The organism is Acerihabitans arboris, from assembly GCF_010131535.1.
GTDB classification, from domain to species: Bacteria; Pseudomonadota; Gammaproteobacteria; order Enterobacterales; family Enterobacteriaceae; genus Acerihabitans; species Acerihabitans arboris.
On sequence record NZ_WUBS01000001.1, the window covers coordinates 57,672 to 288,357 of the forward strand.

Here is a 230,686-nt window from a genome sequence, read left to right on the forward strand (position 1 = left end):
TGCGTGTGGTGTGGGTATCGCCCACCGACAGGTAGCCCTGCTCCCACAGCGGATGGTAGCCGAGAGCGTGGGCCTTGAGGTATTGATATACCTGGCGGTTATCCCAATCAATAATCGGCAGCAGCTTAAAGACCCCGCGCTGGACCGCCAGCACCGGCAGGTGGGCGCGGCTGCCTGACTGTTCACGGCGCAGGCCGGCCAGCCAGCTTTGCGCCTTAAGGGCGCCGAGCGCGCGGTTCATCGGCTCTACTTTATTGATCTGGTTATATTTCTCAATGCCTTCCACCCCCTGCTCCCACAGTTTGCCATAGCGGGCCTCCTGCCAGGCGGGCGAGAGTTCGGCGCCGAACACCCGCAGATTGAGGCCCAGCTTGTCGGTCAGCTCATCGATAAACCGATAGGTTTCCGGGAACAGGTAGCCGGTGTCGGTCAGGATCACCGGGATATCCGGCCGTTGACGGGTCACCAGGTGCAGGCACAGCGCCGCCTGGATGCCGAAGCTTGAGGACAAAACCGTTTCGCCGGGCAGGTTTGCCAGCGCCCAGCCCACCCGTTCTTCCGCCGTCAGGGTTTCCAGATGACGGTTAATGTCGGCGAGGGCCGCCGTTTGTTCCTCTTTCGGCAACACATTCAGTTCGGTCAGGTTCAGACTGCTCATAGCACGCCCCTCGGTTAATCGTAAAAGTCCCGGGCTGAGTTAACCACCGGCTTGACAATGCCGGCACGGATAACAAAATCGCCATAGGACTCCTGCGCATGGCGTTCGCCGGCCCAGCGGCCCGCGGTCTGGTCGATAATGGCCAGAATCTCGTCTTCGGTAATATTTTCCCGGTACATGCGCGGTATACGCTCGCCGGAACGATCGCCGCCCAGGTACAGGTTATAACGGCCGACGGCCTTGCCCACCATGCCGATTTCCGCCAGCATCGCGCGCCCGCAGCCGTTCGGGCAGCCGGTCACCCGCAGGATGATTTCGTCATTGCCCAGGCCGTGGGTGGACATAATGCCCTCCACCTTGGTGACAAACTGCGGCAGGAAGCGCTCGGCCTCCGCCATCGCCAGCGGACAGGTGGGAAACGCCACGCAGGCCATGGACGCCTTGCGCTGCGGGCTGACGCTGTCGTTAATCAGGCCGTATTTGCGCGCCAGCGCCTCAATCTTGGCTTTATCGCGCGCGGGCACGCCCGCCACGATCAGGTTCTGGTTGGCGGTGAGACGGAAATCGCCTTTGTGGATACGGGCAATCTCCGCCATGCCGGTTTTAAGCAACCGATCCGGATAATCCAGAATACGGCCGTTTTCGATGAACAAGGTTAAATGCCAGAGGTTCTCAATCCCCTTGACCCAGCCGAAACGGTCGCCGCGTTCGGTAAAGCGATAAGGCCGGATCGGTTCGAATTTGATGCCGGCGCGCCGTTCCACTTCCGCTTTAAAGGTGTCGACCCCGACCCGCTCCAGGGTATATTTGGTTTTGGCGTTTTTACGGTTGGAGCGGTTGCCCCAGTCGCGCTGGGTGCCCACCACCGCCTCGGCGAAAGCCAGGGTATGTTCCGCCGCGATATATCCGAATTCGCTGGCCTTGCGCGGGTAGGTGGAGCTATCGCCATGGGTCATCGCCAGGCCGCCGCCCACCAGCACGTTAAACCCAACCAGCTGTCCGTTGTCGCTGATGGCGACAAAGTTAAGGTCGTTGGCGTGCAGATCGACGTCGTTTAACGGCGGCACCACCACCGTGGTCTTGAACTTACGCGGCAGATAGGTGGGCCCTAAGATCGGCTCCTGATCGGTAGTTTCGCTTTTCTCGCCGTCCAGCCAGATCTCGGCATAGGCGCGGGTTCTGGGGAGCAGATGCTCGGAGATTTTTTTCGCCCACTCATAAGCCTGCTGGTGCAGTACCGACTCCACCGGATTGGCGCTGCACAGCACGTTACGGTTTACATCCCCCGCCGTGGCGATAGAATCCAGCCCCAGGCCGTGCAGCATTTGGTGCATCTGCTTGAGATCGGGTTTGAGCACGCCGTGGAACTGGAAGGTCTGGCGCGTGGTCAGGCGCACGCTGCCGTAAAGCGTATGTTCGGCGGCAAAAGCCTCGATGCCCAGCCACTGCTGCGGGGTAATGATCCCACCCGGCAGGCGGCAGCGCAGCATCATGTTGATCAGCGGTTCCAGCTTTTGTTCAGCGCGTTCGGCGCGCAGATCGCGATCGTCCTGCTGGTACATGCCGTGAAAACGGATCAGCTGGAAATTATCGCCGTTAAACCCGCCGGTCAGCCCATCGTGCAGATCCTCGGCGATGGTGCCGCGCAGGAAATTGCTTGCCCCTTTCAGCCGTTCATTATCGGACAAGGGAGGAGTAGGTTGTTTGTCACTCATCAGTAGACGTCCCGCTGATAACGGCGCTCAATGCGCAGCTCACTTAAAAATTCATCAGCCTGCCCGGTATCCATGCCACCGTGCTCGGCCACCACGTCCAGTAATGCCTGCTCGACGTCTTTTGCCATACGGTTGGCGTCGCCGCAGACATAAATATGCGCGCCCTGCTCTATCCAGCGCCAGACCTCGGCGCCTTTTTGCCGCAGCCGGTCCTGGACATAGATTTTCTCCGGCCGATCGCGCGACCAGGCCAAATCGATCTCGGTCAGCAGGCCCTCTTTTTTGTAGCGCTGCCATTCCACCTGGTAGAGGAAATCATCGGTAAAATGCGGGTTGCCGAAAAACAGCCAGTTCTTGCCGGTGGCGCCGTCCGCTTCCCGTTGCTGCATAAAAGCGCGAAACGGCGCGATACCGGTACCCGGCCCAATCATAATCACCGGCGCGTCGGGATCGGCCGGCAGGCGGAAATTGTTATTGTGCTCGATAAAGATGCGTACCCCGTCGTCCTCGGCCAGGCGATCGGCCAGGTAACCGGTGGCGCCGCCGGTGCGCGGCCTGCCGTCCACTTCATAGCGCACCACGCCCACCGTGATATGCACCTCGTCGCTGGCCTCCGCCTGCGATGAGGCAATGGAGTACAGCCGCGGCGCCAGGGGACGCAGGATCGCCAGCAGCTGATCCGCGCCAAGCTCCACCGGCGCCTGTCGCACCATATCCACGATGGGCGTCGATTGGGCATAGTGCTGCAAGCGCTCCTTGTCCACCGTTAGCGCCAGCAGCGCCTCGTCACGGGCCAGCGCGGCGTACTTCCCGACAATGACGGCGGTGTTCTGGGTCAGCTCGAAATGAGCGCGCAGCGCCTCGGCCAGGGTCATGGCCTGTGTTTCCACGGTGACCGTTTGCCCGCCGTCCAGCCACAGCAGCGTCAGCAGCTCGTCCACCAGCGCCGGATCGTTTTCATACCAGACGCCAAGCGCATCGCCGGGCTGATAACGCAGGCCGGAATCGCCGAGGTCGATTTCGATATGACGTACCTCTTTTAGCGAACTGCGGCTGGTGATTTTTTGTGACGTCGCCAGCGTGGCGACCAGCGGCTGGTCTTTGGTATAGGGCGTGGCGTCGACTTCATCCACCGTGCCGCTGATGGTCTGCGCGTGTTCGGCATCGCTCTCCTGCGGCACCTGCTGTTTCAGCAACGCCACGATATCCCGGCGCCAGGCTTCCGCCAGCGGCTGATATTCCACGTCGGCGTCAACCCGTTCCAGCAGGCGCCGGGCGCCCAGTTCGGCCAGGCGGTGGTCAAAATCCTTGCCTATCTTGGCGAAATGCTCATAGGACGTATCGCCGAGGCCGAATACCGCAAAGCCTGTATCGCCTAGCCGGGGGGCTTTTTTCGAAAACAGGTATTTATACAGCGCCACCGCCTCTTCCGGCGGATCCCCTTCACCTTGGGTGGAAGCAACCACCAGCAGCAGCTTTTCCTGCGCGATCTGCTTAAATTTATAGTCGCCGGCGTTAATCAAGGTGACATCCAGCTTGGCGGCAATCAGATCGTCGCGTAATTGCTCCGCCAGCCGGCGGGCGTTGCCGGTTTGCGATGCGGACAACACCGTGATGGCGTGCGCCTTGGGCTGGATGGGCGCCGGGGTGGCGCCGGCGACGGGCGCCGGATTGACCTGCCCCCAAAAATAACCGGATACCCAGGCCATCTGCAGCGGAGAAAAATCACCGGTGGCTGCCTGCAGGCGGGCTAATTGTTCCGGATTCAGCGGGAGCAAAGAAGTAGGTGGAACCTGAGTCGTCATTGCTGTTCGAATTTCCTTGTGCGTACCGGTAATGGCCGGGCGTTTATCATGAGATCATCAGATTTTGTAAGGTTACTCAGTGCGACGCAATCAATAAAGGATGTGATGGCAATAATAAATAACTAAAAGGCCTAAAGAGTTATTTTGGTTAAACTTATCGATTAAACTGGTTAAGCGCCGCGCCGGCGGTCAACGGCGTTTTTTCCAGGTTTTATCTGATATTGCCGCTAAATGGACCAACTACTTGGCGGTTCCCGGCACATAACATAGAATCATCGGCCGCATTTCGATACCATGCAGCGTATGTTGTGAAAAGAGGCCCTATAGTGGTAACCACGTTATTTAAAGATTTTACTTTCGAGGCGGCGCATCGTTTGCCGCACGTTCCCGCCGGCCATAAATGCGGCCGGTTGCATGGCCATTCTTTTATGGTGCGGATAGAAATTACCGGCGAGGTGGACCCGCTGACCGGCTGGGTGATCGATTTCGCCGAGCTGAAGGCCAGGTTTCGACCGATCCTCGATCGGCTTGATCACTACTACCTGAATGATATTCCCGGGCTGGACAATCCCACCAGCGAAGTGCTGGCCCATTGGATCTGGCACCAGCTTAAACCCAGCCTGCCCCTGCTAAGCGGTATCGTGGTGAAAGAAACCTGTACCGCCGGCTGCATTTACCACGGCGAAGAATAGCCGGCCCCGTTACGCTGGGACCGGCGGCCGGCTCAGGCAATATTCAGGTATTTATGGGTCTGCATCGACAGGCGCCAGTTGCGGGCGATGCAGGTTTCGATGCAAAGCCGGGTGGCGTCGTCCTGTTGGCTGATGGGCTGTAGAGCGATAATTCGCGGTTTATCGTCTTCAAGCGTGGCCAGCAGCGCATCAAGACGTTCAATATCCCGCTGACGCGCCACCGGATGCTTGATCTCATCGGCGCGTTCCAGCGCCTGCGGCAGGATTTCCATCCCCCCGCGCATGCCCACCTTGGGCGATACCGTCACCCAGGTCTGGCTGGTGCAGCGCACATCATGGGTGCCGCTGGTTTCAATCTGGCAGCTGAATCCCTGCTGCTCCAACACCTGCGTCAACGTATACAGATCGTGGATACAAGGCTCGCCGCCGGTAATCACCACATGGCGCGCCGTATAGCCCTGCTGTGCAATCACCGCCAGGATGTCCTCCGGCGACACCGAGGCCCAGCGATCGCTATCGGCGGTTTTCAACGAAATGTCCCCCAACGGAACCTCCTGGCGCGCGTCCATTTCCCAGGTATGTTTGGTGTCGCACCAGCTGCAGCCCACAGGGCAACCCTGCAGGCGGATAAATATCGCCGGCACGCCGGTAAAATAGCCTTCGCCCTGGAGCGTCTGGAAAATTTCGTTAAGCGGGTACTGCATGATGTTCTCGATTAATGGACTACCTATAAGGGCAGTGATTATTACACTTTAGCTGAAGCAGGCCAAATTTGTCTTGCCGGCGTTGCACTATCCAACTTTCCTGATAAGGGGACATCATGTCATCGCCTTGGTATGGCTGATGGCGGATACACCGAACGCGGTTTATCAGGCGTTTGACGTGGACGTTGGCCAGGATGACCGGTGAGGGGAAAAACCGCCCCGTTACCGGGCATGTTTGCCGGCAATGAGGGTAGAAACTGCCCCGCGGCCGGGCGCGTTGGCCGGCCGCGGGGCTACAGGCGACTAGGCCTGGCCTTTCACTTCTTTCAGGCCGTTGAACGGTGCGCGTGCGCCCAGGGCTTCTTCGATACGAATCAGCTGGTTGTACTTGGCAACGCGGTCGGAGCGGCTCATGGAACCGGTCTTGATTTGACCTGCGGCGGTGCCCACGGCCAGATCGGCAATGGTCGCGTCTTCGGTTTCGCCGGAACGGTGAGAAATGATGGTGGTATAGCCGGCGTCTTTCGCCATTTTGATCGCCGCCAGGGTCTCGGTCAAAGAACCGATCTGGTTGAATTTGATCAGGATGGAGTTGGCGATGCCTTTATCAATACCTTCTTTCAGGATCTTGGTATTGGTCACGAACAGGTCGTCGCCGACCAGCTGGATTTTGTCGCCCAGCACTTTCGTCTGGTAGGCAAAACCGTCCCAATCCGATTCGTCCAGGCCATCTTCGATGGAGACGATCGGGTAGGTCTTGGTCAGACCTTCCAGGTAATGGGTGAACTCTTCGGAAGTGAAGGATTTGCCTTCGCCTTTAAGTTCATATTTGCCGGTTTCTTTGCTGTAGAATTCAGACGCGGCGCAGTCCATGGCCAGGGTGATATCTTTACCCAGGACATAACCGGCTTTTTCCACGGCTTCCTTGATGGCGGCCAGGGCGGCGGAGTTGGATTCCAGGTTCGGCGCGTAGCCGCCTTCGTCACCGACCGCGGTGTTCAGGCCCTTGGCTTTCAACACTTTCGCCAGGTTGTGGAATACTTCAGAACCCATGCGAATCGCTTCCTTGACGGTTTTAGCGCCAACCGGCTGGATCATGAATTCCTGGATGTCGACGTTGTTGTCGGCATGTTCGCCGCCGTTGATGATATTCATCATCGGCAGAGGCATGGAGAACTTGCCGGCGGTGCCGTTCAGTTCGGCAATGTGTTCGTACAAAGGCATGCCTTTGGACGCGGCTGCTGCTTTCGCGGCGGCCAGGGAAACGGCCAGGATGGCGTTGGCGCCGAACTGGGATTTATTTTCAGTGCCGTCGAGATCGATCATGATCTTGTCGATGTTGGCCTGATCTTTCGCGTCTTTGCCCAGCACCGCTTCAGCGATCGGACCGTTAACCGCGGCAACCGCCTTGGTCACGCCTTTACCCAGGAAACGGGATTTGTCACCGTCACGCAGTTCCAGCGCTTCGCGCGAACCGGTGGAAGCACCTGATGGCGCGGCGGCCAAACCTACAAAACCACCTTCCAGATGTACTTCTGCTTCAACAGTCGGATTGCCGCGTGAGTCGATGATTTCACGGCCGATGACTTTTACAATTTTGGACATTTAGTATTTCCTCAGTACAAGTTAAAACAAAATTCCTGACGAACCACGCGCGATGCCTTGACCACGCGCCGCCCACCTAATTAAATTTATTTCATCTGACGCTTTTGGTACTCGCCGGCCGCCTTGACGAAACCGGTAAACAGCGGATGGCCGTCGCGGGGCGTCGAGGTAAACTCGGGATGGAACTGGCAGGCCACGAACCACGGGTGATCCGGGTATTCGATAATCTCCACCAGTTGGTTATCCCCCGACAGTCCCGCAACGCGCAGGCCGGCGGCTTCGATCGGCTTCAACAGCATATTATTGACTTCATAACGATGGCGGTGGCGCTCGACGATGGTCGGCTCGCCGTACATGCCGCGCACCAGGCTGCCGTCGGTTAACTGGCAGGCCTGGCTGCCCAGGCGCATGGTGCCGCCCAGATCGCTTTGTTCGGTGCGCACTTCAACGCTGCCGTTTTCGTCGCGCCATTCGGTAATCAACGCCACGACCGGGTACTTACAGTCTGGCACAAATTCGGTGGAGTTCGCGTTCTCCATGCCCACCACGTGACGGGCGAACTCGATTAACGCCACCTGCAATCCCAGGCAAATGCCGAGGTAAGGGATCTTATTTTCACGCGCAAACCGCGCGGTCAGGATCTTGCCTTCGACGCCGCGATAACCAAAACCGCCGGGGATCAGGATCGCATCGAGATTTTTCAGGATCTCCACGCCGCGGGTTTCCACATCCTGCGAGTCGATAAGCTTGATATTGACCGTCAGGCGATTTTTCAGCCCGGCGTGCTTCAGCGCCTCGATCACCGATTTATACGCATCGGGCAGCTCGACATATTTCCCCACCATGCCGATGGTGACTTCGCCACCCGGATTGGCTTCCTGGTAAACCACCTGTTCCCATTCAGACAGGTTGGCTTCGGGACAGTTCAAGCTGAATCGTTTACAAATATAATCGTCCAGGCCCTGTGATTTCAAGAGCGCCGGAATTTTATAAATGGAATCAACATCTTTAAGGGATATAACCGCCTTTTCCGGCACATTGCAGAATAAAGCAATTTTAGCCCGTTCGTTGTTCGGCACCGAACGATCGGAGCGGCAAATCAGCACATCCGGCTGGATGCCGATGGAAAGCAGCTCCTTGACCGAATGCTGGGTAGGCTTGGTCTTCACCTCGCCCGAGGCCGCCATGTAGGGCACCAGGGTCAGGTGCATGTAGATGGTATGCTCGCGGCCCACGTCCACCGCCATCTGGCGGATAGCCTCGAGAAACGGCAGGGATTCGATGTCGCCCACGGTGCCGCCGATTTCCACCAGCACCACGTCGTGGCCTTCGCCGCCTTCAAGGATACGTTCCTTGATGTTATTGGTAATATGCGGGATAACCTGGATGGTGGCGCCAAGATAGTCGCCGCGGCGTTCCTTACGCAGCACATCGGAATAGATGCGGCCGGTGGTAAAGTTGTTGCGACGCGACATTTTGGTGCGGATAAAGCGCTCGTAGTGTCCCAGGTCCAGATCGGTTTCCGCACCGTCCTCGGTGACGAACACTTCGCCGTGCTGGATTGGACTCATGGTGCCCGGATCCACATTGATGTAGGGGTCCAGCTTCATGATGGTAACGTTGAGTCCCCGGGCTTCGAGGATAGCCGCCAGGGAGGCTGCGGCAATGCCTTTACCCAATGAGGAAACGACCCCGCCGGTTACAAAAATATAATTTGTTGTCATGCTGAACCTGAGAATTAGGGTGTAAAGACGGAATAACCAAGACGGGAAAACAGTATACCTGAAGCCGGAATCCGCCACAAACGTTCGTTTTGCAAATTGCGCGGCCGGGCCAATGGCCGCGCCATCGATATTATCCGCATGGCGGCAATCCGGCGTTTACCCGGCGATTTCCCGTTTTTTTATTTCCCGCCAGGCGGCTTCCATCTGCTCCAGGCTTGCCTGGTGCAGCGTTTGCCCCCGGGCCAGGATAATCTCCTCCACCTGGCGAAAACGGCGTTCGAATTTACGGTTGGCTTTTTGCAACGCGGTTTCGGCTTTCTTGCCCAAATGGCGGGTCAGGTTAACGGTGGCGAACAGCAGATCCCCCAGCTCCTCCTCCAGCTTATCCTCATCGACCACCGCCTGGCGCGCCTCGTGCATCACCTCGATGATTTCTTCATACACCTTGTCCACCACCGGGCCGAGCGTGATCCAGTCAAAGCCCACGCTGGCGCAGCGTTGCTGGATTTTCTGCGCTTTCATCAGCGCCGGCAGGGCGTCGGGGATGTCGTCGAGGGGAGACAGGCGTTCTTTTTCCGCCCGCTCGTCCGCCTTAAGCTTTTCCCACTGGCCGGGCGGCGCCACGCCGTCGTCACCAGGCAGACGGGCGAAAATATGCGGATGGCGGCGCTCGAGCTTATCGCTGATGGCGTTGCAGACGTCGGCAAAATCAAACAGCCCCTGCTCGCGCGCCATTTCGGCATAAAACACCACCTGGAACAGCAAATCGCCCAATTCACTGCGCAAATCGTCGTAGTCGCGCCGCGCAATGGCGTCCAGCACCTCGTAGGTCTCCTCCAGGGTGTAGGGGACGATGGTGTCGAACGTCTGGCGTTTGTCCCACGGACAGCCCGTCTGCGGGTCGCGCAGGCGGGTCATGATGGCGAGCAAACGCGCCTGGGCGGCCGACGAGGCGGCGGTGAAATTCCCGGCCATGTTATTCTCCGTGCAGCCGGCGCGCGTCGATCACGTCCGGCAGTTGGTTAAGCTTGGACAGTACCCGGCCCAATACCTGAAGGTTATAAATTTCTATATCCATATCAATGGTTGCCAGCTGCTGTTTAATGTCGCTGCGGCTGGCCACGCCCAGGACATTGACCTTTTCGTTGGCCAGGATGGTGGTGATATCGCGCAGCAGGCCGCTGCGATCGTTGGCCACGACCCGCACCACCAGCGAGTAGCCGCTGGAATAGCTCTCGCCCCAGACGGCGTCGACGATGCGTTCCGGCGCGTTGGCCTGCAAATCCGCCAGTTGTTCGCAGTCGGCGCGGTGAATGGAAATACCGCGGCCGCGGGTAATAAAACCGGTGATCTCGTCGCCGGGTATCGGCTGGCAGCAGCGGGCGATATGGTGCATCAGGTTGCCGACCCCCTCCACCACCACCCGGCCGTTGTCTTTCGAGCGCGGCACCGCGGACGGTTTTTGCGTCAGCTGCTTCAGCGCCGCCTGATCCTGCTCTTCCGGGCTCGGCTTGTTCAGCTTGCCCTGCAGGAAGTTGATCATCTGGTTGATGCGCACATCGCCGCCGCCGATGGAGGCCAGCAGTTCGTCCAGCGTATTGACGTTATAGCGCGGTAGCAGCAGCTTCTCGGCTTCCTTGATGCTCAGGCCCAAATGCGCCAGCTCATCGTCCAGCAGCTGGCGGCCGGCCAGGATATTTTTGTCCCGGTCCTGCTTGCGGAACCAGTTATGGATCTTCGAGCGCCCGCGGCTGGTTGTGACATAGCCCAGGTTGGGATTAAGCCAGTCGCGGCTGGGATTCGGCTGCTTCTGGGTGATGATTTCCACCTGGTCGCCCATGCGCAGCTGATAGGTAAAGGGCACGATACGTCCGCTGATCTTGGCGCCGATGCAGCGGTGTCCCACATCGCTGTGGATATGGTAGGCAAAATCCAGCGGCGTGGAGCCGGCGGGCAAATCGATCACGTCGCCTTTCGGGGTAAAGACGTAGACCCGATCGTCGAACACCTGGCTGCGGACTTCGTCGAGGATTTCCCCGGAGTCGGCCATCTCTTCCTGCCAGGCGAGCAGCTTGCGCAGCCAGGCGATACGCTCCTCATAACCGGAGCGCACGCCGCCGGTGGCGGTGGCGCCTTCCTTGTATTTCCAGTGCGCCGCCACGCCCAGTTCGGCGTCCTCGTGCATTTGCCGGGTGCGGATCTGGATTTCCAGCGTTTTGCCGCGCGGTCCCAGCACCACGGTATGGATGGACTGATAGCCGTTGGGCTTGGGGTTGGCGACATAGTCGTCAAACTCGTCGGGCAGATGGCGAAAATGCGTATGAACGATGCCGAGCGCGGCATAACAATCCTGCAGCCGCTCCACCACCACCCGCACCGCGCGCACGTCAAACAGCTCGTCGAATTCCAGCGATTTTTTCTGCATCTTGCGCCAGATGCTGTAGATATGCTTGGGCCGCCCGTAGATATCGGCTTTCAGCCCTTCTTCCTTCATAGCGTCGCGCAGCGAGGCGACAAAATCGTCGATATATTGTTCGCGATCGATACGGCGCTCGTGCAGCAGTTGGGCGATGCGCTTGTATTCATCGGGGTGCAGGTAACGGAAGCAGAAATCCTCCAGCTCCCATTTGAGCTGGCCGATGCCCAGCCGGTTGGCCAGCGGCGCATAGATATTGGAGCTTTCTTTCGCCGCCAGGACCCGCTCGTCCTCCGGCGCGTCCTTTAATTCACGCAGATGGGCGATACGCTCGGCGAGCTTGATGACCACGCAGCGGAAGTCTTCGACGATGGCCAGCAGCATGCGCCGGACGTTATCCACCTGCTCCGGCGCCATGGAGTCGTTAGTCGTGGCCTTTAACTGGCGGATAGCATCCATATCGCGCACGCCGTGCACCAGATCGACGATTTTTTTGCCGAACTCCGCCTCCAGGACCGACTCTTCCACCACCTCGCTGTCGGCCAGGGGAAACAGCAGGGCCGCGCGCAGACTGTCGCTGTCCATGCTGAGCATGGACAGGATCTCCACCATCTCGATGCCGCGCCAGAGTATCAGCGCGGCGTCGGGGTGATCTTTACATTGCTGCTCGCAGTAACGCCAGGTTTCGGCCAGCCGCTCACTTGACTGCGGGTTGGAAAGACCCAGACTGGCAACCCAGTCTTCGGGGACAAACTCGCCCGCTGTATTCAAATGCGCACTTCTTACCGCAACCATATCCACTCCCTACTTTGCACAGACGCCGGAATCTTTTAAAAACAACGTCATCGATTCAAGATGTCCGCTATGTGGAAACATATCCAGCATAGCAACGCGCGCCGGGACATAACCCGACGCCATCAACACTTTGCTATCCCGCGCAAGTGTTGTGGGGTTACAAGACACATAAACGATACGCCGGGGCGACCAGGCGGCGATATGGGACATAACGCCCAGGGCACCGGCACGCGCCGGGTCGAGCAATATTTTATCAAATCCCCGGTCGGCCCAGGACTTGGCTGCCACATCCTCTTCCAGGTTGTCATGAAAGAAGGTGACGTTACTCAATAAATTCTGTTGTGCATTATATTGCCCATTCGCCACTAACGCCGCAACCCCTTCCACGCCGATAACCTGCCCGCAGCGTTTCGCCAGCGGCAGGGTAAAATTGCCCATGCCGCAGAACAGATCCAGCACCCGCTCGTCCGCCCCGGGCTCAAGCCATTCCAGCGCCAGCGCCACCATGCGGCGGTTGACCTCATCGTTGACCTGGATGAAATCCCTTGGACTGAACTGTAGACGCAAATCGTCAATTTGGTATACCGGCGGTTCGCCCCACAGACATTCCAGTGAATCGCCGCCGGCGGCCAGCCACATCATGACCCGCCGGCGCGAGGCAAAGTCCAGCAGCCGCTGCCGGTCTTCGCCGGCCAGCGCGTCGAGGTGGCGCAGCACGACCAGCGGCCCGTTATCCGCCATCACCAGTTCCACATGCCCCAGGCGCTTTACCGCCCTTAGCCCCGCCAGCAGCTCTTTCAGCGGCGCCAGCAATTGCTCCAGCCCGCCGGCCAGGATCGGGCAACGGGTAATATCCACCACGTCGCTGGACCTGGCCTGGCGATAGCCCATGGCCAGCGCGCGGGATTTTTGCCGGTACTCCAGCCCCAGGCGCGCGCGCCGCCGGTAGCCGTAGGCGTCCGCCCCCACGCTGACGACGTCGCCGATGGCCGCGCCGGTTTCCCGCGTCAGCAGCGAGCGCAAAGTGGCGGCCTTGCTGCGCTGTTGCAACTGCTGGCTGATATGCTGCTGCTGGCAACCGCCGCAGACGCCATAGTGCGGACAGCGCGGCGTGACCCGCTGCGGGCTGTCGTTTAACCTTTTGGTCACCCTGCCCCGGCTAAACTGGCGTTGGTCCTCGGTAATGCGCACCTCGGCCTGTTCACCCGGCAGCAGGCCGGGGATAAAAATCGTCTTGCCCTGGTGGCGCGCCACGCCCTGGCCGAAACCATCCAGATCGTGACAGGTCACGTTAAGGGTTTGCTGTGTCGCCACGCGACGGTTTGCAGAGTAGAATTGCGCCATAATTGCTTGTAACGGGTTTCCTGAATAGCCGGGTTATCATTCTCCCATATTGGAACGCTATGACCAAATACAGCTTGCGCGCACGGATGATGATCCTGATCCTGGCGCCGACGTTATTGATCGGTTTATTGCTCAGCGCATTTTTTGTCGTTCATCGTTATAACGAGCTGCAAAAGCAACTGGTGGACGCCGGCGCAAGCATTATCGAGCCGCTGGCGGTGTCGACCGTATATGGCATGACCCTGCATGACCGCGACTCGGTGCGCCACCTGGTGAACCTGCTGCATCGCCATCATTCCGATATCGTGCGCTCGATAAGCGTGTTCGACGCCAACAATAAATTGTTCGCCACCTCCAACTACCATCAGAACCTGAATCAACAGCAGTTGCCGTCGGGCAGCCCACCGCCCGGTGAGCTGACCCTGACGCGCCTGGGCGGCTCGCTTATCATGCGCGCGCCCATCGTTTCCGAAGACGATTTGCCCGACCCGGCCAACCAGGCCGACACCCGTATCGCGCCGCTGGGGTACATCGCCATTGAGCTGGACCTGGATTCGGTACGGTTGCAGCAATACAAGGAAGCCTTTGTCTCGACGCTGCTGCTGCTGCTGTGCCTGTGTATCGCCATGCTGTTCGCCTATCGCCTGATGCGCGATGTCACGGGACCTATCCGCAATATGGTCAGCACCGTCGACCGCATCCGGCGCGGCCAGCTCGACAGCCGGGTGGAAGGCTATATGCTCGGTGAGCTCGACATGCTGAAAAACGGCATCAACTCCATGGCCATGTCGTTGACGGCCTATCATGAGGAAATGCAGCAGAATATCGATCAGGCCACCTCGGATTTGCGCGAGACCCTCGAGCAGATGGAGATCCAGAACGTCGAGCTGGATCTGGCCAAAAAGCGCGCCCAGGAAGCGGTGCGCGTCAAATCGGAATTCCTGGCCAATATGTCCCATGAGCTGCGCACGCCGCTCAACGGCGTCATCGGTTTTACCCGGCAGACGTTAAAAACGCCGCTGTCGCCGACGCAGCGCGATTACCTGCAGACCATCGAGCGCTCGGGCAATAACCTGCTGAGCATCATTAACGATGTGCTGGATTTTTCCAAACTGGAAGCCGGCAAGCTGATCCTGGAGGCGATTCCGTTCGCGCTGCGCGCCACCCTGGACGAGGTGATTGTCCTGCTGGCGCAGACCGCCCATGAGAAGGGGCTGGAGATCACCCTGAACGTGCAGCAGGACGTGCCCGACCGGGTGATCGGCGATCCCCTGCGGCTGCAGCAGGTTATTACCAACCTGCTGGGCAACGCCATCAAGTTTACCGAGCAGGGCAATATCGATATCCGCATCGAAAAGCACGGCGCCGAGAATAACCAGATGGAACTGGAGGTGCAAATCCATGATACCGGCATCGGCATCGCCGAGCGCCAGCAGTCGCAGCTGTTCCAGGCGTTTCGCCAGGCCGACGCCAGCATTACCCGCCGTCACGGCGGCACCGGACTGGGGCTGGTGATCACCCAGAAACTTATCAAGGAGATGGGCGGCGATATCAATTTCCACAGCCAGGTGAACCACGGCTCGTCTTTTTGGTTCCATATCCCCTTGCAGCTTAGCGGCGCGGGCGCCGCCGGCGCCCCGGATTACGCCCATCTGCGCAATAAGCGTTTGGCGTTTGTCGAGGGCAATCCCGCCGCCGCCCAGGCGACGCTGGATATGCTGCGCGCCACGCCGCTGGAGATTAACTTTAGTCCGACGCTGGCGCAGCTGCCGGCGGGGCATTATGATATTTTGCTTATCGGCAAGCCGGTGACGCAGCGCAGCTCGTTAATCGAGATCAAGCGCGAGCTCGCCGTCGCAATCAACATCGCCGGTTGCGTTATCCTGGCCTTGCCCAGCCCCTCCATGGTGGAGGCGGAGCAAATCAAACGCATGGGCGCCTTCGCCTGCCTGGCGAAACCGGTATCCGCCAGTCGTTTTTTACCCTTGCTGCGCGCGGAGCCGCGGCTGGCCGCCCCGGTGGTAAACCCGCCGTCAAGTTCGCCCCGCCTGCCGCTGACCGTGATGGCGGTGGATGACAATCCGGCCAACCTGAAGCTTATCGGCGCGCTGTTGCAAGAGCAGGTGGGACAAACCATCTTGTGTGAAAACGCCCGCGAGGCGCTGGCCTATGCCGATAGCCATCACTTGGACCTGATCCTGATGGATATCCAGATGCCGGAGATTGACGGCCTGCGTGCGCTTGAACTGCTGCGCCAGCTGCCGCTGCACGCGCACACCCCGATCGTGGCGGTCACCGCCCATACCCTGGGCAATGAACGGGAAAAACTGCTCGAGGCGGGCATGGACGATTACCTGGCCAAACCCATCGACGACCTGATGCTGCAGCAACTGCTGGCGCGCTACGGCGCCGGCGGCGTGGAGAAGCCCCGGGCGGGCGAAGCGCCCCAGGACGAGGACGAAGACGCCACCCTGGACTGGCAGCTCGCGCTGCGCCAGGCCGCCAATAAACCGGACTTGGCCCAGGATCTGCTGGCCATGCTGATTAATTTTTTGATCGACGTAAAACTGCGGGTGACCGCCGTGGTAAACGGCGTTGAGGACCCGCATATCGGTGAGTTGATTCATAAACTGCACGGCAGCTGCAGCTACAGCGGGGTGCCCAGGCTCAGGCAGCTCTGCGCCGCTATCGAACGCCAGCTGCGCGCGGGCACGCCGGTGTCGGCCCTTGAGCCTGAATGGCTGGAAATGCTGGATGAAATTGAAAACGTGACGCTGGCGTCCGAGCCCTTTCTGACCCATTAAGCGCTGCCGGTCAGGTACCGGTCGGCGTTATGAGTTGTCGATCGTGCGCGGTAGAACAGGCACCGCCCGGCATAATGAAACGGGTCGCCGCCTCGCCGGCCGGACTCCCCGTTTGCCCTGATGAATGTGGGCTGTCTGGTTTGCCGGTCAGGACATCTGCCGGGCAAGCTTGATGGTGGCGGCGATATTACGCGCGGTCAGGCGTACATTGGCGGCGGCGTTTTCCAGCGCTTCCTCGAGCGTACAGATCTCGTACAACACGCTGAATACCGCGTCCAGACCGTGCTGGTGCACTACGCCCACGTCGGCGGTCAGGCTGCCGGCGATGCCGATAACCGGTTTGTTATAACGTTTGGCGACCAGCGCCACGCCGATCGGCACTTTACCGTGGATGGTCTGGCTGTCGATGCGCCCTTCGCCGGTAATCACCAGGGTGGCGTCCCTGACCAGGGCGTCCAGTCCCAATGCTTCGGTGACGATTTCAATCCCCTTGCGCAATTCCGCGCCGCAAAACGCCTGTAATCCCGCGCCCATGCCGCCGGCCGCGCCCGCGCCGGGGATATGCTCGACGTCTTTATCCAAATCACGTTTGATAATGGCCGCATAGTGCCCGAGCGAGGCGTCCAGTTGGCGGATCATGTCGGCCGTCGCGCCTTTCTGCGGGCCGAATATCGCCGTTGCCCCTTCATCGCCGGTCAACGGATTGGTGACATCGCAGGCGACTTCGAAACGACAATCCTTGATGCGCGGATCCAGGTTGGCGATATCGATACGCGCCAGCTTGTCCAGCTCGCCGCCGCCGTAGCCAATCTGCTTACCCTGCCCGTCGAGCAGTCCACCGCCCAGCGCCTGCACCATGCCCGCGCCGCCGTCATTGGTGGCGCTGCCGCCGATGCCGATAATGCAATGCTTAACGCCATGATCCAGGGCGCAGCGGATCAGTTCGCCGGTACCGAAAGAGGTGGTCAACAGCGGATTGCGATCGCAGGCACGCACTAATTCCAGCCCGCTGGCGGCGGCCATCTCGATAAACGCGGTTTGCTTATCACCGGACAGGCCGAAAAAGCCGTCCACCTGCTCGCCAAGCGGGCCGGTGACCCTGACGTTGACAATTTCACCTTGGGTGGCCGCTACCATGGCCTCCACGGTACCCTCGCCGCCATCCGCCACCGGCAGTTTAACGTAATGGGCATCGGGAAACACTTCACGAAATCCCTGTTCAATCTGCGTTGCGACCTCCAATGCAGACAAACTTTCTTTGTAAGAATCCGGTGCGATTACTATCTTCATAGACTACCTGCGCCTGTTGAGCTGAAGCCGGCGAAATGACTGTTTCGCCGCCTGATGGGGCGCCGCGGCGGCGCCCGACCAATTAACGCCGTTTGACTTCAACCTTGGCTAATTTTTCATAATAGCAGGCCAGGGCGCTATGATCCGCGTTGCCCAAATCGTCCTGCTTCAATGATTGCATCATTTCCATCACCGCCGCGGTCAACGGCAGCTGTGCGCCGACGCCGTGGGAAGTATCCAGCGCATTGGCCAGATCCTTGATATGCAAATCGATGCGGAAACCCGGCTTGAAGTTGCGATCCAGCACCATCGGCGCCTTGGCTTCCAGTACCGTGCTGCCGGCCAATCCGCCGCGAATGGCCTGGAATACTTTTTCCGGATCGACACCGGCTTTGGTTGCCAGCACCAGGGCTTCGGACATAGCGGCAATATTCAGCGCGACGATTACCTGGTTGGCCAGTTTGGTTACGTTGCCGGCGCCGATATCGCCGGTATGCACCACTGAACCCGCCATGGCTTTCAGCAGATCGTAATGCTTGTTGAACAGGGCTTCATCACCGCCGACCATTACGGACAGGGTGCCTTCGATGGCTTTGGGTTCGCCACCGCTGACCGGGGCATCCAGCATGTCGATGCCTTTTTCCGCCAGGGCGGCGGCGATTTCACGGCTGGCCAACGGCGCGATGGAACTCATATCGATGACCAGGCAACCGCGTTTAGCGCCTTCCACCACGCCGTTTTCGCCCAGCACCACGTCTTTGACATGCGGGGAGTTCGGCAGCATGGTGATAATGATATCGGTTTGTTCGGCCACGGCCTTCGCCGTGTCGGCAGCGGTGGCCCCGGCCGCAACGACTTCAGCTACCGCATCGGTATTGCGATCCAGCACCACTAATGAGTAGCCCGCTTTCAGCAGGTTTTTGCTCATTGGTTTTCCCATGATGCCTAAGCCAATAAATCCAATTTTCATTACTATTACCTCTTAACGCTTGCTATAAAAATGTAGGGCGCGTCAAACGCGCCATGTCAGTTATTTTTTAAATTTATCGCACAAAGCCTGGGTACCGCTGCGGAATACGCCGTTATCGCTGCCCACCGCGACGAAGGTTGCGCCCCACTCCAGATAACGGCGCGCGTCGGCTTCCACCGGCGCCAAGATGCCGCTGGGTTTGCCATTGGCCTTGGCACGGGCAAAAATATGGCGGATAACGCTTTGTACTTCCGGATGGCTTGGCTGCCCGATGTAACCCAACGCGGCGGACAAATCGCCCGGGCCGACAAAGATACCGTCGACGCCGTCAACGGCGGAGATGGCGTCGATATTATCCACGCCCTGCTGGCTTTCGATCTGCACCAGTACGGTGATATTGTCGTTAATGGTGGCGTAGTAATCCGGCACCGTGCCAAACATATTGGAACGATGGGAAACCGATACGCCGCGGATGCCGGCGGGCGGATAGCGGGTGGACGCCACGGCGCGCAGCGCCTGCTCTTCGGTTTCGACAAAGGGGATCAGGAAATTATAAAAACCAATATCCAGCAGGCGTTTGATAATCACCGGCTCATTGGTTGGCGGACGCACCACCGGCGCGCTATGGCTGCCTTTAAGCGCCATCAGCTGCGGAATAAAGGTGGTAACGTCGTTAGGCGCATGCTCACCGTCCAGTACCAGCCAGTCGAATCCCGCCAGGCCCAACACTTCCGTGGTAATCGGATTTGCCAGCGCGCACCAGCAACCAATCTGGGTTTCCCCCTGAAGCAGCCCCTGGCGAAAACGGTTAGGCAGTAGTGGAGTGTTCATAATTTACCTCTATGCAATGAAACAAAATTTAGCGGGCCCCAACCTGCCGGGCCCGCGATATCAGGATTTAACCAATACCAGTCGCTTGATTTCGCCGACCACCACCAGGTAGCACAGCATGGCCGCCAGGGCGGAACAGCCGACAAAGATCAGCGCGGCGTTGAATGAATGCAATTCCTTGACCATATAACCGATGGCCAGCGGCGTAACGATGGAGGCGACGTTGCCGAACACGTTGAATATGCCGCCGCACAGGCCGATAACTTCTTTCGGCGCGGTGTCGGAGATAACCGGCCAGCCCAGGGCGCCAAACCCTTTGCCGAAGAACGCCAGCGCCATCAGCGCCACCACGATCACCGTATTATTGGTGTAGTTACACAATATAATGCTGGTGGCCAGCAACATGCCGACCACGATCGGTATCTTGCGCGCCACGGTTAACGAGTGGCCGCGCTTGATCAGAATATCGGACACCACGCCGCCCAGTACGCCGCCGGCGAAACCGAACAGCGCCGGAATCGAGGCAATCAGGCCGACCTTCAGGATGGACATGCCCTTATCCTGCACCAGGTAGATTGGGAACCAGGTCAGGAAGAACCAGGTAATACTGTTGATAAAATACTGGCCGAAGAACACGCCAAGCATCATGCGGTTGGTCAGCATCTGCTTCACGTAATCCCATTTCGGCCCGTCTTTTTTGCCGTCTTTCGGCGCATCCATATCGACCATGGCGCCGCCGGCGGAAATATAATCCAGCTCCTGCTGCGAAACGCTTGGGTGTTTATTCGGGTTTTGAATGTATTTGATCCACACGATCGTCATGATAAAGCCCAGTACGCCCATGACGGTGAACACATGTTCCCATCCCCAGGTGTAGGTCAGCCAGCCAAGGATCGGGGAAAATATCGCCAGGGCGAAATACTGTGCCGAGTTAAAAATCGCCGACGCGGTACCACGTTCAATGGCAGGGAACCAGGCGGCCACGATGCGGGCATTGGCCGGGAAGGAAGGCGCCTCGGAGAAACCCAGCATAAAGCGCAGGATAAACAGCGTCATCGCCCCGTAAGCCACCGGGAAAAAGCCGACGAATCCCTGCAGCAGCGTAAACAGCGACCAGAAAAACAGGCTATAGGTATAAACGCGTTTGGACCCGAAGCGGTCCAGCAGCCAGCCGCCGGGAATTTGCATGATCAGGTAGGCCCAGCCAAACGCGGCAAATATCTGCCCCATTTGCCCGGCATCCAGCCCCAACGTCTTGGCAACGTCCGAACCGGCGATGGAAAGGGTTGCCCGGTCCGCGTAGTTAACCGCGGTGACCAGAAAGATAATTAATAAAATCACATAACGCACATGTGTTTTTGTTTTACTTGATACCAGAGGTGTAGTGCTCATTGAATACGCTCTAATCAGGCGATAAACTTCGAAAACACAAAAAATCAGTACCACGCTATTTTTTGCGTTGCGCTTTTTTATCGTGAGTTAATATTTACTCGTAAGAGTTTTTTTATTTCACCGGTAAGCCGGTTGGTGTCTTATTTCACTGACACCCCTAGTATAAAAACCATAGCGAAAAATGGCACTGTGCATAAGCACAACAATGAGACTATAAAACACCATTTTTTTGGACATAGGCACGGCAAAGCACGACCGTCGTCACGTTATTTTTTACCCAGGATTTTGCCTGCGTGGAAGGGTGACCTTTATCACAATCTACTGAACATATGACAAATAAATCGCTGGCATAACCGCTCAAAATTATGCATTTGCACAATGAGAAGTGTCACCGTTCCGCATATAATATCCTCATCACCCGTATTGTTATCCTGGCTGAATCCTGGTTCGGGTTATAACAACAGATTAGTATTTGCGGAGACGTTTATGTCATCAACAATAATGACCAATGCGGAAAAGGCATTGTACATCAAGGTTCACGTCGACGATAACGTCGCGATTATCGTGAACAACAATGGTTTACCGGCCGGCACCCAATTTTCAGACGGCTTGACATTAATCGAGCATGTTCCGCAAGGGCACAAAGTCGCCTTGCGGGATATCGCTACCGGCGGCGATATCATACGTTATGGCGAAGTGATTGGTTATGCCTTGCGTGAAATCAAACAGGGCAGTTGGATTGATGAATCGCTGGTCGAGATGCCGAAGGCCCCGGCGCTGGAAACTCTGCCGCTGGCCACCAAGGTCCCGCCGACGCTGCCGCCGCTGGAAGGGTATACCTTCGAAGGGTATCGCAATGCCGACGGCAGCGTTGGCACCAAAAACCTGCTGGGCATTACCACCAGCGTACAGTGCGTGGCCGGCGTGGTTGAATACGTGGTTAAACTGATTGAACGCGATCTGTTGCCAAAATACCCGAACGTAGACGGCGTGGTCGGGCTCAGTCATCTGTACGGCTGCGGCGTGGCCATTAATGCGCCCGCCGCCGTGGTGCCGATTCGCACCATCCACAATATCGCCCTTAATCCTAATTTCGGCGGCGAAATCATGGTGATCGGCCTGGGCTGCGAAAAGTTGCCGCCCGAACGCCTGCTGGCCGGTACCGAGGATCAAATTCCCATCGCGGTGGAACGGCCGGGAGTAAGCATCACCCGTTTACAGGACGAGAAACACGTGGGCTTTAAGTCCATGGTGGATGATATTTTGCAGGTGGCGGAAGATCATCTGCGGCGTCTGAATTCCCGCCAGCGCCAAACCTGCCCGGTATCCGATCTGGTCGTGGGCACGCAGTGCGGCGGCAGCGACGCGTTCTCCGGCGTTACCGCCAATCCGGCGGTGGGTTTTGCCTCCGACCTGCTGGTGCGCTGCGGCGCCACGGTCATGTTTTCCGAAGTCACCGAAGTACGCGACGCTATCCATCTGCTGACGCCGCGGGCGGCCGACGAGCAGGTTGGACGTCGGATGCTGGAGGAAATGGCCTGGTATGATAACTACCTTGACGATGGTAAAAGCGATCGCAGCGCCAACACCACCCCTGGCAATAAAAAAGGCGGCTTGGCCAATATCGTGGAAAAATCGCTCGGATCTATTGCAAAATCGGGCACCAGCGCCATTGTGGAAGTACTCTCTCCCGGCCAGCGTCCGACTAAAAAGGGACTGATTTTCGCCGCCACTCCCGCAAGTGATTTTATTTGCGGTACCCAGCAGCTTGCCTCCGGCATTACCGTACAGGTATTCACCACCGGCCGCGGTACACCCTACGGTTTGGTCGCCGTGCCGGTGATCAAGATGGCGACGCGCGACGCGCTGGCCGATCGCTGGTTTGATTTGATGGATATCAGCGCCGGTTCCATCGCCACCGGCAGAGCAACCATCGAAGACGTGGGCTGGCAATTGTTTGAGCTGATCCTGGATATCGCCAGCGGCCGCAAAAAAACCTGGTCCGATCAATGGGGTATCCATAACGCCCTGTCGGTATTCAACCCGGCGCCGGTGACCTGATCCACGACCACTGCCCCCCTTTGATATTGGTGAATGAACTTTGATAGGTTGGCCGGGAATAGCTCCCGGCCTTTTTTTTCGTCGCGTTTAACCCACGACTGTCGACGGCGTCCACGCCCGAGGCGGGCGGGACGTTGCCCCGGTGCTAGCGCACCAATGCCGGGCGTTTATTATCGAATTGCCAGCCGGGGATCAGGTATTGCATGGCGATGGCGTCATCGCGCGCGCCCAGGCCATGTTGCTGATATAACGCGTTGCCCTTCATCACCTGATCCATATCCAGCTCAATGCCCAGGCCCGGTTTTTCGGGCACTTTCACCTTGCCGCCGACAATTTGCAGCGGTTCCCTGGTCAGGCGCTGATCTCCTTCCTGCCAGATCCAGTGCGTGTCGATGGCGGTAATGTTCCCCGGCGCGGCCGCCGCCACATGGGTAAACATCGCCAGTGAAACATCAAAGTGGTTATTGGAGTGCGAACCCCAGGTCAGGCCCCATTCGTGGCACAGTTGCGCAACCCGTACCGACCCCTGCATGGTCCAGAAATGCGGATCCGCCAGCGGAATATCCACCGATTGCAGCGCCAGGGTGTGCCCCATCTGCCGCCAGTCGGTGGCTATCATATTGGTGGCGGTGGGCAGGCCGGTGCCGCGCCGGAATTCCGCCATCACCTCGCGGCCGGAAAAGCCCTGCTCGGCGCCGCAGGGATCCTCGGCGTAGGCCAGCACGCCGCGCAGCTGTTTACCCAGGGCGATAGCCTCGGCCAGCGACCAGGCGCCGTTCGGGTCCAGGGTGATACGCGCCTGGGGGAAGCGCGCCGCAAGCGCGGTAACCGCTTCGGCCTCTTCCCGGCCCGCCAGTACCCCGCCTTTGAGCTTAAAATCGTTAAAACCGTATTTTTCATAGGCGGACTCGGCCAGGCGGACCACCGCATCCGAGGTCAACGCCTTTTCATGCCGCAGGCGATACCAATCGCAGGCATCGTCGGCCTGGCTGCGGTAGGCTAAATTGGTGCGCAGGCGATCGCCGATATAAAACAGGTAACCAAGCATCTCCACTTCGTTGCGCTGTTGCCCCTCGCCCAGCAGCGCCGCCACCGGCACGTCCAGGAATTGCCCCAGCAGATCGAGCATCGCCGCCTCGATACCGGTGACCACATGGATGGTGATGCGCAGATCGAACGTTTGCAGCCCCCGGCCGGCGACATCCCGATCGGCGTATTGTCGGCGTACGGCGCTCATCACATTTTTATATTCGCCCAGGGCGTTGCCGACCACCAGCGCGGCGGCCTCTTCCAGGGTTTTGCGTATTTTTTCCCCACCGGGGATTTCACCCACGCCGGTATGTCCGGCATTATCGGTCAGGATGACGATATTGCGGGTAAAGAACGGGCCATGGGCGCCGCTGAGATTGAGCAGCATGCTGTCATGGCCGGCAACCGGGATGACTTTCATGGAGGTGATAACCGGGGTCATAATCTTTCCTTGGCTAAATGCATTCGCGGGGACATCTGTCTGTCGCTTGATACAGGCTGGATTTACTATAACGTCAGGCCAGGTGCCTGACATTATGCAGATGCATAAGCCTGATTGCTTAATCTGGACAAAATAATGGCGGACTTTTGACATACCGATAGCAATGTCACGGATTGCTATTATTTTTTGTGAGCCAGATCTTAAAATAATTAAAATAGTAGCCATATAAAATGAAACGACATTTTAAAAATACTATAATCACCTCAAGAAATTTTCGTTAGCCGGATCACAAAAGACTGCGATTTATCGACACCGATCACACCACCCTGTTCTTTCGCCTCAAAACCCGGCTTTTTGCCGCGTTGCATTAAGTCATAAGCACAATGTGCCCGTGCCCCCCTGCACATATACTCAGCTTTTGCTTACCTGGCCCTGGCTTTGCCAGCTCAAAAATGTCAGCGCTACCATTGTGCTGGTGGACAGAAACCGGGTGCGTGTCGCGACCCGTTATAACGATCACATTCCCCCACCGGGAAGAGGAATCATGGCCGAAAATTCAATCTCCGTTGCCACCCATAAAACCCGTTCCAGGTTTTGGATCCTGGCAATTTTATTTATCATCAGTACCGTCAACTACGCCGACCGGTCCACGCTCTCCATCGCCGGCCCCCATGTTGCCGCCGACCTGGGGCTGGATAACCTGCAAATGGGGTATATCTTCTCCGCGTTCGGCTGGGCCTATACCCTGGCGCAGCTGCCGGGCGGCTGGCTGCTCGATCGTTTCGGCTCAAAAATCATTTATGGCGCCGCCATCCTGATCTGGTCGGCTTTTACCTTTATGCAGGGGTTTGTGCACTTCTTCGCCTCCGCGGCGATGATGCTGTTTATCCTGCGTTTTATGGTCGGGTTTGCCGAGGCGCCGGTGATGCCGGCCAATAGCCGGATTGTTTCCGCCTGGTTCCCGGTCAGGGAACGCGGCACCGCCTCGGCGATATTTAATATTTCCCAATACGCCGCGCTGGTGATCTTCAACCCGTTGTTGGGATGGATCACCCAGGAAGTAAGCTGGGAGTATGTGTTTATCGTGATGGGCGTGGTGGGCGCGGTGTTGTCGCTGGTGTGGTTCAAGACCATGTACAGCCCGCTGGATCATCCGCGGGTCAGCAAGGAGGAAGTCGAATATATCCGCGCCGGCGGCGGCCTGGTGGATATGGATAACGCGGCGGTCAACAACAGGAAAGCCGCCGGTCCGCAAATGGGGTATATAAAACAGCTGCTCTCCAGCCGCATGCTGCTGGGCATCTATCTTGCCAACTATTGCGTTAACGCCATCACCTGGTTTTTCCTGTCCTGGTTCCCGATCTATTTGGTGAAAGGCCGCGGGATGTCCATTCTGCAGGCCGGTTTTATCGCCGCACTGCCGGCGATTTGCGGCTGCATCGGCGGCGTGTTGGGCGGCATCTTCTCGGATTATCTGCTTAACAAAGGCTTTTCGCTGTCGGTAGCCCGTAAAACGCCGATCATTCTCGGCATGCTGATGTGTACCAGCATGGTGATTTGCAACTACACCACCTCCGATGTGGTGGTCGTGGCGGCCATGTCGCTGGCGTTTTTCGGTAAAGGCATCGGCGCGCTGGGCTGGACGGTCAATGCGGACACCGCGCCGAAAGAGATTGTCGGCCTGAGCGGCGGCGTGTTGAACCTGGTGACGCAAATCGGCGCGATTACCACGCCCATCGTCATCGGTTATATCCTGAATAAAACCGGATCGTTCGACGGGGCGCTGATCTATGTCGCCGCCAACGGCCTGGTGGTTATTTTCAGTTACCTGTTTATCGTGGGCAAGATTCAGCGCCTGGTGCTTAAGCCGCTGACGGCATAAGATTTTTTGACATAGCAGTTGGTTATACTAGGAGTAGGTAATGGATCACAGCGATTTTTCCGGCGCGCCGACGGTGACCGCCATGCAGGTCATCCCGGTCGCCGGCCATGACAGTATGCTGATGAATATCGGTGGCGCCCATGGCGCCTATTTTACCCGCAATATCGTCATCCTGACCGATAATGCCGGCCATACCGGCGTGGGCGAAGCCCCGGGCGGCGACGTGATTTTAAACACGCTGCTGGAGGCCCGGCAACGGGTGATAGGCCAGCCGCTGGCGACGCTTAACCGCATCGTGCACGACGTGCACCAGGGACATGTCGGCAATGATTTTGATTCGTTCGGCAAAGGCGCCTGGACCTTTGAACTGCGGGTGAACGCGGTGGCCGCCCTTGAGGCCGCGCTGCTGGATTTATTGGGCCAGCATCTCGGCGTGCCGGTGGCGGAGCTGCTGGGGCCGGGTAAACAGCGCGACAGCGTGCCGGTGCTGGGGTATCTGTTTTACGTCGGCGACAAGAGCCTGACCGACCTGCCCTACGCGTCCGGTCCCGACCAGGCGTCCCACGATTGGTATCGGCTGCGGCGCGAGACGGCCATGACCACCGAAACCCTGGTGCGCCAGGCGGAGGCCGCGCAGGATCGCTATGGCTTCAAGGATTTCAAACTTAAGGGCGGCGTGCTGGAAGGCGAAACCGAGATCGAGACCGTTACGGCGCTGGCCAAACGGTTCCCGGACGCGCGCATTACCATCGATCCCAACGGCGCCTGGTCGCTGGCCGAGGCCATTCGTTTGTGTAAGGATATGCGCGGCGTGCTGGCCTACGCCGAGGATCCCTGCGGCGCGGAACAGGGCTTCTCCGGCCGCGAGGTGATGGCGGAATTCAAACGCGCCACCGGACTGCCGGTGGCGACCAATATGATTGCCACCAACTGGCGCGAGCTTAACCACGCGGTGCAGCTTAATTCTATCGATATTCCGTTGGCCGATCCGCATTTCTGGACCCTGCGGGGCGCTATCCGCGTGGCGCAGCTGTGTGATGAATGGGGCCTGACCTGGGGCTGCCACTCTAATAATCACTTTGATATTTCGCTGGCGATGTTTACCCAGGTAGGCGCCGCCGCGCCGGGCGCCCCCACCGCGCTGGATACCCATTGGATCTGGCAGGAAGGCGAGCACCTGACCAGGGAACCGCTGCAGATCGTCAACGGCGAGGTCAAGCTGAGCGATAAGCCGGGGCTTGGCGTAGAGATCGATATGGCGCAGATCGAAAAACAGCATGAGCTGTATAAACGCATGCCGTCCGGCGCCCGCAATGACGCGGCCGCCATGCAGTATCTTATTCCCGGCTGGGCCTTTGACCGCAAACGACCGGCGATGGTGCGTTAAACGACGGCGGGTACGGCATGCCGTACCCGCGACTGTTCCGATAAGAGAGCGCCCGCGGCAAACCCATGGCCAAGTTTGCCAGCCGGCAAGATCAGACTTCGTCATCCAGCTGCAGCGCCACGTAAAGCAGCAGGCGATCGTCAAAGTTGGCCAGGTCCAGGCCGGTCATTTCCGAGATGCGGTTAAGGCGGTATTCCAGGGTGTTGCGATGGATAAACAGCGCCTTGGAGGTGGGCGTGGGCTGGACGTTATGGCGAAACCAGGCAATCAGCGTACGGCGCAGCAGGCCGTTATTGTCCATCGCCTTCAGTTTTGCCAGCGGGCGTACCAGTTCGCTGGCCTGCCAGCCGCCGCGCAGGCTGTCGAGCAGCACCGGCAGCATCAGGTCGGGATAAAAATAGCGACGCTGCTCCGGCAGCCGCTGCTTGCCCACCGCCATGGTGGTGCGCGCGGTGCGCCAGGAGCGCGCAATACCGCCGGCGCCCGGGAAATAGTTGCCCAAGGCGATGCGCACCCGCAGACGGCTGCTCTCGGTCATGCGCGAAAATAGCGTGTCCACCCGGCGGCGATGCTCTTCGGCATCCCAGCGCCCGTGGTTGTTCAAGGCGGGTTTTAACACCACCATCTCGGTCAGCGATACGATGGCAATCAGGTTGTCCCGCTCCGGCGTAGTCAGCAGCGTCTGCAACTGCTGCAGCTCCGCCATGGCGCTGTCCACGCCAAACTGGCCGCTGTCGACTTCCACCACCGCCGCCACCCTGGGCTGGTTGATATCGATGCCCAAACGCTGGGCCCATTCGATCAGCGCCGGCGTAACTTCCTCGGCGCGGATGAGATTCAGCACCAGTTCTTCGCGCAACCGGCTGTCCTGGGCCAGCATATGCAGCAACCGCGCCTGTTCCAGCATCATCTCGGCCGTCATGCAGACCAGTTCGCCATATTGCCGCAGCTGGCTGGGATTGCCGGTCAGGCCAATGACGCCGACGATATTGCCGTCGATTTTCAGGGGAAGATTGATGCCGGGACGCACCCCGTGCAAATGCCGGGCCACCCCGTCGTCAATATCCACTACCCGGGCCTGGGACAAGGCCAGCAACGCCCCTTCATGCAGCTCACCGACACGCTCTTCATCACCGCTGCCGATGATCCGGCCACGCGCATCCATCACGTTAATATTACTGTCGATAATCTGCATTGTCCTTGCCACAATTTCTTGCGCCAATTTCGCATCAAGATGATACGTAGCCATCCCCGCCTCGGTTTTGTTAAGCCCTTTGCACTATTATACCCGGGCAACAGCACTCATACATTGTGCAACGGCACAAAGCGTGATCTTACTCACTCATTTTGTGCGGGATATCACAATAATACCGGCAAAAAAAGACGGCGCCGGGATGACGCCGTCCTTGATTGGGGACCGGACGCGGGGATTACTGCGCCAACAGGTAAAGCTGGGTGTCGCCGCGCTGCACGTTCAATGCCAGCACCGGCGGTTTGGTATCGAGGATTTTGCGCAGCTCGCCGAGGTTCTGCACCGGCTGCTGGTTAACGCCCAGGATAATATCCCCTTTCTTCAGGCCGACTTTGGCCGCGGTGCTGCCCGCTTTGACATCGTCCACCTTGACGCCTTTCTGGCCGCCGTTGTCGATACTGCTCAGCTCCGCCCCTTCGATACCGGTAAAGACATTGCCGGAATCCACCTGCGGCTGGGTACTCTGCTCCAGGACGACGTCGACATTCACCGGCTTGCCGTCACGCAGCAGGCCGAGCCGGACCTTGGTGCCCACCGGCTGCGAGCTGACATCGGCGCGGAACGCCGCAAAGCTGTTGATGGGCCGCCCGTTCATGGTGACGATCACATCACCTGCCTTCACGCCGGCTTTTTCAGCGGCCGATTTAGGCAACACCTGGCTGACGAAGGCGCCGCGCTGGGCGTCGACTTTCATCGCCTTGGCCAGCTCGGAGTTCAGCTCGGTGCCGAGGATACCGATTTCGCCGCGCCTGACCTGGCCGTATTGCACCATCTGCGCCGTCAGGTTCTTCACCATATTGCTGGGAATGGCGAACCCGATGCCGATATTGCCGCCGTCCGGGGCCAGTATGGCGGTATTGATGCCGATAAGCTCACCGTTAAGATTAACCAGCGCCCCGCCGGAGTTGCCCCGGTTAATGGCCGCGTCGGTCTGGATAAAGTTTTCATAATTTTCAATATTCAGCCCGCTGCGCCCCAGCGCGGACACGATGCCCGAGGTGGCGGTTTCACCCAGGCCATAGGGGTTGCCGATGGCCACGGTATAGTCGCCGACCCGCAGCTGTTCGGAATCGGCCATCTTGATGGCGGTCAGGTTTTTAAACTCGACCAGTTGCACCAGGGCAAGATCCGAACGCGGATCGCGGCCGATGATCTTGGCGTCGAACCTACGTCCGTCGTATAACTGCACCTGGATTTTAGTCGCGTCATTGACCACATGGTTGTTGGTGACCACGTAGCCCTTTTGGGCATCGATAATCACGCCGGCGCCCAGCGCCATGAATTTTTCCTTGGCCGGCGGGGTATTGCCGTCGCCTTCCTCGCCGCCCTCGCCGCCGCCCTGGCACAGGGGGGAGGCCTGGAAAGGCGAGCCTTCCTGACACAGTGGCGAGTCCTGGCCGAAGAACTGCTGGAACTGCTCGGGCACGCGCGACGAACTGACGGCGGCGCTGCCTTCAACGCTGATGCTGACCACCGACGGCATGACTTTTTCCAACATGGGCGCCAGGCTGGGAAGCTGCTGGTTGGTCGAGGCGGTCTCCGCCGCGAAGGATGAAACAGGCGCCAGCGCCACACCCAAGCACAATGCCAGCGCACTCAGGACCAAAGTAGTTTTTTTCATTTAATTGTCTCAACTGTGAGTATCAGGTAATGATGCGGACCCCACTGCCGTGGTCGTATCTGTGAGATTAATCAAATAACCCGAAGTTCAGTAGCAAAAAAACCATAATGGTAAAAAAGTATTGGGCCTATTTACAATTCCCGCCTTTGCCGTCTTTTACTCCGCAGCCATTAAACGTCGGTATTCGTCCCAAGCATAAAGATCGGTCATGCCACTAATATAGTCCTGAATTAAACGTGCCCGATAATAAAATTCCATCATCGGCTGCTGGCGCTGCGGATAGCGATTTAATTCAGCTACCGCTTCACCGTAGGCCAGGCGATGTTTGGTGGATAATTTATGGAACAGGCGGGTGGGGATCATATAATCCCGGTGGTAATCCTGCGCCGCCAGCTCGCGAAACGCCGCCAGCGGCATCTCCAGCAGGGGATTATAGATTTCCAGCAGGCCGCTGATGACCCGGTAGCCTTGTAATTCCAATTGCTCGACCTCCGGATGATTAAACACATGCTTAAAGGCCACGCCTTTAAATATCTTCAATAAGCGAAACGCCGGACTGGAGTCTTCCAACAGCGCCTGGTTAAAATGACCGTCGAATATCGGCGGCAGATTGTCGAGAAAACGCTTCGCCGCGTGCGGCACCAGACGCGCCACGGTATTTACCCGTAGATACATAAAAAACTGATCGCCGCTGCGCAGGCCCTGGTTGCGCATTATCTTATCGAACGCCTGTCCCACCACTTTTTCAAATAAATCGCCTTTCTCTACCTCGCCCCACTCTTGTTGCAGGTAGATATAAAGCTGCTCCACGGTAAAAATCTTTTTTTCCACCGCATCTTCCAAATCGGCGATGCAATAAGAAATATCGTCGGCCGCCTCCATGATATAGGTCAGCGGGAAGCGATGGAACTCCCCCAGCGACAGCTGTGCGCGTAATGCTTTGACATACTCTTCCTCCGCCAGGTAGTAGCCGGGTTTTTTCATCAGATAGCTGAAGTCGGCCGGAATATCGCCCCGCCAGTAGGCCGGGCGGGTATATTTCAGGATACAGCCCACCTGGGCATAGGTCAGGTTGAGCTTCAGCAGGCTGTGCACCATGCGGATGGCCTGGGCATTGCCCTCGAAATGACACAGATCGAGCCGGATACGGCTGCGCAGGGCGTTATCGTCCTCCTCGCCGGCGCGCAGCCGCAGCGCCTCCACCCGGCAGCGATCGTTGCCCTGGGCCTCGTTGCCCAGGCCGGCGATGTCCAGCCGCTGGCTGAACCAGTCATTGATTGCCGCCTCGCCGAAATGACCGAACGGCGGATTGCCGATATCGTGCATCAGGCAGGCCATTTCCACGATGCTTTCAAACGGCGCCTCCAGCTGCTCCAGCCCCAGCGGCGCAATACGCTGCTCGCGCCTGAGCTGGTGGAAGACCTCTTTGACAATGTGCCGCCCGACCTGCTGGACCTCCATGGAGTGGGTCAGCCTCGAGCGCACCGCCGCGTTGCGCTCAAGGGGAAATACCTGGGTTTTTTGCTGTAAGCGGCGTATGGCGGCGGAATTGATAATCCGCCCGCGATCGCTTTCAAACTGGCGGATGACGCTGTATTCATCCTCGGCGACGATGGGACGGCTGAATGGGCGCTGAAAACTGAGTTTCTTGCTAAAGTCGATTGCGGACATCGTATTCCCCAGGATGATTTCTTATACCGTGATACCCATACCCGCCGCTAAATGCAACCACGGCGGCAATTATTTCCTGACGCCGGCCGTGATAGAATGTCGCCACCGGCAAAATGACCACTTTACTATTCACTATTCATTATCAACTGTTTATTAACCAAAAGGACAACCAGATGAGAGTTGGCATTATCGGCGCGATGGAACAGGAAGTATCCCTGCTGCGCGACCAGATTGAAGACCGCGCCGCCTGGCGACAGGCGGGATGCGAAATCTACAGCGGCCGGCTGCATGGCGTCGACGTGGCGCTGGTGAAATCCGGTATCGGCAAGGTCTCCGCCGCGCTCGGCACCACGCTGCTGTTGGATCATTTCCATCCCGATTACGTGATCAACACCGGCTCGGCGGGCGGCCTGGCCCCGTCGCTGAACGTCGGGGATATCGTGGTGTCCGCCGAGGTGCGTTACCACGATGTGGATGTCACCGCCTTCGGTTACGAGCCGGGACAAATGGCGCAGTGCCCGGCGGCATTCGCGGCGGACGACGCCCTGATCGCGCTGGCGGAAAGCAGTATTGCCCGGTTGAATCAGCACGCGGTGCGCGGCCTGGTGGTCAGCGGAGATGCGTTTATCAACGGCGCCGAACCGTTGAACCGTATCCGCGCCACCTTTCCCCAGGCCATCGCAGTGGAAATGGAGGCAACGGCCATTGCGCACGTGTGCCATCAGTTCGCGGTGCCGTTCGTGGTGGTGCGCGCCATTTCCGACGTGGCGGACCAGGCGTCCCATCTCAGCTTCGAAGAGTTCCTGGCGGTGGCGGCCAAACAGTCCAGCCGCCTGGTGGCGGCCATGCTGCAGACATTGGCCGGACAGCGGAAGTAATGTCGCCCTGGAGCGCGGCGCAGGCTTTGGCCGCCGTACCGGCGGCGCCCATGGGCTTAGCCCGTATGGCGCGCAGGTTATGGCGTTTGCCGGCCCATGGATTGGCCCTGCTGCTGCTGGCTCTGCTGGCCGCCCCGCCGGTCTCGGCGGCGCACCGGGTGATCAGCCTGGCGCCGCATGCCACCGAAATGGCGTTTGCCGCCGGCATGGGCGATGTGCTGGTGGCGGTCAGCACCTGGTCTGATTATCCCCCCGCCGCGCAAAAGCTCGAGCAGGTCGCCTCATGGCAGGGCATCAATGTGGAGCGGGCGCTGGCGCTGAAACCGGATCTGATCCTGGCCTGGCGCGGCGGCAATCCGCAGCGTGAGCTGGATCAGCTGGCGGCCTTCGGCATCCCGATTGTCTATATCGATCCGCTGGACGTGGAAGATATGGCCCGCTCGCTTGATGGCCTGGCGCGCTACAGCCCCCACCCCGAGCAGGCTCACCAGGCCGCGCGCGCCGTTCGCCGGCAGGCGGCGGATCTCAGGCGGCGTTACGCCGGCAATCCGCCGGTGCGGGTGTTTATGCAGTTCGGCACCCAGCCGTTGTTTACCGCCGGCAAGCAGACGCTGCAAAGCCAGATCCTGGCGTTGTGCGGGGCGCGTAATATTTTTGCCGATAGTCCGGTGCCCTGGCCGCAGGTGGGCCGCGAACAGGTATTGAGCCGTAAGCCGCAGGCGATTGTCGTCGCCGGCAGCGCAGAGCGCGTTACCGCAGTCCGGGACTTTTGGCAACCGCGGCTGGCCGTGCCGGTGATTGCGCTTAATGAGGACTGGTTTAACCGCAGCGGTCCGCGTATTTTGCTGGCGGCGCAGGCGCTGTGCCAACAGCTGGCGGATATATCCATTACAGGAGCGCGCTGATGCTGGGTTTTCTTGATGTGCTCGGCACGGCGGTATTCGCCGTGTCCGGCGTGCTGTTGGCCGGCAAACTGCGCATGGACCCGTTCGGCGTGCTGGTCCTGGGCGTGGTTACCGCGGTGGGCGGCGGCACCATACGGGATATGGTGCTGAATGATGGGCCGGTGTTCTGGGTACGGGATCCCACCGATCTGGTGGTGGCGATGGTGACCTGTTTCGTGGCCATCCTGGTAATCAGGCAGCCCCGTCAGTTGCCGAAATGGATCCTGCCGGTGCTGGACGCCATCGGACTGGCGGTATTTGTCGGCATCGGCGTCAACAAGGCGTTCGCCAGCGGCACCGGCCCGTTGATAGCGGTGTGCATGGGCGTGATCACCGGCGTGGGCGGCGGCATCATCCGCGACGTGCTGGCGCGGGAAATCCCGATGATCCTGCGTACCGAGGTGTACGCCACCGCCTGCATTATCGGCGGCATCGCGCACACCACTGCCTTCCACGTTTTCCATCTCAGCTCCCAGCACGCGTCGGTATTGGGGATGGTGATAACGCTCGGCATCCGGCTGGCGGCGATCCGCTGGCATCTCAAGCTGCCGACATTCGAGCTGGAAGGCAAGGAGTAGGCGGTAGCATCGGGACCGATTATTGGTATTGGCGCGGCGGCCCGCGCCTTGGGGTCAATATCGGCGCCATGGTAAATCGCGCGCGCAAAAACACCGGCGCGGCGGTGCCGTACCGGTATCATTGGGAGCCTATCCCGCCCGGGGATCAGATGCTGAACGACGACCCGCAGCCGCAGGTAGTCTTGGCATTCGGGTTGGTAACGATAAAACGCGACCCTTCCAGCCCTTCGGTGTAATCCACCGAACCGCCGATCAGGTATTGCAGGCTCATGGGATCCACCACCAATGCAACGCCCTGTTTTTCTATGGTCAAATCGTCTTCGTTGATTTTATCATCAAAGGTAAAACCATACTGGAAGCCGCTACAGCCACCGCCGGTGATATAGACCCGCAACTTCAGGTTCGGGTTCTCTTCATCCGCAATCAGATGCTTCACTTTTTTCGCCGCTGAATCGGTAAATTGTAATGGCAGTACCGCAGTTTCACTCATTCATTTACTCCCAACCAAGGTCATCGGGCTGAAGGCATAACAGCCCGATGTGAACATTCATTATCCGCTACCTGTCAATAACGTTCAAGTATTGCGCGTTGAGGATATTTTGTTTACCGCCGCGTGCGATCGCGGGTACCGTCCGGTAAAGCAAAAGTTTGCGTCTCCGGCGCCCGACAAAGATGTCTTATTGCCGGCCAGTTTATTACACTATCGGGATAAACATGTTGTTTTCCCTTCAGGAGCCGATCCATGAGTCATTCCGAAAGTCTGTATGCCCGGGCGCAACAATTGATCCCCGGCGGGGTTAACTCCCCGGTGCGCGCGTTTAACGGCGTCGGCGGCACGCCGCTGTTTATCGAGCGGGCGGACGGCGCCTGGCTATACGATGTGGACGGAAAGGCCTATATTGATTATGTCGGGTCCTGGGGACCGATGGTGCTGGGCCACAACCACCCGGCGATACGCAAGGCGGTTATCGAGGCGGTCGGGCGCGGCCTGAGCTTTGGCGCGCCAACCGAAATCGAAGTCAGGATGGCCGCCCTGGTGACGGAACTGGTGCCGTCCATGGATATGGTGCGCATGGTAAACTCGGGCACCGAGGCCACCATGAGCGCCATTCGCCTGGCGCGGGGTTATACCGGGCGCGACAAAATCATTAAATTCGAAGGATGTTATCACGGCCATGCCGACGGCCTGCTGGTCAAGGCCGGCTCCGGCGCGCTGACGCTCGGCCAGCCCAGCTCCCCCGGCGTGCCGGCGGACTTCGCCAAACATACCCTCACCGCCACCTTTAACGACCTGGATTCGGTACGGCAGGTATTTGAACTGTATCCGCGTGAAATCGCCTGCGTTATCGTCGAGCCGGTCGCCGGCAATATGAACTGCGTGCCGCCGCTGCCGGCATTCCTGCCCGGGCTGCGCGCCCTGTGCGATGAATTCGGCGCCCTGCTGATTATCGACGAGGTGATGACCGGCTTTCGGGTGGCGCTGGCGGGCGCCCAGTCCTATTACGGCGTGGTGCCGGACCTGACCTGCCTGGGCAAGATCATCGGCGGCGGCATGCCGGTGGGGGCGTTCGGCGGGCGACGCGAAGTGATGCAGGCGCTGGCGCCAACCGGTCCGGTGTACCAGGCCGGCACGCTGTCGGGCAACCCGATTGCCATGGCCGCCGGCTACGCCTGCCTGACCGAAATTTCCCGCCACGGCGTCTATCCGGCCCTGACCGACCTGACCGATCGCCTGGCGCGGGGATTACAAGAGGCGGCGCGGGCGGAAGACATCCCGCTGGTGGTCAATCACGTCGGCGGCATGTTCGGCATTTTTTTTACCGACGCGCCCGCCGTGACCTGCTACCGGGATGTGATGGCCTGTGATGTGGAGCGGTTTAAACGCTTTTTCCATATGATGCTGGAGGAAGGGGTCTATCTGGCGCCGTCGGCGTTTGAAGCCGGCTTTATGTCGCTGGCGCACAGCGATGAGGATCTGGAACGCACCGTTGCCGCCGCGCGCCGCAGCTTTGCCCGGCTGTAGACAATCCAGGCGGCGCTAAAACGCCCCGCCGCGTCAGCGTCCCTGCCGGCGCAGTAAAAAGATAAAGTACGGCGCGCCGATAAAGGTCGCCAGCAGGCCCGCCGGGATCTGGTTCGGGAACATCACCATGCGCCCGCTCCAGTCGGCCAGCAGCATCAGCATGGCGCCAACCACCGCCGCCATGACGAGCTGCGGCATCGCCCGGCGAAAGCCGAGCATACGCGCCATATGCGGCGCCATCAGGCCGATAAAGCTCAGCGGACCGACGGCCAGCGTGGCGCCGGCGGTCAACACCGCCGCCAGCAGCAGGATCACCGCCCGGGCGCGCGCCAGCGGCAAGCCCAGCGCCCGGGCGGTCGCGCCGCCCAGCGGCAGCACGTTAAGCCAGCGGCGGCACCAGGGCACCAGTAGCAGCAGTACCAGCGCCGTCATCGCGCTGGTTATCGCCTGCGGCGCCCGCACCGCGTAGGTCGACCCGGAAATCCAGGTCAGCAGGCCGCCGAGCCGGGGATCGCCGCTCGCCAGCAGCAGGGTCACCATCGTGGTAAACGCGGTGCCTAGGGCGATGCCCGCCAGCAGCATGCGTTGGGTGGAAAAATGCCGCAGCCCCGCCACCAGCAGGATGGCGGCCAGCGTCAGCGCGGCCCCCAGGCTGCCCGCCGGCAGCAGCCAGATAAACACGTCGCCGGGAATTAAAAACATCATCAGCACCACCGCCGACGCGGCGCCGGCGCTGATGCCGAGCACTTCCGGGCTGCCCATGGGATTGGCGGTCAGCTTTTGGATCAGGGTGCCGGCGGCGGCCAGCATCACGCCGGCGCTTAACGCCGCCAGGGTACGCGGCCAGCGCCAGGGCAGCAGGCGCAGCAGTTCATCGCCGCCGGCCCAGGACCAGCCCAGGCTGTTACGGCCCAGCATCAGCGCTACGCACGCTCCGGCCAGCAGCAACAGCAACCCGACCCCGGTCCATACCGCCGGACGAGCGCGCTCCGGACGGGGCGCGCTTTCATTGCCGGGCGCCGACGGCTCCACCGCATGGCGCAGCCGGGGCAGCAGCCAGAGCAGGATAGGCGCGCCCACCAGCGCGGTAGCCGCGCCGGTGGGCACGTCGCGCCATACCTGCGACAACCAGACCATCACCTGATCGGTGAACCAGAGCAACAGCGCGCCAATCAGCGGCGCCAGCAGCAGGCGGTGCAGCAGGCGACGGGCGCCGAGCAATTTAGCCAGCAGCGGCGCGAACAGGCCGATAAAACCCACTACCCCCACCGCGTTAACCAGCAGCGCGCTGAGCACGATCGCCAGCGCCAACGCCCCCAGCCGGGCGGTTGACAGTCCCAGGCCCAGATTGCGCGCCACGGAATCGTCAACGCCCAGCAACGTCATGGGACGAATCAACAACAATGCCAGCAGCAGGCCCAGCCCAAGACGTGGGAGCAGGAACCGTACCCGGTGCCAATCCTGTTGGTTCAGCGCCCCGCTGCTCCATAAAAACAGATTCTCCAACTGCTGGTAATGAAATAGGGCCAGCAGATTGTTAACGGCGCTGCAGTACAGGCTTAGCACCAGCCCCGCCAGGATCAGGGTCACCGGCGACATGCGTTTACCCCAGGCCACGCCAAACACCAGCGCGCCTATCGCCAGCGCGCCCAGCAGGGCCGCCAGTTGCTGTGTAAACTCCCCGCCGGGCAATAACCACAGCGTGGTAACGGTCACGCCCAGCTGCGCGCCGCTGGCAACCCCCAGGGTCGAGGGTTCGGCCAGGGGGTTGCGCAGCACCTGCTGGAACAGCACGCCGGCCAATGCCAGGCCGGCGCCCACCAGCAGCGCTATCACCAGGCGCGGCAGCGTGCTGTAGTGAAAAATAACCTGCCGGATATCCAGCGTATCCGGCCGCCGCAGCGCCTCCGGCCATAACTGGTATGGCAGCACCTGTTGCGCGTTATATATACTGAGCGCCAGCGCACCCAAGGCCAGCAGCGCGAGCAACGCTATCGGGAAAAGTGAGGTACGGCGGTTCATGGCGTCACCACCGTTGCTCCACCAGCCGCAGCATCCGGCAAAAGCGTAAGGCGGCAAGGGTGGCGCCATAAATCCAGATGGCCGGCACGGTGCGCAGTTGGCCCTGGCGCACAAAGGGAATGGCTTGCCAGAGCGGCGTGGCGGCGACGCGCGCCGTTAATGCGTCGTTGCCGTGGTCCAGGCAGACGGCCCGCGCCAGCGGCAGCGTCGCCAGGCGTTCGATGCCCACCACCGCCGTGCCCCAGAAATTATTTTCCCCCTGCCAGACGTTGGTTATGTCCAACTGGTCCATCACCTGGCCGAACAAGCTGGTTTTACCGATAATCAGGGCATGCCGATCGTCCATCAGGGAAAATACCAGCAGGGGCTGCCGGCGGTAGGACGCCAGCAGCGGGCGGGCGGCGGCCAGCTGCCGGTCAAAATCCGCCAGATGGGCCTGGGCGGCGGGCATCATGTCCAGGCGTTGGGCCAACGCCAGCAGTCCGGCGCGCGCGGTGGAGAGCGGTCGTCCCTGTTCATCGGTAAAACTAAACCCCATGGCCGGGGCAATGGAATTCAATTGTTCAGGACGCGGCCCATAGCCCTGGGAATAGAGGATTAAGTCCGGTTTGAGATCGGTGATGAGTTCAAAATTAGGTTCGGTGCGCTGGCCGACGTCGACCACCGAGGCCGGCAGCGGCGGCTCCTGCACCCATAAGCGATAATCCCGGGTGCCGGCGACGGCCAATGGGGTGACGCCGAGGGCAAACAACAGCTCTACCGGCAGCCACTCCAGGGCGATGATGCGCGGATAGGGCAGCGAAGGGCCGGCTCCGGGCGTTGCGCTCCGAGCCGTTGCACCCCAGGCCATTGAGCCATAGGACGTTAAACCGTGGGCCAGGGGCGACAGCAGCATGGCGGCCAGCAGCCGCCGGCGGCGGCCGTCGATCCCTGGATCGTCGCCTGGAAGGTCTATGGACGCGCTGTCTTCGCTAAGGCTTCCCTGGTTGTGATAACGTCGCATTAAAACACAAAGCTCACCGGCGCGCCGCCGCCCGGATGAGGCAGGATGCCCATCGGCAGGCCGTAAATGGTTTCCAGCACGTCGCCGCGCATCAGTTCCAGCGGCGATCCCCGGGCTATCATCGCGCCGTCGCGCAGCGCCGTCAGGTAATCGCAGTAGCGCGCCGCCATATTGATATCATGCAATACCGCGATAACCGTCAGGCCGCGCTCCTGGCTCATGCGTTTAATCAACGCCAGGACTTCCACCTGATGGGCGATATCCAGCGCCGAGGTGGGTTCATCGAGCAGCAGACAGCGGCTGTCCTGCGCCAGGGTCATCGCCAGCCAGGCGCGCTGCCGTTCACCGCCGGAGAGGCTGTCCACCAGCCTCTGCGCCAGGGATCGCAGCCCGACCACCTCGATGGCGTCTTCCACATGCTGGCGATCGGCGCTGCCGAAGCGTCCCAGGGCGCCATGCCAGGGATAACGTCCCAGGGCCACCAGCTCGCGCACCGTCATGCCTTCCGCCGCCGGCAGTTGCTGGGGCAAATACGCCACCTGCCGGGCGAACGCCTTGCTTTCCCAGTCCGCCAGCGGCTGGTCGTTCAGGCGCGCCACGCCGCCGCTGGCCTCATGATGACGCCCCAGGATCTTCAGCAGGGTGGATTTGCCGGAACCGTTATGGCCGATCAGGCCACACACCTTCCCCTGGGGAAAAGAGAACGACAATGGCTGGAGTAATACCCGTCCGGGTACCGCAAAGCTCACCTTATCCAAGGTAAAGGTGGCGTTTTGCGTCGTGGCGGAAACGGTAGCTGAAGGTGTCGCGATATCTTGCATAAGCCCAATAAAGCAAATGATAATTATTCAAAAAAGCAATAATAGGCGGAAGGGAACGACTACTGCAAGGGGAATTCACGCCAGTTGACCGCAGGTAAATAAAAACCCCGGCGAGCCGGGGTGGATATTTATTTGCCGAACATATCCTTGATCCAGCCGGCGACGCCGTCGCTGCTCTCCTGCTGCTGTTGCGGCTGCTGCTGGCCGGGCTGCTGCCGATCGGGCGGCGTTTGCGCCGGCTGCTGCGCCTGCGCCACCGCCTGGCTGGCATGGCACAACGCCTGCGGACTGTCGGTCCAGACCGGGATCTCCCGCATGCTGCTGTCGCTGTTGCAGACGAAATTACCGGCGTAGTCGATGGACATCTGGTTGATCTCCTCCGGCGGTATGACGTTCAGCGTCAGCGGCGGTTGGTTTTCCAGGTAACGACGGTAGAGGGTCAGCGCGCCGTTGGCGCCGGTCAGCTTGGCCGGGCCATTGTTATCGCGCCCGACCCAGCTGATGGTGACCTCTTTGCCGTCCACGCCGGCAAACCAGCTGTCGCGCAGATCGTTGGTGGTGCCGGTTTTACCGGCCAGGTGGAAATTAGGGAATTTCACCGCCAGCGAACGCGATGTGCCGCGCGCCACGACCTGCTGCATACCGTATAACGTCAGGTACGCCGCCTGGGCCGGCACCACGCGCTCCGCCTGCGGGAAGCTCTGGTACAACACCTTGCCGTCCTCGCTGATAACCGAGCGCACCGCCGACAGCGGCGCGCGGTTGCCGCCGCTGGCAATCGTCTGGTACTCCTGCGCCACTTCCATCGGCGTGAGGCTGATGGCCCCCAGCAGCATGGCCGGCACCGGATTAATCACCTCTTTCGGAATACCCAGCTTTTGCAGCGTCGCGACGATATCCGGCAGCCCCACCGCCAGCCCCAGGTTAACCGTGGGCACGTTGAGGGAGTTGGCCAACGCGTCGACCAGCATCACCTTGCCGCGGAATTGACGATCGTAGTTTTTCGGCGCCCACAGCTGCCCGTTCGGCTGCTTGAGCGAAATCGGCTCGTCGGCGATCCAGGTGTTCAGGCGGTATTTGTCCGGCTGGCTCAGCGCGGTGAGGTAAGTGGCCGGTTTGGCCAGCGACCCCACCGGACGCCGGGCCTGGATCGCGCGGTTAAAGCCGGCGAACTGCGGCTGGGAACCGCCGACCATGGCGCGCACTTCACCGCTGAAGCGGTCGACCACCACCATGGCGGCCTCAAGATCGCTCACGCCGCGCCCGGCGCGCAGGGCCGGCACCCCGTCCTCCACCGCCTTTTCCGCCGCATCCTGCGAAATCGGATCGAGGGTGGTGAAAATCTTCACGCCGGACAGATCGTTAATCTTATCGCCCAGTTTAGCCTGCAGTTCCTGGCGCACCATCTGCATAAAGGCCGGCTGCGGGGTGATCACCCCGCCGCGCGGCTGCACGCCCAGGGGACGCGCGCTGAGCATATTATACAAGTCTTCATCGATAACCTGCTGGTTTTGCAGTAATTTCAACACCAGATTACGACGTTCCAGCGCCATTTGCGGGTTGCGCCAGGGGTTGTATAACGACGCGCCCTTGACCATGCCCACCAGCATCGCCTGCTGGTCCAGGCTCAGCTCATCCACCGGCCGGCCGAAATAATACAGGCTGGCCAACGGGAAGCCGCGGATCTGCTCGCTGCCGCTCTGGCCGAGGTAGACCTCGTTCAGGTACAGCTCCAGGATGCGATCCTTGCTGTAGCGGTAATCCAGGATCACCGCCATATAGGCTTCGTTGACCTTGCGCCACAGGGACCGCTCATTGGTCAGGAACAGGTTTTTTACCAGTTGCTGGGTCAGCGTGCTGCCGCCCTGCACCGCGCGGCCGGCGCTTATATTCGCCACGAAGGCGCGGCCGATGGAACTGATGCTGATGCCGTCATGCTGGTAAAAATGTCGATCTTCGGTGGCAATCAGGGTATCCACCAGCAGATCGGGGAAACCGGCGCGGGGTACGAACAGCCGCTGTTCGCCGTTGGGCGATTGCAGCATGGTGATCAGGCGCGGATCGAGCCGGAAAAAGCCGAAATTCCGCTGGGTATCCTGATTCTGGATTTGCAGCAGCCGATCGCGATCGAACGTCAGCACCGCGTGGATCTGCCCTTCCTTGCTGTCGGGGAAATCAAAGGGGCGGCGCAGCATATCGATGCTGTTGGCGCGCACGCTGAACTCACCCGGGCGGGTGATGCGGGTAACCTGACGGTATTGCATCCCTTCCAGCAGGTTCACCATCTCGTTCTTGCTGTAGGGCATGCCCGGTTCCAGGTTGACCATGCGGCCATATACGGCCGCCGGCAGTTGCCACACCTTGCCGTCGATGCGGCTGCGGATCTGCGCATCCAGGTAGACACCGTAGATCACCAGTAAAACCACCACCACCAGGAAAATCTTGATGAGCAATCCCAACAGGCGCCGCTTCTTGCCGTTACGCGGCGGGCGCGATTTTCCTTTAGGCGGCTTACGGGGCGGCATTACATTTTCCTCTTGATCATCATAGTCATCCTGATCATCTTCATTTTCATCGTAGTCGTCGTCCCGGTGACGTCGCACTGGCGGCTTATTTGTCACTTTACGGCCGGACGGTCTTCCATGACGTCCAATAGGTTCGCGATCATCCCCAGACATCGTTGTGATTCTCCATACTTCCGACGGATTCTCCGCCTACTCTGCTCCCCCACCATCTTATCCGGAAGAGGAAACCTCTGAAATCAACCCTGTTGATACTTCTTGGTACGCCGGGTCGGTACCGCCTGGGCCGGATTATCCGGCCACGCATGTTTGGGATAGCGCCCTTTCATCTCTTTTTGCACCTCGCGGTAGGCCCCCTGCCAGAAAGCCGCCAGGTCGCGGGTAATCTGCAACGGATGCGCAGCGGGCGACAACAGCTCCAGCACCAACGGCACGCGGCCCTCGGCCAGCAGCGGGCTGGCCTGCTCGCCGAACATTTCCTGCATCCTTACCGCCAGCACCGGCGGCTCGCCGTGCTGGTAACGCACCGGCAGCCGGCTGCCGGTGGGCACAGTGTAGTGGCTGGGCAGCGCACTATCCAGTCGTTGACGCATTCGCCAGTCCAGCAGGCGTAATAACGCCTCGCCGAGATTAACCTGGCGCAGGGCGCGCACGTCATGCACGCCCTGCAGGGACGGCTGCAGCCACAGCGGCAGGGCCGCCAGCAGCGCGTCGTCATCGACCAACGGCCAGTCCACTTCCGGCAGCCAGTCACGGGCGCACAGCAGGCGCTGGCGCAACTGCTGCGAGGGAGCGTCCCAATTCAGCACCGCCAATCCCTGCTCGCCAATCCAAGCGATCAACGCCTGCCGCATCAGTTCGCCCGAGGGTTTGGCCTGCGGCTGCTCGCGCAGTACCAACCGTCCGATCTGTTCGCGCCTGAGCACCCGCAGGCTTCCCTTCTCCTCATCCCAACGCATGGCGGTAGTGACGGTCAGCCAGTCGGGACGGCCGGCGACCAGCGCGGCGATATCCACCGGCAACGCAAGACGGATGGCCGCGTCGGCGTTTTGGCCCAGTTGCATCAATCCCGGCACGATCAGCCATTCAATGGCCGACAAGGCTTCGTCGGGGGCCAACGCCGCGCCCAGGCCGTTGGCCAGTTGATAGCGGCCGGCGGCATCGCGCCGGCGGGCGATGCGATCGCGAAACCCCCTGGCCAGTATGACGGGCGCCAGCCCGCTGTCCGGGGTACCCCAGCGGGGAGACAGGCGTTTGGCCAGCTGTTTGGCGCGGCGCAGCCAATGGGACTGCGGGCGCGCCAGGGCGTCGCGCAGATCGGGCGAACCCGCGCGCGGCGGCTCCTCGATAATGGCGGCCAGCAGCGCGGCGGTCGCCAGGCTATCATCATTGTCGTCCGCATGGCACAGCATGGCCGCCAGGCGCGGATCGCAGCCCAATCGCGCCATTTTGCGCCCCATGGAAGTCAGGCGTTCCGCCCCGTCAAGCACATCCAGTTGACGCAGGGTCCGCCGGGCGGCGGCCAGGGCAGGCTCCGGGGGCCGGTCGAGCCAGCAAAGCCGGTCGACATCGTTACAGCCCCACTGCAATAATTCGAGATAAAATCCGCTGAGATCGCTTTGCAGTATTTCCGGCAGGCTATGCTCCGGCGCGCGCTCCGCCTGCGACTGGCTGAACAGATGCCAGCACGCCCCGGGGGACAGCCGGCCGGCGCGGCCGGCGCGCTGTACCATGGACGCCTGGCTGATACGCTGGGTGACCAGGCGGCTCAGCCCGCTCCTGGCGTCGAACTCGCTGACCCGCTCAAGCCCGCTGTCCACCACCAGGCGGATACCCTCTATCGTCAGGCTGGTCTCGGCGATGTTGGTGGCCAGCACCACTTTGCGCCGTCCCGCCGGGGCCGGCCTGATGGCCCGCTGCTGTTCGTCCAGGGTCAACGCGCCATACAGCGGGCAAAGATCAACCTCCGCCCCGACCCGGGGGGACAGCAAGGCCAGCACCCGATGAATTTCCCCCACGCCGGGTAAAAACAGCAACAGCGAGCCGGTATGGGATAACAGCATCCGGCTTACCGCCGCGGCAATCGCCTGATCGGGCCGCGCCTGAGAGGGCAGCGGGTGATATACCCGCGCCACCGGGAAACTGCGGCCGACGGAACGGATCACCGGCGCGTCGGGCAGCAGTTCCAGCAGGCGCCGGTCATCCAGGGTAGCGGACATGATCAGCAGCCGCAGATCGTCGCGCAGTCCCTGCCGCACATCCAGCAGCAGCGCCAGGGCCAGATCGGCCTGCAGGCTGCGCTCGTGGAATTCGTCCAGGATAACCAGGGAGACGCCGGACAGCTCCGGGTCCTGTTGCAGCATGCGCGTCAATATGCCTTCGGTGACCACCTCCAGGCGGGTATGCGGCCCAACGCGGCTTTCGGCGCGCATCCGGTAGCCCACGGTCTGGCCGGGGGCTTCGCCAAGCTGTTCGGCCAGGCGCAGCGCTACGTTCCTGGCTGCCAGTCGCCTGGGCTCCAGCATCAGGATACGCCCGGGCAATCCCGCGCGCCGCAGGATCTCAAGCGGCAGCCAGGTGGATTTGCCGGCGCCGGTGGGCGCATGCAGCATTACCTGCCCGGCGTCTTGCAACGCCAGCAACAACTCATCGACTACGGCGGCGACCGGTAATGACGTCACGACAACTCCGTTAAAGATTAACATTCTGGGGCGGGCATTGTAGCATCGCTTGATTGAAGAACAGAATCCTCGCCGCGTTTCCCGTCCGGCAAAGACCTCGGATTGCCCCTGGGAGACGGTGAATCACCCATACGACAGCCAGGGTCCCCATGACATCCACCCGCCGTTTATTTTTTGCCATCGCCCTGCCCGACAGCGTCCGCCAGGCGATAATCGGCTGGCGCGCCGGCCAGTTTCCTTATGAGGCCGGCAGGCCGGTGGCGGCGGCCAACCTGCATATAACCCTGGCGTTCCTGGGCGAGGTCAGCGCCAATAAAGAACAGGCTTTGCGCGCCGCCGCCATGAGATTGCAACAAAAGCCCTTTACCCTTGCCCTGGACGATTGCGGGCACTGGCCTGGCTCAGGCGTGGTGTGGCTCGGCATGAAGCGCGCGCCGCGCGGGTTATTGCAGTTGGCGCAGCGGCTGCGCGCGCAGGCGGCCCGCAACGGCTGTTATCAAAGCCCGCTGCCGTTTCATCCGCATGTCACGTTGCTGCGTCAGGCCCGCCAGGCGGTGGCGCTGCCCCCTGGGGCGCCGGGATGGGAAATCACGGTCGACGGCTTCAGCCTGTACGCCTCGTTATTTGACAACGGGCGCACCCGTTATATGCTGCTGGATAGCTGGCCGCTCGCCGGGCGGCGCGATAGTGTTTAATGGAATCGCCTTTAAACGGAAAAGTTATGCTATTCAGTCCTGAATTAAAACCCGCCCGCCTGGTGCAGCGGTATAAACGTTTCCTGGCGGACGTGGTCACGCCGGACGGCAGGGAGCTTACCATCCATTGCGCCAATACCGGCGCCATGACCGGCTGCGCCGTGCCGGGCGATACGGTGTGGTACTCAACCTCCGATAACGGCAAACGCCGTTACCCACACAGTTGGGAACTAACTGAAACCGCCCGTGGTCAATGGATAGGGGTGAATACGCTGCGCGCCAACGCCTTGCTGGCCGAGGCGGTGCGTGCCGGCACCATTCCCGCATTGTCGGGCTATACCACTCTCACGGCCGAAGTGAGGTATGGAGTAGAAAATAGTCGCATTGATTGGTTATTAGCAGCGGAAAATCGCGCCAACTGCTATATTGAGGTGAAATCCGTCACATTGCTGCAACAGGAATGGGGATATTTTCCCGATGCGGTGACCATACGCGGACAAAAACATTTACGAGAACTACAAGCAATGGCAGAAATGGGTCACCGTGCCGTACTGTTTTTTGCGGTGTTGCACTCCGGGATTACCCGGGTGGCGCCCGCCCGGCACATTGATCCCCATTATGCGGATTTGGTATTGCAGGCGCAGCAACATGGCGTGGAAGTGCTTTGCTATGGCGCGCAGTTATCACCTGACGGTATAGTGTTAAAAAATGCTTTGCCGTTATTTATTTCGTAGGCGGGTTTTGGCGGAAAAAAGGGCAAATCATCCCGCTTTTCCTCAATTTAACCGCCTGCCAGATACGCCTTTCTTCACACTATTGTCAAGTAGGCGTCAGGAATAATTGCCAACCTTAACGTCATCTGTTATTTATAGCGGCCTGTTTTTTTCCCCACGTTGGGGATCGATAGTGCGTGTTATGAAGGAGAAGCAACATGCAAGAAGGGCAAGACCGTAAGACATCCTCCTTGAGCATTCTCGCCATCGCCGGGGTGGAACCGTACCAGCAGAAGCCGGGCGAAGAGTATATGAATGCGGCCCAATTGCTGCATTTCAAGCGCATCCTTGATGCATGGCGCAATCAACTGAGAGATGAAGTGGGTCGTACCGTTTCGCACATGCAGGACGAAGCGGCCAACTTCCCCGACCCCGTGGACCGCGCCGCGCAGGAAGAGGAATTCAGCCTTGAACTGCGTAACCGCGATCGGGAAAGGAAATTGATCAAGAAGATCGAAAAGACGCTGAAGAAAGTGGAAGACAAAGATTTCGGCTTCTGCGATTCATGCGGCGTGGAAATCGGTATTCGCCGCCTGGAAGCGCGTCCGACCGCCGATTTATGTATTGATTGCAAAACCCTGGCTGAAATCCGCGAAAAGCAGATGGCAGGGTAACGTCAATCCAGATTACTGCGATGTTGCCCATGGAACGGAGAGATGGCATCGCGGTAACCGTACGGATTCGCCTTTCTGATTTATGCCTGCACACAGCACCTACATGGGGCGCTTTGCCCCCTCGCCTTCCGGCGCCCTACATTTCGGCTCGCTTGTCGCGGCCCTGGGCAGCTATCTCCAGGCTCGCGCCTCCCATGGGCAGTGGCGGGTGCGTATCGAAGATATCGACCCTCCCCGCGAAATTCCCGGCGCCGCCGATGCCATTTTACGCCAGCTGAACCACTACGGCCTGCACTGGGACGGACCGGTATGCTTTCAATCCCAGCGCCATACGGCCTATCTTGAGGTATTGGCGGACCTGCGCTCGCGCCGGCTGAGTTATTATTGCCATTGCACCCGCAGCCGCATACAAGAGCTGGGCGGCATCTACGACGGCCATTGCCGCCGGCTTCGCCTGCCGCCGGAAAATGCCGCCATCCGCCTGCGCCAGACCGACCCCGTTACGCATTTCCATGACCGTTTACGCGGTGATATTTATGCCGACCCGGCGCTTGCCCGGGAAGATTTTATCATCCGCCGCCGCGACGGGCTGTTTGCCTATAACCTGGCGGTGGTGGTGGATGACGCGGCGCTCGGCGTCACCGAAATCGTGCGCGGGGCCGATTTAATCGAGCCGACCGTACGCCAATTGGCACTCTATCGCCAATTAGGTTATAAAGAACCGGATTATATTCATTTGCCGCTGGCGCTGACGCCCGCGGGCGCCAAACTGTCCAAGCAGAACCATGCGCCGGAATTGCCCTACGGGGATCCCCGTCCGACGGTGCGGGACGCATTAGTTTTTTTAAATCAACCGGTAGCGCAAGGGTGGCGGGATTTGACCCTTGAGAGTATGTTAGACTGGGCTATTACGCATTGGTCCCTGGCATCCATACCGATTTCGCCATCGAGCACGACATGCGCCCCGTCCGTTCTCAAAACACCCGGGGTGAGCTATGATTAGCCGCTGTTTTTTGTTGCTCCCGTTTATTTGTTACTATTGAGGTGTACTATTTTTACCCGAGTAGCCAACTTCTGCCGTAAGGTGTTAAACCGGGAAACCGCGGTAACGGCACCAGAGGATAGACGCCCTTTGACGATTATCCCGCGCGACCAGCACGCCATCTCCCGCAAGGAGATCAGTGAGAATGCACTGAAGGTGCTTTACCGCTTGAACAAGGCGGGATACGAGGCCTATCTGGTCGGCGGCGGTGTTCGCGACCTGCTGCTGGGTAGAAAACCCAAGGATTTTGATATCACCACCAACGCCACCCCCGAGCAGATGCGCAAGTTATTTCGCAACTGCCGCCTGGTGGGACGGCGTTTTCGCCTCGCCCATGTGATGTTCGGGCCGGAAATCATTGAAGTGGCGACCTTTCGCGGCCACCATCTTACCCATGTGCCTGACGATGCCGACACCGGGTCTGCGGTGCAGGCCCCCGCCGCCGCGCTACAGGGGCAAAACGGCATGCTGCTGCGCGACAATATCTTCGGATCCATCGAGGAAGACGCCCAGCGCCGCGATTTTACCGTCAACAGCCTCTATTACAGCGTGGCCGACTTTACGCTGCGCGACTATACCGGCGGCCTGCGCGATTTAAACGAAGGCATCATCCGCCTGATTGGCGATCCGGAAACCCGCTACCGTGAAGATCCGGTGCGCATGCTGCGGGCGGTGCGTTTTGCCGCCAAGTTAAACATGACCGTGGAAGCCGCCACCGCCGAGCCGATCCCGCGCCTGGCGTCCTTACTGCACGACATTCCCGCGGCCAGGCTGTTCGAGGAATCGCTTAAACTGCTGCAGGCCGGTTACGGCGAGCCGACCTATCGCCTGCTGTGCGAATACCAGCTGTTCCAGCCGATGTTTCCGCTTATCAGCCGTAACTTCACCGAGCAGGGCGACAGTTTTATGGAGAAGATGGTCACCCGGGTGCTGGAGAACACCGATCATCGCATCCAAAACGACATGCGGGTCAACCCGGCGTTCCTGTTCTCCGCCATGCTGTGGTACCCGATGCTGGAACAGGCCCAGAAGCTGACGCAGGAAAGCGGCCTGGCCTATTTTGACGCCTTCTCTCTGGCCCTGAACGATATTCTCGACGAACAGTGCCGCTCGCTGGCCATACCCAAGCGCCTGACCACGCTGATGCGCGATATATGGCAATTGCAGCTGCGGCTGTCGCGCCGTCAGGGAAAACGAGCCTTCAAGCTGATGGAGCATCCCAAATTCCGCGCCGCCTTCGATCTGCTGGCGCTGCGCGCCGAAGTGGAAAACAGCGCCGAATTGCAGCGGCTGGTCCAATGGTGGAGCGAGTTCCAGGAAGCCGCGCCGCCGCGGCAGAAATCCCTGCTCACCACGCTTGACGACGACGGCGCCGCCCGTCCGCGTCCGCGCCGCCCTCGCCGCCGCGCGCCGCATCGCGATCCGGCGTAACATGGCACGCGCGGCGGCGCTAACCGGCGTGACGATGACGCGCGTCTGGCTGGCCATCGGCAGCAACCTGGCGGACCCGCTCGACCAGGTCAACGCCGCCCTGACCGCCCTGTCCGGGTTGCCGCGGACCCGGCTGGCCGCCTGTTCCTCGTTTTATCGCAGCCGGCCGCTGGGACCGCAGGACCAGCCTGATTATCTTAATGCGGTCGTGGCGCTGGACACCTCGCTTGCCCCCGAAAGCCTGCTTGATCATACCCAGGAAATCGAACTGCGGCAGGGCCGGGTGCGTAAAGCCAACCGCTGGGGCCCGCGCACGCTGGATCTGGATATCCTGCTGTTCGGCGATCGGGTGTTGCATACCGACCGGCTGACGGTGCCGCACTACGATATGAAAAACCGCGAATTTATGCTCTATCCCCTGGCGGAAGTGGCCCCCGGGCTGCTATTCCCCGACGGCGAGGCGCTGGCGGACCTGCTGACGCGGGTTGCGCGCAACGGCCTGGACTTTTGGGATGGCGGCCACCGGGCCAGGCGCTGGTAAGTCCCGTCCCGTCACTGCCCCCAACCGTCCGTTGCCGCACGTTTTCCGCATACAGTGCTATCTCCCATCCGCGCCTTCCTTTAGAATAACGCGCCGTTCCATTTCAATTATGCGTTACCGGCCTGATCGAGGTTATGATGAAACCAACCACCATTTCACATCTGCGCGCCTGGAAGCAGCAGCAGCGCAAGTTCGCCACCCTTACCGCGTATGACGCCAGTTTTGCCCGCCTGTTCGAACAGGAAGGGATCCAGGTGATGCTGGTGGGCGACTCGCTGGGCATGACCATGCAAGGCCATGGCTCGACGCTGCCGGTCCAGGTAGAGGAGATGGCCTACCATACCCGGTGCGTGCGCAGGGGCGCTCCGCTATGCCTGCTGCTCGCGGATCTGCCGTTCATGGCCTATGCTACCCCGGCGCAGGCCTTTGACAACGCCGCCGCGCTGATGCGCGCCGGCGCCAATATGGTCAAGCTGGAGGGCGGCAGTTGGCTGGCCGAGACCGTACGGGGCTTGACCGAGCGGGCGGTGCCGGTATGCGGTCACCTGGGGCTGACGCCGCAATCGGTGAATATCTTTGGCGGTTACAAAGTACAGGGCCGCGACAGCGACAGCGCCGAACGGTTATTACAGGACGCCCTGGCGCTCGAGCGGGCCGGCGCGCAGCTGCTGGTGCTGGAGTGCGTGCCGGTGGCGCTGGCGCAGCGGATCACCGGGGCGCTGGCCATACCGGTTATCGGCATCGGCGCCGGCAATGTCACCGACGGGCAAATCCTGGTGATGCAGGATGCGTTGGGCATCACCGGCCAGGGTACCCCGAAATTTGTCAAAAACTTCCTCGCCCAGGGGGGCGACATCCGTCCGGCCGTTCGCTTATATATCGAAGAGGTCGAACAGGGTACCTTCCCCGGCCTGGAACACAGTTTCCAATAATGACAGGAGAAAGGCGTGCTAATTATCGAAACCCCGCCGAAATTGCGTCAGGCTGTAACGCAGTGGCGGCAGGAAGGTAAACGTATTGCGCTGGTGCCGACCATGGGGAATCTGCACGACGGGCATATGTCCCTGGTGGACGAAGCCCGCGCCCGTGCCGACATCGTTATCGTCAGTATTTTCGTCAATCCGATGCAATTCGATCGACCCGAGGATTTAACGGCATACCCGCGCACGTTGCAGGAAGATTGCGAAAAACTGACCCGCCGCGGCGTGGATACGGTGTTCGCGCCGGCGGCGGCGGTGATTTACCCCGAGGGACTGGCAGGCCAGACGTTTGTGGATGTGCCGCGTTTTTCCGGTATCCTGGAAGGCGCCATACGGCCGGGGCATTTCCGGGGCGTGGCCACCATCGTCAGCAAACTGTTTAACCTGGTACAGCCGGATATCGCCTGTTTCGGCCGCAAGGATTACCAACAGCTGGCGCTGATCCGCCAGCTGGTCGCGGATATGGGTTATGACATCGAAATAGTCGGCGTAGCCACGGTACGGGCCGATGACGGCCTGGCGTTAAGCTCGCGCAACGGCTACCTCACCGCCGAACAGCGTCTGGTGGCGCCACGGCTGCATAGCGTGCTGGAACAGCTGATTGCCCAGATGAAAATTGGCGAACGCCACACCGATATGCTGCTGGAGCAGGCGGCTGCGCGGCTGCGCCAGGCCGGCCTGCAGCCCGATGCCCTGGATATTCGCGACGCGTTCACCCTGCAATCGCTGACGGTGGACAGCACGCGCGCGGTGGTGTTATTTTCCGCCTGGTTGGGCAAAGCGCGTTTAATCGATAACGCGGAAGTAGATTTAACGCTGTAGCGGGACCACGTCCAGGCCGGTGGACAGGCAAGGGGCAATCGTCAATACTGACGTTGGTTGTCCACAGGATATTTTGCGTTTTAACTCCCCGACGGGGAAAGTACAAAGGTTTAACGTTATGCAACGCACCATGCTAAGAGGTAAGCTGCACCGGGTCCATGTGACCCAGGCGGATTTGCATTATGAAGGCTCCTGCGCCATCGATCAGGATTTTCTCGAGGCGGCGGGTATCCTGGAGTATGAGGCTATCGATATATACAACATCGACAACGGCCAGCGTTTTTCCACCTACGCCATCGCCGCCGAACGCGGCTCGCGCATTATTTCCGTCAACGGCGCGGCCGCCCGCTGCGCCTGCGTCGGCGACCTGCTGATTATCTGCGCCTACGTGCAGATGCCGGACGCAGAGGCGCGAAGCCATCGGCCTCTGGTGGCCTATTTCGACGACCAGAACCAGCTGAAACGCACCGCCAAGGCGGTACCGGTACAGGTGGCCTGATACCCGGCCATACCGACCGGCCGGCGACGCCTCCCGCTGCGTGGAGGTGTCGCCGGATGATCACCTAGGTCCGCAGGCCGCTTCCACGCTGGATCAAATACCAGCACCAGGCATAAAACACCAGGATAAACACCACCAGCACCGAAAGGGTAAACGCCAGCGGCACATCGCTGATGCCCAGGAAACCGAAACGAAAGCCGCTTATCATATAGACGATGGGATTAAGCTTGGATATCGCCCGCCATACCGGCGGCAACAGCGTCAGCGAATAAAACACCCCGCCCAGGTAGGTCAGCGGCGTCAGCACAAAGGTCGGGATCAGGCTGATATCGTCAAAAGTTTTGGCAAACACCGCGTTCAGCAGCCCGGCCAGCGAAAACAGCACCGCGGTTAAAACCAGCGTCACCGCCACCACCCACCATGAATGCACATGGAAGGGCACGAAAAACAGCGAGATCGCCGTGACCAGGATGCCGACGCAAATACCGCGCGCCACCCCGCCGCCCACGTAACCGGCAATAATCACATGGGTGGGCACCGGCGCCACCAGCAGTTCCTCGATATTGCGCTGGAACTTGGCGCTGAAAAACGACGAGGCGACATTGGTATAGGCATTGGTGATCACCGCCATCATAATCAGGCCCGGCACGATAAACTGCATATAGGAAAAGCCGTGCATTTCACCGATGCGCGATCCGATAAGATTGCCGAAAATAATAAAATACAGCGCCATGGTAATCACCGGCGGCACCAGCGTCTGGATCCAGATACGGCCGAAGCGGTTTATTTCCTTGCGCCAGATACTTTTTAACGCAATCCAATAGAGTCGCATCATAATTTGGCCCTCCTGCTGGCCCGGTCGTCTTTTACCAGCGTGACAAACAGTTCTTCCAGCCGATTGGCCTTGTTACGCATACTTAACACCTGTACCCCCTGGGCGCTGAGCTGGCTGAATAAACTGTTCAGCCCCTGTTCACGCATCACCTCGACTTCCAGGGTGCTGGTATCCAGCAGTTGGTTACGATAGCCCTGTAATTTAGGCAACGGGCTTTTAGCCGCCAGATCGAGGATAAAGGTCTCGGATTTCAGTTTGGACAGCAGCAGCCGCATCGAGGTATTTTCCACCAGCTCGCCGCTCTGGATGATGCCGATATTGCGGCACAGCATTTCCGCTTCTTCCAGGTAATGGGTGGTAAGGATAATGGTGGTGCCGCTGCCGTTGAGATCGCGCAGGAACCCCCACATGGAGCGCCTGAGCTCGATATCAACCCCGGCGGTGGGCTCATCCAGGATTAACAGCTTGGGCTCATGCATCAGGGCGCGGGCGATCATCAACCGACGTTTCATCCCGCCGGATAGCATGCGCGCGCGCTCGTCGCGCTTGGTCCATAAATCCAGCTGGTTAAGGTATTTCTCGGCGCGCTGTTCCGCTGTTTTGCGTTCCACGCCGTAATAACCGGCCTGGTGCACCACAATCTGCCAGACGGTTTCAAACGGATTAAAATTGAACTCCTGCGGCACCAGGCCAAGCTGGCGTTTGGCGTTAACAATATCTTTGTCGATGTCGTAGCCGAAAACGCGCGCCTTGCCGGAGGTCTTATTGACTAACGCGCTGATAATGCCGATGGTGGTGGACTTGCCCGCGCCATTGGGGCCGAGCAGCGCATAAAAGTCCCCAGCTTCCACGTTAAGGTCAATCCCTTTAAGCGCCTGTACGCCTCCTGCGTAGGTCTTGGTCAACTTCTCCAACTCCAATGCATATGTCATAGATAACGACTTACCTTATTCTCAATGGATGTGACGAACTGATTTTAAAAAAAGCACGGTTAGCCTATATTAACGCATCGCTATACGTCGTTACGGGCTAAAAACCACAATGAAAGACATCACGAGCCTTATCAGCAACAATCAAACCTGGTCCAAGCATCTCAAAGAGGAAGACCCGGGATTTTTCGAGCGGCTGGCGCTGGCGCAAAAACCACGTTTCCTGTGGATAGGCTGTTCAGACAGCCGGGTGCCGGCGGAAAAACTGACCGGGCTGGAGCCGGGTGAGCTGTTTGTGCACCGCAATGTGGCCAACCTGGTCATCCATACCGATCTCAACTGCCTGTCCGTCGTGCAGTACGCCGTGGATGTGCTGGAAGTCGAGCATATCATCATCTGCGGTCATTACGGCTGCGGCGGCGTACAGGCCGCCATCGACAATCCGGAGCTGGGGTTAATAGACAATTGGCTGCTGCATATTCGCGATTTGTGGTACAAGCATAGCTCACTGCTGGGCGAGCTTCCTCCCGAGGAGCGTCTCAATACCTTATGTGAAATCAACGTCATCGAGCAGGTCTATAACCTGGGCCACTCCACCATCATGCGCTCGGCCTGGAAACGCGGCCAAAAGGTTCAGCTGCATGGCTGGGTATACAGCATACACGACGGTTTGCTGCGCGATCTGGATGTCGCCGCCACCAGCCGCGAAACGCTGGAACAACGCTACCGGCAGGGCATCGCCACGCTGCTGCAGCAGCGTGGCGGCTGATTGACCGCGCCGGCCGGCGCGGCAGTATCCCGTCCTGCGGTAGACGGCGGCAACACGCCGCCGCCGGGCAATCAATCCTGCCGCACAACCTTGCCGACAAACGGCAGATGCCGATAGCGCTGCGCATAATCGATACCGTATCCCACCACGAACTCATCGGGGATAGCGAATCCCACCCACTCCACCGGCACCTGCACCTCGCGTCGATCCGGTTTATCCAGCAGGGTGCAGATGGCCAGCGATTTTGGCTGGCGCAGCTGCAGGATCTCGCGCACTTTACTCAGCGTATTGCCGGAATCGATAATATCTTCCACGATCAGCACATCCTTGCCGCGAATATCTTCGTCAAGATCCTTTAAAATCTTTACGTCGCGCGTGCTGCTCATGCCGCTGCCGTAGCTGGAGGCGGTCATGAAGTCCACTTCGTGCGGAACCGTCACGGCACGGCAAAGATCGGCCATAAACATAAACGAGCCGCGCAATAAGCCGACCAGGACCATCTCGCTGCCGCTGTCGCGGTAATGCAGGCTGATATCATGTCCGAGCTGCGCGACACGGGTAGCGATATCCTCGGCGGAAATCATGACTTCCACGGTGTGTTTCATAATGGGGTCACATTACAGAAAGAAGAAAAGAGGCGAATTTTAGCATAACCGTTACGCGCATGCGATGCGCGGGGCACCCCAACGGCGCGGGCGGCGCGGGAAAGGTTTTGTTAATCATGGACGGGACAATAGCCCCGGTTTGCTCCATACTTTCATCATGCGTATTGCCCCGCCGAAAATGCGGACGATGAATAAAACCTAGGGCGAAAATCATTAAATATGATAACGTCAACCTATAACGACTGATTCAGGTTTTCACATGAAACACACCTTATTGGTGACGCTGTTGCTCGGGTTGCTGGGTTTTTCAACCGCGTCACAAGCCTTATCCGAACCGGAAGCCGAGGACATGGCCGATTTAACCGCCGTGTTCGTCTTCCTGAAAAATAACTGCGGTTATACCGATATGCCTAATGAACAAATCCGGCGCGCCATCCTGATTTTCGCCCAACAAAACCGTTGGGATCTCAGCAATTACGCCAGCTTCGACATGCGCGCCCTGGGCGAGGACAGCTACCGCGATCTCAGCGGCATCGCCATCCCCACGCCGAAGAAATGCGAAAGCCTGGCGACAAATTCGCTTAGTTTGCTCGCCTACGCAAAATAAACAGTTTTAGATCCTGTTTGTGTGAAAATCATCCGTGCATCCCGGGGCGGAGTTAGCTATGATGTTGCGCCGTTTTCTCATGGCGGTTTTCGCCGAGGGTTAGCCCAACATGCCACACCCCAATATATCCAAAAAAGAAATCTGGTACGAAACGCTGCATGACAATTTCGGGCAGTATTTTAACGTGGATAATATCCTGTACCGGGAAAAAACCGCGCATCAGGAGTTGGTGATTTTTGAAAACGCCGCCTTTGGCCGCGTCATGGCGTTGGACGGCGTGGTGCAAACCACCGAGCGCGATGAGTTTATCTATCATGAAATGATGGCCCATGTGCCGCTCATCGCCCACGGGCATGCCCGCAGGGTACTGATTATCGGCGGCGGCGACGGCGGCATGCTGCGCGAGGTCAGCCGGCACCGCGGCATACAAAGCATCACCATGGTGGAAATCGATGCCGGGGTGGTTACCTTCTGCCGGCAATATCTACCGCGGCATAACGCCGGCTCGTTCGACGATCCGCGTTTCCGGCTGGTTATCGACGACGGCGTGAATTTTGTCACCGGCACCAGCGACACCTTCGACGTCATTATTTCCGACTGTACCGATCCTATCGGGCCGGGTTCAAGCCTGTTCACGTCTGATTTTTACCAGGGCTGCGCGCGTTGCCTGAATAAAGGCGGAATTTTTGTCGCGCAAAACGGCGTCTGTTTTTTACAGCAGGACGAGGCGGTGCACAGCCATCGCAAGCTCAGCCATTATTTTAGCGATGTCAGCTTTTACCAGGCGGCAATACCGACCTATTACGGTGGATTGATGACCTTCGCCTGGGCAAGCCAGGACGCTGCGCTGCGCCGGCTTGACCAGGCAACGCTTGCGGCGCGCGTCGCGGCAGCGAATCTGGAATGCCGCTATTATAATACGGCTATTCATAACGGCAGTTTTGCCCTGCCACAATATTTACTGAATGCCTTGTCGGCATCAAGCTGAGACGGTATCCATAAGGGGGTGAACTCAATTGCAGAAGCTAAAACTACACGGCTTTAATAATCTGACCAAGAGCCTGGGTTTTTGTATTTACGATATTTGTTACGCCAAAACGGCGGACGACCGTGATGGATATATCGCTTACATTGACGAACAATATAACGCCAATCGCCTGACTGAAATCCTGAGCGATACCTGTGCGATGATCGGCGCCAATATCCTGCACATTGCGCGGCAGGACTATGAACCCCAGGGCGCCAGCGTCACCATTTTAGTCAGTGAGGACCCCATCGATCCGCTCAGCATCGACAAATCCGAGCATCCGGGACCCCTGCCGGAATCGGTGGTCGCCCATCTGGATAAAAGCCATATTTGCGTGCACACCTATCCCGAGAGTCATCCGGAAGGCGGCCTGTGTACTTTCCGCGCGGATATCGAGGTGTCCACCTGCGGGGTCATTTCACCGCTTAAAGCGTTAAATTACCTGATCCACCAGCTGGAATCGGATATTGTCACCATGGACTATCGGGTCAGGGGCTTTACCCGCGATATCAATGGCATCAAACACTATATCGACCACGAGATCAATTCGATCCAGAACTTCCTGTCGAAAGACATGAAAGCGCTCTATCACATGATGGACGTTAATATTTACCAGGAAAATATTTTCCACACCAAGATGATGCTGAAGGATTTTGACCTGAAACATTATCTGTTTAACGCCAGGCCGGAAGACCTGAGCCCCAGCGAGCGTAAAGAGATTACCGATTTACTGTACAAGGAAATGCGGGAAATCTATTACGGACGTAACCTGCCGGTGGTCTGATCCCGCCGGCACGCGGTCACTGCGGGTTAACCACCCGCACGGATCTTCCCCGCCCATTGCCCCTGGCTGCCGGGGGCACTGACTCCAGCAAATGCACCACCTCCCGATAACCATTTCTCCGGGCATAGTCCAGGGCGGTATTACATTGCCCGTCAGCCATAGAGCTGTCGGCGCCGTGTTCGATAAGCAGGCGGACGATATCGCCACGCCCCTGCGCGGCGGCTATGATCAGGGCCGTGCAACCATCACTGCTGACATCATTGACGGCAAGATTGCGATTCAATAATAACCTGACAACGTTCGGGTCGCAGTAGCGCGCCGCATACATCAGGCTGGTCTGCCCGTAGGCATTTTTAACCAGGGGATCGGCGCCGCTGGCCAATAACAATTTTATTATCTCGGCCTCGCCGCGCTGCAGGGCAAATAAAAACACCGTATCGCCGTAGATGTCGGCGGCATTAATATCGTCGCGATCGTTAAGCAGCCTCTGGAAGGTCAAGGCATTGCCTTGATAGGTTGCGTACATCAGCGCGTTTCGTTTTAAGCAGTCCCGCTGGGATCTATCGGCCTGATGCTCAATCAGCATTTTGATAATATCATGACGGGCCACGGCAGTTGCCAGCATCAGCGGCGTAGTACCGAAATTGTCCCTGGCATTGATATTGGCCCCCTTGCTTATCAATGATTTTACAACTATTTCATGGCCGTATTTCACCGCATGCATTAACGGCGTCATGCCCCGCGCATCGGCGTCATCAACGCCGATATGCATATCAAGCATGGTGGTGACCATATTCGACCGGCCGCAGATAGCGGCATAGATCATGGCATTTCGGCCCAGGTTGTCGGTACGTTTGGCATTGGCGCCGGAGGCAAGTAATTGATAAAAGCCCTGTTCAACATTACATTGAATAGCCATCATTAACGGGGTTCCGGCCAGAATATTAGCGGCATCAATATCGGCCTGATACTCAATTAATTTTTGCACTATTTTAACATTACCGTTGATGATGGCATACATCAGCGCCGTCACACCCTGTTTGTTTTTAACATTTGGATCGACGCCATGCGCCAGCAGGAGGTCTACCGCCTGGCTCTGGTTGTGGTAAATGGCATACATGAGGGGGGTGGCGCCCTCGTTATCCGACGCATTGATATCCACCCCGGGATTATTAAAAAACAGCCGGATCATGACCTCGTCGCCACGCTGGCAGGCATAGAAAAAAGCCTTTTTCGACAGGTCATGCCACAACGCGGGATTGAGGCTATTCAGGTCCATGGACTCGGTGATATCCTGTCTGCCCAGGTAGGCCGCCGCGGCGAGTATATTTTGGCTGTGGTCTATTTTATTCCAACCGGTCAGGCTGCGGGGCAGCATAACCGGCGTATTGTCCTCCGCGGGCCGGAACAGCGGCGTGGGTAATCCGCTACACGAGCTCATGTACTGCATATTGGCCTGGTCCTTGCTGTGCTCCTTGCGTAGTCGCTGTAGGGAATAGGGCGGGACCATCGGCTGGCATAGGGTACTTTTTTTGGCAAGTAACTGACCGTCGGCGATATCCGGCGCCACCGGCTGTCCGGCCCGGGATTGGGGCGGTCTGTCATCCAGGAGGAAAATATTCGCGGCACGTTTTAGTGCGCCCTGATTGACCAGGCTGGACCCGTGGGCGTCGTCACCGCCGTCGGGAGGCTCTTTTGATGGCTGGAAACTCGCGGAGTGATTCCTACAGGCGGATAACTCTTTTAGCTTGTTAAAGAAAAGAGCGTTATTTTCTTCATTTTGGACAATATTATATACGCTATTTATTTGCGGATTATTTGTTCTAATATCGCCAGTATTAATTAAGGATGGATTCATATTAGCACCTGAACATGGGTTTTATGACATCCATCATGACACAGACAATTTATCTTTAAAATCTCATAACAATTTATCATTATGAAATATGATGAAATAACTTTTTAACAGACGCGTTGAATATAATTAAATCGGTCTATATTTTTTTATCTGCTTTCCTGCATGTTAAACCAGGGTTATGCTACAACACATGTTGGTTATCGTCATGTCAGGCCAATTGATAACGGCTGCCGACCGCTAGCGTCTGCCGGCTATCGGGATCGGCTAAAATCACGATATTGCTTTAATACCTGCAAAAAATCGTCGGTGCCGCATAATGACAGGCTTTCCTCATCATAATAATTCATGCCTTCCTCCAGTTCGTCATTCACAAACGACAGCTCATTGGCGCGAATGATCACTTCGTCGCCATCGGTCCAGAAGGTATACTCATGGCCGACGCACTGCCAGCTATCCTGCCCGCCGGCCAACCGCCGGATATGTGCCTCAACCTCATCCAACAGCGCGAAATTGCCTTTGACCTCTTCGTTTAACCAATGACCCACGGCTTCATGCCCCATGGAAAAGGTCACCTTTACCTGACCGGTGATATCGCGTAAAAATTCGTAATCCATAACCTTCAGCCCATGCTAAGCAAAGTTGTGGGGCCCAGCCGCCCTGCCCCAACCAGTAAGCTGATTTTACCCTTTTACCGGCACAAGATCGTTAGCTATGTTGGGTTTTGCCCAACAGTCGGGCAAAATGGCGGTGAATGCCACCACAGCGCATCCCCCGGCCAGATACCAAATTTAGATAGCCCATAAATATATTTTGATAAAAGTCGCGCAAATAGACACGGCCACAACAATACTGGTTGTAGAAAGAAACAAACAACAACATTTTTTAGAATCAATATTCTTTCATTCATCATTCATATAGTCTTATCTTTTCAATTTTATCTTAAAAAAATTCAGCGCCAACGTCTAAAATCCATTGATCCGTACACTTATCGCCGTTTAGCTACAGTCCGATCAATCGTGGGAGGCAAGCTCCGATTTGGCGCGCCTTAGAAATGATAGTTATGATCCATTTGCCCGGCAGCCCGGTCGCCCCCGACGTCGCGGCGATATGATGCCGCAATAGCTCGACCACAGGCGTATGGTCGCTCTGCGCGGCATAGAATACCGCGGCATGGCCTTTTGCATCCGTGAGCGTGACGTTGGCGCCCCGCGCCAACAGCGCATTGACCGTCACCAGGGAACCGCGTTCGGCGCACTGCATCAACGCCGTGCGGCCCATGTCGTTAGCCTCGTCTATATCAGCGTTCTTCGCCAGCAGGGCGTCGAGCGACCCGATGTCATCATTTCTCGCCGCCAGCATAACCAGGGTCATGTTTTCGTCGGACTTATCGGGGATAATGTCGTTTATCCCGCGCGGGGGGGGCGTTTGGGTCAGGAATGCCCCCGGTACGGAGCCAGGCGTCATGGAAAAACGGGGGCGTCCGCGCGAGGGTTCCGGTACTGCCGCAGGGCTGGCCGAGGTCATGTACATTGCGGTGGTTGCCTCGGCTGCAGCCGGTGCCGAAGTGACGTTATTTCGCCAGAGCGCCTTCATCAAAATCGCGAGCATATCCAGATCATGCTTGGACGTGGCAAAGTCCATGGCCGTCGAACCGGTATTGTCGGTCTCATTGACATTCGCCCCCTGCATCAGCAAAAAATCGACAATGCGCGTATCGCCCGCGCGGGCGGCCACCATAAATACGGTCTCGCCGCGGTTATTGACCGCCAAGGGATCCGCGCCTTTGGCCAATATCGCCATAAAGTGATCGTAAAGATTTAGCCGCGCGGCATACATCAGCGCGGTGTTGCCGCCAAAATCTTTAGCATTTAATTCGATTCCTTTATCCAGCAACAGGCGGGAGATTGAAATATCACTCTGTTCAAATTCCTCTGAAAGCATTAACGCGGTCATACCCATCCAGCGGGTATTAATACCCGCGCCATGCCCCAGCAATAGCTCAATAACCCCGCTTTGATTATTGACCGCCGCCACGTGTATCGGCAGCATGCCCTTGTGGGGCCAACGGGTAGCGACCGTCTCCACATCTACGCCTTGCGACAAAAATATTTTTATCACCGCCTCCATGCCCACGCTCACCGCATATATCAGCGGTACCTCGCCATAGGGATTATCATTGGCGAAAGCCAGGGCGGCCTCCAACTCCGATTCTCTCTTGGCCCTGTTTTCGGTATAATGACCGGCATACATTATTTCATCTTTATAGACCAATAAAGCTTCCGTCACCTCGTCTGAGTTCAGCACCGTCTCCTGCGCTGCATTATAGCGATAATTTTCTTGGATAGTGACCGGCGGCGTCCCCACGGAAGAGACCGGAAGAGTGACAGCGGCATTACCTGCCGCCGACGCGCGGTTGGAGACATTACGTAAAACATCCCATATTCGGGGAAAACCATGATAAGTCAAACCAGAAAAATTAGCCGGCGCGCAGGTTACATTGTCCGACGATAAGCAAGAATAAACGCCCCCATTCATAACGGGTCCTCCGTAATTAACATTTTAACAGCCCGACAGAAAATTGAGTTAGAATATAAACTTTATCCTCCATCATGGAAATCGCTGTCGTCAGTACAAATAGCCCAGGTTGAATATTTAAAGTTGTTTTATGCATATATTTTTCCGATTAATAGCTCATTATATTGAACTGGGTTCTTCGATAATATTTATTATTAAGCGGGCATCAATATGACAGCCAAATATTTATCCCGGCTCCCGCCGCCATGCCCGGCATAAAAAAAAGCCAGCCGCAATGGCTGGCCGTGGTGCCGGACTGCGCGGGATTATGCTTACGCACAACCCAGGCGCAATATTTATACCGCCGTCTGGAAAATCACCTCATCGGCTTTATCGGTATATTCCGCCAACCGGTCAAAGTTCAGGTAGCGATAGGTATCGACGGCGGTTTTATCCACCAGCGCGATGGCCTGCAGATACTCCGCCACCGTCGGCAGGCGGCCCAGCAGCGCGGTGACCGCCGCCAGTTCCGCCGATGCCAGGTAGACATCCGCGCCGTTGCCTAGACGATTTGGAAAGTTACGGGTGGAGGTGGACACCACGGTCGCGCCCTCCGCTACCCGCGCCTGGTTGCCCATGCACAACGAGCAGCCGGGGATCTCGACACGCGCCCCGCTCTTGCCGAAGATGCTGTAATAACCTTCCTCGGTCAGTTGGGCCGCATCCATTTTAGTCGGCGGCGCCACCCACAGACGGGTCGGCAGCTGGCCCTGATGCTGGTCAAGCAGTTTACCCGCCGCGCGGAAGTGGCCGATATTGGTCATGCAGGAACCGATAAACACTTCGTCGATTTTATTGCCGGCCACGTCGGACAGCAGGCGCGCATCGTCCGGATCGTTAGGCGCGCACAGGATCGGCTGGTCGATTTCCGCCAGATCGATATCGATAACGGCGGCATATTCCGCGTCGGCATCCGCCACCAGCAATTTAGGATCGGCCAGCCAGCTTTCCATGCCCTTGATACGGCGCTCCAGGGTGCGGCGATCGCCGTAGCCTTCGGTGATCATCCACTTCAGCAGCACGATATTCGAGCTGAGGTATTCGACGATCGGCGCCTGATCCAGCTTGATGGTACAGCCCGCCGCCGAGCGTTCCGCCGAGGCGTCGGCCAGTTCAAACGCCTGTTCCACCTTCAGCTCCGGCAGGCCCTCGATTTCCAGGATGCGGCCGGAGAAAATGTTCTTCTTACCCTTTTTTTCCACCGTCAACAGGCCTTGCTTGATGGCGTAATACGGGATGGCGTGCACCAGGTCGCGCAGGGTTATCCCCGGCCGCATTTTACCCTTAAAGCGCACCAGCACCGACTCAGGCATATCCAGCGGCATGACGCCGGTGGCGGCGGCAAACGCCACCAGACCGGAACCGGCCGGGAACGAGATGCCGATGGGGAAGCGGGTATGGGAATCGCCGCCGGTGCCGACGGTGTCGGGCAGCAGCATGCGGTTCAGCCAGGAATGTATGATACCGTCGCCGGGGCGCAGCGAAACGCCGCCGCGGTTCATGATAAAGTCCGGCAGCGTATGGTGGGTTTGCACGTCCACCGGCTTCGGGTACGCGGCGGTATGGCAAAACGACTGCATGACCAGGTCGGCGGAGAAGCCGAGGCAGGCCAGATCCTTCAGTTCGTCGCGGGTCATCGGGCCGGTGGTATCCTGCGAGCCGACCGAGGTCATCTTGGGCTCGCAATACTGGCCGGGGCGAATGCCCTGCACGCCGCAGGCGCGGCCGACCATTTTTTGCGCCAAAGTAAACCCCTTGTCGCTGGCGACCACGGCCCGGGCATGGCGGAAAATTTCGCTGGGCGGCAGCCCGAGGGATTCGCGCGCGCGCGCGGTAAGGCCCCGGCCGATGATCAGCGGGATACGGCCGCCGGCGCGCACTTCGTCCACCAGTACGTCGGTATTGAGCGAGAAGGTGGCCAGCAGCCGGTCGGTGTCATGAGCGCGGATCTCACCCTTGAACGGGTAGATGTCAATCACGTCGCCCATGTTCAGCTCGGAGATGTCGACCTCGATGGGCAACGCGCCGGAGTCTTCCATGGTATTAAAGAAAATCGGCGCAATCTTGCTGCCCAAGACCACCCCGCCGCCGCGCTTGTTCGGCACATATGGCAGATCGTCGCCCATATACCATAACACCGAGTTGGTGGCGGATTTACGCGATGAGCCGGTGCCCACCACGTCGCCCACATAGGCCAAAGGAAAGCCTTTCTGGTTCAGCGCTTCGATTTGTTTGATCGGACCGACGTTGCCGGGCCGATCGGGATCGATGCCCTCGCGGGCATTTTTCAGCATCGCCAGGGCATGCAGCGGAATATCCGGACGCGACCAGGCGTCGGGCGCCGGGGACAGGTCGTCGGTATTGGTTTCGCCGGTGACTTTAAATACCGTCACGGTGATTTTTTCCGCCAGCTCAGGGCGCGACAGGAACCACTCGGCGTCGGCCCAGGCCTGCATTACCTGCCGCGCATGGGGGTTGCCGGCCTTGGCCTTGGCTTCCACGTCGAAAAAGCTGTCGAACATTAGCAGCATCGATTTCAGCGCGTTGGCGGCAATCGGCGCCAGGGTCGCGCTGTCCAGCGCATCGACCAACGGCTGGATATTATAGCCGCCCTGCATGGTGCCGAGCAGCTCAACGGCCCGTTCGGGTGTGAGGAGCGGAGAGCGCGCGTCGCCGGTGGCGACGGCGGCCAGGAAACCGGCCTTCACGTAGGCCGCTTCGTCAACACCCGGCGGGACGCGGTTAATTAACAGATCAAGTAAAAAACTCTCTTCGCCGGTCGGCGGATTTTTCAGCAGTGTCACCAGCGCCGCCATTTGCGCGGCATCGAGCGGCTTAGGAACGATCCCCAGGGCAGCACGCTCGGCCACGTGCTTACGGTAGTCTTCTAGCACGACGATCTCCTCGCTTAATAAGTCATTGCTCACTTTTTTTGCTCTCGGCAGTTTATCAGAATTTGACCGCACTGTTAATTTGTTTACATCTAAGCAACATAATTTTTTAGCTGAAACGTTAAGGCGTTAGCGTAAAAAACGCTTCATCAAATTAACACTATTCCGCCGCCGCCAGCCAGCGTTAGCCGCAGAAAAAACGGCTGCCCCAGGCATATAAGCCGTCGGCTAACGTGAGTCGCCCGTGCTAAAAACATAAAAAAGCTCCCATGCAAGCATGGGAGCCGTTGGCCAAACTGAGTCAGTCCGGAGAATTATTTCTTTTTCTTGGCTTTGGCGTTCGGCAGATCGGTAATGCTGCCTTCGTAGACTTCCGCCGCCAGGCCGACCGATTCGTGCAGCGTCGGGTGGGCGTGGATGGTCAGCGCGATATCCTCGGCGTCACAACCCATCTCGATGGCCAGGCCGATTTCGCCCAGCAGTTCGCCGCCGTTGACGCCGACCACCGCCCCGCCAATCACCCGATGGCTTTCTTTATCGAAAATCAGCTTGGTCATGCCGTCCTGGCAGTCGGAGGCGATGGCGCGGCCTGACGCCGCCCACGGGAAGGTCGCCACTTCGTAGCTGATGCCCTTATCCTTCGCTTCTTTCTCGGTCACGCCGACCCAGGCCACTTCCGGCTCGGTATAGGCAATGGACGGGATCACCTTGGGGTCAAAGTAATGTTTCTTGCCGGCGATAACTTCCGCCGCCACATGGCCCTCATGGGTACCTTTGTGCGCCAGCATCGGCTGCCCGACGATATCGCCGATGGCATAGATATGCGGCACATTGGTGCGCAGCTGTTTATCGACGCGGATAAACCCGCGATCGTCCACTTCCACCCCGGCCTTGCCGGCGTCAAGCAGCTTGCCGTTCGGCACGCGGCCGATGGCCACCAGCACCGCGTCGTAACGCTGCGGCTCGGCGGGCGCCTTCTTGCCTTCCATGGTGACGTAGATGCCATCTTCCTTGGCTTCCACGGTGGTCACCTTGGTTTCCAGCATCAGGTTAAACTGCTTGCTGATGCGTTTGGTATAGACCTTGACGATATCCTTATCCGCCACCGGGATCACCTGGTCGAACATTTCAACCACGTCGATCTTGGAGCCCAGCGCATAGTAGACGGTGGCCATTTCCAGGCCGATAATGCCGCCGCCCATGACCAGCAGCTTTTCCGGCACGGTTTTTAACGCCAGCGCGTCGGTGGAATCCCATACGCGCGGGTCGTCATGGGGAATAAACGGCAGCGTAATCGGCCGCGAGCCGGCGGCGATAATCGCATTGTCGAAATTGATGGTGGTGGTGCCTTTTTCGCCTTCCACCACCAGGGTGTTGGCGCCGGTGAATTTGCCCACGCCGTGCACGACATTCACTTTACGGGCTTTGGCCATGCCGGTCAGACCGCCGGTCAGCTGGTTGACTACCCGTTCTTTCCAGGTGCGCACTTTATCGATATCGGTTTTCGGCTCGCCGAAGGTGATGCCGTTTTCGCTTAACGCTTTTGCTTCTTCAATCACCTTGGCGACATGCAGCAGCGCCTTGGAAGGGATACAGCCAACATTCAGGCAAACACCGCCCAGCGTCGCGTAACGTTCGACCAGCACGGTCTCCAGACCTAAATCGGCACAACGGAAGGCGGCGGAATATCCCCCCGGGCCCGCCCCAAGTACCACGACCTGGGTTTTGATTTCAGTACTCATCATGACCTCTTAGTTGTTTGTCCGGCGGGTAAGGCGTTAATTTTCTGGCGAATTAAAGGCATAACGCGCCGACACCACCGGGACGCCTCCATCAAAACCAGTTTACAGAAATGTTAATAATCTGCAAAGCGCGTTCAGACGGCGCGTGACCTGTTTGCTCTGCCGGAGGGAAATCCTGCCCGCCGGCAACGTCACATTAAACAATCAGGCCGGCCCTGGGGCCGGCCACGGGCTTACATCACCAGACGACGAATATCGGACATTACGTTGTTGATGAAACTGATAAAACGAGCACCCGCCGCGCCGTCGATAACCCGATGGTCATAGGACAGGGACAGCGGCAGCATCAGGCGCGGCGTGAATTCCTTACCGTTCCAGACCGGCTTCATCGCCGATTTGGACACGCCTAGGATGGCCACTTCCGGCGCGTTGACAATAGGCGTAAACGAGGTGCCGCCGATGCCGCCCAGGCTGGAGATGGTGAAACAGCCGCCCTGCATATCGGAGGACGTCAGTTTGCCGTCACGGGCCTTTTTGGAGATTTCGGCCAGTTCGCGCGACAGTTCAAAGATCCCTTTCTTATTCACGTCGCGGAACACCGGCACCACCAGGCCGTTCGGCGTATCCACCGCCACGCCGATGTTGATGTATTTCTTCAGCGTCAGCTTCTGGGCATCTTCGGACAGCGAGCTGTTGAAGCGCGGCAGTTCTTCCAACGCCTTGGCCACGGCCTTCATGATAAACACCAGCGGGGTGATCTTCACGTCCAGCCGTTTCTTTTCCGCTTCGGCATTCTGCTGTTTACGGAAATTCTCGACCTCGGTGATATCGGCTTCATCGAACTGGGTGACATGCGGGATCATGACCCAGTTGCGGTGCAGGTTGGCGCCGGAAATCTTCTGGATGCGGCCCAGTTCGACTTCTTCCGTATCGCCGAACTTGCTGAAATCCACCTTCGGCCATGGCAGCAGTCCCGGCAGCGAACCACCGGTAGCGCCTGCGGCGGGCGTGGACTCGGCGCGCTTTACCGCGTCCTTGACGTAGGTCTGGATATCTTCGCGCAGGATACGGCCTTTACGTCCGGTCCCCTTCACTTTAGCCAGGTTAACGCCAAATTCCCGCGCCAGGCGGCGGATAACCGGGGTGGCGTGCACATAGGCGTCGTTTTCGGCAAACTCGCCCTTGCCTTCGGTTTTAGGCGCAGCCTGGGCCGCGGCGTTTTTATTCGCCTGCGATGCCGGGGCCGGCGCCACCGCGGCGGCGGTTTCGGTCTTCGCGGCAGCGGACGGAGCAGCGCCTTCCACCGCAAATACCATGATCAGGCTGCCGGTGCTGACCTTGTCGCCGGTGCTGATTTTGATCTCTTTAACGGTGCCCGCGAACGGAGCCGGGACTTCCATCGAGGCTTTATCGCCTTCAACGGTAATCAGCGACTGTTCGGCGCTGACCTTGTCGCCGACCTTGACCAGCACTTCGGTGACTTCCACTTCGTCGCCGCCGATATCCGGTACGTTAACCTCTTTCGTGCCGCCGGCATCGCCGCCGGATTGTGCCGGCGCCGCGGCGGCAGGCTTGCTGTCCGCGGCAGGCGCGGCCGATTCACCGCCGGCGCCCGCCACTTCAAACACCATGATCAATGAACCAGTGCTGACTTTGTCGCCGGTGTTAACCTTGATTTCCGTGACTTTGCCGGCAAACGGCGCAGGGACTTCCATCGAGGCCTTGTCGCCTTCAACGGTTATCAGCGATTGTTCAGCCGTCACGGTGTCGCCGACCTTGACCAGCACTTCGGTGACTTCAACTTCGTCGCCGCCGATATCCGGCACCTCGACATTCTTGCTTGCCGCGCCACCGGCCGCCTGCGGCTTGGCCCCGGCGGGTTTGGCGTCGCTTGACGCCTCGGCCTGCGCCGGCGGTTTTTCCGCCGCGCCGTCGGCATCTTCAAACACCATGATAAGCTTGCCGGTGGTGACCTTATCGCCCACCGCCACTTTCAGCTCTTTGATAACCCCCGCCTGCGGCGAGGGAACTTCCATGGACGCCTTGTCGCCTTCGACGGTAATCAGCGATTGTTCGGCTTCAACTTTATCACCCACGCTTACCAGCACTTCGGTGACTTCAACTTCATCGGCACCGATATCCGGTACGTTAATTTCAATAGCCATTGATTTCTCTACCTCTTATGCCAAACGCGGGTTGACTTTGTCCGCGTCGATGCCGAACTTGGTAATCGCCTTGGCGACCACGTCGGCGTCGATTTCGCCACGCTTGGCCAGTTCACCCAGCGCCGCCACGACCACGTAAGACGCATCCACCTCGAAATGATGACGCAGGTTCTCGCGGCTGTCGGAACGACCGAAACCATCGGTACCCAAGACCCGGAACTCGCTGGCCGGGATAAAGTTACGGATTTGTTCGGCAAACAGTTTCATATAATCGGTGGAAGCCACCGCCGGCGCATCGCTCAGGATCTGGGCAACATAAGGCACGCGCGGTTTTTCAGCCGGGTGCAGCATGTTCCAGCGTTCACAATCCTGCCCGTCGCGCGCCAGTTCGGTAAAGGACGTGACGCTATAGACATCGGAGCCGACGCCGTAATCCCTGGCCAGGATGCCGGCGGCTTCGCGCACGTGGCGCAGGATGGCGCCGGAGCCCATCAGCTGTACCTTGCCTTTGCTGCCGTCGATGGTTTCCAGTTTATAAATACCCTTGCGGATACCCTCTTCCGCGCCTGCCGGCATGGCCGGCATATGGTAGTTTTCGTTCAGGGTGGTCAGGTAGTAATACACGTTTTCCTGCGCTTCGCCGTACATACGGGTCAGGCCGTCATGCATGATGACCGCGACTTCGTAGGCATACGCCGGATCGTAGGAGATGCAGTTCGGGATGGTCAGCGACTGGATGTGGCTGTGGCCGTCCTCATGCTGCAGGCCTTCGCCGTTCAGGGTGGTGCGCCCGGAGGTGCCGCCGATCAGGAAGCCGCGCGCCTGCTGGTCGCCCGCCGCCCAGCACAGATCGCCGATACGCTGGAAGCCGAACATGGAGTAATAAATATAGAACGGGATCATCGGCAGGTCATTGGTGCTGTAGGACGTTGCCGCCGCCAGCCATGAAGACGCCGCGCCCAGTTCGTTGATCCCTTCCTGCAGGATTTGGCCTTTCTCGTCTTCACGATAGTAGGCGACCTGCTCACGGTCCTGCGGGGTATACTGCTGGCCGTTCGGGCTATAGATGCCGATCTGGCGGAACAGGCCTTCCATACCGAAAGTACGCGCTTCGTCGGCGATAATCGGCACCAGGCGATCCTTGATCGACGGGTTCTTCAGCATCACGTTCAATACGCGGACAAAGGCGATGGTGGTGGAGATCTCTTTCTTCTGTTCTTCCAGCAGCGCGCCGAAGTCCTGCAGCGTAGGCAGTTCCAGCGGTTTGGTGAAGTTCTTCAGGCGGCTTGGCAGGTAGCCGTGCAGCGCCTTGCGGCGTTCATGCAGGTACTCGTACTCTTCCGAGCCTTCCTTGAAGGTAATGTAGGGCAGTTGTTCGATAGTGTCTTCGGGCACCATCGGGGACAGGTTGAAACGGTCGCGGAAATAACGCACGCCGTCCATGTTCATCTTCTTGACCTGGTGGGCGATGTTCATGCCTTCCGCGGTCTCGCCCATGCCGTAGCCCTTAATGGTATGGGCCAGGATGACGATAGGTTTGCCGGTGGTTTTCTGCGCTTTTTGCAGCGCGGCGAAAACTTTTTTCGGATCGTGGCCGCCACGGTTCAATGCCCAGACTTCGTCGTCGCTCATATCCTTGACCAGCGCGGCGGTTTCAGGATATTTACCGAAGAAGTGCTCGCGCACATAGGCGCCGTTCTTGGACTTGAAGGTCTGGTAATCGCCGTCGACGGTTTCATTCATCAGCTGGATCAGCTTGCCGCTGGTATCCTTGCGCAGCAGCTCATCCCAGCGGCTGCCCCAGATAACCTTGATCACTTCCCAGCCGGCGCCGCCAAAGATGCCTTCCAGCTCGTTGATGATCTTGCCGTTGCCGGTAACCGGGCCGTCCAGGCGCTGCAGGTTACAGTTGATGATGAAGACCAGGTTGTCCAGTTTTTCACGCGTGGCGATGGTAATCGCGCCCTTGGATTCCGGCTCGTCCATTTCACCGTCGCCCAGGAAAGCGTATACCGTCTGCGCGGTGGTGTTTTTCAGGCCGCGGTGGTTCAGGTATTTCAGGAATTTAGCCTGGTAGATGGCGCTGATCGGGCCCAGGCCCATCGAGACGGTCGGGAACTGCCAGAATTCCGGCATCAGTTTTGGATGCGGGTAGGAAGACAACCCTTTGCCCTGTACTTCCTGGCGGAAATTGTTCATCTGGTCTTCGGTCAGGCGGCCTTCGAGAAAGGCGCGCGCATAGATCCCGGGGGAAATATGGCCCTGGAAGTAAACCAAATCGCCGCCGTCCTGGTCGCTGCGCGCGCGGAAGAAATGGTTGAAGCAAACTTCATAAACGGTGGCGGACGACTGGAAGGACGCCATATGGCCGCCCAGATCCAAATCTTTTTTCGATGCGTGCAATACCGTCATCACCGCGTTCCAGCGGATGGCGGAGCGAATGCGGCGCTCCAATTCCAGGTTACCGGGGTACTCAGGCTCGTCTTCAACCGGAATGCTGTTGATGTAGTTACGGCCCGAGGCACCCGCAGCGATACTGACGCCACCTTTACGCGCGCCGTCAAGTACCTGATCAATCAGGAACTGTGCGCGTTCAATACCCTCTTCACGGATAACCGATTCGATCGCCTGTAGCCAGTCGCGTGTCTCGATCGGATCCACGTCATTGTATAAACGTTCTGACATGGTGGTGTTCCTTATCTATCGCTATTAAATTGGTTTAGTTGGAGCCTGTCTTCCTGCGCTCGTTATCGCTTACGCTTAAGAACACACGAAGACAGGCTCATTATTACGTTGCCGTTTTTCAGCTCCCGTTGCCGGAGGCTTAGTCCTTGCGTTGCTGGAGCCGGCGCAGCGATCGTTCGCGGCGGCTGTGTTCCCGACTGAGGTCCAGCAAAATTTCCTCAATAAACGCCAGATGGCGGTGAGAAGCCTCGCGCGCTTTTTCCGGCTCGCGTGCCACTATCGCCGCAAAAATCCCGGCGCGGTGACTGCTCACCTGCGCCAGCATTTCCCGGCGCGAGTAGAGCAATTCAAAATTCTGACGTACGTTTTTTTCCAGCATCGGTCCCATGCAGCGCACCAAATGTAATAAAACCGCATTGTGAGCGGCTTCGGTTACGGCGATTTGATACTGCAGGACGGCGTCGGCTTCGGCGTCGAGGTCGCCGTTTTCCTGGGCCTGCTGGATAATCTGGTGGCAATCGCGTATGCGGTCGAGATCTTCTTCCGTGCCGCGCAGCGCGGCGTAATAAGCGGCAATACCCTCGAGGGCATGGCGGGTTTCCAGCAGATCGTATTGTGATTCCGGGTGTTCGGCCAGCAATTCAGCCAGCGGATCGCTGAAGCTTTGCCAAAGATTGCTTTGTACAAATGTTCCGCCGCCCTGTCGACGCAGGAGCAGGCCTTTTCCTTCGAGGCGCTGTATGGCTTCCCGCAGGGAGGGTCGGGAAACGTCGAACTGTTTTGCCAGTTCGCGCTCCGGGGGCAGCTTTTCGCCGGGACGCAATGTCCCTTCCAGGATTAAGTATTCCAGTTGCTGCTCGATAACATCCGAAAGTTTCGCTTGGCGGATTTTACTATAGGCCATTTATAATCATCTTTGCGAATTGCGCGGAGTCAATTGGTAATACCAATTTCATAAACGTGACGCTAAAGTAACAAAGTATTCACCTCCTGTCCATGACGGCATTGACCTAAATCATTAAACACCGCACATTTAAACAATTGCACTAAGCTTGTGCTGCATTTTGATAACCATCCAGTTCCATCCACTGAAAATGTGAAATGACATTTTTAACCTTTACGTAACGCCAAATAGCCCAAGCTGAACCGTTTGAGCAAAGAATTAAGCGTTAAAAATAGCCAAAAAATGCATGCCTGACGGAAAAAATAACATTTTTGCCACATCAGCATCCACCTGCCCGTCGCCGGCAGCCGGCCGGCAGAAAATGCGTAAGATCATGCTGGTTTTGAATTTCCCGCGCCGCCCCGATAAATCAGGTGCAAACTTTTTTACATACCACTATTCTTGTGCCAACGGCAGCCCGCGACGGCAATTGGCTCAACGGTTAGCGTAAAATATAACGTACATAAAACGTAATGCAGGGATTACATACCGCAATTTACGCTGGGGTGGTCCACTGACCGTAACACATGAGGATTTTCGATGGATGGTAAACAGCGCGGAGAGACGCTCAAACGCGGGTTAAAAAACCGCCATATTCAGCTTATTGCCTTAGGCGGCGCGATTGGCACGGGCCTGTTCCTGGGGATTGCCCAAACGATTAAAATGGCTGGTCCGTCGGTTATACTGGGTTATGCCATCGGCGGTTTTATCGCTTTCCTGATCATGCGCCAGTTAGGCGAGATGGTAGTCGAGGAGCCGGTCGCCGGTTCGTTTAGCCACTTCGCCTATAAATATTGGGGCAATTTTGCCGGTTTCGCCTCCGGCTGGAATTACTGGGTACTGTATGTGCTGGTTGCCATGGCCGAACTGACCGCCGTGGGCATCTATATGCATTACTGGTGGCCGGACCTGCCGACCTGGATTTCAGCGGCGATCTTTTTCATTATCATCAACGTCATCAACCTGGCCAATGTCAAAGTCTATGGCGAGATGGAGTTTTGGTTCGCCATTATCAAAGTGGCGGCCATCATTGCGATGATCCTGTTCGGCGCCTGGCTGTTGATAAGCGGCCACGGCGGCCCGGATGCCAGCGTGACCAACCTCTGGGCCCAGGGGGGATTTTTCCCCAACGGCGTCAGCGGCCTGATCATGGCGATGGCGGTCATCATGTTTTCGTTCGGCGGCCTGGAGCTGGTGGGCATTACCGCCGCCGAAGCCGACAATCCCGAAAAGAGCATCCCGAAAGCCACCAACCAGGTTATCTACCGCATCCTGCTGTTTTATATCGGTTCGCTGGCCATCCTGCTGTCGCTGTATCCGTGGGGCAAGGTGGTGGAAGGCGGCAGTCCGTTTGTGCTGATTTTCCATGCGCTGAACAGCGACTGGGTGGCGGCCATCCTCAACCTGGTGGTGCTGACCGCGGCGCTGTCGGTATACAACAGCTGCGTTTACAGCAATAGCCGTATGCTGTACGGCCTGGCGCGCCAGGGCAACGGCCCGAAAGCGCTGGCCAGCGTCGACCGCCGCGGCGTGCCGGTAGCGGCTATCGGCGTATCGGCCCTGGCGACCGCCATCTGTGTGCTGATCAACTATTTGATGCCCGGTAAAGCCTTTGGTCTGCTGATGTCGCTGGTGGTTTCCGCCCTGGTCATCAACTGGGGCATGATAAGCCTGGCGCACCTGAAGTTCCGCCGCGCCATGGCCCGCCGGGGAACGGTAACCAAATTCCAGGCATTGTGGCATCCGTTCGGCAATTACCTCTGCCTGCTGTTTATGGCCGCCATCCTGGTGGTAATGCTGATGACGCCGGGCATGGAAATATCGGTCTACCTGATTCCGGTTTGGCTTTGCCTGCTGGGCATCGGTTTTTACTTTAAACAGAAAAACCAACGCACCGCCGGCGCGCTCAGCCGCTAAACCCCGCCCTTCCCCGGCCTGCGGACCGGGGAAGGGTTTTACTTCCGTTCCGCCGCCGCGAAATGCCACCCTGTTCACATTTTTCCCCTGATAACCCGTTTGTCCATTACATCAACCCGTTCCTGCCGATCCTTTGCCGCCGAATAGGCCAATACTGCCTGTTGTACTTCATGTTCTGTTTACAACGGAGAGTAGAACCATGAAAACGCAGGCTTTGTCCTTAAAAGAAAAAATCGGTTTCGGCATGGGTGACGCCGGCTGCAATATGGTATGGGGTTCCATAACCATGTTTCTGGCCTATTTCTACACCGACGTTTTTGCCCTGGCGCCGGCCCTGGTGGGCGTATTATTGCTATCGGTGCGTATCATCGACGCGGTCACCGACCCGATCATGGGCGCCATCGCCGACCGTACCCGTTCCCGCTGGGGCAGGTTCCGGCCCTATCTGCTGTGGCTGGCGGTCCCGTTCGCGGTGTTCAGTATTCTAATGTACACCACGCCGGACTGGAGCTATTCCGCCAAGGTGGTGTACGCCTTCGTCACCTATTTCCTCATGTCGCTGATTTACACCGCCATCAATATCCCCTACTGCTCGCTTGGCGGGGTGATATCCAACGATCCCCAGGAACGCGTATCCTGCCAGTCCTGGCGTTTTATCCTGGTCGGCGTGGCGACGCTGATCATTTCGCTGACCCTGCTGCCGATGGTGGATTGGTTTGGCGGCGGCAACCGGGCCAAAGGTTTTCAATGGGCCATGACGGTGTTATCGATTATCGGCTGCCTGATGTTCCTGTTCTGCTTTGCCACCGTGCGCGAGCGCGTCAAACCGGCCGTGCCGACCAATGACGCGCTGAAAGCCGATCTGCGCGATATTTGGAAAAACGACCAATGGGTTCGCATTCTGCTGCTGACCTTTTTTAACGTCTGCCCCGGATTTATCCGCATGGCGGCCACCATGTATTACGTCACCTACGCCATGGATAAGGCCTCCGGCTTCGCCAGCATGTTTATCAGCCTGGGCGTGGTGGGCATGATGATCGGCAGTTGGCTGGCCAAACCGCTGACCGATCGCTTTTGCAAACTGAAGGTCTTTTTCTGGACCAATATCATCCTGGCGCTGTTTTCCAGCGGCTTCTATTTCCTTAATCCCCACATGACCGCGCTTATCCTGGTGATGTACTTCGTGTTGAATATACTGCACCAGATCCCGTCGCCGCTGCACTGGTCCCTGATGGCGGACGTGGATGACTACGGCGAATGGAAAACCGGCAAACGCATAACCGGCATCAGCTTTTCCGGCAACCTGTTTTTCCTTAAGGTCGGGCTGGCGGTGGCCGGCGCATTTGTCGGTTTTATCCTGTCAGCCTACGGTTACCGGGGCGACGCCATGACGCAAACTCCCGGCGCCGTGCAGGGTATCGTGCTGCTGTTTACCGTGATCCCGGGCGTGGGTTACCTGATCACCGCCGGGGTGGTCAGGTTGTTGAAGGTGGATCGTGAGCTGATGCGCCAAATACAGGACGATCTGGAAAAACGCCGGGAGAATTACCATGAACTGGGCGAATGGCGCGAGGATAAACTGCTGGAAACCAAACATCCCTAAGCCGCAGACCAAACAGGAGATGCCATCATGCACGCAGGACTTTGGCCGAATCCGCTGATTGAGCAGCGCGCCGATCCCTTTATTTACCGCCATCACGACGGCTATTACTATTTTATCGCCTCGGTGCCGGAATACGACCGGCTGGAGATCCGCCGGGCCGTCACGCTCGCCGGCCTGGCGCGGGCCGAGCCGGCGGTGGTGTGGCGTAAGCATGCCCAGGGTGAAATGAGCGCGCTGATCTGGGCGCCGGAACTGCATTTTATCGAGGGGAAATGGATCATCTATTTTGCCGCCGCCCACTCGCCCGAGATTGTCGACGGGCTGTTCCAGCATCGCATGTATGCCCTGGAGTGCGGCGCGGATAATCCGTTGACCGGGCAATGGCATGAAAGAGGCCGCATCATCACCCCGCTGGACACCTTTTCCCTGGATGCGACGCACTTCGTCCACCAGGATAAGCATTACTACCTGTGGGCGCAGAAAGACCCGGCCATCCGGGGCAATTCCAATCTTTACCTGGCTGAAATGGCGACGCCCTGGCGGCTTAAAACCCCGCCGTCGATGATAAGCCGGCCGGAGCTGCCGTGGGAAATCATCGGCTTTTGGGTGAACGAAGGCCCGGCGTTCATCCGCCACGGCCGGCGGCTGTTTATTACCTACTCGGCCAGCGCCACCGACGAGAATTATTGTATCGGTCTGTTATGGGCCGACGCGGACGCCGACATTACCGACCCGGCGCAGTGGCATAAGCTGCCGCAGCCGGTGTTTCGCACCCAGTGGCAACACCGCCAGTTCGGGCCGGGCCATAACAGCTTTACCGTCGGGGAACACGGCGAGGACGTGTTGGTCTATCACGCCCGCCCCTATACGGAAATCACCGGCGACCCGCTGTACGATCCCAACCGGCACACGCGGGTGAAAGCCTTTGGCTGGGATGAGGAAGGCATGCCCCGCTTCGGCGAACCACCGGCGGACACTGTGGGATAGCGCGATGAATACCGGTACGCGGAGCTGACCAGTGCTAACGCCTGCGGCCGATTGGCCGCGAACGCTCTCCGGGTTAAACCAGCGCGCCGTAAATGGTAAGCAGCGCAACCACCACCAGGATCACCTGGGTGATTTTTTTCGCCAGCGATACCGCCGCGCGCGGCGTCAGCACATCGTCCAGGTGCGGTTCCCGCGCCAGCGAGAACTGCGCCAGCCGGGTTAACACCTGATATTGCCCGGTATGCACATCCGCCAGGGAGGCAAACCACGCGGGCAGGGCTTTTTCGCCGTGGCCCAGCAGCGCGTAGGCCACGCCCGCCAAACGTACCGGCGCCCAGTCCAGCCAGTGCAGCAGCATATCGATACCGGACTGCGCCCGCTTGAGCGGCGTGGAGCGACGCGCCATCCAGGTCTGGTACGCGCGCAGGAAAGCATAACCGGCCAGGACGACCGGACCGTACGGGCCGCCGGCCACCAGCCAGAACAGCGGCGCCAGGTAGAAACGGAAATTGATCCACAACAGGGCGTTTTGCAGCTCGCGCAGGCGCTCTTCTTTATCGCAATCCACCGGCAGCCCGTGGATCAAGGCCAGTTCTTCGCTCATGGCGTCGCAGGCGTGGCTGTCGCTGGCGGCCGCGGCCCGCAGATAGGCCCGATAGTGCTTACGGATGCCGCCGGCGCCGATGCATAATAGTGAAATGACAATCCACAGCAGCAGCAGCGGCACGCCATAGAACCAGTTCGCCAGCAGCCGCAGGCATAACGCCACGATAATCATCCAGCACAGGGTCATGAGGATGGTCAGGGCCAGGGAGGCATGACGGAAGCGGACAAACACCCGTTCCAGATGATGATCCAGCTGCCAGTGTTCGCCCTGTTTAAACAGGCGTTCCCAGGCCAGAACCAGTAGTAGTGTAAACAACGTCATGAACCCTGACTCTCCCTCTTGCTATCAGTGGCGCGCTCAGCGACTAACCGCCGATAATGCGGCCACTGGAAAGACGCGCCGGGATCGGTTTTACGCACGGGTGCGATATCACTATGGCCGGTAATCCGCGCCGGCGTAATCGGATAATGCCGCATTAATAATGCGGTCAATTCGGCCAACCGGTTATATTGCGCCTCAGTATAGGGTTCCGTGTCGGTGCCTTCCAGCTCTATGCCAATGGAAAAGTCATTGCAGCGCTCGCGCCCTTCGAAGGTTGATACGCCCGCGTGCCAGGCGCGCTTATCAAACGGCACATACTGGACCAGTTCGCCGTCGCGGCGAATCAGGCAATGCGCGGATACCCGCAGTTGATAAATCTGGCGAAAAAAGGGATGCGCCTTGGGATCGAGCGTGCCGGTAAACAGCCGATCGATATCCGCGCCGCCGAAGATGCCCGGCGGCAGGCTGATGTTATGCACCACCAATAACGAGGGCGCCTCATGTTCGGGCCGCTCATCGCAATGCGGCGACCACACCCGCTTAGCCCCTGATACCCAGCCATTTTCCAACCGCATCATTCACCTCGCGCCGACCGGCGGTGGTACTTATCCCAGCAACAGAGTAGCATGTTTCTCCAATTCCCTTTATCCGCTATTTCGGAGTTTTTTATGCCGACACGCCGTTATAACGCCGAACGCCGCCGGGCCGAATTGCTCGAGCGTATTCAGTATGATATCCCGTTATCCGTCACCCAGGCCCTGCGCGAAGACCTGGGCGGCACCACCGATCCCAAGGCCGATATTACCGCCCGCTTGCTCCCGCAGCAAAGCGACGCGGTGGCGGTGATCATTACCCGTGAAAACGGTATTTTCTGCGGCCAGCGCTGGCTGGAGGAAGTCTTTACCCAACTTGGCGGCGGCATTACCGTCGACTGGCAGGTAAAGGACGGCGATCCGATCCGCGTCAACCAGCCGCTGTGCCGTTTAAGCGGTCCCGCGCATCTGCTGCTGACCGGCGAGCGCACCGCGCTGAACTTTGTGCAGACGCTGTCGGGGGTGGCCTCCGAGGTAAAACGTTATGTTGATATCCTGGCCGGCACCGGCACCCGGTTGCTCGATACCCGCAAAACCCTGCCCGGCCTGCGCACCGCGCTGAAATACGCCGTGCTGTGCGGCGGCGGCGGTAATCACCGCCTGGGCCTGGCGGACGCGTTCCTGATCAAGGAAAACCATATTATCGCCGCCGGCTCCATCGCCAACGCGGTGGCCAACGCCATCGCCTTGCGCGACGACGTGCCGGTGGAGGTGGAAGTGGAAAGCCTGGAGGAACTGCGCCAGGCGCTGGACGCCGGTGCCGATATCATCATGCTGGATAACTTCACGCCGGCCGATATGCAGCGCGCGGTAGCCGCCACGCGGCAACGCGCCCTGCTGGAGGTTTCCGGCAACGTGACACTTGCGACAATCAGGGAATTTGCCCAGACCGGGGTGGACTATATCTCGGTGGGCGCGCTGACCAAACATATCCGCGCGCTGGATCTGTCGATGCGCTTCCAGTAGCTGCTCATTATGGCCCCTACGAAGCCGCTTCCCCACCGCGGTATACGGACGCTTCATACCCTATGGGCGCTCCGGGCAGTTCGCTGGCATCAGGCAGGCGCGCCATACGCGCTGCACAGGCCTTCGGTCATCTCCGAAGGCTTTTTTTTACTCTCCTTGTCGTTGATTTTGCGGTTTCCCACGCAAAATTCCTAAACCGCAGGTAACCTATCGCGTTTTTTTGCCATCAGCTGTCCTGTATGGCGGTTTGCCACTGTCCGCCCACCGCCGTTAACGCTAAGGTCGGCACAGGATCAACAGCGAGGGAAACGCGTGATTAATCAACAGGGATTTACGCTGGTGGAGCTGATGGTGGTGATCGCCATCATTGCCATGCTCAGCGCCATCGGCCTGCCGGGCTATCAGCGCTACCTGGATAAGGCCGCCATGACCGATATGCTGCAAATGCTCACGCCCTATAAGTCGGCGGTGGAGCTGTGCGCGCTGCAACAGGGCGAGGTCAAGGCGTGCCACGCGGGCACCAGCGGCATCCCCGAAAGCATGACGTCGCGTTATGTGGAACGGGTAACGGTTCAAGACGGCGTTATCAGCCTGACCGGGCGGCAGGCGCTCCAGGGGCTTGCCCTGACGCTGACGCCCGGGCGCCACGGCACCGGGCTGCGCTGGAGCAGCGCCTGCCAGGCCACGGAAAATGCCGGCCATCTGGTCGGGCCCTGCCAGGGGTTGTTTCGCATGGACCACGGGCGGGAGTAAGCGGGATGACGACACCCTATGATGAAACGGCGCTGGACGACTATATCGGCGCGCTGCTGGATCAGGCCCTGGCGCTTAAGGCGTCCGATATCCATATCGAGCCCGTGGGCGCGGCGGAATATCGCATCCGGCTGCGCGTGGACGGCCTGCTACGGGAAAGCGCCCATTGCGCGCCCTTGCTTGCCGCCAGGCTGCTGGTGTGTCTGAAAATGCGGGCGCGGCTGGATATTGCCGAGCGGCGGCGGCCCCAGGACGGGCAGTTTGCGTTCGGCCCGCCGGACAGGCGCTGCTCATGCCGGCTCTCCACCCTGCCCACGCTGCGCGGCGAAAAGCTGGTGCTGCGCCTGCTACGCGGCACGCCGGAAAACCTGACCCTGGAACGCCTGGGCATGCCGACGGCCATGCGCCGCCGGTTCCTGCGTATCCTGCATCGTCCCCAGGGGCTGATTTTGCTTACCGGGCCGACCGGCAGCGGTAAAACCATGACGCTATACAGCGCCCTGAATGCCCTGGCGGGCGACAGGCTTAATATTTGCAGCGTCGAAGATCCGGTGGAAATACCGCTGCCGGGCATGACCCAGTGCCAGGTCAACGTCAAGGCGCAGCTAGATTTTCCGGTGCTGCTGCGCGCCCTGCTCCGGCAGGATCCCGATGTCATCATGGTAGGCGAAATACGCGATCGCGAGACCGCCGCCATGGCGGTCAATTCCGCCCAGACCGGGCATCTGGTGCTGGCTACCCTGCACGCCCTGTCGGCCGGCGACGCCGCGCGGCGGCTTACCCAGTTTGGACCGCGGGCGGGGCAGGTGCACTCCGCGCTGCTGCTGGTGATGGCCCAGCGCCTGGTCAGGCTGCTATGCCCCCGGTGCCGGCGCGAGGTCCGCACGCACGATGAACCGGTGGTGCGGCTGCCGCCCGGCTGGGTCCCGCAACGCGTTTGGCAGGCAGCTGGCTGCGAGCATTGCCACCAAGGTTATGCCGGACGGCGCGGGATTTTTCATTTGCTGCCGTCGCAGCCATTCGCCCGTGACAAAACGTACCCGGGGGAAGGTATAGCAGACGGCACCGGGCAGGTAGCGGATAGCGCCATAGGCGAAGCGGCAAGCATTGGGGCTGCGCCGGTAAGCAGCGGATACCTGACAGCGGGCGGTGGGCGCAGCGTGAAAAATCCCGGGGAGATATCGAACGGCCAGCGTCGGCGGGGTCCCTCGGGGCTGTGGCGCGCGGGCCTGATATTGGCGGCGCGGGGAGTCACATCCCTTGATGAACTGGCGCGGGTACTGGGGGAGCCGGTATGACTGGTTATTGGCTCTACTCCTGGCGCGGACTGTCACCGGCGGGGGACATTCAGGCGGGACACAGTATCGGCCGGGATAAAACCTCGGTGCGCCAATTATTAATCCGCCAGGAGTTGCAGCCGTTCCGCGTACGCACTATCGGCTACCTGGGGACCGGTTATTGGCAAAAACCCCAGCTTGCCAGTATCACATCACAGTTGGCCGCGCTGCTCGGCGCGGGGTTGCCGCTCAGGGAGAGCCTGCATCTGCTGGCTGAGGATCACCCACGCGCCGGTTGGCGATGCCTGCTGCGGCTGCTGGGCGATAAAATCGAGCAGGGCCTGACCTTTTCCCAGGCCATGGCCGATTTTCCCCAGGTGTTCCCGCCGGTCTACTGCGCCATGATGACGCTTGGCGAGCTTACCGGCCGGCTGGACCGCTGCTGCCTGGCGCTTGCCGACCACGAGGAACGGCTCGGGCGGTTAAAACAGAAGGTGCTGGGCGCGCTGCGTTATCCGGCGTTTATCCTGCTGACGGCAACGGCGGTCATGGCGCTTATCCTGATCTGGGTACTGCCGGAATTTGCCCGGCTGTACGCCGGGAGCAATGTGCCCCTGCCCTGGCCGACCCGCTGCCTGCTGGCCATGGCGCAGGGCGCGGCGGACCATGCGCTGCCGCTGCTGATCCTGCTGACGACTATCTATGCATGCTGGCGTCGGTTAGGTTATCACCATGGCCGATGGCGGCGGCTCATCCAGGCTGGATTGTTATATCTGCCCGGTGTGGGAACGCTGATGCGCCATCACGCCACCTGCCAGTTGTTCCAGACCCTGGCCATGACCCACCCGGCCGGCGTGCCGCTGGATAGCGGGCTGGAGATGGCCGCGCGCACCCTGGGCCACCCCGCATATGGCGATGCCGTCACGCAGCTGCGCCGGCATATCCAGCAAGGATACGCCCTGCACCAGGCATTTTACCGCCATCGCCTGTTCCCGCCCCATTGCCATCAGCTTATCAAGACCGGCGAGTATTCCGGCACGCTGGATGAGGTGTTCCGCCAGTTGGCGCGGATACATGAGCAGCAAACGCGCCAGCGCGCCGACGCGCTGGCGCAACTGGCCGAGCCTCTGCTGCTGTTTATTATGGGCGGACTGGTCTGCGCGCTGGTGATGGCGCTGTATTTGCCGCTGCTGCAAATCGGCGACCTGTTCGGCCGCCTATGAGAACAATGAGCAGCCAGCTATCGTGCGCGGTGGATAATAGCTGGAAACAGAAACAGGGATTAGAGCTGAGTAAACACCTGGTTTTCCTGCTCGGCCACCCGGATAAAGGTGGTGCGCTTGGTCAATTCCTTTAAGCGCGAGGCCCCCACATAGGTACAGGCCGAGCGCAATCCGCCCAGGATATCGCGAATCGAGTGTTCTACCGGCCCGCGCAGCGGTAGCCTGACGGTTTTACCTTCCGCCGCCCGATACTGTGCCACGCCGCCAACGTGGCGATTCATGGCGGACTCGGAGCTCATGCCGTAGAACAGCATGAATTTCTCGCCGTTCTCTTCCACCAGCGTACCTTCACATTCGTCGTGTCCGGCCAGCATGCCGCCCAGCATGACAAAATCCGCGCCGCCGCCAAAGGCCTTTGCCACGTCGCCCGGCACCGAGCAGCCGCCGTCGCTGACAATCTGGCCGCTCAGGCCATGGGCGGCGTCCGCGCATTCGATAACCGCGGACAACTGCGGATAACCGACGCCGGTCTTGACCCGGGTAGTGCACACCGAGCCCGGCCCGATACCCACCTTGACAATATCGGCGCCCGACAGGATCAGTTCCTCGACCATTTCGCCGGTGACCACGTTACCGGCGCAGATAACGTTATTGGGGCAGGCCTCGCGCGCTTTCTGCAGAAAATTGACGAAATGTTCGGAATAACCGTTAGCCACGTCGATACAGATAAAGGTCAATAACGGCGACAAGGCCAGGATCTGCTTCATTTTCACGAAGTCGGCTTCCGACGTGCCGGTGGAGACCATCACATGGCGTAAAATTGATTCCGGGACCCGCGCAACAAAAGCGCGCCATTGTTCCACGGTATAGTGTTTATGCACCGCGGTGACGACATCAAAGGACGCCAGCGCTTCCGCCATGCGGAAGGTGCCGACGGTATCCATGTTGGCGGCGATGATGGGGACGCCCGACCAGGTGCATCCAGGGTGCTTAAAGGTAAACTCACGTTGCAGTTCTACGTCGGAGCGACTTTTCAGGGTCGAACGCTTGGGGCGGATCAGTACGTCTTTAAAACCTAACTTAATATCTTCTTCAATACGCATAACGGATTTTCCTGGTCAATGGCGACGAATCGCTTATAAAGTTCGGGTACGTAATGCCAATTCCAGTAACGGTATCATACGCCGGATTATTCTTACGGCAAGACTGCGAAAACCGCCCGATATACGCTACAATCGTACCAATTTATCTGCGAACGGGCGGAAAGGGATACAGTAAGGAGAGAATAGACTGTATGCGTTATATTGTTGCATTAACAGGGGGAATTGGCAGTGGCAAAAGTACCGTGGCCAACGCTTTCGCCGAACTGGGTGCCACGATTGTCGACGCCGATGTAATCGCCCGCCAGGTTGTGGAGCCGGGTACCGACGCGCTGCGGGCAATACATGCCCGTTTTGGCGCCGGTATCATGTTGCCCGACGGCCGGCTTGACCGCGCGCTGCTGCGGCAACACGTATTCAGTTCCCCGGCCGATAAGGCATGGCTTAACCGTTTGCTGCATCCGCTTATTCAACAAGAAACCCGCCAACAGATGGCCCGCGCCGACGGACGTTATGTGCTATGGGTGGTGCCGCTGTTAATTGAAAACCAGTTGCAGTCCCAGGCAGATCGGGTACTGGTGGTCGATGTCGGCACCGATGTCCAGATCGCCCGCACCCTGAGCCGCGACGGCATCAGCCGCAGCCAAATAAACAACATTCTTGCCGCGCAGGCTTCACGCGAACAGCGTCTGGCCTGTGCCGACGATATTATCGATAATAGCGGGCGTCCCGAAGAGATAACGGCCGAGGTGGCAAACCTGCACCGCCGTTATCTTCAGCTTGCGGCATCAGCAACCCGACAGGATTAATTATAATGAGTGACGTCTACTCGACAACGGTGCTTTTTGAGCATCCGCTAAATGAAAAAATGCGCACCTGGCTGCGTTTGGAATTTTTACTGCAACAACTTTATAACTATCCGACGTTGTCTGACATCTCGAGCGCGCTGCCGTTTTTTCGCAGCCTATCCGATTTGCAGGATGTGCTCGAACGCGGCGATGTACGCACCGAAATGCTCAAGGAACTGGACCGGCAGCAGCAAAAGATGCTGCAATGGGACGGAGTGCCGGGCGTCGACAGCGATCGCGTGCGGGCGCTGCGCGGCGAATTAAAACACTGCGCCGCGGTGTTGATGGCCGCGCCGCGCCTGGGCCAGGCGGTGCGCGAAGACCGTTTGATCGGCTCGGTGCGTCAGCGCCTGTCAATCCCCGGCGGCTGCTGCAGCTTCGATCTGCCCGGCCTGCATATCTGGCTGCATTTGCCGCAAACCGTGCGCGACCAGCAGGTAAACATTTGGCTGAAAACCTTCGAACCGTTGCACAACGCGTTAACCATTACGCTTGATCTCGTACGCCATTCCGAACCCTTTAAGAACCAGATCAGCCTGAACGGTTTTTTCCAGGATAACGCCGAGGACGCCGATCTGCTGCGTATGCGCATCCCGCTGGTGTCCCAGCTCTATCCGCAGGTTTCCGGCCATAAAACCCGCTATGCCATCCGGTTTTTATCCCTGGACAGCGAAAACGGCGTGGTGCCAAACCGTTTGCCCTTCGAATTGGCCTGCTGCTGATCTATTGCGTTATGATAGAAGGCTAGCTTGGCGGCTAAGGTGCGGCCAGACGGGTTGTTAAGGTTCCAGGAGTTAATAGTGAATAACGATATCATCGTAGTAAACTGCCCCACCTGCGGCGCGGACGTCGAGTGGAATGCACAAAGCAAGTTCCGGCCTTTTTGCAGCAAACGCTGCCAGCTGATCGACCTTGGCGAGTGGGCCGATGAGGAAAAATTTATTCCCAGCGACGCGCAGATCAACGACAGCGAAGACTGGAGCGAGGATCAGCGCTGAATTCCAGCGCTGCGCGCATAATGTCGCCCCGTGGCGGGGCGATGGGATGGGGTAGGTTAAGTCGCGGCGATAAGCTGGCGAATAATCGACGCATTGGCGGGCGGAAATTCATCGGCCCGCAGTTCCGCCTGGGGGCACCAGCGCACCGGCTGCCCCTCTTTACCATAAGGCGTGCCCTGCCAATCCTCGACCAGGAAAAAATAGAAGGCCATGTTACGATCGGCAAACTGGTGCTGGCTGGTCGCCAACAGCTCGACCCGCTCAACCTTGATGCCCGTCTCTTCCAGCAGCTCCCGGATTAACGCCTGTTCCGGGGTTTCGCCTGCTTCCATTTTACCGCCGGGAAACTCCCAGAAACCGCCCATATGCGCATCCGCCGGCCGCTGGGCGATAAAAATCTGATGTTGCGCATTACGGATAATGCCTACGGCAATTGTGCGTATATTCATTGTCACAGGTACTCCGATAAAATGATCCTGGTGCTCGTCAGACTCATCGGCAGGTTGGCATTATTGCTGTAACTTGCCGTGGCACTGTTTGTATTTTTTGCCTGAACCGCAGGGGCACGGGTCATTGCGGCCGACCTTGCGCCCTTCATGTACCGGCATATTGGCCATGAGGGCGCCATCGGCCAGCATCGGCTCCGGCTGATGGCTGAGCTGCTGCTGGCGCGCCAGGCGCTCGGCCTCTTCGCGGCGTTGCAGCTCCAGCGCTTCCACTTCTTCCGGCATCCGCACCTGGACCTTGCTCAGGGTGCTTATCACCTCGTATTTCAGCGACTCCAGCATGGCGGCAAACATGGCAAAGGATTCGCGTTTGTATTCCTGCTTCGGATCCTTTTGGGCGTAGCCGCGCAAATGAATGCCCTGGCGCAGGTAGTCCATCGCCGCCAGGTGCTCTTTCCATAACGAATCAAGCGTTTGCAGCATGACGCCCTTTTCAAAGCTGCGCATCATCTCGATGCCGACCACTTCTTCCTTACGCTGGTACTGTTCCAGCGTTTTTTCCAGGATGCGCTCGCGCAGGGTTTCCTCATGCAGACCGGGCTCTTTATCCAGCCAATCGGCAATCGGCATCTCCAGGTCGAAATCGTCTTTCAGGCGCTTTTCCAGCCCCGGCACGTCCCACATTTCCTCCAGCGACTGCGGCGGAATATGGTTGTCGAGCACGGTTTTCAGCACGTCCTCGCGGATGCTGGTAATGGTTTCGCTGATATCGGCCACATCCAGCAGCTCATTACGCTGGCTATAGATAGCCCGGCGCTGGTCGTTGGCGACGTCGTCGTATTCCAGCAGCTGTTTACGGATGTCGAAGTTACGGCTTTCCACCTTGCGCTGCGCATTGGCAATGGCTTTGGTAACCCAGGGATGCTCGATGGCCTCGCCCGGTTTCATGCCCAGCTTACGCATCATGCCGGTCACGCGGTCGGAAGCGAAGATGCGCATCAGGGCATCCTCCATCGACAGGTAGAAACGGGAAGAACCGTCGTCGCCCTGACGGCCGGAACGGCCGCGCAGCTGGTTATCGATACGGCGTGATTCATGGCGCTCGGTGCCGATGATATGCAGGCCGCCGGAGGCCAGTACCGCGTCGTGGCGAATCTGCCAGGCGGCCTTGAGCGCGATGATATCCTCTTCGCTCGGATCTTCCAGATGGGAGATCTCCGCCTGCCAGCTGCCGCCAAGCACGATATCCGTACCACGACCGGCCATATTGGTGGCAATCGTGACCGCGCCCGGCGAACCGGCCTGGGCGACGATATCCGCTTCCATGGCGTGGAATTTGGCGTTCAGTACCTTATGTTCGATACCGGCTTTTTCCAGCTCGCGCGACACCACTTCGGATTTTTCAATGGAGATGGTCCCCACCAGCACCGGCTGCCCTTTGGCGGAGCAGGCCTTGATATCATCGATGATGGCGTCGATCTTCTCTTTTTCGGTCATATAGACCAGATCCGGCAAATCCTTACGGATCATCGGACGGTTGGTCGGCACCACGATAGTATCGAGCTTATAGATCGAACTGAATTCAAAAGCTTCGGTATCGGCGGTACCGGTCATGCCGGCCAGTTTTTCATACAGGCGGAAATAGTTCTGGAAGGTGATCGAGGCCAGCGTCTGGTTTTCGTTCTGGATCGCCACGTGTTCCTTGGCCTCCACCGCCTGGTGCAGGCCGTCCGACCAGCGGCGTCCCGGCATGGTGCGGCCGGTGTGTTCGTCGACGATGATGACCTCGCCGTCCTTGACGATATAGTCGACGTCGCGTGAGAACAGCACGTGGGCGCGCAGCGCGGCGGTAACATGATGCATCAGCATGATATTGGCCGGGGAGTAAAGCGACTCGCCTTCCTCCATGATGCCGGCCTGGACCATCAGCTCTTCAATCAGCACCAGGCCGCGTTCGGTAAGATTGACCTGGCGGGATTTTTCATCCACCGAGAAGTGGCCCTCGCCCTGGAACGAGTCGGAGTCCTCTTTATCCTGGCGAATCAGGTGGGGAATAAGCTTATCCACCCGAATGTACATTTCGGAGCTGTCTTCCGCCGGGCCGGAAATAATCAGCGGCGTACGCGCCTCATCGATCAGGATGGAGTCGACTTCATCCACCAGCGCATAGTGCAGTTTACGCTGTACGCGCTCTTCCGGACTGAACGCCATGTTATCGCGCAGGTAATCGAAACCGTATTCATTGTTGGTGCCGTAGGTAATATCGGCGGCGTAGGCGGCGCGTTTGGCCGGGGCCGGCATGTTCGGCAGGTTGATGCCGACGGTCAGTCCGAGGAACTCAAACAGCGGCCGGTTGTTTTCGGCGTCGCGCTGGGCCAGGTAGTCATTGACCGTCACCACGTGGACGCCTTTACCGCTCAGGGCGTTGAGGTACGCGGGCAGGGTGGCGGTCAGCGTTTTACCTTCACCGGTGCGCATTTCCGCGATGCAACGGTCATTCAGCACCATGCCGCCCTGTAGCTGTACGTCGAAGTGACGCATGCTGAATACGCGTTTACTGGCCTCGCGCACCACGGCGAAGGATTCCGGCAACAGGCTGTCGACGCTTTCGCCTTTCTCCAGGCGGGCGCGGAACTCAATGGTCTTGGCGGCCAACTGTTCGTCGGTCAGCTTTTCCAGCTCCGGTTCCATCCGGTTAATCAGCTCAACGTTTTTACCCATGCGGCGCAGGGTACGATCGTTGCGACTACCAAAAACTTTTGTAAGCAGTTTAGATAACATAATTATTTAAATCTCGTCACGGCCGGCGCTGATTATCAGGCAGCGGCCAATAGATGCATAAGGGGTAGAAAAATTCCGTGATATACGGTTAGCTGACGCGGGCGGGTCCGGCGCGAATTCCCTGTACCTGGGCCAGGCGAATTCCTGTACGATGATCGGTAACGGGCAGGTAGTCCGCCCGGGCGATATGGCGAATGACGGCGGGCAGCTTAGGCTCGTGAGTCAGCAGCGCGTTCAGGGTGCTTAATAATACCTGGCGCTGCACAATCAACGGGACGACAGGGTCCGCCGCTGATGACGGGACGCCGACATATGCGGGAGCCCAGGCAATGGACAAATGACGGATAACGGTGCGTATGGCATGCTGATGCCAGTAATCCACGGTAAACGAAGGGCGGCGCTGCGCGTCTTTCAGTAAAGCCAGGTGGGTAAAGCCGGCGTTATAGGCGTTTTGCCGGCTCAGGCTCGGCAGGGTGTTGGCCAGGTGCGCCTGTTCCTGCCCGCTGTTGAGGGCATAAGGCACGCCAAAGCCGGCCGCGACCATCCCCAACAGGAGATGAGGCCAGAAATAACGTCTGCCAAATTGTCGCCAACGATTTAAAATACCCATTACTTAATGTATTCCGCCGGAGTTGTTATGCGCGACAGTCGTCCACAATCCATTGATATCCTGTTTACTGTTCTTGCGACGCCTGAACGCCAAACGCTGCAGCAGATCCAGCAACGCGCCATGGCGCTGTTAAAGCTGAACCAGGCGGTAGCAGCACTGCTCCCCGCCCCGATGAAACCCTGGTGCCGCGTAGCTAATTTCCGGCAAGGCGTATTGGTGCTTGAAACCGCCAATGCCAGTTGGATGATGAGGTTACGCTATGAACAATCAGGGTTATTATCCGCGTTACGTGCGCAGATTCTACCATCATTGTCTTCCATCGACATCAGGATTAACCCGACACTGGCAACAAAAGGGCATCTGATGACGCAAAACAGCAGTGACAGGCAGAAAAAAGATCGGGGAGAGGTCGTGCAAAGGCGCAGGCTAAGCCCGCAGAGCGCCGAGGCGATTCGCCATCTGGCGGCGCGTAGCCCCGAGAAGCTGCAAAAACTGCTTGAACGGCTGGCGGGGCTGGCCGGAGAAGGTGCCAACCCCACCCGTCGTGGGAAGTAGCAGTACGTTATACCGCGCTGGCAAACAAACCGTTGCCGTCAGGCAATGACAAACGAGGGCGCGGCAAATGCCAGCGGCATTTCGGCCTCGTCTTCGAAGGTCACCATTTCCCAGGCTTCCTGGCGTGCCAGGACGGTCTGCAGCAATTTGTTGTTCAGCGCGTGTCCCGGCTTATACGCCGTGAACGAACCGATGATGTTGTGGCCGCACATATACAGGTCGCCGATGCCGTCGAGCATTTTGTGGCGCACAAATTCATCTTCGAAACGCAAGCCGTCCTCGTTCAGCACTTTATAATCGTCGACGACGATAGCGCAGTCGAAACTACCGCCCAGGCACAGGCCCCGGGACTGGAGGTATTCGATGTCGCGCATGAACCCGAAGGTGCGCGCGCGGCTGATTTGCCGGACGAAAGACTCGGCGGAAAAATTAAGGCGATAACGTTGCGAGCTAGCATCGATCGCAGGATGTTTGAAATCAATGGTAAAATCGAGCTTGAAACCATTGTAGGGCGACAGCTCGGCCCATTTGTCGCCGTCTTCGACGCGCACCTTATCCTTGATGCGCAGGAATTTCTTGGCGCAGTTAAGCTCCTCGATTCCGGCGTCCATCAGCAGATAGACAAAGGGGCTGGCGCTACCGTCCATTATTGGAATTTCTGGCGCATTGACTTCAACGATGATGTTGTCGATACCCAAACCCGCCAATGCGGCATTAAGATGTTCGACGGTGGAAATACGAACATCATGCTCATTGACCAGACACGTGCAAAGCATGGTATCCCGCACCGATTTGGCTTCCGCCGGAAAGTCCACCGGAGGATTTAAATCCGTGCGGCGATAGATGACCCCGGTGTTAGCCGGTGCAGGGCGCAGGGTTAGTTTTACCTTTTTACCGGTATGTAAACCCACGCCTGTGGCCTGCACAATACGTTTTAGTGTCCGCTGTTTGATCATCAGTTTATCTCGCAATGTTATCCATACCACCGACACATTATAGGCTACAGTCGGCGGGGCAGTTTAGCACAAAGAGCGGAGATTCCCAATTTCATCGGATTTAATCGGCTTGCTTGCGCAAAAACGCCGGAATATCCAGGTAATCGGGTTCCTTGCCGGCCTGCGAGTTTTGCTCGTTGACCGCCTTGGCCGCTATCTTCTGCTCTTGCTGAATCGGCGACATACCGTGATTGTGCTGCTGATAACGGTTATCCATCACCGGCTGGCTGTTCTGCTTGTTGGTCACCAGGGTGATTTCAGGACGCTTGTCCATGCCGATACCGGTCGCCACTACCGTCACGCGCAGTTCGTCGTTCATATCAGGATCAAGGGAAGTACCGATAACCACGGTCGCGTTGTCCGAGGCAAACGCGCGGATAGTGTTACCCACGGTTTCGAACTCATCCAAACGCAGGTCGAAGCCGGCGGTGATATTGACCAGAACGCCGCGCGCGCCGGACAGATCGATATCTTCCAGCAACGGGCTGGAGATCGCCATTTCGGCCGCTTCTTCAGCACGGTCCTCGCCAGAGGCGACGCCTGAGCCCATCATCGCGTAGCCCATTTCGGACATGACGGTGCGCACGTCGGCGAAGTCGACGTTCATCAGGCCGGGACGGGTAATCAGCTCGGCGATACCCTGCACCGCGCCTTTCAGCACGTCATTGGCCGCGCCAAATGCGTCCAGCAGCGAAATACCGCGGCCGAGCACCTTCAGCAGCTTGTCGTTAGGGATGGTGATAAGCGAATCCACATGCTTGGACAGCTCGGCGATCCCCTGCTCGGCAAAGGCCATACGCTTCTTGCCTTCGAAATTGAACGGTTTGGTGACCACTGCCACGGTCAGGATGCCTAATTCCTTGGCGACTTCAGCCACGACCGGGGCCGCGCCGGTGCCGGTGCCGCCGCCCATGCCGGCTGCGATAAACACCATATCCGCGCCTTCCAGCGCGGCGCGCAGCGCTTCGCGATCTTCCTCGGCGGAATTGCGCCCCACTTCCGGATTAGCACCGGCTCCCAGACCTTTGGTGATGCCGCCGCCAATCTGGATGGTTTGGCCAACCGCGGTTTTACGCAATGCCTGGGCATCGGTATTGACCGCGAAAAATTCCACGCCTTCGATGCGTTCGCGCACCATATGCTCAACGGCGTTGCCGCCGCCGCCGCCGACGCCGATGACTTTAATCACCGCGTCGTTGGTTAATTCCATAGGTTCAAACATAGTTTCTCTCCGTTTTGTGCCTGTCGCATCGGAGCCGGCCGCCTGCACAGCATGGCTCCGCAAGTAAACAATTAAAACTCTTTCCTCAGCCAGCTGCTGATCCGTTTGACCCAGTTGCTTACCGAGGTACGTTTTTCCACTTCAATCTCACCGCTCAAATGAGATTCTTTACCGTAATGCAATAACCCGACAGCGGTAGAATAATACGGTGCCTGCGCGTAATCCGTCAGACCGGTAATATTCAGCGGTTGGCCGATACGCACCTGCGTATGGAACACCCGTTGGGCGCAGGCCGCCAGGCCGTCAATTTGCGCCGCGCCGCCGGTTAACACGATACCGGCGGCCAGATGGTGCTTAACTCCCTGCTGGCGAAGCTGCTCCTGCAACTGCAGGATCTCATCGTTCACCAGGTTTAGTAATTCCGTATAACGCGGCTCAATCACTTCAGCCAGGGTCTGCCGTTGCAGGCTGCGCGGCGGCCTGCCGCCGACGCTCGGTACTTCGACGGTTTCGTCTTTGCTGACCGCCGACCCCAGCGCGCAGCCGTGGCGCACCTTAATCGCTTCCGCGTCTGCCGGCGGCGTGCCGAACGCATAGGCGATATCGCTGGTCACCACGTTGCCGGCATAAGGTATCACCTTGGTGTGCCGCAGCGCGCCGGCGGTATAAACCGCTATATCCATGGTGCCGCCGCCGATGTCGACCACGCAGACGCCAAGCTCGCGCTCGTCTTCGGTCAGGACCGCGTAGCTGGAAGCCAGGCCCGCAAAAATCAGCTGGTCTACTTTCAGGCCGCAGCGCTCGACGGCTTTGACAATGTTCTTTGCCATATCATTATGGCAGGTAATCAGATGAACCTTAGCCTGCATGCGCACGCCGGATAATCCGACCGGGTTCTTGATACCCTCCTGGTAATCTATGGCATAATCCTGGGGTATCACATGCAAAATCCGGTGTTCATCGCGAACCCGCACGGATTTGGCGGTATGTACCACATTTTCAACATCTTCCTGCGTAACTTCTTCTTCCGAAATAGGAACCATCCCTATTTCGTTCTGGCAACTTATATGTTTACCGGATAAAGCAAGGTATACCGAGGAGATCTGGCAGTCCGCCATCAGCTCGGCCTGATCGATGGCGCGCTGTACGCATTTCACCACCGATTCGAGATCGTTGACGCCGCCTTTATCCATACCCCGGGAAGGACAACTGCCCACCCCGATAATATTGACCATGCCATCGGGCAGAACTTCCCCTACCAATGCGGCGACCTTTGCCGTACCGATCTCCAGTCCAACTACCAGTTTTCTGTCCGTCGACTTGATCATTATTATTTAGCCTGTGCCTGATTCTGTTGCGAAATACTATTTTGTTGCTGATCGATAAACGCCGGCGCCCAACCTACCGCGACTCCCGCGTCATAGCGCAAATCCACGTAACTGATACGTTTGTTATCGGTCCGGGCCTGCTGGAGAAGGACCGGATAGATCCCGATAAAACGCTGCAGGCGCCGTGCCCTGTCATCCCGGCCCAACTCAAGCCGGATATCATCCTGTAACGTCAGCTGCCAGGAGTGGCGGGCGCTCATGCTGACGGTTTTTAACTGAAATTTATTGGCCGTCATCACCTCGCTCATGGTGCGATAGCCCGTCAGCACATCCTGCTCGCTGCCCTCCGGCCCATACAGCATCGGCATGGCTTTATTGCCGATCCGCTCGGCGGGGACGCTGAAGGACTTGCCGCTGGCGTCCAGCATATGCAAATCGTTCCAACGCGCCACCGGCACATACTCCACCAGGTGGATTTTCAATTCATCCGGCCACTGCTTGCGCACGCTGGCCTGTTTTATCCACGGTAGCCGCTCGATCTGCTGCTGGATGACGTTCACGTCCTGGGTCATGAACGTGCCCGGCGCGCCCAGCGCCAGGATCGCCTGCCGGATGTCGTCGTTGGTGGTGTAATACCGTTGCCCGGTCACCACCAGCTTTGACAGCGGCAGGCGATGCGCATCCTTCATCCAGCCGACCACCATCCAGCCGCCCCAGACGATGGTGCCGAGCACCATCATCAGGAACACCAGCCCCGCCAACTGGCTGCCGTTGCTGCGCCCGGAAGCGACGTTTTCCGGCTCGCGGCTGCGTATGTTTATCGCTGCCTGGGACATATCAGTTCGCCACGGTATTCACGGGCCGCAACGGCGCGCGGTGGATAACGGATACGCCGCCCGGCGGATGGTTGTTATCAGGCATGTCGTCCCTCGGTTATCGGTCGTGGCTGCAAATGGCTGTCGGCCAGTTTGCGCGCGATTTTGCCTACGGTTCCGGCGCCCTGCATCAGCACCAGGTCATTATCCTGCAACGCCAGCGCCAGCATTTCCGGCAGCGCCTCCATATCCGGCACCATGATCGGGTCGATCTTGCCCCGGCCCCGGATAGTGCGGCACAGTGAACGGCTGTCGGCGCCCGGGATCGGCGGCTCGCCGGCGGGATACACATCCAGCATCAGCAGCACGTCCACCCCGGACAGCACGTTGGCGAAATCCTCGTATAAATCCCGCGTACGGGTGTACCTGTGGGGCTGGAACACCATCACCAGGCGTTTATCCGGCCAGCCGGCGCGCGCCGCCTTGATGGTGGCGTCCACCTCGGTCGGATGGTGACCGTAGTCGTCCACCAGCATGACCTCGCCCGTTTTGCCGTTTACATTATCCAGCGGATAGCTGCCGAGGAAATCGAAACGACGTCCAGTACCCTGGAATTGGAACAGCGCCTGCAAAATACTGCCGTCGTCGATGCCTTCCTCAGTCGCCACCGCTATCGCCGCAGCCGCGTTGAGCGCGTTGTGACGCCCCGGAGCGTTTAAGGTTACCGCCAGCGCCGGTTTATCCAGGCGATGGAGATTAAAGCTGCCCTGCGCGCCCTGCTGGCGATAATCGGTGATGCGCACGTCGGCTTCGTCGTGAAATCCGTAGGTGGTGATATGGCGGCCCACTTTCGGCAGCAGCTCGCGGATCACCGGATCGTCCATGCACATTACCGCGCGGCCATAAAACGGCAAATTGTGCAAAAAGGTAATAAACGTCTGCTTTAACAGTTCGAAGTCGCCCTGGTACGTATCCATATGGTCGGCTTCGATATTGGTGATGATGGCGACCATCGGCTGCAGATGCAGGAACGAGGCGTCGCTTTCATCCGCTTCGGCAATCAGGTAGCGGCTGCATCCCAGCCGGGCGTGCACGCCCGCCGCCTTGACCAGCCCGCCGTTAACGAAGGTCGGATCCAGCCCGGCCTGGGCGTAGATACTGGCCACCATGGCGGTAGTGGTGGTCTTGCCGTGGGTACCGGCGATGGCGATGCCATGGCGAAAGCGCATCAGCTCCGCCAGCATTTCCGCGCGCTGGATAACCGGAATCCTGGCCTCTTTGGCCGCCACGATTTCCGGATTGTCGCCGGCGATGGCGCTGGAAACGACGACGACGCTTGCCTCGCTGATATTTTCCGGGCGATGATTAAAGAAGATCTTCGCCCCCAGCTCGGTTAACTGCTGCGTAACGGCATTCGGCGCCAGATCGGAACCGCTGATTTGATAGCCTTCGTTCGCCAGCACTTCCGCGATACCGCCCATACCCGCGCCGCCGATGCCGACAAAATGGATTTGCCGGACACGCCGCATCTCGGGTACAAAAGTTCGCAGTTTCGCCAGTTGTTGTGTATTCACGTTTTAACCACTTAAGTATGTTGTTACAACAGAGGGACCACGTCCCGTCCGGTATCGGTCATATTGCCGCGGCGCGCCGCACATCCGCCTTCGCCGCCGCCGCCACTTCCCGCGCCACCCGCTCCGTTGCGTCCGGAATCGCCGCCTGGCGCGCATTCTGCGCCATCGCCAGCAGCGTCAATCGATCCCAGCCGGCCAGCGTTTCGCTTACGCTGTCCACCGAGAACTGCGGTTGTTCTATAATCCTGGCCGCCCCCGCCTGCTCCAGGGGACGGGCGTTCCAGTACTGCTGGCGATCCTTATGCAAAAACGGTACAAAAATCGCCGGCAGCCCGGCGGCGGCGATTTCACTCACCGTCAGGGCGCCGGAGCGGCAGACCACCACATCGGCCCAACCGTAGGCCGCCGCCATATCGTCGATAAACTCGGTCACTTTATGCCGCGTTTGTCCCGCCGCGGCATAGGCCTGGTTAACCTCCCCGAGCGCCCCTTTGCCCACCTGGTGCCAGAGGGTAATACGCTCGCCCAGCCTGGCGGCCACGCCCGGCATGGTCTGGTTGAGGACGCGCGCGCCCTGGCTGCCGCCAATCACCAGTACCCGCACCGGGCCTTGCCTGTCCCGCAGGCGCTCGGCGGGTAACGGCAGCGCCAGCACATCGGTGCGCACCGGGTTGCCCACCACGGCGGCGTTGGCAAACGCGCCGGGAAACGCCTGCAATACCGTTTTGGCGATCTTCGACAGCCAGCGGTTGGTCAGCCCGGCGATGCCGTTTTGCTCATGCAGGACAATCGGCACCCCGCACAGCCAGGCCGCCAGGCCGCCGGGGCCCGACACATAGCCGCCCATGCCCAGCACCACATCCGGCCGGTAGGCGCGCATAATCGCTCTTGCCTGCCGCACCGCGCGCCAGATGCGCACCGGCGCGTACAGCTGCGCGCGCCAACCCTTGCCACGCAATCCGCTGATGCGGATAAAATCGATTTCGATGCCGTTTTTCGGCACCAGATCGGCTTCCATGCGGTCGGCGGTACCCAGCCAGCGCACCTGCCAGCCCTGCGCCATCAGGTAATGCGCCACCGCCAGTCCGGGGAACACATGGCCGCCGGTGCCGCCGGCCATCACCATCAAACGCCTGGTCTTCCCGTTCATCGGGGTCCCCTTACAAACGCCTGCGCCTTGGTCAGGCGCGTTTCATAATCGATGCGCAATAACAGCACGATGGCGGTAGACATAATCAGCAAACTCGAGCCACCGTAGCTGATCAGCGGCAGCGTCAGCCCCTTGGTGGGCAACATGCCCGCCGCCGCCCCGACGTTGACCAACGCCTGGAAACTGAACCAGATGCCGATGGCGCAGGCCAGGAATCCGGAAAACCGCTGATCGATTTCCAGCGCCTTGCGTCCGATGGACATGGCGCGAAAAGCGACGAAGAATACCATCAACAAAGCCAAAACCACACCGAAATAGCCAAGTTCTTCACCTAAAATCGCAAAGATGAAGTCGGTATGCGCCTCGGGCAAATACTCCAGTTTCTGCACCGAGTTGCCCAAACCCTGTCCCCAGAATTCACCGCGGCCGAACGCCATCAGTGATTGGGTCAGCTGGTAACCGCTGCCGAAGGGGTCCTGCCACGGATCCCAGAACGAGGTGACGCGGCGCATACGGTAAGGCTCGGCGATAACCAGCAGCACCACGGCAAAAATGCCCGAGCCGATAATCGACAAAAACTGCCACAGCTTGGCGCCGGCCAAAAACAGCATCGCCAGCGTGGTCACGAATAATACCACCACGGTCCCCAGGTCCGGCTGCGCCAGCAGCAGCACCGCCAGCACCACCATCACGCCCATGGGTTTGCAGAAGCCCCAGAAGTTAGTGCGCACTTCCTCGACCTTGCGCACCAGGTAACTGGCGAGATAGCAAAACAGCGACAGCTTGGATAACTCCGCCGGCTGGATACGCAGCGGTCCGAGCGCTATCCAGCGCGAGGCGCCGTTTACCGAGCTGCCCACCACCAGCACCACCAGCAGCATCACCATGGTGACCAGCAGCATGCCCGAGCTATAGCGCTGCCATACTTCCATCGGTATGCGCAGCGTCACCAGCGACAGGCCGAACGCCAGCGCCAGGTAAAAGGCATCGCGCTTGGCAAAGTAGAACGGATCGTCCGACAACCGCTGGCCGATGGGCATCGACGCCGAGGTCACCATGATAAAACCCAGGCAGGCAAGGCCCAGCGTCAGCCAAAGCAGGGTGCGATCGTAAAGCACATTGGTGGGCGCCTCGACGTCGCGCACGCCCATAATCCAATCTTTAAGTCCGCCAAAACGGCTCAGCCCCGGCATATGCATCAGCCCAACTCCTTAGCCAACCGCGCGAATTCATCGCCGCGATGCTCAAAACTGCGAAACTGATCAAGACTGGCGCACGCGGGCGACAGCAGGACCATGTCCCCTGCCCCGCATTGACCGGCGATCAGTTTCATCGCCTGCTCCATGGTATCGGTCAGGGTGGACACTTCCGGGCGCAGGCCGGCCAGTTGGGCGCCGTCGCGGCCGAAACAGTAAAGCCTTACCCGCTCGCCCTGCAGCAACGGCAGCAGGGGGGAGAAATCCGCTGATTTACCGTCGCCGCCCAACAGCAGGTGCAGCGTACCCGCGATCACCAGTCCGTTCAGCGCCGCTTCGGTACTGCCGACGTTGGTGGCCTTGGAATCATTAATCCAGCGCACGCCGCGGTGCTCATAGGCCAGTTGGAATCGGTGTGCCAGGCCGGTAAAGGTCTTCAGCGCCAGCAGGCCGGCCGCGCGCGGGATAGCCACCGCATCGGCCAGGGCCAGCGCCGCCAGGGCGTTGGCATGGTTATGGCGGCCGGTCAGCTTCATGTCGGCGGTATCGAGCACATCCTCGCCCCTGACGTTCAGCCATTGGCCGTCCTGGCGCAGGTCGAGCCGATAATCCCCGGCGCCGACGCCAAAACTGACGCAGCGCGGGTCATTGCCGCGCACCGGCATGGTCAGGACGTCGTCGGCGTTCACCACGCAAACCTGCGCCTGCTCATAGATCTTTAATTTGGCCGCGCGGTACTGCTGCATGCCGAGCGGATAGCGATTCATATGATCCTCGGTCACGTTCAGGATGGTGGCGGCGGCGGCGCGCAGGCTGGATGTCGTTTCCAATTGGAAGCTCGACAGCTCGAGCACATACAGCTGGTACGGCTGGTTGAGCAGCATCAGCGCCGGCCAGCCGATATTGCCGCCCACGCCCACCTGCCAGCCGGCGCTCTTGGCCATCTCGCCCACCAGCATGGTGACGGTGCTCTTGCCGTTGGACCCGGTGATCGCAACGATTGGCGCCCGTGCCTCGCGACAAAACAGTTCGATGTCACCGACGATTTCCACTCCCGCGCCGGCGGCGGCGGCAAGGGACGGATGCGAAAGCGCGATGCCGGGGCTGGCCACGATCAGATCCGCGTCCAAAAGCCAGTCTTCATTCAGGCCGCCCAGATGCCGTTCCACGGCGTCGGCGAGCTTGTCCAGCCCCGGCGGATTGAAACGGGTATCCATCACCCGCGGCGTTACGTTTCGGCTGATAAAAAAATCAACGCAGGAGAGACCGGTCAGTCCCAACCCGATGATGACAACTTTTTTACCCCGATAGTCGGTCATAGTTACCGCACCTTCAGCGTCGCCAGTCCAATCAGGACCAGCATCAGCGAGATTATCCAGAAGCGCACGATCACGCGCGGTTCCGGCCAGCCTTTCAGCTCATAATGATGATGAATCGGCGCCATGCGGAAAATCCGCTGGCCGCGCAGCTTAAATGAGCCCACCTGCAGGATCACCGACATGGTCTCCATGACAAACACGCCGCCCATGATCACCAGCAGGAACTCCTGGCGCAGCAGTACCGCAATGGTGCCGAGCGCCCCACCCAGCGCCAGCGAGCCGACATCACCCATGAACACCTGGGCCGGGTAGGTGTTAAACCATAAAAATCCCAACCCGGCGCCGACGATGGCGGTACAGACGATCACCAGTTCCCCCGCGAAACGGATATAGGGGATATGCAGGTAGTTGGCAAAGTTCATATTGCCGGTGGCCCAGGCCACCAGCGCCAGCCCGGCGGCGACAAATACCGTCGGCATAATCGCCAGCCCGTCCAGCCCGTCGGTCAGGTTGACCGCGTTGCTGGTGCCGACGATGACAAAGTAGGCCAGCAGGACATACAGCAGGCCGAGCTGGGGCATGATGTCCTTGAAAAACGGCACCACCAATTGGGTGGCCGGCGTCCCTTTGCCTACCGCGTACATGGTGAACGCCACCGCCAGCGCGATGACGGACTGCCAGAGATATTTCCAACGGGCAATCAGCCCCTTGGTATCCTTGCGCACCACCTTGCGGTAGTCGTCGATAAACCCGACCACCCCGTAGCCCAGCAGCACGAACAATACGCACCAGACATAGGGATTCGACGGATAAGCCCACATCAGCACCGAAATCGTAATCGACGTCAGTATCAGCAGCCCGCCCATGGTGGGTGTGCCTCGCTTGCTGAAATGGGACTCAGGCCCGTCGCTGCGCACCACCTGGCCGATTTGCAGCTTCTGCAGCCAGGCAATCATGTGCGGTCCCATCCACAACGAGATAAATAGCGCGGTCAGCAGACTGACGATGGCGCGGAACGTCAAATATGAAAAGACGTTAAAACCCGAATAAAATTGGACCAAATGTTCGGCCAGCCAAACTAACATGTCGCTTTCTCCTGTAACGCGCGCACTACCTGCTCCATTGCGGAACTACGTGAACCTTTGACTAATAGGGTAATTACCGCATGCTCAGACAGTAACCGCGCCAGACCGGAGGTCAGCGACGCTTTATCCTGAAAATGTTCGCCACGGCCGCTGGCCTCGCTTATCAAATGGCTCAGCCTGCCGACGCTCAACACTTTATCGATGCCCGTCATCCGTATGGCATCGCCCACCTGGCGATGGCACTCCTCCTCCCCGTCTCCCAGTTCGGCCATATCGCCCACCGCCATCACCCGGTAACCGGGCATGTCGGCCAACGTCTGCGCCGCGGCGGTCATGGAGCCGACGTTGGCGTTATAGCTGTCGTCGAGCAGCAGTTTTCCCGCGCCAAGCGTGATGGGAAACAGCCGGCCCGGCACGGCGGCGAGCTGCGCCAGGCCGCCCACGACGGCCTCGAGAGTGGCGCCGACCGACAGCGCCAGCGCGCTAGCCGCCAGGGCGTTCGCCACATTGTGGCGCCCCGGCAGCGGCAGTTTCACCCGACATTCGCCCAATGGGCTGTGCAGGGTAAAGTCGACGCCGCCCTGGGTAATGAGGATATCGCTGGCGTAAAAGTCCACCGCGTCGCCCTGCTGCGGCGAGAAGCGCCAGACCTGTTTATGCTGCAGCAGCGTCTGCCAGCGCGGCCAATCGTGGCTATCGGCGTTGATAATGGCCCGGCCATGGGGCGGCAGGCTGCCGAAAATCTCGCCTTTGGCCTGCGCCACGCCGCTCAGGGAACCGAACCCGGCCAGATGCGCGGCGGACAGGTTATTCACCAGCGCGGTTTCCGGCCTGACTAAATCCGTGGTATAGGCAATCTCGCCGATATGGTTGGCGCCGAGCTCGATGACCGCAAAGTCATCTGCGGGCGTCAGGCGCAGCAGCGTCAGCGGCACGCCGATATCATTATTGAAATTGCCGTCGGTATATAATACCTGCCCGCAACGGCGCAGGATGGCGGCGGTCATCTCCTTGACCGAGGTTTTGCCGGACGAGCCGGTGAGCGCGACAACGCGCGCGGGTACCTGCCGGCGCACCCAGGCGCCCAGCAGTCCCAAGGCGCGCCGGGTATCGGCCACCAGCAGTTGCGGCACATCCACCGGTAAGCGCTTACTTACCAATAAGGCCGTCGCGCCGGCCTTAATGGCGCGCGGCGCAAATTCATGGGCATCAAAGGTCTCGCCTTGCAGCGCCACGAACAACCCGGACTGCGCGGCGGCGCGCGAATCGGTGGACACGGCGCTGATAACGCCGTCCAGGGCGCTGTCCGCGCCGATATATTCGGCGTTCAGCACCGGGGCCAGTGTCCTCAGGGATACGCTAATCATGCAATCGCCCCCAGTAAACGCGCCACGGTGGTGCGATCGGAGTAATCCAGGCGACGCTGGCCGATCAGTTGGTAATCCTCATGGCCTTTACCCGCCACCAGCACCACGTCCTGCTCGCCGGCCTGCATCACGGCGCTGGTCACCGCTTCGGCGCGGCCCGGGATGACGGCGGCGGCGCCCGCGTTCAGCAAGCCCGCCAGGATATCGTTGATGATGGACATCGGCGCCTCGCTGCGCGGATTGTCGTCGGTTATCACCACCCGATCGGCATACTGCTCGGCGATGCCGCCCATAAGTGGGCGCTTACCTTTATCACGATCGCCGCCGCAGCCGAACACGCACCATAGCCTGCCGTGGCAGTGCAGCCTGGCCGCCGCCAGCGCCTTTTCGAGCGCATCCGGCGTATGGGCGTAATCAACCACCACCGTCGGCTTGCCGGCGGCATGGAACACTTCCATACGGCCGTTTACCGACTGCAGCATGCCCGCAGTGCGGGCCAGGTCAGCCAGCGGATAGCCCAGCGCCAGCAGGGTGCCCAGCGCCATCAGCAGGTTGCTGACGTTAAACTCGCCGATCAGGCGGCTGCGGATTTGTCCGCCGCCCCAGCTGGAATCGAAGCGGATTTCCACGCCGGCGGCGTGATACCGCACGTCGGTCGCCTGCAGCCAGCGGGCGGGCAAGGGCGACGGCAGGCGATGGCTGATGGAGATCGCCACCGCGCCGGGCAGCCCCGCCAGCCAGCGCAGGCCGACGTCGTCGTCGGCATTGATGATGCGCTGCCCGACATTGGGGCTGGCGAACAGCCGCCATTTGGCCGCTTCGTAATGCGCCATGTCGCCATGGTAATCAAGATGATCGCGGCTCAGGTTGGTAAACACGGCGGCGGCGAAATGCACATCGGCCACCCGGTGCTGGACCAGGCCGTGGGACGACACTTCCATGGCGGCGAAGCTTGCGCCCTGCCGATGCAACTGGTGTAGCGTCTGCTGGGTATCGACCGCCGAGCCGGTGGTATTTTCCACCGGGACCACCTGGCCGAATAAACCGTTGCCCACGGTGCCCATGACGGCGCTCTTTTCACCCATCAGCTGCGTCCACTGCGCCAGCAGATGGGTGGTCGTGGTTTTACCATTGGTGCCGGTGACGCCGACCAGCCGCAACGCCTGGGACGGCTGTCCGTAGAAACGGCCGGCCAATGCCGATAAACGCTCGTTTAACCGGGCAAGATAAATCACCGGGACGCCATGCTGCTCACGCAGTTCGCCGTCCGCGGCCTCGCCTTCCGCTTCCGCCACCACGGCGGCAACACCTTGCGCAATCGCCTGGGAAATATAAGCACGCCCGTCCGCTTTATGGCCGACTACGGCCACAAACAGATCCCCGGCAGCCGCGGCGCGGCTGTCCAGCGTCATTTCCCTGAGCGCGCGCTCCGGCGCCTGGGGCACCCATGGAGCGAGCAGTTCGCGCAAATTAAGATCGGTCACCTGATCCCTCTTTTTGATTAGTTACCATGTCATTTTTATCGCCGGTCTGAAGAGCATCCGGTTCCACGTTCATCGTACGTAATACGCCGCCCATGATGGCGCCGAACACCGGCGCGGACACCGCGCCGCCGTAGTATTTGCCAGCCTGCGGATCGTTTATCACCACCACCAGCGCGAAACGGGGCTGGCTGGCCGGTGCGACGCCCGCCGTATAGGCGATGTATTTATTGATATACTGTCCGTCCGGACCGACCTTTTTGGCGGTACCGGTCTTGATGGCGATGCGATAGCCCTTGATGGCGGCCTTGGTGCCGCCACCGCCGGGCAGCGCGACGCTTTCCATCATGTGCACCACGGTACGCACCAGGGCTTCCGGGAACACGCGCTCGCCCGCCACCGGCGGATCGACTTTGGTTATCGACAGCGGACGCAGGATGCCCAGGCTACCGACGGTTGCATAGACCCGCGCTAACTGTAACGGCGTTACCATTAGCCCGTAGCCGAAAGAGAAGGTGGCCCTCTCTATGTCAGACCACCGTTGTTTATGGGGAAATAAGCCACTGCTTTCTCCGACCAACCCCAAATTGGTCGCCTTACCCAGCCCAAAACGCGAGTAGGTATCTACCAGCGCCGAGGAGGGCATCGCCAACGCCAGCTTGGAAACGCCGACGTTACTCGATTTTTGCAAGACCCCGGTCAGGGTCAACTCGGCATAACGGGCCACGTCTTTGATTTCATGGCCGTTAATATAATAAGGAATGGTATTGAGCACGCTGTTTTCCTTGATAACGCCGCGCTGTAACGCGGTCATTACCACCATCGGCTTCACCGTGGAACCCGGTTCGAAAATATCGGTGATGGCGCGGTTGCGCATCACGTCCTTGGTCGTCCCGGTCAGGTTGTTGGGGTTATAGGAAGGACTATTGGCCATCGCCAGCACTTCGCCGGTATTGACGTCCACCAGCACGGCGGTGCCCGACTCGGCTTTATTAAACGCCACCGCGTTGTTCAGCTCCCGATAGACCACGGCCTGGAGCCGCTCGTCGATACTGAGCACCAGGTTATGCGCCGCCTGGCTGTCGACGGTGGAAATATCCTCGATCACCCGGCCAAAGCGATCCTTGCGCACCGTCCGCTCGCCCGGCTGGCCGGTCAGCCAGCGATCAAAGCTTTTTTCCACGCCTTCGATGCCCTCGCTGTCGATATTGGTAAAACCAATCAAATGGGCGGTTACCTGCCCCGCCGGATAATAACGGCGCGACTCCTGGCGCAGGAAGATACCGGGCAGCTTGAGTTTGTGGATGTAATCGCCGATGGCCGGATTCACCTGGCGGGCCAGATAGACGAAGCGCCCCTTGGGATTGGCGTTAATGCGCGATGACATTTGATCGAGGGGGATCGATAACGCGTCGGACAGCGCCTTCCAGCGGCTGTCGACGGTGATGCCGCCGTGTTCGTTCACTTCCTTCGGGTCCGCCCAGATGGCGTTGACCGGCACGCTGACCGCCAGGGGACGGCCGGCGCGATCGCTTATCATGCCGCGCGCGGTGGGTACTTCCTGCACGCGCAGCGAACGCATGTCGCCCTCGCGCACCAAACGATCCGGATTGATCACCTGCAGGTAGCCGACGCGAAAAACCAGGCCCAGCAACGCGAGTAAAATACAGCCGCACAACAACGCAAAACGCCAGCTGACAAAGCTGGCCTGATCTACATAGCGTTTCAATTTTATCGCTCGCGCGGCTTTCATCTAATGTTGTGTTATCCGGTTGCGTTAAGGTTGAACCACAATATTTTCCTGTGAAGGATCCACATGCTGCATCATCAGTTTTTCCGTGGCGAACCGTTCGACACGGCTATGGTCGCCCAGGGCGTTTTCCTCCAGGATCAGGTTGCGCCATTCAATATCCAGCGCGTCCCGCTCCAAAACCAGTTGCTCGCGTTGGGCGGTTAAGCGCCGCGTCTCATGGGTGGTCGTCACCACCAGGATCGCGGACACCAACACGGCCACCAGCAAAATGACCGGTATCTTGCCCTTGCGCAGCAAATCGCCGCCGATAACGCCGACCAGGCCGTGCCGTTCGTTGCCCATCATGACGACAGCTTCTCGGCAAAGCGTAAAACAGAGCTGCGCGCGCGCGGGTTAGCGGCCACTTCCCGCTCCGAGGGCTGCATTTTGCCCACCGGCCTCAGCTGCGCCTGGCCGCCCTGTTCGGCAATCTGCGCTTCGGTCAACGGCATGCGCGCCGGCACCTGCGGTCCGCGGCTATGGTCGCGGATAAAACGTTTTACCAGCCGGTCTTCCAGCGAATGAAAACTGATGACCGACAGACGTCCGCCGGGAGCCAATACGCCAAGGGCGCTATCCAGCGCCCGTTCAAGTTCTTCCAGCTCGCTATTGATATAAATGCGAATCGCCTGGAAGCTCCGGGTCGCCGGATGCTTATGTTTTTCACGAAACGGGCTGGCGTTAACGATAAGCTCGGCCAGTTCGTGAGTCCGCGTCATCGGCGACTGCTGGTTTTTTTCCACGATGGCCTGGGCAATGCGTTTGGCAAAACGCTCTTCGCCAAAGGTCTTCAGCACCCAGGCAATATCGTCGGCGCCGGCCTTGGCCAGCCATTCGGAGGCGGACATCCCGCGGCTGGTGTCCATGCGCATATCCAGCGGCCCGTCGCGCATAAAGGAAAATCCGCGCAGCGGATCGTCAAGCTGCGGCGATGACACGCCCAAATCCAGCAGTATGCCGTCGACCCGGCCGGTCAGCCCACGCTGCAACATGTAGTCGGCAATGGCTGAAAACGGCCCGTGAATAATGCTGAACCGGGAGTCATCTATGGCGCGTGCGGCTTCAATGGCCTGCGGATCGCGATCGATAGCCAGCAGTTGTCCGTCCGCCCCAAGTTGGGACAGGATCAGACGCGAATGACCGCCGCGCCCAAACGTGCCGTCAATGTAAATGCCATTGGGGCGCAGGTTCAGGCCGTTAACCGCTTCATCCAGCAAAACGGTGGTATGTTGATAAGTTTCTGCCATAGCTATAGTGACAAGTCTTGTAGTCGCGCAGAAAGTGGTTCCTGCGCCGACAGTTCAGCGTCGATGTCATCCTTGACCTGTTGATACCAGGTCTGTTCATCCCACAATTCAAATTTATTGAATTGCCCAACCAGCATCACTTCTTTGGTAAGCCCGGCGTGGAGCCGTAGTGTTTGCGCGATCAGCAGCCGTCCGGCGCCATCCATCTGGCATTCGCTGGCGTGACCCAGCAACAGGCGCTGCACGCGACGTTCGGCGGGGTTCATGCTCGACAGGCGGGAAAGCTTTTGTTCAATCACTTCCCATTCCGGTAAAGGATAAAGCAGCAGGCATGATTGGTGGAGGTCAATGGTACACACCATTAATCCTTCCGTTTCCTCGATCAGCTTCTCCCGGTAGCGGGTTGGCACGGCTAGCCTGCCTTTACTGTCGAGATTAACCAACGTTGCCCCACGGAACATTTGTCGATTTACCCCCGAAAAACCCTTTTCACCACGAAACCCCACTTATTCCCACGCAAAAGAGTGTACGAATGGTATTAAAACATTGTCAAGCTACTAACGAGCAAGAATGGGATTATTTATGCATGAATTAAGAAACTCTAACGGGAATTAGTTGCAGAGGGGCAAAAAAGTACACTAATAACATCATGATATTCATAACCGCGGTGTTTTGATTAAAAATTAGCAATTTTTTGATATAAACCGAAACCAAGCCGCCGGAGAGGGGATGCGGTCGCCAGCGCTGATTATACGCCCTTCGGCGCGGCGCGCTCAATCGACATCTTGGCCCGGCGCCGGTGGATTTGTTTTAGCGCAGGTTTTTTATAAACTCAGTCACATTATGAAATGTAAAATGGCCGGAGGAATAAAAAGATGTACCGGCACTAATAATCTTGCCTTTACTTTTATTTACCAACAAAACTGGTGATTTTCTCGGCAATTTTATTTAAGAAAGTCCAGTTTAATTACCCAATCCAGAATATTCCTAGCGCCCATCTTTAGTGGAGAAATTAGTGCAATAATCCCCTATCCGTGAAAAAACGCCTCCTGGACCACACCTCCCCACGCCTAACCCTCAGTACATAACTTGTTGAAAATAAGTCATTTAAGTTTTCAAGCCGAATGAAATAGCCTAACCTGAACAACAACATGGATTTTTAAGCATAAGGAGCTGATCTTATGATTAAAATAAAAACTATTAGCTAGTTAACTACTTGCATCCAGTGATGTAACCTATGCGCCATAGAATATGCACAATAAAACACTAGACAGCTGTATTGGCGCATCGACCAGCGACCGTTTTACCTTTGGAGCTACCTGTTATGTTTTCGCGCTCGTCCCGTTTACGCATGGCCGCGGCTGACACATTTGCCTTAGTGGTGTATTGCTTTATCGCAGGAATGGTTATCGAGATCCTGCTGTCCGGCATGACGCTACAACAATCCTTATCTTCAAGACTGCTTTCGGTTCCGGTCAACATTGTCATTGCCTGGCCGTTCGGCCAGTATCGCGATGCGGTGCTTAAGTTGGCGCGGCGCCATGGCCCGGATCAATTTTGGGCGCGTAATATTGCCGATTTGCTGGCTTACGTCAGTTTCCAGTCGCCGGTCTATGTGCTGATCCTGTTGGCGGTCGGCGCGGATTCACAGCAGATCATGACGGCGGTCACATCCAACGCGGTGGGATCGATGATCCTGGGCGTGGCCTACGGCTATTTTCTCGAGTATTGCCGACGGCTGTTTCATGTGACGGGATACGTCAATTAACGATAGTATGCAGCAATGCGCTTAAACCCGGCGAGTGTTGAAGGGAGAGCGTGGCGATGGGGCCGGGACGGGCATGGTTTTTCTGCCCGCCGCCACCCCGCCCATGATTTCCCGATGATCAATCGGGAATGGTTAGCTGCTCCAGAGCAAGCCGTCTAGATATAAGGCCCGCCATCACCCAATGTTAACGCAGGCGGGTTGAAGGGCCGGCTCGGCCCTCAGGCGCGACTGAGCGAGCCGCGACGAAACAGGCTGCGCCTGATACGGGTCAGCCCCGGTTTCGGCCTGTGCGGCTCATCCAGGCTGGCCAGCACCAGTTCCAGCACCCGCTCGGCCACCTCACGGTGGCGCTGCGCCACCGCCAGCACCGGGCATTCCAGGAAATCCAGCAGTTCGTTATCCCCGAAGGTGGCAATCGCCAGATCGGCCGGCAGCCGGCCGCTGCGCTTTAACGTCACGTCCATCACCCCCTGCAGCAGCGAAAACGAGGTGGTGAAGATGGCCTGCGGCATATCATGGCTCTCCAGGTACTGGCTGAACAGCGCCGCCGAGGACGAACGCTCATAGCTATTGGCATACAGGAAATCAGGCTTGCGGGCATCATCGCCCCATCCCTGCCGAAAGCCCTGCTCGCGCAGGAAGCTCACCGACAGTTCCGGCAACGCGCCCAAATATAAAATCGACTTACCGTTAAAACTGCGCAGCTCGCGCGACAGCATTTCCGCATCATCCCGATCCGCGCCCACCACGCTGATGAAATGGTCCGGATCGAGGGCGCGATCGAGGGCGATAATCGGGAAAGGATCGCTGGCCCAGCGCTGGTAAAAAGGATGTTCCGGCGGTAGCGCGGTGGATACGATAATGGCGTCCACCTGTCGTTGCAGCAGGTGCTCGACACAGCGCATTTCATTGTCCGGCTGATCTTCCGAGCAGGCAATCAGCAACTGGTAGCCGCGCTGGCGCGCCTGGCGCTCGAGATAGTTGGCGATGCGGGTATAGCTGGTATTCTCCAGATCGGGTATCACCAGACCGATGGATCGGGTCCTCCCTGCCCTAAGACCGGCGGCCACCGCGTTGGGATGGTAGTTATGTTCCCGCACCACCGCCATCACCTTTTCCACGGTTTTATCGCTAACGCGGTATTGTTTCGCTTTACCGTTGATCACATAACTGGCGGTTGTGCGCGAAACGCCTGCCAGGCGCGCGATTTCATCCAGTTTCACAGAGACTCCTTTGCGCTGAAAGATTTAACAGTGACCCGATATATCCATAGTCTCATCGGGGTATATCATTATGCTACAACAATTATCGGCATAAAACGTTAAGAAGTGAATTCGAACGGGGGAACGACCGGCAAACTGCTTAATACGGGCTTACACCCGGCGTGTCGAAGAGGGGGCGTGCCAATGGGGTTGTAGCGGGCATGGGGTTCCTGCCCGCCTCGCGCCCATGGCATGATAGGACCGCCAACACCGAAGCCAAAGCAGGCGTGTTAACGGGAGAGCGTGCCGGCCACGCGGTTGATCAGCGCATCACCTTATCGCCGCGCGCCAGCCCGACGATGCCGGAACGGGCCACCTCGATGATGCCGCCCACGTCGCGAATAGTGGTCAGGAAGGCGTCCAGCTTGTCGCTGGTGCCCGCCAGTTGCACGGTATACATCGACGGGGTGACATCCACGATCTGGCCGCGGAAGATATCGGCGCAGCGTTTAACCTCCTCGCGCCCGGCGCCGTCGGCCTGCACCTTAACCAACATGATTTCCCGCTCGACGTGGGTGCCCTGCCCTTGCCCAAGCTCGCTGACGCGCAGCACGTCCACCAGCTTGTGCAGCTGCTTCTCGATTTGTTCCAGCACCTTGGCGTCGCCCATGGTCTGGATGGTCATGCGCGACAGGGTGGGGTCGTCGGTCGGCGCCACGGTAAGGCTCTCGATGTTATAACCGCGCTGGGCAAACAGGCCGATAACCCGCGATAACGCGCCTGACTCGTTTTCCAATAATACCGATAAAATCCGGCGCATGTTCAGGTCCTCTCCGTTTTGCTTAACCACATTTCGTCCATGCCGCCGCCGCGAATCTGCATGGGATAGACGTGTTCCGTGCCGTCAACCATCACATCCACGAACACCAGACGATTCTTCTGCGCCAGCGCCTGGGCCAGCTTGCTTTCCAGTTCGTCCGGCGACTGAATGGAAATGCCCACATGGCCGTAGGCTTCCGCCAGCTTGACGAAGTCCGGCAGCGATTCCATATAGGATTGGGAGTGGCGGCCGGAATAGATCATATCCTGCCACTGTTTCACCATGCCCAGGTAACGGTTGTTCAGGCTGACCACCACCACCGGCAAATCGTATTGCAGCGCGGTGGACAGCTCCTGGATATTCATTTGGATGCTGCCGTCGCCGGTAATGCAGATCACCGTTTCCTCGGGCAGCGCCAGCTTGACGCCGAGCGCGGCGGGCAGCCCGAAGCCCATGGTGCCCAGGCCGCCGGAGTTGATCCAGTGGCGCGGCTGGTCGAACTGATAATACAGCGCGGCAAACATCTGGTGCTGGCCGACATCCGACGTCACATAGGCCTTGCCGCCGGTCAGGCGGAACAGGGTTTCGATCACCGCCTGCGGCTTGATCTTGCCGCTACGATGATCGTAATCCAGACAGTGGCGGGCGCGCCAGCGTTCGATATCCTGCCACCAGTCGCGCAACGCGTCGAACTGTTGATGATTATCGCCCTGCTCCAGTTGCTCCAGCATTTGCGCCAGCACCTGGCGGGCATCGCCGACGATGGGCACGTCCGCCGTGACCGTTTTGGAAATAGACGCCGGGTCGATGTCGATATGCAACACCGTGGCATCCGGACAATATTTCAGGAGATTATTGGTGGTGCGATCGTCAAACCGTACGCCGACCGCAAAAATCACATCGGCGCGATGCATGGCCATATTGGCTTCATAGGTACCGTGCATGCCCAGCATGCCCAGGCTTTGGCGGTGGGTGCCTGGGAAACTGCCCAACCCCATCAGCGAGCTGGTCACCGGGATATTGAGTTTTTCAGCCAATTGGCGCAGTTCTTCATGGCAACCGGCGGTTATTGCCCCGCCGCCGGTATAGATAACCGGACGCTCGGCGGCAAGCAGGCTTTGCAATGCGCGGCGTATCTGTCCCTTGTGGCCGTGTACCGTCGGGTTATAGGAACGCAGCGACACCGAATCAGGATACAAATAGGGAAATTTGTTGGCCGGATTAACAATGTCCTTGGGCACGTCAATCACCACCGGGCCGGGACGACCGGTGGAGGCCAGGTAAAAGGCTTTTTTCAGCACGCCGGGGATATCTTCGGTTTTTTTCACTAAAAAGCTGTGTTTTACCACCGGACGGGAAATACCTACCATATCGCATTCCTGAAAGGCGTCGAAACCGATCAGCGAGCTGGCGACCTGGCCGGAAATCACCACCAGCGGAATGGAATCCATATAGGCGGTGGCGATGCCGGTAATGGCATTGGTGGCGCCGGGGCCGGAGGTGACCAGCACCACGCCCACTTTCCCGGTGGCGCGCGCGTAACCGTCGGCCATATGGACCGCGCCCTGCTCGTGACGCACCAGGACATGCTCAATCCCACCTACCGTATGCAGCGCATCGTAGATGTCCAGTACGGCCCCGCCGGGATAACCGAATATATGCTTCACGCCCTGGTCGATTAACGACCGGACTACCATCTCGGCTCCTGACAACATCTCCATGGGTTTGCCTCCAGGCTTACGTAGGTTCTCCAACAGCGCAACCTGCCGCTGTCGCTTGGCACAGGGATGAAAATACAGCCCCTGAAATATTTTTGTTATTAATTTATGACCGGTAACGATAACGCCAGATGATGGGGCAGGCAAATAGCAAAAATCAGCACGCCGCCGGGAGCAATAATTTTTACACTAGCGGATTCTGTTTTTACGCTATAATACACTGCTTTTATTTTAGCTTTAAACCCACCGCACTGCCTGACGGGACAATTACAGCATCTTAACATTTGCGCCGCATAGCCGCGAAATATGCGCGGCGATAAGCATTGCGTATGAAAGGTTGACACCCGGCACTGAATCCTGTACCAATAAATACAATTACTCATTCATGAACTGGGACGCAGATCTATAATGTTCACTTCTTTCCGTCTACTAGGCCTACTACTACTCGCACTGTCGATGCGCGGTACGCTGGTACACGGAGTTCAGAACTGACTCATACGTCCCAGATATAAAACCCGCGCACTGCGCGGGTTTTTTTTTGCCTGCGCAACGTGTCCAGAAAACAAAGATAGGATTAATCATGAGCCAACAAGTTATAATTTTTGATACCACGCTGCGCGATGGCGAACAAGCGTTGCAAGCCAGCCTGAGTGTGAAAGAGAAACTGCAGATTGCCATGGCTCTGGAAAGAATGGGCATCGACGTGATGGAAGTAGGCTTCCCGGTTTCCTCGCCAGGCGACTTTGAGTCGGTGCAGACCATCGCGCGCCAAATCAAGAATAGCCGGGTATGCGGCCTGGCGCGCTGCGTGGAGAAAGACATCGACGTGGCCGCCGAGGCGCTGCGCGTTGCCGAGGCCTTCCGTATCCACGTGTTCCTGGCCACCTCAACGCTGCACATCGAATCCAAGCTGAAACGCAGTTTTGATCAGGTCATGGAGATGGCGGTGCAATCGGTAAAACGGGCGCGCAACTATACCGATGATGTGGAATTCTCATGTGAAGACGCCGGCAGGACCCCTATCGACAACCTGTGCCGTATCGTCGAGGCGGCCATTAACGCCGGCGCCCGGACCATCAATATCCCCGATACCGTCGGTTATACCACCCCGCTGCAGTTCAGCGGCATCATCACCTCGCTGTATGAACGCGTGCCGAATATCGACAAAGCCATTATCTCGGTCCATTGCCACGACGATTTGGGCATGGCGACCGGCAACTCCATCGCCGCGGTCCAGGCGGGCGCCCGGCAGGTTGAAGGCACCCTGAACGGCATCGGCGAACGCGCCGGCAATACCGCGCTGGAAGAAGTGATCATGGCCATCAAGGTGCGCGCCGATATCATGGGCGTGCACACCAATATCAATCACCAGGAAATCTACCGCACCAGCCAGATTGTCAGCCAATTGTGCAATATGCCCATCCCGGCCAACAAGGCGGTGGTCGGCTCCAATGCGTTTGCCCACTCCTCCGGCATCCATCAGGACGGCGTGCTGAAAAATCGCCAGAATTACGAAATCATGACGCCGGAAACCATCGGCCTGAAGGAAGTGCAGCTGAACCTGACCTCACGTTCCGGCCGCGCGGCGGTGAAGCATCGCATGCAGGAGATGGGCTACCAGGAACAGGATTACAACCTGGACGAGCTGTATGCCGCGTTCGTCAAGCTGGCGGATAAAAAAGGCCAGGTGTTTGATTACGATCTGGAAGCGCTGGCGTTTATCGGCAAACAGCAGGAAGAACCCGAACATTTCCGGCTGGACTATTTCAGCGTCCAGTCCGGCTCCAATGATATGGCCACCGCATCGGTCAAACTGGCGTGCGGCGAAGAGACCCAATCGGAAGCGGCCACCGGCAACGGCCCGGTAGACGCGGTCTACCAGGCGTTGAACCGGATTACCGGCTATCCCATTACGCTGCAAAAATATCAGCTCACCGCCAAGGGCCACGGCCGCGACGCGCTGGGCCAGGTGGATATCGTGGTGGACTATCACGGACGCCGTTTCCACGGGGTCGGCCTGACCACCGATATCATAGAGTCTTCCGCCAAGGCGATGATACATGTGATGAACAACATCTGGCGGGCGGGGCAGGTCGAGATAGAGCTGCAGCGTCTGCAAGGACAAAACAACAAACGGGATTATCAGGAAACGGTGTGAACATGAGCAAGACATATCATATAGCCGTATTGCCGGGTGACGGCATCGGCCCCGAAGTCATGGCGCAAGCCTATAAAATACTGAGCGCCGTGCGCGAGCGCTTCGGCGTACGCATCACCACCAGCGAATACGACGTCGGCGGCGCGGCCATCGATCGCCACGGCAGCCCGCTGCCCGCCGCCACGGTCAACGGCTGCGAGCAGGCCGACGCCATTCTGTTTGGTTCGGTGGGCGGCCCGAAATGGGAACATCTGCCGCCGGCGGAACAGCCTGAGCGCGGCGCCTTGTTGCCGCTGCGTAAGCACTTCAAGCTGTTCAGTAACCTGCGCCCGGCGCGGCTGTATCCGGGGCTGGAAGATTTCTGCCCGCTGCGCGCCGATATCGCCGCCCGCGGTTTTGATATCCTGTGCGTACGTGAGCTGACCGGCGGCATCTATTTCGGCCAGCCCAAGGGACGCGAAGGCAGCGGCAAGCATGAGCGCGCCTTCGATACCGAGGTGTATCATCGTTTTGAAATCGAGCGTATCGCCCGCATCGCCTTTGAATCCGCCCGCAAGCGCCGCGGTAAAGTGACCTCGATCGACAAAGCCAACGTGTTGCAAAGCTCGATTATGTGGCGTGAAATTGTCACTGAAATCGCCCAGGACTATCCGGACGTGACGCTGGCGCATTTATATATCGATAACGCCACCATGCAGTTAATCAAGGATCCGTCCCAGTTTGACGTGCTGCTGTGCTCCAACCTGTTCGGCGACATCCTGTCCGATGAATGCGCGATGATCACCGGTTCGATGGGCATGCTGCCCTCGGCCAGCCTCAATGAACAGGGATTCGGCCTCTACGAGCCCGCCGGCGGTTCGGCGCCGGATATTGCCGGCAGGAACCTGGCCAATCCGGTGGCGCAAATCCTGTCCACCGCGCTGCTGCTGCGCTACAGCCTGGGCCTGGACGAGGCCGCCGACGCCATTGAGCAGGCGGTCAACCAGGCGCTGGCAGCCGGCTATCGCACCGCCGATTTGGCCGGCGACGGCTCCGCGTTGGGCACCGACGAGATGGGCGGCCGCATCGCCGGTTATATTATCCAGGGGGCATGAACAGTATGAGCAAGTCGTTATATCAAAAATTATATGATGCGCATGTAGTCTACGAAGCGCCGGCAGAAACGCCTTTATTATATATTGACCGCCATTTGGTCCATGAAGTGACCTCACCCCAGGCGTTCGACGGCCTGCGCGCCATGGGACGCCCCGTGCGCCAGCCGTCGAAGACCTTCGCCACCATGGATCATAATGTCTCCACCCAGACCCGGGACATTAACGCCAGCGGCGAGATGGCCCGCATTCAGATGCAGGAACTGATCAAGAACTGCGCGGAATTCGGCGTCCAGCTGTACGACCTGAACCATCCTTACCAGGGTATCGTGCATGTTATCGGTCCCGAACAGGGCATGACCCTGCCGGGCATGACCATCGTCTGCGGCGATTCACACACCGCCACCCACGGCGCCTTCGGCGCGCTGGCCTTCGGCATCGGCACCTCGGAAGTGGAGCACGTGCTGGCCACCCAGACCCTGAAGCAGGGCCGCGCCAAGACCATGAAGATCGAGGTAACCGGCCGCGCCGCGCCCGGCATTACCGCCAAGGACATCGTGCTGGCGGTGATCGGTAAAACCGGCTCCGCCGGCGGTACCGGCCACGTGGTGGAATTCTGCGGCGACGCGATAACCTCCCTGAGCATGGAAGGCCGCATGACGCTGTGCAATATGGCCATCGAGATGGGCGCCAAGGCCGGGCTGGTGGCGCCGGACGACACCACTTACGCTTATCTGCAGGGCCGCCAGTTCGCGCCGAAAAGCGATAACTGGCTGCAGGCGATAGCCTACTGGAACACCCTGAAATCCGATGACGACGCGGTATTCGACAAGGTGGTGACCCTGAGCGCCGAAGATATCGCGCCGCAGGTGACCTGGGGCACCAATCCCGGCCAGGTGATCGCCATCAACCAGATTATCCCGTCGCCCGACTCCTTCAGCGACCCGGCGGAACGCAACTCCGCCGCCAAGGCGTTGGCCTATATGGATTTGCAGCCGGGCATCCGCCTGACCGACGTGGCCATCGACAAAGTCTTTATCGGCTCCTGCACCAACTCGCGCATTGAGGACCTGCGCGCGGCGGCCGCCATCGCCAAGGGGCGCCGCGTCGCCGCCGGCGTACAGGCCATCGTGGTGCCGGGCTCCGGTCCGGTCAAGGCCCAGGCGGAAGCCGAAGGCCTGGACAAGATCTTTTTAGAGGCCGGTTTCGAATGGCGCCTGCCGGGCTGCTCCATGTGCCTGGCCATGAACAACGATCGCCTGAACCCCGGCGAACGTTGCGCATCCACCAGCAATCGTAATTTCGAGGGTCGCCAGGGCCGCGGCGGAAGGACCCATTTGGTCAGTCCGGCCATGGCGGCGGCGGCGGCGGTTAGCGGTCATTTTGCCGATATTCGCGAATTGAATTAAGGGAGACAGCTTCATGGCTAAATTTACGCAACATACCGGGCTGGTGGTGCCGTTGGATGCCGCCAACGTGGATACCGACGCCATTATTCCGAAACAGTTTTTACAGAAAGTCACCCGTACCGGCTTCGGCCAGCATCTGTTCAACGACTGGCGTTTTCTCGACGATGCCGGCCAGCAGCCCAATCCGGACTTTGTGCTGAACAAACCGCGCTATCGCGGCGCCAGCATTTTGCTGGCGCGGGAGAATTTCGGCTGCGGTTCGTCGCGCGAGCACGCGCCCTGGGCGCTGGCCGATTACGGCATCCAGGTGGTGATTGCGCCGAGCTTTGCCGATATCTTTTACGGCAACAGCTTTAACAGCCAACTGCTGCCGATTGCCCTGTCGCCGGAGCAGGTGGATGAAATGTTCATCCTGGTCGAGGCTAATGAAGGCATGACCTTTACGGTGGATTTGGAACATCAGCGGGTGATTGCCGGGGATAAGCGCTATTTGTTTGAGATTGATGCGTTTCGTAAGCATTGCATGATTAATGGGTTGGATAGCATCGGGCTGACGCTGCAGCATGAAGGGTCAATTGCGGATTATGAGGCGAGCCAGCCGGCGTTTTTGCATTGATTGAGGCGCGTTCGCTTGCGGCGGGCGACATCGGCACGCTGGGAGCGGGTTTCTCTTGCCGCGGGCGGCGGCGTCCCCTCTTGTCGCTTGCCCGCGCCTGGCACAGCATAAAAATGCGCAATTTTCAGCAAGCGAAACTGTCACGACACTCCCATGCCCCACAGCCGGCCAACAAAACCGCCAGCACTCCCATGCCCCACAGCCGGCAAACGCAACCGCCACAAAACGTCCCCATTCCCATGCCTACGGCAAAAAAAAACCGGATTGCTCGCGCCGCCCGGTCGGTAGACCTCACCGCAATTAAAACATCTTACGTTTATCACGGCAGCAGCATCCTTGCCGCTGCCGACACCACCAACAATGGACCTTAGGTCCAATGCTGGTACTCGTCCTCCGAAAGGGCATCAATATGCCATTGGGTAACCTGCAACAACAGCGCCATGCGCTGTCCGCTGCGGCCGCTATCGGGCCGGATCACGCCGCGCCCGCAGAGAGCGTTAAAATAACGCTGATAAAACTGGCGCAAGACGGTAATTTTCATCATTCCATTCCCCACTCTGCCCTTTCGACCCGGCCAGTATCGGCCTAATATATAGGAAGAAAAACAGATGACTTTTACTGGAGTGTTCCTCTTTTATGTCTTCCCCACGCCTGCAACAACAATTTATCCGCCTGTGGCAAAGCTGCCAGGGCCAGCCGCAGGAAACTACTCTGGGTGAACTGGCGCAGGCGCTGAGCTGTACGCGCCGCCATGTCCGCTCGCTGCTGAAAACCATGCAGGAGATGGGCTGGCTGGAGTGGCAATCGGCCGCCGGGCGGGGCAAGCGTTCCCATCTGACTTTTCACTATACCGGCCTGGCGTTGCAGCAGCAGCGGGCGGAAGATTTGCTGGAGCAGGATCGTATCGAACAATTGGTCCAGTTGGTGGGGGATAAAGACGCGGTACGCCAGATGCTGCTCTCCCATCTGGGCCGCAGCTTTCGCCAGGGCAAGCATATTTTGCGGGTGCTTTATTATCGACCGCTGCTGAACCTCTTGCCGGGCAGCGCGCTACGGCGATCGGACAACCATATCGTGCGGCAGATCTTCAGCGGTTTAACCAAGATAAACGAGGAAAACGGGGAACTGGAAGCGGATCTCGCCCATCATTGGCAACAGGTGTCGCCCTTGCAATGGCGTTTTTACCTGCGCCCGGCCATTCATTTTCACCATGGGCGGGAACTGGCCACCGAGGATGTGCGCCACTCGCTGCTGCGCCTGCGGGACAATCTGCTGTTCCGTCATATAAGAGATGTCTCGTCCCCCACCGCCAATACCGTCGATATCTTTTTATCCGAGCAGGACGACTGGCTGCCCTGGCTGTTGGGCAGCGTGCCGGCGATGATTTTGCCGCAGGAGTGGGCGACCATGCCGGACTTTGCCCGCCGTCCCGTCGGCACCGGCCCCTATGCGGTCATCGACAACCGGGACAGCCTGTTGAAGATCCGCGCATTTGATGATTATTTCGGCTATCGCGCGCTGATTGATGAAGTGAATATCTGGGTCTTGCCGGAGCTGACCGCCGAGCTCAGCTATTCCGGCGTCCAGCTGCAGGCGGACAACAGCGGTCATGACAAGCTGGAGACACGGCTGGAGGAAGGCTGTTATTTCCTGCTCTACGATCGGCGCTCGCCGCTGATGCAAAATGACGATATCCGCCGCTGGGTGAGTGAAAACATCGATCCCATTTCCATGCTGGCCGAGGCCGGAACGGCCTACCAGCATTACTGGTCGCCGGCCTACGGCATCCTGCCGCGCTGGCGCCATAGCCGGGTCGCCACGCCACGCCCCAAGCCCGAGGGGCTCAACAGCATCACCCTGACGGTGTACCACGCCCATTCGGAATTCGACGATCTGTGCCGCGCGCTCGGCGAGGTGCTGGCCCGGCAGGATATCGCGCTGGTGGTCAATACGGTGGATTACGCCACCTGGCATAATGGCGAAGCCCAGAGCGATATGTGGCTCGGCAGCGCCAATTTTTACCTGCCGCTGGACTATTCCCTGTTCGCCACCTTCTACGAGATGCCGCTGATGCATCATTGCCTGCAGGCCGGTTTAACCGACGATCTGCGGTTATGGCGCGGCAAAAGCCTGACGACGGCGCAATGGTGCCAATCGCTGGTCACCGACTACCGGCTGCACCCGCTGTTCCACCATTGGTTAATCCTGCAGGGACAACGCAGCATGCGCGGTATCAGGATGAACACCCTGGGGTGGTTTGATTTTAAATCCGCCTGGTTCGCGCCGCCGGACGCGTCCAACCCGTCGGAGGCGTAGGCGGCGCTGTTAAGCCGATGATAAAACCTTTACACTTAAACCTGTTCTCAACGGGGTGCGAACCTCCGGCATGGCTTTAGCCGGGGCGCGAGCTGAGAGTATACCCGTCGAACCTGATCCGGCTAATACCGGCGAAGGGATTTGAGAGTGCGCCGCGCTGCCTCAAACGCCTTTGCCGCCTTTTTTTCCAGGAGCGCAAAGTGTTAAAAAAATGGTTACCCTGCCTGTTATTGTTAGCCACCGCCCCGGCGCTGGCAAAACCCGTCCTGACGGTTTACACCTATGATTCCTTTGCCTCCGAATGGGGTCCGGGACCGGCGATAAAAACCGCCTTTGAAAAAGAGTGCGGCTGCGAGCTGAAATATGTCGTGCAGGAAGACGGCGTCGCCCTGCTCAACCGTCTGCGCATCGAAGGCAAGAACAGCGGCGCGGATGTGGTGCTGGGCCTGGATAACAACCTGCTTAAGGCCGCGCAGGATACGCATCTTTTCACGGCGCATAACGTCGCCACCGCTCATCTTACCCTGCCCGGCGGCTGGCATGACACCACCTTCCTGCCTTTTGATTACGGCTATTTCGCCTTTGTCTATGACAAGAACAAGCTGAAAAATCCGCCCAAGAGCCTGCATGAATTGATAGACGGCCCGCAGGCGCTGAAAATCATTTATGAAGATCCGCGCACCAGCACCCCCGGACTGGGCTTGCTGCTCTGGGTGCAAAAGGTCTATGGCGACCAGGCGCCCCAGGCCTGGCAACGGCTGGCGAAAAAGACCGTCACCGTGCCCAAGGGCTGGAGCGAAGCCTATGGGCTGTTCCTGAAAGGCGAAGCGGATATGGTGCTCAGCTATACCACGTCGCCGGCCTACCATATCAATGAGGAAAAGAAGGATAACTATGCGGCGGCGGCCTTCAGCGAAGGCCACTACCTGCAGGTCGAGGTTGCCGGACAACTGGTCGCCAGTAAAAATCCGCTGCTGGCGCAGCAGTTTATGCGTTTTGTCGTCTCCCCCGCCTTCCAGCAGACCATCCCTACCGGCAACTGGATGTATCCGGTGATCAACACCGCGCTGCCGGCCGGATTTGACGTTTTGCCGGCAACCACGCTGAATTTCAGCGCGGACGAAGTGGCGGCTAAACGCGGCGGCTGGACCCGGGATTGGTTACGCTCCGTCAGCCAATGATACCCCGCTGGTTATGGCCGGGGCTGCTGGCCGCGCTGATGCTGACGGCCATTGCCATCGTGGCCGTCGGCGCCCTGTGGGCCAGCGCGCCGGCGCCCCACTGGCGCGTCTTGCTGTCGGACAGCTATCTTTGGCATGTCCTGCGCTTCACCTTTTGGCAGGCGTTGCTGTCGTCCCTGCTGTCGGTGCTGCCCGCCATCCCCCTGGCGCGGGCGCTCCACCGCCGCCGGTTCCCGGGGCGCCTGCTGCTGCTGCGTTTTTGCGCCATGACGCTGGTGCTGCCGGTGCTGGTCGCGGTCTTCGGCATCCTTAGCGTCTATGGCCGCCAGGGCTGGCTGGCGCAGTTATGCCTTTGGCTGCATATTCCCTACGGTTTTTCGCCCTATGGCCTGCCGGGGATCCTGCTGGCGCACGTTTTTTTCAACCTGCCGCTGGCCACCCGCCTGCTGTTGCAGGCATTGGACGGCATCCCGGTGGAGCAACGCCAATTGGCGGCGCAGTTGGGCATGACGGGCTGGAATTTTTTTCGCATCCTTGAGTGGCCCTATTTACGCCGCCAGCTGCTGCCGGCGGCGGCCCTGATATTTATGTTGTGCTTCGCCAGTTTCGCCACCGTATTGTCCTTGGGCGGCGGACCGCGGGCGACCACGATTGAGCTGGCGATCTACCAGGCGTTAAGCTATGACTACGATCCCGCACGCGCCGCGATCCTGGCGTTGATGCAAATGATCTGCTGCCTGGGGCTGGTGCTGTTCAGCCAGCGGCTGACGCGCGCTTTCCCGGTGGGGGCGACGCATTTCGCCCTGTGGCGCAATCCGGGTGATAATCTGGCGCGCAAATTGACCGACGGCACGATCATCACCCTGGCGCTGGCGCTCCTGGCGCCGCCCCTGCTCGCTGTGGCGGCGGGCGGCATTAACCTGGGCATGTCACGGGTGCTGTCGCAGGAGGCGCTATGGTCGGCCCTGCTGACCTCGCTGCGTATTGCGTTCGGCGCGGGGCTGTTGTGCGTGGCGCTGACCCTGATGCTGCTGTGGAGCAGTCGCGAGCTCAGGCTGCGGCAACGGCCCTGGGCGGCGCAGCTGCTCGACCTCAGCGGGATGCTGATCCTGGCGATGCCGGGCATCGTGCTGGCCACCGGCTTTTTCCTGATCGCCACCAATAGCCTGGGGTTGCCCCGTTCCCCTTATGGGTTGGTCATACTGACCAACGCGCTGATGGCCATCCCCTATGCCTTGAAAATCCTTGAAACGCCAATGCTGGACCTGGCGGAAAGGTACAATCGCTTATGCTTATCCCTGGATATGGGCGGGCTGTCGCGTTTGCGCTGGGTGGAATGGCGGGCGCTGCGCCAGCCGATTGGCCGCGCCATGGCTTTCGCCTCAATTCTGTCGCTGGGAGATTTTGGCGTGGTGGCCCTGTTCGGCAATGAGCATTTCCGTACGTTGCCGCTATATCTTTACCAGCAAATCGGCGCTTATCGCAGCCAGGACGGCGCCGTCACCGCGCTTTTCCTGCTGGCGCTGTGTTTTTTATTGTTTACACTAATAGAAAAACTCTCGGGGCCATATGATAAAACTGGATAAGGCCACCTACCTCTACCAGCACCTGCCGATGCGTTTTGACCTGCGGCTGGCGGCGGGCGAAAAGGTTGCCGTCCTCGGTCCCAGCGGCGCGGGCAAAAGCACCCTGCTCAACCTGATTGCCGGTTTTTTACCCCTGCACAGCGGCGGCCTATGGTTAAACGGCCAGGATCACAGTGCTACGCCGCCCGCCCTGCGCCCGGTATCCATGCTTTTCCAGGAAAATAACCTGTTCGCCCACCTGACGGTGGCGGAAAATATCGGCCTGGGGCTGCATCCAGGATTAAAATTAACCACGGCGCAGCGGGACGCCCTAAGCGAGGTGGCGCGGCAGGTGGGGCTGCAGGAACTGCTGAACCGGCTGCCGGGACAGCTGTCCGGCGGGCAGCGGCAACGGGCGGCTCTGGCGCGCTGCCTGGTGAGGGACCGCCCCATCCTGTTGCTGGATGAACCGTTTTCCGCGCTCGATCCCGCCCTGCGCAACGACATGCTGCAACGGGTAGAAGACGTGTGCAACCAACGCGGCCTGACCCTGCTGATGGTGTCGCATAACCTGGATGATGCCTTGCGTATCGCGCCGCGCACACTGCTAATAGTCGATGGCCGAATATATTATGATGGACTGACCTCAATGCTGGCGACAGGTGACGCGCCGCAAGCCGCCATACTAGGTATTTCACCGCGCCCAGGCGGTTAGCGCCATGAATTAGCGCACGCTCGAACGGCCTTATAATTTAGTTGATCCCCTTCCCACACCCTTTATTTATAGGGTTTTTATTAAGTTACAATAAAAATCAGGGCAAATAGCCAAAAATGGCATTGTTGATCCGCTTCACACTCCGCTAATAAAAACCTTACTATATTAGATTAAGGCGCTTTTTCAGCAGAAATTTTATGGTGTCGATAATAAGACGCCCGGTTCGGCATGCACTGATTTTTTAAGCATACCTGGAAAGCAATGACGCATTTTAGGTAGTATAGATAAAAAAACTTAAAATGCCACATTTTCAACGCCGGGGATTGTTTGAACATAATCAATTATTGCGATAACTAAATAATTTCACACGCCGCGCCGACATAAGTTATATCAATATTGCATGCTAAATATTAGAATACGAATATAGTTGATGCCATCCTATATGTTAAAATCCATATCCCCGGCAACACGTTGATTACGTTATCAAGACCAGCCTACCCTGTATTACCGGGCGAAGAATAAAGCGCCCGCGCCAATGCCGTGGAAATATGCGCACTACCGGAATTTTCTTTAAAATTATAACGCGCCACGAATAGACATCCGGCCCGGTTTAGCTGCGGCGGAACAAAGCATTACCATCATATGTCCGCCATGCCATCCGCCATTTCCCCCTCAGGCTGTACCATACTCCACCGGGCCGGCCTCGAATCCCCACGGCAGCCGGTTCGTGACTCATTATCCCGGCGACTGCAGGAAAATCAGGCAAATTCAGCACATCCGCCGCCTGGTCCCCCTGCAAAAATGTACCCCTGGCTTTATCAACCACGACATCATCGACCAGGCATTTATCGCTACATCTACAATATAAAAAGTCCGCTAACTGATTTTTTTGCTACTGATTCCTAATTTGCAAATAACATATAAGCATTGTTTTATTATTATCTGCTTATTTTCCATTAATTTTAATAAAAAATTTGGATTTTATAGACAAATGCCGGATTAAGGTTAAGACATTTTGATATTAGGGAAAACATTGACTTGCCTCACACTATTGATAGCGAATACTCTTTGATTTCTTTCAATTAGCGTTTATATTGATTAAATATAACAATTTAATTACTTATTAAATATCATCTTCGCTTATTGTATATAACGTACAATCGGCACTAGCTCTTTAAACAGAGCCTTTCAATATCAACAGCATTAATCTTTATGCGGACCGATCAGCAAAACATCATCTGCTACAAGGGATAATATATAACAGTGTTTCTATTCATTTTTTTCTCATTAAAACTCATGCAACCCATTAATCAAAACAACAGGAGATACTGATTCACCGCAGAAGGAGCGCCTTTATGCAAGTCTTAATCAACACCAGGTTCTACATCAGGAATGCCGGCATGCATTGCCGACTGTCAATGACATCTTATATTATTGAGGGTTATCTATAATGAGTGAAAAATTTCATAAAAAAATCGACTTCTTTGCTCAGCAGGGTGTAAAATACACCAATATTGTTTTCCAACTAAAAAGAAACAATGTCGGTTCGTATTACTTTTCGGAGGCCCAGAAAATTGAGCATGAACTGAAATTTAACTTTGAAACCATGGGGATTAATCCCTTATTTGACGTATCCGGCAGCCCTCGTGATGACTCAACCAGGGAGATGAATAAAAGATTTGGTTTAGATCGGTATTTTAAAGTTAAATTTTTCAATGACAATGTCAACTCGGCTGATTATATCAATGGAATACTGCATGCAATTGCGTTATTCAGCTCTGTCGAAACGGTCTATCCCTCGTCGGAACCGATATCACTGCGCTCCGGGGACATCCAGGATTTGTCTCATGCCGCCAAGCCCATCATCTATAATGAGACAAAATCGTCTGTGGAATCAGATATTCCCAATTTTGTATCCTTGCAGTATTACCTATGGCCGGCCAGGCACTGTTTTAATGGTTTTAAACTCGGCGGCGTAGACGGCGCCGCGGGCTTAGCCTACGAGGGCGGCAGGGGCGAAAATGTTACCATCATTACCAATGAGCCTGACGCCTGGTTTACCGGACATAAAAACCTACCGCAGGAACGCGCGATTGTCGAGGGCGCCGTCACGGTGGGCAACGACGACACGGCATCTGTAGGCGTGATGGCGGGCCTGGAATTGGGCTACGGCATTCTGGGCATTGCCAGCCGGGCAAAGGTAGGATATGCCGCCCGTGGCCTGCAATATCTCTATAACCTTTATCACCGCCTGAAGGCAGGCGACGTCATCCAGATAGGTATGCAGCACCAAGGAGGCTGTATGACTTATCATAACCAGGGATGTTATGTTCCTGTGGAGTTTGAACCCGCCTGGTTTGATATGATTTCCGCTTTAACCACCAAGGGAATCCATGTTATCCAGGCGGCAGGAAATGGGGCGGTGAATCTGGATCACCCGGCGTTTAACGGCAAGTTCAATCGCAACCTGCAGGACTCAGGGGCGATCATCGTCGGCGCGCTCGACCCCAGGACCGGCCTCAGGGCCGCCTACAGCAATTTTGGTTCGCGTCTGGACAGCGCCAGCTGGGGCGATTATGTGGTGACGACGGCCTATGGGTATGCCACCCTGCTCAATCAAACCAACGCTTGGTATATTAATAATTACTCCGGCAATTCCCCAGCCAATCCCATCGTGGCAGGGGTGGTCGCATGTCTGTCAAGCATCGCAATCGCCAATAAAAAAAGCGTCTCACCTATCCAATTCAGGGAGTTATTAACCAATACGGGAACCGTGTTGGAGGAAAATCTTTCCTCGATTATCGGCACCCAGCCAGACCTGGGTAAGGCGATCTACGCGTTATTTTCCGATTACTGAATCATCTCGTCAAAATTTTAATACTTTCCATAATTGAGCGGCGTAAATAGGCATCAGCGGATGCTGGATTAGCGCGATAAGTGCCGCAACAGCAGCCATCAGGCATAACGGCGCCAGCCAGCGCAACCGCGATAACGGCAGCCACCCGGCAAGCCTGCCCGTAGTGCGTTTGCCACTGCGAAACCAACGCCACACCAGCCAGCCGGCCAGCCATACCAGCAGGGCAACACCCAACAGCAAGCCACGGAATTGCCCGGTATGCTGGCCGGCTGGAATATTAATTGCCACCCCGGCCAGGATGCCGGGCATAAAATAAGCCGGAGGCCAGCTCAGGCAACCAATAATATTAGGCAGCGCGAATTTAAGGGGCGGCAAATCCAGCATGCCCGCCACCAACGGTATCAGCGGACGAGTCGGGCCAATGAACCGGCCGGCCAATATGGTCAGGTTGCTGTGCCGGTGCAAGGCGTGTTCGGTTTTATGGAGCATGGCGCGGTGCTTTTTCAGGAACGACCATTTCTTCAACGACTTTTTACAACCGTGACCGATAAAATAGGAAATCCAATCGCCAAGGAAACATCCAACGATGCCGGCGGCCCAGGCGGGGTAAAACCCCAGGGTACCGCTGCCGATAAACGCGCCCAGCGTCGCCATCATCAACGTACCCGGCAACAGCAGTCCGACAAAAGCCAGGGATTCAAGGAATGCCACCAACGCTACGGCAGTAAGCGAGAAAGCCAATGATTGTGTTACCCAATGCGCTAAAAAATCTTGCATAACCCTCTCTTGTTTATTTAAGCCGACGGATTGTCAGGGCTGGATGGCGCCGGCGTCAATGTAACAATTGTATATAGATTTGGCGGGGATTGACGTTCGGCGGCGCAACTGGACAAACACTGTATAAATAATCATAATTATAAGATTATGTAAAAACCATTATCCCTCTTTTACTTTAACCGGATATCCAGACGCCATGCCAGACCAATCCCTGCCCGGCCAGGGTTTTGTTCTCACCCGCCACTGGCGGGATACTCCCGGCGGCACCGTCATCGACTTCTGGCTGGCGACCGATCGCGGCCCGCAAAAAATCAGCCTGCCGCCGCAGTCCGCCGTTGCGTTTATGCCGGCGGAGTGCATGGCGCGCGCGCAACCTTTGCTGGACACCATCCCCGGCTGCGAGCCGCGTACCCTGGCGCTGCGGGATTTTCACCGCCGCCCGGTGGCGGGCATTTACTGCCGGCACTATCGCGAGCTGGGGCGCCTGGAAAAACTGTTTAAAGAATCCGGCATACCGCTCTATGAGGCCGACATCCGGCCGCCTGAACGTTATCTGATGGAACGCTTTATTACCGCCCCGGTCTGGTTTGAAGGCCAACGTCAGGAAAATGGCGTTATTACCGCGGCGCGTCTCAAGCCGGCGCCCGACTACCGGCCCACGCTCAGGCTGGTTTCGCTGGATATCGAAACCAATCGCGCCGGCGAACTTTACTGCATCGGCCTGGAGGGGTGCGGGCGGAGGCAGGTCTATATGCTGGGCGATCCGCCGTCCGCGGACGTCGGCTGGGCCGACGGCAGCCTGGAATACGTCCCTACCCGCGCGTTATTGATCCAGCGCCTGAATCAATGGTTCGCGACACATGACCCCGACGCCATCATCGGCTGGAACCTGGTGCAGTTCGATTTACATATCCTGCAAAAACAGGCGGAACGCTACCATCAACCGTTGCTGCTCGGACGCGGTGGTGAAACGCTGGAATGGCGCGAACATGGCGTCAAGGCGGGGCATTATTTCGCCAGCGCCGCCGGACGACTGATTATAGACGGCATCGAGGCGTTAAAATCCGCCTTTTGGCAATTTTCGTCGTTTAGCCTGGAAAATGTGGCGCAGACCCTGCTGGGCGAAGGTAAGGATATCTCCACGCCTTACGCGCGCATGGATGAAATAGACCGGCTGTACCGGGAGGATAAGCCGGCGCTGGCGCGCTACAACCTCAAGGATTGCGAGCTGGTGACGCGCATCTTCGGGCACACCCGACTGCTGGCGTTCCTGCTTGAGCGCGCCACCGTCACCGGGCTGGCGGCGGACCGCAGCGGCGGCTCGGTGGCCGCGTTTAACTGGCTCTACCTGCCGAGGATGCACCGCGCGGGGTATGTCGCCCCTAACCTTGGCGATATACCGATGCAGGCCAGCCCGGGCGGTTATGTCATGGAATCGCGTCCCGGCCTGTATGACTCGGTGCTGGTGCTGGATTATAAAAGCCTCTACCCGTCGATTATCCGAACTTTCCTGATCGACCCGGTGGGCTTGATTGAAGGCCTGGCCGAGGACGATCCGGCCCGGACGGTCGATGGTTTTATCGACGCGCGTTTCTCGCGCACGCATCACTGCCTGCCGGAAATCGTCCGGGAACTCTGGCAAGGCCGCGAACGGGCGAAACGGGACCAAAACCAGCCTTTATCCCTGGCGCTGAAGATTATCATGAACGCCTTTTACGGCGTACTGGGCGCGCCCGGCTGCCGGTTTTTCGATGCCCGCCTGGCCTCCTCCATTACGCTGCGCGGCCACGCCATCATGCATCAAACGCGGGAGCTTATCGAGGCCCGGGGTTATCCGGTCATCTACGGCGATACCGACTCTACCTTCGTCTGGCTGAAACCGGCCCGGGATGCGGACGCCGCCAACGCTATCGGCCAAGACCTGGTCAAGGATATTAACCAATGGTGGCGGACGCACCTGCGTGAGACCATGGGGCTGGACAGCGAGCTGGAGCTTGAGTTCGAAACCCACTTCAGCCGTTTCCTGATGCCGACTATCCGTGGCGCTGAGCTGGGCAGTAAAAAACGTTACGCCGGCCTGGTGCAAGACGATCGGGGCGGGCACATGGTGTTCAAAGGCCTGGAAACGGTGCGCAGCGACTGGACGCCGCTGGCCCAGCAATTCCAGCAGCAGCTTTATGAGCTGGTTTTCCGCCGCCGGCCCTATCAGGATTTTGTGCGCGATTATGTCCGCCGGACCCTGGACGGCGAACTGGATTCGCTGCTGGTCTACCGCAAGCGCCTGCGGCGCAAGTTAAGCGAATACCAGAAGAACGTGCCGCCACAGGCGCGGGCGGCGCGCATTGCCGACGAGTATAATGCCCGCAACGGTCGGCAGCAGCAGTACCAGAACGGCGGCTGGATAAGCTATATCATGACCGCCCACGGCCCGGAGCCGCTGGAAATCACGCAAAGCGCGCCGGATTACGATCACTACCTGACCAAGCAGCTGCAGCCGGTGGCGGATGCCATCCTTCCCTTCCTGCAAGATGACTTTGCTACGCTTATATCAGGCCAGATGGGGCTGTTTTGATGAGAAAGAGATGGATTGGTAGGTGACGAAGGGGCACTCATCCATTAACATAGCGCCTTTTCAGACCTCAACCTTAACTCTTGCCGCTTTTCACCGCCGTGGCATCAGGCCAGCGCCTGCCGCGGCAAGCCGCGCTATTGCCGGTACTTTTGCCTAACATAACACCGAGCCGAGAATTTATGCCTTTTACCTTAGGTCAACGCTGGATCAGCGATACGGAAAGTGAATTAGGACTGGGAACTGTGGTTGCACAGGATGCCCGCATGGTAACCCTGCTGTTTTCCGCTATCGGCGAGAACCGTCTTTACGCCCGCGCGGACGCGCCCATCACCCGCGTGATATTCAATTCCGGCGATACCGTCACCAGCCACGAGGGCTGGCAGCTCAGCGTGGAATCCGTTGAGGAAGAGGACGGCCTGCTGACCTATATCGGCACCCGGCTGGATAACGGCCAGGCCGATACCGCCCTGCGGGAAGTCCTGCTCGACAGCAAGCTGACCTTCAGCAAACCCCAGGATCGCCTGTTCGCCGGTCAAATCGATCGCATGGATCGTTTTGCCTTACGCTACCGGGCGCGCAAATTTCACAGCGAGCAGTTCCGCCAGGCCTGGAACGGACTGCGCGGCATCCGCGCCAACCTGATTCCCCATCAGCTGCATATTGCCTCCGAAGTAGGACAGCGTTACGCGCCGCGGGTGTTGCTGGCGGATGAAGTGGGTTTGGGTAAAACCATCGAAGCCGGCATGATAATCCATCAGCAGTTGCTTACCGGCCGGGCCGAGCGGGTGCTGATCATCGTTCCGGAGTCATTGATGCATCAATGGCTGGTGGAAATGCTGCGGCGCTTCAACCTGCTGTTCTCGCTGTTTGACGACGAGCGCTACGCCGAAGCCATGCAGGACAGCGATAACCCGTTTGAAACCGAACAGTTGGTGCTGTGCTCGCTGGATTTTGTCCGCCGCAACCACGAGCGGCTGGAAAAGCTGGCCGACGCCGATTTTGACCTGATGGTGGTGGACGAAGCCCATCATCTGTCCTGGAGCGAAAACACCCCGAGCCGCGAATACCAGGTGATCGAACAGCTGGCGCGCAGTATTCCCGGTATTTTATTGCTGACCGCCACTCCTGAGCAGTTGGGACTGCAGAGCCATTTCGCCCGGCTGCGGCTGCTGGATCCGGACCGGTTCCATGACTATCAGGAATTCGTGGCGGAGCAGCAGCGTTATCGCCCGGTGGCCGACGCGGTTACCCTGCTGTTAAACGGCAAGGCGCTGGATATGGACGCCAAGAACCTGCTGGCCGATATGATCGGCGAGCAAAGCATCGAACCCCTGCTCTCTGTCGCCAATGGCGCGGATGCACGCGCCCTGGCGGCGCGGCGCGAGCTGATCGCCATGCTGATGGATCGCCACGGCACCAGCCGGGTACTGTTCCGCAATACCCGCCAGGGCGTAAAAGGCTTCCCGCGCCGCATCCTGCATCAAATCAGGCTGCCGCTGCCCGCCCAGTACCAAACCGCCATCAAGGTGGCCGGCATCATGGGCGGCAAGCAAACCCTGGACGAACGGGCGCGCAATATGCTGTATCCCGAACAGATTTATCAGCAGTTCGAAGGCCAGAACGCCACCTGGTGGAACTTTGATCCCCGTGTTGAATGGCTGATGGAGTTCTTGCTGCAAAACCGTCAGGAGAAGGTGCTGGTGATTTGTGCCCACGCCGCCACCGCGCTGCAGCTCGAACAGGTGCTGCGCGAGCGCGAAGGGATTCGCGCCGCCGTATTCCACGAGGGGCTGTCGCTGCTCGATCGCGACCGGGCGGCGGCCTATTTCGCCTCGGAGGATGACGGCGCGCAGGTGCTGTTATGTTCGGAAATCGGCTCCGAAGGACGTAACTTCCAGTTCGCCAGCCAAATGGTGATGTTTGATTTGCCGTTCAATCCGGATCTGCTGGAACAACGCATCGGCCGTCTGGATCGCATCGGCCAGAATCATGATATCCGCATCTTCGTGCCCTGCCTGGAGCAAACGGCCCAATCGGTGTTGATCCGTTGGTATCACGAAGGGCTGGATGCGTTTGAACACACCTGCCCCACCGGCCGGGCGCTGTACGATCAATATTATCAACAGCTGGTCGGCTACCTGGGCGACCCCGGGAAACTCGAGGGCCTGGATGAGTTTATCCACGCCTGCCGCCATCAGCATGACGTGTTGAAACTCCAGCTTGAGCAAGGGCGCGACCGTCTGCTGGAGCAACACTCCAACGGCGGCGAACAGGCGCAGGCGTTGGCCGATGCCATCGCCGCCCAGGATAGCGACGCGCAGTTGGTGAATTTCGCGCTCAATTTATTTGATATCGTCGGCATCAACCAGGAAGATCGCAGCGACAGCCTGATCGTGCTCACGCCGTCGGAACATATGCTGGTGCCTGATTTCCCGGGCCTGCCCGAGGAAGGATGTACTATCACCTTCAACCGCGAGCAGGCGCTGGCCCGCGAGGATACCCAGTTTATCAGTTGGGAACACCCGATCATCCGCAACGGGCTGGATCTGGTATTATCGGGCGACAGCGGCACCAGCGCGGTATCACTGCTGCGCAATAAGGCGCTGCCGGCGGGCACCCTGCTGGTGGAGCTGGTCTATGTCGTGGAAGCGCCCGCGCCTAAAAAGCTGCAGTTGAGCCGTTTCCTGCCCGCCACTCCCGTACGGTTGCTGCTGGACCAGAACGGCAATAACCTGGCCGGCCAGGTGGAGTTCGAGCAGTTCAACCGCCAGCTTAACGCCGTCAAGCGCCATACCGCCGGTAAACTGGTCAGCGCGGTGCAGCCCGAGGTACATAAGCTGCTGCAAAGCAGCGAAGCGCTGGTGGCGAAACAGGCCCGGGAGCTGATCGACAACGCCCGACAGCAGGCGGATGAAAGCCTGAGCGCCGAACTCCAGCGCCTGGAGGCGTTAAAAGCCGTTAACCCGGCTATCCGCGAGGACGAATTGGAAACGCTGGCATCCAATCGCCAGCAGGTGCTGGCGCAGCTCGACCAGGCCAACTGGCGGCTGGACGCCATTCGCCTGATCGTGGTCACCCACCAGTAAGCACAACGCGCCCCGGGGCGAGAACCCCGGGCAAACCGGAGCAGTATGGAACCCTACAATCCACCCACCGAACCCTGGCTGCATATCCTTTATCAGGATGCGCATATCATGGCGATCAACAAGCCCAGCGGCTTACTGTCGGTACCCGGCCGGGCGCCGGAGCATAACGACAGCGTGATGACCCGGGTACTGGCGCAATTCCCGCTGGCGCAGTCCGTGCACCGGCTGGATATGGCCACCAGCGGGGTGATTGTCGTGGCGCTGACCAAAGCGGCGGAGCGGGAGCTGAAACGCCAGTTCCGCGATCGGGAGCCGCGCAAGTCCTATATCGCCAGGGTATGGGGACATCCCGCGCAGGAAGAGGGGTTGATTGATTTGCCGCTGATTTGCGACTGGCCGAACCGGCCCTTGCAAAAGGTGTGTTTTGACGCCGGCAAAGCGGCGCAAACCCAATACCGGGTATTGTCCTATGAAGCGGATCTCACCGCGCGGGTGTTGTTAATGCCGGTGACCGGGCGGTCCCATCAGCTGCGGGTACATATGCAGGCCATAGGCCACCCGATCCTGGGCGATGGTTTTTACGCCACGCCGGAGGCCAAAGCCATGGCCGGCCGTTTGCTGCTGCATGCGCAGGAGCTGGCGATAACCCACCCGGCCTTTCATTCGCCTATCCATTTTCGCTGCGAGGCGGATTTCTGAGTCGGCTAATGGAAACCCTTCTCGCGCTTAATCAGATCATAGGCCGCCTGGATGGCCTGCGTTTTCTGCTTGGCCATTTCCATCATCTCCGGCGGCAGGCCTTTCGCCACCAGCTTATCCGGATGGTGCTCGCCCATCAGCTTACGGTAGGCGCGCTTGATGGTGATGGCATCGTCGGTGCTGCTGACGCCGAGCACCTTGCAGGCATCCTCAAGCGTGGGGCCGCCGCCGGGCTGGTAGCCGCCCTGCGCGTACTCCTGCCCGCCAAACTGCTGTCCGCCCTCCATCATGCTGAGGAACTGGTCGAACTGCGCCCTCGAGATGCCCAGCTCCTCGCCAATCACATACAACACCTGCCGCTCATTGGGATGTAATGACCCATCGGCGAACGCGGCCTGGATTTGGATTTCCAGGAACATCCTGATCAGATCAAAGCGCCCGAAGCACACCTGCCGGAATTCGCGCAGCGTCTCGCGCAGCGGAAACTGGCCCTCCTTGCCTTCACGAAAGGCCTGCTGCGCGGCCGAACGCGCGGCGCCGTCAAGCCGCAGGCGATCCATCATCAGGCTGGCGTTTTGGATATCCGCCTCGGTGACCCGTCCTTTTGATTTGGTAAGATGCCCCATGACCTGAAAGGTGGCGCGGAAAAAAACATTCTGCCTGGTTTGCTGATCGGCAAAAAAGCCGCCGCCGACCCGGGCACCGCGCGCCTTATCTATCATATGGCCGATCAGGAAGCCTAAAACCACGCCCCAAAACCCTGCTCCGGATAGAAAACCCAGAATAACGCCCAACACCTTACCCCAATACCGCATATACTCCTCAATTCATCATGCCGACACTTCAAATTTGCTTTATCATACCTGTCATTTATCGCTGTGCCTAACGGTGCGCGGATAAACGGCGGGATTTAACACTGGCGCAACTCCGGTGAGTGAGATAGTCTCTGACCGTTTGACGGCATGAAGCCCAAGATGACGGAACACCCGAAAAGCATATGAAGAAACGTTACCCTACATTGCTGGCCAGCCTGATCTGGTCGGCGCTTTATAGCCAGAATGCCCTGGCGGATTTTGCCGATCAGTGCATGCTGGGCGTGCCTGCCTATACCAAGCCGCTGGTGACGGGCGACCCGAATCAACTGCCGGTCCATATCCAGGCTGACCAGACGACGGCCAACTATCCGGATAACGCGCTGTTTTCCGGTAATGTCGATATCGAACAGGGTAACAGCACGCTCAACGCCAAACAGGTAGAGCTGCAACAGAAGCAGACCGGACAGGAAGACCCGGTGCGTACCGTCACGGCCACCGGCGATGTCCATTACAACGATAACCAGATTAAACTCAATGGACCCAAGGCCTGGTCCAACCTGAATACCAAGGATACTGACGTTTACCAGGGCGACTACCAGATGGTGGGACGCCAGGGGCGCGGCGACGCCGATACCATGAAAATGCGCGGCAGCAACCGCTATACGGTCTTGGAAAACGGCACCTTTACCTCATGCCTGCCCGGGGACGACAGTTGGAGCGTACAAGGCTCCGAAGTCATCCACGACCGTGAAGAACAGGTGGCGGAAATCTATAACGCCCGGTTCAGGATCGGCAAGGTGCCGGTGTTCTACAGCCCTTACCTGCAGTTGCCGGTGGGCGATAAGCGCCGTTCCGGCTTTTTGATCCCGAACGCGAAATACGGCACCAAGAGCGGCTTTGAATTTTCCGCCCCGTATTACCTGAACCTGGCGCCGAACTACGACGCCACCATTACGCCGCATTATATGAGCAAGCGCGGCACCCAGTTGCAGAACGAATTCCGTTACCTGACCACGCCCGGCCTGGGCCTGGTGCAGTTCGACTGGCTGCCCAGCGATTCGGAATACGCCGATGAGCATCCCACGGACAACAATAACGACCGCTGGATGTTGTACTGGCGGCATAGCGGCGTCATGGACGACGTGTGGCGTTTCAACGTCGACTATACCCGGGTCAGCGATCCTTACTATTTCACCGATCTGACCTCGCAGTACGGCTCCACGACCGACGGCTACGCCACGCAGAAATTCAGCGTCGGCTATTCCGATGAGAACTGGGACGTCACCCTGGCCAGCAAGCAGTTCCAGATATTCTCGAACTCGGGCAATACCAACGCCTATCGCGCGGCGCCGCAGCTTGACGTCACCTATTACCAGAACGATGTGGGGCCGTTTGATACCCGCATCGTCAGCCAGGCCGCGAAGTTTACCAGCGTCAGCAGCGATAATCCCGAGGCGACCCGGCTGCATATTGAACCGACCGTCAGCCTGCCGCTGGCCAACAGCTGGGGCAGCCTGAACACCGAAACCAAGCTGATGGCGACCCACTATCAGCAGGACAACCTGGATAATTACAATACCAACAATCCCGACAGCCGGCTGGACGGCACGGTCAACCGCGTGATGCCGCAGTTTAAAACCGACGGCAAGATGATTTTTGAACGGGATGTGGACTGGGCGCAAGATTATACCCAGACCCTGGAGCCGCGGCTGCAGTACCTGTATGTACCCTATCGCGACCAGAGCAATATCAACGTTTACGACTCCACGCTGCTGCAAACCGACTACACCGGACTGTTTCGCGACCGCAGCTATAGCGGCCTCGATCGCATCGCCTCCGCCAACCAACTGGCGGGCGGCGTCACCACCCGTCTTTATGATGACGCTTTGGTTGAACGTTTTAACGCTTCGCTGGGTCAAATCTATTACTTTACCCGTCCGCGCACCGGTTCGACCAACAGCAGCCTGGATCAGGATGCCGAAACGGGCAGCGTGGTCTGGGCCGGCGACACCTTCTGGAAGATCGATAACCAGTGGGGCGTGCGCGGCGGCGTACAATATGATACGCGCCTGAACAGCGTGGCGTTGGGCGACGCGGTACTGGAATACCGCCGCGACGATAACCGAATGGTTCAATTGAACTACCGTTATGCCAGTCCCGAATATATTCAGGCCATGTTGCCCAATATTTCAAACCCGGGCTATCAACAGGGCATCTCGCAGATCGGCACCATCGCCAGCTGGCCAATCCGCGATCGGTGGTCGATTGTCGGCGCGTATTATTATGACACCAAGGCGAGCCAGCCCGCCGAACAGCTGATTGGCGTGCAGTACAACACCTGTTGCTGGGCGGCCACGGTGGGTTACGACCGTAAGATCACCAGTTGGAACTACAACAGTAATACCAGTAATTACGACAATGCCGTGACGTTTAATATACAACTGCGCGGTCTGAGCAGCGATTACGGCCTTGGGACCGACAAGATGCTGGGTTCCGGCATATTGCCATACCAACGGGCGTTTTAAGGCTGCTTCTGACCTGCGAACGTTAATCTTGAATCCGCGAATGCGGCTGATATATATGGAAAAGTTATGAAAAACTGGAGAACGTTTATTCTCAGCTTGGCTTTGTGCGCCGGAACCCTGTCCGCTGCGCCACAAGTAGTGGATAAAGTTGCTGCCGTGGTTGATAACAGCGTCGTTCTCGAAAGTGACGTGGATGGACTGTTACAATCGGTTAAACGCAATGCCCAGGAAGCCAAACAGCAGGTACCGGATGACGCAACGCTGCGTCGCCAGATTATCGATCGTTTGGTTATGGACAATATCATTCTTTCAATCGCCCAGCGCAACAACATCACCGTGACGGACGATCAGCTGACCCAATCCATTACCAACATCGCCGCGCAAAATAAAATGACGCTCGATCAGTTGCGCAGCCGCCTGGCCTATGACGGGATAAGCTACGAAACCTATCGCAAGCAGATCCGCAAGGAGATGCTGATTGCCGAGGTGCGCAACGGTGAAGTGCGCCGCCGCGTAACCATCCTGCCGCAGGAGGTGGATTCCCTGGCCCAGCAGATTGCCGCCCAAACCGGCAACGGCGCGCAATACAACTTAAGCCACATCCTGATCCCGCTGCCGGAAAACCCGACGCAGGAACAGGTGGATAAAGCGGAAGCCGTGGCGGCCTCCCTGGTACAGCAGATCAAGGGCGGCGCCGATTTCGGCAAGCTGGCGATCGGCTACTCCGCCGATCCGCAGGCGCTGAAAGGCGGGCAGATGGGCTGGGGCAAACTGGAAGAGCTGCCTAGCCTGTTCGCCGAGCGGTTGCAGGGCGCGCCCAAAGGGGCGGTGGTCGGCCCGATTCGTTCCGGCGTCGGTTTCCATATCCTGAAGGTCAACGATATCCGCGGCGGCGATGAGAAAGTTTCCGTTACCGAGGTGCATGCCCGGCATATCCTGCTGCGCACGTCGGTGGTGATGACCGATCAGCAGGCCGAAGCCAAACTGAATGAAGTACTGGCGCAGATTAAAAGCGGCAAGACCGATTTTGCCGCCCAGGCCAAACTGCTGTCGCAGGACCCCGGCTCCGCCAACCAGGGCGGCGATCTCGGCTGGGCCGCGCCGCAAGCCTATGATCCCGCCTTTCAGGACGCGCTTATGCGTTTGAAAAAAGGCGAAATCAGCCAGCCGGTGCACTCGTCTTTTGGCTGGCATCTGATTCAGTTGCTCGATACCCGTCAGGTTGACCGTACCGACGCCACCAAAAAAGATCAGGCCTACCGTCTGCTGTTCAACCGCAAATTCGCCGAAGAGTCGCAGACCTGGATGCAGGAACAGCGCGCCGGCGCCTATGTCAAAATCATGGATGACAATGCTCAATAAGGCACGGCTGGCGATCACTCCCGGCGAACCCGCCGGGATTGGTCCCGATCTGGTCGCCATGCTGGCGCAGCAGGCCTGGCCGGTCGAGCTGGTGGCCTGCGCCGATCCGGACATCCTGCTCGCGCGGGCGCGGCAGCTCGGACTGCCGCTTCAGCTTTATCCTTATCAGCCGCAACAGCCGGCGACGCCGCGGCCCGCGGGCGGCGTAAGCGTACTGGCGATAAACGCCCCCGCGCCCGTGACGCCCGGTGAGCTTGACGTCGCCAACAGCGGCTATGTGGTGGAAACCCTGGCGCGCGCCTGCGACGGATGCCTGGACGGCGAATTTGCCGCCCTGCTTACCGGCCCGGTGCATAAGGGCATCATCAATGACGGCGGCCTGGCTTTCACCGGCCATACCGAGTTCTTTGCCGATCGCAGCCGTTGCCAACGGGTGGTGATGATGCTGGCCACCGAATCGCTGCGGGTGGCGCTGGCGACCACGCACCTGCCGTTATCAGCGGTCCCGGCGGCCGTCACGCCGCAATCCCTGCGGGAAGTGATCGTCATTCTCAGCCATGATTTGCGCACGCGGTTCGGCATACCCCGTCCCTGCGTCTATGTCTGCGGCCTTAACCCGCACGCGGGTGAAGGCGGCCATATGGGCCGGGAAGAAATAGACACCATTATCCCGACGCTGCAAGCCCTGCGCGATGAAGGTTTTGATTTGGTCGGGCCGCTGCCGGCCGATACGCTGTTCCAGCCCAAATACCTGCGGCATGCCGACGCGGTGCTGGCGATGTATCATGACCAGGGCCTGCCGGTACTGAAATACCAGGGCTTCGGCCGCGCGGTAAATATCACCCTCGGCTTACCTTTTATACGTACCTCCGTCGATCACGGCACCGCGCTGGAACTGGCCGGTAGCGGTCTGGCGGAGGCCGGCAGCATCAAAACGGCGTTAAATCTCGCCATAAAAATGATAAATAATCGTAATGAGTAAACTTGTTCACCAGGGCCATCTGGCCCGCAAACGTTTCGGCCAGAATTTCCTGCAGGACGGTAATATTATCGACTCCATCGTCTCGGCCATTCATCCGTTGCCGGATCAGGCCATGGTGGAAATCGGTCCCGGTCTCGGCGCGCTGACCGAGCCGGTTGCCGAACGCATCGATCATATGACGGTCATCGAGCTGGATCGCGATTTGGCCGCCCGGCTGGCGACCCATCCGTTCCTGAACAGTAAGCTGACCATCGTGCAGCAGGACGCCATGACGGTGGATTTTGCTGAACTGTCACGGCAGCTGGGCCAACCGCTACGGGTGTTCGGCAATCTCCCGTACAATATCTCCACGCCGTTGATGTTTCACCTTTTCGGCTATACTCAGGCAATCCGCGACATGCATTTCATGTTGCAAAAAGAAGTGGTCAACCGGCTGGTCGCCGGACCGGACAGTAAGGCTTATGGCCGGCTGAGCGTGATGGCGCAGTATTATTGCCAGATCATTCCCGTGCTGGAAGTGCCGCCGACCTCTTTCCGGCCCGCGCCAAAAGTGGATTCCGCGGTGGTAAGGCTGGTACCCTACGCCGAGCTGCCCTACCCGGTCAGCGACCTGCAGGTGCTGGCGCGCATTACCAGCCAGGCGTTCAACCAGCGCCGCAAGACCGTGCGCAACAGCCTGGGCAATCTTTTTACCGCGGAGCAGTTGAAGGAATTGGGCATCGACCCGATTTTACGCGCTGAAAATATTACCGTGGCGCAATACTGCCATCTGGCAAACTGGCTGGCGGAGAACCCTTCGCAACAGGAATAACAGGAGCAGCTGTGATGATTAATTCGCCACGCGTTTGCGTGCAGGTTCAAAGTATGTACGTAGAGACGCAATCGATGCCCGAACAGGAGCGTTATGTCTTTGCTTATACTATCACCGTGCGTAATCTCGGGCGGCATAACGTACAGCTGGTCGGGCGTTATTGGCTGATCACCAACGCCAACGGCAAGGAAACCCAGGTGCAGGGTGAAGGCGTGGTCGGCGAACAGCCGCTCATCCTGCCCGGCAACGAGTTTCAATATACCAGCGGGGCCATTCTTGAGACGCCACTTGGCACGATGGAAGGCCACTATGAGATGCTGGATCACCAGGGGCAGTCTTTCCGTATTGCCATTCCCGTCTTTCGCTTAGCGATCCCAACTCTTATACACTAACTATGTCGACATATTTAATCGGGGATGTTCATGGCTGCTACGACGAGCTGACGTCACTATTGTCCCAAGTGGCCTTTAATCCCGCGGCGGATACCCTGTGGCTCACCGGCGATCTGGTGGCGCGCGGCCCGGCGTCGCTGGACGTAATGCGTTTCGTGCGTGAACTGGGCGACTGCGTGCGTTTGGTGCTGGGCAATCATGATTTGCACCTGTTGGCGGTTTACGCCGGCATCAGCCGTAACAAACCTAAGGATCGCATTACCCCGCTGCTGGAAGCGCCGGATGCCGATACGCTGATCAACTGGCTGCGCCGTCAGCCGGTATTGCAGGTGGACGAGGAAAAACGGCTGGTGATGGCCCACGCCGGCATTACGCCGCAGTGGGATTTGGCTACCGCCGTGACCTGCGCCCGCGAGGTGGAGTCCATACTCGCCAGCGACAGCTATCCGCTGTTCCTGGATGCCATGTACGGCGATATGCCGAATAACTGGTCGCCCGAGCTAAGCGGCCTGGCGCGGCTACGCTTCAGCACCAATGCCCTGACCCGCATGCGCTACTGTTTTCCCAACGGCCAGCTGGATATGATAGCCAAGGATTCCCCCGACAGCGCCCCCGCCCCATTACGGCCATGGTTTATGATCCCGGGCCCGGTATCGGAAAACTACAGCATTGTGTTCGGTCACTGGGCGTCGCTGATGGGTAAAGGCACGCCGGAGAATGTCTATGGGCTGGATACCGGCTGCTGCTGGGGCGGCGACCTGACCATGCTGCGCTGGGAAGATAAACGCTACTTTACCCAGCCCTCGAACCGCCAGGATGAAAGCGGCATCGAGGCCAGCGCGTTGTAGATGAATCAGCTGCCGGGCGGCCGTTGGTTTCCGGCTTACCGCACCGTTCACGCCTTAGCGACGATCCAGTATTTCCCAGCAAAAACTAGGGCTGTTCTTCTCATCGGCATCGTGGAATTCGCTGAAGGTGGACTGCCACTGATCCGGTTCGTACTCCGGGAAAAAGGTATCACCGTCAACTTCCGCGTCAATATGCGTCAGGTAAAGCCGCGTGGCCTGCGGCAGGAAATGCGCGTAGATCTTGCCGCCGCCGATCACCATCACTTCGTCCGCCCCGCCGGCGGCGGCCAGGGCCATCGCCGGCGTCGACGCCCAGGTTACGCGATCGTCAGCCGCCGGATGGCGGCTGACCACGATATTCAGGCGTCCCGGCAGGGGCTGGCCGATGGATTCATAGGTGCGACGCCCCATGATCACCGGTTTATTGAGGGTATTGCGTTTAAACCATGCCATATCGGCGGGCAAATGCCATGGCATGGCGTTCTCGAGACCAATCACGCGATCTACGGCCAGCGCGGCAATCAGGCTAATAATCATATAGACTCTTACAGGCTTTAAAATTGCTGCCACTATACGGAAACTGCCGTCACCCGTCGAGCGCCCCGGCCGACGCCGGTCACAAAAATCAGAAAGCGCCTAAGGCCGGGCCTATACCCCCGGACGTTTACGGTACAGCCATAATCCCGGCAGGGATAAGCCTATCGACAGCGCGCCGACGATGAAACCCGCCTTCAGGAACTGGGTAACCAGGATCGCCATCAGCGCATCGCTATACCCTAAATGGGAGATTTCCACCGCCGCCACCATGGCGCTGTAGGCGGAGATACCCGGGAACATGGGGATCACGGCCGCCACGGTAAACACCTTTGGGTGCGCCAGCAGCCAGCGCGACCAATGGATGCCGATGACGCCGATAAGGATGGCGGCCAGCAGGGAAGCCCACTCGATATTCATCCCGTAATGGATGAGCAACATGCGCGTTCCGTGGCCGATGGCGCCGAGCAGCGCGCAATAACGCAGCGCTTTTACCGGCACGTTAAACACCATGGCAAAACCCAGCGCCGGCACGGCCGCCAGCAGCATATCTTCCAGTAACGCCAGCAACAGACTCATGACCATCCCCGGAAATCCCACACCGCCATCGCCAGGACAATGCCGATGCAAATGGACAGCGTCAGCAGGCTGGCCATGGTCCAGCGCGCCAGCCCGGTATTGACATGCCCTTTGAACATATCCGCCACCGCATTGATCAGCGGGAAACCGGGCACCAGCAGCAATACGCTGGCCGGCATCGCCACCAGCGAGGTGCCGTGGAATATCGGCAACCGCATCAGCAGCCCGGAGGCGGACGTGGCGACAAAGGCGGTAATGCAAAAATTGATCAGCGGATTCATCTGCCGGGCGGTCAATAACTGGCGCACGTACATGGCCAGGCCGCTGGCAAACAGCGTCACGGCAAAGGCATCCCATCCGCCGCCGTTCAGGCGACTGAAGCAGCCGCAGGAAAGGCCGACGACAATCACCATCAGCCAGCGCGGGTAGCGCAGCGGTTTGATATTGGCCAGGCGTTTGGTCACGTCGGCGACATCCAGCAAGCGATGTTCGGTCATGATGACGATATGCTGCACCTGCGTCACCACATGCATATTAATGCCGCGATCGTTATTTTTACGCGTCGAGGTCAGGCAAAAATCGTTGATAATGGTGGTCAGCACCACCGCATTGGCGGAAATGGAGCTTTCCACCCGCTGGACCCCCAATGCCAGGCCCAGACGTGTTGATAACTGCTCCACGATCATGCTTTCGGCGCCATGCTGCAACAACAACAGCGCGCATTCAATACATAGCCGGGTAATGACCCGTTGCTGATCGTGCGTTATTTCGCTACCCATCGATATGCACCATACTGCGCCGCTCTCCGATAACCCTACGTTTAATGAACGCTAGTTTCTTAGCACGTAACAAAAATTGCGGCAAGCCATAATCGGCACAATCGATGCGCCGCCTCATCTCTTCGGCACATAAGTGCTGAACCAGATTGATGGTGCGCTTCCCCGCCGCCGGCGTTATCCTTTAACGCAAACCGATAAATTGCCGGGACGATCATGTTGGAAACCTCATTGTTTGTCGCCTCCATCGCCGCGCTTGGGATGCTTTCTCCCGGCCCGGACTTCTTTTTGGTGATCAAAAACGCCGCTCGCTACCGCAGGCCCGCCGCCATGATGACCTCCCTTGGCGTGATCTGCGGCGTCGCCACCCACATGTCGTATTGCGTCGCCGGGCTGGCGGTGGTGATCACCACCACTCCCTGGCTGTTTAACCTGCTGAAATACGCCGGCGCGGCGTATCTGATCTGGATTGGCCTGCAGGCGCTGATGTCCCGCGGCGCCGGCATGCTCTGCATCAGCGACGCGCCCGGGCAGAGGGTAAGCCTGAAAGGCGCGTTTATCCAGGGTTACCTGAATAACCTGCTTAATCCCAAGGCGACGCTGTTTTTCCTGGCGGTATTTACCCAGGTGCTGCAGGTGGAATCGGGCGTGGGCGAGAAACTCTGGTACGCAGGCATTATCCTGCTGCTGGCGGTGGTCTGGTGGCCGCTGCTGGTGGTATTGATCCAAAGCGGGCCGGTGCGGCGCGCGCTGGTCAAAATGCAGAAATTAGTGGATAAACTGCTGGGCGGGGTGCTGATTGCCCTGGGAATCAAGGTCGCGTTAGGCTGATTGGCTGCCAGCCCTGAACGCCGGGAATTTACGCGGGATGGCAAAGATCGGGACGGCCCGACACCGTCCCGGCAACCGGATCTGTCGCGGCCATCCCCCGCCCTCATTGGCGGGGGATGGGGCAATTACCCCTTCAGCATGGCATGCATTTCCTGCACTGAAATCACGCGCTCGGTGGGATCGGAGTTTAACGCCATGGCGGTGGCGAAGCCGCCGTTCATGGTGGTGTCGTAGTGCACTTTATACTGCAGCGCGCTGCGGCGGATAAGCTTCGAGTCCGCAATGGCCTGGCGACCGGCGGTGGTATTGACGATATAGGTATACTCGCCATTTTTAATCCGGTCCTGGATATGCGGCCGCCCTTCATGGACTTTATTGACCAGCCGGGGGTTGATGCCCGCCTCGCCCAAAACCACCGCGGTACCGTGCGTGGCATCCAGTTCAAAGCCATGCTTGAGCAGTTTGGCCGCCAAATCCACCACCCGGCCCTTGTCGCCTGAACGTACCGACAACAGCGCCCGGCCGGATTTTTTCATCCGGGTCTGGCTGCCGAGCATGGCCTTGGCGAAGGCTTCGGCAAAGGTGCGGCCGACGCCCATGACTTCGCCGGTGGAGCGCATTTCCGGCCCCAGGATCGGGTCGACGCCGGGGAATTTATTAAACGGCAGCACCACTTCCTTCACCGAGTAATACGGCGGTATCACCTCTTTGGTAATGCCCTGGTCGGCCAGCGACTGGCCCACCATTACCCGGGCGGCAACCTTCGCCAGCGGCACGCCGGTGGCTTTGGAGACAAAGGGCACAGTGCGCGCGGCGCGCGGATTGACTTCTATCAGGTAGACCTCATTGGCCTTGACCGCAAACTGCACGTTCATCAGGCCGCGCACCCGCAGCTCAAAGGCCAGCTTCTCGACCTGCCGGCGCATGACGTCCTGTATTTCCTGGCTCAGCGTGTAGGCCGGCAGCGAACAGGCCGAGTCGCCGGAGTGCACGCCCGCCTGCTCGATATGCTCCATGATGCCGCCGATCAACACCTGCTGCCCGTCGCAAATAGCGTCCACATCCACTTCCACCGCGTCGTCCAGGAAGCGGTCCAGCAGCACCGGCGCGTCGTTGGAGACGCTGACCGCCGTCTGGAAATAGCGCAGTAAATCGATATCGTCGTTGACGATTTCCATCGCCCTGCCGCCCAGCACGTAGGAGGGACGCACCACCAGCGGATAACCGATGGTCGCCGCCTTCTCCACCGCCTGGTCGATCGTGGTCACCGTGGCGTTGGCCGGCTGCTTCAGCCCCAGGCGCTCCACCGCCTGCTGGAAGCGCTCGCGGTCTTCGGCGCGGTCGATGGAGTCAGGGCTGGTGCCGATAATCGGCACGCCCGCCGCTTCAAGCTCGCGGGCCAGTTTCAGCGGGGTCTGGCCGCCATACTGCACAATCACGCCCTTCGGCTGTTCGATGCGCACGATTTCCAGCACATCCTCCAGCGTCACGGGTTCAAAGTAGAGGCGGTCGGAGGTGTCGTAGTCGGTGGACACCGTTTCCGGGTTGCAGTTGACCATGATGGTTTCATAACCGTCCTCGCGCAGCGCCAGCGAGGCGTGGACGCAGCAGTAGTCGAACTCGATGCCCTGGCCGATGCGGTTTGGTCCGCCGCCCAGCACCATGATTTTTTCACGGTCGCGCGTAGGGTTGGATTCGCACTCGTCTTCATAGGTGGAGTACATATAGGCGGTATCGGTGGCAAATTCCGCGGCGCAGGTATCGACCCGCTTATAGACCGGGTGCAGGTTATACTCTTCGCGCAGCTTGCGGATTTCACCCTCCGATACGCCGGCAAGGGTTGCCAGGCGGGCGTCGGCAAAACCCTTGCGTTTCAGCTGGCGCAAAAATTCGGCGTCCAGGACGGCGACGCCCTTCTCCGCCACCACGTTTTCCAGCAAAACCAGCTCTTCAATCTGCACCAGGAACCAGCGGTCGATATTGGTCAGGTTAAAGACGCCGTCCACCGACAGCCCCGCGCGGAAGGCATCGGCGATATACCAGATACGATCGCAGCCGGCGTCTTTCAGCTCGCGGCGAATCTTGGTCAATGCTTCAGGATCGTCCAGGCTGACCTTGGGGTCAAACCCGGTGACGCCCACTTCCAGCCCGCGCAAGGCCTTTTGCAAGGATTCCTGCTGCGTGCGGCCGATGGCCATCACTTCCCCCACCGACTTCATCTGGGTGGTCAGGCGATCGTTGGCGCCGGCAAATTTCTCGAAGTTAAAGCGCGGTATTTTAGTGACGACATAATCGATGGACGGCTCGAACGAGGCGGGCGTGCGTCCGCCGGTGATATCGTTCATCAGCTCGTCCAGGGTATATCCCACCGCCAGCTTGGCGGCCACCTTGGCAATCGGGAAACCGGTGGCCTTGGAGGCCAGGGCCGAGGAGCGGGACACCCGCGGGTTCATTTCAATGATAATCAACCGGCCGGTTTTCGGGTTAACCGAGAACTGTACGTTCGAACCGCCGGTTTCCACGCCGATTTCACGCAATACCGCCATCGAGGCGTTACGCATGATTTGATACTCTTTGTCGGTCAGGGTTTGCGCCGGCGCGACGGTGATGGAGTCGCCGGTATGGATGCCCATGGCATCGATATTTTCAATCGAGCAGACGATGATGCAGTTATCGTTTTTATCACGCACCACTTCCATCTCGTACTCTTTCCAGCCGATCAGCGACTCATCAATCAACAGTTCGGTGGTCGGTGAAAGATCGAGGCCGCGTTCGCAGATTTCCTCGAACTCTTCGCGGTTATAGGCAATGCCGCCGCCCGAGCCGCCCATGGTAAAAGAGGGGCGGATAATGCAGGGGAAACCCACGTCCGCCGCCACCGCCAGCGCTTCTTCCATATTGTGGGCAAAACCGGAGCGCGCGGTCTCAAGACCAATCTTTTTCATCGCCTTATCAAAACGCTGCCGGTCTTCCGCTTTATCGATAGCGTCGGCGGTGGCGCCTATCATGGTTACGCCGAACTCGGCCAGCACCCCTTCACGCGCCAGATCCAGCGCGCAGTTCAGCGCGGTCTGGCCGCCCATGGTCGGCAGGATGGCGTCGGGACGCTCTTTTTCAATGATTTTGCGCACCACTTCCCAATGAATGGGTTCGATATAGGTGGCATCCGCCATATCAGGGTCGGTCATGATGGTGGCCGGGTTGGAGTTCACCAGCACCACGCGGTAGCCTTCCTCACGCAGCGCCTTGCACGCCTGCGCCCCGGAGTAATCGAACTCGCACGCCTGGCCGATAACAATCGGGCCGGCGCCCAGAATCAGGATACTGGATATATCTGTACGTTTTGGCATGGTCTTGCTCCTGATTATTTTGCCTGGGAACGATAAGTCTTGATCAACTCGATAAAATGGTCGAACAGCGGCGCGGCGTCATGGGGCCCGGGACTGGCCTCAGGGTGTCCCTGGAAGCAGAACGCCGGCTTATCCGTGCGGTGCAAGCCCTGGAGCGTACCGTCGAACAGCGAGGTATGGGTCACGCGCAGGTTCGCCGGCAGCGACGTTTCATCCACCGCGAAACCGTGGTTCTGGGCGGTAATCATCACCCGGCCGGCATCCAGATCCTTTACCGGATGGTTGCCGCCGTGGTGGCCGAACTTCATTTTAACGGTCCTGGCCCCGCTGGCCAGCGCCAGCAGCTGGTGGCCGAGGCAAATGCCGAATATCGGCGTTTCGGTTTCCAGTAACGTTTTGATGGCGGCGATAGCGTAATCGCAGGGTTCGGGATCGCCCGGGCCGTTGGCGAGGAAAATGCCGTCGGGGTCCATGGCCAGGACGACGTCCGCCGGCGTCTGCGCCGGTACCACCGTCAGGCGGCAGCCGCGATCCACCAGCATGCGCATGATATTGCGCTTGATGCCGTAATCGTAGGCCACCACATGATACGGCAGTGATTCGGGCGCTGCGGGCGCGGGCAGGCCGACATGCAGCGCCCAACTGCCCTGGGTCCAGCTGTATTGCTCGGCGGTGGTGACTTCCTTGGCCAGGTCCATGCCCTTGAGCCCCGGGAACTCGCGCGCCTTTTGCAGCGCCAGCGCCGCATCCGGCGCGTCGCCGGCAATGATGCAGCCGTTCTGCGCGCCTTTTTCCCGCAGCAGGCGGGTCAGCTTGCGGGTATCGATATCGGCAATGCCGACAATATTGTTTTGCTTCAGGTAGTCCGACAGCGTGCCGGTACTGCGGAAATTGCTGGCGATGAGCGGCAAATCGCGAATGACCAGTCCCTGGGCCTGGATGCGGGACGACTCTTCATCTGCTTCGTTGGTGCCGACATTGCCGATATGGGGATAAGTGAGAGTAACGATTTGGCGGGAATAGGAGGGATCGGTGAGGATTTCTTGATAGCCGGTCATCGACGTATTGAAGACCACTTCCCCCACTGCCGTTCCCTCTGCCCCGATGGCCCGACCGTGGAATTGGGTTCCGTCTTCCAGAACCAACAGCGCTGACTTTATCAAAACACCCTCCAAGGAATATTCAGTCATTGTATTTGCATATTAATTCAGATTTAACGATCTTAATCAATGCAAAAAACACCTTCAAGGTAGATTTTCGGCAAATTGGGCGCATTTTAATGATGAGCTAGTCACTTGTCCACCCCAGGCGGATATTTTTTGCTAAATAAAGGCAATTAAGCCGCCCAGCGAGGTCAAACCGGCCAAAAAGCGCTAATTTAGGGCAGGAGTAATCGGTTGCCCGGCTAGAAGTTTGTAAAATGCCTGCGCTATGGGATTGAAAGCAGGATAAACCGCCGGGGACGTCCGTCAAAGAAGAAAAAAAACGTAGAAAGAGTCATTTATAACTAGCCGGCATGTTTTTTACCGGATAAGTCGAATTTAAATAAAAAACTCAAGGGCAATAAAAATAACTGCCCTGCAATCAGTATCTTAATATTGAAATGACCATATGGAAATAGCCGTTTATTTTATAAACTTGCTAAATCCAGCACGTTGGCCATGTCAAAGAGGCCGTTTTTATGCATCTTAAGCCATACGGCCGCCCTAATAGCGCCATTTGCGAAGGTCATGCGGCTGGAAGCCTTATGGGTTATCTCGATGCGCTCGCCAATATCGGCAAACATCGCCGTATGTTCGCCGACGATATCCCCGGCGCGAATGGTGGCAAAACCGATGGAGTGAGCCACACGCTCCCCGGTATGGCCTTCACGGGTATATACCGCGCAATCCTTCAGGTTGCGGCCCAACGCCCCGGCGATGGTTTCCCCCATGGCCAGCGCGGTGCCCGAAGGCGCGTCCACTTTGTGGCGGTGGTGCGCCTCGATGATTTCGATGTCGCAGTAGTCGCCCATGACCCTGGCGGCCTTTTCCAGTAATTTCAGCATGACATTGACCCCAACGCTGAAATTGGCGGCAAATACGATACCAATCTGCCCGGCGGCCTGCTCGATCAGCGCCTTTTGCGCCTCGTCAAAACCGGTAGTGCCGATAACCATGCCTTTGCCGTGTTCCCGGCAAAACGCCAGGTGAGCCAGGGTCCCTTCCGGACGGGTGAAGTCGATAAAAATATCGAAAGCGTCCTTTATCGCCTCAATGCTGTCGCCGACCTTTATCCCGATCGCGCCCTGGCCGGCCAATTCGCCGGCGTCGGCGCCTATCAGGCTGGAACCGCTGCGTTCAAGCGCGGCGCCGAGGCAAGCCTGTTCCGATTGCAGTACCGCCTGGATCAGTTGGCGGCCCATACGGCCGCCCGCACCGGCTATCGCGATGCGAACTGGTGTTACGCTCATACATACTCTCTGATTGGTTAGCCTAATAAAATCAGTTCAGGGTAACCGCCGCTCCGGATTGCCGCCAGCAGATTTGCCCAGAAATTAGAATTATAGGCCTGAGGCCGGTTGGCATCAGCAACGGCAATTTGCCCGGCGTGGCCGATCGGCTCGCCGGGAAAAATGAATGTTTATTCATCTTCGTGCGTTTATCGTTCGCCGCCGGGCATCCGTGCGGACCGGCTATAATGATTATCTACAGCAAATAACGACGTCAGCGGAGTCAGGATGAGTGATTTTTTTACTTCCCCGGTCCACGCCATAGGGGATTACCGCGCCGCCCTCGGAGAAACGCCGGTCTGGTGCAGCCGCAGCCAATCGCTGCTGTGGGTTGATATCCTGCGGCATCGCCTGCTGCGCTATTGGCCCGGCCGGCAGCATATCGAGCAACGCCGGCTGGATTGCCTGTTTAGCGGGGTATTACTGACCGAACGGGAAGAGCTGTTCCTGGTGGTGTCGCAGCAGGGCATGCTGCTTTATCGGTATGACGGGGATAACGCACGCCTTGAGATGCTATGTCCCTACCCGGCCGACGCCGCCGGAACCCGCCCCAACGAGGCCGCCATCGCCCCCGACGGTTCATTGTGGTTCAGTACCATGGACCTGGAGGAGGAGCGCCCTATCGGCGGCTGGTATCGCTTTGCCGCCGGTGACGCCGGGCCGCGCAAGATGATGGGCCATGTGACCATTCCCAATACCCTGGCCTGGTATGGCGATATCGTATGGTTTGCCGACAGCGCTGAAAAAAGGTTTTACGCCAGCGACGCCGCCGCCATAAACCCCGATCGCCTGCGGGTGTTCGACGCCGATGGCCTGACGCCCGACGGTTCGGCGCTGACCTCGGCGGGGGAGCTCATCAATGCGCGCTTCGGCCACGCTTGCCTGAGCCGCTACGCTATCGGCGATGGCTGGCCCGCCCTGCTCGAACATTTACCGTTGCCGGTGCGCCAGCCCAGCTGCTGCGCCTTCGGCGGTCCCGGGCGCAACGAATTATTCATTACCAGCGCCGGCAAAAACCTCGATTCGCCGGGCGAATTCGACGGGGCTCTGCTGCACGTGGCAACCCGCGCCACCGGCGCGCCGCAGCACCGGTTCAGATTGGAATAATCCAGTCAGCGGGTTATGGCGAACCCGCGCTTACTCCACCATCCTCACATTCACCCGCAGCTCTTTCGGCACCTCGAACACAATATTTTCCTCGCGTCCGATAAGTTCCTCCGCCCCCTGGCCACCCAGCGCCTGCAGGCGCTCAATCACCGCCTTGACCAGGATATCCGGCGCCGAAGCCCCGGCGGTCACGCCGATAGTGCCGATACCCTGCAGCCAGCTCTCCTGGATATCCGCCGCGGTATCGATCAGATAGGCCGGTTTGCCCACCCGCTGGGCCAGTTCGGCCAGCCGGTTGGAGTTAGACGAATTTTTCGAGCCGACCACCAGCACCACATCCGCATCGGCGGCCAGCTCGCGCACCGCTTCCTGGCGATTGGTGGTGGCGTAACAAATATCGTCTTTACGCGGCCCGATAATCAGCGGGAAACGTTCGCGCAGCGCATCTATAACGTCCGAGGTATCGTCCACCGACAGCGTGGTCTGGGTCATAAAGCACAGGTTGCCATCGTCCTTGACCCGTAATGTCCAGACGTCCGCCGGTGATTCCACCAGATACATGCCGCCGTTGGGATTACTGTATTGCCCCATGGTGCCTTCTACTTCCGGATGCCCGGTATGGCCGATCAAAATCGCTTCCGTGCCTTTGCGGCTGGCGCGCGCCACTTCCATATGCACTTTGGTGACCAGCGGACAGGTGGCGTCGAAAACCGTCAGATCGCGGCTTTTGGCTTCGGCGCGCACCGCCTGCGAAACCCCATGGGCGGAAAAAATCAGGATAGAGCCGTCGGGCACTTCATCGATCTGTTCGATGAATATAGCGCCGCTGGCGCGCAGGGAGTCCACCACATAGCGGTTGTGCACCACTTCGTGACGCACGTAAATCGGCGCGCCGTAGATTTCCAGCGCGCGCTCGACAATGCTGATTGCCCGGTCGACACCGGCGCAAAAACCACGAGGGTTAGCCAGTAAGATGCGCATTTTTATCCTCCTGCTGCGGATCGATTGCCAAGACGTCGATATCGAAACAGACCGTGCGGCCGGCCAGCGGGTGGTTAAAGTCCACGGTAATGGACTCCTCCGCCACTTCACGAATCAAACCGGGCATTTCATTTCCGCTGACGGCGGTAAACAGCATAATGGTACCCACATCAGGCACGCCGGTTTCGATAAAATCCCGGCGGGAGAAAAACTGGATCAGATCGGGATTAACCGGTCCGAAAGCCGACTCCGGCGCCAGGGAAAACGATTTTTTATCGCCCACATGCAGCCCGAGCAACAACTGCTCAAGCGCCGGCGAGAGGCTATCGTCGCCAAGACGAAACAGCGCCGGCTTGCTCTCGCGCCGGGTGGATTCGGCGATGGTGCCATCTTCGAGCTTAAGGTCGAAATGCACCAGCACCGCGCTGTCGGACTGCACCCGTTCGGTCATGATGCTTAACCTTTCTGTTTGGCCGTTTTATCGGCCGGACGGATAAACCCGTCCAGCACGATCAGGAACGCACCGATGCAAATAGCCGAATCCGCGACGTTGAACGTCGGGAAGTGCCAGCCGCCGACATAAAAATCGATGAAATCGATCACTACGCCATGCACCAGACGATCAAACAGATTGCCCAGCGCGCCGCCGATAATCAGGGCATACGCGCAGTTGGTCATCCGCTGGCGACTATCCGAACGGTACATCAACACCATTAACGCAACGGCGATCACCAGGGCGATAATGGCAAACAGCCAGCGCTGCCAGCCCCCTTTGTCGGCCAGGAAACTGAAGGCCGCGCCATAGTTGTGCGCATAAAAAATATTAAAAAACGGGATCAGCGGCAGCGTTTCATGCAGCGTAAAATTCTGCATGATCAGTTGCTTGCTGCCCAGGTCGATAATCAGTACTACCAGCGCCAGCCAAAGCCAGCGCAGACCGGTGGAGGTTAAGGATTTATTCATCAGACAAATTTACGCTCTTCGCCCGGGCCTGCCACGTTAGCGACACAACGCCCGCAAATTTCCGGATGCCCGGCGTCAGCGCCGATATCGGACTCAAAGTGCCAGCAGCGCGGGCATTTTTCGCCATCGGCTTTTGCCAGGGCAATTTTCAGGCCTTTCAAGCCTTCGCATTGCTGGGCATCATCTCCCGCCGCGCTGTAATCGGCAACACCGGCGCGCGAGGTCAGCAGGGCAAAATACAGCTCATCGCCAAGCCCCCTGAGCGTTTGCGCCAGGGCCGGTTCGGCATACAGGGTGACATTGGCCTCGAGTGAGCCGCCGATGATCTTGTCCGCGCGCGCCTGCTCAAGCACTTTGTTCACTTCACCGCGCACTTTCAGCACCTGTTCCCAATAAGCGTCGTTCATGGTTTCGCCGGCGTCCAGTCCGAACAGCCCTTCATACCACTCTTCGGTAAAGACGTACCGGGCACGCTCGCCGGGCATAAAGCCCCAAATCTCATCGGCGGTAAAGGATAGGATCGGCGCCATCCAGCGCACCAGCGCCTCGGCAATGTGATAAAGCGCGGTCTGGCAGCTGCGGCGGGCAATACTGTCGGCCTGGGTGGTGTACTGGCGATCTTTAATGATATCCAGATAGAAGGATCCCATTTCCACCGAGCAGAACTGCATCATCCGCTGCACGACGTTATGGAAGTCATAGCTGTCGTAGGCGGCGATAATCTCCGCCTGCGCCGCCTGCGCCCGGCCCACGGCCCAGCGATCCAATACCACCATATCCTCCGGCTTGACGCAATGCAGGGCCGGCTCGAACCCATTGAGGTTGGCCAGCAGGAAACGCGCGGTATTGCGGATGCGGCGATAGGCGTCGGCGGAGCGTTTAAGGATCTCGTCCGACACCGCCATTTCACCGGTATAGTCGGTGGAGGCGACCCACAAACGCAGGATATCCCCGCCAAGCTTATCCATGACCTGCTGCGGGCTGACCACGTTGCCGATGGATTTGGACATTTTACGGCCCTGTCCGTCGACGGTAAAACCGTGGGTCAGCACCTGGCGATAAGGCGCCTGGCCCTTAATGGCGGTGGAAATCATCAGCGACGACATAAACCAGCCGCGATGCTGGTCGGAGCCTTCCAGGTACATATCCGGCTCGTGGCCGCCGAATTCAGGGCGCACCGCCACCACGGACGAATGCGTCGAACCGGAGTCGAACCAGACGTCAAGGGTATCGGGCACCTTGGTATAATTAGCCGCGTCGTTGCCGAGGATCGCGGCCGGATCCAAATCCCACCAGGCCTGGATACCGTCTTTCTCGACCCGCTTGGCCACTTCTTCCATCAATTCCAGCGTGCGCGGATGAAGTTCCTCGGTGTCTTTGTGCACGAACAGAGACATCGGCACGCCCCAGGTGCGCTGGCGGGAGATACACCAGTCGGGACGATTGGCCACCATATTTTCGATGCGCGCCTGTCCCCAGCCCGGGATCCACTGCACTTCCTTGATTTCTTCCAGGGAGCGTTTGCGCAGCCCTTTTTGATCCATGCTGATAAACCATTGCGGCGTGGCGCGGAAAATGATCGGGGTTTTATGACGCCAGCAGTGCGGATAGCTGTGCAGCAGTTTTTCCACATGCACCAGCGCGCCGCTCGAGCGCAATAATTCGACCACCACATCGTTGGCCTTGAACACCTGCAGCCCGTCGAGGCCCGGATAGGTCCCCGGCAGGTAACAGCCGTCCGGACCCACCGGATTGGCGACTTCCAGGCCGTATTGCTGGCCGATGACGTAATCGTCCGGGCCATGGCCCGGAGCGGTATGCACCGCGCCGGTACCGGCTTCCAGCGTCACATGCTGGCCAAGGATCGCCGGCACGTCGAACCCCATGAACGGATGGCGGAAACGCATCAGTTCCAGCGCGCCGCCTTTGCAACTGCCGAGCACGGTCCATTGGGCGATGCCCGCCCGCTGCATCACGCTGGCCACCAGTTCGGCGGCCAGGATCCAGTTTTGTCCGTCGACCGCCACCAGCTGATACTCGAAGTCCGGATGGACCGAAATCGCCCGGTTGGCCGGCAGGGTCCAGGGAGTGGTGGTCCAGATAACCAGCGCCACCGGGCCGCTAACCTCGGCCACGCCGAATTTTGCCGCTACGGCCGCGGCGTCAACCGCCTGGAAAGCCACATCTATGGAGGGCGAGGTACGATCGTAATACTCCACTTCCGCCTCCGCCAGCGCGGAACGACAGTCGATACACCAGTGCACCGGCTTGGCGCCTTTATGCAGGTGGCCGTTGGCGATGATCTTGCCGAGCGCGCGGATGATATTCGCTTCGGTGCCGAAATCCATCGTCAGGTAGGGATGCTCCCATTCGCCCAGCACGCCAAGGCGGATAAAGTCTTTTTTCTGCCCTTCCACCTGCTCGGCGGCATATTTGCGGCAGGCGGCGCGGAATTCCGCGGCGGTCACCTTTTCACCCGGCTTGCCGATCGTCTGTTCGACTTTCAGCTCAATCGGCAGGCCGTGGCAATCCCAGCCCGGCACATAGGGTGAGTCGTACCCCATCAAGCCTTTGGACTTGATGATAATATCTTTAAGAATTTTGTTAACCGAGTGACCGATATGAATACTACCGTTGGCATACGGAGGGCCGTCATGCAGGATAAAGGTTTTCTTGCCTTTTTTAGCGTTACGAATAATCCCGTACAGGTCCTGTTCATACCAACGTTGCAGCATGCCAGGCTCGCGCTTGGCCAGATCGCCACGCATCGGGAACCCTGTGTCCGGCAAATTCAGGGTATTTTTGTAATCACTCATTCGATTCTCGGTTCCGTTTTCGGTTAGAGAGTTTAAAGGGGTGTCGTCAGTCCGAAAAATTCCCGGCCGGTCACCACATCATTCGCAATTTGCCGCTTTAACTCATCAAGGGAGGCAAATCGTTGTTCATTGCGCAATTTTGCGCGCATTACCACTTCTATATGACGACCATAAAGATCCATCGTCATATCCAATAAATGCACTTCCAGCCGCTGGCGCAGCCCCGCCACCGTCGGACGGGTGCCGATATTGGCCACGCCCGGGCGCGGCTGCGCGCCCAGTCCGTTGACCTCCACCGCATATACCCCGTTAATCGGCGCAGGGCGGCCTTTCAGCGAGACGTTGGCCGTGGGGAAGCCAAGGGTGCGGCCCAGTTCGTCACCGTGCTCCACGCGCCCGGAAATACGGTAGGGATGGCCCAGCAGCATCTCGGCGACCACCAGTTGGTCGCTTAACAGCGCTTCGCGTACCGCCGTGCTGCTGATGCGCTTGCCGCCTTCCGTATAGGTGGCGGTGCTCATGACATCATAACCGGCCGCGGCCCCCGCCTGTTGCAAAAAGGCAAAATCACCCCGCCGCCCGGCACCGAAGCGAAAATCATCACCGACGCAAAGAAACCTGACGCCGAGTTTTTTCACCAGCAGCTCCGCGACAAAAGACTCGGCGCTGATAGCGGCGAACCGCGTATCGAAGGTTACGCACAATACTACGTCTACCCCGGCCTGGGCCAGGTACTTCACTTTATCCCTCAGGCGGGTCAATCGCGCCGGGGCGTCCCGGCCGGCAAAATGCTCCTGCGGCTGGGGTTCGAATATCATCACCATTACCGGTAAACCGCGTTTGCGGCCTTCGGTCTGCAATTGTGCAATCAACGCCTGGTGCCCACGATGAAAACCATCAAAATTGCCAATAGTGAGCACGCACCCGTGGTGACGCGCCTGCAGGTTATGTAAACCGCGAATAAGCTTCATAGCAGGCTCAAGACAGAGGAAATCGGCGGATTATACCTTGTACAGTCGCTAAGGTTAACCCGCGAATCCAATCTTTGACAGTAACAGCGGCGAAAGGCATGCTTATTTTGTCCGATCGGCGTTTTTTCGCCGGTTATCCCGCCGCGCACGGATTTTTCCTCTCCCGCCCGGCGGGCGGCGGGCCGCTTATTCATTTCTTTATTGCAGATAATTGCTTTTTTCTCGTCAAAGGCTGTATTCCGCGCGCTTAAACTGGTAGAATCCTGCGCCATCACATTGTAACAGGCGTTGCGTAGTCAAGCGGCGCTTATTTGCACAAATCCATTGACAAAAGAAGGCCGAAAGGGCATATTCCTCGGCCTTTGAATTGTCTCATAGAACATGTTTGGGAGTTGGACCTTGGCTAATATCAAATCAGCTAAGAAACGCGCCGTACAGTCTGAGAAGCGTCGTCAGCACAATGCCAGCCGTCGCTCCATGATGCGTACCTTCATTAAGAAGGTATACGCGGCTATCGATGCAGGTGATAAAGATGCAGCGCAGAATGCTTTTTCTGCCATGCAACCCATTGTGGACCGTCAGGCCAGTAAAGGTTTGATCCACAAGAACAAAGCAGCGCGTCATAAATCTAATCTGACCGCGCGTATCAACGCAATGCAGTAATACCTGCCACTTCGTTGGTGTTTTGTTCAAGAAAACCGGCTTCGGCCGGTTTTTTTGTGCCTGGCGGTTATGCCGCCAGGTAGCTAATCTATCCAGCCCCCGGGCCAGCCGGCTTAGCAGCGTTCGGTGCCGCCGTGGTCAGCGGCAGCGCCAGGCGCAGCAGGATATAGCCTAATATAGCCGCCACCACCGAACCCGACAGGATGCCTAATTTGGCTAATGTCATGCTTTCCGGGTCCGACCCCGCGACGCCAAATGCCAGCCCGGCAATAAAAATCGACATGGTAAAACCGATACCGCACAGCATCGCGGCGGCGGCGATCTGGCGGAACGTCACGCCGTCGGGCAATCGCGCCAGACCTGATTTAATCGACAACAGGCAAAAGGCCAGGATGCCCACCGGCTTGCCCAGCACTAATCCCACGGCAATGCCCGCCGGCAGCACCGACATCAGGCTGGCGGGCGTTAAGCCATGCAGGGCAACGCCCGCGTTGGCAAAGGCGAACAGCGGCAGGATAAGATAAACCACCCAGGGTTGAATATGATGCTCCAGCACCAGGACGGGAGAATAAGCCTGGGTCTGCGGCGCCGCGGCCTGCGTCGCGCGCCGTGACGGCAGGCGCAGGGGGATCAGCGCGCCGAGGATCACCCCGGCCAGGGTGGCATGAATGCCCGATAACAATACGCAAACCCACAGCATCGCGCCGACTACCAGGTAAAGCCCGATATGGCGCACATTGTTGCGGTTCATCAACGCCAGCGCCGCAACGGTTGCCGCCACGCCCGCCAGGGCGGTCAACGACAGATCGTGATTGTAGAACACCGCGATTATCACGATGGCGCCTAAATCATCGATAATGGCCAGCGCCAGCAAAAAAGCCTTCAAACTGGCGGGCACCCGCTTGCCCAGCAGCGCCAGCACCCCCACCGCGAAAGCGATATCCGTGGCGGTGGGAATCGCCCAGCCGGCATGGTTGGCGGGCGTATTCCAGTTAATAAGCGTATAGATAAGCGCCGGGGCTATCATGCCGCCCAACGCGGCGATGGCGGGGAACGCCGCCTGGCTGCGGCTGGCGAGCGCGCCTTCCATCAGCTCGCGCTTCACCTCCAGGCCGATCATCAAAAAGAAGATCGCCATCAGCGCGTCATTAATGAAAAACAGCAGCGTGAAAGGCGACGAGTGGCCGGCGGCGGCATCCAGGGGAAAATAAATCAGCGACTCATAGGCCGCCAGCGCCGGCGAATTGGCCATGGCCAGCGCCGCCAGCGCGGCCAGGATCAGCAAAACGCCGCCCGAGGCTTCGTGATTTAACCAACGGTGAATAAAAGAGGACACAGCGCATCCTTATAATGCAGAGAATAGGTTTATTGTGCGGGATGCGGCCGCGCAGGTAAATAAAAACCCGGCACAGTCCGGGTTTTATGGATCACCGCTCGCAAAACCCGCTGCGACGGCGGGATGCCCGCAGGCGGCCGGAGCGCTACGCCCCGAGCCGGGTCAGTGGGTTAACGCCGGCCCGGGGAGCGCGGAGAAGCCGTTATTGATATCGGCTTCAGGCGGCCTGCTCCTGATAATCCTGTTTTTGGATTCGGGTATACAGGTAGACCGCCAGTCCGCCCAATATGGCGACCACGCCGATAACCGTAAAGCCCGGCAGATAGGAACCGCTGCTTTTTAACATCATCACCACCACAAAACCCGCCGTGGTGCCGCCGCAGCCCGCCCCGATGCCGTTAATCACGCCGGCCGCCGGGCCTACCGCCTCCGGTTTCACGCTGGTGGTGATAATCGACCAGATATTGGTGGTGTAGCTGCTGGTGAAATAGGCAATGGCAAAGGTGATCAGCGCCATTTTTACCACCGGATCCTGGATCAGCGGCAGCAGCGTCAGCAATAGGCCGGCAACCAGCAGACCCGATGCCGCAATCAGTCCTCTTTTTTGCGTGCGATCGCTGAGAATGGACATGGGAATGGCAAAAACCACCGCCAGCAAATAAGGCAACGAACTGGCAAATCCCTGCCACATGCCGACAAAGCCCAGCGAATGCACCAGCATCGGTATAAATAACGTGATACCCCAAAACAGCATGCCGTTGGCAAAATAACTGAATATCAACAGCAGGAAAGGATATCCGCCGAGGGACTGGAAGGTTATTTTCCCGCTCGGCCGTTGATCTTCGGCGGCGGCCTTGCCCTGGTTATCCGGCGCGGATTTCAGGAAAATCAAGAACAGCGGCACCACAACAAACAGGCCCAGGCCGCCGGTAATATAAAACAGCCACTTCCAGCCCAACACGTCATAAATAGGCGTCAGGATCAGGAAGCCCAGGCCTAGCGCCAGGAACTGGCCGTAGAACTGGATTAAATTGGTGCCGCGGGTAATTTCATCTTTGGTGAACCACGCGCGGGCGAAACGGAACTGCTGGGGCCAATAAATGCCCTCCGTAATACCGAGCACGATGCGAAAGACGATAAGTAAAGCAGGCGTGGTGACCCATGCGGTGGCTACCGTGGCCAGCGACCAGATAAAAACCATGCTGACAATGGTTGACTTGGGATTAAGCTTATAGGTAAAAAAACCGCCGAAAAAATTTGATAACGCATAACCGATAAGAAAGCCGGTCAACGCCAGGCTCTTGGTGGCGGCGCCGGAAAAGCCGAGATCGCTTTCCATCCCGGGCAAGGCGATGGAAAGATTTGAACGATCGAGATAGGCAATAAATACCCCAATCATCAAAGTAACGCCTATACGATACCATTTTGAATTACTCATATTATTTTCCATTCTACGTTGGAGTTTACTGCCCGCAGGGTATTAACATCAGTCTTAGTTTTGTTCATAGTGCCGGATCAGATCCCGATCTATTTCTATTCCCAATCCAGGTTTATCAGGCACCGGAATGAACGGCCCAATGACTAAATCGGACAACTGCTCGCGAAAAACATTGGGCGCGCGGTCGAGTTCAAGCAACGGCCGCTCCTTGACACAGGAAGGGACCGCCAGCGGAATCGAGGAAATCAGATGTAGCGTTGCCGCCAATGAAATCGCGGATCCCCATAGGTGAGGGAAACAATCAACGCCGTGGGCGCTGGCCAGCATGGCGATATTCAACGCTTCGCTGAGACCACCGCAGGCGGCGACATCCGGTTGGACGATATCCACACACCGCTGCTCAAGGAAGGGCCTGAAACCAAAGCGGGTAAATTCAGATTCGCCGCCGGCGATGCGCATATTAAGCGCGCCCCTGACTTCACGATACCCTTGGAAATCATCCGGCAATACCGGCTCCTCGAACCAGGAAATATCATATTCCTCAATCGATTTACCAAATTGAATCGCCTCGCGCACGGTATAGGCGCGGTTCGAGTCCACCGCCAGGCTGGCGTCGGGGCCGATTAACCGCCGCACTTCCGCCACCCTGGCGGCATCCTGGCGCGGCGTCATGCCGCCCACTTTCATTTTGAATGCCTGGAATCCATGCTGCACGGAAACTTGCGCATCTTTTTCCAGGGAATACCGGTCGTCGGCCGAGTAATAGAAAGAGGAGGCATAGGCTTTCACCGGCTCATCGGTGGCGCCGCCCAATAGGGTCGCAATAGGCTGCCCCAGCGCTTTGCCGACAATATCCCATAAGGCGATATCGATGCCCGACAGCGCGGAAATCGCAATGCCTTTACGGCCGAATTCACGGGTACGGTTGTATAGATTTTCCCATAACCGGGCGCGTTGCAGCGGATCCTGGCCTATCAGCAGCGGCGAATATAATTCTTTAATCAGCGCGGCGTTGGCCTGCGCGGGACCAAAACATTCACCCCAGCCGATAACGCCGTCGTCGGTAATGATTTCCAGCAGGCAACTCGCGCGGCTATTCCATAACCACTGGGACATGCCGAACTGGGTCTCCAGTTTTTGTACAACTACATGGGTCTTGATCTCTTGGATACGCATGGGTGGCTCCTGTCTCATTTATCATAGGAGGTAATCGATTACCTCTATTTTTCAAAAAAAAATCAACGCAAGGTTGAGTCTCTTGCTATCAGCTGAACCGGCAACTCAAGGCATTCCGGCTCAGCCTTTTTATGCCCGTTCAACAGGCCGGCTATCAGCTTTTTGGCCGCCGTCGCGCCAATTTGATAGGTCGGTTGCGAAATCACGGTCAGGCTGGGATTGGTCACCGACGACCATTCCGTATCGTCGAAGCCGATAAAGAGAAAATCAGCGGGAATGATATAACCCGATATTTTCGCCGCCTTCAGCACCGCCAGCGATAAAATGCCGTTGGTCGCAATGATGCCCAGCCGGACGCCGCTGAAGCGCCGGCCGGCTATTTTTTCCAGGACCTCGGCGACCGCCTCTATCTGTATTTTTTCAAAAATATGAATATCGCTTTGAATGCCGTTGACGGCCGCCCGGGCGGCGAGGGTGCGAAATGCCTCGACGCGTTCGATTCGGGGACTGATGTGATGAGTGGCCGGGCTTAGCAGCACCAGGGAATCGCATCCCCGTTGCAGCATATGATCCACGGCCAGGTTAACCCCTTGGAAATTGTCCACCGACACCGAACACACCGCTCCCTGGCTGATTTTACGTCCCACCAGCGCGACGGGGATTTCATCAGCGAGTTTGGCAATAAGCTCATCATTACCGCCGGTGGTATTGATGACAAAACCATCCACCCGCTTGGCCAGCATCATCTCGATAAATTGGCTTTCCTTGGCCGGCGATTCCTTGGAATTACAGACAAAAATGGTATAGCCAAACCCGGCGCAAGCTTCCTCGATGCCTTGCAGGATGGCGATAGAGTAGGGATTGAGGATATCCGACAAGATCACCGCGATAGTATTGCTTTTGGTGCTTCTCAGGGTCCGCGCCACGTCATTGGGCTTATATCCCATCGACTCAATCACCTTTTCGATGCGCAACCGGGTATCCTCGCCCATCGACTGGAATTTGCCATTCAGATAGCGCGATATCGTTGCGGTGGAGACCCCTGATGCCAAAGCCACGTCACGGATTGCTATTTGTTTTTTCATATTGTCTTGGTTAGGTAATCGATTACCTAAAGGTTATATCGCTTCCGGGGTGAAAATCTGTGATCTGCTGCTCATAACCGATCCAGGAGGATCAATGCGCGTCGTATTGACGTGGATTGGGGCGCCATCATGGATGCAAGGCGGGATTGGAGAGCCAAGGCCAAAAACAAAAAGTCCCCGGTTTGGCAACCAGGGACTCGGATATAGACACGGAAACCGGTGCTAGCGCGTCAGATCGTCAAAAAACTTTTTCACGCCGTCCAGGAAACTTTTGGAACGCGGGCTGTTCTGATCGCCGCTCGGGCCGCCAAAACTTTCTTCCAGCTCACGCAACAGCTGTTTTTGTTTTTCATTAAGTTTAACCGGCGTTTCAACCACCACGCGACATAACAGATCGCCCTGGTTGCCGCCACGCACTGACTTAACCCCTTTGCCGCGCATACGGAACAGCTTGCCGGTTTGCGTCTCCGCCGGTACTTTCAGCTTGACGCGCCCGTCAAGGGTGGGCACCTCGATTTCGCCGCCCAGCGCCGCCATGGCGAAGTTAATCGGAACTTCGCAAAACAGGTTATTGTCTTCGCGTTCAAAGATAGGATGCTGGCGTACCTGGACCTGCACATACAGATCCCCCGCCTGCGCGCCCTGCTCGCCCGCCTCGCCTTCGCCCGACAGGCGGATGCGATCGCCGGTATCGACGCCGGCCGGTATTTTCACCGACAGGGTCTTGGCTTTTTCTATGCGGCCGTGGCCGTGGCATTTATGACAAGGCTCCTTGATAATCTTGCCATGCCCCTGGCAGGTGGGGCACGCCTGCTGCACCGCAAAAAAGCCCTGGCGCATCTGCACCTGTCCCGAACCGTGGCAGGTGGGACAGGTTATCGGCGAGGTGCCGGCTTTAGCGCCGCTGCCATGGCAGACGTCACACTCTTCCAGCGTCGGGATGCGGATTTCCTTGGTCACGCCGCGGACCGCTTCCTCAAGGGTCAATTCCATATTGTAGCGAAGATCCGAGCCACGGCTGGCGCGCTGACGGCGTCCTCCGCCAAAGATATCGCCAAACACATCGCCGAAGATATCGGTGAAATCCGCACCGCCCGCGCCGCCGCCGCCGTAACCGCCGCCCATGCCGCCCTGTTCGAAGGCGGCATGGCCGTACTGGTCGTAAGCGGCGCGCTTTTGCGCGTCGGTCAGGATTTCATAGGCTTCTTTAGCTTCTTTGAATTTGGCTTCGGCGTCAGCATTCCCTGGGTTACGATCCGGGTGGAATTTCATTGCCAGGCGTTTGTAGGCCTTTTTGATTTCACGCTCTTCCGCATCTTTGGGAAGGCCTAAAATCTCGTAATAGTCTTTTTTCGCCATTGTCTCTTCCTGCCCTCAACATGCTTGCACGGGCGTAAGGTTACCCCGACGCCCGTGCCTGTTGCCAGCCGCGATATCAATTATCCCGGCTGTGCCCGCTCAAGGGCGATTATTTTTTATCTTTAACTTCTTCAAACTCGGCGTCGACCACGTCGTCATCTTTCTTGCCCGCATTGGCTTCGGCGCCCGCTTCAGCCGCACCGGCCTGCGCCGCCTGCTGCTGAGCCACTTCCAGCAGCTTGCCGGACACCTGGATCAGCGCCTGCATCTTGGCTTCGATATCCGCCTTGTCCTCGCCCTTCAGCGCAGTTTCCAGCGCGGTCAGCGCGGACTCGATGGCCGTTTTGTCGTCGGCGGGCAGTTTGTCGCCGGCTTCCTCCAGCTGTTTGCGGGTGCTGTGCAACTGATGATCGCCCTGGTTACGCGTCTGCACCAGTTCCTCGAACTTACGGTCGGATTCCGCGTTGGATTCCGCCTCGCGCACCATTTTCTGAATTTCTTCCTCGTTCAGGCCGGAAGACGCCTTGATGGTGATTTTCTGCTCGCGACCGCTGTTTTTATCCTTGGCGGACACATGCAGGATACCGTCGGCGTCGATATCGAAGGTGACTTCGATTTGCGGCGTTCCGCGCATGGCGGCGGAAATCCCGTCCAGGTTGAACTGTCCCAGGGATTTATTATCCACGGCGCGTTTACGCTCGCCCTGCAGCACGTGGATGGTCACCGCGGACTGATTGTCTTCCGCGGTGGAGAACACCTGGCTGTGCTTGGTCGGGATGGTGGTATTCCTTTGGATAAGTGGGGTCATGATCCCACCCATGGTTTCAATGCCCAGGGACAACGGGCTGACATCAAGCAGCAGCACGTCTTTCACATCACCGGCCAACACCCCGCCCTGTATCGCGGCGCCTATGGCCACGGCTTCATCCGGGTTAACGTCTTTACGCGGTTCTTTACCAAAGAAATCGGTAACGGTTTTCTGCACCAGCGGCATACGGGTCTGGCCGCCGACCAGGATCACGTCCTTGATATCGCTCACGGACAAGCCGGCGTCTTTCAGCGCCTTTTGCAGTGGTTCCATGGTGCCTTTCACCAGGTCTTCCACCAGCGACTCCAGCTTGGCGCGGGTGACCTTGATGTTCATATGTTTCGGGCCGGTGGCGTCCGCCGTAATGTATGGCAGGTTGACGTCGGTTTGCTGCGCGGAGGACAGTTCGATCTTGGCCTTTTCCGCGGATTCCTTCAGGCGCTGCATGGCCAGCGGATCGTTGCGCAGATCGATACCCTGGTCTTTCTTGAATTCATCCACCAGGTAATTGATCAGGCGGCTGTCGAAGTCTTCGCCACCCAGATGGGTGTCGCCGTTGGTTGCCAGCACTTCAAAGGTTTTTTGACCGTCCACGTCATCGATTTCGATGACGGAGACATCAAAAGTGCCGCCGCCCAGGTCATATACCACGATGGTACGGTTGCCGGTTTCTTTATCCAGGCCGTAGGCCAGCGCCGCGGCGGTGGGTTCGTTAATAATGCGTTTAACGTCGAGACCCGCGATACGGCCGGCGTCCTTGGTTGCCTGGCGCTGCGCGTCGGTAAAGTAGGCCGGCACGGTAATAACCGCTCCAGTGACCGGTTCGCCCAGATAGTCTTCCGCGGTCTTCTTCATTTTTATCAGGATTTCAGCGGACACCTGCGGCGGGGCCATTTTCTGGCCTTTCACGTCCAGCCAGGCGTCGCCGTTGTCGGAAGCGATGATTTTGTACGGCATGATATTCTTGTCACGCTGCACTTCCTCGTCCTGGAAACGACGTCCGATCAAACGCTTGATGGCGAACAACGTGTTCTGCGGGTTTGTAACGGACTGACGTTTAGCTGGTTGGCCAACCAGAATTTCACCGTCCTGCGTGTAAGCAATAATGGAAGGGGTAGTACGATCGCCTTCGCTGTTTTCCAGCACCCGAGGTTTGGAGCCTTCAATAATTGCGATACAAGAGTTGGTCGTACCCAAGTCGATACCAATAATTTTACCCATCTAAACATCTCCACTAAAAAGTCATATTCGTTGTGGTCGTAAACCTGATATGTGGCCGGATAACTTTTTTTCAAGCTTTCGGCACGTTTTTGTCAGCAGGTTAAACAACGTTGGTTGCAAATAAGATGGGGTCACCGCGGCGCGCATCAAGGGGGAGCAGGAAAAAAAAAGCTGTCCACGTGCTCCCGAGGGGCTTTAGCCGCCGCCATTACCGGGAGTGAGCGTCACATCCAATTGATTTATCTATGTTTTTAGATAAACATCCCAAATCATTCCCAAAAGTGCCATAAAAGAATACGGGCGTGCTCAGGGGGCGGCGTGAATGAAATCAAGCAATTGAATTCAATCCACCGGCCAGCGGCAGCTTCTTGCGCAATCCGGAGGGCAGGCAGATGCCGATAAGTACCCCCATCACCGACAGTCCGAGCACATACCAGGACGGCGCCATCGGCGAGACGCGCATCAGCATGGTGACCAATACCGGGGTCAGGCCGCCGAAAACGGCATAGGCGACATTGTAGGAAAACGAGATGCCGCTGAACCGCACCGCGGAGGGAAAGGCATGGACCATGACATAAGGCACGCCGCCCACCACGCCGACGCTCAGTCCCGCCAGCCCATAGGTGATATACAGCGATAACGGGTTAGCCGCGCCGGCGTGGTAAAACAGCCAGCTGAAGACGCCGAGCATGAGGCAGCCGATGATAAAGGTCTTGCCGGCCCCCAGGCGATCGATGAAGGTTCCCGTCACTACGCAGCCGGCGGCCAGGGCGATGATAGCCACGCAGTTGGCCTTTAGCGCCAGGGAGGGAGAGGCGCCCATTTGCTGCTGCAGCCACAGCGGGGCCATCAGGATGACCACCACGATGCCGGCGGAAAGCAGCCAGGTCAGCAGCATGGAAATCAGCACCGCTTTTTTATGTTTCACCACGACCGATTTGAGCGGCAGTTCCTGCGCCAGGGCCTTACGGGCCTGCATCTCGATAAATACCGGCGTTTCCCGCAGCCAGCGCCGCAGGTACATGGCAACCAGCCCAAAGATGCCGCCCAGGAAAAAGGGAATGCGCCAGCCGCCCTGGATAATGCCCTGCGGGGTCATAAAGGTGTTGAGCAAGGTCGCGACAAAGGAACCCAGCAATATGCCGATGGTTAGTCCGGCGGTTAACGTGCCGCAGGCAAAGCCGATGCGCTTATGGGGAACGTGTTCGGCGACAAAGACCCAGGCGCCGGGCACTTCGCCGCCGATGGCCGCGCCCTGCAAAATCCGCAGCAGCAGTAATAGCAGCGGCGCGCTGATGCCGATGGTTGCGTAGGTCGGCAGCAAGCCCATCATCAGCGTCGGCAGCGCCATCAGCAGTATGGACAGGCTGAACATTTTTTTCCGGCCCACTTTATCGCCGAAATGCGCCATGACAATGCCGCCCAGCGGCCGGGCCAGGTAACCGGCGGCAAAAATGCCGAAGGTTTGCATTTGCCGCAGCCATTCCGGCAGATCCGGCGGAAAGAACAGCTTACCCATCACCGCGGCGAAAAAGACGAAGATAATAAAATCGTAGAATTCCAGCGCGCCGCCCAGGGCGGCAAGCGACAGGGTTTTATAGTCCTGTCGGGTTAATCGGCGTTGCGGGTCGGCAAGCATGGTCATTTGCGTCAAGCCAGGGGGAAAAAAGAAAACATAGCATACAACGTAAAGATAATCTTACTGGCTGGACATAATTTTTCACAGGCTTGCCCGCGGGCCTTACCCATCCATCGGCCCGGTCACAGCGGCCGCGCCCCGGCGTTTCGCCATCGGCATTGACCCGCTGGCATGGACCATGGGCATTGCTAAGCCGCCGGCAGGATGCAGGCGGACCAACGTTCATTCTTCCGCCGGACGGCGGGCGCTTTTGGGGCGAAAAGACGCCACGATCGCGGGGTCGGTATCGACATAAGGCCCTTCCAGCAATTGGATACAGTAAGGTATGCTGGCAAAGATGCCGGGCACCAGCACCGCCCCCTGCCCGTCTTTTACCCCTTCCAACGTTTCCTTGATGGCCCGCGGCTGGCCGGGCAGGTTCAGGATCAGCGCCTGCTTGCGGATCGCCCCCATTTGACGGGACAGGATGGCGGTCGGCACGAAATGCAGGCTGATCTGGCGCATTTGCTCGCCAAAGCCGGGCATTTCGCGATCGGCTATCGCCCGCGTTGCGTCTGGGGTGACATCGCGCCGGGCGGGGCCGGTGCCGCCGGTGGTCAGCACCAGATGGCAGCCCATTTCGTCCACCAGCTCGCTGAGCGTTTGTTCAATCAGCGGTTGCTCATCGGGCACCAAACGGGTTTCCAGCGTAAAAGGCGACACCAGCGCCCGGCGCAGCCAGGTTTCCAGCGCGGGAATGCCCTGATCCTGGTAGACGCCGTTGGCCGCGCGATCGGAAATGGATACCAGGCCGATGCGGCATGTTTGCATGTGATGTCCCTCGGTTGACATGATTTTCCCCATGATAGCAATTTAACGGCGAAGCACCATGCGCGGCCGACAACAACGGCCCGTTAAGGGCCGTGGGTTTGCCGGCAAATCAATTACAGCAGGTCTTTGATCATCGCTTCCAGTTTTTCCTGGTCGACGGCGAACTTGCGGATGCCGTCCGCCAGTTTGTCCACCGCCATCGGATCATGGTTGTGCTGCCAGAGGAATTCGGCCTCGGTCATCTTGGCCGGACGTTCTTTGATGTCGCCCGTATAGGAAAGTTTGCGTTCCAGGGCGCCTTCGGTTTCCGCCAGTTCCTTGAGCAGCGGCGGCGCGATGGTCAGGCGATCGCAGCCGGCGAGTTCAACGATTTCGCCGGTGTTGCGAAAGCTGGCGCCCATGACTACGGTTTCATAGCCATGTTCTTTGTAATAGCGGTAGATTTCCGTGACGGAAATAACGCCCGGATCCTGCGCTGGGGTAAATTCCTTGCGCTCGCCGTTGGCTTTATGCCAGTCGAGGATGCGTCCAACGAAAGGCGAAATCAGGTAAGCCCCCGCTTCGGCGCAGGCGCGGGCCTGGGCAAAGGAAAACAACAGGGTCAGGTTGCAGTTGATGCCGGCCTTTTCCAACTGCTCGGCGGCACGAATGCCCTGCCAGGTCGAGGCCAGCTTGATCAGGATGCGCTCGTTGCCGATGCCGGCGTCGTTATAAAGTTTGATCAGGCTCTTGGCCTTGGCGACGCTTGCCTCGGTGTCGTAGGACAGGCGGGCGTCGACTTCGGTGGAAACGCGCCCCGGCACCAGCTTGAGGATTTCCAGGCCGATATTGACCGCCAGCTTGTCGGTGGCGTATTTGACTTGTTCCGCCGCGTCCCGGCTTTGATCGCGCGCCCAGGAAACCGCCTGATCGATATATTTACGATATTCGGGAATCTGCGCCGCATTCAGGATCAATGAAGGGTTGGTGGTTGCATCCTGTGGCTGATACAGTTTGATGGCGGTGATATCACCGGTATCGGCGACAACGGAGGTCATCTTGCGTAGGGCACTAAGTTTATCTGTCATGGTGGAGTATCTCATTGTGGAGGGTGTGCATATCTTATGGCGTTGCACTGCCTTTTTCGATAATACCACGCGTAGGGACGGGCGCAAGCGAGCCGCCAGCGCAATCGCACTACCCCGGCGGCAGCGTATTATGCGGTTATCGCAGCATAAAATCGCCCGCTGCCGGCCGGTGGTTAACATAACCGTTGTCCATCAGGGAAGACGAGGGATAAATGGCTGAACTCTTCAACTTTATCGACGATTTGTTATGGAATTCGGTGTTAATTTACCTGCTGATTGGCACCGGCATCTGGTTTACTTTCCGCTCCGGTTTCATTCAATTCCATTACTTTGGTCACATGTTTTCCATATTAAAGGGATCGGGCCGCGCCGACGCCGCGGGCATTTCCCCGTTCCAGGCGTTATGTACCACGCTGGCGGCGCGCATCGGCTGCGGCAACCTGACCGGCGTGACGTTATCCCTGGTCATCGGCGGGCCGGGGGCCATATTCTGGATGTGGCTGGCCGCCTTTATCGGCATGGCCACCGCCTTTGTCGAAAGCACCCTGGCGCAGTTGTATAAGGTGCGCGACAGCCGGGGCAATTATCGCGGCGGCCCCGCCTGGTATATGGAAAAGGGCCTGGGCCTGCGCTGGATGGGCGTGCTGTTTTCCTGCTTTCTGCTGGCGGGCTACGGCGGCATTTTTAACGCGGTGCAGGCCAGCGCCATCACACAATCGCTGCACGAGGCCTATGGCGTCGCGCCTTACCAGGCCGGCCTCGGCCTGGTGGCCTTAAGCGGCCTGGCCATCTGCGGCGGCCTGCGCCTTGTCGCCCGCTTGTCCCAATGGCTGGTGCCCCTGATGGCGCTGTGCTACGTGCTGCTGGCAACCTGGGTGGCGCTCAATCACGTCGATCGCCTGGGGGCGGTGGCTACGCTGGTATTCAACAGCGCGTTCGGCCTGCCGCAGGCCGCGTCGGGGATTATGGGGTATGGCCTTTCCCAGGCGATCTTCCAGGGCGTGCAGCGCGGTTTGTTTTCCAACGAGGCCGGCATGGGCTCGGCGCCCAATATCGCCGCCGCCGCCGCCCCCTGGCCGCCCCACCCCGCGTCGCAGGGCTATATCCAGATGCTGGCGGTGTTTATTGATACTATCGTGATATGCAGCGCCACCGCGGCCATCATCCTGACGTCGGGCGTGCTGGAACAGGCCGTTCCCGACATCGGCGGCATTGCCCTGATCCAGCGTTCGTTGCTGGCGGTGACGGGGCACTGGGGCACGCCGTTTATGGTGTTCACCCTGTTTATCTTCGCCTTTACCTCGATTATCGGCAACTACGCCTACGCCGAGAGCAGCCTGCAATTTTTCCGCCCTGACCCCAAACGGCGGGTGCTGATATTGCGCGGCGTGGCGTTGGCCATGGTGATGTTCGGCTGCCTGGCGGAGGTGCCGGTGCTGTGGCGACTGGCGGATCTGGCGATGGGGCTGATGACGCTGACCAACCTGATTGCCTTGCTGCTACTGTCGCGCGTCGCCCTGATGCTGGCCCGCGATTACAATAGCCAGCGCGCCATCGGCAAACTGCCGACCTTTTACGCCGCCAATTTCCCCAGCATCGCCGCGCAGCTGCCGCCCGGCAACTGGGCTCGGCCCACGGCGCGCAAATAACCGTGGGTCACTATCACGGCGCTGGATTCCAGCCCTCAAGAGACAGGAACCATACGACATGCTAATCGTTATCTCCCCGGCCAAGACGCTGGATTATACCAGCCCGCTGGCGACCCAACGCCATACCCGGCCGGAGCTGCTGGCCCGGTCTGAAAAACTGGTACGGTTATGTCGCAAGCTGACGCCGCCGCAATTATCCAGCCTGATGGGCATCAGCGATAAGCTGGCGGCGCTTAACGCGGCGCGTTTTCAGTCATGGCGGGCGGATTTTACCCCCGATAATGCCCGACAGGCGATCCTGGCGTTTAAAGGCGACGTTTACACCGGACTGGCCGCCGAGACCTTCAGCGAGGCGGATTTCGATTTCGCCCAGGGCCATCTGCGCATGCTGTCGGGACTGTACGGGATACTGCGGCCCCTGGACCTGATGCAGCCCTATCGCCTGGAGATGAGCATCAGGCTGGCGAATCCGGCCGGGGCCGATTTATATCATTTCTGGGGCGAGACCCTGACCCGGAAGCTTAATGAGGCGCTGGCGGCGCAGGGCGACAGCGTGCTGATAAACCTGGCGTCCGGGGAATATTTTAAGGCGGTGAAACAGGAAAACCTGTCCGCGCGGGTAATCAAGCCGGTTTTCCTCGATGAAAAAAACGGCAAATATAAGATCATTAGCTTTAACGCCAAAAAAGCGCGCGGCATGATGAGCCGGTTTATCATTACCCAAAGGCTAACCCAGCCGGAGCAGCTTGCCGCGTTCAACGACGGCGGTTATGCCTACGCGCAGCGGGAATCGAGCGAGACGGAAATGGTCTTTAAACGACCGGAACGATGAGGCGGCGGGGAGGAGGTGCGATGGCGCGTCCGCCATATCGGACGGTTGCGCTGGCCCGAATGCCCCACGGTTTGACCGTGGGGCATGCGGGCCGTTTTGGCTGAACCGGCAAGGCGCGCCGACCGTCGGCGCCCCCGTGCCGGTGTTATTTCGGCAACGCCAGCAACAGCTCGCGCAGCGGGGCAAATTCCGCCGGCAGCCGGCTTGAGAGCAGCGGCAGGCCGGCCCGCAGCGCCAGTTCCTTGGGCAGCGGCAACGATTGTCCCAGCACCTCGTCCACGGTTTCCTTGAACTTGGCCGGATGGGCGGTGCCCAGGAACAGGCCGAATTCTCCCGGCTGGAGTTGGTCGCGCAATAAACGATAGGCGATAGCCGCATGCGGCTCAGAGATATAACCCAATCCCGCCAGTTCGCGCATGGTATCGCGGGTGGTTTTGTCATTCACGCAGCCGTAGGCCAGGGTATCGAGCCGCCAGTTTTTACGCCGGAACAACTCTTCAACGCGCGGCCAGTTGTTCGGCTGGCTGACATCCATGGCATTGGACAGCGTCGCCACGGTGGCGTTAGGCAGCCATTTCCCGTCGGCAAGAAAGCGCGGCACGGTATCGTTGGCATTGGTGGCGGCAATAAAACGCTTGATCGGCAGCCCGAGGGATTTTGCCAGCAGCCCGGCGGTCAGGTCGCCGAAATTGCCGCTGGGCACCGATACCACCAGCTGATTGCGCTGCTCCTGCGAGAGCTGCGCCACCGCTTCGAAGTAATAACAGATCTGCGCCAGTAGGCGGCTGATATTAATCGAATTGGCGGAATTCAGCCCCAGTTCGTGCTTGAGTTCCTCGTCGTCAAACGCCTGCTTGACCAGCGATTGACAGGCGTCGAAGTCACCCTCGACCGCCACGGTATGGATATTGCCGCCCAGGGTGCAGAACAGTTTTTCCTGCAGCGGGCTGATTTTGCCGCGCGGATAGAGAATCACCACCCGGACATTGTCCAACCCATAAAAGGCGTGCGCCACGGCGGCGCCGGTATCGCCGGAGGTGGCGGTCAGGATGGTCACCGGCTGGCCCTTGGCGACTTCGGTAAGCATTTGCGCCATAAAGCGGCCGCCGAAATCCTTGAACGCCAGGGTCGGGCCATGGAACAGCTCCAGCACCGAGATGTCGCCGGACACCCTGGCTACCGGAGCCGGAAATTCAAACGCCGCCTTAACCCGCTTATGGATGACGTCCAGCGGCAGTTCGTCGCCGATATAGGCCGACAGGATACGGGCGCTGCGGGTTACCAGATCGAGATCCAGTAGGGCGTCGATTTCCGACGAGGCGAACGCCGGCAGGTCGAGCGGGAAAAACAGCCCCTGCTGGCGCCCCAGTCCCTGCTTAATCGCCTGCGCGAAGCTGACCTGCTCGTTGTGATCTTTAATATTATATAATTTCATACGTTATCCCATCACTCGCGCGCCGGTGGTGTCCAGGCGACAGATATGAACAAAACCTTCATCATTTTGCAGATAGTGCTGCTCCAGCCAGCCGGCCAGGCGCTGCGCGGTGTCGTCCCGATCGCAGACCGCAAACAGCGTCGGGCCCGAGCCGGAAATTCCGCAGGCCAGGGCGCCGATATTGGCCGCGGCCTGGCGCGCTTCGATAAACCCCGGCAGCAGCCTGGTACGGTAAGGCTCGGCAATCACGTCTTTCATCAGTTTTGCCGCCAGGGCCGGCTGCTGGGTATGGCTGGCATGGATAAACCCGGCCAGGAAACGCCCATGGCTAATGCAATCCTGCCGGCGGTACTGGGCGGGCAAAATAGCCCGCGCCTCGGCGGTGGAGACCTTAATGCCCGGATAGGCCATCACCCACAGCCATTCGCTGAAACCGGGCACCTGCTGGCTGATAATGCTGTTTTCCTCCAGCATCAGCTGGATCCCGCCCAGGAAACACGGCGCCACGTTGTCATAATGAACGCTGCCGGAAATACGCCCTTCCATTTCCCCCATCAGCGTCAGCATCTGGTTTTCATCCAGCGGATAATCGCAGTGGGCGTTCATCGCCACCAGCGCCGCCACGACGGAACAGGCGCTGGAGCCGAGGCCCGAGCCGATGGGCATATTCTTTTCCAGTCGCATGGCCACCGGGATGGTTTTGCCCACCGCCTGGCAAAAGCGTTCCCAGCATTGATAAACAATGTTCTGCTCGGTTTCGGCCGGCAGCTTGCCGGCAAAACGACCTTCATTGCGCAGGCTGAACTCCGCCGCCGCGTCAACCGTCACGCAGTCCCCGAGCAACGTACCGTCAACCGGCGATACCGCCGCGCCCAAGACATCAAAGCCGACACTGACATTGCCGATTGACGCCGGCGCATACACCTTAACCATTTTAGACTCCCAGCTTCCATGACAGCGTGCGCAGAAGATCCGCGAATACGCCCGCGGCCGTCACATCGTTACCGGCGCCGTAGCCGCGCAACACCAACGGCAGCGGTTGATAATAACGCGTATAAAACGCCAACGCGTTTTCGCCATCCTTCACTTTGTACAGCGGATCGTTACCGTCCACCGCTTCTATTTTAACCTGGCATTTGCCGTCCCCGATGCTGGCGACATAACGCAGCACCTGGCCCCGTTCCCGGGCAAGGGCGACTTTAGAGGCGAAAGCGTCGTCCAGCCCCGGCAGCCGGGCCAGGAAAGACCCGGCATCGCCGTCGGCGCTAAAATCGGCGGGCAGCACCGGCTCCACGTCGATATCGTCCAACTCCAGCTGATAGCCGGCCTCGCGGGCCAGAATCAGTAATTTACGCGCGACGTCCATCCCCGACAGGTCATCGCGCGGATCCGGCTCGGTATAGCCGAGATCCTTCGCCGCCAGGGTCGCCGCCGATAGCGACATGCCCTCGTCCAGCTTACCGAAAATAAATGACAGCGATCCGGAAAGGATACCGGAAAAACGCACCAGTTCATCACCGGCGTTTAACAGATTCTGTAAATTTTCGATAACCGGCAGGCCGGCGCCGACGTTGGTGTCGTATAAAAACTTACGCCGCGACCCGGCCGCCGCCGCGCGCATCTGCTGGTAATAGTGCATGGAGGCGGTATTGGCTTTCTTGTTAGGCGTCACCACGTGGAATCCGTCGGCCAAAAAGTCGGCGTACTGGTCGGCAACGGCCGCGCTGCTGGTGCAATCGACGATCACCGGATTAAGCAGATGATACTCTTTCACCAGGCGGATCAGGCGCCCCAGGTTGAACGGTTCCTTGGCCTCGGCCAGCTCCTCGCGCCAGGTCTCGAGCTTAATGCCGTGGACGCTGGTCAGCAGCGCCCGGGAATTGGCGATGCCGCAGACGCGTAGATCAATATGCTTCTCCTTCAGCCATTGGTGCTGGCGATGGATCTGCTCGATAAGCGCCCCGCCCACTCCGCCGGCACCGATGACAAACACTTCAATCACCTGATCGGTATTAAACAGCATCTGATGCGCGACGCGCACCCCGGTAGTGGTGGTGTCATTATCCACCACCACTGAAATCGACCGTTCGGAAGAGCCCTGGGCGATGGCGATGATATTGATGTTGGCCCGCGCCAGGGCGGCGAACAGCTTGGCGGACAGGCCGCGCTGGGTGCGCATGCCGTCGCCGATAACCGAAATAATCGCCAGCTTGGTCATGACGTCCAGCGGCTCCAGCAAGCCGTCCTTCAGTTCAAGATAGAACTCATCTTCCAACGCCTTGCGGGCGCCGTTCAGTTCATGGTGCGGCACGCAAAAGCTGATGCTGTATTCCGACGAGGATTGGGTAATCAACACGACCGAGCTGCCGGCGCGGGACATGGCGGCGAATACCCGCGCCGCCATGCCGATCATGCCCTTCATGCCCGGGCCAGAGACATTGATCATCGCCATATTGTTCAGATGGGTGATGCCTTTTACCGGATTAGCGCCGTCGGGATCGCTCTGGCCGATAAGCGTGCCGGGGGCCTGGGGATTTTCGGTGTTTTTTATCAGGCAGGGGATCTGGAACTGGGCAATCGGGGCGATGGTGCGCGGGTGCAACACCTTGGCGCCGAAGTACGACAGCTCCATGGCCTCTTGATACGACATGGATTTCAATAACCGCGCGTCCGGTACCTGGCGGGGATCGCAGGTATAAACGCCGTCCACATCGGTCCAGATCTCGCAGCAATCGGCGCGCAGGCAGGCGGCCAGCACCGCCGCCGAGTAATCGGAGCCGTTGCGCCCCAGCACCACCAGTTCACCTTTATCGTTGCCGGCGGTGAATCCCGCCATCAGGATAACATGGTCGGCGGGAATGGCGGCGTCGTTGATACGGCGGGTGGACTCGACGATGTCCACGGTGGACTCCAGGTAGCTGCCCTGCGCCAACAGTTTTTCCACCGGATTGATTATCGTCACGGCAAAACCGCGGGCGATAAACACCGCGGCCATAATAGCGATGGAGAGCTTTTCACCCCGGCAGATAATGGCGGCGTTGATACTGTCCGGACACTGCCTGAGCAAGGTTATGCCATGCAGCAGTTGCCTGAGCTGGGCGAATTCCTGATCCACCAGCTTACGCAGGCCGGCGTAGTCGAAACCGGGCTGGGCCTGTGCCAGGCCCAGCAGCAGCTCGGAGAAGATACGCTCGGCGTCATTCATGGCGGGCTGGATATCCAGGCCGCCCAACGTCCTCTCAATCATCGATACCAGGTGGTTGGTAATCTTGGCGGGCGCGGAAAGCACCGTGGCTACCTGTCCCTGGCCTGTATTGCTTTCAATAATATCGGCAACACGGATAAAACGTTCCGCATTGGCAACCGAGGTACCACCGAATTTCAGTACTCGCATCTCTTTTTTATCTCCTGGATTTAAGCTTAAAAAAAAGCCCGCACTGTTTAGGTGCGGGCTTTTTTCTGTTTATCCTGTATGCGTCAGCCCGCACCGCTACTTGTGGTATCGGTGGTGGTAATAATAATGGTGGTCAGGCTGATAAAACGCATGTCTCAAATAATCTATATTATTTTTTAATGGCTTACTGGTAAAGCAATTGCCGCCAAAAGTCAACGTTATTTTATGTTTGCCTATTTTTTGCGCGGGCCGCCAAGGGCTATTTTTACGGGAATATTCTGCCATTAACAGGATATAAATAGCAAAAAAACCATCTTAGCCAGCATTAAACGCCGACCCGTTCGCTACTTATCGGCATTATTTACTGACAGGACTTTTTCAATATCCTGCAGCAGCGTATGCAGCATCGCCGTGTCCCGCTGGGTCGCCAAACCGAGCCGCTGGTGCAGCCATTCGCTTAACTTACGATCGTCGCTGACGCTCAATTGCGCCAGCAGCCGATCGAAACGCTGATGCAGCGCCGCCAGCTGTCCGGGCAGGGCCTGGGGATGTTCCCGCGCCACGACATGGTTAAGCGCCGCCAGTTGGTAACAATAGACCATCACCGCCTGCCCGAGATTCAGCGAGGGATAACCGGACTGCATCGGCACGCCCGTCAGGATATCGGCCAACGCCAGTTCCTCGTTGGTTAAACCGGTATCTTCCCGGCCGAACACCAGCGCCGCCTGCTTAACCCATTGTTGTTTCTCCTGCATTTGCGGCAGCAGCTGCGCGGCGGTACAGTAATAGTGGAACCGGGCCCGATGCCGGGCGGTGGTGGCCACCGTGAAATCCACATCCCGCAAGGCGTCTTCCAGCGTGTCGAAATGCGCGGCCCGATCGAGAATGTCGGTCGAGCCATGGGCCACCCGGGCGGCGGCAGGCATAAGATGGGCCTGGCTATCGACGATGCGCAGCGAGCCGAATCCCATGGTCTTCATGGCCCGGGCCGCGGCGCCGACATTCTCCGGCCTGGCCGGTGAAACAAGAATAACGTGTAGCTGCATGAAGGGTCTCTTGATACGCGGCAAATTACGCCCGATCTTAACATTATTCCATCGCGGTTTCAGACTGCGGCGCGGCGGCTGAATCGATCGCGGCGGTATAACAAAAGCGCTTAAATACGCTGGTATATAAGGGATTTCCCTTAAATGCGCGTTGTCACGGGCGTTAATTTGATATATGTCAGCAAAATGAAATTTTCTTACGTGGCAATTTCGTTTCGCGCTGTTATAGTGTTGTTAATAAGGGTAAGCTATATGGCATTTGAGCTTGAGAAAAAGCGGTCAAAATCAGGTTAGCGGTGCCAAGGTTATCCGTAGTTAATCACCTGGAGCACGTTTATGTACTTTAGCCTCATGGCTTGGGGGAGTTAGCGTCCTACCCCGGGCAATGTTGTAGATAACCGCGGCTTTTGTACTTCCTCTTCCAATTTTGTTAGTAATTTTAGGTAGCAAACATGCAGACCCCGCACATTCTTATCGTTGAAGACGAGTCAGTTACCCGCAATACCCTCAAAAGCATTTTCGAAGCCGAGGGATACATGGTTCATGAAGCCACCGATGGCGCTGAGATGCATCAGATTCTGTCGGAAAACGACATTAACCTGGTCATCATGGACATTAACCTGCCGGGTAAAAATGGTTTACTGCTGGCGCGCGAATTACGTGAGCATGCAAGCGTCGCGCTGATGTTCTTGACTGGCCGCGATAATGAAGTCGATAAAATCCTCGGTCTGGAAATCGGCGCCGATGATTATATTACCAAGCCGTTCAATCCACGCGAACTCACCATCCGTGCGCGCAACCTGCTGTCGCGCACCATGAATCTCGGCGGTGGCGGCGAAGAACGCAAGCTGGTGGAAAGCTATAAATTCAACGGCTGGGAGCTGGACATCAACAGCCGCTCGCTGTTAAGCCCGACCGGCGATCACTACAAGCTGCCGCGTAGCGAGTTCCGCGCCATGCTGCACTTTTGTGAAAACCCCGGCAAAATCCAGTCGCGCGCCGAACTGCTGAAAAAAATGACCGGGCGTGAACTCAAGGCGCACGATCGCACCGTCGATGTCACCATCCGCCGCATACGTAAGCATTTTGAATCCACCCCTGATACACCTGAAATCATCGCCACCATCCATGGTGAAGGTTACCGTTTCTGCGGCGATCTGGAAGAATAACTTCCGCCTGGCCGATACCTGCCGGGTGCCGCTATGGCACCCGGTGTTGTTTATGACGCCGGTGTCGGGTAGCGACCGGTAGTCAATGGCGACGATTATTCATGCTGGGTGGTCCAGGGGATAATCGGCACCGCGCTCAGGGCGTTTTTCGGCGACCCTTCCACTACCCGGTCCGAGTAGGACATATAGACCAGCGCATTACGCTTCGCGTCATAAAAACGAACCACCTGCAGCCGCTTGAATACCAGCGATGTGCGTTTTTGGAATACCACGCTGCCGGTCTGTTTGCCGTTCTTGATTTTATCCGTCAGGGTGATGGGCCCGACCTGCTGGCAGGAGATGGCCGCGTCCGAGGTATCCTCGGCCAGCCCAAGGCCGCCCTTGATACCGCCGGTCTTGGCCCGGCTGAGATAGCAGGTGACATTCTGCACATCAGGATCGTCGAATGCTTCCACGACGATCTTGTGATCGGGACCAAAGAGTTTGAATACGGTGTCCACGGATCCGACTTCCTCGGAGCGGGCGGCGCCGGAGGCTAGCAGGCTTAAAAGCAACGCGGAAAACAACAGTTTATTCATTGAGGTAGCTTCTTTTCTGGTGACTGGTTTGCGGGTTGGCGAAGACCGCGAACGGACATCGCTGCCGGTGGTGAATGACTGCTATCATGGCAGGTATTAATTAGCTAATAAATCTTTGACGGTCTAACTGCAAAAAAATTGCTATCATGCGTCAACTTTTGCTTCATCGTGCCCTAAACGCTTCTTGAGGATGATCTATGGATCAAGCCGGTATAATTCGTGATCTGTTAAGCTGGCTGGAAGGACACCTGGACCAGCCGTTATCTTTGGACAATGTCGCCGCGAAAGCGGGTTATTCGAAATGGCATTTGCAACGCATGTTCAAAGAGGTGACAGGTCATGCCATCGGTGCGTATATCAGGGCCCGCAGATTGTCCAAAGCGGCCGTTGCATTGCGTCTCACCAGTCGGCCGATCCTGGATATTGCCCTGCAATATCGTTTCGATTCGCAACAAACCTTTACCCGGGCGTTTAAAAAACAGTTTGTCCAGACGCCGGCGTTATATCGGCGGGCGGAAGAGTGGGATTCCAACGGTATCCGTCCGCCGATCCGGTTGGAAAAATGGGATATGCCGCAGGCGAAATTTATTGTCCTGCCGCCGATGCAACTGGTCGGCCTGACGCAAAGCTATTCCTGTACCCTCGAGCAAATCACCTCCTTCCGTACTGAACTGCGCATCCAGTTCTGGCGCCAGTACCTGGGGGAGGCAAAAACCATTCCGCCGGTACTGTACGGCCTGAACCACTCGCGCCCCAACCAGGAAAAGGACGACGAGCAGGAGATCCTCTATACCACCGCCATCGAACCCCACGACGTGCCCGAGAATGTACAAAACGGCCAGCCGATCGCGCTGGAGGGAGGCGATTACGCGCAGTTTATCTATAACGGTCCGTCGGACGGCTTGCAGAGCTTTATATTATCGTTGTACGGCACCTGCTTGCCCACGATGAAGATGACCCGTCGCCGGGGACATGATATCGAGCGCTTCTACCCGCTGGAGAAAGCGCCCGACGCGCCGGTGCCGCATATCATCCGCTGCGAGTACCTGATACCGGTGCGGCGTTAACGCTGGATTTCATCCAGCGCCGGCATATCCAGGTGCGACGTATCGCCGGCGGTCTCCACCACCCAACCGGGCGCCAGCCAGGGACTTTGCTGAAAATCCATACGTGAAAGCGAGCAGTTGCGCAAGCGCAGCCGGCGTTCGGCGTAGGGCGGCAGGCCCAGTACGGTACTGATCAAGCAGCCCAGCGCCATACCGTGGCTGACCAGCAGCGGTATGCTGCCGGCTGGCAGTTCCCGGCAGCTGTCCAACGACGCGCGCATGCGCAGCGACAGTTCGGTCATTGATTCGCCCTTGGGGATCCGGCCGTCGGGCGTACCGTTGACCAACTGCGCGCGCCAGCTCTCTTCTTCCAGTGTCAGCGTGTCGATGTCGCGCATTTCCAGCACGCCCATGTCCAGCTCACGCAGCCTGGGGTCCGACAGGACATCGCAGCCGCAGGCCCGGGCGATAATATCGGCGGTGTGCCGCGTACGGCCGAGGTCGCTGCTGATGATATGGGTAATGCCCATATGTTTAACGCGTTCAGCTACCTGTTGGGCCTGGCGCTGGCCTTTGGCGGTTAATGCGCTGTCTGATTGTCCCTGGATGCGGCGCAAGGCATTCCATTCTGTTTCGCCATGGCGAACAAGATAGACCTGTAACATGGTTTTTTTCCGTTATACTGCGTGAAAATGACTGGAGTGATAAAAACATTATGTATTATGTGGTTGCTGCTACGACTAACCCGGCTAAAATCGATGCCATTCTCCAGGCCTTTAACGATACCTATGGGACGGACAGTTGCCGGGTTGAGGGCATAGACGTCGACAGCGGCGTGCCTTCGCAGCCCATGGGCAATGTCGAAACCCGCAGCGGCGCGCGTAATCGGGTTATGGCCGCACGTCAGGTATGTCCCGAGGCGGATTTCTGGGTCGGTGTCGAGGCGGGTATAGAAGATAATATGACCTTTGCCTGGATGGTGATTGAAAATACACATTTACGCGGGGAATCACGCTCCGCCAGCTTAATATTACCAGAAAGTATATTACAGGGAATCATTGAAGGGCGGGAATTAGGCCAGGAAATGGCGAGATTGACCGGAATAATGGATATTAAGCGCCGGGGCGGCGCCATCGGCGTGTTTACCGCCGGCAGGCTGACCCGCAGCAGTGTTTATTATCAGGCGCTGTTGTTGGCGCTGGTTCCTTTTAATAACGCCATCTACCAGACCGGCCGCGGCGGTTAATCCGGCAAAGTCCGCAGGTGCTGCTCCAGCCACTGTTTTAATTCCGGCGACGCGGCCTTCAGGCTGTTCGAGCCGCGGGTGATAGTCGCGATACCGGTGCCAAGGGAGTTCTTCAGCTCGCGCTGGCTCATCTCGCCGTCCAGCAGCGCGCGGATAATACGTATCCGCGTGCCGATCGCTTCCCGCTCGTCGGCGGTCAGCATCAGCTGCAGCAGCGGCACATGCAAACCATCGGTAAAGGCCTGTCCCAGGAGCGCGGCAAAATGCCGCCACTCCTGCTCGTGCCGTGGCGCATCGTCGGCAACGGAGGTGTGAATGTCATTCATAATAGTCCGCCATACCTGTTAACTAGTACAGCAGTCTATCCTATTTCCCGCCGATTCAGTAGCGCCGTTGCCACTCGGCGTCCGTCAGCACTTTCGCCGGCTGGCGCAGGAAATAACGGTAAAATACGTCATAAGCCAGGACATTTTTCACATAACCGCGGGTTTCCGAGAACGGGATGCTTTCAATAAAGGCCACCGCGTCAATACGGCCAGCGCTATTGCCAAGCCAGGTGGTCACCCGACCCGGGCCGGCATTATAAGCCACGCTCGACAATATGCGGTTGCGGCCGAACATCTGGTAAACATATTCCAGATAGGTGGTGCCCAGCTCGATATTGGTCCGTGGATCCAGCAGCTGGCTGGTATTCATATAGCTGCTTATATTAAACATCTCGGCAGTATGTTTGGCGGTAGCGGGCATGAGCTGCATCAGGCCGGCCGCGCCGACCGGCGACTGCGCCTTGGGGTTCCAGGCGCTTTCCTGGCGGGCTATCGCCATGGCGTAGCTCTGGCTTATTCCCTTATCATCGGTGGCGCGGCGGAATTCATTATGCCAGGCCAGGGGAAAACGCTCCTCCAGATGATCCCACAGCTTGCCGCTGATGGTCGCCTGCACGCTCAGATCGGGCCATTGCTGCTCAAAGGCGTAACGCGCCAACCCCTCCTGCTCCGGCCTGCTGAGGCTGGACACCAGCGAGCTCCATTCATTCCTGGCCAGGTTATCCATATTCCAGTACATCAGCTCGCGCACGCGGGCTATCTCCGGCCGCTTCGTCAGCGCGGGCGGCGGCGCGACCGCGCGCGCCACGTTGACCACATAATTGGCGCCCAGTTCCTGCGCCGCGACCATCGGATAAAAACCGCGGCCCTGCATGAGATCGCGCAGTATCTGCCCGCCTTCGCTTTTGCGGCCCTGGTTGATTAACACCGCCGCCTGCCAATAGCGCCACTCCTCTTTCTGGCGGGCGTCCTCAGGCAAACGATCCAGCCAGGCGGCAACCGCGCGCATATCCCCCTGCCCCAGCGACATGCGGATACGCCGTTCCAGCAACGAGGTGGAATGACCGCGTAAAATAACATTGTCGCGCCAGGCGGCCTGTTCCGGCGTGGCGTCGGTGCCCATCAGGCGCCAGGCGACGCTTTCCTCGAGATCGAGGCGGTCGCTGTCATCCATTTTCTGCAGCCGCACCAGGGTCGGCAGCATGGCGCGGGCATTTTCCACATCGTCACGGGCCAGGCGGGCAAAAGAGATAATGGTGGCCTGCCGGGTTAAATCCGTCGGCCCTACGCTGCGGGCAAATCCTTCAAGCGTCGCGGGATTATCCTGTAGCGCCGCCAGCGCGCTGCCCATGGTCTGATATTCAATCGGCAGTTGCTTGGACAGTACGTTCACCAGATTGGTGTTGCCCTCCTTCATGGCCAGGCGCATGCGCTCGAGGATCGCCAGCGGTCCGCGCTGGCCGGCCTGATCCCAGACGCCGAATAATTTATTGCAGCTCTCCGGCAGCGAATGTCCGTTAAGCCATATCTCCTTGGCGCCGTCCCAGGCCGCCTGCTGCTGTCCGGTGGCCCATTTGGCGTAATAAAAATTACAGCGCGCGGAGACCGGCTTCGGCGGCTGAGGACTGAACGCCAGCAGTCCCGGCCAGTCCTGGCGCTGGGCCAGCTCATTGACAAAGCGGGCCGACAGCGAGCGCGCCGGCGGCAGCGTCGGGTTGGCATCGGTGAAGGCTTTGATCTGCGCCGAGCTGGCCTGCGAAAGATCCTGCGATAACGCCCGGTATTCCAGATAAGGGTACAGCGGATAATCACGCAGGGTCGGCATCAGTTGCGACACCACGTCCATTTGGTTGCCGTCCCATGCCTGCTTAACCTGTTGATAGCGCTGGCGCTGTGCATCGATTGAATCAGCATGTGCCGGGCCGGTTACGGTTGCCAGGCCTATTACCGCGCCCACCAGGCCCGCGCCCGCGTAACGCCATCTGTCCACCTTGACCATATCCACTCTATCCTCAGCGTAATGTCTTTTTTGTTGCGCCCTTGATCGGGCTTATCCCAGCCGGTCGGTTCCGGTTGCTGTCACCATGCTAGCTAAGCGGCCCGGTCTATGCCAGCGGCAGTCGCGACAATCGTCATTATTTTCGCCGATATCTTTTTTTAAGGCGTTTTAGGCTCCTTAAACCGGGTGGCCAAACCCGCCGGCAGCGCGCTGGATCACATTTATGATTTTTAGCGGTATAAGGCCCCAGTTGCCCCTATCCACCCGCATGGCGTTGGGTTACGCTGCTCTGCTAAGCACGCAACCTGTAACCGCGCATATCCCGTAGGCATGCAGCCGATGGGCATGCGACCCGTGTCCTTTGCCTGTCTGCCCCCGGCTTAACCGAATTGCAGTAAAACGGCCGATGTCTGATACCAGCCTTTGCTTTAGGGTGATGGAAAGTGAAATTGAAAAATAACCTGTTACTTATCTTTTTGAGTTTCTTGGTTTTATGCATACTTGTGGTGACGTTGCAGGAAATTGGCGTTTGGGAAGGACATGATTGGGTCGCTCATTTCCAGAGAATGATTTCTTTAAATAATGAATTGGCAAATAATCAATTTCCACCCTTGTTTGATTATTGGTCGCCGGGGCAATTTGGCTATTCGTGGCAGCTGTTTTATCCACCGCTGACGTCGTTGTTGTTTTTAGCGGCTAAAGCGCTCACATTCAATACCGCCGATATTATCATCCAGATGAAAATGGTTTTTTTCCTCATTTTCGTCATCGCTTTTTTTTCGGCGTTTTACGCCGCCAAACGCCAGCATTCATCTTCCGCGGCGGGTTTTTTATGCGCGATATTACTGATCTCCTCCGGGTATTTCCTGACCAATATCTATATCCGGTTTGCCTTGGGCGAAAGCCTGGCAATGGCATTGATGCCGCTGTTTATCAGGGGCTGCGGCTCGCTTATCAGCGATCGCAAAGATATCTGGCTGCTGCCGTTTTCCGCATTAGGCGTGTTTTTATCGAATATACCCAGCGTGGTGGTGATTTCCATTTTTTTTATATTGTTCGCCGCGGTCAACTTCAAATTAATTACCATAAAACCTAATCTGGCTTTTTTTAGCATTTCGTTACTGTTCATCTTATCCATCAGCGCGTTTTATTGGGCGCCGTTGCTTTATCATATCCGCTTTTCAGATATTTTCGCCACCAGCGGCAAGCTGCTTAAGTATGACGACCTGTTGAAATTCAGCAGTGGCCTGACGGAGACCCTGCTGTCGCTGCCCTCCACCTATGGCGTATCCAATCCCGGCATGTTTTTGTCGGTCGGCGTCATTCAACTGCTGCTCGCCGTGGCTTACCTGAAATGGGGTAAATCCGCCGCGGCGAAGAAAATGATTATTATTTCACTATTATTTATTATTGCCACTACCCACCTGCTGCCCTGGAACAAAATCCCCGATAGCGTCCCGATACTAAAATTAATCCAGTTCCCATGGCGGCTGCTGTCTTGCGCCACCGCCATTATCGCCTTGCATGCCTCAGGTATGCTGGCGGCAATGCTGGCGCGAAAAAAAACGCTGGTCACGTTACTGGCCTGCCTGTGCATCGCCAGTATGTATCCCTCCTACCACAAGGCCATGAGCGTTCGTTATATGAATGTGGATACATCATCCCTCTACGATGATTACCTCAATAACAGCAACGTGCGTCCCGTGAACTTTGACCATCTGAAAATCAACGATTTTGCCTTCTTTGCCAATCCCCAGGCGCCCATTATCGGCACCGCCTATATCAACGGCTATCCCGAAATGGTTATCCGCTCCGCGGGAACGCAAACCGTTACCCTGCCTTATATCATGTACGCGGGTTATTACCTGCTGGTGGATGGCAATCGGGTGGCGGCCAGCCGCGTGGACAGCGGGCTGGTCGGCGTGACGCTTGACGGCGGCGAGCATACCGTCAGGCTGGCGTACCAGCGGTATATTGTTATTATCCCGGCGTTAATCAGCCTGTTGTCTCTATTGGTGACGGCGCTGTTTTTTACCCGCCGCCGCGATCGGATATCCGCCCTGTCGGCGCGCTATACCAACATCTCTCGGGGATAGCTGGGATCGCATGAGAAAACGGGCTAAACTGGACGGCTTATCCATTGCGACACTTGGCAACGCTGCCCCGTATATGCCCCCCGAGCATCGCGGGGCATGGCTAAAACCCGATAGAAAGAGGCTCTTAACAACGTGGCTCAATACGTCTATACCATGCATCGCGTCGGCAAAATCGTGCCGCCGAAACGCCATATCCTGAAAGATATTTCACTCAGCTTCTTCCCCGGCGCCAAGATCGGCGTGCTGGGCCTCAACGGCGCCGGTAAATCCACTCTGCTGCGCATCATGGCCGGCATCGATACGGAAATAGAAGGCGAGGCGCGGCCTCAGGCGGGTATCAAAATCGGTTACCTGTCGCAGGAGCCGCAGCTTGATCTGCAGCAAACCGTGCGCGAGGCCGTAGAGCAGGCGGTCGGCGAGGTGAAGCAGGCCCTGACCCGCCTGGACGCGGTTTATGCCGCTTATGCGGAACCGGATGCGGATTTCGATAAACTGGCGAAAGAACAGGGCGAGCTGGAGGCCATTATCCAGGCCCATGACGGGCATAACCTGGATAACCAGCTGGAGCGCGCCGCCGATGCGCTGCGCCTGCCGCCGTGGGACGCCAAGATAGCCACCCTGTCCGGCGGGGAACGCCGCCGCGTGGCCATTTGCCGCCTGCTGCTGGAAAAACCGGACATGCTGCTGCTCGATGAACCGACCAACCATCTGGATGCGGAATCGGTGGCCTGGCTGGAGCGTTTCCTGCTGGATTACGAAGGCACCGTGGTGGCCATCACCCATGACCGTTATTTTCTGGATAACGTCGCCGGCTGGATCCTGGAACTGGACCGTGGCGAAGGCATTCCCTGGGAAGGCAATTATTCGTCCTGGCTGGAGCAAAAAGACGCGCGTCTGGCGCAGGAGGCCTCTACGGAAACGGCACGGCGTAAATCCATTGAGAAAGAGCTGGAATGGGTGCGCCAGAATCCCAAGGGCCGGCAGTCCAAGGGCAAAGCCCGCCTGGCACGCTTTGAAGAGCTTAACAACGTGGAATACCAGAAGCGCAATGAAACCAGCGAGCTGTTTATTCCACCGGGACCGCGCCTGGGCGACAAGGTGCTGGAGGTGGAAAACCTCAGGAAATCCTATGGCGACCGGCTGCTGATAGACAACCTGTCCTTCTCGGTTCCCAAAGGGGCGATCGTCGGCATTATCGGCCCGAACGGCGCCGGTAAATCCACCCTGTTTCGCATTCTCTCGGGCAAGGAACAGCCCGACGGCGGCACGGTGACGCTGGGCGATACCGTACAACTGGCGTCGGTCGATCAGTTCCGCGACAGCATGGACAACGGTAAAACCGTTTGGGAAGAAGTGTCCGGCGGCCAGGATATTATGCGCATCGGCAACTTTGAAATGCCGAGCCGCGCCTATGTCGGCCGTTTTAACTTCAAGGGCGTCGACCAGGGTAAACGCGTCGGCGAACTGTCCGGCGGCGAGCGCGGCCGCCTGCATCTGGCCAAGCTGCTGCAGGTGGGCGGCAATATGCTGCTGCTCGATGAACCGACCAACGACCTGGACGTGGAAACCCTGCGCGCGCTGGAAAACGCCCTGCTGGAGTTCCCCGGCTGCGCCATGGTCATTTCCCATGACCGCTGGTTCCTCGACCGGATCGCCACCCACATCATCGATTACCAGGATGAGGGCAAGATCGAATTTTTCGAGGGGAACTTTACCGAATACGAAGAGTGGAAAAAACGCACGCTGGGCGCTGAAGCATTGCAGCCGCACCGGATTAAATATAAAAAAATGTCCTGATACCGCCAGCTATTATCGCCTGATATATCCAGAGTATCTGGCCTACCGCATCCTGGTGCAAATGGGTACGATGGGCAAGCGTGCCTGAGGGGCAAATGCGTAAAAACGCCGTAAATCCATCCCTGGGGCTTGGGCGCGCGTTCATGGATCACATTCCCGCGCGCCCCGCGGGTTTTGTTCCGATGTGCTCCCGGCGTATTGGTCCCTGGCGCGCTACGCTTTACTCTTCTTGCCCATCATACCCGCTTCACGCTTATGTATGGTTTGCGATAAGCCAAGGGCAGCTTACGCCGTCTTGTCAGCAACTCACGCCGTGCATGAAGGGCACTAGGCTTATCGTTGCCCCAGCAGATCGCGCACCAGATCGACGCATTGCAGGAAGCGCTGGTCATAATCGGGCACGTCGATACGCACGAAGGGAATATTGTTGGCGTTAAGCAAGTCCTCCAGCAGCCGCTGGAAACCGTCGCGATCCACCGGGTTGCCCAGGCTGCGCAAACCGTCCGCCACCCACGGCGTATTATTCTTCAATAAAATCACCAAATCAAAACGGTACTCATCGATCATTGCCTGCACAAAAGGATGCTCGCGGCCATGGTAGCGTTTGCAGAAGGCCTGGCTGGTGACAAAATCCGTATCGATAAACGCTACCTTATTGGCGTATTTCACCGCGAAGTCGATGTATTGCGCCTGGCCCAGGGCAATTTTGTCATAATCGGAATACTGCAGCGCCATCTCGTCACCGCCCAAATGGGAAAAGATATATTCGCGGCCGTATTCCCAGGCGCTGCTGGTATTAAAGATATTGGCCAGCTTATTGACCATGGTGGATTTGCCGCTGGACTCGCCGCCGATTAACGCTACGGTCCGCACAAAGAAGGGTTTCACCTCGGTCGGGATATATTCCCAATAGCGGAACGGATCCTGGCGGATTTGCTCGCCGCTGATGGCCATAAACGACCGGTTGGGGTCCACCAGTATGGTTTCGATACCCAAATGCTCGCGGTAACGCGACACGTCCCGCGCTTCACTTGAGTAGATAAACCCCGGATCGATCCCCTTCTCTTTCATAAAGGATTTGATGCCGTGGCTCCAGACATCCCAGCCGTGCGGATAAGGTTCCATCCCCTGCTCGTTAAAAGCGTGGATATGGATGTTTTTCTGGTATTTGAAGGTTTGCAGCAGCCAGCGCAACCGGTCGCTGACGGTAGGCTGTTGCGACATGGCGCTATCTTCAAATAATTTACGGTCGCGCGGCTCGTCGTAGCCGAGGATCACATGCAGCTCGTCCACCTGGCTGCAGGCGCGCTGGATCAGGTAGATATGGCCGGTGTGCAGGGGATAGAATTTGCCAAAAATAACGCCGGTTTTTTTTTCCCGGCGCGGAAACTCCAGGCCGAGAAAACGGTGGATGGCCTCCAGTTTCTGCGCGCTGGGGCTTTTGATTTTGGCGTTAAGCAACTGGCTAAGATAGCCTTTGGTCATGCCGCAAGCCTCGGCGACCTGCTGCAGGGTACATCCCTGTTGTTTAATCGCACTCTTCAGATAATCGAATGACGACATAAACCTCCCTCTGATGGCTTAGGCAAAAACGCGCATGGCAAACCGCGCCGGTCATTCGAGCTCGGCAAGGATATCCAGCGCGTCGGCCAGCTTTTTCACGCCAAAAATCTGCATATTGTCCTGCGCTTTTTTCGGCACGTTGGCATAGGGTACGATGGCGCGGCGGAAGCCATGCTTGGCAGCTTCAGAAATACGTTCCTGGCCGCTGGGCACCGGGCGGATTTCCCCGGCCAGCCCCACTTCGCCAAACACCACCAGATCCCTCGGCAACGGACGATCGCGCAGGCTGGACACCATCGCCAGCATCAGCGCCAGGTCGGCGCTGGTTTCGGTGACCTTGACGCCGCCGACCACGTTGACAAATACATCCTGATCGGCCATTTGCAGTCCCCCGTGGCGATGCAGCACCGCCAGCAGGATCGCCAGGCGGTTTTGCTCCAGGCCCACCGCCACCCGCCGGGGATTGGCCAGCATCGAATGATCGACCAGCGCCTGGATTTCCACCAGCAGGGGGCGGGTGCCTTCCCAGACCACCATCACGCTGCTGCCGGGGGTCATTTCCTCTCCCCGGCTCAGGAAAATGGCCGAGGGGTTGCTGACTTCCCTTAAACCCTGTTCGGTCATGGCGAACACGCCCAGCTCATTGACCGCACCAAAGCGGTTTTTATGGCTGCGCAGGGTGCGGAACCGGGAGTCCGCGTCGCCGTCGAGCATAATGGAACAGTCAATACAGTGTTCCAGCACCTTTGGCCCGGCCAGCGAACCGTCCTTGGTCACGTGGCCGACCATCAGGATCGCCACGCCCTGGGTTTTGGCGAACCGGGTCAGGTAGGCGGCGGTTTCACGCACCTGCGACACGCTGCCCGGCGAGGACTGGATATCCGCCATATGCATCACCTGGATGGAATCGATCACCATCAGGCGCGGTTTCTCTTCGGCGGCGATCAGGCAGATTTGCTCGATGCTGGTTTCCGACAGCATGTTCAGGCCGCCGGTGGGCAGCGCCAGCCGGTGCGCGCGCATGGCAACCTGTTGCAACGACTCTTCGCCGGTGACATACAGGGTTTTCATCTGTTCGGACAGTTTGCATAACGTTTGCAGCAGCAGGGTACTTTTGCCGGCGCCGGGGCTGCCGCCGATCAAAATGGCGCTGCCCGGCACCACCCCGCCGCCCAGCACCCGGTCGAACTCCTTAAAACCGGTGGAAAAGCGCGGCAGCTCCTCGGGGCTGATATCCGCCAGCCTGCGCACCCGGCTGACGCCGGCCTCGCCGGAAAAGCCGCTGAAACGGTCGTTACGCACGGCGGCGGGGGTAGACGCCACCCGCACCTCGGTAATGGTGTTCCAGGCCTGACAGGCGCTGCACTGCCCCTGCCAGCGCGGATATTCCGCCCCGCATTCATTACAGACAAATGCCCGTTTCGCCGCTTTAGCCACAATGACCTCGGAAATTAGAAACTTATGATCAACAGCCCTGCGAAAAACCTACCGGACGCCTAGCGTTCTTCATTTTTAAGATTGCCCGTCAGGATGCACAGCACCCCCAGCAGGTCCGCATGGCGAATGATAACCTTGCTCTGTTCATTCACCTTGGGCTTGGCATGATAGGCGATGCCCAGGCCCGCTGATTGTAGCATCAATAGGTCATTGGCACCGTCGCCGATAGCCACCGTCTGGTGCAGCGGGATCTCCAGCCGTTCCGCCAGCGTGGTTAGGGTGCGGGCTTTATACGCCGCGTCGACGATGGGGCCCACCACCTCGCCGGTGAGCCTGCCGTCGCGTATTCCCAGCTCGTTGGCGACCACCGCGTCCAGGCGGAACCTGTCGCGCAAATAGTCGGCAAAATAGGTAAAGCCGCCGGAAGCGATGGCAATATGCCAGCCCAGGCTTTGCAGCTTGGCCACCAGCCCAGTTAGTCCCGGCATCAGCGGTAAACCGTCCCGCACCTGGCGCAAGATATCGGCATCGGCATCTTTGAGGGTCGCCACCCGGTGGCGCAGGCTGGCGGCAAAATCCAGCTCGCCGCGCATGGCGCGCTCGGTAACGGCGGCGACTTCCTCGCCTACGCCCGCCAGTTTGGCGATTTCATCAATACACTCGATCTGGATTGCGGTAGAATCCATGTCCATGATCAGCAGCCCCGGCGCGCGCAGATGGGGCGTTTTGCCAAACGGCGCGACATCAAGCGCCATATCCTGCGCCAGCCGGGCCGCCAGCACGGTAAGCGGACCGGCCAGCCTGACCACCTGATAGTCTTCAACATGCCAGGCGGAGACGATGACCATCGCCGCGCCAAGGCGGCGCTGGAAGTGGGTGAGGGAAAATTTATCCAATGATTTGCCGTACAGCAGCCAACCGGTGTTGCCGGCCCGGTAATCCAACGGCATCACCTCATCGCCGCTCAATGACAACGGCAGACCCGGCCACTGGGAAATCCCGGCAGGCAGATCGCAGTACGTCAGGCTATTAGTCATCACTCACTCCTGTAGGCATGGATAGTCGGCATGATAAAACAACGCGCATCAAGCTATCCTATCGCCGGCGCTTCTGGCAACATAAAGCGTTCAGAATAGTAAAGGAATCACATGCTCCGGGCCAGAATCTCGTTTCGTTTACACCGCACCGCCATCGTGCTTATCTGCGTGACGCTGCTGGTCGTCCTGATGCAGGGCGCCTCCTGGTTTAGCCTCAGCCACCAGATGGCCCGCTCGGCGCAGGTGGACGAACTGGCCGAAACCTTGATTCGCCAATTGGCCCGCCAGGTGGCGCCGCTCATGGCCGACAGCGAAGAAAACACTGCCGCCCTCCAGTCGCTGCTCGATACGCTTACGCAGGGCAGCCGCATCCTGGATGCCAGCGTTTACGGCATGGACGGCGGCCTGATAGCCCGCGCGGGAGAAAACATCAGCGTTCGCGACCGGCTGGCTATCGAACACCAGCGCGCCGGCAGTTATTTTAACCATCAGCTGGTGCGTACCATTGTCGACAAAGACGGCCCCAGCGGTTTTATCCGCCTGACCCTGGATACCCATGTGCTGGAAACCGAAGCCAAGCAGGTGGATAACACCACCAACCTGCTGCGCCTGATGATCCTGCTGGCGCTGGCCATCGGCATCATCCTGGCCCGCACCCTGCTGCAAAACCGCCGCAGCCGCTGGCAGCAATCTCCCTACCTGCTTACCGCCAGCACGCCGCTGGCCGAACGCAAGGAAGAGAATGACGACGGGGATAACCCCGCCGCGACGGCACCCGGCGATACGGCGCGCGCCAAAACCGACTGACCGCCCGACCCGGGTGCGCCTTATCCTCTTGCCGGGCGTTTCCGATACGCCGGCAACGCCTTGGCGGCGTCACCGGCCGGGCGGCTCAAAAGCGGCGGCGCGCTCGCCCAGGCTAAGCTACGCCGCGTCGCCGCGCAGCACCGACTCTAGCGCAATATCAATCATTTCGTTAAAGGTGGTCTGGCGATCCGCCGCGCTTAAGGCCTCGCCGGTGCGGATATGATCGGAAACGGTGCAGATGGCCAGCGCCCTGGCGCCGAATTCCGCCGCGACGCCGTAGATGCCGGCGGCCTCCATTTCCACGCCCAGGATGCCGTACTTCTCCATGACATCGAACATCTGCGGATCCGGGGTATAAAACAAATCCGCCGAGAACAGATTGCCGACGCGCACGTTAACCCCCGCCGCATCGGCCGCGTCCACCGCATGGCGCAGCATGCCATAGTCGGCGATGGCCGCAAAATCATGATCCTTGAAACGCATGCGGTTTACCTTGGAATCCGTACAGGCGCCCATGCCGATCACTACGTCGCGCACATGCACGTCGGCGCTTAACCCGCCGCAGGAGCCGACCCGGATGATCTGCTTTACATCGAACTCGGTAATCAGTTCCTTGGTGTAAATCGAGCAGGAAGGGATGCCCATGCCATGGCCCATCACCGAGATGGCCCGGCCTTTATAGCTGCCGGTATACCCCAGCATGCCGCGCACATTGTTCACTTCGCGCGGCTGGGTGAGAAAAGTATCGGCAATGTGCTTGGCCCGCAGCGGATCGCCCGGCATCAGGACCACATCGGCAAAATCACCTCGTTCAGCATTGATATGCGGCGTCGCCATCTGGATTTTCCTTATTATGAAAAAATAATTATAAAAAATAACGCTGCCCCGGCTCACACTATGGCTTTGCCATAATCCATAGGTGACAGATCAAAATAGTTCGCCACGGTCTGGCCGATATCCGCGAAAGTCTCGCGGTGACCGTAGGAGCCCGGCCGGATGGCGGGACCGTAGATTAACACCGGGACATGCTCGCGGGTATGCTCGGTGCCCCGCCAGGTGGGATCGCAGCCATGATCGGCCGTCAGGATAATCATATCCTCGCCGGTAACGCGCGCCAGCAGGTCCGGCAGGCGCCGATCGAACAATTCCAGCGCCGCCGCGTAGCCGGCCACATCGCGGCGGTGGCCGTAGGACGAATCAAAATCGACAAAATTGGTAAATACAATGGTCTTGTCACCCGCCTGGTCCATTTCGCGCAGGGTGGCGTCAAACAGCGCGTCAAGGCCGGTGGCCTTGATTTTTTTGGTGATGCCGACCTGGGCGTAGATATCGGCAATCTTGCCCACCGACACCACCTGCCCCCCCTTCTCTTCCACCAGCTTTTGCAAAACCGTGGCGGAAGGCGGCTCGACCGCCAGATCGTGACGGTTGCCGGTGCGCTGGAAATTGCCGCTCTTATCGCCGATAAACGGCCGGGCTATTACCCGCCCGATATTATAGCCGCCGGCGGTCAGCATTTCGCGGGCGATCTCGCAGAGATCGAGCAGGCGCTGCAGGCCGAAGGTCTCCTCATGACAGGCGATCTGGAATACCGAATCGGCGGAGGTATAAAAAATCGGCTTGCCAGTGCGCATATGCTCTTCGCCCAGTTGATCCAGGATCACCGTGCCGGAGGAATGACAATTGCCCAGGTACCCCGGCAATCCGGCGTCCTTGACCAATTGATCCAGCAGTTCCTGCGGAAAACTGTTCTCTTTTTCCGGGAAATAGCCCCAGTCGAACATCACCGGCACTCCGGCAATTTCCCAGTGCCCCGAGGGGGTATCCTTACCCGAGGAGATTTCGCTGGCATAGGCGTACGCGCCGATGATTTCGGCGTTCCGGTCCAGCCCGGGCGGGAAATGTCCAGTGGATTCCTCGGCGGCCTTACCCAGCCCCATGCGCGACAGGTTAGGCAGCGTCAACGGACCGCTGCGCCCCTGGTCGGCTTCGCCGCGCTGGCACCGCTCGGCAATATGGCCGAGGGTATCGGAACCGGCATCATCAAATTTTTCCGCGTCCCCGGCGGCACCGATGCCGAAAGAGTCGAGTACCATGATAAAGGTACGTTTCATTGTCTTCTCCTGCTGATTGACCCGACCGCCGGATAATGTCCCGGATAGGTCGGGTCAGAAAAAATCATGCCTGTCACGGCAGACGGCAACGCCGCCCGCCGGGATCCGGGCACTGCACGGTCAGGCGACGGCCTCGATACGGCGGTAAATTACCGGCAAGGCCGCGGGCTGCTGCGCCGTTATGGTGATGGCCGCGCGCACCGTCTCCGCCGCCTGTATCCAGCCGGCCTCGCTGGCGGCGTGGATGTTCGCCAGCGGCTGTCCGGCCTGCACGGCGTCGCCCAGGCAAGCCATGCCGGTTAAGCCGACGCTGTAATCGATGACGTCGCTGACGCGCCGGCGTCCGCCCCCCATCGCCACCACCGCCATGCCCAATGCGCGGGTATCCATGGCGCTGATAAAACCGGACTGCGTGGCGAATACCGGTTTGCTCAGGGTGGCCGCCGGCAGATAATGCGCATAGCGGCTGATAAAATCGTTCGGACCGCCCTGGGCCGCAATCATGCGGCCAAACCGCTCCGCCGCCTCGCCGTTATCCAATACCTGTTGCAAGCGCGCCCGCGCCAGCGGGTCGGTGGGCGCCAGGCCCGACGACACCATCATCTCGCTGCACAGGGCCATGGTGACCTCATACAGCCTGGGATTGCGCTGTTCGCCGGTAAGAAACCGCACCGCCTCGCGCACTTCCAGGGCGTTGCCGGCGCTGGAGGCCAGCACCTGGTTCATATCGGTCAGCAGCGCCGTGGTCTTGCACCCCGCGCCGTTGGCGACGCCGACGATGGCCTGCGCCAGCGCCTCGGATTGCCGATAATCGGGCATAAACGCCCCTGAGCCGACTTTCACATCCATGACCAGCGCATCCAGTCCCTCGGCCAGCTTTTTGGCCAGGATCGACGCGGTAATCAGCGCAATGGAGTCCACCGTGGCGGTGATATCGCGGGTGGCGTAAAAACGCTTATCCGCCGGCGCCAGGGAGTTGGTCTGGCCGATAATCGCCACGCCGACATGCTTGATCATCGCGCGAAACGCCTGGTCGTCGGGAAAAATATTCAGGCCCGGAATCGACTCCAGCTTATCGAGCGTCCCGCCGGTATGGCCGAGCCCCCGGCCGGAGACCATCGGTACAAATCCCCCGCAGGCGGCAATCATCGGCCCGAGCATCAGCGAGGTGACATCGCCCACGCCGCCGGTCGAATGCTTATCCACCACCGGGCCGCCTAAATCGCTGTTCTTCCAGTTCAGCACATGGCCGGAATCACGCATCGCCAAGGTCAGCGCCACCCGTTCGCGGATATTCATATCATGGAAAAAAATCGTCATCGCCAGCGCGGCTATTTGCCCTTCGGAGACGGTATTATCGCGCACACCGTTAATGAAAAAACGGATCTCATCCTCATCCAGCGGCGCGCCGTCGCGTTTTTTACGTATGATTTCTTGTGCCAGGAACAAGGTAACCCCCTGCAAAGCAAAACACGGCTATCGCCCGAAGAAAGGGCATGAACGTTATACACTTATCCATTGATAAACCGGGGAATCAGTAGCCGTTATCCGTGACCTGCATATCCTGGCCCAATACCGTCAGCAGGCTGGTCAGCAAACTGGACGCGCCAAAGCGGAAATGGCGCGCGTCCGCCCAGCCGTGCCCCATCACCAGATCGGCCAGCGCCAGGTAAGCCGCCGCTTCCGCCGCGGTGCGCACGCCGCCGGCCGGTTTTACCCCCACCCGCTCGCCGACGCCTTTGTCATGAATCACCCTCAGCATGATTTCAACGCTTTCAAGCGTGGCGTTGACCGGCACCTTGCCGGTGGAGGTTTTAATAAAATCGGCGCCGGCGTCGATGGCGATTTCCGCGGCGCGGCGGATAAGCTCCGGCCGGCGCAGTTCGCCGGTTTCAAGGATCACCTTAAGCAGCACGCCGCTGTCGGCGCACAGCGCCTTGCAGCCGGCGACCAGGTCAAAACCCAGTTGCTCATTGCCGACAATCAGCGCCCGATAGGGTAAGACCACATCGACTTCATCGGCGCCGTAGGCGATAGCCGCGCGGGTTTCCGCCAACGCGATTGCGGTATCATCATTGCCATGGGGAAAATTGACGACCGTGGCGATACGAATGTCCGGCGTCCCCTGCTGCTGCAGCGCGCGTCGGGCCACGGGGACAAAGCGGGGGTAGATACAGACGGCGGCGGTGTTGCCGGACGGGCTCTTCGCCTGTCGGCACAGGCTGATGACCTTATCATCGGTATCGTCGTCATTCAGGGTGGTAAGATCCATCAGGCCCAACGCACGCTGAGCCGCAACGGTTAAATCATTCATAATACTCTCCAACTTTTCGGTTTGACGGGGTGGCAACCGAATCTGTAAAAGGGGCGTCATGGCAATGGCGATAACGCGCCGTAACGTTGGCGAGCGGACTTGGTTCCATGAAGAAAGACCCGTGACCAAAACAGTTTCCGGGCGTTAAAGATCCCTCTCACCGCATAAGCCTGTATCAAAGACGCAGGGTAAACGCATCCTGCCTTACGCGCTGGCTCTATTTTTTCACAAATGGCGATAATAAGCTGCTTAAGGATTGAGATTTATGCGTGCGATCCCGATTATCAGCATGAAAATTTTGCTATTGGCAGGTTAAACCAAATAAATCCAGGGTATTACGGTATATTATTTCGGCAATCTGTTCCGGCGGCTCCGGCCTGAGTTCGCACAGGGATGCAAAGGTCACGCCCAGGCGTTCGGGACGATTGGGCTGTCCCTGGAATCCGGCAAGCGGCATATCGGGCGCGTCGGTTTCCAGCAATAATCGGTTCAGAGGCAGCCTGGCCATGACCCGGCGTGTTTTATTGGCGCGCGCATAGGTGATAGTGCCCCCGACGCCGATATAATAACCCAGCTTGATAAAAGCCACCGCCTGCTCATAACTGCCGGCGAAGCCATGCACCACGCCGGTACGCGGCACCTGATGGCGCCGCAGGATTTGCGCCAGCAGGTCGTGGGTGCGCCGGGAATGCAGGATCACCGGCAGGTCATGGCGAACGGCTAATCCCAGTTGGGCAACCAATAGCGCTTTCTGGCGCTCCAGCAAAGGCTCGTCCATATAATTATCCAGGCCGATTTCCCCTACGGCCACCAGCCGCGCGGGCTGCTGCCGCAAATAATGCGCCAACAGCGCCAGCCCGGCATCGGTGTGACGGCTAATGGCGATGGGATGCATGCCCAGGGCGGCGTAAAGCGCCGGGTGCCGGTCGGCCAGCGACAGCACGGTGGCAAACCGCCCGGCCTCCACCGCCGGCACGATGATACGCCGCACCCCGGCTTCGGCCGCCAGGACAATACTGTCGGTTTCACAGCCGCTGAACGGCGGAAAATCAAAATGACAATGGGTATCGATAAAAACCGGTTTTACCATGCTGTTTTACCTGCGCGCCTGGAACACCCGGCGAGGGTCGGGCAAAGATAAATAGTAGCAGCGTTTGGGGGATGAACGAATAGAAGCCTGCCGTCATCGGGGCGGCATGGTTTCGAGCGATTGAAACAGGGGAATATCAAGAAGCGGAGAGGTCGTTGTTGCTTCCTGCAACCCGTGCGTGGTCGGGGATGGCCCCCGCCCATCATTGCCACATGCGGCGGCAAATGTTATTCCACCCGCCGCCGCGATGTCGTTACGGTTGACGCCTCTGCGAAAAATAACCGTTTCGGTTACCGTTTAACGGGCGTTTGCCCGCTGATAAGGCTACATACGGCGACGGCCGGTAAACAGGCTTATCAGGAACAGGATAATGCCGACTACGAAGACGATTTTAGCCGCCCACGCCGCCGTGCCCGCCAAACCACCAAACCCTAACGCTGCCGCAATCAAGGCAATGACCAGAAAAATAATGCCCCAACGAAACATAAGCTTCTCCTTACCCAAATGATGAAAATACAATTCTCGTGTTACCGGAAGAAGGGCCGTAATGCTCCCCGAACCGGCTTAATGCTGTTGGTTTTGCCGTGCGCGGTTGCGGAAACGAGTCGCCCGCGGGGGCAACTCATTGCCAAACTGACCGTTGGTTCGTACTTCAAAGTTGTTTCGTACTTAAAATTAGTACCTAAGATCGTTTTTAACACTTTTGACGCCGTCGACCGCTTTCGCGACGCTTTCCGCGCGGGAAGCTTCACGGGAGTTTTTGACGTTACCGCTCAGTTGGACGATACCGTCGGTGGTTTCCACCTTCACTTTACGTGATGGGACGATATCATCGGCGAGAAGCTTGGCTTTCACTTCGCTGGTAATCGCGGTGTCGCCGGCATAGGTTTTCACCGAAGCGTTGTTGGTTTCTTTAACGTGCAGCTTGTCGCTGACCGACGTTACGCCCTCAACCGACCTGGTGGCGGCAACGGCACGTTCTGCCTGGGTCTGGTTAGCAACAAAGCCGCTCAACGTAACCACGCCGTTGTTGGTAACCACGGAGATGTCGTTGCTGTTAATACCCTTGTCGCCGACCAATGCGCTTTTCACCTTGGCGGTAACCGCGCTGTCGCCCATATAGTTGGAGGCGGTTTTCATCGAATTATCGATTTTAGCGCCGGCGCTGTTCGGCTCTGTCTTGATGGTATCGTTGGCCATCGCGGTGGATGCCGCCAGGATGGAACCTAAAACCATAGCCGTGAGCGTTTTTGTCATCATGATCTTATTCATAGATGTATCCTTTTTAACTAGCCACCCGAATCAGGGTGTTATCGCCACAAGTGTGGCCGGTCTAACTGCCGTCCCGGTTCGATCGGGCCGACATCTAAAAAAGCAGAATTACCGCTCTCATTACCTGAAAAGCAGCGTATCATACTGATATAAACGGTTTTATTAGCTTAATTAACCGCTCTGTCAGAGACAATTTAACTATAGACCAGAAATAACAAATTGCATGGTTATCAGGTAAAAAAACGTTAAATCCAATGATTAAGCAAGGATTTAGGAACATTCCGGCGCAGATGCGGACGTAATGACCAAGGCGTCGTGGCGCGAGCCACGCGGGAAAGAAGAGGATAAGAGGAGCCGCCCCGGCGCCACGGCTGAAAAAGCCGTTAGCGCCGGAACGGTGGAAAACCGGCGAGCGGGGAAGGATTAATGTTCGCGGGTTTTATGGAAGCTGACATCCGGGTAACGTTCCTGGGTCAGGTTCAGGTTGACCATGCTCGGGGCAATATACGAAAGATTATCGCCGCCGTCCAACGCCAGGTTGAGCTCATTTTTACGCTTGAACTCCTCGAGTTTTTTTACGTCCGGGCACTCGACCCAGCGCGCGGTGGACACATTGACCGACTCATAGAGCGCCTCCACGTTGTATTCGCTTTTCAGCCGGGCCACCACCACTTCAAACTGCAGCACGCCGACCGCGCCGACGATCAGGTCGTTGTTGGTGATCGGGCGGAATACCTGCACCGCGCCCTCTTCCGACAGCTGGACCAGCCCTTTCAGCAGTTGTTTTTGTTTCAGCGGGTCGCGCAGGCGGATACGACGGAACATTTCCGGCGCGAAGTTCGGGATACCGGTAAACTTCATCTGCTCGCCCTGGGTAAAGGTATCGCCAATCTGGATGGTGCCGTGGTTATGCAGCCCGATGATATCGCCGGGATAGGCTTCTTCGATGTGCGAGCGGTCGCCGGCCATAAAGGTCAGGGCATCGGCGATCACCACGTCCTTGCCGGTCCTGACCTGATGCAGCTTCATGCCGGTTTCATAACGGCCGGACACTACGCGCATGAACGCCACGCGGTCGCGATGTTTCGGGTCCATGTTGGCCTGGATTTTGAACACAAAGCCGGTAAATTTCTCTTCGTCGGCGGCGACGACGCGGATATTGGTCTTGCGCGGCATCGGCGGCGGCGCCCACTCAACCAGGCCGTCCAGCATATGATCGACGCCAAAGTTGCCCAGGGCGGTGCCGAAGAATACCGGGGTCAGCTCGCCGCGCAGAAAAGCCTGCTCTTCAAACTCGTGCGAAGCGCCCTGCACCAGCTCCAGCTCCTCGCGCAATTGCGCCGCCAGATCGTCGCCGATGGCCAGATCGAGGTCCGGATTGTGCAATCCCTTGACCGTGCGCACCTCCTGGATGGTGTGGCCTTTACCGGTCTGGTAGAGGTAGGTCTCATCCTTATAGAGGTGATAGACCCCCTTGAACAGCTTGCCGCAGCCGATGGGCCAGGTAATGGGCGCGCAGGCGATGCGCAGCTCATGCTCGACCTCGTCGAGCAGCTCCGTCGGATCGCGGATATCGCGATCGACCTTGTTCATAAAGGTCAGGATCGGCGTATCGCGCAGGCGGGTGACTTCCATCAGCTTGCGGGTACGATCTTCCACGCCTTTCGCCGAATCGATCACCATCAGGCAGCAGTCCACCGCCGTTAAGGTACGATAGGTGTCTTCCGAGAAGTCTTCATGCCCCGGGGTATCCAACAGGTTTACCAGGGCGTCCCGGTAAGGAAACTGCATGACCGACGTGGTAATGGAGATACCGCGCTGTTTTTCCATTTCCATCCAGTCGGATTTGGCATGGTGGCTTGAGCCACGGCCCTTGACCGTACCGGCGGTAAGAATGGCGTGCCCGAATAACAGCACTTTTTCGGTAATGGTGGTTTTACCGGCGTCGGGGTGCGAAATAATCGCAAAAGTGCGCCGGGCCGCAACTTCCGCGGCGTAAGAGGCATTCTTCATCTTCTGTTTCTCGATGGATACATACAAATTATGGGCTGGATCGCTGGTGCTAGATTCTACATGGAGAAAGTCAGCATTGATAGTGCGCGGGCGTCGCGCTCATCCCAGCGGCAGCGCCATGATAATCGCGTCCTCGCGCCCGACGGCGGCCGGGTAATAATCACGGCGCACCGAGACATCGTTAAAGCCGAGGGATTGATAAAGCGCGATGGCGGGCAGGTTGGACCGCCGCACTTCCAGCCATAATGTCAGGATACCGCGCTGCTCCAGTTCGGTAATCAGGCGCTCAAGCAAAGACCGGCCTAACCCCCGCCGCTGGAAATCCGGATGGACGGCAATATTAAACAGCGTCGCCTCGTCCACCACGGTTTGGGTAATGGCGAAGGCCGCCAGGGTATCGTCGACGGTAAGCTTGAGATTCAGGTAGCGCTCGCCCTGGTTGCTGGCCAAGGTTTTTGGCGTCCAGGGGAAGGCGTGGCTGGCCTGTTCGATATGCCAGGCGGCGGTCAGATCAGCGACCGTCAGCGGAGAGATCATGTTCATAATGACAAATTTGATGCCAGAGATCGCGCTTGGCTGCGGCGTTGCCCTGCAGTTCAGCCAGCGACGGGGTAGAAAGGGTTACACCGGACAGGGAGCGCGTCGCCTCGCCGCCGAGCCACCAGCTATGGCAGCGGGTGCCCTCAGGCAGCATCTCGGCCTGGTCGGGCGTAAGCGGGTAGAGCTGGCGCAGGGTCAGGTCCAGGCAGCGCGCCACATCCCCGACCAGGGGATGGTCAACCGGCGCCAGGGGATTGGCGATCAGGACCAGACGCACGTCATCGGGCAGGACGACGGCCACCTCGCCCAGCAGCGACGCGGGACGGCGCAGCGCCCATTGCGTGATGCCCAATTGTTGTAACTGCCAGTCTCGTCTTGACGTCATGCTAATCCTGTCCGGCGTAATTTCCACGCCGCCTGTCACCAAATCCATCGAAGTCGGCGGCCCATCGCACATCAGGCGATAAAGTCCATCGAACATCGGGCAATAAAGCACTATACTCCCCGCTCAGATTAATGAGGAGCCTTTGTCGCATGTCAGTATTAACGCCAGCCAGTGAAGTCATACTTCGTCACGAGGACGTTTTTTTGGATAAACGCGTACTGTTCGCCGGCGATGTGCAGGATCTGCTGCCGACGGAGCTGGACGCCAAAACCGTACGTGTCCACACCGCCTGGTATCACCACTGTCTGGCACTGCGCGATAAAATGGACGAAGAATCCGTCCAATACGGCCTGGTCGCCGGGGCGGAGTTTGTCCGCGAATGCGATACTTTACTCTATTTCTGGCCTAAAAATAAGCCGGAAGCGCAGTTCCAGCTGGCAAACCTGCTCTCGCTGCTGCCCGTCGGCAGCGACGTATTCGTGGTTGGCGAAAACCGCAGCGGCGTGCGCAGCGCCGAACAGCTGCTGGCCCCCTACAGCCCGCTGGTCAAAATCGACAGCGCCCGCCGCTGCGGCCTGTATCACGGCAGGCTTGAAACCGCGCCGCAGTTCGACCCGCAATCCTACTGGAACGAATATCAGCTGGACGGCCTGACGGTTAAAACCCTGCCGGGCGTATTCAGCCGTGACGGACTGGATAGCGGCAGCCAGTTGCTGCTATCCACCTTTGATAAGCCGCTGAGCGGCGAAATAGCGGATATTGGCTGCGGCACCGGTGTACTGGCCGCCGTTTTGGCTAAACGCTCGCCGGGCGTTAAACTAACCCTCGGCGACGTGCATGCGCCGGCGCTGGCCGCAAGCCAGGCCACGCTCGAGGCCAACGGCCTGACCGGCACCGTGGTCGTCAGCGATGTCTATTCGGCGATGCCGGGACGCTTCGACATGATCATATCCAACCCGCCGTTCCATGACGGCATGCACACCAATCTGCAGGCGGCCGAAAACCTGATCCGCGGCGCCTTGACCCATTTGCGGATTGGCGGCCAGCTGCGCATCGTCGCCAATGCCTTTTTGCCTTATCCGGCCTTGTTGGACTCCATCTTCGGCAGCCACACCGTGCTGGCGCAAAACGGCCGCTTTAAGGTTTTCCAGGCGATCCATACCCTGTCGCGCGGCAAGGATAAAGCCGGCAAACGCGGCTGATAACCAGCCGGATCCCGCCGCCGTCATCCTGAGCCGCCACGGCGCCGGGCATTTTTTTGCGCTAAATGCCCGCTTTAGTTTAAATAATTATTGACGTTGACGCTAAAACCTCTAGAATTCGCCTCCGTGGTGGCAGGGCTTAGGCCTTGCCCGTGCCGGGCGATGGTGGCGGAATTGGTAGACGCGCTAGCTTCAGGTGTTAGTGTCCTTTCGGACGTGAGGGTTCAAGTCCCTCCCTTCGCACCAAACACAACCACGCAGTAATATGATGTTGCAATTAGCTGTATCTTAATGGATGTTACCGAATTGAACGCGATGGTGGCGGAATTGGTAGACGCGCTAGCTTCAGGTGTTAGTGTCCTTTCGGACGTGAGGGTTCAAGTCCCTCCCTTCGCACCAATCGGTAGCCGGTACGGACAGGTGATGTGCCCCGGTACACAATGTCGGTGTTGAGACGTGCTGTTAAGATTACCGGTTAAGATTACGAGTTGAGATGAATAGCCTGCGATGGTGGCGGAATTGGTAGACGCGCTAGCTTCAGGTGTTAGTGTCCTTTCGGACGTGAGGGTTCAAGTCCCTCCCTTCGCACCATATTCATTCTCGTCTGCCATGCGTTGACAATGTAATGATGTTAACCGGTGATACGTTCAGCATCCCCGCGTACCGCACCGCCTCAGGTCCCCACCTGCCACTTTCCCTGTTTTTGCTTCACGCCCATCGGCGGGTGACAGCGACTCATAAAACTGTTAAATTATTCTAATCATATTCAAAGCTACAATCACATAATAACGATACCAAATTATTAATAATCATATTTTATTCAGGATTCGTGTCGTCTGTTATTGCCATTTTGGACAGCCGGGGCTAAAAAGTTAAGACATGATAAATACCTACAGCTATGACGAACTCCGCAGGAGTAAGCTTCGCCTGTCGTTGTTATTGTTTTTGCTACTTAATATAGCTTTTTCAGTTTTTTATGTTGCCACCGCAATAAATAATACCCATTCCCCCACGCCGCCGTCGATAATGGTGGCGGTCATTTGTGTAATTACTTTAATAATGAGTAATTACAAAATGAAGAATTATGCTTATCAACTGAATGTTTTTTCAGTTATTATTGGTTTACTCTGGGCCTGGCATATCGCCGTGCGCTATAACCAGCTGCAACCTGTCGAGAACAATTTCCTGCTGTTCAGCCTGATGATGGTATTTTTCATCAGCGCCATTTCCCTCGCCGATTATTTCGTGGCGTTTTGCCTGCACAGCCTGCCGCCGGCGCTAATGGTCATCATACTGGACCAGTTTAACCATATCCTGATTATGCTGTTCACCATCGCGCTGCCGCTGATAAGCTTCACGCTGCACAACCTGATGCAAAAACGCAGCGAGGCCTTTACGTCGGAGTTAGTCAACCGGTTAAGCGAAGAGCGGGAAAAATTCAGCGATCTCAGCATGATAGATCCGCTAACCGGACTCTTTAACCGCCGCGGCCTGCAAAACAAGCTGAGCAACCTGAACGGCGACGGCCCCACCAGTCATTACATTCTGCTGCTGGATATCGATCACTTTAAGGCATACAACGACAATTACGGCCACACCATGGGCGATAAGGCCCTGGCCGCCGTGGCGGTGGCCATCAGGGACGCGGTGCGTTCCCGTGATATCGTGGTGCGCTACGGCGGTGAAGAGTTCCTGGTGCTGCTGATCGATGTCGATGACGGTTATGCGCTGTCCTGTGCTGAAAACGTCAGGCAGGCGGTACTGGATTTAAAAATTCCCCATCTGTTTAACGATCGGGTCTCCACCACCGTGACGCTCAGCGCCGGTATCGCCATCATGTCCGACAGCGATATTGAAGCCTCGCTTACCGCCGCCGACAACGCGCTCTATCTGGCAAAAAGCCGCGGCCGGAACTCGGTTGAAATTGCCGCCCTGAAATCCTTTGAGCCAAATACCCAACCCGCCAAGTCCTGATATTAATTCCGCCGGGCCGCTGGGTGCCTCTAGCCCGCGGCTATTTATTACCTTGCCCAACGGGAATGGTTATATTCTGCCGACAATACCCTCAGTATTATCCTAATAAATTATCCTCTTTAAACCCTATTCTATTTTGATATATTAATTGCGTTACCAGGATGACACAATTAATTAACCTTTGGCATTTAATGCATTTTTATCGCGGCGAAGCGATCATGTCGGCGCTTTAGCGCGCTCCCGCCGCCCCCCAACGATTAAAGGCTTATATTATATAGAGTTAACAATCGAACTTGCTGACAGGCTAATCCGGCACTAGGCTTAGGACAGTTCATTATTCATCTTCCGGAGGACAAGATGAGCAAAAAAATCGCAGTCTTAATCACTAATGAATTTGAAGATGCGGAGTACACCTCGCCGGCCCAGACCTATCAGCAGGCCGGACACCAGGTCATCACCATTGAGAAAAAAGCGGGAAATACCGTTACCGGCAAGCGCGGCGAGGCCAAGGTGACCATCGATAAGTCAATTGACGAGGTAAGCGTCGATGAGTTCGACGCGCTATTGTTGCCCGGCGGCCATTCGCCGGATTCCCTGCGCGGCGATGATCGTTTTGTTGACTTCACCCGGGCCTTCGCGCAAAGCGGCAAGCCGATTTTCGCTATCTGCCATGGTCCCCAGTTGCTGATCAGCGCCGACGCGGTGCGCGGCAAAAAAATGACCACGGTGAAGGCGGTGGCGGTGGATTTGAAAAATGCCGGCGCCGATTTTTTTGATAAAGAAGTGGTCATCGATAACGATACTTTGGTGACCAGCCGCACGCCGGATGATTTACCGGCGTTTAACCGCGAATCACTGCGGATACTCAACAAGAAGTAGTCATTAATCCTTAGGCCTGACGACTCTCCAGGCCTTCGCCTTCCTGCTCGTTACGCCGCCAGCTCAGCTTGGTGCCGAACCCCAGCTTGTTGTTGGTCAGCTTTATTTCATCCAGGCGCAAACGCCAGATAGGCGAAGTGGCAAGCTTCGCCAGCGGGAAGCGCGCGGTATACTGCCGCCTGGCCGCGTGGGCGGCGTCGCCGATGATCTGGTTAACCTCGCCGCTGTATTGGATGCCTTTGATCAGGCTGACGGTAATGGTCTGATCGCTGATGGTGCCGGCCACATGCTGGTTATCCGCCAACAATATGCCGTGGCGGGTGGTATGGTCCGTCAGCATATATAACGACAGGTCGGGTTCGTTCAATACGTAAAAACAGTTGGCACACCATAATGTCCGCGCATCACCGGTACAGAGTGTTAAGACATGCTGCTTTTTAATATAAGCCACGATGGCTTTCAGTGATTCGTCCATTTGCAAATAATCTCTTATACTTTATAAGGTTATAGTCAACATATCGCCGCGCTTTAATGCCTGTCCAGTTAATAATCCGCATCATTCACAGGTCTGGCGCGCGGCGCTCAACGCGCTGGCGACAGTCTTAACCACGACCGGGCAAATAGGTTACAATCATAGCCGCTCCTGGGAATGTTACCCACCGGACACTATCTCTGTCTAATTCATTATCCGCGTAAGGCGCGACCCTATGACCCTTTCCTGGCACCTCTACCTGATACGCACCGCCGGCGGCGCCCTTTATACCGGCGTCACCACCGATGTGGTCCGGCGTCTTGGACAGCATCAACGGGGCCGCGGCGCTAAGGCCCTACGCGGCAAAGGTCCGTTGACCCTGGCATATCATTGCCCGGCCGGCGACAGGGGGAAAGCCTTACGGTGGGAATATCGCATCAAACAGCTGACCCGGGCGCAAAAGGAGCTATTGGTCGCCAGCCAGGGGCAATCGCTGGAGGACATCTGGCCAAGCCTGCAGCCGCAGCAAAGGTCGCCCGGCGGCGAAGTATCCGGCAAAGCCTGTGGTCTGCCGTACGTCAAAGCGCCAGCTGATTGAACGGATCGGCGTATTCCACCTGGCCGCTTACCCCTTCAAGCGCATCGTCGGCCAGGGGAAACAGCTGGAAGGCGGCTTCCGCGCCGGGCCAGCGACAGTGTAGTCGGGAGCGCGCGGCAGGTATAAAACCGAATCGGGAGTAGTAGCCGGGATCGCCCAACACCACGACCGCGCGATAGCCGAATTCGTTAAGCATGTCCAGTCCCTCGCAGATCAGCTGCCCGGCGATGCCCTGGCGGCGAAAAGCATCTTCCACCGCCAATGGGGCCAGGCCGACCCACTGGCAGTCCTCGCCGCCAATCCACACCGGGCTGAACGCCGCATAACCCACCACGCCGCCTTCCTCGTCGGTGGCCACGACCCCCAGGGTCAAGAGTCCATCCTCCCGCAGCCGATGTACCAGATCCGCCTCCGCGCCGCGCCCGAAGGCACCGCGCAGCAGGCTGTCGATCCCCGGCGCATCCACCGGTATCTCCACGCGAATCAACACGGTTGCGATACGCGGATGTCATCGGCATCCACGCCCTCTTTCAAGCCGGCCTGGACAAAGTCGGCCATTTGCAGCAAAGCCACGCGCAAAGGGCGCGGCATGGTGGCCAGGTCGATGGAATCCATTAAATTCTTTACATACAGTCCAAGTTCGGTGTCACCCTCGATGCGCAGCCGGCGCTGGAAAAATAACGTGTCGGGATCTTCCCTGCGGGCGGCTATCAGGATCAGATCGTTGGCATTGCCGCTAAAGCTGACATCGGCACGCGCCTGCCGGCTGACCTTCAATTGTTCATTCTCGACGGTCATATACCATACAAGCGATATATCCTCGACCTCGATCCTGAGCCACCGGCCTTCCAGGAACGCCAGCTCGCCTTCGGCCAACGCCTCGCGAAACTGCCGGCGCATTACCTGTTCCAGCACCTGGCGCTGCAGCGCGAACGGCGTGAGCTTGATTGGCAAGCGCAACAGCGACGGCCCCCGGCGCACCAGCTGTGCTCGTAGTTTTTCCAACACTGTGTCTACTCCTCTTTACGAATCTGCGTCTATTTTGCCACAGTGGTTAAAACCAGTCGGGGCCTACATCAATTATTTTCTAACAAAGATGGCTTATTTAAGCATAGCTGTTGCTGCTTTTAATGCCGTCATTACGCGATAAGCTGCCTCAAATCAAACTATCACTAACCAACCTTAATTAGAATTGCCATTATCATCATGCATCATTTGCTGGCAAAACAACCTGTTGGCTTATGCGCTTTTCTGGTCTTGCGCCATGGCGTCAAGGCCAAGACAACTATCGGGAGCTTTATGGAGTTGCTCTGTCCCGCCGGTAACCTTCCGGCCCTCAAGGCGGCGATCGATAACGGAGCCGATGCGGTCTATATCGGCCTGAAGGACGATACCAATGCCCGTCATTTCGCCGGCCTGAACTTTACCGATAAGCGGTTGCAGGAGGCGCAGGAGTATGTGCACCGCCACCACCGTAAACTGCATATTGCCATCAATACCTTCGCCCACCCCGACGGCTACGCCCGCTGGCGACGCGCCGTGGATATGGCGGCCCAGGCGGGTGCGGATGCGCTGATCCTGGCGGACCCGGCGATGCTGGAATACGCCGCCGAACGCTATCCGCAGATCGAACGCCATGTCTCGGTGCAGGCTTCGGCCACCAACGAGGCGGCGATCCGTTTCTACCAGCAGCATTTCGACGTGGCGCGGGTGGTCTTGCCGCGCGTGCTGTCGATGCATCAGGTTAAACAGCTGGCGTTAATCAGTCCGGTGCCGCTGGAGGTCTTTGCGTTCGGCAGCCTGTGCATCATGGCCGAAGGCCGCTGCTATCTCTCCTCCTACCTGACCGGTGAATCGCCCAATACCGTCGGCGCCTGTTCGCCGGCGCGTTTTGTCCGCTGGACGCAAACCGAGACCGCCATGGAATCGCGCCTGAACAATGTACTGATCGACAGCTATGGCCCGGATGAGAACGCCGGCTACCCGACCCTGTGCAAAGGCCGTTATTACGTGGACGGACAGAAGTATCATACGCTGGAAGAGCCTACCAGCCTTAATACCCTGTCGCTGCTGCCCGAGCTGCTGGCGGCCAATATCGCCTCGGTGAAAATCGAAGGGCGGCAGCGCAGTCCCGCTTACGTCAGCCAGGTGACCAAGGTCTGGCGCCAGGCGATCGACAGCTGCGTCGGCAATCCGGGGGAGTATGAGCCGCGGCCCGAATGGACCGAGGCGCTGGGCGCGGTGTCGGAAGGCACGCAGACCACCCTGGGCGCCTATCATCGCCGCTGGCAGTAACAGGAGAGGCCCACATGAAATATGCATTAGGTCCGGTGCTCTACTGCTGGCCGAAACCGGATATCGAGGCGTTTTACCAGGCGGCGCGCGACAGCAGCGCCGACGTGATTTATCTTGGCGAGACTATCTGCAGCAAGCGCCGCGCCATGAAAACCGGCGATTGGCTTACGCTTGCCAAAGCGATGGCGTCATCCGGCAAACAGGTGGTGATATCCACGCTGGCGCTGATCCAGGCGCCCTCGGAATTAAACGAGTTAAAACGTTACCTGGATAACGGCGAGTTCTTGCTGGAGGCTAATGATATCGGCCTGGTGCAGTTGGCGGCGGAAAACCGGCTGCCGTTCGTTGCCGGCCCCGCCCTGAACTGCTATAACGCCTATACCCTGCGCATCCTGCACCGCCAGGGCATGGTGCGTTGGTGCATGCCGGTGGAACTGTCGCGCGAATGGCTGGGCAATATCCTGAGCCAATGCGCGGAGCTCGGTTTTCGCGATGGATTTGAAGTCGAGCTGTTCAGCTACGGTCATCTCCCCCTGGCCTACTCCGCCCGCTGCTTTACCGCCCGCTCGGAAAACCGGTCAAAGGACGAGTGCGAAACCTGCTGTATTAAATATCCGCGGGGACGGGAGGTGTTGTCCCAGGAGCAGCAAAGGGTTTTTGTGCTTAACGGTATCCAGACCCAAAGCGGTTATTGCTACAACCTGATCAATGAGCAGCCCTCCATGCAGGGCCTGGTGGACGTGGTGCGATTGTCGCCGCAGGGGCTGGATACTCTCGCCATGCTGGAGCGGTTCCGGGCCAACCAGCAGGGTCGGCACCCCTTGCCGCTGGCCCGTCAAATCGACTGTAACGGCTACTGGCGGCGCATTGCCGGGCTGGAACTGGTGGAGTAAACGGCGTCTCCTAAGACGCGCACTCCGGGTTTACCTGGCAAATAACCCTACAAATATTAGCAGTATCGGAAAGCGGAAATTTGGGTAATACTCATAGTTATCATTAGCCCGCAAAGCTATGGGCAACGACTGACTGTGAGTTAACCTATGATAAAACAACGACCTATCGCTTTTTCGCTGCTTGATTTGTCGCCGGTGCCGCAGGGCGCGACGCCCCGCCAGGCGTTTGAAAGCTCGCTTGATTTAGCCCGCCATGCCGAAGCCTGGGGTTATCACCGCTACTGGGCGGCCGAGCATCACAATATGACCGGTATCGCCAGCGCCGCCACCTCGGTATTGCTGGGTTATATCGCCGGGGGCACCAGCACGCTGCGGGTCGGCTCCGGCGGCGTGATGCTGCCGAATCATTCACCGTTGGTGATTGCCGAGCAGTTCGGCACCCTGGCAACCCTTTATCCCAAACGTATCGACCTGGGCCTGGGCCGCGCGCCGGGCACCGATCAGCGTACCATGATGGCCCTGCGCCGCCACCTGGCCGGCGACGTGGATAATTTTCCGCGCGACGTGCAGGAGCTGTTGGGGTATTTCGACGACGTGAAGCCGGGCCAGCCGGTGCAGGCCGTGCCGGGCCAGGGATTGCACGTGCCGATCTGGCTGCTTGGCTCCAGCCTGTACAGCGCCCAGCTGGCGGCGGCATTGGGGCTGCCTTTTGCCTTCGCCTCGCACTTCGCGCCGGATATGTTGTGGCAGGCGCTGGATTTGTACCGCCAGAACTTCAAACCGTCCGCGTCCCTGGAACAGCCTTTCGCCATGGTGTGTATCAACGTGGTGGCCGCCGACAGCGAACGCAATGCGCGTTTTCTGTTTACGTCCATGCAGCAGCAGTTTATTAACCTGCGGCGCGGCCGGCCGGGTCCGTTGCCGGCGCCGGTGGAGGATCTCGACGCGCTATGGTCGCAAGGCGAGCAGTACGGCGTGGAGCAGGCGCTGCGTATGTCGGTGGTGGGCGACCGGGATCAGGTGCGCGCCGGCCTGCAAGCGATCATCGATAAAACCGGCGCGGACGAACTGATGATTAACGGCCAGATTTTTGATCACCAGGCCAGGCTGCATTCGTTTGAGCTGGCCATGGCGGTAAGGGCCGAACTGACGGCCTGATATCCGTTTTTTTGCCATAAAAAAACCCGCCGCGGCGGGTTTTTTATCGTTTAACGATTATGCATCACGGCGACGAGGGGTCGGCGCGGCGGCGGCATCGCCTTCGCGACGCGGTCCACGTTGACCGTCACGGCTGCCGCTGAAACGACGCTCGGAAGGAGCGCCGCCTTCACGACGATCGCTGAAGCTGCGGCGACCGGCGGGAGCACCGTTGCCGCCTTCGCGACGTTCGCCGCCAAACCCGCCACGCGGAGCGCCGGCACCGGCGGCGCCGCCACGGCGTTCACCGCGCGGGGCCGCCACGGCCTCGCCAACGAACTGCATGTTCATCGGTTTGTTCAGGATGCGCGTGCGGGTGAAATGCGACAGCATATCGCCCGGCATGCCTTTAGGCAGCTCGATGGTGGAGTGGGAAGCAAACAGCTTGATGTTGCCGATATAGCGGCTGCTGATGTCGCCTTCGTTGGCGATAGCGCCCACGATATGGCGCACTTCAACGCCGTCGTCACGACCCACTTCAATACGGTACAGATCCATCTCGCCGACGTCGCGACGTTCACGACGGGCCGGACGTTCGCCACCGCGGTCCGCGCCGCCACGCTCGGCACCTTCACCGCGACGATCGTCACGATCGCGGAATTCGCTACGCGGACGACGATTGACTACCGGATCGGGCGGCAGGATAAGGGGGCGTTCGCCCTGGGCCATTTTCAGCAGGGCCGCGGCCAGGGTTTCCATATCCAGCTCTTCCACCGGCTGCAGCTTGGCCAGCAGCGCACGGTACATATCCAGATCGCTGCTTTCCAGCTGAGCCTGAACCTTGGCGGCGAATTTAGCCAGGCGACGCTGGCTCAGTACTTCACCGGTCGGGATTTCCACTTCCGGAATGGTCAGCTTCATGATGCGTTCGATATTGCGCAGCAGGCGGCGTTCGCGGTTTTCCACAAACAGCAGCGCGCGGCCGGCGCGGCCCGCACGGCCGGTACGGCCGATACGGTGAACATAAGATTCTGAATCCATCGGGATATCGTAGTTCACGACCAGGCTGATGCGATCCACATCCAGGCCGCGCGCCGCCACGTCGGTGGCAATCAGGATATCCAGGCGGCCGTCCTTCAGGCGGTCCAGGGTTTGCTCGCGCAACGCCTGGTTCATGTCGCCGTTCAGGGCGGCGCTGTTATAGCCGCTGTGTTCCAGCGCTTCCGCCACTTCCAGCGTGGCATTTTTGGTGCGCACGAAGATGATGGCGGCGTCAAAGTCTTCCGCTTCCAGGAACCGGACCAGCGCTTCGTTCTTGCGCATGCCCTGCACCGTCCAGTAGCTCTGGCTGATGTCGGGACGGGTGGTGACGCTTGACTGGATGCGCACTTCCTGCGGATCGTTCATGAACCGACGGGTAATGCGGCGAATCGCTTCCGGCATGGTGGCCGAGAACAAAGCGGTCTGATGCTTGGCCGGGATCTGCGCCATGATGGTTTCGACGTCTTCGATAAAACCCATGCGCAGCATTTCGTCGGCTTCGTCCAGCACCAGTCCGCTTAATTTAGACAGGTCAAGGGTGCCGCGTTTCAAATGGTCGAGCAGGCGGCCGGGCGTACCCACGACCACCTGAGGACCCTGGCGCAGGGCGCGCAGCTGCACGTCATAACGCTGGCCGCCGTAAAGCGCCACAACGTTGATGCCTTTCATATGCTTGGCAAAATCGGAAATCGCTTCGGCGACCTGTACGGCCAACTCACGGGTTGGCGCCAGAACCAGCACCTGCGGTACGGCCAGTTCGGCATTGATATTGTGTAATAAAGGCAGGGCAAACGCAGCGGTCTTACCGCTCCCGGTTTGCGCCATACCCAGCACGTCGCGTCCCGCCAGCAGCTGCGGAATACATTCTAACTGGATAGGTGATGGTTTTTCGTAGCCCAGATCGGTCAGGGCATTCAGGATGGGAGTGGAAAGTCCCAGATCGGCAAAATTGGTTTCAACTTCAGACATGTACACGTGCCTCATTTCATAATGGCGGCCAGTCTACATACCTCGTCGTGAAAACTTTCATTCATTTTCATCAAAAGTGTGAACCGGCTCAAATTGGATTTAAAACGAACAAACAAGCCCTCACCCTTGCAGGTGATAAAAAGAGTAATGGGCTGAATAGTTTAGTTCGTCAGCTATTGCTGGTCCGATTCTGATAGGTCGTCTTGCCCTTGGCCTAAAAGCGCCAATTCCAACAATGCATAGCGGTGCTCAACAAAGTTATGTACGTTGTTAGCGACCGTCAGTTTGAACAACGCCGAAGCGGAGTTCTTGTCCCCCAGACTTAGGTAATGCTTACCTAAATAGAAGTCAGTTTCACTGAGATGCTCGGCGAGCGAAGTGTTATCCGTTGCGTCCGCCTTAAGGCGCTCCATCAGCGTAGTTTCACTGATGTCCCCCAGGTAGAACTCGACAATATTCCATCCCCATTGCCCTCTGTTCGCTTTTTTATAGCGCTGAGACAGCGCGTCTTTGGCTTTGTTGGTATCGATTTCTTTCTCAACCAGGAAAAGCCATAACGAACGGAAAGGATCGTTTGGGTCGTCGCGATAAAACGCCTGCAGATCATCCTGCGCCAAACGGTAGCGGCCTCCATAATACAAGGCAATACCACGGTTTAAGTACGCGTAGTTGTAAGTTGGATCAAGCTCTAGTACAGAATCAAACGCTTCATAGGCAGCATCAAAATTGCCTGCCTGCGTTAAATATATGCCGAGATAGTTAAAAACCTCAGGCATATCAGGCCGGATAGCCAGCGCTTGTGAAAAATCATTTCGCGCCAACGCTCTCAACCCGAGGCTATCATACAGCACTCCGCGCTCATATAATAGCTGTGCTCGTTCATCATCGGTTAGTGCCCGGCTCGCCAGGATCTGTTCCATGCGTGCCAGGATGACTTCCTGTTGTAACGTCGGCTGCAATGGAACAGCTAAAACGTCATCTTTACGCCAATCAATGTTGCTGCATCCTGCCAGCATAAACGCCATCGCAACGAACCACCAGCGCAAGTAAGGCCTCATTTCCCACTCCCGAAGAAAAACATTGGATGAACGTCCTGTCCCCCATCGGCTTAACACAAGGCGTCCCGCCCTTGTGATACGAACAGCCCCCTACCCGGTAAGGAGCTGTAAAATGCGCTAACAGTTATTCTACTCTAATTTCGTGCTGATTATTCTACTTCCGGCACAACTTGATCCTGATCCTGTCCAGGCGCGGTCGCTTCCTTGATGCTCAGGCGCACACGTCCCTGACGATCGACTTCCAGAACTTTAACCGGCACTTCCTGACCCATTTGCAGATAGTCGGATACCTTCTCGACGCGCTTGTCCGCGATTTGCGAGATATGCACCAGGCCTTCCTTGCCGCCGCCGATGGCGATAAACGCGCCAAAGTCAACAATACGGGTCACTTTACCATTATAGATACGGCCCACTTCAATTTCAGCGGTTATCTCTTCGATACGGCGGATAGCATGACGGGCTTTTTCGCCATCCGTCGCCGCCACCTTGACCGTACCGTCATCTTCGATTTCGATGGTGGTGCCGGTTTCTTCGGTCAGCGCGCGGATAACCGAGCCGCCCTTACCGATCACGTCCTTGATCTTGTCGGGATTGATCTTAATGGTATGGATACGCGGCGCGAACTGGGAAATATCGCCACGCGGGATGCTGATAGCCTGCTCCATGACGCCCAGGATATGTAAACGCGCGCCTTTGGCCTGGTTTAACGCTACCTGCATGATTTCACGGGTGATGCCTTCAATCTTGATATCCATCTGCAGCGCGGTCACGCCTTCACGGCTACCGGCTACCTTGAAGTCCATGTCGCCCAGATGATCTTCGTCGCCGAGGATATCGGACAGCACGACAAAATTGTCACCTTCTTTCACCAGGCCCATCGCGATGCCGGCAACGGCCGCCTTGATAGGCACCCCTGCGTCCATCAGTGCCAGCGAAGCGCCGCAAACCGAAGCCATGGAAGATGAACCATTGGACTCAGTGATTTCCGATACCACACGCACCGTGTACGGGAATTCGTTTGCCTTCGGCATTACCGCCAGCACGCCGCGTTTCGCCAAGCGGCCATGGCCGATTTCGCGGCGTTTCGGCGAGCCGACCATACCGGTTTCACCAACGCAGTAAGGAGGGAAGTTATAGTGTAGCAGGAAACGGTCGGTACGCTCGCCGGTCAGCTCATCAATATTCTGGGCGTCACGCTCGGTGCCGAGGGTGGCGGTAACCAGCGCCTGGGTTTCGCCACGGGTGAACAGGGCGGAACCATGGGTGCGCGGCAATACGCCGGTACGGATATCCAGGCCGCGGATCATGTCTTTTTCACGGCCGTCGATACGCGGCTCGCCGCGCAGCACGCGGCTGCGGACCACGGTTTTTTCCAGGCTGGCCAGCAGTTCCTTGATGTCGCCTTCGTCCAGGGTGTTGTCCTGCGCCAGCAGCGCGGCAACCACGTCGGACTTGATGGCGTTGACCTGGGCGTAACGCTCAAGTTTTTCAGTAATATGGTAAGCATCGCCCAGGCGGCCTTCGGCCAGTTCGGCAACGCGGCTTTGCAGCGCGGCGTTGACTTCAGGCGCGTGCCATTCCCATTTCGGCTTGCCGGCTTCGGCAACCAGGGCATTGATATTGTCGATAACGATCTGCTGTTGCTCGTGGCCGAACACCACCGCGCCCAACATTTCATCTTCGCTTAACAGCTGCGCTTCGGACTCAACCATCAGCACGGCGTTCGCGGTGCCGGCGACCACCAGGTCCAGACGGCTTTCAGCCAGTTCCGCCATGGTCGGGTTCAGTACATACTGGCTATTGATATAACCTACGCGCGCGGCGCCAATCGGGCCGCTGAACGGAATGCCGGACAGGCTGAGGGCGGCGGACGCGCCAATCATCGCCACGATATCCGGGCTGACCTGCGGATTTACCGATACCACGGTGGCAATCACCTGGATTTCATTCAGGAAGCCTTCCGGGAACAGCGGACGGATAGGACGGTCAATCAAACGGGAAATCAGGGTTTCGCCTTCGCTGGGACGGCCTTCGCGACGGAAGAATCCGCCCGGGAAACGCCCGGCTGCATAAGTACGTTCCTGGTAGTTAACGGTCAGCGGGAAAAAGCTCTGTCCCGGCTTAGCCTGCCTGGCGCCGACAACGGTAACGAATACCGCGGTGTCGTCCATGCTGACCATTACGGCGGCAGTCGCCTGGCGAGCCATCATACCGGTTTCCAGAGTTACGGTATGCTGGCCGTATTGAAACTTGCGCACGATCGGATTTAGCAAAATGATATCCTTTTTCAGGGTGAGCATAATCTGAAAAACTCACCGATGACTAACCCATCTTCTTATTGCATCCTCGCGACTAATGACAATCCTTACCCCGTTGGATAAAGTCTCTCATTAGCCGCGCGAAATTCAGCAATTGAAGAATCTACTTAAGCAACAACGCATTACCTAGAAAGGTTATTGCTCCCTAGAAGAAAGGGGCCACAAAAGGCCCCTTTCTGCCGAAACTGTCTGGCTTAGCGACGCAGGCCCAGGCGCTCGATCAGGCCGGTGTAACGTGCGACATCTTTACTTTTCAGGTAGTCAAGCAGCTTACGACGTTGTGAAACCATGCGCAGCAGGCCACGACGGCTATGGTGATCTTTTTTATGTTCCGCAAAATGGCCTTGCAAATGGCTGATTTGAGCGGTTAAAAGAGCAACCTGCACTTCGGTGGAACCGCTATCGTTGGCATCGCGGCCGAAATCAGTAACAATTTTCGCTTTCGCTTCAACACTTAGAGACATTATAACACTCCAGATTTATTGTGAAATACACAGGCGCCGATCTCTAATTCAGCAACCCCATTCATAAGCCGCGCTATTCTACTCTTAGCGCACATCGATCGCAAGGCGCATGCTCAATCAGCCATGCGTCTCCGCCACCAGCCGCCGGGGGGCGACATAGCCGGTTTCAGTGATTTCGCCGATGCCGAAAAAGCGCCTTTCCCGCCCTTCGGTTAACCTTACCATGCCCGCCCGGGTCGCATCCGCCGCCGCGACCGTCTGGCCCATCCGGGCAAAACCGGCTATTGTCTCCGGCAGGTTAACCTCGGGCATATCCTCCACCGCGCTGTCCATCGGCAGCAGCAGGCGGTCCAGCGCCGCCAGGGTATCCGGCGCGGTGGGATCGGCGGCGGCGAGCGCCTGCAGCTGTTCAAGCGTGACCATGCGATCCGCCGGATAGCGGGCGACAGCCAGGCGGCGCAGGACGATGACATGGGCGCCGCAGCCCAGCATTTCGCCCAGATCGTCGACAATGGTACGGATATAGGTGCCTTTGGAGCAGTGGATTTCCAGCTCGACGCTTTCCCGATCCCAGCGGATCAGCTCCAGCGCATAAACGGTAATCAACCGCGTGGGACGCGGTACGTCTATCCCCCGGCGCGCATATTCGTACAGCGGCTTGCCCTGGTATTTCAGCGCCGAATACATGGAGGGCGTTTGCGGCGTTTCGCCGCGAAAGCTTTCCAGCGCCCCCTCCAGCTGCGCCTGGCCAATATCCACCGGGCGCTCGCTGATGATGGCGCCCTCGGCGTCGGAGGTATCGGTGCGCTGGCCCAGCCGGGCCACCACCCGGTAACGTTTGTCCGCGTCCAGCAGATGCTGGGAGAACTTGGTGGCTTCACCCAGGCAGATGGGCAGCATGCCGGTGGCGAGCGGATCCAGCGCGCCGGTATGCCCCGCCTTGTTGGCGTGGAACAGCCGCTTTACTTTTTGCAGCAGATCGTTGGAGGAGAGGCCAATCGGCTTATCCAACAACAGGATGCCGTCTATATCGCGACCGCGACGACTTGGACGGCCCATCAGTCTTTCTTGCCCTCGCCGCCCTCGTCGGGTTCGGCTTCGCCCCGACGGGCGCGGTCATTCTGCACCACCTGGCTGACCAGGTTGGACATGCGCATGCCTTCCACCAGCGAGCTGTCGTAGGAGAAGGTCAGTTCCGGCACCACCCGCAGTCGCATGGCCTTGCCCAGCAGGCTGCGGATAAATCCGGAGGCGTCCTGGAGCGCGGTAATGCCGATTTTGATTTGCTGTGGTTCGTTATCATTGAGGAAGGTGACGAACACTTTGGCATAAGCCAGGTCGCGCGAGACTTCCACGCTGGAAACGGTGGCCATGCCGACGCGTGGATCTTTGATTTCGCGCTGCAGGATGATGGCAATTTCTTTTTGCATCTCCTGGGCGACACGCTGGGTTCGGCTATATTCTTTTGCCATTATAATTTCTCCAGACAAAACAGGGGGCATAAGCCCCCCTTGCATCGATAAATGCCCACGATGGCTTACTCGATGGTGCGTTGAATCTCGATGGTTTCGAAGACTTCAATCACATCACCCGGACGGACATCGTTGTAGTTCTTCACGCCGATACCACATTCCATGCCGTTGCGCACTTCGTTGACGTCATCCTTGAAGCGACGCAGCGATTCCAGCTCGCCTTCGTAAATCACGACGTTGTCGCGCAATACACGAATACGGTTGTGACGTTTCACCACACCTTCGGTCACCATACAACCGGCGATGGCGCCAAACTTCGGCGAGCGGAACACGTCGCGCACTTCGGCCAGGCCGATGATTTCCTGACGGTATTCCGGTGCCAGCATACCGCTCATGGCCTGTTTGACTTCATCAATCAGGTCATAGATAACCGAGTAGTAGCGCAGATCCAGGCTTTCGGCTTCAACCACCCGGCGGGCGGAGGCGTCGGCGCGGACGTTAAAGCCCAGGATGATGGCGTTGGAGGCCGCGGCCAGGGTCGCATCGGTTTCGGTGATGCCGCCGACGCCGGAGCCGACAATCTTGACCTTAACCTCAGCGGTGGACAGCGCCTCGAGGGCATCGCAAATCGCTTCGGTGGAGCCCTGCACGTCGGCTTTCAGCACGATGTTCAGTTCGGAAACTTCGCCTTCGGTCATATTGGCGAACATATTTTCCAGCTTGGACTTCTGCTGGCGCGCCAGTTTGACTTCACGGAATTTACCCTGACGGTACAAGGCGACTTCGCGGGCTTTCTTCTCGTCACGCACCACGGTGGCTTCGTCACCCGCGGCGGGCACGCCGGACAGGCCGAGAATTTCAACCGGGATGGACGGGCCGGCCGAGGAGACTTCACGTCCCAGCTCGTCGCGCATCGCGCGCACGCGGCCATACTCAAAACCGCACAGGACAATATCGCCTTTATTCAACGTACCTTCACGCACCAGGACCGTCGCAACCGGACCGCGTCCCTTATCCAGGAAGGATTCGATGACCGCGCCGCTGGCCATGCCGTTGCGGATAGCCTTAAGCTCGAGCACTTCGGCCTGCAGCAGGATGGCGTCCAGCAGTTCGTCGATACCGACGCCGGATTTCGCCGACACGTTGACGAACTGGCTTTCGCCGCCCCATTCTTCCGGGATGACGCCGTACTGGGTTAATTCATTTTTAACGCGATCCGGGTCGGCTTCGGGTTTGTCGATTTTGTTCACCGCCACGACTACCGGCACTTTCGCCGCCTTGGCGTGCTGGATGGCTTCGATGGTCTGCGGCATCACGCCGTCATCAGCCGCCACGACCAGCACCACGATATCCGTCGCCTGGGCGCCACGGGCACGCATGGCGGTAAACGCCGCATGTCCGGGGGTATCCAGGAAGGTGATCATGCCGTTTTCGGTTTCCACATGGTAGGCGCCGATATGCTGGGTAATGCCGCCGGCTTCGCCCGCCGCCACTTTTGTGGAGCGGATATAGTCGAGCAACGAGGTCTTGCCGTGGTCGACGTGGCCCATGATGGTCACGACCGGCGCGCGAGGTTCCGCCGCCGCATCGATATCACGGTCGCTCATCACCAATTCTTCGAGCTCGTTCTCGCGGCGCAGGATAACCTTATGGCCCATTTCCTCGGCCACCAGCTGCGCCGTTTCCTGATCGATAACCTGGTTGATGGTCGCCATGGCGCCCAGCTTCATCATCGCCTTGATAACCTGGGAGCCTTTCACCGCCATCTTATTGGCCAGTTCGGCAACCGTCACGGTCTCGCCAATCACCACATCGCGGTTAACGATCTGGGCGGGCTTGTTGAAGCTCTGCTGCAGGGTACTTGGCTTGCGTTTGCCTTTGCGACCAACGGCGCGGGCCTCTTCACGATCGGCCTTGGATTCGGACAGCCGGCTGGTCTTTTTCTGTTTGGTTGCCTTGCCGCCGCGCGTGCGGGCGCGACGCTCACCTTCGACCTTACGGTCGTTTTCATCTTCCGCTTCACGGGCGTGATGAGAGGTGGTGACATGGTAGTCACTGGCATCCTCTTCCGTCGGCTCTGGGGTAGCAACCCAGGTGCCGCCGTTTTCTTCAGCCATCCGCTTGGCTTCTTCGACAGCGAGGCGTGCACTTTCTTCAACCTTGCGACGCGTTTCCTCTTCCGCTTTACGTCTAAGCTCAGCGGCCTCGGCTTCACGGCGGGCTTTTTCAGCCGCCTGTGGTGACTTGGTCATATGATTGGTCTGCTGGTTGGTCAATTTTTCACTTTCCGCTGCCACACGCTTCGCTGTATCAGCGGCCTCACGTTTGGCTTTATCGTCGGCCGCACGTTTTGCTTTTTCGTCGGCTTCATGTTTGGCTTTTTCAGCGGCTTCTTGCTTCGCCCGCTCTTCAGCCTCACGAAGGGCCAGTTCTTCCGCTTCACGTTTAGCCAGCTCCTCCGCTTCCGCCTGTTCCGCGGACTGGGGATCGCGTTGCACATACGTGCGTTTCTTGCGGACTTCTATTTGCACCGATTTACTTTTACCGCCGGTACTCGGAATATTCAAGGTGCTGCGGGTTTTGCGTTGTAAAGTAAGTTTATTCGGCGCGCTGCCCCGCTCACGGTTCAGGTGCGCTAATAAGGTCTGTTTCTCATGCTGGGTCACAGAATCGGCTTCGGTCTTGTCGATACCAGCATCAGCAAACTGCTGTACCAGGCGATCGACCGGAGTCTGAATTTCTGCGGCGAGCGATTTTACGGTTACATCTGTCATGCTGTTCCTTTCCTGCTACAGTTTATTACGCGTTGTCGCCAAACCAACAGATATTGCGCGCGGCCATAATCAGCTCACCGGCTTTTTCACTACTCAGCCCTTCAATATCTGACAGGTCATCGACACCCTGTTCGGCAAGATCTTCCAGCGTACAAACACCGCGCGCCGCCAGCTTGAACGCCATCTCGCGCTCAAGCTCCGGCAGACTTAACAGGTCTTCAGCCGGCTTGCCCCCGCCGCGATTCTCTTCCTGCGCCAGGGCGAGCGTGGTCAGGGCGTTTTTAGCCCGCTCACGCAACGCTTCTACCATTTCTTCATCAAGCCCTTCGATTTCCAGCAATTCCTTCATTGGGACATACGCGAGTTCTTCCAATGAGGAGAAGCCTTCTTCAACCAGCACCGTGGCGAATTCTTCATCAATATCGAGATGCCTGGTGAAGATATCGATGGCGGCATGGGCTTCAGCCTGATGTTTTTCCTGCAGGTCCTCGACGGTCATCACATTCAGTTCCCAGCCGCTAAGCTGAGAAGCCAGCCGGACGTTCTGCCCGTTACGACCGATGGCCTGCGCCAGATTGCCGGATTCAACCGCGATATCCATGGTGTGCTTGTCTTCATCGACCACAATGGAGGCCACGTCGGCCGGAGCCATGGCGTTGATGACAAACTGCGCCGGATTATCATCCCACAGGATGATATCGATTCGTTCGCCGCCCAGTTCGCTGGACACCGCCTGGACGCGCGCGCCGCGCATGCCAACGCAGGCGCCCACCGGATCGATACGTTTGTCGTTGGTTTTCACCGCAATTTTTGCCCGTGAACCCGGATCGCGCGCCGCGGCCTTGATCTCAATGACCTCTTCGCCGATTTCCGGTACTTCAATGCGGAATAATTCTATCAGCATTTCTGGGCGGGAACGGCTAACAAACAGCTGGGCGCCGCGTGCTTCCGGACGTACTGAATAGAGAACACCGCGGATACGGTCGCCGGGGCGGAAGTTTTCGCGCGGCAGCATGTCTTCACGGCCGATCACCGCCTCGGCATTGCTACCCAAATCGAGGCTGATATTGTCGCGATTAACTTTTTTCACCACGCCGGTGACGATTTCACCTTCATGCTGGCGGAACTGCTCCACCACCATGGCGCGTTCTGCTTCGCGCACTTTCTGGACAATGACCTGTTTAGCGGTTTGGGTAGTGATGCGGTCAAATACCACGGATTCAATCTCGTCCTCGACATAGCCGCCTAACACGGATTCCGGGTCTTCGAACTGCGCCGCGTCAAACGTGATCTCACGCGTCGGCTGCGTCACTTCATTCACGATCACCCAACGGCGAAAGGTTTCGAAATCGCCGGTTTTGCGATCGATATTGACACGAACCTCAATTTCTTGCTCGTACTTTTTCTTTGTTGCCGTAGCCAGTGCAGTTTCCAGCGCTTCAAAAATTTTTTCACGAGGAACCGCTTTTTCATTGGAAACTGCTTCAACAACAGCCAGAATTTCTTTATTCATCCTAGTTGCCTCATTAAAACGTTAAAAGTGGGGTACCAGGTTCGCTTTCTGGATGTTGCTTAAAGCGAACACTTCATCTTTTCCTTCCACCGTCACCGTGATCATTTCGCCGTCAACTGTTTTAATGATTCCCTGCCATTTGCGACGGTTTTGCATCGCAATGCGCAAAACCACGCTGACTTCTTCACCGATGAACTGCGTATAATGCGCGGCGGCAAACAAAGGACGATCGAGACCCGGAGACGACACCTCAAGGGTGTACGCCACGGAGATAGGGTCTTCGACGTCAAACACCGCGCTGACCTGGTGGCTGACATCAGCACAATCATCGACGGTGATCCCATTGTCACTGTCAATATAGATGCGTAACGTTGACTGCCGGCCCCGAATGAATTCTATGCCTACCAGCTCATAGCCCAAGGCTTCCACCGGTGCGGCGATCATCTCAGTCAATTTTTGTTCTAATGTGGACAAGCCCACCCCCAAGACATAAAAAAAGGGCTAAAAAGCCCAGTATTTCTGTAGTTTAATAACAAAAAACCCCGAAAATTCGGGGCTTTTTGCGACTGGGACCCTGTAAGCCGCCGAGCGACTTTACAACATTCCATAGAATCTTTTTTCAAACGCCGCTGCGATAAATACCCAAAAAGCCGTACTGAGCAGTATATTTGAAAAAGAACTCTAAGGGAAAGTGGTTGCGGGGGCCGGATTTGAACCGACGACCTTCGGGTTATGAGCCCGACGAGCTACCAGGCTGCTCCACCCCGCGTCTGAAATCGTTGCGAATAGTACGCCGATAACCTTAAAAAAGCAAGTTATCATTACGTAACAAACGTCTGTATTGAGCAATACATCCCGCCAACCGACTGTTTCAAAAGTGTTTTAAGGATTGTCGCGTTTTTTTGCCATGACTGAGGAGCGGGCCGGCAATCCCCGTTTACGCATCCTGTGATTAAAAAAATACGATTTGCGCTATCGGTCGGGGAGGCAGAGTATTTCACAACGCCGCCGGCCGGGCAAGCCTTCTTTAAGCAGAATGCGCCCTCCCCGCACGGGGAGGGCGGGCCCGGCTTTCGTCGGAACCAGGGGGCACGGCGTATTGCGCGGGCTTAGGTATTTTTTGCCCTATTTTCACCGGCTTTATGTTCAAAAAAAGCCCGCAAATTGCTGACATGGGAGGTGGTGTTGATGACGGCGCTATCTGAGCCCGCGGCCGGCAGCTTAGCGCCAACGCCGGATTTTGCGGCCGGGACGGCGTTCGGGGAGGCGGTATCCGCCGCCCTTGATATCGTCGGCGCCAACCGCTCATCCTCCCGCGCTGCCGGCATGGGTCCGGCAATCCCATCCACCGGGGCGGCGCGAGATGGCGCAACGCGCTTACGGGCGCCGTCCGCGTCGGCCGCTGTGCCAAACGCGGCGCCGCCGTCGTTCAGGCTAAACGGCTGATCGGAAAATAACGGATACGAAAACTTAGGCTCATATACCGCCTTGTTGGTGTTGTATGTCACCAGGCTATCAATCGCGGCGGCGTTTTGCGGTGTATCCAGGACAGCCCTGGCGGCCGGATCGTTCAGCCGGTCGGCTATCATGTGCGCGGTGCGCATTTTCACCACGTTGAATTGGTCGTTCATGGTCATCAATGCGCATAGGCCGGCTAGGCTGCCGAATTGCAAATCCGGATGTTGCAGTACCCACAATGCCAGTTTGCCGCGGAACTCGCCGCTCCTGCCGTCCTGGCTGTCGATAGCCAGCTCCTTAACGATGATAGCGGTATTCGGGATTTGCTCCGGCTGCTTAAAGGACATTTTGTAACCGGTTTTGCCGTTATCATCGGTGTAGGGGCTTATGGTAATGTTTTCAGAGGAGAAAAGCGGACTGTTCGGGTTATCGATTAAAAAACTTTTAATTGCTTTACCGTTTTCTTCAAGGCTAGAGCCATCCTTAAGCAAGGTACCAATGAGATTTTTTGGCGCCACGGTTCTGTCTTGCGGGCGGGTAAGCATTTGCTGGAAGATATCATTGGCATCCTTGCTCGCCGTGGCCGTTCCCTTCTTACCGCCAATGGACAATCTAGCCAGCATTTTTCCCAATTTACCGGCAAACGCACCGGCCCGGCGTTCGACGGTGGTTAAGAGTTTTTGCAGCGAGTTTCCCGCTTTTGCCAGCTTGTCATGGAATCCGGGGCTGAAATTGCTTTTTACCGCCGGTTTGGCGGCGCCGGAAACCTCGGTCTCTTTATTTTGTATGTTTGTTAGTTGATGAAAATGCGTTGCGGCCGAATGCCGTTGCGTACAGGGTAACGCCATAATATTCTCTCCCGCTCTAATGGATAACTGACAAATTCTTGGTTGAAAACCGCACCATCAGCCTTAATGCGCTGGTGAAACTTAAAACGAGCCAGGTGAACTCATTCAGGCGCTAATTTCTCATATACCGCAGGCGCCGAATTGTATAAATCGCTTATGGATAAATGAAATGCGCAGCGGGGAATCGCGGTTGCGCTGGATCGGGTTTATGGGGTGTATTGCGGATAGGTCAAGAATAGGAAATGAGCGCTGAGATGCCGGCGCGAAGCTGTTTAATCGGGGGTTACGGCGTTGAAAACCTGAACCTGCGTCAGGCTGGGTTTGCCGTGACTGGTATTGAAGTGATTAGGCATCTATCGCCCGCACTTTATGGCTTACTGATGATGGCATCATCATTACCGGCTTGCTGATGGCGTTATTTCAACCAGCCGTTTTTATAGTTGGTACCGAGGACGGGACTTGAACCCGTAAGCCCAATCGGGCACTACCACCTCAAGGTAGCGTGTCTACCAATTCCACCACCTCGGCACTATTTATTTCAATCCTGTTATTTCAATCCTGTTATTCCAATCCTGTTATTCCAATCTTTTTGCTACAAATTTATTACTTCAAACTTGCTGATTTCGTACTGATTTACTGCAAAATAACGTCAAAGCTTCACACCCTTTGTTTATTTCCGGTGGGCTCCGGCCACTTGACTGCTTACTGTGATACCACTGCTTATTTTCACTTTTACGCAGTGCTCGGCACCAGATATCACGTATTCGCAAAACACCGGCGCCGCTTGATTCGCTATCGCGACAACTTAAGGTAAACCGGTACCGATTACTGCGGGATATCGTTATTCGGTTTCGCCGGCGCGTCGGACGGTGCCTTTGGCGCTTGCGGGGCCTGGTTCAGGTTATCCCACTCGCTGCCTTTCTGGCTGTGGCTGCCGCTAAGGTTGCCAAGCACCAGACTGAGGATAAAAAACAGCGTTGCGAGCACGGCCGTCACACGGGTCATGAAATTACCGGAACCACTCGAACCGAACAAGGTCGCGGATGCGCCTGCGCCGAAAGAGGCCCCCATATCAGCACCTTTACCTTGTTGCAGCATAATCAGCGCAACCAGCCCGACAGCTATCAACAGGAATATGACTAACAGAGCTTCGTACATAATCTTTTCAGTATCCTTGCGGGTTGCACCGCGCGTTAGGCTATGGCCCCAATCCGGTTAAGACAATCTCCGACTGGAGCGGGTGTGAATACTAACTAAAGCCGTCATGACGTGCAAGGGCAAATTGCGGCTAACGCGCTGATTGCGGAAAAAAACGTCAGCTGGATACGGGGAGCGGCTATCCAGGCTCCCCATGCCCGTTAGCCCGCCGCCTTCACCGCGTCGGCGATAACATGGGCCAGGCGGCTGACCTGATCGGCATCCTCGCCTTCCACCATCACCCGGATCAGGGGTTCGGTGCCTGATTTGCGCAACAGCACCCTGCCCCGCCCGGCCAGGGCGGTTTCCACATCCGCCAGCGCCTGTTTTACCGCCGCCGACTCCAGCGGGTCGCCGACGCCGGCAAACCGCACGTTAACCAGGATTTGCGGCAGCAGGCGCATGCCGCTGCACAGATCGTGCAGCGTCATATGGTTGCCCACCATGGCGGACAGGACCTGCAGCCCGGCGATAATGCCGTCGCCGGTGGTGGTTTTATCCAGCAGGATGACGTGGCCGGAATTTTCCGCGCCGATGCGCCAGCCCTTCTCCTGCATTTTTTCCAGCACATAGCGGTCGCCCACCTTGGCGCGTACAAACGGGATGCCCAGCTGTTTCAGCGCCAGTTCAAGCCCCATATTGCTCATCAGGGTGCCCACGACGCCGCCGCTGAGCTGGCCCTGGCGCAGCTTTTCCCGGGCGATGATATAGAGGATTTGATCTCCGTCGACCTTGTTGCCCAGGTGATCGATCATGATCACCCGATCGCCGTCGCCGTCATAGGCAATGCCGAGATCGGCCTTGTCTTCCAGCACGCGCCGCTGCAGCAGGCGTACGTCGGTGGCGCCGCACTCCTGGTTGATGTTCATCCCGTCCGGCTGGCAGCCTATCGCCACCACCTGGGCCCCCAGTTCGCGCAGCACGCTGGGCGCGATATGGTAGGTGGCGCCGTTGGCGCAATCCACCACGATCTTTAAGCCCTTGAGGCTGCTGTTGCTGGGAAATGTCCCTTTGCAGAATTCAATATAACGCCCCGCCGCGTCGACGATGCGACTCGCCTTGCCCAGTTCGGAAGACTCGACGCAGGTGATGGTTTTTTCCAGCTCGGCCTCGATGGCCTCTTCCACCGCATCCGGCAGTTTGGTGCCGTCGATGGAGAAAAATTTGATGCCGTTATCGTAGTAGGGATTATGCGAGGCGGAGATAACAATGCCCGCCTCCGCGCGGAAGGTGCGCGTCAGGTAGGCAATGGCCGGGGTTGGCATCGGCCCGGTAAAGGCGGCGGATAACCCTGCGGCGGCCAGCCCGGCTTCCAGGGCCGACTCCAGCATATAACCGGAAATACGCGTGTCCTTGCCGATGATGATTTTACGCGACCCATGGCGCGCCAGCACCTTGCCGGCAGCCCAACCCAGCTTCAGCACGAAATCAGGGGTAATGGGGCTATCGCCGACCTTGCCGCGAATGCCGTCGGTGCCGAAGTATTTATGGTTGCTCATACAAATAGTGATTCCTTCGCTGAAAGAGTCGCGTTGACGATCTGCATCGCCTCGACGGTTGCCTTGACATCATGGACGCGAATTATCTGCGCGCCCTGCATGGCGGCAATGACCGCGCAGGCCACGCTGCCCATGATGCGCTCCCCGGGGGGAAGCGGGATAAGTTGCCCTATCATGGATTTGCGCGACATGCCCACCAGGAGGGGCAGACCAAAATGATGAAAATCCCCCAGCCTGGCCAGGAGGCGGTAATTATGCGCTAAATCCTTGCCAAAACCGAAGCCCGGATCGAGTAATACTCTTTTTTTATCAATTCCCGCCGCCTCGCAGCAGGCAATGCGTTCGGTGAAAAACCGATCCACGTCCGCCAGCACATCGTCATAGCGCGGCGCCTGCTGCATGGAGCGCGGTTCCCCCTGCATATGCATCAGGCAGACCAGCAGGCCGCTGTCGCGGGCCGCTTCAAGCGCCCCTGGGTCGGTCAAGGCGCGGATATCGTTAATCAGATGCGCCCCCGCCGCGGCGCTCTCGCGCATCACCAGCGCGCGCGAGGTATCCACCGAGATAACCACGTCCAGTCGCTGCGCCAGGGCGCTGACCACCGGCAGCACGCGGTCGGCTTCTTCCTGCTCGCTCACCGCGGCCGCGCCGGGCCGGGTGGATTCACCGCCGATATCAATCAGCGTCGCGCCGGCGGCGATCATGTCCTGCGCATGGGCCAGGGCGGCATCCAGCCGGCTATATTTGCCGCCGTCGGAAAAAGAGTCGGGCGTGACGTTGAGGATACCCATCACCCGTGGGGAGGAAAGATCGAGCACGCGCTGGCTAAGTTTAAGTTGCATTGGGCAACAGTCCTTCATAAAAAAGCCCCGACTGCGTTCGCCGGGGCTGATGTGATGATCGACCAGAACAGGGTGCCGGGCCTTAGTTGTTGCCGAACTGTTCCGACATGGTGTTGCCGGTCGGGGTATTGGGTTCATCCACCGGCGTCGGCGCTTTAGGCGTGCCGCCGTTATCGGACGAATGGTTGCTCGGTGAATCATCCCAGCCGGCTGGCGGACGCACGTCCTTGCGGCCCATCAAATCGTCGATCTGCGGGGCGTCGATGGTTTCATATTTCATCAATGCATCTTTCATCGAATGCAGGATATCCATATTTTCCATCAGCAGGGTGCGTGCCCGGGCATAGTTGCGTTCAATCAGGGATTTAACCTCTTGATCGATAATACGCGCCGTCTCATCGGACATATGCTTGGCTTTCGCCACCGAGCGGCCCAGGAACACTTCGCCTTCTTCCTCGGCGTACAGCAAAGGTCCCAGTTTTTCGGAGAAGCCCCACTGGGTCACCATGTTGCGCGCAATCGAGGTGGCAACCTTGATATCATTGGACGCGCCGGTGGACACCTTTTGCACGCCGTAAATGATCTCTTCGGCAAGACGGCCGCCGTACAGGGTGGAGATCTGGCTTTCCAGCTTCTGGCGGCTGGCGCTGATGGCGTCGCCTTCCGGCAGGAAGAACGTCACGCCCAGCGCGCGGCCGCGCGGAATTATCGTGACCTTATGCACCGGATCGTGCTCGGGCACCAGGCGGCCGATAATGGCGTGGCCCGCCTCGTGGTACGCGG

191 protein-coding genes, 5 tRNA genes, 1 riboswitch and 1 other annotated feature (2 of these 198 only partly in view) are annotated in these 230,686 nt (G+C 58.2%); of the genes, 73 read left to right on the forward strand and 123 right to left on the reverse strand.

Annotation, left to right across the window (positions count from 1 at the left end; all coding sequences use genetic code 11):
* The 3 genes in view from GRH90_RS00290 to cysJ are tightly spaced (at most 14 nt apart) and all read right to left on the reverse strand, a layout consistent with a single transcriptional unit that may run on beyond the window.
* Window positions 1-658: the 5' portion of a phosphoadenylyl-sulfate reductase gene (locus GRH90_RS00290; protein WP_162363901.1), read on the reverse strand. The gene continues 77 nt to the left of window position 1, outside the view; 658 of the gene's 735 nt are visible here — the first part of the coding sequence; the start codon lies at window positions 656-658; its stop codon lies off the left edge, out of view.
* Between the two features lie 14 nt (window positions 659-672).
* Entirely contained in the window at window positions 673-2,373 is a 1,701-nt protein-coding gene (cysI, locus tag GRH90_RS00295; RefSeq protein WP_162363902.1) for an assimilatory sulfite reductase (NADPH) hemoprotein subunit, read from the reverse strand.
* On the reverse strand, window positions 2,373-4,178 hold the full coding sequence (cysJ, locus tag GRH90_RS00300; RefSeq protein WP_162363903.1) for an NADPH-dependent assimilatory sulfite reductase flavoprotein subunit: 1,806 nt from the start codon (window positions 4,176-4,178) through the stop codon (window positions 2,373-2,375). Before cysJ ends, cysI begins: the two co-directional genes overlap by 1 nt.
* A gap of 323 nt (window positions 4,179-4,501) precedes the next feature.
* Between cysJ and queD the strand changes: the two genes are divergently transcribed.
* Window positions 4,502-4,870, forward strand: a complete 369-nt coding sequence (queD, locus tag GRH90_RS00305; RefSeq protein ID WP_312857160.1) for a 6-carboxytetrahydropterin synthase QueD — start codon at window positions 4,502-4,504, stop codon at window positions 4,868-4,870.
* A 32-nt stretch (window positions 4,871-4,902) separates the two neighbouring features.
* Here the strand turns inward: queD and queE are convergent, their stop codons facing one another.
* The 6 genes from queE to rlmD all read right to left on the reverse strand — a co-directional run bounded on the left by queE (window position 4,903) and on the right by rlmD (window position 13,458).
* The gene (gene queE / locus GRH90_RS00310; protein WP_162363905.1) at window positions 4,903-5,574 is read right to left on the reverse strand and encodes a 7-carboxy-7-deazaguanine synthase QueE; all 672 of its coding nucleotides are present in this window, start codon (window positions 5,572-5,574) and stop codon (window positions 4,903-4,905) included.
* Window positions 5,575-5,877: 303 nt separating this feature from the next.
* Window positions 5,878-7,179, reverse strand: a complete 1,302-nt coding sequence (gene eno, locus GRH90_RS00315) for a phosphopyruvate hydratase (protein WP_162363906.1) — start codon at window positions 7,177-7,179, stop codon at window positions 5,878-5,880.
* 86 nt (window positions 7,180-7,265) lie between these two features.
* Window positions 7,266-8,903 carry a glutamine hydrolyzing CTP synthase gene (gene pyrG, locus GRH90_RS00320; RefSeq protein WP_162363907.1) on the reverse strand — a complete coding sequence of 546 codons (1,638 nt, stop codon included), beginning with the start codon at window positions 8,901-8,903 and terminating at the stop codon, window positions 7,266-7,268.
* Window positions 8,904-9,059: 156 nt separating this feature from the next.
* The gene (mazG, locus tag GRH90_RS00325; RefSeq protein WP_162363908.1) at window positions 9,060-9,878 is read right to left on the reverse strand and encodes a nucleoside triphosphate pyrophosphohydrolase; all 819 of its coding nucleotides are present in this window, start codon (window positions 9,876-9,878) and stop codon (window positions 9,060-9,062) included.
* Window position 9,879: 1 nt separating this feature from the next.
* Complete coding sequence (gene relA, locus GRH90_RS00330) at window positions 9,880-12,114, reverse strand: GTP diphosphokinase (protein ID WP_162363909.1); 2,235 nt, start codon at window positions 12,112-12,114, stop codon at window positions 9,880-9,882.
* A 9-nt stretch (window positions 12,115-12,123) separates the two neighbouring features.
* Window positions 12,124-13,458 (reverse strand): 23S rRNA (uracil(1939)-C(5))-methyltransferase RlmD, encoded by a 1,335-nt coding sequence (rlmD, locus tag GRH90_RS00335; protein WP_162363910.1) that lies wholly within the window; start codon window positions 13,456-13,458, stop codon window positions 12,124-12,126.
* A gap of 59 nt (window positions 13,459-13,517) precedes the next feature.
* Here rlmD and barA point away from each other — a divergent pair, with 59 nt between their 5' ends.
* The gene (barA, locus tag GRH90_RS00340) at window positions 13,518-16,262 is read left to right on the forward strand and encodes a two-component sensor histidine kinase BarA (protein WP_162363911.1); all 2,745 of its coding nucleotides are present in this window, start codon (window positions 13,518-13,520) and stop codon (window positions 16,260-16,262) included.
* Window positions 16,263-16,409: 147 nt separating this feature from the next.
* Here barA and GRH90_RS00345 read toward each other — a convergent pair whose 3' ends face one another.
* From GRH90_RS00345 to GRH90_RS00360, 4 genes are all read right to left on the reverse strand, one after another.
* Window positions 16,410-17,552, reverse strand: a complete 1,143-nt coding sequence (locus tag GRH90_RS00345; RefSeq protein WP_162363912.1) for a glycerate kinase — start codon at window positions 17,550-17,552, stop codon at window positions 16,410-16,412.
* 82 nt (window positions 17,553-17,634) lie between these two features.
* Window positions 17,635-18,522, reverse strand: coding sequence for a 2-hydroxy-3-oxopropionate reductase (garR, locus tag GRH90_RS00350; RefSeq protein WP_162363913.1), 888 nt, complete (start codon window positions 18,520-18,522; stop codon window positions 17,635-17,637).
* A 60-nt stretch (window positions 18,523-18,582) separates the two neighbouring features.
* Window positions 18,583-19,353, reverse strand: a complete 771-nt coding sequence (garL, locus tag GRH90_RS00355; protein WP_162363914.1) for a 2-dehydro-3-deoxyglucarate aldolase — start codon at window positions 19,351-19,353, stop codon at window positions 18,583-18,585.
* Between the two features lie 60 nt (window positions 19,354-19,413).
* Window positions 19,414-20,745 (reverse strand): MFS transporter, encoded by a 1,332-nt coding sequence (locus GRH90_RS00360; RefSeq protein ID WP_162363915.1) that lies wholly within the window; start codon window positions 20,743-20,745, stop codon window positions 19,414-19,416.
* A 486-nt stretch (window positions 20,746-21,231) separates the two neighbouring features.
* On the opposite strand from GRH90_RS00360, the gene garD reads away from it, so the two are divergent.
* On the forward strand, window positions 21,232-22,806 hold the full coding sequence (gene garD, locus GRH90_RS00365; protein WP_162363916.1) for a galactarate dehydratase: 1,575 nt from the start codon (window positions 21,232-21,234) through the stop codon (window positions 22,804-22,806).
* A gap of 145 nt (window positions 22,807-22,951) precedes the next feature.
* Here garD and gudD read toward each other — a convergent pair whose 3' ends face one another.
* Window positions 22,952-24,277 (reverse strand): glucarate dehydratase, encoded by a 1,326-nt coding sequence (gudD, locus tag GRH90_RS00370; RefSeq protein ID WP_162363917.1) that lies wholly within the window; start codon window positions 24,275-24,277, stop codon window positions 22,952-22,954.
* A 544-nt stretch (window positions 24,278-24,821) separates the two neighbouring features.
* On the opposite strand from gudD, the gene GRH90_RS00375 reads away from it, so the two are divergent.
* Both GRH90_RS00375 and GRH90_RS00380 read left to right on the forward strand, forming a co-directional pair.
* Window positions 24,822-26,159, forward strand: a complete 1,338-nt coding sequence (locus GRH90_RS00375) for an MFS transporter (RefSeq protein ID WP_162363918.1) — start codon at window positions 24,822-24,824, stop codon at window positions 26,157-26,159.
* 40 nt (window positions 26,160-26,199) lie between these two features.
* A complete protein-coding gene (locus GRH90_RS00380) occupies window positions 26,200-27,546 on the forward strand; it encodes an enolase C-terminal domain-like protein (RefSeq protein ID WP_162363919.1) in 1,347 nt (448 codons plus the stop codon).
* 91 nt (window positions 27,547-27,637) lie between these two features.
* Here the strand turns inward: GRH90_RS00380 and GRH90_RS00385 are convergent, their stop codons facing one another.
* The 3 genes from GRH90_RS00385 to dgt all read right to left on the reverse strand — a co-directional run bounded on the left by GRH90_RS00385 (window position 27,638) and on the right by dgt (window position 32,090).
* Entirely contained in the window at window positions 27,638-28,795 is a 1,158-nt protein-coding gene (locus GRH90_RS00385; protein WP_162363920.1) for a CdaR family transcriptional regulator, read from the reverse strand.
* Window positions 28,796-28,976: 181 nt separating this feature from the next.
* A complete protein-coding gene (degP, locus tag GRH90_RS00390) occupies window positions 28,977-30,419 on the reverse strand; it encodes a serine endoprotease DegP (protein ID WP_162363921.1) in 1,443 nt (480 codons plus the stop codon).
* A 156-nt stretch (window positions 30,420-30,575) separates the two neighbouring features.
* Window positions 30,576-32,090, reverse strand: a complete 1,515-nt coding sequence (gene dgt / locus GRH90_RS00395; protein ID WP_162363922.1) for a dGTPase — start codon at window positions 32,088-32,090, stop codon at window positions 30,576-30,578.
* 173 nt (window positions 32,091-32,263) lie between these two features.
* On the opposite strand from dgt, the gene mtnN reads away from it, so the two are divergent.
* Genes mtnN through GRH90_RS00410 form a run of 3 tightly spaced genes read left to right on the forward strand, consistent with a single transcriptional unit; the run spans window position 32,264 to window position 34,490 of the window.
* Window positions 32,264-32,968, forward strand: a complete 705-nt coding sequence (gene mtnN, locus GRH90_RS00400) for a 5'-methylthioadenosine/S-adenosylhomocysteine nucleosidase (RefSeq protein ID WP_162363923.1) — start codon at window positions 32,264-32,266, stop codon at window positions 32,966-32,968.
* A 50-nt stretch (window positions 32,969-33,018) separates the two neighbouring features.
* A complete protein-coding gene (gene btuF, locus GRH90_RS00405) occupies window positions 33,019-33,873 on the forward strand; it encodes a vitamin B12 ABC transporter substrate-binding protein BtuF (protein WP_512698835.1) in 855 nt (284 codons plus the stop codon).
* The gene (locus GRH90_RS00410; protein WP_376766046.1) at window positions 33,873-34,490 is read left to right on the forward strand and encodes a TRIC cation channel family protein; all 618 of its coding nucleotides are present in this window, start codon (window positions 33,873-33,875) and stop codon (window positions 34,488-34,490) included. Before btuF ends, GRH90_RS00410 begins: the two co-directional genes overlap by 1 nt.
* A gap of 145 nt (window positions 34,491-34,635) precedes the next feature.
* Here the strand turns inward: GRH90_RS00410 and erpA are convergent, their stop codons facing one another.
* A complete protein-coding gene (erpA, locus tag GRH90_RS00415) occupies window positions 34,636-34,980 on the reverse strand; it encodes an iron-sulfur cluster insertion protein ErpA (RefSeq protein ID WP_162363924.1) in 345 nt (114 codons plus the stop codon).
* A gap of 252 nt (window positions 34,981-35,232) precedes the next feature.
* Here erpA and hemL point away from each other — a divergent pair, with 252 nt between their 5' ends.
* Window positions 35,233-36,513, forward strand: a complete 1,281-nt coding sequence (hemL, locus tag GRH90_RS00420) for a glutamate-1-semialdehyde 2,1-aminomutase (RefSeq protein ID WP_162363925.1) — start codon at window positions 35,233-35,235, stop codon at window positions 36,511-36,513.
* Window positions 36,514-36,546: 33 nt separating this feature from the next.
* Here hemL and fhuB read toward each other — a convergent pair whose 3' ends face one another.
* The 5 genes from fhuB to hrpB all read right to left on the reverse strand — a co-directional run bounded on the left by fhuB (window position 36,547) and on the right by hrpB (window position 45,586).
* Complete coding sequence (gene fhuB / locus GRH90_RS00425) at window positions 36,547-38,535, reverse strand: Fe(3+)-hydroxamate ABC transporter permease FhuB (RefSeq protein ID WP_162364259.1); 1,989 nt, start codon at window positions 38,533-38,535, stop codon at window positions 36,547-36,549.
* Window positions 38,536-38,539: 4 nt separating this feature from the next.
* Window positions 38,540-39,430 (reverse strand): Fe(3+)-hydroxamate ABC transporter substrate-binding protein FhuD, encoded by an 891-nt coding sequence (gene fhuD / locus GRH90_RS00430; RefSeq protein ID WP_376766049.1) that lies wholly within the window; start codon window positions 39,428-39,430, stop codon window positions 38,540-38,542.
* A gap of 107 nt (window positions 39,431-39,537) precedes the next feature.
* Complete coding sequence (gene fhuC / locus GRH90_RS00435; protein ID WP_162363927.1) at window positions 39,538-40,359, reverse strand: Fe3+-hydroxamate ABC transporter ATP-binding protein FhuC; 822 nt, start codon at window positions 40,357-40,359, stop codon at window positions 39,538-39,540.
* 128 nt (window positions 40,360-40,487) lie between these two features.
* A complete protein-coding gene (mrcB, locus tag GRH90_RS00440; RefSeq protein WP_162363928.1) occupies window positions 40,488-43,037 on the reverse strand; it encodes a bifunctional glycosyl transferase/transpeptidase in 2,550 nt (849 codons plus the stop codon).
* Between the two features lie 83 nt (window positions 43,038-43,120).
* Entirely contained in the window at window positions 43,121-45,586 is a 2,466-nt protein-coding gene (hrpB, locus tag GRH90_RS00445; RefSeq protein WP_162363929.1) for an ATP-dependent helicase HrpB, read from the reverse strand.
* A 125-nt stretch (window positions 45,587-45,711) separates the two neighbouring features.
* On the opposite strand from hrpB, the gene thpR reads away from it, so the two are divergent.
* From thpR to panD, 9 genes are all read left to right on the forward strand, one after another.
* Complete coding sequence (gene thpR / locus GRH90_RS00450) at window positions 45,712-46,257, forward strand: RNA 2',3'-cyclic phosphodiesterase (protein WP_162363930.1); 546 nt, start codon at window positions 45,712-45,714, stop codon at window positions 46,255-46,257.
* Between the two features lie 26 nt (window positions 46,258-46,283).
* On the forward strand, window positions 46,284-46,991 hold the full coding sequence (sfsA, locus tag GRH90_RS00455; RefSeq protein ID WP_162363931.1) for a DNA/RNA nuclease SfsA: 708 nt from the start codon (window positions 46,284-46,286) through the stop codon (window positions 46,989-46,991).
* Window positions 46,992-47,188: 197 nt separating this feature from the next.
* Window positions 47,189-47,644: an RNA polymerase-binding protein DksA gene (dksA, locus tag GRH90_RS00460; protein WP_162363932.1), complete on the forward strand. Its 456-nt coding sequence runs from the start codon at window positions 47,189-47,191 to the stop codon at window positions 47,642-47,644.
* Between the two features lie 82 nt (window positions 47,645-47,726).
* Complete coding sequence (gluQRS, locus tag GRH90_RS00465; RefSeq protein ID WP_162363933.1) at window positions 47,727-48,647, forward strand: tRNA glutamyl-Q(34) synthetase GluQRS; 921 nt, start codon at window positions 47,727-47,729, stop codon at window positions 48,645-48,647.
* Between the two features lie 48 nt (window positions 48,648-48,695).
* Entirely contained in the window at window positions 48,696-50,117 is a 1,422-nt protein-coding gene (gene pcnB, locus GRH90_RS00470) for a polynucleotide adenylyltransferase PcnB (protein ID WP_312857161.1), read from the forward strand.
* A gap of 34 nt (window positions 50,118-50,151) precedes the next feature.
* The gene (folK, locus tag GRH90_RS00475) at window positions 50,152-50,658 is read left to right on the forward strand and encodes a 2-amino-4-hydroxy-6-hydroxymethyldihydropteridine diphosphokinase (protein ID WP_162364260.1); all 507 of its coding nucleotides are present in this window, start codon (window positions 50,152-50,154) and stop codon (window positions 50,656-50,658) included.
* A 137-nt stretch (window positions 50,659-50,795) separates the two neighbouring features.
* A complete protein-coding gene (gene panB / locus GRH90_RS00480; protein WP_162364261.1) occupies window positions 50,796-51,590 on the forward strand; it encodes a 3-methyl-2-oxobutanoate hydroxymethyltransferase in 795 nt (264 codons plus the stop codon).
* Window positions 51,591-51,605: 15 nt separating this feature from the next.
* Window positions 51,606-52,460: a pantoate--beta-alanine ligase gene (gene panC, locus GRH90_RS00485; protein ID WP_162363935.1), complete on the forward strand. Its 855-nt coding sequence runs from the start codon at window positions 51,606-51,608 to the stop codon at window positions 52,458-52,460.
* A gap of 118 nt (window positions 52,461-52,578) precedes the next feature.
* The gene (gene panD, locus GRH90_RS00490) at window positions 52,579-52,959 is read left to right on the forward strand and encodes an aspartate 1-decarboxylase (protein WP_162363936.1); all 381 of its coding nucleotides are present in this window, start codon (window positions 52,579-52,581) and stop codon (window positions 52,957-52,959) included.
* 64 nt (window positions 52,960-53,023) lie between these two features.
* On the opposite strand, the gene GRH90_RS00495 is transcribed toward panD, so the two are convergent.
* Both GRH90_RS00495 and GRH90_RS00500 read right to left on the reverse strand, forming a co-directional pair.
* Window positions 53,024-53,794 (reverse strand): ABC transporter permease, encoded by a 771-nt coding sequence (locus GRH90_RS00495; protein WP_162363937.1) that lies wholly within the window; start codon window positions 53,792-53,794, stop codon window positions 53,024-53,026.
* Window positions 53,791-54,726, reverse strand: a complete 936-nt coding sequence (locus GRH90_RS00500; protein WP_162363938.1) for an ABC transporter ATP-binding protein — start codon at window positions 54,724-54,726, stop codon at window positions 53,791-53,793. The genes GRH90_RS00495 and GRH90_RS00500 overlap by 4 nt, the downstream gene beginning before the upstream one ends.
* A gap of 109 nt (window positions 54,727-54,835) precedes the next feature.
* On the opposite strand from GRH90_RS00500, the gene can reads away from it, so the two are divergent.
* On the forward strand, window positions 54,836-55,492 hold the full coding sequence (can, locus tag GRH90_RS00505; RefSeq protein ID WP_162363939.1) for a carbonate dehydratase: 657 nt from the start codon (window positions 54,836-54,838) through the stop codon (window positions 55,490-55,492).
* A 71-nt stretch (window positions 55,493-55,563) separates the two neighbouring features.
* On the opposite strand, the gene hpt is transcribed toward can, so the two are convergent.
* Window positions 55,564-56,097 carry a hypoxanthine phosphoribosyltransferase gene (gene hpt, locus GRH90_RS00510; protein ID WP_162363940.1) on the reverse strand — a complete coding sequence of 178 codons (534 nt, stop codon included), beginning with the start codon at window positions 56,095-56,097 and terminating at the stop codon, window positions 55,564-55,566.
* Window positions 56,098-56,356: 259 nt separating this feature from the next.
* Here hpt and GRH90_RS00515 point away from each other — a divergent pair, with 259 nt between their 5' ends.
* The 3 genes from GRH90_RS00515 (at window position 56,357) to speD (ending at window position 58,515) form a co-directional block, all read left to right on the forward strand.
* Entirely contained in the window at window positions 56,357-56,704 is a 348-nt protein-coding gene (locus tag GRH90_RS00515) for a YacC family pilotin-like protein (protein WP_162363941.1), read from the forward strand.
* Window positions 56,705-56,828: 124 nt separating this feature from the next.
* Window positions 56,829-57,692, forward strand: a complete 864-nt coding sequence (gene speE, locus GRH90_RS00520; protein WP_162364262.1) for a polyamine aminopropyltransferase — start codon at window positions 56,829-56,831, stop codon at window positions 57,690-57,692.
* Window positions 57,693-57,720: 28 nt separating this feature from the next.
* Entirely contained in the window at window positions 57,721-58,515 is a 795-nt protein-coding gene (gene speD, locus GRH90_RS00525; protein ID WP_162363942.1) for an adenosylmethionine decarboxylase, read from the forward strand.
* 16 nt (window positions 58,516-58,531) lie between these two features.
* On the opposite strand, the gene GRH90_RS00530 is transcribed toward speD, so the two are convergent.
* The 8 genes from GRH90_RS00530 to pdhR all read right to left on the reverse strand — a co-directional run bounded on the left by GRH90_RS00530 (window position 58,532) and on the right by pdhR (window position 73,334).
* Entirely contained in the window at window positions 58,532-60,085 is a 1,554-nt protein-coding gene (locus tag GRH90_RS00530) for an ankyrin repeat domain-containing protein (protein WP_162363943.1), read from the reverse strand.
* Window positions 60,086-60,624: 539 nt separating this feature from the next.
* The gene (locus tag GRH90_RS00535) at window positions 60,625-60,987 is read right to left on the reverse strand and encodes a YacL family protein (RefSeq protein ID WP_162363944.1); all 363 of its coding nucleotides are present in this window, start codon (window positions 60,985-60,987) and stop codon (window positions 60,625-60,627) included.
* 385 nt (window positions 60,988-61,372) lie between these two features.
* A complete protein-coding gene (locus GRH90_RS00540; protein ID WP_162363945.1) occupies window positions 61,373-62,677 on the reverse strand; it encodes an ankyrin repeat domain-containing protein in 1,305 nt (434 codons plus the stop codon).
* Window positions 62,678-63,243: 566 nt separating this feature from the next.
* Window positions 63,244-65,841 (reverse strand): bifunctional aconitate hydratase 2/2-methylisocitrate dehydratase, encoded by a 2,598-nt coding sequence (acnB, locus tag GRH90_RS00545; RefSeq protein WP_162364263.1) that lies wholly within the window; start codon window positions 65,839-65,841, stop codon window positions 63,244-63,246.
* 311 nt (window positions 65,842-66,152) lie between these two features.
* Window positions 66,153-67,580 (reverse strand): dihydrolipoyl dehydrogenase, encoded by a 1,428-nt coding sequence (gene lpdA / locus GRH90_RS00550; RefSeq protein WP_162363946.1) that lies wholly within the window; start codon window positions 67,578-67,580, stop codon window positions 66,153-66,155.
* A 233-nt stretch (window positions 67,581-67,813) separates the two neighbouring features.
* Entirely contained in the window at window positions 67,814-69,745 is a 1,932-nt protein-coding gene (gene aceF, locus GRH90_RS00555) for a pyruvate dehydrogenase complex dihydrolipoyllysine-residue acetyltransferase (RefSeq protein ID WP_162363947.1), read from the reverse strand.
* Between the two features lie 15 nt (window positions 69,746-69,760).
* Window positions 69,761-72,430, reverse strand: a complete 2,670-nt coding sequence (gene aceE / locus GRH90_RS00560; RefSeq protein ID WP_162363948.1) for a pyruvate dehydrogenase (acetyl-transferring), homodimeric type — start codon at window positions 72,428-72,430, stop codon at window positions 69,761-69,763.
* Window positions 72,431-72,569: 139 nt separating this feature from the next.
* Complete coding sequence (gene pdhR / locus GRH90_RS00565) at window positions 72,570-73,334, reverse strand: pyruvate dehydrogenase complex transcriptional repressor PdhR (RefSeq protein WP_162363949.1); 765 nt, start codon at window positions 73,332-73,334, stop codon at window positions 72,570-72,572.
* Between the two features lie 579 nt (window positions 73,335-73,913).
* Between pdhR and GRH90_RS00570 the strand changes: the two genes are divergently transcribed.
* The 3 genes from GRH90_RS00570 to GRH90_RS00580 all read left to right on the forward strand — a co-directional run bounded on the left by GRH90_RS00570 (window position 73,914) and on the right by GRH90_RS00580 (window position 77,880).
* Window positions 73,914-75,290 (forward strand): amino acid permease, encoded by a 1,377-nt coding sequence (locus GRH90_RS00570; RefSeq protein ID WP_162363950.1) that lies wholly within the window; start codon window positions 73,914-73,916, stop codon window positions 75,288-75,290.
* 199 nt (window positions 75,291-75,489) lie between these two features.
* On the forward strand, window positions 75,490-76,893 hold the full coding sequence (locus tag GRH90_RS00575; protein WP_162363951.1) for a glycoside-pentoside-hexuronide (GPH):cation symporter: 1,404 nt from the start codon (window positions 75,490-75,492) through the stop codon (window positions 76,891-76,893).
* Window positions 76,894-76,920: 27 nt separating this feature from the next.
* On the forward strand, window positions 76,921-77,880 hold the full coding sequence (locus GRH90_RS00580; RefSeq protein ID WP_162363952.1) for a glycoside hydrolase family 43 protein: 960 nt from the start codon (window positions 76,921-76,923) through the stop codon (window positions 77,878-77,880).
* Between the two features lie 73 nt (window positions 77,881-77,953).
* Here the strand turns inward: GRH90_RS00580 and ampE are convergent, their stop codons facing one another.
* Complete coding sequence (gene ampE, locus GRH90_RS00585) at window positions 77,954-78,808, reverse strand: beta-lactamase regulator AmpE (protein WP_162363953.1); 855 nt, start codon at window positions 78,806-78,808, stop codon at window positions 77,954-77,956.
* Window positions 78,805-79,383, reverse strand: coding sequence for a 1,6-anhydro-N-acetylmuramyl-L-alanine amidase AmpD (gene ampD, locus GRH90_RS00590; protein ID WP_162363954.1), 579 nt, complete (start codon window positions 79,381-79,383; stop codon window positions 78,805-78,807). Before ampD ends, ampE begins: the two co-directional genes overlap by 4 nt.
* 93 nt (window positions 79,384-79,476) lie before the next feature.
* Between ampD and nadC the strand changes: the two genes are divergently transcribed.
* From nadC to hofC, 4 genes are all read left to right on the forward strand, one after another.
* Complete coding sequence (nadC, locus tag GRH90_RS00595; protein WP_162363955.1) at window positions 79,477-80,367, forward strand: carboxylating nicotinate-nucleotide diphosphorylase; 891 nt, start codon at window positions 79,477-79,479, stop codon at window positions 80,365-80,367.
* Window positions 80,368-80,679: 312 nt separating this feature from the next.
* Window positions 80,680-81,120 carry a prepilin peptidase-dependent pilin gene (ppdD, locus tag GRH90_RS00600; protein WP_162363956.1) on the forward strand — a complete coding sequence of 147 codons (441 nt, stop codon included), beginning with the start codon at window positions 80,680-80,682 and terminating at the stop codon, window positions 81,118-81,120.
* A 5-nt stretch (window positions 81,121-81,125) separates the two neighbouring features.
* The gene (locus GRH90_RS00605; RefSeq protein ID WP_162363957.1) at window positions 81,126-82,418 is read left to right on the forward strand and encodes a GspE/PulE family protein; all 1,293 of its coding nucleotides are present in this window, start codon (window positions 81,126-81,128) and stop codon (window positions 82,416-82,418) included.
* Window positions 82,415-83,620 (forward strand): protein transport protein HofC, encoded by a 1,206-nt coding sequence (gene hofC / locus GRH90_RS00610; protein ID WP_162363958.1) that lies wholly within the window; start codon window positions 82,415-82,417, stop codon window positions 83,618-83,620. The genes GRH90_RS00605 and hofC overlap by 4 nt, the downstream gene beginning before the upstream one ends.
* 59 nt (window positions 83,621-83,679) lie before the next feature.
* Here hofC and GRH90_RS00615 read toward each other — a convergent pair whose 3' ends face one another.
* A complete protein-coding gene (locus GRH90_RS00615) occupies window positions 83,680-84,723 on the reverse strand; it encodes a GMP reductase (RefSeq protein ID WP_162363959.1) in 1,044 nt (347 codons plus the stop codon).
* Between the two features lie 191 nt (window positions 84,724-84,914).
* Here GRH90_RS00615 and coaE point away from each other — a divergent pair, with 191 nt between their 5' ends.
* The 3 genes from coaE (at window position 84,915) to yacG (ending at window position 86,566) form a co-directional block, all read left to right on the forward strand.
* Window positions 84,915-85,529, forward strand: a complete 615-nt coding sequence (gene coaE, locus GRH90_RS00620; RefSeq protein WP_162363960.1) for a dephospho-CoA kinase — start codon at window positions 84,915-84,917, stop codon at window positions 85,527-85,529.
* A gap of 5 nt (window positions 85,530-85,534) precedes the next feature.
* Window positions 85,535-86,290, forward strand: coding sequence for a cell division protein ZapD (zapD, locus tag GRH90_RS00625; RefSeq protein ID WP_162363961.1), 756 nt, complete (start codon window positions 85,535-85,537; stop codon window positions 86,288-86,290).
* Window positions 86,291-86,368: 78 nt separating this feature from the next.
* Window positions 86,369-86,566, forward strand: a complete 198-nt coding sequence (yacG, locus tag GRH90_RS00630; RefSeq protein WP_162363962.1) for a DNA gyrase inhibitor YacG — start codon at window positions 86,369-86,371, stop codon at window positions 86,564-86,566.
* Between the two features lie 56 nt (window positions 86,567-86,622).
* Here yacG and mutT read toward each other — a convergent pair whose 3' ends face one another.
* The 3 genes from mutT to secM all read right to left on the reverse strand — a co-directional run bounded on the left by mutT (window position 86,623) and on the right by secM (window position 90,403).
* A complete protein-coding gene (mutT, locus tag GRH90_RS00635; protein WP_162363963.1) occupies window positions 86,623-87,015 on the reverse strand; it encodes an 8-oxo-dGTP diphosphatase MutT in 393 nt (130 codons plus the stop codon).
* A 60-nt stretch (window positions 87,016-87,075) separates the two neighbouring features.
* On the reverse strand, window positions 87,076-89,793 hold the full coding sequence (secA, locus tag GRH90_RS00640) for a preprotein translocase subunit SecA (RefSeq protein ID WP_162363964.1): 2,718 nt from the start codon (window positions 89,791-89,793) through the stop codon (window positions 87,076-87,078).
* An 88-nt stretch (window positions 89,794-89,881) separates the two neighbouring features.
* A complete protein-coding gene (secM, locus tag GRH90_RS00645; RefSeq protein WP_162363965.1) occupies window positions 89,882-90,403 on the reverse strand; it encodes a secA translation cis-regulator SecM in 522 nt (173 codons plus the stop codon).
* A 27-nt stretch (window positions 90,404-90,430) separates the two neighbouring features.
* Between secM and GRH90_RS00650 the strand changes: the two genes are divergently transcribed.
* On the forward strand, window positions 90,431-90,958 hold the full coding sequence (locus GRH90_RS00650) for a DUF721 domain-containing protein (protein ID WP_162363966.1): 528 nt from the start codon (window positions 90,431-90,433) through the stop codon (window positions 90,956-90,958).
* Between the two features lie 38 nt (window positions 90,959-90,996).
* Here GRH90_RS00650 and lpxC read toward each other — a convergent pair whose 3' ends face one another.
* The 15 genes from lpxC to mraZ form a co-directional block, all read right to left on the reverse strand.
* On the reverse strand, window positions 90,997-91,914 hold the full coding sequence (gene lpxC, locus GRH90_RS00655; RefSeq protein WP_162363967.1) for a UDP-3-O-acyl-N-acetylglucosamine deacetylase: 918 nt from the start codon (window positions 91,912-91,914) through the stop codon (window positions 90,997-90,999).
* Between the two features lie 100 nt (window positions 91,915-92,014).
* Window positions 92,015-93,175, reverse strand: a complete 1,161-nt coding sequence (gene ftsZ, locus GRH90_RS00660; protein WP_162363968.1) for a cell division protein FtsZ — start codon at window positions 93,173-93,175, stop codon at window positions 92,015-92,017.
* A gap of 71 nt (window positions 93,176-93,246) precedes the next feature.
* Window positions 93,247-94,503 (reverse strand): cell division protein FtsA, encoded by a 1,257-nt coding sequence (ftsA, locus tag GRH90_RS00665; RefSeq protein ID WP_162363969.1) that lies wholly within the window; start codon window positions 94,501-94,503, stop codon window positions 93,247-93,249.
* A gap of 2 nt (window positions 94,504-94,505) precedes the next feature.
* A complete protein-coding gene (ftsQ, locus tag GRH90_RS00670) occupies window positions 94,506-95,339 on the reverse strand; it encodes a cell division protein FtsQ (RefSeq protein ID WP_162363970.1) in 834 nt (277 codons plus the stop codon).
* 77 nt (window positions 95,340-95,416) lie between these two features.
* Window positions 95,417-96,892 carry a UDP-N-acetylmuramate--L-alanine ligase gene (gene murC, locus GRH90_RS00675; protein WP_162363971.1) on the reverse strand — a complete coding sequence of 492 codons (1,476 nt, stop codon included), beginning with the start codon at window positions 96,890-96,892 and terminating at the stop codon, window positions 95,417-95,419.
* 58 nt (window positions 96,893-96,950) lie between these two features.
* Window positions 96,951-98,042, reverse strand: coding sequence for an undecaprenyldiphospho-muramoylpentapeptide beta-N-acetylglucosaminyltransferase (gene murG / locus GRH90_RS00680; RefSeq protein WP_162363972.1), 1,092 nt, complete (start codon window positions 98,040-98,042; stop codon window positions 96,951-96,953).
* A complete protein-coding gene (gene ftsW, locus GRH90_RS00685) occupies window positions 98,039-99,241 on the reverse strand; it encodes a cell division protein FtsW (protein WP_162363973.1) in 1,203 nt (400 codons plus the stop codon). The genes murG and ftsW overlap by 4 nt, the downstream gene beginning before the upstream one ends.
* Entirely contained in the window at window positions 99,241-100,557 is a 1,317-nt protein-coding gene (gene murD, locus GRH90_RS00690) for a UDP-N-acetylmuramoyl-L-alanine--D-glutamate ligase (protein WP_162363974.1), read from the reverse strand. Before murD ends, ftsW begins: the two co-directional genes overlap by 1 nt.
* A gap of 2 nt (window positions 100,558-100,559) precedes the next feature.
* Window positions 100,560-101,642, reverse strand: a complete 1,083-nt coding sequence (mraY, locus tag GRH90_RS00695) for a phospho-N-acetylmuramoyl-pentapeptide-transferase (protein ID WP_162363975.1) — start codon at window positions 101,640-101,642, stop codon at window positions 100,560-100,562.
* Window positions 101,636-103,009, reverse strand: a complete 1,374-nt coding sequence (murF, locus tag GRH90_RS00700; RefSeq protein WP_162363976.1) for a UDP-N-acetylmuramoyl-tripeptide--D-alanyl-D-alanine ligase — start codon at window positions 103,007-103,009, stop codon at window positions 101,636-101,638. The genes mraY and murF overlap by 7 nt, the downstream gene beginning before the upstream one ends.
* Window positions 103,006-104,493, reverse strand: a complete 1,488-nt coding sequence (gene murE, locus GRH90_RS00705; RefSeq protein WP_162363977.1) for a UDP-N-acetylmuramoyl-L-alanyl-D-glutamate--2,6-diaminopimelate ligase — start codon at window positions 104,491-104,493, stop codon at window positions 103,006-103,008. The genes murF and murE overlap by 4 nt, the downstream gene beginning before the upstream one ends.
* The gene (gene ftsI, locus GRH90_RS00710) at window positions 104,480-106,243 is read right to left on the reverse strand and encodes a peptidoglycan DD-transpeptidase PBP3 (RefSeq protein ID WP_162363978.1); all 1,764 of its coding nucleotides are present in this window, start codon (window positions 106,241-106,243) and stop codon (window positions 104,480-104,482) included. The genes murE and ftsI overlap by 14 nt, the downstream gene beginning before the upstream one ends.
* A 24-nt stretch (window positions 106,244-106,267) precedes the next feature.
* Window positions 106,268-106,588: a cell division protein FtsL gene (ftsL, locus tag GRH90_RS00715; RefSeq protein WP_162363979.1), complete on the reverse strand. Its 321-nt coding sequence runs from the start codon at window positions 106,586-106,588 to the stop codon at window positions 106,268-106,270.
* A complete protein-coding gene (rsmH, locus tag GRH90_RS00720) occupies window positions 106,585-107,529 on the reverse strand; it encodes a 16S rRNA (cytosine(1402)-N(4))-methyltransferase RsmH (RefSeq protein WP_162363980.1) in 945 nt (314 codons plus the stop codon). The genes ftsL and rsmH overlap by 4 nt, the downstream gene beginning before the upstream one ends.
* A gap of 2 nt (window positions 107,530-107,531) precedes the next feature.
* Window positions 107,532-107,990 carry a division/cell wall cluster transcriptional repressor MraZ gene (gene mraZ, locus GRH90_RS00725; protein ID WP_162363981.1) on the reverse strand — a complete coding sequence of 153 codons (459 nt, stop codon included), beginning with the start codon at window positions 107,988-107,990 and terminating at the stop codon, window positions 107,532-107,534.
* A gap of 863 nt (window positions 107,991-108,853) precedes the next feature.
* On the opposite strand from mraZ, the gene GRH90_RS00730 reads away from it, so the two are divergent.
* Window positions 108,854-109,297 carry an L-alanine exporter AlaE gene (locus GRH90_RS00730; protein WP_162363982.1) on the forward strand — a complete coding sequence of 148 codons (444 nt, stop codon included), beginning with the start codon at window positions 108,854-108,856 and terminating at the stop codon, window positions 109,295-109,297.
* Between the two features lie 218 nt (window positions 109,298-109,515).
* Here GRH90_RS00730 and cra read toward each other — a convergent pair whose 3' ends face one another.
* The 3 genes from cra to ilvI form a co-directional block, all read right to left on the reverse strand.
* Entirely contained in the window at window positions 109,516-110,520 is a 1,005-nt protein-coding gene (gene cra / locus GRH90_RS00735) for a catabolite repressor/activator (protein WP_162363983.1), read from the reverse strand.
* A 301-nt stretch (window positions 110,521-110,821) separates the two neighbouring features.
* The gene (gene ilvN, locus GRH90_RS00740) at window positions 110,822-111,319 is read right to left on the reverse strand and encodes an acetolactate synthase small subunit (protein WP_162363984.1); all 498 of its coding nucleotides are present in this window, start codon (window positions 111,317-111,319) and stop codon (window positions 110,822-110,824) included.
* Window positions 111,320-111,321: 2 nt separating this feature from the next.
* Window positions 111,322-113,040: an acetolactate synthase 3 large subunit gene (ilvI, locus tag GRH90_RS00745; protein ID WP_162363985.1), complete on the reverse strand. Its 1,719-nt coding sequence runs from the start codon at window positions 113,038-113,040 to the stop codon at window positions 111,322-111,324.
* Between the two features lie 577 nt (window positions 113,041-113,617).
* On the opposite strand from ilvI, the gene leuA reads away from it, so the two are divergent.
* Genes leuA through leuD form a run of 4 tightly spaced genes read left to right on the forward strand, consistent with a single transcriptional unit; the run spans window position 113,618 to window position 118,311 of the window.
* On the forward strand, window positions 113,618-115,195 hold the full coding sequence (gene leuA / locus GRH90_RS00750; RefSeq protein ID WP_162363986.1) for a 2-isopropylmalate synthase: 1,578 nt from the start codon (window positions 113,618-113,620) through the stop codon (window positions 115,193-115,195).
* A gap of 2 nt (window positions 115,196-115,197) precedes the next feature.
* The gene (leuB, locus tag GRH90_RS00755) at window positions 115,198-116,289 is read left to right on the forward strand and encodes a 3-isopropylmalate dehydrogenase (RefSeq protein ID WP_162363987.1); all 1,092 of its coding nucleotides are present in this window, start codon (window positions 115,198-115,200) and stop codon (window positions 116,287-116,289) included.
* Between the two features lie 5 nt (window positions 116,290-116,294).
* Window positions 116,295-117,695: a 3-isopropylmalate dehydratase large subunit gene (gene leuC / locus GRH90_RS00760; protein ID WP_162363988.1), complete on the forward strand. Its 1,401-nt coding sequence runs from the start codon at window positions 116,295-116,297 to the stop codon at window positions 117,693-117,695.
* Window positions 117,696-117,708: 13 nt separating this feature from the next.
* Entirely contained in the window at window positions 117,709-118,311 is a 603-nt protein-coding gene (gene leuD / locus GRH90_RS00765) for a 3-isopropylmalate dehydratase small subunit (RefSeq protein ID WP_162363989.1), read from the forward strand.
* Between the two features lie 367 nt (window positions 118,312-118,678).
* On the opposite strand, the gene sgrT is transcribed toward leuD, so the two are convergent.
* Entirely contained in the window at window positions 118,679-118,855 is a 177-nt protein-coding gene (sgrT, locus tag GRH90_RS00770) for a glucose uptake inhibitor SgrT (RefSeq protein ID WP_246235798.1), read from the reverse strand.
* Window positions 118,856-118,947: 92 nt separating this feature from the next.
* On the opposite strand from sgrT, the gene sgrR reads away from it, so the two are divergent.
* The 5 genes from sgrR to GRH90_RS00795 all read left to right on the forward strand — a co-directional run bounded on the left by sgrR (window position 118,948) and on the right by GRH90_RS00795 (window position 126,945).
* The gene (gene sgrR, locus GRH90_RS00775; RefSeq protein ID WP_162363990.1) at window positions 118,948-120,627 is read left to right on the forward strand and encodes an HTH-type transcriptional regulator SgrR; all 1,680 of its coding nucleotides are present in this window, start codon (window positions 118,948-118,950) and stop codon (window positions 120,625-120,627) included.
* A 41-nt stretch (window positions 120,628-120,668) separates the two neighbouring features.
* Window positions 120,669-120,785, forward strand: a riboswitch (TPP riboswitch).
* A 42-nt stretch (window positions 120,786-120,827) separates the two neighbouring features.
* The gene (gene thiB / locus GRH90_RS00780; protein WP_162363991.1) at window positions 120,828-121,808 is read left to right on the forward strand and encodes a thiamine ABC transporter substrate binding subunit; all 981 of its coding nucleotides are present in this window, start codon (window positions 120,828-120,830) and stop codon (window positions 121,806-121,808) included.
* Window positions 121,784-123,394, forward strand: coding sequence for a thiamine/thiamine pyrophosphate ABC transporter permease ThiP (gene thiP, locus GRH90_RS00785; protein WP_162363992.1), 1,611 nt, complete (start codon window positions 121,784-121,786; stop codon window positions 123,392-123,394). Before thiB ends, thiP begins: the two co-directional genes overlap by 25 nt.
* Window positions 123,378-124,088, forward strand: a complete 711-nt coding sequence (gene thiQ / locus GRH90_RS00790; protein ID WP_162363993.1) for a thiamine ABC transporter ATP-binding protein ThiQ — start codon at window positions 123,378-123,380, stop codon at window positions 124,086-124,088. Before thiP ends, thiQ begins: the two co-directional genes overlap by 17 nt.
* Window positions 124,089-125,538: 1,450 nt before the next feature.
* On the forward strand, window positions 125,539-126,945 hold the full coding sequence (locus tag GRH90_RS00795; protein WP_162363994.1) for a S8 family serine peptidase: 1,407 nt from the start codon (window positions 125,539-125,541) through the stop codon (window positions 126,943-126,945).
* A gap of 9 nt (window positions 126,946-126,954) precedes the next feature.
* Here GRH90_RS00795 and GRH90_RS00800 read toward each other — a convergent pair whose 3' ends face one another.
* The gene (locus GRH90_RS00800) at window positions 126,955-127,722 is read right to left on the reverse strand and encodes a DedA family protein (protein WP_162363995.1); all 768 of its coding nucleotides are present in this window, start codon (window positions 127,720-127,722) and stop codon (window positions 126,955-126,957) included.
* Between the two features lie 196 nt (window positions 127,723-127,918).
* Here GRH90_RS00800 and GRH90_RS00805 point away from each other — a divergent pair, with 196 nt between their 5' ends.
* From GRH90_RS00805 to rluA, 3 genes are all read left to right on the forward strand, one after another.
* Entirely contained in the window at window positions 127,919-130,294 is a 2,376-nt protein-coding gene (locus GRH90_RS00805; RefSeq protein WP_162363996.1) for a DNA polymerase II, read from the forward strand.
* Between the two features lie 179 nt (window positions 130,295-130,473).
* The gene (gene rapA / locus GRH90_RS00810) at window positions 130,474-133,380 is read left to right on the forward strand and encodes an RNA polymerase-associated protein RapA (protein WP_162363997.1); all 2,907 of its coding nucleotides are present in this window, start codon (window positions 130,474-130,476) and stop codon (window positions 133,378-133,380) included.
* Window positions 133,381-133,425: 45 nt separating this feature from the next.
* Window positions 133,426-134,079: a bifunctional tRNA pseudouridine(32) synthase/23S rRNA pseudouridine(746) synthase RluA gene (gene rluA, locus GRH90_RS00815; protein ID WP_162363998.1), complete on the forward strand. Its 654-nt coding sequence runs from the start codon at window positions 133,426-133,428 to the stop codon at window positions 134,077-134,079.
* A 5-nt stretch (window positions 134,080-134,084) separates the two neighbouring features.
* Here the strand turns inward: rluA and djlA are convergent, their stop codons facing one another.
* Window positions 134,085-134,894 (reverse strand): co-chaperone DjlA, encoded by an 810-nt coding sequence (gene djlA / locus GRH90_RS00820; protein WP_162363999.1) that lies wholly within the window; start codon window positions 134,892-134,894, stop codon window positions 134,085-134,087.
* A gap of 182 nt (window positions 134,895-135,076) precedes the next feature.
* Here djlA and lptD point away from each other — a divergent pair, with 182 nt between their 5' ends.
* The 6 genes from lptD (at window position 135,077) to apaH (ending at window position 141,814) form a co-directional block, all read left to right on the forward strand.
* Window positions 135,077-137,419, forward strand: coding sequence for an LPS assembly protein LptD (gene lptD, locus GRH90_RS00825; RefSeq protein ID WP_162364000.1), 2,343 nt, complete (start codon window positions 135,077-135,079; stop codon window positions 137,417-137,419).
* 66 nt (window positions 137,420-137,485) lie between these two features.
* Complete coding sequence (gene surA, locus GRH90_RS00830; protein WP_162364001.1) at window positions 137,486-138,781, forward strand: peptidylprolyl isomerase SurA; 1,296 nt, start codon at window positions 137,486-137,488, stop codon at window positions 138,779-138,781.
* A complete protein-coding gene (gene pdxA / locus GRH90_RS00835) occupies window positions 138,771-139,763 on the forward strand; it encodes a 4-hydroxythreonine-4-phosphate dehydrogenase PdxA (RefSeq protein WP_162364002.1) in 993 nt (330 codons plus the stop codon). Before surA ends, pdxA begins: the two co-directional genes overlap by 11 nt.
* Window positions 139,756-140,574, forward strand: coding sequence for a 16S rRNA (adenine(1518)-N(6)/adenine(1519)-N(6))-dimethyltransferase RsmA (gene rsmA, locus GRH90_RS00840; RefSeq protein WP_162364003.1), 819 nt, complete (start codon window positions 139,756-139,758; stop codon window positions 140,572-140,574). The genes pdxA and rsmA overlap by 8 nt, the downstream gene beginning before the upstream one ends.
* 14 nt (window positions 140,575-140,588) lie before the next feature.
* Window positions 140,589-140,966, forward strand: a complete 378-nt coding sequence (apaG, locus tag GRH90_RS00845; RefSeq protein WP_162364265.1) for a Co2+/Mg2+ efflux facilitator ApaG/CorD — start codon at window positions 140,589-140,591, stop codon at window positions 140,964-140,966.
* Window positions 140,967-140,968: 2 nt separating this feature from the next.
* The gene (gene apaH / locus GRH90_RS00850; protein ID WP_162364004.1) at window positions 140,969-141,814 is read left to right on the forward strand and encodes a bis(5'-nucleosyl)-tetraphosphatase (symmetrical) ApaH; all 846 of its coding nucleotides are present in this window, start codon (window positions 140,969-140,971) and stop codon (window positions 141,812-141,814) included.
* A 54-nt stretch (window positions 141,815-141,868) separates the two neighbouring features.
* Here apaH and folA read toward each other — a convergent pair whose 3' ends face one another.
* From folA to GRH90_RS00865, 3 genes are all read right to left on the reverse strand, one after another.
* Window positions 141,869-142,351, reverse strand: a complete 483-nt coding sequence (folA, locus tag GRH90_RS00855) for a type 3 dihydrofolate reductase (protein WP_162364005.1) — start codon at window positions 142,349-142,351, stop codon at window positions 141,869-141,871.
* A 111-nt stretch (window positions 142,352-142,462) separates the two neighbouring features.
* Window positions 142,463-142,927: a threonine/serine exporter gene (locus GRH90_RS00860; protein WP_162364006.1), complete on the reverse strand. Its 465-nt coding sequence runs from the start codon at window positions 142,925-142,927 to the stop codon at window positions 142,463-142,465.
* On the reverse strand, window positions 142,924-143,706 hold the full coding sequence (locus tag GRH90_RS00865; RefSeq protein ID WP_162364007.1) for a threonine/serine exporter family protein: 783 nt from the start codon (window positions 143,704-143,706) through the stop codon (window positions 142,924-142,926). The genes GRH90_RS00860 and GRH90_RS00865 overlap by 4 nt, the downstream gene beginning before the upstream one ends.
* Window positions 143,707-143,919: 213 nt before the next feature.
* Here GRH90_RS00865 and GRH90_RS00870 point away from each other — a divergent pair, with 213 nt between their 5' ends.
* Window positions 143,920-144,534 (forward strand): LysE family translocator, encoded by a 615-nt coding sequence (locus tag GRH90_RS00870; protein ID WP_162364008.1) that lies wholly within the window; start codon window positions 143,920-143,922, stop codon window positions 144,532-144,534.
* A gap of 125 nt (window positions 144,535-144,659) precedes the next feature.
* On the opposite strand, the gene carB is transcribed toward GRH90_RS00870, so the two are convergent.
* From carB to dapB, 3 genes are all read right to left on the reverse strand, one after another.
* Window positions 144,660-147,884, reverse strand: coding sequence for a carbamoyl-phosphate synthase large subunit (carB, locus tag GRH90_RS00875; RefSeq protein ID WP_162364009.1), 3,225 nt, complete (start codon window positions 147,882-147,884; stop codon window positions 144,660-144,662).
* 14 nt (window positions 147,885-147,898) lie between these two features.
* Window positions 147,899-149,047, reverse strand: coding sequence for a glutamine-hydrolyzing carbamoyl-phosphate synthase small subunit (carA, locus tag GRH90_RS00880; RefSeq protein WP_178112959.1), 1,149 nt, complete (start codon window positions 149,045-149,047; stop codon window positions 147,899-147,901).
* 467 nt (window positions 149,048-149,514) lie between these two features.
* Window positions 149,515-150,336: a 4-hydroxy-tetrahydrodipicolinate reductase gene (gene dapB, locus GRH90_RS00885; RefSeq protein ID WP_162364011.1), complete on the reverse strand. Its 822-nt coding sequence runs from the start codon at window positions 150,334-150,336 to the stop codon at window positions 149,515-149,517.
* Window positions 150,337-150,603: 267 nt separating this feature from the next.
* On the opposite strand from dapB, the gene GRH90_RS00890 reads away from it, so the two are divergent.
* Window positions 150,604-151,482: an SMP-30/gluconolactonase/LRE family protein gene (locus GRH90_RS00890; RefSeq protein ID WP_162364012.1), complete on the forward strand. Its 879-nt coding sequence runs from the start codon at window positions 150,604-150,606 to the stop codon at window positions 151,480-151,482.
* Window positions 151,483-151,512: 30 nt separating this feature from the next.
* On the opposite strand, the gene ispH is transcribed toward GRH90_RS00890, so the two are convergent.
* The 5 genes from ispH to ribF are packed head-to-tail and all read right to left on the reverse strand — an operon-like array spanning window position 151,513 to window position 157,213.
* On the reverse strand, window positions 151,513-152,463 hold the full coding sequence (gene ispH / locus GRH90_RS00895) for a 4-hydroxy-3-methylbut-2-enyl diphosphate reductase (RefSeq protein WP_162364013.1): 951 nt from the start codon (window positions 152,461-152,463) through the stop codon (window positions 151,513-151,515).
* Window positions 152,444-152,914 carry an FKBP-type peptidyl-prolyl cis-trans isomerase gene (fkpB, locus tag GRH90_RS00900; RefSeq protein WP_162364014.1) on the reverse strand — a complete coding sequence of 157 codons (471 nt, stop codon included), beginning with the start codon at window positions 152,912-152,914 and terminating at the stop codon, window positions 152,444-152,446. The genes ispH and fkpB overlap by 20 nt, the downstream gene beginning before the upstream one ends.
* Window positions 152,915-152,919: 5 nt before the next feature.
* Window positions 152,920-153,426: a signal peptidase II gene (gene lspA, locus GRH90_RS00905; RefSeq protein ID WP_162364015.1), complete on the reverse strand. Its 507-nt coding sequence runs from the start codon at window positions 153,424-153,426 to the stop codon at window positions 152,920-152,922.
* Entirely contained in the window at window positions 153,426-156,242 is a 2,817-nt protein-coding gene (gene ileS, locus GRH90_RS00910; protein ID WP_162364016.1) for an isoleucine--tRNA ligase, read from the reverse strand. Before ileS ends, lspA begins: the two co-directional genes overlap by 1 nt.
* Window positions 156,243-156,274: 32 nt before the next feature.
* Complete coding sequence (ribF, locus tag GRH90_RS00915; protein WP_162364017.1) at window positions 156,275-157,213, reverse strand: bifunctional riboflavin kinase/FAD synthetase; 939 nt, start codon at window positions 157,211-157,213, stop codon at window positions 156,275-156,277.
* 399 nt (window positions 157,214-157,612) lie between these two features.
* On the opposite strand from ribF, the gene rpsT reads away from it, so the two are divergent.
* Window positions 157,613-157,876 (forward strand): 30S ribosomal protein S20, encoded by a 264-nt coding sequence (rpsT, locus tag GRH90_RS00920; RefSeq protein ID WP_162364018.1) that lies wholly within the window; start codon window positions 157,613-157,615, stop codon window positions 157,874-157,876.
* 88 nt (window positions 157,877-157,964) lie between these two features.
* Here rpsT and nhaA read toward each other — a convergent pair whose 3' ends face one another.
* The 9 genes from nhaA to tal form a co-directional block, all read right to left on the reverse strand.
* Complete coding sequence (nhaA, locus tag GRH90_RS00925; RefSeq protein ID WP_162364019.1) at window positions 157,965-159,212, reverse strand: Na+/H+ antiporter NhaA; 1,248 nt, start codon at window positions 159,210-159,212, stop codon at window positions 157,965-157,967.
* A gap of 217 nt (window positions 159,213-159,429) precedes the next feature.
* Complete coding sequence (locus tag GRH90_RS00930) at window positions 159,430-160,650, reverse strand: MFS transporter (protein WP_162364020.1); 1,221 nt, start codon at window positions 160,648-160,650, stop codon at window positions 159,430-159,432.
* 54 nt (window positions 160,651-160,704) lie between these two features.
* Window positions 160,705-161,826, reverse strand: coding sequence for a mandelate racemase/muconate lactonizing enzyme family protein (locus GRH90_RS00935; RefSeq protein WP_162364021.1), 1,122 nt, complete (start codon window positions 161,824-161,826; stop codon window positions 160,705-160,707).
* 62 nt (window positions 161,827-161,888) lie between these two features.
* Window positions 161,889-162,911: a LacI family DNA-binding transcriptional regulator gene (locus GRH90_RS00940; RefSeq protein WP_162364022.1), complete on the reverse strand. Its 1,023-nt coding sequence runs from the start codon at window positions 162,909-162,911 to the stop codon at window positions 161,889-161,891.
* 222 nt (window positions 162,912-163,133) lie between these two features.
* Window positions 163,134-164,270: a molecular chaperone DnaJ gene (dnaJ, locus tag GRH90_RS00945; protein ID WP_162364023.1), complete on the reverse strand. Its 1,137-nt coding sequence runs from the start codon at window positions 164,268-164,270 to the stop codon at window positions 163,134-163,136.
* A gap of 109 nt (window positions 164,271-164,379) precedes the next feature.
* A complete protein-coding gene (gene dnaK, locus GRH90_RS00950; protein ID WP_162364024.1) occupies window positions 164,380-166,299 on the reverse strand; it encodes a molecular chaperone DnaK in 1,920 nt (639 codons plus the stop codon).
* A gap of 328 nt (window positions 166,300-166,627) precedes the next feature.
* Window positions 166,628-167,938, reverse strand: coding sequence for an MFS transporter (locus GRH90_RS00955; RefSeq protein WP_162364266.1), 1,311 nt, complete (start codon window positions 167,936-167,938; stop codon window positions 166,628-166,630).
* Window positions 167,939-168,160: 222 nt separating this feature from the next.
* Window positions 168,161-168,748 (reverse strand): molybdopterin adenylyltransferase, encoded by a 588-nt coding sequence (gene mog, locus GRH90_RS00960; protein ID WP_162364025.1) that lies wholly within the window; start codon window positions 168,746-168,748, stop codon window positions 168,161-168,163.
* 113 nt (window positions 168,749-168,861) lie between these two features.
* Window positions 168,862-169,815, reverse strand: coding sequence for a transaldolase (gene tal / locus GRH90_RS00965; protein WP_162364026.1), 954 nt, complete (start codon window positions 169,813-169,815; stop codon window positions 168,862-168,864).
* Between the two features lie 212 nt (window positions 169,816-170,027).
* Between tal and GRH90_RS00970 the strand changes: the two genes are divergently transcribed.
* Together GRH90_RS00970 and yaaA are read left to right on the forward strand one after the other, a co-directional pair.
* Entirely contained in the window at window positions 170,028-171,464 is a 1,437-nt protein-coding gene (locus GRH90_RS00970) for an alanine/glycine:cation symporter family protein (protein ID WP_162364027.1), read from the forward strand.
* Window positions 171,465-171,522: 58 nt separating this feature from the next.
* Window positions 171,523-172,296, forward strand: coding sequence for a peroxide stress protein YaaA (gene yaaA, locus GRH90_RS00975; protein ID WP_162364028.1), 774 nt, complete (start codon window positions 171,523-171,525; stop codon window positions 172,294-172,296).
* A 145-nt stretch (window positions 172,297-172,441) separates the two neighbouring features.
* Here the strand turns inward: yaaA and thrC are convergent, their stop codons facing one another.
* The 5 genes from thrC to GRH90_RS01000 all read right to left on the reverse strand — a co-directional run bounded on the left by thrC (window position 172,442) and on the right by GRH90_RS01000 (window position 178,171).
* A complete protein-coding gene (thrC, locus tag GRH90_RS00980; protein WP_162364029.1) occupies window positions 172,442-173,731 on the reverse strand; it encodes a threonine synthase in 1,290 nt (429 codons plus the stop codon).
* Between the two features lie 3 nt (window positions 173,732-173,734).
* Window positions 173,735-174,664, reverse strand: coding sequence for a homoserine kinase (gene thrB, locus GRH90_RS00985; protein ID WP_162364030.1), 930 nt, complete (start codon window positions 174,662-174,664; stop codon window positions 173,735-173,737).
* A 1-nt stretch (window position 174,665) separates the two neighbouring features.
* Window positions 174,666-177,125 carry a bifunctional aspartate kinase/homoserine dehydrogenase I gene (thrA, locus tag GRH90_RS00990; protein WP_162364031.1) on the reverse strand — a complete coding sequence of 820 codons (2,460 nt, stop codon included), beginning with the start codon at window positions 177,123-177,125 and terminating at the stop codon, window positions 174,666-174,668.
* A gap of 27 nt (window positions 177,126-177,152) precedes the next feature.
* Window positions 177,153-177,270, reverse strand: a sequence feature (Thr leader region).
* A complete protein-coding gene (gene thrL / locus GRH90_RS26650; protein ID WP_162364267.1) occupies window positions 177,209-177,277 on the reverse strand; it encodes a thr operon leader peptide in 69 nt (22 codons plus the stop codon). Its footprint overlaps the feature before it by 62 nt.
* A 192-nt stretch (window positions 177,278-177,469) precedes the next feature.
* Complete coding sequence (locus GRH90_RS01000) at window positions 177,470-178,171, reverse strand: tRNA/rRNA methyltransferase (RefSeq protein WP_162364032.1); 702 nt, start codon at window positions 178,169-178,171, stop codon at window positions 177,470-177,472.
* A 452-nt stretch (window positions 178,172-178,623) separates the two neighbouring features.
* On the opposite strand from GRH90_RS01000, the gene arcA reads away from it, so the two are divergent.
* Window positions 178,624-179,340 (forward strand): two-component system response regulator ArcA, encoded by a 717-nt coding sequence (gene arcA, locus GRH90_RS01005; protein ID WP_162364033.1) that lies wholly within the window; start codon window positions 178,624-178,626, stop codon window positions 179,338-179,340.
* A 95-nt stretch (window positions 179,341-179,435) separates the two neighbouring features.
* Here the strand turns inward: arcA and creA are convergent, their stop codons facing one another.
* Entirely contained in the window at window positions 179,436-179,918 is a 483-nt protein-coding gene (gene creA, locus GRH90_RS01010) for a protein CreA (RefSeq protein WP_162364034.1), read from the reverse strand.
* Between the two features lie 197 nt (window positions 179,919-180,115).
* Here creA and robA point away from each other — a divergent pair, with 197 nt between their 5' ends.
* Entirely contained in the window at window positions 180,116-180,985 is an 870-nt protein-coding gene (robA, locus tag GRH90_RS01015; protein WP_162364035.1) for an MDR efflux pump AcrAB transcriptional activator RobA, read from the forward strand.
* On the opposite strand, the gene gpmB is transcribed toward robA, so the two are convergent.
* Window positions 180,982-181,629, reverse strand: a complete 648-nt coding sequence (gene gpmB, locus GRH90_RS01020; protein ID WP_162364036.1) for a 2,3-diphosphoglycerate-dependent phosphoglycerate mutase GpmB — start codon at window positions 181,627-181,629, stop codon at window positions 180,982-180,984. The genes robA and gpmB overlap by 4 nt on opposite strands.
* Before the next feature lie 50 nt (window positions 181,630-181,679).
* On the opposite strand from gpmB, the gene yjjX reads away from it, so the two are divergent.
* Window positions 181,680-182,210, forward strand: coding sequence for an inosine/xanthosine triphosphatase (yjjX, locus tag GRH90_RS01025; protein WP_162364037.1), 531 nt, complete (start codon window positions 181,680-181,682; stop codon window positions 182,208-182,210).
* On the opposite strand, the gene trpR is transcribed toward yjjX, so the two are convergent.
* Window positions 182,207-182,536, reverse strand: coding sequence for a trp operon repressor (trpR, locus tag GRH90_RS01030; RefSeq protein WP_162364038.1), 330 nt, complete (start codon window positions 182,534-182,536; stop codon window positions 182,207-182,209). The two genes, yjjX and trpR, sit on opposite strands and share 4 nt — an antisense overlap.
* A gap of 55 nt (window positions 182,537-182,591) precedes the next feature.
* Window positions 182,592-184,526, reverse strand: coding sequence for a murein transglycosylase (sltY, locus tag GRH90_RS01035; protein ID WP_376766050.1), 1,935 nt, complete (start codon window positions 184,524-184,526; stop codon window positions 182,592-182,594).
* A gap of 596 nt (window positions 184,527-185,122) precedes the next feature.
* Here sltY and GRH90_RS01040 point away from each other — a divergent pair.
* Window positions 185,123-186,631 (forward strand): putative glycosyltransferase family protein, encoded by a 1,509-nt coding sequence (locus GRH90_RS01040; protein WP_162364039.1) that lies wholly within the window; start codon window positions 185,123-185,125, stop codon window positions 186,629-186,631.
* Window positions 186,632-186,763: 132 nt separating this feature from the next.
* Window positions 186,764-188,428 carry an energy-dependent translational throttle protein EttA gene (gene ettA, locus GRH90_RS01045; protein WP_162364040.1) on the forward strand — a complete coding sequence of 555 codons (1,665 nt, stop codon included), beginning with the start codon at window positions 186,764-186,766 and terminating at the stop codon, window positions 188,426-188,428.
* A 333-nt stretch (window positions 188,429-188,761) separates the two neighbouring features.
* Here the strand turns inward: ettA and nadR are convergent, their stop codons facing one another.
* The 3 genes from nadR to serB are packed head-to-tail and all read right to left on the reverse strand — an operon-like array spanning window position 188,762 to window position 192,465.
* Window positions 188,762-189,991: a multifunctional transcriptional regulator/nicotinamide-nucleotide adenylyltransferase/ribosylnicotinamide kinase NadR gene (gene nadR / locus GRH90_RS01050; RefSeq protein WP_162364041.1), complete on the reverse strand. Its 1,230-nt coding sequence runs from the start codon at window positions 189,989-189,991 to the stop codon at window positions 188,762-188,764.
* Between the two features lie 51 nt (window positions 189,992-190,042).
* Window positions 190,043-191,428 carry a DNA repair protein RadA gene (gene radA, locus GRH90_RS01055; protein WP_162364042.1) on the reverse strand — a complete coding sequence of 462 codons (1,386 nt, stop codon included), beginning with the start codon at window positions 191,426-191,428 and terminating at the stop codon, window positions 190,043-190,045.
* 59 nt (window positions 191,429-191,487) lie between these two features.
* Window positions 191,488-192,465, reverse strand: a complete 978-nt coding sequence (serB, locus tag GRH90_RS01060; protein ID WP_162364043.1) for a phosphoserine phosphatase — start codon at window positions 192,463-192,465, stop codon at window positions 191,488-191,490.
* Window positions 192,466-192,576: 111 nt separating this feature from the next.
* On the opposite strand from serB, the gene GRH90_RS01065 reads away from it, so the two are divergent.
* Window positions 192,577-193,272 (forward strand): YtjB family periplasmic protein, encoded by a 696-nt coding sequence (locus GRH90_RS01065; RefSeq protein ID WP_162364044.1) that lies wholly within the window; start codon window positions 192,577-192,579, stop codon window positions 193,270-193,272.
* 117 nt (window positions 193,273-193,389) lie between these two features.
* On the opposite strand, the gene deoD is transcribed toward GRH90_RS01065, so the two are convergent.
* The 10 genes from deoD to GRH90_RS01115 form a co-directional block, all read right to left on the reverse strand.
* The gene (gene deoD / locus GRH90_RS01070; RefSeq protein WP_162364045.1) at window positions 193,390-194,109 is read right to left on the reverse strand and encodes a purine-nucleoside phosphorylase; all 720 of its coding nucleotides are present in this window, start codon (window positions 194,107-194,109) and stop codon (window positions 193,390-193,392) included.
* 53 nt (window positions 194,110-194,162) lie between these two features.
* Window positions 194,163-195,386, reverse strand: a complete 1,224-nt coding sequence (gene deoB / locus GRH90_RS01075; protein ID WP_162364046.1) for a phosphopentomutase — start codon at window positions 195,384-195,386, stop codon at window positions 194,163-194,165.
* 120 nt (window positions 195,387-195,506) lie between these two features.
* Window positions 195,507-196,835, reverse strand: a complete 1,329-nt coding sequence (deoA, locus tag GRH90_RS01080) for a thymidine phosphorylase (RefSeq protein ID WP_162364047.1) — start codon at window positions 196,833-196,835, stop codon at window positions 195,507-195,509.
* Between the two features lie 85 nt (window positions 196,836-196,920).
* Complete coding sequence (gene deoC / locus GRH90_RS01085; RefSeq protein ID WP_162364048.1) at window positions 196,921-197,700, reverse strand: deoxyribose-phosphate aldolase; 780 nt, start codon at window positions 197,698-197,700, stop codon at window positions 196,921-196,923.
* 301 nt (window positions 197,701-198,001) lie between these two features.
* A complete protein-coding gene (locus GRH90_RS01090; RefSeq protein ID WP_162364049.1) occupies window positions 198,002-198,790 on the reverse strand; it encodes a TatD family hydrolase in 789 nt (262 codons plus the stop codon).
* A gap of 324 nt (window positions 198,791-199,114) precedes the next feature.
* The gene (locus tag GRH90_RS01095; protein WP_162364050.1) at window positions 199,115-199,276 is read right to left on the reverse strand and encodes a DUF1328 domain-containing protein; all 162 of its coding nucleotides are present in this window, start codon (window positions 199,274-199,276) and stop codon (window positions 199,115-199,117) included.
* Between the two features lie 189 nt (window positions 199,277-199,465).
* A complete protein-coding gene (gene osmY / locus GRH90_RS01100; protein WP_162364051.1) occupies window positions 199,466-200,062 on the reverse strand; it encodes a molecular chaperone OsmY in 597 nt (198 codons plus the stop codon).
* Between the two features lie 423 nt (window positions 200,063-200,485).
* Entirely contained in the window at window positions 200,486-202,075 is a 1,590-nt protein-coding gene (prfC, locus tag GRH90_RS01105) for a peptide chain release factor 3 (protein ID WP_162364052.1), read from the reverse strand.
* 99 nt (window positions 202,076-202,174) lie between these two features.
* The gene (rimI, locus tag GRH90_RS01110) at window positions 202,175-202,618 is read right to left on the reverse strand and encodes a ribosomal protein S18-alanine N-acetyltransferase (protein ID WP_162364053.1); all 444 of its coding nucleotides are present in this window, start codon (window positions 202,616-202,618) and stop codon (window positions 202,175-202,177) included.
* On the reverse strand, window positions 202,587-203,000 hold the full coding sequence (locus tag GRH90_RS01115) for a DNA polymerase III subunit psi (protein ID WP_162364054.1): 414 nt from the start codon (window positions 202,998-203,000) through the stop codon (window positions 202,587-202,589). The genes rimI and GRH90_RS01115 overlap by 32 nt, the downstream gene beginning before the upstream one ends.
* Window positions 203,001-203,149: 149 nt before the next feature.
* Between GRH90_RS01115 and rsmC the strand changes: the two genes are divergently transcribed.
* From rsmC to GRH90_RS01145, 6 genes are all read left to right on the forward strand, one after another.
* The gene (gene rsmC / locus GRH90_RS01120; protein WP_162364055.1) at window positions 203,150-204,202 is read left to right on the forward strand and encodes a 16S rRNA (guanine(1207)-N(2))-methyltransferase RsmC; all 1,053 of its coding nucleotides are present in this window, start codon (window positions 203,150-203,152) and stop codon (window positions 204,200-204,202) included.
* A 159-nt stretch (window positions 204,203-204,361) separates the two neighbouring features.
* Window positions 204,362-204,448, forward strand: a tRNA-Leu gene (locus tag GRH90_RS01125).
* 66 nt (window positions 204,449-204,514) lie between these two features.
* A tRNA-Leu gene (locus tag GRH90_RS01130) sits at window positions 204,515-204,601 on the forward strand.
* A gap of 105 nt (window positions 204,602-204,706) precedes the next feature.
* A tRNA-Leu gene (locus tag GRH90_RS01135) sits at window positions 204,707-204,793 on the forward strand.
* A gap of 288 nt (window positions 204,794-205,081) precedes the next feature.
* Window positions 205,082-206,176, forward strand: coding sequence for a GGDEF domain-containing protein (locus GRH90_RS01140; RefSeq protein ID WP_178112960.1), 1,095 nt, complete (start codon window positions 205,082-205,084; stop codon window positions 206,174-206,176).
* Window positions 206,177-206,533: 357 nt separating this feature from the next.
* The gene (locus GRH90_RS01145) at window positions 206,534-207,055 is read left to right on the forward strand and encodes a type 1 glutamine amidotransferase domain-containing protein (RefSeq protein ID WP_162364056.1); all 522 of its coding nucleotides are present in this window, start codon (window positions 206,534-206,536) and stop codon (window positions 207,053-207,055) included.
* Window positions 207,056-207,065: 10 nt separating this feature from the next.
* Here GRH90_RS01145 and GRH90_RS01150 read toward each other — a convergent pair whose 3' ends face one another.
* Window positions 207,066-207,530, reverse strand: coding sequence for a YhbP family protein (locus GRH90_RS01150; RefSeq protein ID WP_162364057.1), 465 nt, complete (start codon window positions 207,528-207,530; stop codon window positions 207,066-207,068).
* 232 nt (window positions 207,531-207,762) lie between these two features.
* Here GRH90_RS01150 and GRH90_RS01155 point away from each other — a divergent pair, with 232 nt between their 5' ends.
* Window positions 207,763-208,125 carry a GIY-YIG nuclease family protein gene (locus tag GRH90_RS01155; RefSeq protein ID WP_162364058.1) on the forward strand — a complete coding sequence of 121 codons (363 nt, stop codon included), beginning with the start codon at window positions 207,763-207,765 and terminating at the stop codon, window positions 208,123-208,125.
* Here GRH90_RS01155 and GRH90_RS01160 read toward each other — a convergent pair.
* Both GRH90_RS01160 and ubiT read right to left on the reverse strand, forming a co-directional pair.
* Window positions 208,106-208,615 carry a GNAT family N-acetyltransferase gene (locus GRH90_RS01160; protein ID WP_162364059.1) on the reverse strand — a complete coding sequence of 170 codons (510 nt, stop codon included), beginning with the start codon at window positions 208,613-208,615 and terminating at the stop codon, window positions 208,106-208,108. The genes GRH90_RS01155 and GRH90_RS01160 overlap by 20 nt on opposite strands.
* Entirely contained in the window at window positions 208,609-209,133 is a 525-nt protein-coding gene (gene ubiT / locus GRH90_RS01165; RefSeq protein WP_162364060.1) for a ubiquinone anaerobic biosynthesis accessory factor UbiT, read from the reverse strand. Before ubiT ends, GRH90_RS01160 begins: the two co-directional genes overlap by 7 nt.
* A 291-nt stretch (window positions 209,134-209,424) precedes the next feature.
* On the opposite strand from ubiT, the gene ubiU reads away from it, so the two are divergent.
* The 3 genes from ubiU (at window position 209,425) to GRH90_RS01180 (ending at window position 212,471) form a co-directional block, all read left to right on the forward strand.
* On the forward strand, window positions 209,425-210,420 hold the full coding sequence (ubiU, locus tag GRH90_RS01170) for a ubiquinone anaerobic biosynthesis protein UbiU (protein ID WP_162364061.1): 996 nt from the start codon (window positions 209,425-209,427) through the stop codon (window positions 210,418-210,420).
* Between the two features lie 14 nt (window positions 210,421-210,434).
* Window positions 210,435-211,313 carry a U32 family peptidase gene (locus tag GRH90_RS01175; protein ID WP_162364062.1) on the forward strand — a complete coding sequence of 293 codons (879 nt, stop codon included), beginning with the start codon at window positions 210,435-210,437 and terminating at the stop codon, window positions 211,311-211,313.
* Window positions 211,314-211,460: 147 nt separating this feature from the next.
* Complete coding sequence (locus GRH90_RS01180) at window positions 211,461-212,471, forward strand: luciferase-like monooxygenase (RefSeq protein WP_162364063.1); 1,011 nt, start codon at window positions 211,461-211,463, stop codon at window positions 212,469-212,471.
* A 57-nt stretch (window positions 212,472-212,528) separates the two neighbouring features.
* Here the strand turns inward: GRH90_RS01180 and GRH90_RS01185 are convergent, their stop codons facing one another.
* The 17 genes from GRH90_RS01185 to ftsH form a co-directional block, all read right to left on the reverse strand.
* Window positions 212,529-214,460 carry a DEAD/DEAH family ATP-dependent RNA helicase gene (locus GRH90_RS01185; protein WP_162364064.1) on the reverse strand — a complete coding sequence of 644 codons (1,932 nt, stop codon included), beginning with the start codon at window positions 214,458-214,460 and terminating at the stop codon, window positions 212,529-212,531.
* Between the two features lie 11 nt (window positions 214,461-214,471).
* Window positions 214,472-214,531, reverse strand: coding sequence for a protein YrbN (gene yrbN / locus GRH90_RS26655; protein WP_376766051.1), 60 nt, complete (start codon window positions 214,529-214,531; stop codon window positions 214,472-214,474).
* A gap of 102 nt (window positions 214,532-214,633) precedes the next feature.
* Entirely contained in the window at window positions 214,634-215,518 is an 885-nt protein-coding gene (gene nlpI, locus GRH90_RS01195; protein ID WP_162364066.1) for a lipoprotein NlpI, read from the reverse strand.
* 149 nt (window positions 215,519-215,667) lie between these two features.
* The gene (pnp, locus tag GRH90_RS01200) at window positions 215,668-217,791 is read right to left on the reverse strand and encodes a polyribonucleotide nucleotidyltransferase (protein ID WP_162364067.1); all 2,124 of its coding nucleotides are present in this window, start codon (window positions 217,789-217,791) and stop codon (window positions 215,668-215,670) included.
* Between the two features lie 239 nt (window positions 217,792-218,030).
* Window positions 218,031-218,300 (reverse strand): 30S ribosomal protein S15, encoded by a 270-nt coding sequence (rpsO, locus tag GRH90_RS01205; protein WP_162364068.1) that lies wholly within the window; start codon window positions 218,298-218,300, stop codon window positions 218,031-218,033.
* 117 nt (window positions 218,301-218,417) lie between these two features.
* Window positions 218,418-219,359, reverse strand: coding sequence for a tRNA pseudouridine(55) synthase TruB (gene truB / locus GRH90_RS01210; RefSeq protein WP_162364069.1), 942 nt, complete (start codon window positions 219,357-219,359; stop codon window positions 218,418-218,420).
* On the reverse strand, window positions 219,359-219,772 hold the full coding sequence (gene rbfA, locus GRH90_RS01215) for a 30S ribosome-binding factor RbfA (protein ID WP_162364070.1): 414 nt from the start codon (window positions 219,770-219,772) through the stop codon (window positions 219,359-219,361). Before rbfA ends, truB begins: the two co-directional genes overlap by 1 nt.
* A 65-nt stretch (window positions 219,773-219,837) precedes the next feature.
* Entirely contained in the window at window positions 219,838-222,546 is a 2,709-nt protein-coding gene (gene infB / locus GRH90_RS01220; protein ID WP_162364071.1) for a translation initiation factor IF-2, read from the reverse strand.
* Between the two features lie 25 nt (window positions 222,547-222,571).
* Window positions 222,572-224,059, reverse strand: a complete 1,488-nt coding sequence (nusA, locus tag GRH90_RS01225) for a transcription termination factor NusA (RefSeq protein ID WP_162364072.1) — start codon at window positions 224,057-224,059, stop codon at window positions 222,572-222,574.
* A gap of 21 nt (window positions 224,060-224,080) precedes the next feature.
* Entirely contained in the window at window positions 224,081-224,533 is a 453-nt protein-coding gene (gene rimP, locus GRH90_RS01230; protein WP_162364073.1) for a ribosome maturation factor RimP, read from the reverse strand.
* Window positions 224,534-224,751: 218 nt separating this feature from the next.
* Window positions 224,752-224,828 (reverse strand) — tRNA-Met (locus tag GRH90_RS01235).
* A 340-nt stretch (window positions 224,829-225,168) separates the two neighbouring features.
* Complete coding sequence (locus tag GRH90_RS01240; RefSeq protein WP_162364074.1) at window positions 225,169-226,365, reverse strand: hypothetical protein; 1,197 nt, start codon at window positions 226,363-226,365, stop codon at window positions 225,169-225,171.
* 441 nt (window positions 226,366-226,806) lie between these two features.
* A tRNA-Leu gene (locus GRH90_RS01245) sits at window positions 226,807-226,893 on the reverse strand.
* Between the two features lie 297 nt (window positions 226,894-227,190).
* The gene (secG, locus tag GRH90_RS01250; RefSeq protein ID WP_162364075.1) at window positions 227,191-227,523 is read right to left on the reverse strand and encodes a preprotein translocase subunit SecG; all 333 of its coding nucleotides are present in this window, start codon (window positions 227,521-227,523) and stop codon (window positions 227,191-227,193) included.
* A 200-nt stretch (window positions 227,524-227,723) separates the two neighbouring features.
* Entirely contained in the window at window positions 227,724-229,061 is a 1,338-nt protein-coding gene (gene glmM, locus GRH90_RS01255; protein ID WP_162364076.1) for a phosphoglucosamine mutase, read from the reverse strand.
* Window positions 229,058-229,903, reverse strand: a complete 846-nt coding sequence (gene folP, locus GRH90_RS01260; protein ID WP_162364077.1) for a dihydropteroate synthase — start codon at window positions 229,901-229,903, stop codon at window positions 229,058-229,060. The genes glmM and folP overlap by 4 nt, the downstream gene beginning before the upstream one ends.
* A gap of 82 nt (window positions 229,904-229,985) precedes the next feature.
* Window positions 229,986-230,686, reverse strand: partial view of an ATP-dependent zinc metalloprotease FtsH gene (gene ftsH / locus GRH90_RS01265; RefSeq protein ID WP_162364078.1) — the final stretch only. Its footprint extends 1,231 nt past the window's final position; the window shows 701 of its 1,932 coding nt (coding positions 1,232-1,932); its start codon lies beyond the right edge, outside the window; it ends in the stop codon at window positions 229,986-229,988.

Bases quoted from the DNA above. Each gene is read 5' to 3' on its own strand.
- GRH90_RS00940 (WP_162364022.1), bottom strand. From the start codon at position 162,911: ATGAAAAAACAAATAGCAATCCGTGACGTGGCTTTGGCATCAGGGGTC.
- erpA (WP_162363924.1), bottom strand. From the start codon at position 34,980: ATGAGTGAAACTGCGGTACTGCCATTACAATTTACCGATTCAGCGGCG.
- pyrG (WP_162363907.1), bottom strand. From the start codon at position 8,903: ATGACAACAAATTATATTTTTGTAACCGGCGGGGTCGTTTCCTCATTG.
- rsmH (WP_162363980.1), bottom strand. From the start codon at position 107,529: ATGGCAGAAACTTATCAACATACCACCGTTTTGCTGGATGAAGCGGTT.
- GRH90_RS00970 (WP_162364027.1), top strand. From the start codon at position 170,028: ATGGCTGAACTCTTCAACTTTATCGACGATTTGTTATGGAATTCGGTG.
- GRH90_RS00870 (WP_162364008.1), top strand. From the start codon at position 143,920: ATGTTGGAAACCTCATTGTTTGTCGCCTCCATCGCCGCGCTTGGGATG.
- folA (WP_162364005.1), bottom strand. From the start codon at position 142,351: ATGATTATTAGCCTGATTGCCGCGCTGGCCGTAGATCGCGTGATTGGT.
- rapA (WP_162363997.1), top strand. From the start codon at position 130,474: ATGCCTTTTACCTTAGGTCAACGCTGGATCAGCGATACGGAAAGTGAA.
- panB (WP_162364261.1), top strand. From the start codon at position 50,796: ATGAAACCAACCACCATTTCACATCTGCGCGCCTGGAAGCAGCAGCAG.
- truB (WP_162364069.1), bottom strand. From the start codon at position 219,359: ATGGGCCGTCCAAGTCGTCGCGGTCGCGATATAGACGGCATCCTGTTG.
- leuC (WP_162363988.1), top strand. From the start codon at position 116,295: ATGAGCAAGTCGTTATATCAAAAATTATATGATGCGCATGTAGTCTAC.
- ilvI (WP_162363985.1), bottom strand. From the start codon at position 113,040: ATGGAGATGTTGTCAGGAGCCGAGATGGTAGTCCGGTCGTTAATCGAC.
- secM (WP_162363965.1), bottom strand. From the start codon at position 90,403: ATGGGTATTTTAAATCGTTGGCGACAATTTGGCAGACGTTATTTCTGG.
- ilvN (WP_162363984.1), bottom strand. From the start codon at position 111,319: ATGCGCCGGATTTTATCGGTATTATTGGAAAACGAGTCAGGCGCGTTA.
- ampD (WP_162363954.1), bottom strand. From the start codon at position 79,383: ATGCGGTTGGAAAATGGCTGGGTATCAGGGGCTAAGCGGGTGTGGTCG.
- ftsL (WP_162363979.1), bottom strand. From the start codon at position 106,588: ATGATGGGCAACGAACGGCACGGCCTGGTCGGCGTTATCGGCGGCGAT.
- fkpB (WP_162364014.1), bottom strand. From the start codon at position 152,914: ATGACCGAACGGGTGCAGTCCGACAGCGCGGTGCTGGTGCATTTCGAC.
- murF (WP_162363976.1), bottom strand. From the start codon at position 103,009: ATGATTAGCGTATCCCTGAGGACACTGGCCCCGGTGCTGAACGCCGAA.
- deoB (WP_162364046.1), bottom strand. From the start codon at position 195,386: ATGAAACGTACCTTTATCATGGTACTCGACTCTTTCGGCATCGGTGCC.
- GRH90_RS00580 (WP_162363952.1), top strand. From the start codon at position 76,921: ATGCACGCAGGACTTTGGCCGAATCCGCTGATTGAGCAGCGCGCCGAT.
- barA (WP_162363911.1), top strand. From the start codon at position 13,518: ATGACCAAATACAGCTTGCGCGCACGGATGATGATCCTGATCCTGGCG.
- GRH90_RS01240 (WP_162364074.1), bottom strand. From the start codon at position 226,365: ATGGCGTTACCCTGTACGCAACGGCATTCGGCCGCAACGCATTTTCAT.
- thiQ (WP_162363993.1), top strand. From the start codon at position 123,378: ATGATAAAACTGGATAAGGCCACCTACCTCTACCAGCACCTGCCGATG.
- GRH90_RS01095 (WP_162364050.1), bottom strand. From the start codon at position 199,276: ATGTTTCGTTGGGGCATTATTTTTCTGGTCATTGCCTTGATTGCGGCA.
- GRH90_RS00385 (WP_162363920.1), bottom strand. From the start codon at position 28,795: ATGGCTACGTATCATCTTGATGCGAAATTGGCGCAAGAAATTGTGGCA.
- sfsA (WP_162363931.1), top strand. From the start codon at position 46,284: ATGCTATTCAGTCCTGAATTAAAACCCGCCCGCCTGGTGCAGCGGTAT.
- queE (WP_162363905.1), bottom strand. From the start codon at position 5,574: ATGCAGTACCCGCTTAACGAAATTTTCCAGACGCTCCAGGGCGAAGGC.
- cysJ (WP_162363903.1), bottom strand. From the start codon at position 4,178: ATGACGACTCAGGTTCCACCTACTTCTTTGCTCCCGCTGAATCCGGAA.
- GRH90_RS00795 (WP_162363994.1), top strand. From the start codon at position 125,539: ATGAGTGAAAAATTTCATAAAAAAATCGACTTCTTTGCTCAGCAGGGT.
- yaaA (WP_162364028.1), top strand. From the start codon at position 171,523: ATGCTAATCGTTATCTCCCCGGCCAAGACGCTGGATTATACCAGCCCG.
- dnaJ (WP_162364023.1), bottom strand. From the start codon at position 164,270: ATGGCGAAAAAAGACTATTACGAGATTTTAGGCCTTCCCAAAGATGCG.
- creA (WP_162364034.1), bottom strand. From the start codon at position 179,918: ATGAATAAACTGTTGTTTTCCGCGTTGCTTTTAAGCCTGCTAGCCTCC.
- gudD (WP_162363917.1), bottom strand. From the start codon at position 24,277: ATGACCCCGGTTATCACCTCCATGAAAGTCATCCCGGTTGCCGGCCAT.
- rlmD (WP_162363910.1), bottom strand. From the start codon at position 13,458: ATGGCGCAATTCTACTCTGCAAACCGTCGCGTGGCGACACAGCAAACC.
- rluA (WP_162363998.1), top strand. From the start codon at position 133,426: ATGGAACCCTACAATCCACCCACCGAACCCTGGCTGCATATCCTTTAT.
- GRH90_RS00535 (WP_162363944.1), bottom strand. From the start codon at position 60,987: ATGGATTACGAATTTTTACGCGATATCACCGGTCAGGTAAAGGTGACC.
- panD (WP_162363936.1), top strand. From the start codon at position 52,579: ATGCAACGCACCATGCTAAGAGGTAAGCTGCACCGGGTCCATGTGACC.
- dnaK (WP_162364024.1), bottom strand. From the start codon at position 166,299: ATGGGTAAAATTATTGGTATCGACTTGGGTACGACCAACTCTTGTATC.
- GRH90_RS01155 (WP_162364058.1), top strand. From the start codon at position 207,763: ATGACCCTTTCCTGGCACCTCTACCTGATACGCACCGCCGGCGGCGCC.
- fhuD (WP_376766049.1), bottom strand. From the start codon at position 39,430: ATGCTGCTGTCGCCCCTGGCCCACGGTTTAACGTCCTATGGCTCAATG.
- rsmC (WP_162364055.1), top strand. From the start codon at position 203,150: ATGTCAGTATTAACGCCAGCCAGTGAAGTCATACTTCGTCACGAGGAC.
- robA (WP_162364035.1), top strand. From the start codon at position 180,116: ATGGATCAAGCCGGTATAATTCGTGATCTGTTAAGCTGGCTGGAAGGA.
- sgrR (WP_162363990.1), top strand. From the start codon at position 118,948: ATGTCTTCCCCACGCCTGCAACAACAATTTATCCGCCTGTGGCAAAGC.
- fhuC (WP_162363927.1), bottom strand. From the start codon at position 40,359: ATGCAAGATATCGCGACACCTTCAGCTACCGTTTCCGCCACGACGCAA.
- infB (WP_162364071.1), bottom strand. From the start codon at position 222,546: ATGACAGATGTAACCGTAAAATCGCTCGCCGCAGAAATTCAGACTCCG.
- GRH90_RS01115 (WP_162364054.1), bottom strand. From the start codon at position 203,000: ATGACGTCAAGACGAGACTGGCAGTTACAACAATTGGGCATCACGCAA.
- GRH90_RS01180 (WP_162364063.1), top strand. From the start codon at position 211,461: ATGATAAAACAACGACCTATCGCTTTTTCGCTGCTTGATTTGTCGCCG.
- GRH90_RS00515 (WP_162363941.1), top strand. From the start codon at position 56,357: ATGAAACACACCTTATTGGTGACGCTGTTGCTCGGGTTGCTGGGTTTT.
- btuF (WP_512698835.1), top strand. From the start codon at position 33,019: ATGGGCTTAGCCCGTATGGCGCGCAGGTTATGGCGTTTGCCGGCCCAT.
- GRH90_RS01140 (WP_178112960.1), top strand. From the start codon at position 205,082: ATGATAAATACCTACAGCTATGACGAACTCCGCAGGAGTAAGCTTCGC.
- deoC (WP_162364048.1), bottom strand. From the start codon at position 197,700: ATGAATGATTTAACCGTTGCGGCTCAGCGTGCGTTGGGCCTGATGGAT.
- GRH90_RS00730 (WP_162363982.1), top strand. From the start codon at position 108,854: ATGTTTTCGCGCTCGTCCCGTTTACGCATGGCCGCGGCTGACACATTT.
- nadR (WP_162364041.1), bottom strand. From the start codon at position 189,991: ATGTCGTCATTCGATTATCTGAAGAGTGCGATTAAACAACAGGGATGT.
- ftsQ (WP_162363970.1), bottom strand. From the start codon at position 95,339: ATGTCCCAGGCAGCGATAAACATACGCAGCCGCGAGCCGGAAAACGTC.
- djlA (WP_162363999.1), bottom strand. From the start codon at position 134,894: ATGCGGTATTGGGGTAAGGTGTTGGGCGTTATTCTGGGTTTTCTATCC.
- ileS (WP_162364016.1), bottom strand. From the start codon at position 156,242: ATGAGTGATTACAAAAATACCCTGAATTTGCCGGACACAGGGTTCCCG.
- GRH90_RS01150 (WP_162364057.1), bottom strand. From the start codon at position 207,530: ATGGACGAATCACTGAAAGCCATCGTGGCTTATATTAAAAAGCAGCAT.
- GRH90_RS00380 (WP_162363919.1), top strand. From the start codon at position 26,200: ATGGATCACAGCGATTTTTCCGGCGCGCCGACGGTGACCGCCATGCAG.
- GRH90_RS01000 (WP_162364032.1), bottom strand. From the start codon at position 178,171: ATGCAGCTACACGTTATTCTTGTTTCACCGGCCAGGCCGGAGAATGTC.
- mrcB (WP_162363928.1), bottom strand. From the start codon at position 43,037: ATGTCTGGGGATGATCGCGAACCTATTGGACGTCATGGAAGACCGTCC.
- mraZ (WP_162363981.1), bottom strand. From the start codon at position 107,990: ATGTTCCGTGGGGCAACGTTGGTTAATCTCGACAGTAAAGGCAGGCTA.
- lpdA (WP_162363946.1), bottom strand. From the start codon at position 67,580: ATGAGTACTGAAATCAAAACCCAGGTCGTGGTACTTGGGGCGGGCCCG.
- GRH90_RS00360 (WP_162363915.1), bottom strand. From the start codon at position 20,745: ATGAGCACTACACCTCTGGTATCAAGTAAAACAAAAACACATGTGCGT.
- hofC (WP_162363958.1), top strand. From the start codon at position 82,415: ATGACTGGTTATTGGCTCTACTCCTGGCGCGGACTGTCACCGGCGGGG.
- mog (WP_162364025.1), bottom strand. From the start codon at position 168,748: ATGCAAACATGCCGCATCGGCCTGGTATCCATTTCCGATCGCGCGGCC.
- dksA (WP_162363932.1), top strand. From the start codon at position 47,189: ATGCAAGAAGGGCAAGACCGTAAGACATCCTCCTTGAGCATTCTCGCC.
- mazG (WP_162363908.1), bottom strand. From the start codon at position 9,878: ATGGCCGGGAATTTCACCGCCGCCTCGTCGGCCGCCCAGGCGCGTTTG.
- GRH90_RS00930 (WP_162364020.1), bottom strand. From the start codon at position 160,650: ATGAGTAATTCAAAATGGTATCGTATAGGCGTTACTTTGATGATTGGG.
- coaE (WP_162363960.1), top strand. From the start codon at position 84,915: ATGCGTTATATTGTTGCATTAACAGGGGGAATTGGCAGTGGCAAAAGT.
- GRH90_RS01175 (WP_162364062.1), top strand. From the start codon at position 210,435: ATGAAATATGCATTAGGTCCGGTGCTCTACTGCTGGCCGAAACCGGAT.
- garL (WP_162363914.1), bottom strand. From the start codon at position 19,353: ATGAACACTCCACTACTGCCTAACCGTTTTCGCCAGGGGCTGCTTCAG.
- aceE (WP_162363948.1), bottom strand. From the start codon at position 72,430: ATGTCAGAACGTTTATACAATGACGTGGATCCGATCGAGACACGCGAC.
- prfC (WP_162364052.1), bottom strand. From the start codon at position 202,075: ATGAAGAATGCCTCTTACGCCGCGGAAGTTGCGGCCCGGCGCACTTTT.
- ftsW (WP_162363973.1), bottom strand. From the start codon at position 99,241: ATGCATATGCCGGGGCTGAGCCGTTTTGGCGGACTTAAAGATTGGATT.
- ftsA (WP_162363969.1), bottom strand. From the start codon at position 94,503: ATGATCAAGTCGACGGACAGAAAACTGGTAGTTGGACTGGAGATCGGT.
- gluQRS (WP_162363933.1), top strand. From the start codon at position 47,727: ATGCCTGCACACAGCACCTACATGGGGCGCTTTGCCCCCTCGCCTTCC.
- GRH90_RS00495 (WP_162363937.1), bottom strand. From the start codon at position 53,794: ATGATGCGACTCTATTGGATTGCGTTAAAAAGTATCTGGCGCAAGGAA.
- garR (WP_162363913.1), bottom strand. From the start codon at position 18,522: ATGAAAATTGGATTTATTGGCTTAGGCATCATGGGAAAACCAATGAGC.
- secG (WP_162364075.1), bottom strand. From the start codon at position 227,523: ATGTACGAAGCTCTGTTAGTCATATTCCTGTTGATAGCTGTCGGGCTG.
- eno (WP_162363906.1), bottom strand. From the start codon at position 7,179: ATGTCCAAAATTGTAAAAGTCATCGGCCGTGAAATCATCGACTCACGC.
- GRH90_RS00575 (WP_162363951.1), top strand. From the start codon at position 75,490: ATGAAAACGCAGGCTTTGTCCTTAAAAGAAAAAATCGGTTTCGGCATG.
- nusA (WP_162364072.1), bottom strand. From the start codon at position 224,059: ATGAATAAAGAAATTCTGGCTGTTGTTGAAGCAGTTTCCAATGAAAAA.
- thrB (WP_162364030.1), bottom strand. From the start codon at position 174,664: ATGGTTAAGGTGTATGCGCCGGCGTCAATCGGCAATGTCAGTGTCGGC.
- carB (WP_162364009.1), bottom strand. From the start codon at position 147,884: ATGCCAAAACGTACAGATATATCCAGTATCCTGATTCTGGGCGCCGGC.
- GRH90_RS00570 (WP_162363950.1), top strand. From the start codon at position 73,914: ATGGATGGTAAACAGCGCGGAGAGACGCTCAAACGCGGGTTAAAAAAC.
- degP (WP_162363921.1), bottom strand. From the start codon at position 30,419: ATGAAAAAAACTACTTTGGTCCTGAGTGCGCTGGCATTGTGCTTGGGT.
- arcA (WP_162364033.1), top strand. From the start codon at position 178,624: ATGCAGACCCCGCACATTCTTATCGTTGAAGACGAGTCAGTTACCCGC.
- ftsZ (WP_162363968.1), bottom strand. From the start codon at position 93,175: ATGTTTGAACCTATGGAATTAACCAACGACGCGGTGATTAAAGTCATC.
- GRH90_RS01145 (WP_162364056.1), top strand. From the start codon at position 206,534: ATGAGCAAAAAAATCGCAGTCTTAATCACTAATGAATTTGAAGATGCG.
- GRH90_RS00410 (WP_376766046.1), top strand. From the start codon at position 33,873: ATGCTGGGTTTTCTTGATGTGCTCGGCACGGCGGTATTCGCCGTGTCC.
- GRH90_RS00615 (WP_162363959.1), bottom strand. From the start codon at position 84,723: ATGCGTATTGAAGAAGATATTAAGTTAGGTTTTAAAGACGTACTGATC.
- lpxC (WP_162363967.1), bottom strand. From the start codon at position 91,914: ATGATCAAACAGCGGACACTAAAACGTATTGTGCAGGCCACAGGCGTG.
- zapD (WP_162363961.1), top strand. From the start codon at position 85,535: ATGAGTGACGTCTACTCGACAACGGTGCTTTTTGAGCATCCGCTAAAT.
- secA (WP_162363964.1), bottom strand. From the start codon at position 89,793: ATGTTATCTAAACTGCTTACAAAAGTTTTTGGTAGTCGCAACGATCGT.
- leuB (WP_162363987.1), top strand. From the start codon at position 115,198: ATGAGCAAGACATATCATATAGCCGTATTGCCGGGTGACGGCATCGGC.
- folP (WP_162364077.1), bottom strand. From the start codon at position 229,903: ATGCAACTTAAACTTAGCCAGCGCGTGCTCGATCTTTCCTCCCCACGG.
- GRH90_RS00935 (WP_162364021.1), bottom strand. From the start codon at position 161,826: ATGCGTATCCAAGAGATCAAGACCCATGTAGTTGTACAAAAACTGGAG.
- ampE (WP_162363953.1), bottom strand. From the start codon at position 78,808: ATGACGTTGTTTACACTACTACTGGTTCTGGCCTGGGAACGCCTGTTT.
- folK (WP_162364260.1), top strand. From the start codon at position 50,152: ATGACGCGCGTCTGGCTGGCCATCGGCAGCAACCTGGCGGACCCGCTC.
- rbfA (WP_162364070.1), bottom strand. From the start codon at position 219,772: ATGGCAAAAGAATATAGCCGAACCCAGCGTGTCGCCCAGGAGATGCAA.
- fhuB (WP_162364259.1), bottom strand. From the start codon at position 38,535: ATGAACCGCCGTACCTCACTTTTCCCGATAGCGTTGCTCGCGCTGCTG.
- hpt (WP_162363940.1), bottom strand. From the start codon at position 56,097: ATGAAACACACCGTGGAAGTCATGATTTCCGCCGAGGATATCGCTACC.
- hrpB (WP_162363929.1), bottom strand. From the start codon at position 45,586: ATGTTAATCTTTAACGGAGTTGTCGTGACGTCATTACCGGTCGCCGCC.
- GRH90_RS00805 (WP_162363996.1), top strand. From the start codon at position 127,919: ATGCCAGACCAATCCCTGCCCGGCCAGGGTTTTGTTCTCACCCGCCAC.
- can (WP_162363939.1), top strand. From the start codon at position 54,836: ATGAAAGACATCACGAGCCTTATCAGCAACAATCAAACCTGGTCCAAG.
- apaH (WP_162364004.1), top strand. From the start codon at position 140,969: ATGTCGACATATTTAATCGGGGATGTTCATGGCTGCTACGACGAGCTG.
- glmM (WP_162364076.1), bottom strand. From the start codon at position 229,061: ATGAGCAACCATAAATACTTCGGCACCGACGGCATTCGCGGCAAGGTC.
- ubiU (WP_162364061.1), top strand. From the start codon at position 209,425: ATGGAGTTGCTCTGTCCCGCCGGTAACCTTCCGGCCCTCAAGGCGGCG.
- pdhR (WP_162363949.1), bottom strand. From the start codon at position 73,334: ATGGCCTATAGTAAAATCCGCCAAGCGAAACTTTCGGATGTTATCGAG.
- relA (WP_162363909.1), bottom strand. From the start codon at position 12,114: ATGGTTGCGGTAAGAAGTGCGCATTTGAATACAGCGGGCGAGTTTGTC.
- rpsO (WP_162364068.1), bottom strand. From the start codon at position 218,300: ATGTCTCTAAGTGTTGAAGCGAAAGCGAAAATTGTTACTGATTTCGGC.
- GRH90_RS00865 (WP_162364007.1), bottom strand. From the start codon at position 143,706: ATGGGTAGCGAAATAACGCACGATCAGCAACGGGTCATTACCCGGCTA.
- cysI (WP_162363902.1), bottom strand. From the start codon at position 2,373: ATGAGTGACAAACAACCTACTCCTCCCTTGTCCGATAATGAACGGCTG.
- mtnN (WP_162363923.1), top strand. From the start codon at position 32,264: ATGAGAGTTGGCATTATCGGCGCGATGGAACAGGAAGTATCCCTGCTG.
- leuA (WP_162363986.1), top strand. From the start codon at position 113,618: ATGAGCCAACAAGTTATAATTTTTGATACCACGCTGCGCGATGGCGAA.
- apaG (WP_162364265.1), top strand. From the start codon at position 140,589: ATGATTAATTCGCCACGCGTTTGCGTGCAGGTTCAAAGTATGTACGTA.
- mraY (WP_162363975.1), bottom strand. From the start codon at position 101,642: ATGTTAGTTTGGCTGGCCGAACATTTGGTCCAATTTTATTCGGGTTTT.
- GRH90_RS00345 (WP_162363912.1), bottom strand. From the start codon at position 17,552: ATGAAGATAGTAATCGCACCGGATTCTTACAAAGAAAGTTTGTCTGCA.
- garD (WP_162363916.1), top strand. From the start codon at position 21,232: ATGTCATCAACAATAATGACCAATGCGGAAAAGGCATTGTACATCAAG.
- thrC (WP_162364029.1), bottom strand. From the start codon at position 173,731: ATGAAATTATATAATATTAAAGATCACAACGAGCAGGTCAGCTTCGCG.
- thpR (WP_162363930.1), top strand. From the start codon at position 45,712: ATGACATCCACCCGCCGTTTATTTTTTGCCATCGCCCTGCCCGACAGC.
- ribF (WP_162364017.1), bottom strand. From the start codon at position 157,213: ATGAAGCTTATTCGCGGTTTACATAACCTGCAGGCGCGTCACCACGGG.
- murG (WP_162363972.1), bottom strand. From the start codon at position 98,042: ATGAACGGGAAGACCAGGCGTTTGATGGTGATGGCCGGCGGCACCGGC.
- rsmA (WP_162364003.1), top strand. From the start codon at position 139,756: ATGAGTAAACTTGTTCACCAGGGCCATCTGGCCCGCAAACGTTTCGGC.
- dapB (WP_162364011.1), bottom strand. From the start codon at position 150,336: ATGAGCGTAACACCAGTTCGCATCGCGATAGCCGGTGCGGGCGGCCGT.
- GRH90_RS01185 (WP_162364064.1), bottom strand. From the start codon at position 214,460: ATGTCTGAAGTTGAAACCAATTTTGCCGATCTGGGACTTTCCACTCCC.
- GRH90_RS00800 (WP_162363995.1), bottom strand. From the start codon at position 127,722: ATGCAAGATTTTTTAGCGCATTGGGTAACACAATCATTGGCTTTCTCG.
- sgrT (WP_246235798.1), bottom strand. From the start codon at position 118,855: ATGATGAAAATTACCGTCTTGCGCCAGTTTTATCAGCGTTATTTTAAC.
- gpmB (WP_162364036.1), bottom strand. From the start codon at position 181,629: ATGTTACAGGTCTATCTTGTTCGCCATGGCGAAACAGAATGGAATGCC.
- GRH90_RS01090 (WP_162364049.1), bottom strand. From the start codon at position 198,790: ATGGTAAAACCGGTTTTTATCGATACCCATTGTCATTTTGATTTTCCG.
- GRH90_RS00860 (WP_162364006.1), bottom strand. From the start codon at position 142,927: ATGAGTCTGTTGCTGGCGTTACTGGAAGATATGCTGCTGGCGGCCGTG.
- nlpI (WP_162364066.1), bottom strand. From the start codon at position 215,518: ATGAGGCCTTACTTGCGCTGGTGGTTCGTTGCGATGGCGTTTATGCTG.
- murD (WP_162363974.1), bottom strand. From the start codon at position 100,557: ATGACCGACTATCGGGGTAAAAAAGTTGTCATCATCGGGTTGGGACTG.
- dgt (WP_162363922.1), bottom strand. From the start codon at position 32,090: ATGTCCGCAATCGACTTTAGCAAGAAACTCAGTTTTCAGCGCCCATTC.
- lspA (WP_162364015.1), bottom strand. From the start codon at position 153,426: ATGAATAAATCCTTAACCTCCACCGGTCTGCGCTGGCTTTGGCTGGCG.
- thrA (WP_162364031.1), bottom strand. From the start codon at position 177,125: ATGCGAGTACTGAAATTCGGTGGTACCTCGGTTGCCAATGCGGAACGT.
- ispH (WP_162364013.1), bottom strand. From the start codon at position 152,463: ATGCGCATCTTACTGGCTAACCCTCGTGGTTTTTGCGCCGGTGTCGAC.
- GRH90_RS00500 (WP_162363938.1), bottom strand. From the start codon at position 54,726: ATGACATATGCATTGGAGTTGGAGAAGTTGACCAAGACCTACGCAGGA.
- nadC (WP_162363955.1), top strand. From the start codon at position 79,477: ATGCCGACACGCCGTTATAACGCCGAACGCCGCCGGGCCGAATTGCTC.
- surA (WP_162364001.1), top strand. From the start codon at position 137,486: ATGAAAAACTGGAGAACGTTTATTCTCAGCTTGGCTTTGTGCGCCGGA.
- mutT (WP_162363963.1), bottom strand. From the start codon at position 87,015: ATGAATATACGCACAATTGCCGTAGGCATTATCCGTAATGCGCAACAT.
- rimI (WP_162364053.1), bottom strand. From the start codon at position 202,618: ATGAACATGATCTCTCCGCTGACGGTCGCTGATCTGACCGCCGCCTGG.
- pdxA (WP_162364002.1), top strand. From the start codon at position 138,771: ATGCTCAATAAGGCACGGCTGGCGATCACTCCCGGCGAACCCGCCGGG.
- hemL (WP_162363925.1), top strand. From the start codon at position 35,233: ATGAGTCATTCCGAAAGTCTGTATGCCCGGGCGCAACAATTGATCCCC.
- GRH90_RS00890 (WP_162364012.1), top strand. From the start codon at position 150,604: ATGAGTGATTTTTTTACTTCCCCGGTCCACGCCATAGGGGATTACCGC.
- GRH90_RS01065 (WP_162364044.1), top strand. From the start codon at position 192,577: ATGCTCCGGGCCAGAATCTCGTTTCGTTTACACCGCACCGCCATCGTG.
- ftsI (WP_162363978.1), bottom strand. From the start codon at position 106,243: ATGAAAGCCGCGCGAGCGATAAAATTGAAACGCTATGTAGATCAGGCC.
- osmY (WP_162364051.1), bottom strand. From the start codon at position 200,062: ATGAATAAGATCATGATGACAAAAACGCTCACGGCTATGGTTTTAGGT.
- GRH90_RS00650 (WP_162363966.1), top strand. From the start codon at position 90,431: ATGCGCGACAGTCGTCCACAATCCATTGATATCCTGTTTACTGTTCTT.
- leuD (WP_162363989.1), top strand. From the start codon at position 117,709: ATGGCTAAATTTACGCAACATACCGGGCTGGTGGTGCCGTTGGATGCC.
- aceF (WP_162363947.1), bottom strand. From the start codon at position 69,745: ATGGCTATTGAAATTAACGTACCGGATATCGGTGCCGATGAAGTTGAA.
- serB (WP_162364043.1), bottom strand. From the start codon at position 192,465: ATGACTAATAGCCTGACGTACTGCGATCTGCCTGCCGGGATTTCCCAG.
- trpR (WP_162364038.1), bottom strand. From the start codon at position 182,536: ATGAATGACATTCACACCTCCGTTGCCGACGATGCGCCACGGCACGAG.
- GRH90_RS00955 (WP_162364266.1), bottom strand. From the start codon at position 167,938: ATGCTTGCCGACCCGCAACGCCGATTAACCCGACAGGACTATAAAACC.
- deoD (WP_162364045.1), bottom strand. From the start codon at position 194,109: ATGGCGACGCCGCATATCAATGCTGAACGAGGTGATTTTGCCGATGTG.
- lptD (WP_162364000.1), top strand. From the start codon at position 135,077: ATGAAGAAACGTTACCCTACATTGCTGGCCAGCCTGATCTGGTCGGCG.
- yjjX (WP_162364037.1), top strand. From the start codon at position 181,680: ATGTATTATGTGGTTGCTGCTACGACTAACCCGGCTAAAATCGATGCC.
- GRH90_RS00375 (WP_162363918.1), top strand. From the start codon at position 24,822: ATGGCCGAAAATTCAATCTCCGTTGCCACCCATAAAACCCGTTCCAGG.
- tal (WP_162364026.1), bottom strand. From the start codon at position 169,815: ATGACAGATAAACTTAGTGCCCTACGCAAGATGACCTCCGTTGTCGCC.
- GRH90_RS00605 (WP_162363957.1), top strand. From the start codon at position 81,126: ATGACGACACCCTATGATGAAACGGCGCTGGACGACTATATCGGCGCG.